Annotated in this window: 214 protein-coding genes, 3 tRNA genes and 13 pseudogenes (2 of these 230 running past the window's edge); 136 read left to right on the plus strand and 94 right to left on the minus strand. The window is 69.3% G+C overall.

Annotated elements, in window-relative coordinates:
* The 4 genes from ACIQBL_RS32580 to ACIQBL_RS32595 all read right to left on the minus strand — a co-directional run.
* Window positions 1-874 carry the 5' portion of an oligopeptide/dipeptide ABC transporter ATP-binding protein gene (locus ACIQBL_RS32580; protein ID WP_401948016.1) on the minus strand. It extends 191 nt beyond the left edge of the window, so only the first 874 of its 1,065 coding nucleotides appear in the window; its start codon is at window positions 872-874; its stop codon lies beyond the left edge, outside the window.
* 151 nt (window positions 875-1,025) lie between these two features.
* On the minus strand, window positions 1,026-3,023 hold the full coding sequence (locus ACIQBL_RS32585) for a dipeptide/oligopeptide/nickel ABC transporter permease/ATP-binding protein (protein ID WP_401948018.1): 1,998 nt from the start codon (window positions 3,021-3,023) through the stop codon (window positions 1,026-1,028).
* The gene (locus ACIQBL_RS32590) at window positions 3,023-3,982 is read right to left on the minus strand and encodes an ABC transporter permease (RefSeq protein ID WP_401948021.1); all 960 of its coding nucleotides are present in this window, start codon (window positions 3,980-3,982) and stop codon (window positions 3,023-3,025) included. Before ACIQBL_RS32590 ends, ACIQBL_RS32585 begins: the two co-directional genes overlap by 1 nt.
* A 22-nt stretch (window positions 3,983-4,004) precedes the next feature.
* Window positions 4,005-5,654 carry an ABC transporter substrate-binding protein gene (locus ACIQBL_RS32595; RefSeq protein ID WP_401948024.1) on the minus strand — a complete coding sequence of 550 codons (1,650 nt, stop codon included), beginning with the start codon at window positions 5,652-5,654 and terminating at the stop codon, window positions 4,005-4,007.
* A 212-nt stretch (window positions 5,655-5,866) separates the two neighbouring features.
* On the opposite strand from ACIQBL_RS32595, the pseudogene ACIQBL_RS32600 reads away from it, so the two are divergent.
* Together ACIQBL_RS32600 and ACIQBL_RS32605 are read left to right on the plus strand one after the other, a co-directional pair.
* Window positions 5,867-6,103: pseudogene (locus tag ACIQBL_RS32600) on the plus strand (FadR/GntR family transcriptional regulator); the annotation flags it as partial.
* A pseudogene (locus ACIQBL_RS32605) lies at window positions 6,070-6,366 on the plus strand (protein phosphatase); the annotation flags it as partial. The pseudogenes ACIQBL_RS32600 and ACIQBL_RS32605, both read left to right, overlap by 34 nt.
* On the opposite strand, the gene ACIQBL_RS32610 reads toward ACIQBL_RS32605, so the two are convergent.
* A complete protein-coding gene (locus ACIQBL_RS32610; RefSeq protein ID WP_401948026.1) occupies window positions 6,340-6,912 on the minus strand; it encodes a class I SAM-dependent methyltransferase in 573 nt (190 codons plus the stop codon). The pseudogene ACIQBL_RS32605 and the gene ACIQBL_RS32610 overlap by 27 nt on opposite strands.
* A gap of 55 nt (window positions 6,913-6,967) precedes the next feature.
* Between ACIQBL_RS32610 and ACIQBL_RS32615 the strand changes: the two genes are divergently transcribed.
* On the plus strand, window positions 6,968-7,729 hold the full coding sequence (locus tag ACIQBL_RS32615; protein WP_401948029.1) for an AraC family transcriptional regulator: 762 nt from the start codon (window positions 6,968-6,970) through the stop codon (window positions 7,727-7,729).
* Between the two features lie 57 nt (window positions 7,730-7,786).
* Here the strand turns inward: ACIQBL_RS32615 and ACIQBL_RS32620 are convergent, their stop codons facing one another.
* Window positions 7,787-8,314, minus strand: coding sequence for a GNAT family N-acetyltransferase (locus ACIQBL_RS32620; RefSeq protein WP_401948031.1), 528 nt, complete (start codon window positions 8,312-8,314; stop codon window positions 7,787-7,789).
* Between the two features lie 276 nt (window positions 8,315-8,590).
* On the opposite strand from ACIQBL_RS32620, the gene ACIQBL_RS32625 reads away from it, so the two are divergent.
* From ACIQBL_RS32625 to ACIQBL_RS32655, 7 genes are all read left to right on the plus strand, one after another.
* Window positions 8,591-9,355 (plus strand): SCO2525 family SAM-dependent methyltransferase, encoded by a 765-nt coding sequence (locus ACIQBL_RS32625; protein ID WP_401948795.1) that lies wholly within the window; start codon window positions 8,591-8,593, stop codon window positions 9,353-9,355.
* Between the two features lie 93 nt (window positions 9,356-9,448).
* A complete protein-coding gene (locus ACIQBL_RS32630; RefSeq protein ID WP_401948034.1) occupies window positions 9,449-11,290 on the plus strand; it encodes an SCO2524 family protein in 1,842 nt (613 codons plus the stop codon).
* A gap of 3 nt (window positions 11,291-11,293) precedes the next feature.
* Window positions 11,294-12,211 carry an SCO2523 family variant P-loop protein gene (locus ACIQBL_RS32635; protein WP_401948036.1) on the plus strand — a complete coding sequence of 306 codons (918 nt, stop codon included), beginning with the start codon at window positions 11,294-11,296 and terminating at the stop codon, window positions 12,209-12,211.
* Window positions 12,208-13,191: an SCO2522 family protein gene (locus ACIQBL_RS32640; RefSeq protein WP_401948038.1), complete on the plus strand. Its 984-nt coding sequence runs from the start codon at window positions 12,208-12,210 to the stop codon at window positions 13,189-13,191. The genes ACIQBL_RS32635 and ACIQBL_RS32640 overlap by 4 nt, the downstream gene beginning before the upstream one ends.
* A gap of 1 nt (window position 13,192) precedes the next feature.
* On the plus strand, window positions 13,193-14,161 hold the full coding sequence (locus ACIQBL_RS32645) for an SCO2521 family protein (protein WP_401948041.1): 969 nt from the start codon (window positions 13,193-13,195) through the stop codon (window positions 14,159-14,161).
* 41 nt (window positions 14,162-14,202) lie between these two features.
* The gene (locus ACIQBL_RS32650) at window positions 14,203-15,258 is read left to right on the plus strand and encodes a hypothetical protein (RefSeq protein WP_401948044.1); all 1,056 of its coding nucleotides are present in this window, start codon (window positions 14,203-14,205) and stop codon (window positions 15,256-15,258) included.
* A gap of 17 nt (window positions 15,259-15,275) precedes the next feature.
* On the plus strand, window positions 15,276-15,473 hold the full coding sequence (locus ACIQBL_RS32655) for a hypothetical protein (RefSeq protein WP_401948046.1): 198 nt from the start codon (window positions 15,276-15,278) through the stop codon (window positions 15,471-15,473).
* On the opposite strand, the pseudogene ACIQBL_RS32660 reads toward ACIQBL_RS32655, so the two are convergent.
* Window positions 15,461-15,673, minus strand: a pseudogene (locus ACIQBL_RS32660) (ATP-binding cassette domain-containing protein); the annotation flags it as partial. The gene ACIQBL_RS32655 and the pseudogene ACIQBL_RS32660 sit on opposite strands and share 13 nt — an antisense overlap.
* A 133-nt stretch (window positions 15,674-15,806) precedes the next feature.
* Here ACIQBL_RS32660 and ACIQBL_RS32665 point away from each other — a divergent pair.
* The 3 genes from ACIQBL_RS32665 (at window position 15,807) to ACIQBL_RS32675 (ending at window position 18,156) form a co-directional block, all read left to right on the plus strand.
* Window positions 15,807-17,009 carry a sensor histidine kinase gene (locus tag ACIQBL_RS32665; RefSeq protein WP_401948048.1) on the plus strand — a complete coding sequence of 401 codons (1,203 nt, stop codon included), beginning with the start codon at window positions 15,807-15,809 and terminating at the stop codon, window positions 17,007-17,009.
* The gene (locus ACIQBL_RS32670; RefSeq protein ID WP_401948051.1) at window positions 17,006-17,680 is read left to right on the plus strand and encodes a response regulator; all 675 of its coding nucleotides are present in this window, start codon (window positions 17,006-17,008) and stop codon (window positions 17,678-17,680) included. The genes ACIQBL_RS32665 and ACIQBL_RS32670 overlap by 4 nt, the downstream gene beginning before the upstream one ends.
* A 95-nt stretch (window positions 17,681-17,775) precedes the next feature.
* Window positions 17,776-18,156, plus strand: coding sequence for a VOC family protein (locus ACIQBL_RS32675; RefSeq protein WP_401948053.1), 381 nt, complete (start codon window positions 17,776-17,778; stop codon window positions 18,154-18,156).
* A 9-nt stretch (window positions 18,157-18,165) separates the two neighbouring features.
* Here the strand turns inward: ACIQBL_RS32675 and ACIQBL_RS32680 are convergent, their stop codons facing one another.
* The gene (locus tag ACIQBL_RS32680) at window positions 18,166-18,441 is read right to left on the minus strand and encodes a DUF397 domain-containing protein (protein WP_401948056.1); all 276 of its coding nucleotides are present in this window, start codon (window positions 18,439-18,441) and stop codon (window positions 18,166-18,168) included.
* The gene (locus ACIQBL_RS32685; protein WP_401948058.1) at window positions 18,423-19,256 is read right to left on the minus strand and encodes a Scr1 family TA system antitoxin-like transcriptional regulator; all 834 of its coding nucleotides are present in this window, start codon (window positions 19,254-19,256) and stop codon (window positions 18,423-18,425) included. Before ACIQBL_RS32685 ends, ACIQBL_RS32680 begins: the two co-directional genes overlap by 19 nt.
* Window positions 19,257-19,440: 184 nt before the next feature.
* Between ACIQBL_RS32685 and ACIQBL_RS32690 the strand changes: the two genes are divergently transcribed.
* The 3 genes from ACIQBL_RS32690 (at window position 19,441) to ACIQBL_RS32700 (ending at window position 21,387) form a co-directional block, all read left to right on the plus strand.
* Entirely contained in the window at window positions 19,441-19,656 is a 216-nt protein-coding gene (locus tag ACIQBL_RS32690) for a hypothetical protein (protein ID WP_401948060.1), read from the plus strand.
* 64 nt (window positions 19,657-19,720) lie between these two features.
* Entirely contained in the window at window positions 19,721-20,470 is a 750-nt protein-coding gene (recO, locus tag ACIQBL_RS32695) for a DNA repair protein RecO (RefSeq protein ID WP_401948063.1), read from the plus strand.
* 74 nt (window positions 20,471-20,544) lie between these two features.
* Window positions 20,545-21,387 (plus strand): isoprenyl transferase, encoded by an 843-nt coding sequence (locus tag ACIQBL_RS32700; RefSeq protein ID WP_401948066.1) that lies wholly within the window; start codon window positions 20,545-20,547, stop codon window positions 21,385-21,387.
* 123 nt (window positions 21,388-21,510) lie between these two features.
* Here ACIQBL_RS32700 and ACIQBL_RS32705 read toward each other — a convergent pair whose 3' ends face one another.
* Genes ACIQBL_RS32705 through ACIQBL_RS32720 form a run of 4 tightly spaced genes read right to left on the minus strand, consistent with a single transcriptional unit; the run spans window position 21,511 to window position 24,627 of the window.
* The gene (locus tag ACIQBL_RS32705) at window positions 21,511-21,921 is read right to left on the minus strand and encodes a Fur family transcriptional regulator (protein WP_401948068.1); all 411 of its coding nucleotides are present in this window, start codon (window positions 21,919-21,921) and stop codon (window positions 21,511-21,513) included.
* A 59-nt stretch (window positions 21,922-21,980) separates the two neighbouring features.
* Window positions 21,981-22,883, minus strand: coding sequence for a metal ABC transporter permease (locus ACIQBL_RS32710; protein ID WP_401948071.1), 903 nt, complete (start codon window positions 22,881-22,883; stop codon window positions 21,981-21,983).
* The gene (locus ACIQBL_RS32715) at window positions 22,883-23,650 is read right to left on the minus strand and encodes a metal ABC transporter ATP-binding protein (protein WP_401948797.1); all 768 of its coding nucleotides are present in this window, start codon (window positions 23,648-23,650) and stop codon (window positions 22,883-22,885) included. Before ACIQBL_RS32715 ends, ACIQBL_RS32710 begins: the two co-directional genes overlap by 1 nt.
* A gap of 20 nt (window positions 23,651-23,670) precedes the next feature.
* Window positions 23,671-24,627, minus strand: a complete 957-nt coding sequence (locus ACIQBL_RS32720; RefSeq protein ID WP_401948073.1) for a metal ABC transporter substrate-binding protein — start codon at window positions 24,625-24,627, stop codon at window positions 23,671-23,673.
* Between the two features lie 131 nt (window positions 24,628-24,758).
* On the opposite strand from ACIQBL_RS32720, the gene ACIQBL_RS32725 reads away from it, so the two are divergent.
* The 3 genes from ACIQBL_RS32725 to ACIQBL_RS32735 all read left to right on the plus strand — a co-directional run bounded on the left by ACIQBL_RS32725 (window position 24,759) and on the right by ACIQBL_RS32735 (window position 27,921).
* A complete protein-coding gene (locus ACIQBL_RS32725; protein WP_401948076.1) occupies window positions 24,759-26,141 on the plus strand; it encodes a glycine--tRNA ligase in 1,383 nt (460 codons plus the stop codon).
* A 158-nt stretch (window positions 26,142-26,299) separates the two neighbouring features.
* Window positions 26,300-27,310 carry an aldo/keto reductase gene (locus ACIQBL_RS32730; protein WP_401948079.1) on the plus strand — a complete coding sequence of 337 codons (1,011 nt, stop codon included), beginning with the start codon at window positions 26,300-26,302 and terminating at the stop codon, window positions 27,308-27,310.
* A 26-nt stretch (window positions 27,311-27,336) separates the two neighbouring features.
* Entirely contained in the window at window positions 27,337-27,921 is a 585-nt protein-coding gene (locus ACIQBL_RS32735) for a TetR family transcriptional regulator (RefSeq protein WP_401948081.1), read from the plus strand.
* Between the two features lie 12 nt (window positions 27,922-27,933).
* On the opposite strand, the gene ACIQBL_RS32740 is transcribed toward ACIQBL_RS32735, so the two are convergent.
* The 4 genes from ACIQBL_RS32740 to ACIQBL_RS32755 form a co-directional block, all read right to left on the minus strand.
* Complete coding sequence (locus ACIQBL_RS32740) at window positions 27,934-28,323, minus strand: hypothetical protein (protein ID WP_401948083.1); 390 nt, start codon at window positions 28,321-28,323, stop codon at window positions 27,934-27,936.
* Window positions 28,324-28,409: 86 nt separating this feature from the next.
* Window positions 28,410-29,543 carry a serine hydrolase domain-containing protein gene (locus ACIQBL_RS32745; RefSeq protein WP_401948086.1) on the minus strand — a complete coding sequence of 378 codons (1,134 nt, stop codon included), beginning with the start codon at window positions 29,541-29,543 and terminating at the stop codon, window positions 28,410-28,412.
* A gap of 18 nt (window positions 29,544-29,561) precedes the next feature.
* Entirely contained in the window at window positions 29,562-29,768 is a 207-nt protein-coding gene (locus tag ACIQBL_RS32750; protein WP_401948089.1) for a hypothetical protein, read from the minus strand.
* A 119-nt stretch (window positions 29,769-29,887) separates the two neighbouring features.
* Window positions 29,888-31,315, minus strand: a complete 1,428-nt coding sequence (locus ACIQBL_RS32755) for an MFS transporter (RefSeq protein ID WP_401948091.1) — start codon at window positions 31,313-31,315, stop codon at window positions 29,888-29,890.
* 101 nt (window positions 31,316-31,416) lie between these two features.
* On the opposite strand from ACIQBL_RS32755, the gene ACIQBL_RS32760 reads away from it, so the two are divergent.
* Window positions 31,417-32,337: a helix-turn-helix transcriptional regulator gene (locus ACIQBL_RS32760; RefSeq protein WP_401948094.1), complete on the plus strand. Its 921-nt coding sequence runs from the start codon at window positions 31,417-31,419 to the stop codon at window positions 32,335-32,337.
* A gap of 58 nt (window positions 32,338-32,395) precedes the next feature.
* Here ACIQBL_RS32760 and ACIQBL_RS32765 read toward each other — a convergent pair whose 3' ends face one another.
* Entirely contained in the window at window positions 32,396-33,841 is a 1,446-nt protein-coding gene (locus ACIQBL_RS32765; protein ID WP_401948097.1) for an MFS transporter, read from the minus strand.
* Window positions 33,842-33,938: 97 nt separating this feature from the next.
* Between ACIQBL_RS32765 and dusB the strand changes: the two genes are divergently transcribed.
* Entirely contained in the window at window positions 33,939-35,174 is a 1,236-nt protein-coding gene (gene dusB / locus ACIQBL_RS32770; protein WP_401948099.1) for a tRNA dihydrouridine synthase DusB, read from the plus strand.
* Window positions 35,175-35,197: 23 nt separating this feature from the next.
* Here dusB and ACIQBL_RS32775 read toward each other — a convergent pair whose 3' ends face one another.
* The 3 genes from ACIQBL_RS32775 to ACIQBL_RS32785 all read right to left on the minus strand — a co-directional run bounded on the left by ACIQBL_RS32775 (window position 35,198) and on the right by ACIQBL_RS32785 (window position 40,847).
* Window positions 35,198-37,258 (minus strand): sulfatase-like hydrolase/transferase, encoded by a 2,061-nt coding sequence (locus ACIQBL_RS32775; RefSeq protein ID WP_401948102.1) that lies wholly within the window; start codon window positions 37,256-37,258, stop codon window positions 35,198-35,200.
* A gap of 145 nt (window positions 37,259-37,403) precedes the next feature.
* Complete coding sequence (locus tag ACIQBL_RS32780) at window positions 37,404-39,341, minus strand: glycogen debranching N-terminal domain-containing protein (RefSeq protein WP_401948105.1); 1,938 nt, start codon at window positions 39,339-39,341, stop codon at window positions 37,404-37,406.
* Window positions 39,342-39,401: 60 nt separating this feature from the next.
* Window positions 39,402-40,847, minus strand: coding sequence for an MGH1-like glycoside hydrolase domain-containing protein (locus tag ACIQBL_RS32785; protein WP_401948108.1), 1,446 nt, complete (start codon window positions 40,845-40,847; stop codon window positions 39,402-39,404).
* 120 nt (window positions 40,848-40,967) lie between these two features.
* On the opposite strand from ACIQBL_RS32785, the gene ACIQBL_RS32790 reads away from it, so the two are divergent.
* Window positions 40,968-42,170 (plus strand): ROK family protein, encoded by a 1,203-nt coding sequence (locus ACIQBL_RS32790; protein ID WP_401948110.1) that lies wholly within the window; start codon window positions 40,968-40,970, stop codon window positions 42,168-42,170.
* 417 nt (window positions 42,171-42,587) lie between these two features.
* The gene (gene ppdK, locus ACIQBL_RS32795) at window positions 42,588-45,308 is read left to right on the plus strand and encodes a pyruvate, phosphate dikinase (RefSeq protein ID WP_401948113.1); all 2,721 of its coding nucleotides are present in this window, start codon (window positions 42,588-42,590) and stop codon (window positions 45,306-45,308) included.
* Between the two features lie 129 nt (window positions 45,309-45,437).
* On the opposite strand, the gene ACIQBL_RS32800 is transcribed toward ppdK, so the two are convergent.
* Window positions 45,438-45,914 carry an excalibur calcium-binding domain-containing protein gene (locus ACIQBL_RS32800; protein ID WP_401948116.1) on the minus strand — a complete coding sequence of 159 codons (477 nt, stop codon included), beginning with the start codon at window positions 45,912-45,914 and terminating at the stop codon, window positions 45,438-45,440.
* 163 nt (window positions 45,915-46,077) lie between these two features.
* On the opposite strand from ACIQBL_RS32800, the gene ACIQBL_RS32805 reads away from it, so the two are divergent.
* On the plus strand, window positions 46,078-47,004 hold the full coding sequence (locus ACIQBL_RS32805) for an oxidoreductase (protein WP_401948118.1): 927 nt from the start codon (window positions 46,078-46,080) through the stop codon (window positions 47,002-47,004).
* 19 nt (window positions 47,005-47,023) lie between these two features.
* On the opposite strand, the gene ACIQBL_RS32810 is transcribed toward ACIQBL_RS32805, so the two are convergent.
* Together ACIQBL_RS32810 and ACIQBL_RS32815 are read right to left on the minus strand one after the other, a co-directional pair.
* Window positions 47,024-47,800, minus strand: coding sequence for an SDR family NAD(P)-dependent oxidoreductase (locus ACIQBL_RS32810; RefSeq protein ID WP_401948121.1), 777 nt, complete (start codon window positions 47,798-47,800; stop codon window positions 47,024-47,026).
* A 71-nt stretch (window positions 47,801-47,871) separates the two neighbouring features.
* The gene (locus tag ACIQBL_RS32815) at window positions 47,872-48,456 is read right to left on the minus strand and encodes a TetR/AcrR family transcriptional regulator (RefSeq protein WP_401948124.1); all 585 of its coding nucleotides are present in this window, start codon (window positions 48,454-48,456) and stop codon (window positions 47,872-47,874) included.
* 200 nt (window positions 48,457-48,656) lie between these two features.
* Between ACIQBL_RS32815 and ACIQBL_RS32820 the strand changes: the two genes are divergently transcribed.
* On the plus strand, window positions 48,657-51,221 hold the full coding sequence (locus ACIQBL_RS32820; protein WP_401948127.1) for a type II secretion system protein GspG: 2,565 nt from the start codon (window positions 48,657-48,659) through the stop codon (window positions 51,219-51,221).
* A 10-nt stretch (window positions 51,222-51,231) separates the two neighbouring features.
* Complete coding sequence (locus ACIQBL_RS32825; RefSeq protein WP_401948129.1) at window positions 51,232-52,392, plus strand: hypothetical protein; 1,161 nt, start codon at window positions 51,232-51,234, stop codon at window positions 52,390-52,392.
* 15 nt (window positions 52,393-52,407) lie between these two features.
* Here ACIQBL_RS32825 and nirD read toward each other — a convergent pair whose 3' ends face one another.
* Window positions 52,408-52,758, minus strand: a complete 351-nt coding sequence (gene nirD / locus ACIQBL_RS32830; RefSeq protein ID WP_401948131.1) for a nitrite reductase small subunit NirD — start codon at window positions 52,756-52,758, stop codon at window positions 52,408-52,410.
* Window positions 52,755-55,364 carry a nitrite reductase large subunit NirB gene (gene nirB, locus ACIQBL_RS32835; protein WP_401948134.1) on the minus strand — a complete coding sequence of 870 codons (2,610 nt, stop codon included), beginning with the start codon at window positions 55,362-55,364 and terminating at the stop codon, window positions 52,755-52,757. The genes nirD and nirB overlap by 4 nt, the downstream gene beginning before the upstream one ends.
* A gap of 354 nt (window positions 55,365-55,718) precedes the next feature.
* Here nirB and ACIQBL_RS32840 point away from each other — a divergent pair, with 354 nt between their 5' ends.
* Genes ACIQBL_RS32840 through ACIQBL_RS32850 form a run of 3 tightly spaced genes read left to right on the plus strand, consistent with a single transcriptional unit; the run spans window position 55,719 to window position 58,195 of the window.
* Window positions 55,719-56,177, plus strand: coding sequence for a hypothetical protein (locus ACIQBL_RS32840; protein WP_401948136.1), 459 nt, complete (start codon window positions 55,719-55,721; stop codon window positions 56,175-56,177).
* Between the two features lie 9 nt (window positions 56,178-56,186).
* On the plus strand, window positions 56,187-57,524 hold the full coding sequence (locus ACIQBL_RS32845; protein WP_401948138.1) for a sensor histidine kinase: 1,338 nt from the start codon (window positions 56,187-56,189) through the stop codon (window positions 57,522-57,524).
* Between the two features lie 23 nt (window positions 57,525-57,547).
* Window positions 57,548-58,195: a LuxR C-terminal-related transcriptional regulator gene (locus ACIQBL_RS32850; RefSeq protein WP_401948141.1), complete on the plus strand. Its 648-nt coding sequence runs from the start codon at window positions 57,548-57,550 to the stop codon at window positions 58,193-58,195.
* 9 nt (window positions 58,196-58,204) lie between these two features.
* On the opposite strand, the gene ACIQBL_RS32855 is transcribed toward ACIQBL_RS32850, so the two are convergent.
* Both ACIQBL_RS32855 and ACIQBL_RS32860 read right to left on the minus strand, forming a co-directional pair.
* Entirely contained in the window at window positions 58,205-58,861 is a 657-nt protein-coding gene (locus tag ACIQBL_RS32855; protein WP_401948143.1) for a class F sortase, read from the minus strand.
* Window positions 58,862-58,979: 118 nt separating this feature from the next.
* The gene (locus ACIQBL_RS32860; RefSeq protein WP_401948146.1) at window positions 58,980-59,498 is read right to left on the minus strand and encodes a hypothetical protein; all 519 of its coding nucleotides are present in this window, start codon (window positions 59,496-59,498) and stop codon (window positions 58,980-58,982) included.
* A 286-nt stretch (window positions 59,499-59,784) separates the two neighbouring features.
* On the opposite strand from ACIQBL_RS32860, the gene ACIQBL_RS32865 reads away from it, so the two are divergent.
* Window positions 59,785-60,372 carry an NADPH-dependent FMN reductase gene (locus ACIQBL_RS32865; RefSeq protein ID WP_401948148.1) on the plus strand — a complete coding sequence of 196 codons (588 nt, stop codon included), beginning with the start codon at window positions 59,785-59,787 and terminating at the stop codon, window positions 60,370-60,372.
* A gap of 157 nt (window positions 60,373-60,529) precedes the next feature.
* On the opposite strand, the gene ACIQBL_RS32870 is transcribed toward ACIQBL_RS32865, so the two are convergent.
* A complete protein-coding gene (locus ACIQBL_RS32870; protein ID WP_401948150.1) occupies window positions 60,530-61,291 on the minus strand; it encodes a TetR/AcrR family transcriptional regulator in 762 nt (253 codons plus the stop codon).
* Window positions 61,292-61,460: 169 nt separating this feature from the next.
* Between ACIQBL_RS32870 and ACIQBL_RS32875 the strand changes: the two genes are divergently transcribed.
* Window positions 61,461-62,990, plus strand: a complete 1,530-nt coding sequence (locus ACIQBL_RS32875; RefSeq protein ID WP_401948153.1) for an MFS transporter — start codon at window positions 61,461-61,463, stop codon at window positions 62,988-62,990.
* 92 nt (window positions 62,991-63,082) lie between these two features.
* Here ACIQBL_RS32875 and ACIQBL_RS32880 read toward each other — a convergent pair whose 3' ends face one another.
* Window positions 63,083-63,712: a hypothetical protein gene (locus ACIQBL_RS32880; protein ID WP_401948156.1), complete on the minus strand. Its 630-nt coding sequence runs from the start codon at window positions 63,710-63,712 to the stop codon at window positions 63,083-63,085.
* Window positions 63,702-64,229: a SigE family RNA polymerase sigma factor gene (locus tag ACIQBL_RS32885; RefSeq protein WP_401948158.1), complete on the minus strand. Its 528-nt coding sequence runs from the start codon at window positions 64,227-64,229 to the stop codon at window positions 63,702-63,704. Before ACIQBL_RS32885 ends, ACIQBL_RS32880 begins: the two co-directional genes overlap by 11 nt.
* A 171-nt stretch (window positions 64,230-64,400) precedes the next feature.
* Between ACIQBL_RS32885 and ACIQBL_RS32890 the strand changes: the two genes are divergently transcribed.
* Window positions 64,401-64,691, plus strand: coding sequence for a hypothetical protein (locus ACIQBL_RS32890; RefSeq protein ID WP_401948161.1), 291 nt, complete (start codon window positions 64,401-64,403; stop codon window positions 64,689-64,691).
* 160 nt (window positions 64,692-64,851) lie between these two features.
* On the opposite strand, the gene ACIQBL_RS32895 is transcribed toward ACIQBL_RS32890, so the two are convergent.
* The 3 genes from ACIQBL_RS32895 to ACIQBL_RS32905 all read right to left on the minus strand — a co-directional run bounded on the left by ACIQBL_RS32895 (window position 64,852) and on the right by ACIQBL_RS32905 (window position 68,364).
* Window positions 64,852-65,352 (minus strand): GNAT family N-acetyltransferase, encoded by a 501-nt coding sequence (locus tag ACIQBL_RS32895; protein ID WP_401948163.1) that lies wholly within the window; start codon window positions 65,350-65,352, stop codon window positions 64,852-64,854.
* Window positions 65,353-65,417: 65 nt separating this feature from the next.
* Window positions 65,418-66,587 carry an acyltransferase family protein gene (locus tag ACIQBL_RS32900; protein ID WP_401948165.1) on the minus strand — a complete coding sequence of 390 codons (1,170 nt, stop codon included), beginning with the start codon at window positions 66,585-66,587 and terminating at the stop codon, window positions 65,418-65,420.
* 133 nt (window positions 66,588-66,720) lie between these two features.
* The gene (locus ACIQBL_RS32905) at window positions 66,721-68,364 is read right to left on the minus strand and encodes a M4 family metallopeptidase (protein ID WP_401948168.1); all 1,644 of its coding nucleotides are present in this window, start codon (window positions 68,362-68,364) and stop codon (window positions 66,721-66,723) included.
* Window positions 68,365-68,474: 110 nt separating this feature from the next.
* Between ACIQBL_RS32905 and ACIQBL_RS32910 the strand changes: the two genes are divergently transcribed.
* The gene (locus ACIQBL_RS32910) at window positions 68,475-68,894 is read left to right on the plus strand and encodes a gamma-glutamylcyclotransferase family protein (protein WP_401948171.1); all 420 of its coding nucleotides are present in this window, start codon (window positions 68,475-68,477) and stop codon (window positions 68,892-68,894) included.
* An 18-nt stretch (window positions 68,895-68,912) separates the two neighbouring features.
* Here ACIQBL_RS32910 and ACIQBL_RS32915 read toward each other — a convergent pair whose 3' ends face one another.
* Window positions 68,913-69,599, minus strand: a complete 687-nt coding sequence (locus tag ACIQBL_RS32915) for a vancomycin high temperature exclusion protein (RefSeq protein ID WP_401948799.1) — start codon at window positions 69,597-69,599, stop codon at window positions 68,913-68,915.
* 230 nt (window positions 69,600-69,829) lie between these two features.
* Here ACIQBL_RS32915 and ACIQBL_RS32920 point away from each other — a divergent pair, with 230 nt between their 5' ends.
* The 5 genes from ACIQBL_RS32920 to ACIQBL_RS32940 all read left to right on the plus strand — a co-directional run bounded on the left by ACIQBL_RS32920 (window position 69,830) and on the right by ACIQBL_RS32940 (window position 76,900).
* A complete protein-coding gene (locus tag ACIQBL_RS32920; protein ID WP_401948174.1) occupies window positions 69,830-70,696 on the plus strand; it encodes a sirohydrochlorin chelatase in 867 nt (288 codons plus the stop codon).
* Between the two features lie 172 nt (window positions 70,697-70,868).
* Complete coding sequence (locus ACIQBL_RS32925; RefSeq protein ID WP_401948177.1) at window positions 70,869-72,188, plus strand: deoxyguanosinetriphosphate triphosphohydrolase; 1,320 nt, start codon at window positions 70,869-70,871, stop codon at window positions 72,186-72,188.
* Window positions 72,189-72,281: 93 nt separating this feature from the next.
* Window positions 72,282-73,547, plus strand: coding sequence for an NAD(P)/FAD-dependent oxidoreductase (locus ACIQBL_RS32930; RefSeq protein WP_401948180.1), 1,266 nt, complete (start codon window positions 72,282-72,284; stop codon window positions 73,545-73,547).
* 47 nt (window positions 73,548-73,594) lie between these two features.
* Complete coding sequence (gene dnaG, locus ACIQBL_RS32935; protein ID WP_401948182.1) at window positions 73,595-75,499, plus strand: DNA primase; 1,905 nt, start codon at window positions 73,595-73,597, stop codon at window positions 75,497-75,499.
* Window positions 75,500-75,580: 81 nt separating this feature from the next.
* Window positions 75,581-76,900 (plus strand): RNA polymerase sigma factor, encoded by a 1,320-nt coding sequence (locus ACIQBL_RS32940; protein WP_401948185.1) that lies wholly within the window; start codon window positions 75,581-75,583, stop codon window positions 76,898-76,900.
* 159 nt (window positions 76,901-77,059) lie between these two features.
* Here the strand turns inward: ACIQBL_RS32940 and ACIQBL_RS32945 are convergent, their stop codons facing one another.
* The 4 genes from ACIQBL_RS32945 to ACIQBL_RS32960 all read right to left on the minus strand — a co-directional run bounded on the left by ACIQBL_RS32945 (window position 77,060) and on the right by ACIQBL_RS32960 (window position 82,732).
* On the minus strand, window positions 77,060-78,988 hold the full coding sequence (locus ACIQBL_RS32945; protein WP_401948187.1) for an ABC transporter ATP-binding protein: 1,929 nt from the start codon (window positions 78,986-78,988) through the stop codon (window positions 77,060-77,062).
* On the minus strand, window positions 78,988-80,721 hold the full coding sequence (locus tag ACIQBL_RS32950) for an ABC transporter ATP-binding protein (protein WP_401948189.1): 1,734 nt from the start codon (window positions 80,719-80,721) through the stop codon (window positions 78,988-78,990). Before ACIQBL_RS32950 ends, ACIQBL_RS32945 begins: the two co-directional genes overlap by 1 nt.
* A gap of 196 nt (window positions 80,722-80,917) precedes the next feature.
* Entirely contained in the window at window positions 80,918-82,375 is a 1,458-nt protein-coding gene (locus ACIQBL_RS32955; protein WP_401948191.1) for an FGGY-family carbohydrate kinase, read from the minus strand.
* A gap of 51 nt (window positions 82,376-82,426) precedes the next feature.
* The gene (locus ACIQBL_RS32960; RefSeq protein ID WP_401948193.1) at window positions 82,427-82,732 is read right to left on the minus strand and encodes a YtxH domain-containing protein; all 306 of its coding nucleotides are present in this window, start codon (window positions 82,730-82,732) and stop codon (window positions 82,427-82,429) included.
* A gap of 171 nt (window positions 82,733-82,903) precedes the next feature.
* On the opposite strand from ACIQBL_RS32960, the gene ACIQBL_RS32965 reads away from it, so the two are divergent.
* The 3 genes from ACIQBL_RS32965 to ACIQBL_RS32975 all read left to right on the plus strand — a co-directional run bounded on the left by ACIQBL_RS32965 (window position 82,904) and on the right by ACIQBL_RS32975 (window position 83,307).
* Window positions 82,904-82,976: transfer RNA gene (locus ACIQBL_RS32965), tRNA-Asn, on the plus strand.
* A gap of 6 nt (window positions 82,977-82,982) precedes the next feature.
* Window positions 82,983-83,058, plus strand: a tRNA-Asn gene (locus ACIQBL_RS32970).
* 175 nt (window positions 83,059-83,233) lie between these two features.
* Window positions 83,234-83,307 (plus strand) — tRNA-Ile (locus tag ACIQBL_RS32975).
* Between the two features lie 151 nt (window positions 83,308-83,458).
* Here the strand turns inward: ACIQBL_RS32975 and ACIQBL_RS32980 are convergent.
* Window positions 83,459-85,348, minus strand: a complete 1,890-nt coding sequence (locus ACIQBL_RS32980; RefSeq protein ID WP_401948196.1) for a tyrosine-type recombinase/integrase — start codon at window positions 85,346-85,348, stop codon at window positions 83,459-83,461.
* Between the two features lie 241 nt (window positions 85,349-85,589).
* On the opposite strand from ACIQBL_RS32980, the gene ACIQBL_RS32985 reads away from it, so the two are divergent.
* Window positions 85,590-85,748, plus strand: coding sequence for a helix-turn-helix domain-containing protein (locus ACIQBL_RS32985; RefSeq protein WP_401948198.1), 159 nt, complete (start codon window positions 85,590-85,592; stop codon window positions 85,746-85,748).
* A 120-nt stretch (window positions 85,749-85,868) separates the two neighbouring features.
* Window positions 85,869-86,879 carry a recombinase family protein gene (locus tag ACIQBL_RS32990; RefSeq protein WP_401948201.1) on the plus strand — a complete coding sequence of 337 codons (1,011 nt, stop codon included), beginning with the start codon at window positions 85,869-85,871 and terminating at the stop codon, window positions 86,877-86,879.
* Here ACIQBL_RS32990 and ACIQBL_RS32995 read toward each other — a convergent pair.
* Window positions 86,866-88,059 carry a cytochrome P450 gene (locus tag ACIQBL_RS32995; protein WP_401948203.1) on the minus strand — a complete coding sequence of 398 codons (1,194 nt, stop codon included), beginning with the start codon at window positions 88,057-88,059 and terminating at the stop codon, window positions 86,866-86,868. The genes ACIQBL_RS32990 and ACIQBL_RS32995 overlap by 14 nt on opposite strands.
* Complete coding sequence (locus ACIQBL_RS33000; protein WP_401948205.1) at window positions 88,056-89,252, minus strand: MAB_1171c family putative transporter; 1,197 nt, start codon at window positions 89,250-89,252, stop codon at window positions 88,056-88,058. The genes ACIQBL_RS32995 and ACIQBL_RS33000 overlap by 4 nt, the downstream gene beginning before the upstream one ends.
* Window positions 89,253-89,494: 242 nt before the next feature.
* On the opposite strand from ACIQBL_RS33000, the gene ACIQBL_RS33005 reads away from it, so the two are divergent.
* Window positions 89,495-89,806, plus strand: a complete 312-nt coding sequence (locus ACIQBL_RS33005; protein ID WP_401948207.1) for a hypothetical protein — start codon at window positions 89,495-89,497, stop codon at window positions 89,804-89,806.
* A gap of 19 nt (window positions 89,807-89,825) precedes the next feature.
* On the opposite strand, the gene ACIQBL_RS33010 is transcribed toward ACIQBL_RS33005, so the two are convergent.
* Complete coding sequence (locus ACIQBL_RS33010) at window positions 89,826-90,332, minus strand: helix-turn-helix domain-containing protein (protein ID WP_401948209.1); 507 nt, start codon at window positions 90,330-90,332, stop codon at window positions 89,826-89,828.
* A gap of 886 nt (window positions 90,333-91,218) precedes the next feature.
* On the opposite strand from ACIQBL_RS33010, the gene ACIQBL_RS33015 reads away from it, so the two are divergent.
* The 4 genes from ACIQBL_RS33015 to ACIQBL_RS33030 all read left to right on the plus strand — a co-directional run bounded on the left by ACIQBL_RS33015 (window position 91,219) and on the right by ACIQBL_RS33030 (window position 95,274).
* A complete protein-coding gene (locus ACIQBL_RS33015) occupies window positions 91,219-92,361 on the plus strand; it encodes a ParB/RepB/Spo0J family partition protein (protein WP_401948211.1) in 1,143 nt (380 codons plus the stop codon).
* A 157-nt stretch (window positions 92,362-92,518) separates the two neighbouring features.
* Entirely contained in the window at window positions 92,519-92,878 is a 360-nt protein-coding gene (locus tag ACIQBL_RS33020; protein ID WP_401948213.1) for a hypothetical protein, read from the plus strand.
* Between the two features lie 156 nt (window positions 92,879-93,034).
* Entirely contained in the window at window positions 93,035-94,369 is a 1,335-nt protein-coding gene (locus tag ACIQBL_RS33025; protein WP_401948216.1) for a hypothetical protein, read from the plus strand.
* 2 nt (window positions 94,370-94,371) lie between these two features.
* A complete protein-coding gene (locus ACIQBL_RS33030) occupies window positions 94,372-95,274 on the plus strand; it encodes a ParB N-terminal domain-containing protein (RefSeq protein WP_401948219.1) in 903 nt (300 codons plus the stop codon).
* A 4,625-nt stretch (window positions 95,275-99,899) separates the two neighbouring features.
* Here ACIQBL_RS33030 and cas3 read toward each other — a convergent pair.
* The 5 genes from cas3 to ACIQBL_RS33055 are packed head-to-tail and all read right to left on the minus strand — an operon-like array spanning window position 99,900 to window position 106,169.
* A complete protein-coding gene (gene cas3, locus ACIQBL_RS33035; protein ID WP_401948221.1) occupies window positions 99,900-102,311 on the minus strand; it encodes a CRISPR-associated helicase Cas3' in 2,412 nt (803 codons plus the stop codon).
* A 6-nt stretch (window positions 102,312-102,317) separates the two neighbouring features.
* Window positions 102,318-102,977, minus strand: a complete 660-nt coding sequence (gene cas5, locus ACIQBL_RS33040; protein ID WP_401948223.1) for a CRISPR-associated protein Cas5 — start codon at window positions 102,975-102,977, stop codon at window positions 102,318-102,320.
* The gene (cas7i, locus tag ACIQBL_RS33045) at window positions 102,974-104,005 is read right to left on the minus strand and encodes a type I-B CRISPR-associated protein Cas7/Cst2/DevR (protein ID WP_401948225.1); all 1,032 of its coding nucleotides are present in this window, start codon (window positions 104,003-104,005) and stop codon (window positions 102,974-102,976) included. The genes cas5 and cas7i overlap by 4 nt, the downstream gene beginning before the upstream one ends.
* Window positions 104,002-105,426, minus strand: a complete 1,425-nt coding sequence (locus ACIQBL_RS33050) for a hypothetical protein (RefSeq protein ID WP_401948228.1) — start codon at window positions 105,424-105,426, stop codon at window positions 104,002-104,004. Before ACIQBL_RS33050 ends, cas7i begins: the two co-directional genes overlap by 4 nt.
* Window positions 105,423-106,169: a CRISPR-associated endoribonuclease Cas6 gene (locus ACIQBL_RS33055; protein ID WP_401948231.1), complete on the minus strand. Its 747-nt coding sequence runs from the start codon at window positions 106,167-106,169 to the stop codon at window positions 105,423-105,425. The genes ACIQBL_RS33050 and ACIQBL_RS33055 overlap by 4 nt, the downstream gene beginning before the upstream one ends.
* A gap of 1,324 nt (window positions 106,170-107,493) precedes the next feature.
* On the opposite strand from ACIQBL_RS33055, the pseudogene ACIQBL_RS33060 reads away from it, so the two are divergent.
* Window positions 107,494-109,185 (plus strand): annotated as a pseudogene (locus tag ACIQBL_RS33060) (ISAzo13 family transposase).
* Between the two features lie 51 nt (window positions 109,186-109,236).
* Window positions 109,237-109,520: pseudogene (locus ACIQBL_RS33065) on the plus strand (transposase); the annotation flags it as partial.
* A 326-nt stretch (window positions 109,521-109,846) separates the two neighbouring features.
* On the opposite strand, the gene ACIQBL_RS33070 reads toward ACIQBL_RS33065, so the two are convergent.
* The gene (locus tag ACIQBL_RS33070) at window positions 109,847-111,217 is read right to left on the minus strand and encodes a hypothetical protein (RefSeq protein ID WP_401948234.1); all 1,371 of its coding nucleotides are present in this window, start codon (window positions 111,215-111,217) and stop codon (window positions 109,847-109,849) included.
* A 533-nt stretch (window positions 111,218-111,750) separates the two neighbouring features.
* Between ACIQBL_RS33070 and ACIQBL_RS33075 the strand changes: the two genes are divergently transcribed.
* Window positions 111,751-112,629 carry a hypothetical protein gene (locus ACIQBL_RS33075; RefSeq protein WP_401948237.1) on the plus strand — a complete coding sequence of 293 codons (879 nt, stop codon included), beginning with the start codon at window positions 111,751-111,753 and terminating at the stop codon, window positions 112,627-112,629.
* Window positions 112,630-112,682: 53 nt separating this feature from the next.
* Window positions 112,683-112,880 (plus strand): hypothetical protein, encoded by a 198-nt coding sequence (locus ACIQBL_RS33080; RefSeq protein WP_401948239.1) that lies wholly within the window; start codon window positions 112,683-112,685, stop codon window positions 112,878-112,880.
* A gap of 66 nt (window positions 112,881-112,946) precedes the next feature.
* On the opposite strand, the gene ACIQBL_RS33085 is transcribed toward ACIQBL_RS33080, so the two are convergent.
* Complete coding sequence (locus ACIQBL_RS33085) at window positions 112,947-114,107, minus strand: ImmA/IrrE family metallo-endopeptidase (RefSeq protein ID WP_401948242.1); 1,161 nt, start codon at window positions 114,105-114,107, stop codon at window positions 112,947-112,949.
* Window positions 114,108-114,139: 32 nt separating this feature from the next.
* The gene (locus ACIQBL_RS33090; RefSeq protein WP_401948245.1) at window positions 114,140-114,763 is read right to left on the minus strand and encodes a hypothetical protein; all 624 of its coding nucleotides are present in this window, start codon (window positions 114,761-114,763) and stop codon (window positions 114,140-114,142) included.
* Between the two features lie 288 nt (window positions 114,764-115,051).
* Here ACIQBL_RS33090 and ACIQBL_RS33095 point away from each other — a divergent pair, with 288 nt between their 5' ends.
* From ACIQBL_RS33095 to ACIQBL_RS33105, 3 genes are all read left to right on the plus strand, one after another.
* Entirely contained in the window at window positions 115,052-115,588 is a 537-nt protein-coding gene (locus ACIQBL_RS33095) for a hypothetical protein (protein WP_401948248.1), read from the plus strand.
* Entirely contained in the window at window positions 115,585-117,078 is a 1,494-nt protein-coding gene (locus ACIQBL_RS33100; RefSeq protein WP_401948250.1) for a terminase large subunit domain-containing protein, read from the plus strand. Before ACIQBL_RS33095 ends, ACIQBL_RS33100 begins: the two co-directional genes overlap by 4 nt.
* A 1,060-nt stretch (window positions 117,079-118,138) precedes the next feature.
* Window positions 118,139-119,782, plus strand: coding sequence for a hypothetical protein (locus tag ACIQBL_RS33105; protein WP_401948253.1), 1,644 nt, complete (start codon window positions 118,139-118,141; stop codon window positions 119,780-119,782).
* Between the two features lie 15 nt (window positions 119,783-119,797).
* Here ACIQBL_RS33105 and ACIQBL_RS33110 read toward each other — a convergent pair whose 3' ends face one another.
* On the minus strand, window positions 119,798-121,030 hold the full coding sequence (locus ACIQBL_RS33110) for a hypothetical protein (RefSeq protein ID WP_401948256.1): 1,233 nt from the start codon (window positions 121,028-121,030) through the stop codon (window positions 119,798-119,800).
* A 254-nt stretch (window positions 121,031-121,284) separates the two neighbouring features.
* Here ACIQBL_RS33110 and ACIQBL_RS33115 point away from each other — a divergent pair, with 254 nt between their 5' ends.
* From ACIQBL_RS33115 to ACIQBL_RS33150, 8 genes are all read left to right on the plus strand, one after another.
* Window positions 121,285-122,265 (plus strand): hypothetical protein, encoded by a 981-nt coding sequence (locus tag ACIQBL_RS33115; RefSeq protein ID WP_401948259.1) that lies wholly within the window; start codon window positions 121,285-121,287, stop codon window positions 122,263-122,265.
* A gap of 98 nt (window positions 122,266-122,363) precedes the next feature.
* A complete protein-coding gene (locus ACIQBL_RS33120; protein ID WP_401948261.1) occupies window positions 122,364-123,071 on the plus strand; it encodes a hypothetical protein in 708 nt (235 codons plus the stop codon).
* Between the two features lie 109 nt (window positions 123,072-123,180).
* Complete coding sequence (locus ACIQBL_RS33125; protein ID WP_401948264.1) at window positions 123,181-123,597, plus strand: head decoration protein; 417 nt, start codon at window positions 123,181-123,183, stop codon at window positions 123,595-123,597.
* A gap of 13 nt (window positions 123,598-123,610) precedes the next feature.
* On the plus strand, window positions 123,611-124,660 hold the full coding sequence (locus tag ACIQBL_RS33130; protein WP_401948266.1) for a major capsid protein: 1,050 nt from the start codon (window positions 123,611-123,613) through the stop codon (window positions 124,658-124,660).
* Window positions 124,660-124,950, plus strand: coding sequence for a hypothetical protein (locus ACIQBL_RS33135; protein ID WP_401948269.1), 291 nt, complete (start codon window positions 124,660-124,662; stop codon window positions 124,948-124,950). The genes ACIQBL_RS33130 and ACIQBL_RS33135 overlap by 1 nt, the downstream gene beginning before the upstream one ends.
* 77 nt (window positions 124,951-125,027) lie before the next feature.
* On the plus strand, window positions 125,028-125,360 hold the full coding sequence (locus tag ACIQBL_RS33140; RefSeq protein WP_401948272.1) for a hypothetical protein: 333 nt from the start codon (window positions 125,028-125,030) through the stop codon (window positions 125,358-125,360).
* Between the two features lie 54 nt (window positions 125,361-125,414).
* Window positions 125,415-125,612 carry a hypothetical protein gene (locus ACIQBL_RS33145; protein ID WP_401948802.1) on the plus strand — a complete coding sequence of 66 codons (198 nt, stop codon included), beginning with the start codon at window positions 125,415-125,417 and terminating at the stop codon, window positions 125,610-125,612.
* A 303-nt stretch (window positions 125,613-125,915) separates the two neighbouring features.
* Entirely contained in the window at window positions 125,916-126,344 is a 429-nt protein-coding gene (locus tag ACIQBL_RS33150) for a DUF6233 domain-containing protein (RefSeq protein ID WP_401948274.1), read from the plus strand.
* A gap of 92 nt (window positions 126,345-126,436) precedes the next feature.
* Here the strand turns inward: ACIQBL_RS33150 and ACIQBL_RS33155 are convergent, their stop codons facing one another.
* A complete protein-coding gene (locus ACIQBL_RS33155) occupies window positions 126,437-126,958 on the minus strand; it encodes a hypothetical protein (RefSeq protein ID WP_401948277.1) in 522 nt (173 codons plus the stop codon).
* Between the two features lie 129 nt (window positions 126,959-127,087).
* On the opposite strand from ACIQBL_RS33155, the gene cutA reads away from it, so the two are divergent.
* On the plus strand, window positions 127,088-127,414 hold the full coding sequence (gene cutA / locus ACIQBL_RS33160) for a divalent-cation tolerance protein CutA (RefSeq protein WP_401948280.1): 327 nt from the start codon (window positions 127,088-127,090) through the stop codon (window positions 127,412-127,414).
* A gap of 50 nt (window positions 127,415-127,464) precedes the next feature.
* On the opposite strand, the gene ACIQBL_RS33165 is transcribed toward cutA, so the two are convergent.
* From ACIQBL_RS33165 to ACIQBL_RS33175, 3 genes are all read right to left on the minus strand, one after another.
* Complete coding sequence (locus ACIQBL_RS33165) at window positions 127,465-128,706, minus strand: helix-turn-helix transcriptional regulator (protein ID WP_401948282.1); 1,242 nt, start codon at window positions 128,704-128,706, stop codon at window positions 127,465-127,467.
* A 191-nt stretch (window positions 128,707-128,897) separates the two neighbouring features.
* Complete coding sequence (locus tag ACIQBL_RS33170; protein ID WP_401948285.1) at window positions 128,898-130,061, minus strand: helix-turn-helix domain-containing protein; 1,164 nt, start codon at window positions 130,059-130,061, stop codon at window positions 128,898-128,900.
* Between the two features lie 6 nt (window positions 130,062-130,067).
* Window positions 130,068-130,487, minus strand: coding sequence for an NUDIX domain-containing protein (locus ACIQBL_RS33175; protein WP_401948288.1), 420 nt, complete (start codon window positions 130,485-130,487; stop codon window positions 130,068-130,070).
* Window positions 130,488-130,691: 204 nt separating this feature from the next.
* Between ACIQBL_RS33175 and ACIQBL_RS33180 the strand changes: the two genes are divergently transcribed.
* The 25 genes from ACIQBL_RS33180 to ACIQBL_RS33300 all read left to right on the plus strand — a co-directional run bounded on the left by ACIQBL_RS33180 (window position 130,692) and on the right by ACIQBL_RS33300 (window position 151,130).
* Entirely contained in the window at window positions 130,692-131,456 is a 765-nt protein-coding gene (locus ACIQBL_RS33180) for a TauD/TfdA family dioxygenase (protein ID WP_401948291.1), read from the plus strand.
* Complete coding sequence (locus tag ACIQBL_RS33185; RefSeq protein ID WP_401948293.1) at window positions 131,456-131,926, plus strand: ATP-binding protein; 471 nt, start codon at window positions 131,456-131,458, stop codon at window positions 131,924-131,926. The genes ACIQBL_RS33180 and ACIQBL_RS33185 overlap by 1 nt, the downstream gene beginning before the upstream one ends.
* On the plus strand, window positions 131,926-132,324 hold the full coding sequence (locus tag ACIQBL_RS33190) for a DUF6415 family natural product biosynthesis protein (RefSeq protein WP_401948296.1): 399 nt from the start codon (window positions 131,926-131,928) through the stop codon (window positions 132,322-132,324). Before ACIQBL_RS33185 ends, ACIQBL_RS33190 begins: the two co-directional genes overlap by 1 nt.
* Window positions 132,321-133,028 (plus strand): hypothetical protein, encoded by a 708-nt coding sequence (locus ACIQBL_RS33195; protein ID WP_401948298.1) that lies wholly within the window; start codon window positions 132,321-132,323, stop codon window positions 133,026-133,028. Before ACIQBL_RS33190 ends, ACIQBL_RS33195 begins: the two co-directional genes overlap by 4 nt.
* Window positions 133,029-133,065: 37 nt before the next feature.
* Window positions 133,066-133,581, plus strand: coding sequence for an NUDIX domain-containing protein (locus ACIQBL_RS33200; protein ID WP_401948301.1), 516 nt, complete (start codon window positions 133,066-133,068; stop codon window positions 133,579-133,581).
* A gap of 160 nt (window positions 133,582-133,741) precedes the next feature.
* Window positions 133,742-133,915 (plus strand): hypothetical protein, encoded by a 174-nt coding sequence (locus ACIQBL_RS33205; RefSeq protein ID WP_401948303.1) that lies wholly within the window; start codon window positions 133,742-133,744, stop codon window positions 133,913-133,915.
* A 246-nt stretch (window positions 133,916-134,161) separates the two neighbouring features.
* Window positions 134,162-135,184, plus strand: a complete 1,023-nt coding sequence (locus ACIQBL_RS33210; protein WP_401948305.1) for a thymidylate synthase — start codon at window positions 134,162-134,164, stop codon at window positions 135,182-135,184.
* The gene (locus tag ACIQBL_RS33215) at window positions 135,142-136,311 is read left to right on the plus strand and encodes a nucleoside-diphosphate kinase (RefSeq protein ID WP_401948308.1); all 1,170 of its coding nucleotides are present in this window, start codon (window positions 135,142-135,144) and stop codon (window positions 136,309-136,311) included. Before ACIQBL_RS33210 ends, ACIQBL_RS33215 begins: the two co-directional genes overlap by 43 nt.
* The gene (locus ACIQBL_RS33220) at window positions 136,247-137,440 is read left to right on the plus strand and encodes a radical SAM protein (protein WP_401948310.1); all 1,194 of its coding nucleotides are present in this window, start codon (window positions 136,247-136,249) and stop codon (window positions 137,438-137,440) included. The genes ACIQBL_RS33215 and ACIQBL_RS33220 overlap by 65 nt, the downstream gene beginning before the upstream one ends.
* The gene (locus tag ACIQBL_RS33225; protein ID WP_401948313.1) at window positions 137,437-138,042 is read left to right on the plus strand and encodes an exonuclease domain-containing protein; all 606 of its coding nucleotides are present in this window, start codon (window positions 137,437-137,439) and stop codon (window positions 138,040-138,042) included. Before ACIQBL_RS33220 ends, ACIQBL_RS33225 begins: the two co-directional genes overlap by 4 nt.
* A complete protein-coding gene (locus tag ACIQBL_RS33230; RefSeq protein ID WP_401948316.1) occupies window positions 138,039-138,635 on the plus strand; it encodes an AAA family ATPase in 597 nt (198 codons plus the stop codon). Before ACIQBL_RS33225 ends, ACIQBL_RS33230 begins: the two co-directional genes overlap by 4 nt.
* On the plus strand, window positions 138,632-139,408 hold the full coding sequence (locus tag ACIQBL_RS33235) for an aldo/keto reductase (protein WP_401948319.1): 777 nt from the start codon (window positions 138,632-138,634) through the stop codon (window positions 139,406-139,408). The genes ACIQBL_RS33230 and ACIQBL_RS33235 overlap by 4 nt, the downstream gene beginning before the upstream one ends.
* 158 nt (window positions 139,409-139,566) lie before the next feature.
* Window positions 139,567-139,971: a hypothetical protein gene (locus ACIQBL_RS33240; protein ID WP_401948321.1), complete on the plus strand. Its 405-nt coding sequence runs from the start codon at window positions 139,567-139,569 to the stop codon at window positions 139,969-139,971.
* A 48-nt stretch (window positions 139,972-140,019) separates the two neighbouring features.
* Complete coding sequence (locus ACIQBL_RS33245; protein ID WP_401948324.1) at window positions 140,020-140,397, plus strand: hypothetical protein; 378 nt, start codon at window positions 140,020-140,022, stop codon at window positions 140,395-140,397.
* The gene (locus tag ACIQBL_RS33250; RefSeq protein WP_401948326.1) at window positions 140,387-140,818 is read left to right on the plus strand and encodes a DUF6093 family protein; all 432 of its coding nucleotides are present in this window, start codon (window positions 140,387-140,389) and stop codon (window positions 140,816-140,818) included. Before ACIQBL_RS33245 ends, ACIQBL_RS33250 begins: the two co-directional genes overlap by 11 nt.
* Window positions 140,818-141,246 (plus strand): HK97 gp10 family phage protein, encoded by a 429-nt coding sequence (locus tag ACIQBL_RS33255; RefSeq protein WP_401948328.1) that lies wholly within the window; start codon window positions 140,818-140,820, stop codon window positions 141,244-141,246. The genes ACIQBL_RS33250 and ACIQBL_RS33255 overlap by 1 nt, the downstream gene beginning before the upstream one ends.
* Window positions 141,243-141,686 carry a hypothetical protein gene (locus ACIQBL_RS33260; RefSeq protein ID WP_401948330.1) on the plus strand — a complete coding sequence of 148 codons (444 nt, stop codon included), beginning with the start codon at window positions 141,243-141,245 and terminating at the stop codon, window positions 141,684-141,686. The genes ACIQBL_RS33255 and ACIQBL_RS33260 overlap by 4 nt, the downstream gene beginning before the upstream one ends.
* A 125-nt stretch (window positions 141,687-141,811) precedes the next feature.
* Window positions 141,812-142,486 carry a hypothetical protein gene (locus ACIQBL_RS33265; protein WP_401948332.1) on the plus strand — a complete coding sequence of 225 codons (675 nt, stop codon included), beginning with the start codon at window positions 141,812-141,814 and terminating at the stop codon, window positions 142,484-142,486.
* 2 nt (window positions 142,487-142,488) lie between these two features.
* On the plus strand, window positions 142,489-143,043 hold the full coding sequence (locus ACIQBL_RS33270) for a hypothetical protein (RefSeq protein WP_401948335.1): 555 nt from the start codon (window positions 142,489-142,491) through the stop codon (window positions 143,041-143,043).
* 26 nt (window positions 143,044-143,069) lie between these two features.
* Window positions 143,070-143,384, plus strand: a complete 315-nt coding sequence (locus ACIQBL_RS33275) for a hypothetical protein (protein WP_401948338.1) — start codon at window positions 143,070-143,072, stop codon at window positions 143,382-143,384.
* 34 nt (window positions 143,385-143,418) lie between these two features.
* The gene (locus ACIQBL_RS33280) at window positions 143,419-147,687 is read left to right on the plus strand and encodes a phage tail tape measure protein (RefSeq protein ID WP_401948341.1); all 4,269 of its coding nucleotides are present in this window, start codon (window positions 143,419-143,421) and stop codon (window positions 147,685-147,687) included.
* Window positions 147,687-148,643, plus strand: coding sequence for a phage distal tail protein (locus ACIQBL_RS33285; RefSeq protein WP_401948344.1), 957 nt, complete (start codon window positions 147,687-147,689; stop codon window positions 148,641-148,643). The genes ACIQBL_RS33280 and ACIQBL_RS33285 overlap by 1 nt, the downstream gene beginning before the upstream one ends.
* Window positions 148,644-148,656: 13 nt before the next feature.
* Complete coding sequence (locus tag ACIQBL_RS33290; protein WP_401948347.1) at window positions 148,657-149,583, plus strand: hypothetical protein; 927 nt, start codon at window positions 148,657-148,659, stop codon at window positions 149,581-149,583.
* A complete protein-coding gene (locus ACIQBL_RS33295) occupies window positions 149,580-150,686 on the plus strand; it encodes a hypothetical protein (RefSeq protein ID WP_401948350.1) in 1,107 nt (368 codons plus the stop codon). Before ACIQBL_RS33290 ends, ACIQBL_RS33295 begins: the two co-directional genes overlap by 4 nt.
* On the plus strand, window positions 150,687-151,130 hold the full coding sequence (locus ACIQBL_RS33300) for a hypothetical protein (protein WP_401948352.1): 444 nt from the start codon (window positions 150,687-150,689) through the stop codon (window positions 151,128-151,130).
* 3 nt (window positions 151,131-151,133) lie between these two features.
* Here ACIQBL_RS33300 and ACIQBL_RS33305 read toward each other — a convergent pair whose 3' ends face one another.
* Entirely contained in the window at window positions 151,134-151,784 is a 651-nt protein-coding gene (locus tag ACIQBL_RS33305) for a hypothetical protein (RefSeq protein ID WP_401948355.1), read from the minus strand.
* Between the two features lie 170 nt (window positions 151,785-151,954).
* Here ACIQBL_RS33305 and ACIQBL_RS33310 point away from each other — a divergent pair.
* The 23 genes and pseudogenes from ACIQBL_RS33310 to ACIQBL_RS33420 all read left to right on the plus strand — a co-directional run.
* Window positions 151,955-152,863 (plus strand): annotated as a pseudogene (locus tag ACIQBL_RS33310) (peptidoglycan-binding protein); the annotation flags it as partial.
* Window positions 152,864-153,191: 328 nt separating this feature from the next.
* The gene (locus tag ACIQBL_RS33315) at window positions 153,192-153,437 is read left to right on the plus strand and encodes a hypothetical protein (RefSeq protein ID WP_401948357.1); all 246 of its coding nucleotides are present in this window, start codon (window positions 153,192-153,194) and stop codon (window positions 153,435-153,437) included.
* Between the two features lie 1,188 nt (window positions 153,438-154,625).
* A complete protein-coding gene (locus tag ACIQBL_RS33320; RefSeq protein WP_401948360.1) occupies window positions 154,626-155,195 on the plus strand; it encodes a hypothetical protein in 570 nt (189 codons plus the stop codon).
* A 74-nt stretch (window positions 155,196-155,269) separates the two neighbouring features.
* Window positions 155,270-155,473, plus strand: coding sequence for a hypothetical protein (locus tag ACIQBL_RS33325; protein ID WP_401948363.1), 204 nt, complete (start codon window positions 155,270-155,272; stop codon window positions 155,471-155,473).
* A gap of 105 nt (window positions 155,474-155,578) precedes the next feature.
* Window positions 155,579-155,923, plus strand: a complete 345-nt coding sequence (locus ACIQBL_RS33330) for a hypothetical protein (protein ID WP_401948365.1) — start codon at window positions 155,579-155,581, stop codon at window positions 155,921-155,923.
* Between the two features lie 15 nt (window positions 155,924-155,938).
* Window positions 155,939-156,934 (plus strand): phage recombination protein Bet, encoded by a 996-nt coding sequence (bet, locus tag ACIQBL_RS33335; protein ID WP_401948368.1) that lies wholly within the window; start codon window positions 155,939-155,941, stop codon window positions 156,932-156,934.
* Between the two features lie 68 nt (window positions 156,935-157,002).
* On the plus strand, window positions 157,003-158,139 hold the full coding sequence (locus ACIQBL_RS33340; RefSeq protein ID WP_401948371.1) for a PD-(D/E)XK nuclease family protein: 1,137 nt from the start codon (window positions 157,003-157,005) through the stop codon (window positions 158,137-158,139).
* A gap of 90 nt (window positions 158,140-158,229) precedes the next feature.
* Window positions 158,230-159,183, plus strand: a complete 954-nt coding sequence (locus tag ACIQBL_RS33345) for a helix-turn-helix domain-containing protein (protein WP_401948374.1) — start codon at window positions 158,230-158,232, stop codon at window positions 159,181-159,183.
* 76 nt (window positions 159,184-159,259) lie between these two features.
* Window positions 159,260-159,538, plus strand: a complete 279-nt coding sequence (locus ACIQBL_RS33350; protein WP_401948376.1) for a hypothetical protein — start codon at window positions 159,260-159,262, stop codon at window positions 159,536-159,538.
* 92 nt (window positions 159,539-159,630) lie between these two features.
* The gene (locus ACIQBL_RS33355) at window positions 159,631-160,248 is read left to right on the plus strand and encodes a hypothetical protein (RefSeq protein WP_401948378.1); all 618 of its coding nucleotides are present in this window, start codon (window positions 159,631-159,633) and stop codon (window positions 160,246-160,248) included.
* A 204-nt stretch (window positions 160,249-160,452) separates the two neighbouring features.
* Window positions 160,453-161,943, plus strand: a complete 1,491-nt coding sequence (locus ACIQBL_RS33360) for a DNA cytosine methyltransferase (RefSeq protein ID WP_401948381.1) — start codon at window positions 160,453-160,455, stop codon at window positions 161,941-161,943.
* A gap of 31 nt (window positions 161,944-161,974) precedes the next feature.
* On the plus strand, window positions 161,975-162,706 hold the full coding sequence (locus ACIQBL_RS33365; protein ID WP_401948383.1) for a hypothetical protein: 732 nt from the start codon (window positions 161,975-161,977) through the stop codon (window positions 162,704-162,706).
* A gap of 464 nt (window positions 162,707-163,170) precedes the next feature.
* Window positions 163,171-163,974, plus strand: coding sequence for a hypothetical protein (locus tag ACIQBL_RS33370; protein ID WP_401948386.1), 804 nt, complete (start codon window positions 163,171-163,173; stop codon window positions 163,972-163,974).
* Window positions 163,975-164,131: 157 nt separating this feature from the next.
* A complete protein-coding gene (locus ACIQBL_RS33375) occupies window positions 164,132-164,473 on the plus strand; it encodes an HU family DNA-binding protein (RefSeq protein WP_401948388.1) in 342 nt (113 codons plus the stop codon).
* Between the two features lie 61 nt (window positions 164,474-164,534).
* Window positions 164,535-165,035 (plus strand): hypothetical protein, encoded by a 501-nt coding sequence (locus tag ACIQBL_RS33380; RefSeq protein ID WP_401948391.1) that lies wholly within the window; start codon window positions 164,535-164,537, stop codon window positions 165,033-165,035.
* Entirely contained in the window at window positions 165,032-165,670 is a 639-nt protein-coding gene (locus tag ACIQBL_RS33385; protein ID WP_401948394.1) for a hypothetical protein, read from the plus strand. Before ACIQBL_RS33380 ends, ACIQBL_RS33385 begins: the two co-directional genes overlap by 4 nt.
* Window positions 165,671-165,789: 119 nt before the next feature.
* The gene (locus ACIQBL_RS33390; RefSeq protein WP_401948397.1) at window positions 165,790-166,083 is read left to right on the plus strand and encodes a hypothetical protein; all 294 of its coding nucleotides are present in this window, start codon (window positions 165,790-165,792) and stop codon (window positions 166,081-166,083) included.
* 83 nt (window positions 166,084-166,166) lie between these two features.
* Window positions 166,167-166,793, plus strand: coding sequence for a hypothetical protein (locus tag ACIQBL_RS33395; protein WP_401948400.1), 627 nt, complete (start codon window positions 166,167-166,169; stop codon window positions 166,791-166,793).
* 69 nt (window positions 166,794-166,862) lie between these two features.
* Window positions 166,863-167,165: a hypothetical protein gene (locus tag ACIQBL_RS33400; RefSeq protein WP_401948403.1), complete on the plus strand. Its 303-nt coding sequence runs from the start codon at window positions 166,863-166,865 to the stop codon at window positions 167,163-167,165.
* A gap of 82 nt (window positions 167,166-167,247) precedes the next feature.
* Window positions 167,248-168,279, plus strand: a complete 1,032-nt coding sequence (locus ACIQBL_RS33405; RefSeq protein ID WP_401948405.1) for an N-6 DNA methylase — start codon at window positions 167,248-167,250, stop codon at window positions 168,277-168,279.
* Window positions 168,276-168,800, plus strand: a complete 525-nt coding sequence (locus ACIQBL_RS33410; RefSeq protein ID WP_401948408.1) for a hypothetical protein — start codon at window positions 168,276-168,278, stop codon at window positions 168,798-168,800. The genes ACIQBL_RS33405 and ACIQBL_RS33410 overlap by 4 nt, the downstream gene beginning before the upstream one ends.
* Window positions 168,797-170,446 (plus strand): DUF4192 family protein, encoded by a 1,650-nt coding sequence (locus ACIQBL_RS33415; RefSeq protein WP_401948411.1) that lies wholly within the window; start codon window positions 168,797-168,799, stop codon window positions 170,444-170,446. The genes ACIQBL_RS33410 and ACIQBL_RS33415 overlap by 4 nt, the downstream gene beginning before the upstream one ends.
* Window positions 170,447-171,437: 991 nt before the next feature.
* Window positions 171,438-172,463, plus strand: coding sequence for a DUF6907 domain-containing protein (locus tag ACIQBL_RS33420; RefSeq protein WP_401948414.1), 1,026 nt, complete (start codon window positions 171,438-171,440; stop codon window positions 172,461-172,463).
* A gap of 135 nt (window positions 172,464-172,598) precedes the next feature.
* Here ACIQBL_RS33420 and ACIQBL_RS33425 read toward each other — a convergent pair whose 3' ends face one another.
* From ACIQBL_RS33425 to ACIQBL_RS33445, 5 genes and pseudogenes are all read right to left on the minus strand, one after another.
* On the minus strand, window positions 172,599-173,465 hold the full coding sequence (locus ACIQBL_RS33425) for an aldo/keto reductase (protein ID WP_401948417.1): 867 nt from the start codon (window positions 173,463-173,465) through the stop codon (window positions 172,599-172,601).
* Window positions 173,462-173,803: a hypothetical protein gene (locus tag ACIQBL_RS33430; RefSeq protein ID WP_401948420.1), complete on the minus strand. Its 342-nt coding sequence runs from the start codon at window positions 173,801-173,803 to the stop codon at window positions 173,462-173,464. Before ACIQBL_RS33430 ends, ACIQBL_RS33425 begins: the two co-directional genes overlap by 4 nt.
* A gap of 96 nt (window positions 173,804-173,899) precedes the next feature.
* A pseudogene (locus ACIQBL_RS33435) lies at window positions 173,900-174,210 on the minus strand (metallophosphoesterase); the annotation flags it as partial.
* A 94-nt stretch (window positions 174,211-174,304) separates the two neighbouring features.
* Window positions 174,305-175,150, minus strand: a complete 846-nt coding sequence (locus ACIQBL_RS33440) for an aldo/keto reductase (protein WP_401948804.1) — start codon at window positions 175,148-175,150, stop codon at window positions 174,305-174,307.
* 60 nt (window positions 175,151-175,210) lie between these two features.
* A complete protein-coding gene (locus tag ACIQBL_RS33445) occupies window positions 175,211-176,098 on the minus strand; it encodes a helix-turn-helix transcriptional regulator (protein ID WP_401948423.1) in 888 nt (295 codons plus the stop codon).
* Window positions 176,099-176,313: 215 nt separating this feature from the next.
* On the opposite strand from ACIQBL_RS33445, the gene ACIQBL_RS33450 reads away from it, so the two are divergent.
* Complete coding sequence (locus ACIQBL_RS33450) at window positions 176,314-177,291, plus strand: aldo/keto reductase (protein ID WP_401948426.1); 978 nt, start codon at window positions 176,314-176,316, stop codon at window positions 177,289-177,291.
* A 119-nt stretch (window positions 177,292-177,410) separates the two neighbouring features.
* Here ACIQBL_RS33450 and ACIQBL_RS33455 read toward each other — a convergent pair whose 3' ends face one another.
* A complete protein-coding gene (locus tag ACIQBL_RS33455) occupies window positions 177,411-178,814 on the minus strand; it encodes an MFS transporter (protein ID WP_401948429.1) in 1,404 nt (467 codons plus the stop codon).
* Window positions 178,815-178,970: 156 nt separating this feature from the next.
* On the opposite strand from ACIQBL_RS33455, the gene ACIQBL_RS33460 reads away from it, so the two are divergent.
* The 5 genes and pseudogenes from ACIQBL_RS33460 to ACIQBL_RS33480 all read left to right on the plus strand — a co-directional run bounded on the left by ACIQBL_RS33460 (window position 178,971) and on the right by ACIQBL_RS33480 (window position 181,320).
* Window positions 178,971-179,852, plus strand: a complete 882-nt coding sequence (locus tag ACIQBL_RS33460; RefSeq protein ID WP_401948431.1) for an aldo/keto reductase — start codon at window positions 178,971-178,973, stop codon at window positions 179,850-179,852.
* A 121-nt stretch (window positions 179,853-179,973) separates the two neighbouring features.
* Window positions 179,974-180,792, plus strand: coding sequence for an SDR family oxidoreductase (locus ACIQBL_RS33465; RefSeq protein ID WP_401948434.1), 819 nt, complete (start codon window positions 179,974-179,976; stop codon window positions 180,790-180,792).
* An 8-nt stretch (window positions 180,793-180,800) separates the two neighbouring features.
* Window positions 180,801-180,989, plus strand: a complete 189-nt coding sequence (locus tag ACIQBL_RS33470) for an SDR family oxidoreductase (RefSeq protein ID WP_401948437.1) — start codon at window positions 180,801-180,803, stop codon at window positions 180,987-180,989.
* A 14-nt stretch (window positions 180,990-181,003) separates the two neighbouring features.
* A pseudogene (locus ACIQBL_RS33475) lies at window positions 181,004-181,063 on the plus strand (hypothetical protein); the annotation flags it as partial.
* Between the two features lie 50 nt (window positions 181,064-181,113).
* On the plus strand, window positions 181,114-181,320 hold the full coding sequence (locus tag ACIQBL_RS33480) for a hypothetical protein (protein ID WP_401948822.1): 207 nt from the start codon (window positions 181,114-181,116) through the stop codon (window positions 181,318-181,320).
* A gap of 30 nt (window positions 181,321-181,350) precedes the next feature.
* Here the strand turns inward: ACIQBL_RS33480 and ACIQBL_RS33485 are convergent, their stop codons facing one another.
* Window positions 181,351-181,986, minus strand: coding sequence for a flavodoxin (locus ACIQBL_RS33485; protein WP_401948440.1), 636 nt, complete (start codon window positions 181,984-181,986; stop codon window positions 181,351-181,353).
* A 70-nt stretch (window positions 181,987-182,056) separates the two neighbouring features.
* Window positions 182,057-182,908, minus strand: coding sequence for an aldo/keto reductase (locus ACIQBL_RS33490; RefSeq protein ID WP_401948443.1), 852 nt, complete (start codon window positions 182,906-182,908; stop codon window positions 182,057-182,059).
* Between the two features lie 237 nt (window positions 182,909-183,145).
* Between ACIQBL_RS33490 and ACIQBL_RS33495 the strand changes: the two genes are divergently transcribed.
* Together ACIQBL_RS33495 and ACIQBL_RS33500 are read left to right on the plus strand one after the other, a co-directional pair.
* Complete coding sequence (locus ACIQBL_RS33495; protein ID WP_401948445.1) at window positions 183,146-184,057, plus strand: helix-turn-helix transcriptional regulator; 912 nt, start codon at window positions 183,146-183,148, stop codon at window positions 184,055-184,057.
* A gap of 58 nt (window positions 184,058-184,115) precedes the next feature.
* A complete protein-coding gene (locus ACIQBL_RS33500) occupies window positions 184,116-185,015 on the plus strand; it encodes a helix-turn-helix domain-containing protein (RefSeq protein ID WP_401948448.1) in 900 nt (299 codons plus the stop codon).
* A 39-nt stretch (window positions 185,016-185,054) separates the two neighbouring features.
* Here the strand turns inward: ACIQBL_RS33500 and ACIQBL_RS33505 are convergent, their stop codons facing one another.
* The 7 genes and pseudogenes from ACIQBL_RS33505 to ACIQBL_RS33535 all read right to left on the minus strand — a co-directional run bounded on the left by ACIQBL_RS33505 (window position 185,055) and on the right by ACIQBL_RS33535 (window position 189,352).
* On the minus strand, window positions 185,055-185,465 hold the full coding sequence (locus ACIQBL_RS33505; RefSeq protein ID WP_401948450.1) for a nuclear transport factor 2 family protein: 411 nt from the start codon (window positions 185,463-185,465) through the stop codon (window positions 185,055-185,057).
* Between the two features lie 2 nt (window positions 185,466-185,467).
* Window positions 185,468-186,274 carry an MBL fold metallo-hydrolase gene (locus tag ACIQBL_RS33510; RefSeq protein WP_401948453.1) on the minus strand — a complete coding sequence of 269 codons (807 nt, stop codon included), beginning with the start codon at window positions 186,272-186,274 and terminating at the stop codon, window positions 185,468-185,470.
* Between the two features lie 37 nt (window positions 186,275-186,311).
* Window positions 186,312-186,920, minus strand: coding sequence for a DsbA family protein (locus ACIQBL_RS33515; protein ID WP_401948456.1), 609 nt, complete (start codon window positions 186,918-186,920; stop codon window positions 186,312-186,314).
* Between the two features lie 151 nt (window positions 186,921-187,071).
* Complete coding sequence (locus ACIQBL_RS33520; protein ID WP_401948459.1) at window positions 187,072-187,566, minus strand: MarR family winged helix-turn-helix transcriptional regulator; 495 nt, start codon at window positions 187,564-187,566, stop codon at window positions 187,072-187,074.
* A gap of 128 nt (window positions 187,567-187,694) precedes the next feature.
* A pseudogene (locus ACIQBL_RS33525) lies at window positions 187,695-187,922 on the minus strand (ABC transporter substrate-binding protein); the annotation flags it as partial.
* A 177-nt stretch (window positions 187,923-188,099) separates the two neighbouring features.
* A complete protein-coding gene (locus ACIQBL_RS33530) occupies window positions 188,100-188,576 on the minus strand; it encodes a nitroreductase/quinone reductase family protein (RefSeq protein WP_401948461.1) in 477 nt (158 codons plus the stop codon).
* Window positions 188,573-189,352: an SDR family oxidoreductase gene (locus ACIQBL_RS33535; protein ID WP_401948464.1), complete on the minus strand. Its 780-nt coding sequence runs from the start codon at window positions 189,350-189,352 to the stop codon at window positions 188,573-188,575. The genes ACIQBL_RS33530 and ACIQBL_RS33535 overlap by 4 nt, the downstream gene beginning before the upstream one ends.
* Window positions 189,353-189,505: 153 nt before the next feature.
* Between ACIQBL_RS33535 and ACIQBL_RS33540 the strand changes: the two genes are divergently transcribed.
* The 3 genes and pseudogenes from ACIQBL_RS33540 to ACIQBL_RS33550 all read left to right on the plus strand — a co-directional run bounded on the left by ACIQBL_RS33540 (window position 189,506) and on the right by ACIQBL_RS33550 (window position 191,830).
* On the plus strand, window positions 189,506-190,150 hold the full coding sequence (locus ACIQBL_RS33540; protein ID WP_401948466.1) for a TetR/AcrR family transcriptional regulator: 645 nt from the start codon (window positions 189,506-189,508) through the stop codon (window positions 190,148-190,150).
* 280 nt (window positions 190,151-190,430) lie between these two features.
* Window positions 190,431-191,409 (plus strand): annotated as a pseudogene (locus ACIQBL_RS33545) (aldo/keto reductase).
* A gap of 37 nt (window positions 191,410-191,446) precedes the next feature.
* Window positions 191,447-191,830 carry a nuclear transport factor 2 family protein gene (locus tag ACIQBL_RS33550; protein ID WP_401948469.1) on the plus strand — a complete coding sequence of 128 codons (384 nt, stop codon included), beginning with the start codon at window positions 191,447-191,449 and terminating at the stop codon, window positions 191,828-191,830.
* A 25-nt stretch (window positions 191,831-191,855) separates the two neighbouring features.
* Here ACIQBL_RS33550 and ACIQBL_RS33555 read toward each other — a convergent pair whose 3' ends face one another.
* From ACIQBL_RS33555 to ACIQBL_RS33565, 3 genes are read right to left on the minus strand one after another with little or no spacing between them, the layout of a single operon-like run.
* Complete coding sequence (locus tag ACIQBL_RS33555; RefSeq protein WP_401948471.1) at window positions 191,856-192,269, minus strand: cupin domain-containing protein; 414 nt, start codon at window positions 192,267-192,269, stop codon at window positions 191,856-191,858.
* Entirely contained in the window at window positions 192,158-192,934 is a 777-nt protein-coding gene (locus ACIQBL_RS33560) for an SDR family NAD(P)-dependent oxidoreductase (protein WP_401948474.1), read from the minus strand. The genes ACIQBL_RS33555 and ACIQBL_RS33560 overlap by 112 nt, the downstream gene beginning before the upstream one ends.
* A gap of 30 nt (window positions 192,935-192,964) precedes the next feature.
* Entirely contained in the window at window positions 192,965-193,663 is a 699-nt protein-coding gene (locus ACIQBL_RS33565; RefSeq protein ID WP_401948477.1) for a TetR/AcrR family transcriptional regulator, read from the minus strand.
* Window positions 193,664-193,829: 166 nt separating this feature from the next.
* Between ACIQBL_RS33565 and ACIQBL_RS33570 the strand changes: the two genes are divergently transcribed.
* From ACIQBL_RS33570 to ACIQBL_RS33580, 3 genes are all read left to right on the plus strand, one after another.
* A complete protein-coding gene (locus ACIQBL_RS33570) occupies window positions 193,830-194,507 on the plus strand; it encodes an SDR family NAD(P)-dependent oxidoreductase (RefSeq protein ID WP_401948480.1) in 678 nt (225 codons plus the stop codon).
* A 324-nt stretch (window positions 194,508-194,831) separates the two neighbouring features.
* Window positions 194,832-196,046, plus strand: a complete 1,215-nt coding sequence (locus ACIQBL_RS33575) for an MFS transporter (RefSeq protein ID WP_401948482.1) — start codon at window positions 194,832-194,834, stop codon at window positions 196,044-196,046.
* Between the two features lie 156 nt (window positions 196,047-196,202).
* On the plus strand, window positions 196,203-198,857 hold the full coding sequence (locus ACIQBL_RS33580) for a glycosyl hydrolase (RefSeq protein ID WP_401948485.1): 2,655 nt from the start codon (window positions 196,203-196,205) through the stop codon (window positions 198,855-198,857).
* Between the two features lie 37 nt (window positions 198,858-198,894).
* On the opposite strand, the gene ACIQBL_RS33585 is transcribed toward ACIQBL_RS33580, so the two are convergent.
* From ACIQBL_RS33585 to ACIQBL_RS33595, 3 genes are read right to left on the minus strand one after another with little or no spacing between them, the layout of a single operon-like run.
* Window positions 198,895-199,428, minus strand: coding sequence for a hypothetical protein (locus tag ACIQBL_RS33585; protein ID WP_401948487.1), 534 nt, complete (start codon window positions 199,426-199,428; stop codon window positions 198,895-198,897).
* A 51-nt stretch (window positions 199,429-199,479) separates the two neighbouring features.
* Entirely contained in the window at window positions 199,480-200,142 is a 663-nt protein-coding gene (locus ACIQBL_RS33590; protein WP_401948489.1) for a response regulator, read from the minus strand.
* Window positions 200,139-201,296, minus strand: coding sequence for a sensor histidine kinase (locus tag ACIQBL_RS33595; RefSeq protein ID WP_401948492.1), 1,158 nt, complete (start codon window positions 201,294-201,296; stop codon window positions 200,139-200,141). The genes ACIQBL_RS33590 and ACIQBL_RS33595 overlap by 4 nt, the downstream gene beginning before the upstream one ends.
* A 117-nt stretch (window positions 201,297-201,413) precedes the next feature.
* Between ACIQBL_RS33595 and ACIQBL_RS33600 the strand changes: the two genes are divergently transcribed.
* The gene (locus tag ACIQBL_RS33600) at window positions 201,414-202,214 is read left to right on the plus strand and encodes a hypothetical protein (protein WP_401948495.1); all 801 of its coding nucleotides are present in this window, start codon (window positions 201,414-201,416) and stop codon (window positions 202,212-202,214) included.
* 7 nt (window positions 202,215-202,221) lie between these two features.
* On the opposite strand, the gene ACIQBL_RS33605 is transcribed toward ACIQBL_RS33600, so the two are convergent.
* From ACIQBL_RS33605 to ACIQBL_RS33630, 6 genes are all read right to left on the minus strand, one after another.
* Window positions 202,222-202,950, minus strand: a complete 729-nt coding sequence (locus ACIQBL_RS33605) for a response regulator transcription factor (RefSeq protein WP_401948497.1) — start codon at window positions 202,948-202,950, stop codon at window positions 202,222-202,224.
* A 329-nt stretch (window positions 202,951-203,279) separates the two neighbouring features.
* Window positions 203,280-205,928: an FtsX-like permease family protein gene (locus tag ACIQBL_RS33610; protein ID WP_401948499.1), complete on the minus strand. Its 2,649-nt coding sequence runs from the start codon at window positions 205,926-205,928 to the stop codon at window positions 203,280-203,282.
* Window positions 205,925-206,587, minus strand: a complete 663-nt coding sequence (locus tag ACIQBL_RS33615) for an ABC transporter ATP-binding protein (protein ID WP_401948502.1) — start codon at window positions 206,585-206,587, stop codon at window positions 205,925-205,927. Before ACIQBL_RS33615 ends, ACIQBL_RS33610 begins: the two co-directional genes overlap by 4 nt.
* The gene (locus tag ACIQBL_RS33620; protein ID WP_401948505.1) at window positions 206,574-206,879 is read right to left on the minus strand and encodes a hypothetical protein; all 306 of its coding nucleotides are present in this window, start codon (window positions 206,877-206,879) and stop codon (window positions 206,574-206,576) included. Before ACIQBL_RS33620 ends, ACIQBL_RS33615 begins: the two co-directional genes overlap by 14 nt.
* The gene (locus ACIQBL_RS33625) at window positions 206,866-207,585 is read right to left on the minus strand and encodes an ABC transporter ATP-binding protein (protein ID WP_401948507.1); all 720 of its coding nucleotides are present in this window, start codon (window positions 207,583-207,585) and stop codon (window positions 206,866-206,868) included. The genes ACIQBL_RS33620 and ACIQBL_RS33625 overlap by 14 nt, the downstream gene beginning before the upstream one ends.
* The gene (locus tag ACIQBL_RS33630) at window positions 207,576-208,268 is read right to left on the minus strand and encodes a hypothetical protein (protein ID WP_401948509.1); all 693 of its coding nucleotides are present in this window, start codon (window positions 208,266-208,268) and stop codon (window positions 207,576-207,578) included. Before ACIQBL_RS33630 ends, ACIQBL_RS33625 begins: the two co-directional genes overlap by 10 nt.
* Window positions 208,269-208,423: 155 nt before the next feature.
* Between ACIQBL_RS33630 and ACIQBL_RS33635 the strand changes: the two genes are divergently transcribed.
* The 4 genes from ACIQBL_RS33635 (at window position 208,424) to ACIQBL_RS33650 (ending at window position 212,718) form a co-directional block, all read left to right on the plus strand.
* Entirely contained in the window at window positions 208,424-209,794 is a 1,371-nt protein-coding gene (locus tag ACIQBL_RS33635; protein WP_401948512.1) for a sensor histidine kinase, read from the plus strand.
* A 245-nt stretch (window positions 209,795-210,039) separates the two neighbouring features.
* Window positions 210,040-211,689 (plus strand): alkaline phosphatase family protein, encoded by a 1,650-nt coding sequence (locus ACIQBL_RS33640; protein ID WP_401948515.1) that lies wholly within the window; start codon window positions 210,040-210,042, stop codon window positions 211,687-211,689.
* A gap of 91 nt (window positions 211,690-211,780) precedes the next feature.
* A complete protein-coding gene (locus ACIQBL_RS33645; protein ID WP_401948517.1) occupies window positions 211,781-212,014 on the plus strand; it encodes a hypothetical protein in 234 nt (77 codons plus the stop codon).
* Complete coding sequence (locus ACIQBL_RS33650; RefSeq protein ID WP_401948520.1) at window positions 212,011-212,718, plus strand: RNA polymerase sigma factor; 708 nt, start codon at window positions 212,011-212,013, stop codon at window positions 212,716-212,718. The genes ACIQBL_RS33645 and ACIQBL_RS33650 overlap by 4 nt, the downstream gene beginning before the upstream one ends.
* 55 nt (window positions 212,719-212,773) lie before the next feature.
* On the opposite strand, the gene ACIQBL_RS33655 is transcribed toward ACIQBL_RS33650, so the two are convergent.
* Entirely contained in the window at window positions 212,774-213,130 is a 357-nt protein-coding gene (locus ACIQBL_RS33655; RefSeq protein WP_401948523.1) for a hypothetical protein, read from the minus strand.
* Between ACIQBL_RS33655 and ACIQBL_RS33660 the strand changes: the two are divergent.
* Both ACIQBL_RS33660 and ACIQBL_RS33665 read left to right on the plus strand, forming a co-directional pair.
* A pseudogene (locus ACIQBL_RS33660) lies at window positions 213,129-213,203 on the plus strand (hypothetical protein); the annotation flags it as partial. The gene ACIQBL_RS33655 and the pseudogene ACIQBL_RS33660 overlap by 2 nt on opposite strands.
* Before the next feature lie 85 nt (window positions 213,204-213,288).
* The gene (locus ACIQBL_RS33665) at window positions 213,289-214,785 is read left to right on the plus strand and encodes a LysM peptidoglycan-binding domain-containing protein (RefSeq protein ID WP_401948807.1); all 1,497 of its coding nucleotides are present in this window, start codon (window positions 213,289-213,291) and stop codon (window positions 214,783-214,785) included.
* Between the two features lie 10 nt (window positions 214,786-214,795).
* On the opposite strand, the gene ACIQBL_RS33670 is transcribed toward ACIQBL_RS33665, so the two are convergent.
* Together ACIQBL_RS33670 and ACIQBL_RS33675 are read right to left on the minus strand one after the other, a co-directional pair.
* Window positions 214,796-215,251, minus strand: a complete 456-nt coding sequence (locus ACIQBL_RS33670; RefSeq protein WP_401948526.1) for a J domain-containing protein — start codon at window positions 215,249-215,251, stop codon at window positions 214,796-214,798.
* Entirely contained in the window at window positions 215,248-215,976 is a 729-nt protein-coding gene (locus ACIQBL_RS33675; RefSeq protein ID WP_401948529.1) for a hypothetical protein, read from the minus strand. The genes ACIQBL_RS33670 and ACIQBL_RS33675 overlap by 4 nt, the downstream gene beginning before the upstream one ends.
* A gap of 219 nt (window positions 215,977-216,195) precedes the next feature.
* Here ACIQBL_RS33675 and ACIQBL_RS33680 point away from each other — a divergent pair, with 219 nt between their 5' ends.
* The gene (locus tag ACIQBL_RS33680) at window positions 216,196-216,681 is read left to right on the plus strand and encodes a hypothetical protein (protein ID WP_401948531.1); all 486 of its coding nucleotides are present in this window, start codon (window positions 216,196-216,198) and stop codon (window positions 216,679-216,681) included.
* A gap of 52 nt (window positions 216,682-216,733) precedes the next feature.
* Here ACIQBL_RS33680 and ACIQBL_RS33685 read toward each other — a convergent pair whose 3' ends face one another.
* Window positions 216,734-217,573: a DUF1932 domain-containing protein gene (locus ACIQBL_RS33685; protein WP_401948534.1), complete on the minus strand. Its 840-nt coding sequence runs from the start codon at window positions 217,571-217,573 to the stop codon at window positions 216,734-216,736.
* Window positions 217,574-217,792: 219 nt separating this feature from the next.
* On the opposite strand from ACIQBL_RS33685, the gene ACIQBL_RS33690 reads away from it, so the two are divergent.
* A complete protein-coding gene (locus ACIQBL_RS33690; protein ID WP_401948536.1) occupies window positions 217,793-218,317 on the plus strand; it encodes a hypothetical protein in 525 nt (174 codons plus the stop codon).
* A 284-nt stretch (window positions 218,318-218,601) separates the two neighbouring features.
* Here the strand turns inward: ACIQBL_RS33690 and ACIQBL_RS33695 are convergent, their stop codons facing one another.
* The 6 genes and pseudogenes from ACIQBL_RS33695 to ACIQBL_RS33720 form a co-directional block, all read right to left on the minus strand.
* Window positions 218,602-220,002, minus strand: a complete 1,401-nt coding sequence (locus tag ACIQBL_RS33695) for a GAF domain-containing protein (RefSeq protein WP_401948539.1) — start codon at window positions 220,000-220,002, stop codon at window positions 218,602-218,604.
* A 29-nt stretch (window positions 220,003-220,031) separates the two neighbouring features.
* Window positions 220,032-221,072 carry a rod shape-determining protein gene (locus tag ACIQBL_RS33700; protein WP_401948542.1) on the minus strand — a complete coding sequence of 347 codons (1,041 nt, stop codon included), beginning with the start codon at window positions 221,070-221,072 and terminating at the stop codon, window positions 220,032-220,034.
* A 210-nt stretch (window positions 221,073-221,282) separates the two neighbouring features.
* Window positions 221,283-221,900, minus strand: a pseudogene (locus tag ACIQBL_RS33705) (carboxyl transferase domain-containing protein); the annotation flags it as partial.
* A 627-nt stretch (window positions 221,901-222,527) separates the two neighbouring features.
* A pseudogene (locus tag ACIQBL_RS33710) lies at window positions 222,528-223,262 on the minus strand (carboxyl transferase domain-containing protein); the annotation flags it as partial.
* Complete coding sequence (locus ACIQBL_RS33715; RefSeq protein WP_401948544.1) at window positions 223,255-224,697, minus strand: acyl-CoA synthetase; 1,443 nt, start codon at window positions 224,695-224,697, stop codon at window positions 223,255-223,257. The pseudogene ACIQBL_RS33710 and the gene ACIQBL_RS33715, both read right to left, overlap by 8 nt.
* 60 nt (window positions 224,698-224,757) lie before the next feature.
* A complete protein-coding gene (locus tag ACIQBL_RS33720) occupies window positions 224,758-225,804 on the minus strand; it encodes a MerR family transcriptional regulator (protein WP_401948546.1) in 1,047 nt (348 codons plus the stop codon).
* A gap of 137 nt (window positions 225,805-225,941) precedes the next feature.
* Here ACIQBL_RS33720 and ACIQBL_RS33725 point away from each other — a divergent pair, with 137 nt between their 5' ends.
* Window positions 225,942-226,538, plus strand: partial view of a RimK family alpha-L-glutamate ligase gene (locus ACIQBL_RS33725; protein ID WP_401948548.1) — the 5' portion only. Its footprint extends 279 nt past the window's final position; only the first 597 of its 876 coding nucleotides appear in the window; it begins with the start codon at window positions 225,942-225,944; the stop codon falls past the right edge of the window.

Raw genomic sequence — 226,538 nt, forward strand, 5'->3', positions numbered from 1 at the left:
ACGGCACCGGTCCGACCAGCGGGATGGGGTCGATGGGGTGGAGCAGGCCCGGTGTCGCCGAGAACAGGGCCCGGGTGTACGGGTGCCTCGCCCGGTCGGTGACCCGATCGGCCGGGGTCTCCTCGACGATCCGGCCCAGGTACATGGTGATCACGCGGTCGCTCATCCGCCGTACGGTCTGGATGTCGTGGGACACGAACACCAGGGCCAGGCCGAGCCGTTCCTTCAGGTCCAGCAACAGGTTGAGGATCTGGGCGCGGACCGACACGTCCAGCGCGCTGGTCGGTTCGTCGGCCACCACCAGGTCGGGGTCCAGCGCCAACGCCCGTGCGATTGCCACTCGTTGGCGTTGGCCGCCGGAGAGCTGTCCCGGCAGGCCGTCCGCCAGAGCGCGCGGGAGGCCTACGAGGGACATCAACTCCCTTACCCGTTCTTCGCGTTGCTTTCGGTCGCCGCGACCGTGCACGTCCAGCGGGTCCCGCAGTATCTGGCGGATCGTCAGGCGGCGGTTCAGCGCGGTCGACGGGTCCTGGAAGATCATGCCGATGCCGGTGCCCACGGCGGCCCGGCGTTCGCCGTCCGGCATCGACCACAGGTCGCGGCCCCGGAGGGACACCGTGCCGGAGGTCGGCCGCTGTACGCCCACCAACACCTTGGCCAGCGTGGACTTTCCGCAGCCGGACTCACCGACCACGCCGACCGTCTCGCCGGGCGCGACGGTGAGGTCGGCACCGGTCAGGGCGTAGACCCGGTCGCGGGTGAACAGGCCGCCGCCGCGCGCCTTGTGCACGACATGCGCATCCGCCAACTCGACCAGCACACCGCCCACTTGACCACCCTCCCGCTCAACACCGCCGCCTCCCGCACTCGTCACAGCGCCCACCCCCAACCCTCCAGGGGCGCGGGGAACTGCGCCACCAGCCCCCACCCACCGGCACTCCGCGCACAACCCGAACCACCCACCCCCAACCCGCTCCACACCCCACCCGCACCACTCACCCGGCCCCCCTCAACACCCACCCCGCTCACGTGACCGCCTCGCTCTCCGTAGCCGCCAGGTCGATCGCCGGATGGTGGCACGCCGCCATGTGCGAGCGCGGCCCGACCAGGCCGGGGGCCGTCGTACGGCAGAGGTCGCTCGCCGGCGGGCAGCGGTCCGCGAAGCGGCAGCCGGCCGGGAAGTCGGCGGGGGAGGGGACGACACCCTTGATCTGGGTCATCCGCTCGGCCGCCGATTCGAGGGACAGGACGCTGCCGAGCAGGCCGCGCGTGTAGTGGTGGGCCGGTGACTCCACCAGGTCGGCGGTCACGCCCGTCTCCACGATCTGCCCGCCGTACATCACCACCACCCGGTCGGTGACGTCCGCGATCAGCGCGAGGTCGTGCGAGACGAGGACGAGAGCGAAGCCCAACTCCTCGCGCAGCCGCAGCAGTAGCTCTATGACCTGTGCCTGCACGGTGACGTCGAGGGCGGTGGTCGGTTCGTCGGCGACGATCAGCTTCGGGTCGCGGGACAACGCCAGGGCGATCAGCACGCGTTGCCGCTGGCCGCCGGAGAGTTCGTGCGGGTAGCTGCGCAGGGTGCGGTCCGGGTCGAGGCCGACCAGCGTCAGCAACTCGCCTGCCCCGCGGTGCCCTCCGCGCCGTATCACCTGCTTGAGCTGGGCGTGGATCGTCATCGCGGGGTTCAGGGACGAGAGGGCGTCCTGGTAGACCATGGCCATCTCGTGGCCCAGCAGCTTGCGGCGGACGCGCATCGGTTCGCCCACCAACTGCCGCTGGTTGAAACGGACTTGGCCGCGCACCCGCGCGCCCTTCGGTTCCAGGCCCATCACCGCGAGCGCCGTCAGCGATTTGCCGCAGCCCGACTCGCCCACCAGGCCCAGGACTTCACCCGCCCGCACCTCGAAGCTGATGCCGTCGACGATGTCCACGCCGTGGTGCCGGCCCTCGAAGCCGATGGCGAGGTTCTCCACCGCCAGTACCGGTTGGCCGTCGGGGTCGGGCAACGGCCTTGCGCGGGACCGGAGTCGTAGTGCCGCCTCCGTCAGGCCGGGGAGCGGGAGGACCTCGCCGGTGCCCGGTTGCGGGGCGTCGAGCGGGTCCTCGTCGTGTCGTACGTCCACCTCGCGCGCGGCCGGGGCCGCCCACGCGTCCGAGACTCCCTCGGACAGTATGTTCAGCGAGAGGACCGTGACCAGCATCAGCAGGCCGGGGAAGACCGTCGCCCACCAACCCCCGGTCAGCACCGTGTTCTTGCCGTCCGCGATGACACTGTCCCACGACGGGTCCGGGGGGCGTACGCCCGCGCCGATGAACGACAGCGACGCCTCGAAGACGATCGCCTCGGCGACCTGCACCGTGCAGAACACCAGGATCGGGGCGGCGCAGTTGACGGCCACGTGCCGGATCACGATGTGCGGGGTGCGGGCGCCGATCACCCGCTCGGCGGTCACGTAGTCCTCGCCGTACTGGTCAAGTACGTTGGCCCGTACGACCCTTGCCACCGGCGGGGTGAACAGGAACGCGATCGCGCAGATCAGTACGGTGATTCCGCCGCCGAAGACCGCGACCAGGACGGCCGCCAGCGCGATGCCGGGGAACGCCATCACCACGTCCAGGCAGCGCATCAGCGTCTCGTCGACGCGCTTGCGGGCGGTCGCGGCGATCGCGCCGATCAGCGCGCCGACGACGAGGGCCAGCGCGGTCGCGCCCAGGCCGATCGCGAGGGACCAACGGGCGCCGTACATCAGCCTGCTGAGGATGTCCCGGCCCAGGCTGTCCTGGCCCATCCAGTGGTCGGCGGAGGGGTGTCCGGTGCCGTCGACGGGGAGTCGCTGGTCGAGTGGGTCGTGCGGGGCGAGGATCGGTGCGAACAGTGCCACCAGCACCACGACCGCCAGGAAGCACACCGCGACCTTCGACAGCAGCGGCAGCCGGCGCCGGCCGCGCAACCGGATGCCGGGCCGGGACAGGGTCTCGGCGAGGCCCTTGCGGGAGAACTGGGGAAACTGAGTGAACATCAGGAAGCATCCCTCAGGCGCGGGTTGACCAGCAGATAGAGGATGTCGATGACGAGGTTCACGACGACGAACCCGGTCGCCGTCGTGAGCACCACGCCCTGGACGACGGCCGGGTCGCCGTTCTGCACGGCGTCGATCATCAACTTGCCCATCCCGGGGAGGGAGAAGATGGTCTCGATGACGACCGCTCCGCCGAGCAGGTATCCAACGCGTAGGCCCAGCACGGTGAGTGGGTTCATCAGCGCGTTGCGGAGCACGTTCCGGCCGACCACCACCCTGGGTGGCAGTCCGCTGCCGATCGCGGTCCGGACGTAGTCCTTGTCCAGCTCCTCGACCACCGACGTCCTGACGATGCGCGTGAGTTGGGCCGCCACCGGGAGCGAGAGGGCCAGCGCCGGGAGTGCCATCGTCTTGAGCCAGCCGGTGAGGGAGTCCGCCGGGTTGATGTAGCCGCCGGTCGGGAACCAGCCCTGGTCGACGGCCAGGTACTGGATCATCAGCAGCGCCAGCCAGAAGCCCGGTGCCGCGACCCCGGTGAGCGACACGATCCGGATGATCTGGTCGGGCAGCCGGTCGCGGTAGATGGCCGCCGTCACCCCGCCGAGCAGTGACAGCACGACCGCGATCCCCAGGCCCAGGAAGGTGAGTTGGAGGGTGAGCGGCAGCGCGGTGGTGACCTGGTCGACGACCGGGGCCCGGGTCAGCGCGCTGGTGCCCAGGTCGCCGTGGAGGAGCGCGCCCACGAAGCGGACGTAGCGGAGAGGGAGGGGATCCAGCAGGCCGTTCCGCTCGCGGAAGTCGTGCAGTTGCTGGGGTGTCGGGTTGGCGCCCTGGAAGAACGCGGACGCCGGGTCGACGTCCGAGAAGCGCATCACCACGAACACGAACAGCACGATGCCGAGCATCAGCGGCACGAGCAGGACGACACGCCGGGCCAGGATCCTGACGACGGTGGCCATGGGTCAACAACTCCTGTACTGGTCAACTCCTGTACGGCTGGACCCACTTGGCCTGGAGGACGTTTATGCCGGGGTAGGGCTGTGCCCTTATCCCCGTCAGCTTCCTCGGGTCCCAGGCGGTCATCAGCTCGTTGTGGACGACCGGGTAGAGCACGGCCTGTTCGGCGACGATGTCGATGTAGTCCTGGATCATCGTCTTCTTCTTCGCCGCGTCCGGCTCCCGCGTCGCCCGGTCCATGTCCTTGAAGAGCTGCTTGGCGACGGAGTTCCCGGCCCAACGGGCGTAGCCCATCCACAGGTTCTGGGGGCCGTAGTTGTAGTGCATGATCAGGTCGGCGTCGAGGCCGAACTGGTTGGGGTTCGAGGCGGCGGCGACGACCTGGTAGTCCTGCTTCTGGTCCATCTTGGTGAAGACGGCCGTGGTCTCCTGCGGGGACAGCGTCGTCCTGACGCCGATCGCGTCCCAGGACGCCTTGATGGTGGGCAGGCAGTCGACGATCCAACTCACGTTCACCGAGATGATGTTGACCTTGAGCCCGCTGACCCCGGCGGCCTTCAGCAGCGCCTTCGCCTTGTCGGGGTCGTAGTCGTAGACCGTCTTCGCGCGCCGGTAGGCAGGGTTGCCCTCGTTGAGGAACGACGAGGACGGCTTTCCGTGCCCGCGCAGGGCGACTTGGACCATCTTGCCGGTGTCGATGGCGTAGTGGAGCGCCTGACGCACCCGTACGTCGTCGAAGGGCTTGTGCTGGGTGTTGAACATCAGGAACAGGTTGTTCATCCCGGCGCCGCCCGCGACCGACAGCCCGCCGCTGCGCAGCCGTTGGATGTTGGCGTAGGGGATGTTGTCGGCGATCTGCGCGCCCGCGCTCGACCCGGAGATCCTGGCGACCCGGGGAGCCGCGTCGACGATCGTCAGCCAGTTCATCGTCTTGAAGGCGGGCGGGCGAGGGCCGTTGTAGGCGGTGAACGCGGCGAAGGTGGTGTTGGACTTCGGGTGGTGCGCGGTCTGCCGGTACGGCCCCGAGCCGACCGCCTTGCCCTTGATCGCGTCGTCCCAGGCGCCGGGCTTGGAGAACACGTGCTTCGGCATGATCTTCGCGAGGGTGAGCCGCGAAATCCCTTCCGGAAAGGGGAACTTGAGGACCAGCTCGACGTTCCGCGCGTCGATCTTCCGCGCCTCCTTCAGCCAGCCGGCGAAGAAGCCCTGCGCGAGAGTCGCCGTCTTCGCGTCGAGGATGCGGTCGTAGACGAAGACGACGTCGTCGGCGGTGACCGGCTGCCCGTCGTGGAACGTGGCGCCCGCGCGCAGCGTGAACTTCCACGAGGTGCCGTTCGTGTCCTTCGGCACGGCCGTCGCCAGCGCCGGGTAGGGCGCGCGGGTGATCGGGTCGGTGTCGATCAGCCCCTCGTAGACGTGGTTGTTGCCGGCCATGGCGAACGCGGACGCGGTCTGCGTCGGGTCCCAGCTGCCGTCGTTGCCGTAACCGATCACCGCGGTCAGGGTGCGGTTCTTGCCGGTGCCCCCGCCGCCGGTGTCGTTCGTCGACTGCGGCCCCGACGAACAGGCCGTCAGGGACGAGGAGATCGCCGCCGCCGCGCCCAGCGCGCCGGAGTACTTCAGGAACGCCCGGCGGTGCAGCGCGGGCACGCTCCAGGTCACGTCTTCGCGCATGGTTACTCCAGGAGGTACGACGTCCTACGTCCTGCGGTCAGCGCGACCATAAGAGCGCCCGTGAGGGCGGTCAAGGCGTCGCACACGAATGGCGTAGCCGTCAGAGGTCGGACCAATGGCGGTTTGAAAAGGCGCGCGAATGGCGCAAGTTGACCCCTTCACCGGTCCGGCCGAGGCCAGACATGGGATGTGGGACCTCTGGGGCGTGTACGATGCGGCGCATGTCCGGGGAGCCAAGGAACAGTCGGATACAGCGCGAGGTCGTGCGGCTGATCCTCGACCGCAGGCTCCAGCCCGGTGCGCCCCTGCCCACCGAGGCCGAGCTGATGGACGACCTCGGCATCAGCAGGAACTCCGTCCGCGAGGCCCTCAAAGCACTCCAGGCCCTCGACATCGTGGAGATCAGACACGGCTACGGCACCTACGTCGGCCGGACTTCCGGCTGCCCGCCGACCGCGCCGAGGCGCATGCCGTCCTCGCCGAGGTCTGGAGCCGCTCGCTCACCGAACGCGTCGAGATCGCCTGCGGCGGCGGCCGGGGCCGCACCGGCACGGCACTCGCCTGCCTCGCGGTCCTCGACGGGGTCCCGGCGGGGGAGGCGGTCGCCTATGTCCGCGCCCATTACGACCGGCACGCGGTGGAGACGCCGTGGCAGCGGCGGTACGTACGACGGTTCGGGGCGCCTTCAGGGGCGGCGCGCCCGGAAACGTAGGCCGCCGCTCTCCGGGTGCAGGCCGACCGCCACGTCCGTGAAGCCGGCCCGCTCCAACCGGTTCGGGAGCGTCGCCGGATCGAGGGTGTTCATGGTGTCCCGGAAGTGCAACAGCCGGAAGCGCAGGCTCGGTTGGCTGTCACTGCCCGCGAAGGTGCCGCCGGGGCGCAGCACACGGTACGCCTCGGCGAAGATCCGGTCCTGGTGGGCCGCCGTGGGCACGTGGTGCAGCATCGTGAAACAGACGACGGAGTCGAACGACCCGTCGGGCAACGGCAGTTCGGCCCCGTCCGCGTGCAGGACGTCCGCCCGGTCGCCCCACTGGGACCGGAGCAGCCGGGCGCTGTCGGCGTCGATCTCGGCGGCGGTGAGGTGCTCGACCCGCTCGACGAGGACGCGGAGGTTGGCGCCGTAGCCGGGGCCGATCTCCAGTACGTCGGCGCCGAGGTCCACGTGTTCGAGGGCCCAGGGCAGGATGCGGTCCTTCGTGGTCTGCGCCCATTCCGCTGAGCTGCACAGCTTGCGGTGGGCTCGGTTCATCGGCATACGTCGACGCTAGGCGGGGCGGGCGCGTGTCCGCCACGGGCTAGGCTGCCGTGTCATGTCGCGGAACGGACAGGAGCGGGAGCGCCGGTTCGACACGGCCGTCCTCGTCGGCCAGTTCGTCATGCCGCGCGGCACCGCCTTCGCCACGCACTGCCATCCCGACCACCAACTCCTGTGTTCTGAAAAGGGGTTGCTGCGGATCCGGAGCGAGCACGGGACGTGGCTGCTGCCGCCGTCGCTGGCCCTGTGGATCCCCGCGCACGTCCCGCACGCCACGGAGTCCGAGGGCGATGCCGTCATGCGGGGTGCGTACGTCGACCCGGTGAGCTGCCCGCACATCGACTGGCGGGATCCCACGGTCGTCGCGGTCACCCCTCTTCTGCACGCCCTCGTCGTGCACTTGGACCGCACGGACCTGGCACCGGACGCCCGTTCACGCGCCGAGCCGGTGCTCCTCGACGAGCTGCGTCCGGTGCCGGTGACCAGCGTGTCCGCGCCCGAGCCGCGTGATCCCCGGGCGCGGACGGTGGCGGCGGGGCTGAAGGCCCACCCTGCGGACAGCCGGCCGCTCGCCGACTGGGGCGGTCAAGTCGGCGCCAGCGCGCGGACGTTGGCACGGCTCTTCGTCGCGGAGACGGGCCTCGGCTTCGGACAGTGGCGGGAACGGCTGCGGATGCAGGCCGCGTTGCCGTATCTCGCCGAGGGGCTGCCGGTGGAGTCCGTGGCACGGCGGGTGGGATACGCCTCGGCGAGTTCCTTCACGGCGGCGTTCCACCGGGTGGTCGGGGTGACACCGAGGCAGTACTTCCCGCGCTGACGGCGGTATCCGTTCGTCACCCCTGACGCGCTCCCCCTCGCATCTCCCCGTCTCCCCTCACATCGCCAGGGTCATGACCAGCCGGTCCTCCCCGGGCCCGAAGTAGTCCTTCTCCACGCCTTCTTCCGAGGAGAAGCCGAGCGAGCGGTACAGCATGATCGCGGTGGCGTTCGTCGGTTCCACCGTCAGGCGGACCTGGTGGATGTGCTCGGTGCGCAGCCGCCGCAGCGCCTCGACCATCAGGCGCCGGCCCAGACCCCGGCCCTGCTGGTACGGGATGACGGCGAGGCTCATGATCCAACTCACGTAGCCGTCCGAGGTGTTGACGAACAGGACGTAGCCGAGCAGGCCCTCGCCGTCGTCGAGGACGAGGATGCGGTCGCCGTGGATGTCGACCAGCTGTCTGAGAACGACCTGTGTGTACGGCTCCTCGGGGAAGGCCTCCCTGTCCACCCGGAGCAGCTCGGGCAGATCGGCCACGGTGACGCCCCTCAGGGTCAGCGGGCGTTCGCCGCGGTCGGCGAAGAATGCCTGGTCAGTGCGGCGCCCCAAAGAAGGGAAACGTTCCTCCGGAAAGGGCGTCATACTGCCTCCTGGGGGTAGGAAGTCACGTGCGCGTTGACGACTCGTACGGGTGGTACGGGCGAGACGCGTGCGTCCTGCCTTTCTGGTGGGTTCAGCAGGGTTCCACCCATCTTGAGTGGGGCAATCCGGCAGTTCAAGGCCGAATCAGGTCGCATGATTGTATTCGCCACGATGCGCCCCCCGTGCGCCCCGGCGACAGCTGTGACTTGACGTAGATTGGCCTACGAAATTGACGAGAGGTGTACGTCGCGCCTGCGATGTTGCTATCGTGGGCTGGTGAAAAATGCGGAAGTCGCCTGGAGCGCGTTCGATTCGATCGCATATGTAGATCACAACTACCGTGACCTACAGGCGGAGGACGCGGAGATCCTGACCATTGTCCGGGATCATTTCGCGGGCCATTTCCGGAACCAGGCCGTCGGCCCGGTTTACGGCATCGATGTGGGCGCCGGCGCCAATCTCTATCCCGCCCTGTCCATGCTGCCGTGGTGCGACGAGATCACCCTCTTCGAGCGCTCGTCCTCGAACGTGGCGTATCTGGCGAGCCAGGTCGACTCGTACGCGGCGAACTGGGACCAGTTCTGGGACGCCCTGTGCGGGAACAAGGACTACGAAGCCTTCGACGCCGACCCCCGCGAGAGATTCCGCAAGGTCGTGAAGGTCGAGCAGGGCAACATCTTCGGTCTTGAGCGGTTCGGCGGCCGGTGGTCCGTGGGGACGATGTTCTTCGTCGCCGAGTCGATGACCTCCTCGTACCAGGAGTTCACCCTGGGTGTGGAGCGTTTCATGCGTGCCCTGGCCCCCGGGGCCCCCTTTGCCGCCGCTTTTATGGAACACTCCAAGGGTTATCACACGGGTGAGCAGTTCTTCCCCGCGTGCGACGTGGGGGAGAACGAGGTGCGGGAGAGTCTTCAGCCATTCGCGGACGAGTTCAAGGTGCAGCGGCTCAAAAGCGAGGCCGGGCTGCGGGACGGCTATTCCGGAATGATCCTCTCCTATGGCTGGCGCGGGAATTCGGACGGACCCGTTCCGAGCCGCTGACCGGGTCGATCGGGCCGATCGGTGAATAATCTTCACAACAGAAGAGGGATATTCCTCGGCTGAGGGCAGTGCGGTCTGTGTGAGGGGCATGGAATGGAGATCAAGCCGCGGCAGCATCTGCTGGACATCTGGCAGGCGGTCGCCCGTCACTCGTTCGACGGCGGTGAGTGGGCCTGGGGCAAATGGGGCGGCGAGAGCAGTGTCGCCGATGCCGAGCGGCTGCTGTGCCTGCTGTATCCGGCGACCGAGCTGCCGTCGTTCCGGCTGGACGACCCCGACACCACCCTGAGCGACGTCCAGCAGACGCTGAAGCGGGCGGGCGGGCGGCTGGAGATTCCGGCCAACCTCGTCACGGCCGCCGCCGAGTTCATGCGCACCCACACCGACGACAAGAGGCCCACGTTCGCGGGCGGTTACTACTTCCAGTCCCGGGACAAGGAGCAGGACCTCACCGAGGAACAGCGTCAACTCGGTGTCACCGACTCGTTCTCCATGTCGATCACGCTCTGCCTGGCGCTGCTCGGCTTCCTCAAGGTCTACGAGTCGAAGACCCGCCGCGGCGACATGCAGGAGACGATCAGAGAGCTGAAGACCGCGACCAGCAACCGGCTCACCGCCGCCATGGTGAGCCTGCTGCGCTCGTTCACGGTCAACGTCTACGACACCGACTCCTCCCAGGGCCAGACGCTCTGCGAACTCCTCGGCCAGCGGCAGCTGTCGACGCGTCAGGTCCTGGAGAAGTTCCAGCGGCGGTTCCGGCCGCTGCGCGCCGCGATCATCGAGAGCTTCATCCTCGGCCTCGACGTCCAGGAGGCGCTCAAGGACGAGAGCCAGCTGTTCGAGTGCGGCTGGGCCTGGAGCCTGGTGCGGGACGCGCCCGAGGTGGAGACCGAGGAAGCCATCGGGCCGCAGCCCTCCGGCGTCGCCAACCCGGTGCCGTACCTCTATTTCACCGTGGTCGCGCTCGACGGCATCCAGGACCTGTTCTCGGACCGCACCCTGACCCTGGGCCTGCTCAACACCGAACAGCAGAAGCTCGCCGAGGCGTTGCGGCTGCGGTGGGAGATCACCCAGCAGTACTGGTCGCGCATCGCCCGCTTCGACCGCGACCGCTGGCCCCTGGAGGACATCCCCTGGCGTACGACGGGACAGAAGCTGGAGTCCGAGTACTTCTCCCTCTCCGTCGCCGCCATCCTCGTGCACGACCTGATGCGCCGCCGGGCCACCGACGACGACCTGACCCGTACCGTCCGCGTCATGGAGCGGCTCGCCGAACGCGGCCGTATCACCAGCCGGATGACGCGCGACGACCCCATGATCCAGCTGCACAACCCGGGCGTCACCCTGCCGCTCCAGGGCGGCGGCACCATCGGCCCGCCGATGGACTGGACGATGAGCGACTTCTCCGCCCAACTCCTCAAGCGGACCGTCCAGTTGTGCACGCTCTCCCGCAACCTCTCCGCGCACGACCGGCTGCTCAGGCTGGCCGAGGACATCTTCGGCCATGTGTGGCGGCGCCGGATGGGCGACGGCGAGGGCGCCGGCCTGTGGGACAACGTGCACGCCATCTACCCGGAGACCGCCCTCACCGAGGGACCGGTGTCCTGGAGCATCACCGAGCGGGTCACCGAGGTGATGGTCCAGGTCCACAACATGTACGCACAGCCACCGATCCGCAGCCTCGAACTCACCGAACTGGCAAGGGCGTTGCTCAGCGAGTCCACCCACCTCCTGGGCAACGAGCAGATGGCGCCCGCGCCCAACTCCGACGGAAAACGTGGCATGCAACTGAGGGGAATCGAGGTCAAGTTGCGCCGCGCCCGCGCCCTGGTGGACGAACAGCCGGGCACCGCCTACTCGTTGACACTCGACGTGTTAGGCCAGCTCGACGCACTCGCCCGGGCCCGCGAAGCCGCCGCGGTCCAGGGAGTGTGACCCGTGCTGATCTTCGCCGCCTCCGACAAGGGAGGCACGGGCCGCTCCGTGACCAGCGCCAACCTCGCCTACCAGCGGGCGCTGCTCGGGGACGACGTCTGCTACCTGGACTTCGACTTCGGCTCGCCCACCGCCTCCGCCGTCTTCGACGTGCCCGACGCCCGCCAGGCCGCCGAGGACCGCGGCCTGCACTCGTACCTCATAGGCGAGATCAGCGAACCGCTCAGGATCGACGTCTGGGCCGACACCGAACACCGGGTACTGCGCAACCAGCCGCCCGGAGCAGGCCGGTTGATCCTCATGCCCGGCGACCTCAGCGGCGGCGAGTTCGCCACCTCCGGGGACAACCTGCGCCGCTGCGTGGACCTTCTGCTGCGCCTCAACGGCGAGTTCGACCTGATCGTCGTCGACCTCAGCGCCGGCCGCAGCTACGCCGTCGACATGGCGCTGGCGGCCACCGCACAGCGGTCGATGAGCGGCGTCCAGGCCCGCTGGCTGGTCTTCCACCGCTGGACCCGCCAGCACGTGGAGGCCGCCGCGAGCCTCGTGTACGGCAAGCGGGGCATCCTCGCCCACGGCGTCGCCCGCGGCCACGACGAGGACGAACTGCGCGGCGCCATCCGCTTCGTACGGGCCGCCGTACCTGATCCGGACTCGGCGCTGTGGTCGCAGGCCACGCCCACCCAGTCGGCGTGGATGGAGCAGTGCGACACCGAGTTGAAGCAGCTCGCCTCGCACCACGGCATCGGGTACAGCCAGGTGCTCGGCTCGGTTCCGCTGGAGCCGGTCCTGCAGTGGCGTGAGCAACTCATCACCGACGAGGACGTGTTGGACAGCCAGATCGCCACCATGGAGACCTGGCAGGCGCTGAACGACCTGGCCGCGCGGCTCACCGACGACAAGTACTGGGAGGAGGCATGACGGAAGCCGTCTTCCGGGAGACGACCGCGGACCCGGGCACCCAGTCCGTGCCGCTGGCCCATCTCTCGCTGGAGTTGGGCCACCTCTACATGGAGGACTTCGAGGCGGGCCCCGAGCGGCTGCGCGAGCACTTCGCCGAGGTGCGGATCTGGGTGGACGCGGCCCGCGCCTCCGCCGCCCGCCGCACCGGCGGCAAACGCCCCCGCATCAGCACCTGCTTCCTGATCGACGACTACTTCAGCCGCTTCTCCACGCCCGCCGAACTCATCCCGCTGGTCCTCGAAGAGGCCGAGCGGGCCGGCATCGTCATCGACTACCTCGCCCGCGAGTCGGGGTGCGCGGTCGCCGACCGGATCGAGCTGGCCGAGTCCGTCATGCACCGCCTCGTGGAGTCGCCGCCGCCGGGCAGCCACGGCTCGCGCCCGCCGGTCAGCCAGACCGGCTGGCTCGCCAACGGCCAGCGCACCAGCCCCACCCGCAGCGCCCTCGCCGAGATCGTCACCTGGCAGCCGCCCCAGGAGACCGCCGCCCGCAACCACTCGGTGTTCATGGACGTCGAGTTGTGGTCCGAGACGGACAAGGGCCGCCTGTGGTCCTGCCCGTTCCTGGCCGCCGTATGGCAGTTGGCCCGCCTGGGTCTGCTACGGCACCTGGGCGAGCCGGTGCTGGTCCCGCGGGCCTGGACCGACGGGGAGTTCCCGCGCGACTGGGACCGGCTGCCGCCGCTGCTCAAACTCAACGACTCCCGGGTCGCGTTCAGCGCGTACCGCACCTGCACGCTGATGGCGAACCGCTTCCTCGCCGTCGAGGACGCCGTACGGCTCATCCTCGACCAGGTGGACGTCGACTCCGAGGCGCTCCAGCAGGTCGCGAAGCGGTCCGCGGCCGAAGGCGTCGCCGTACCGGAGGCGGTGGCGCAGCGCGCCACGTACGTCTTCTACGAGGAGCCCGCCAACCCCGTGTCGCCCGACGGGACGTGACATGACGACCCCCGGACAGTCCGCGCGGTCGGTGCTCGCCTGCGGCGAGGTGCGCACCTGTCTGCTGCCGTCCTTCCAGGCGCTGGACGGCAGGGCCGCCGCCCAACTGCTCAGGCTGCGCGCCGACGAACACGTCAAGGTCTCCGAGCGGCCCAACCTCTACGCCCGCTCGCCCGAGGTCCTGACCGGCGTGGACTGCCGGCTGCCCACGTCGAACGGCGCCAAGGTCCGGGCCGTCGGTACGGTGATCGCCCGCGCCGCGCTCACCGAGGGCCGGGTCCTGCAGTCCACCGCCTACTTCAGCGCACCGGCGGGCGGCCCCGACGTGCGCCGTCCCTGGGGGCACTACCTCGTCCGGCCCGGGGTGGTCGAGCCCTTCGGGAAACTGCCCCAACAGGCCATCGCGGACGGTGTGTTGCGGGGCGGCGGGCGCGGCGACCTGGACCTGGGGATGATCTCCGAGGGCCTGCTGGCGCAGTTGGTGCGGCATCCGCTCCTCGACCACAAGGCGCCGTTCAAGTCCCGCCGCACGCACCTGCGTTGGGCCGCCCGGCGGACGCCCGACGGCGAGGAGCCGTCACTGGACCGCTTCACACTGGCGGAAGACGGCCTGCGGACCGTCGAGTTGAGGGTGCCGGAGACCATCCCGGCCGGCGCGGTCGCGGGGCTGTGCGAAGACCTCGCGCTGCACGACTGGCTTTTGACGACGGTGGTGCACATGCTGGAGAACAGCCGGCTCGGCGCGGCGGACGGCCCCGCGGCGGTCCTGGCGCTGCGCCCGGCCGTCGATCACCTGCTGCACCTGTGGATGCCGCGCGCACACGTGGACCGCACGCTGGGACACCTGTGGGACGTACTGGAGCGGGAACCCGGCTTCAGCCGCCAATGGGAGAACCTTCGCCAGCGTATTCGGGACCAACTGGCCATACAGGCCATTCCGTTGCTGCACCAGGCGCTGAGCACGCGCTGACGGGGCGGCACGAACCGCACAACCGACGGGGGAGGCTCGACATGAACGGAGCGACGACAGCGGGAGCAGACGGCCTACGGTCCGTACCGCAACAGGACCAGGTCCAGCACAGGTCGAAGCTGTTCCTCAAGACGCTGTTCGCGATCTTAGCGGGAGGCGCCGCCTTCTTCGTGACCAACGTCCTGAACGAGGACAACGGCGTCCTGTGGCAGTGGACGATGTCCATCGTCCTCGGCTGCGCGACCCTGATCGTGCAACTGCTCGTGGACTTCGGTGAGCGGCTGGAGGCCGTCCAGGAGAGCCAGAAGCGGCGCATCCGTGACATGAAGGACAGCCTCTCCGCGCATCACACGGAGATGCGGGCGGCGGTCGACGAGAGCTTCGCCAAGATCAACGCCGCGACGGAGCTGTACAGCAAGGTCGACGGCTCCGTACTGCGCTCCGACGAGGTGACCCGGCTGGTCCTCGGCTACACAAAAGTGGGCGAGCAGGGGGCGGACATCGTAAAAGCCTTCGCCGAGGAGGAGTTGGGCCGCCTCGCCCTCCTCATGGAGAACCTCGGCAACGGCACGGCGGACTGCCCCGGCGAGAACCACGAGTGGCTGATCGACCTCACCAAGTGCGTCAAGCGGACCCTCTACGCCACCAGCACCTCCGTGGACCGCGACTTCTGGTCGAGCGAGCCCGCGCGGCGCTATCTCGTCGCCCAGGAGACGGCGATCAAGACCCGGCGGGTGGAGGTCCGGCGGGTGTTCCTCGTCGACGAGGAGGCGGAGGTCACCGGCAGCCTCCGCCAACTCTGCGAGAGACACCGCAAGTTCGGGATCGACGCGCGTATCGCGGTCCGGGCCCAGCTGGAACCGACCGCCCAGATGAACTCGTTGAACGACTTCATCGTCTTCGACGGCGAACTCTGCTACGAGACCGAGCCCGACATCCGCGTCATGCCGGCCAAGACGACACTGAAGCTGACCCGCGAACACGTGGAGGAGCGCGTCAACCGCTTCGACGTCCTGTGGGAGGCGACGGAACCGGAGCCGGAGCCGGAGGGAGGAAGGGCGGTCACACACCCCGCCGGTCAACGGCAACAACCGTGACCACCACGGCAACAACCGTGACCACCACGGCAACAACCGTGACCACCACGGCGACCGCCGCCCACACCGGCGGCCAGTTCCACGAAGGCCGCCTCCAGAGAGGCGTGCTCGGTGGCCAACTCCCGGAGCACGAAGCCGTGTTCGTGCGCCAGTTCACCGATGCGTCCGGCGCCGCCCCCGGTGACCTTCAACGTCTCCTCGTCCCCCGCGCGTGACGGCGGAAGGCTTGACCGCTGATCGTGGCGCTCCCGGTGGTCGGCGCCACAAGTCCCAGCAGCATCCGCGGAGTTGTCGTCTTGCCGGCGCCGTTCGGGCCGAGGAATCCGGTGACGTGTCCGGGCCGGACCGTGAAGGACAGTGCGCGTACGGCGGTGGTGGGGCCGTACCGCTTGGTGAGTTCGTTGGCTTCGCTCACGGGACCACGGTGTCGCGGGCGGCCGGTCCCCGGCATCGGCCCGGCGCTGACATTCGGCCGGCGTCGATGTCGACCCTGGTTGTACGTCTCCGGGCCGATGACCGCACCCGCCCCGCGCTCCTACGATCGTCGCATGCCCGCCACCCCGCCGCTGCCCCTGCTCAAGCGCGTGCCGCCGGGCGCCTGGACGGGCGTGCCCTGGACCTACGGCACGCTGCTCGCGATCCACGCCTTCTTCCACCTGCCCTTCATGGCGACCGACCCCTTCCCGCCCGCGCCCGACGGCTGGGTGCTCATCGCGTCGGGCAGTGTCCTCGCCCCGGCCGGATGCGCGCTGCTGCGCCGCCACCCGCTGCCGGCGCTCGGGCTGCTGCTGGCGGGCACGTACGCCGTGACGCTGGGCCTGAGCGGGCTGACCCTGAGCCTGATCCACTACGTGGCGATCGACATCGCCCTGGGCTGGATCGCCGCGAGCTCCGACCGCCGCCGAAGCCTCACCGCCCTCGTCCTCGCGATCGCCGTCCTGCCTGTCTACCAGCTCACCCGGACCGGCCTCGGCCGCCCCCTCGTCGCCCTCTACAACACCGGCCGCGGCGACTGGCAGAGCTGGTCGGCGCTGGCCCTCTCGGCCGTCGTCGCCTGGCTGATCGGCAACTCCGTGCGGCAGAACCGCGCGTACACCGAGCGGCTCACCACGCAGGCCGCGACCCAGGCCGTCACCGCCGAACGCCTGCGTATCGCACGGGAGATGCACGACACCGTGGCCCACAGCATCGGCATCATCGCCCTCCAGGCGGGCGCGGCGGCCAGGGTCACCACCACCCAGCCGGAGGCCGCGAGGGAGGCGATGCGGGCCGTGGAGACCGAGGGCCGCGAGACCCTCGCCGGGCTGCGCCGCATGCTCGTCGCGCTACGGGCGGCCGACGAGACACCCGTCCTGCCCGCAGGCCTCGGCGACGTCGACCGGCTCGCCGCCACGACCACGGCGGCCGGCGTACGGGTCGACGTGCGCCGGCGCGGCGAACCGCGTCAACTCCCGCCCGACATCGACCTGTCGGCGTTCCGCATCATCCAGGAGTCCGTCACCAACGTCGTACGCCACGCGGGCACCCGCGCGTGCCGGGTCACCCTCGACTACCGCGACGACGAACTCGCCCTGGAGGTCACCGACGACGGACGCGGCCATGGCACGGTCACCGACACAGGGTTCGGTCTGGCGGGCATGAGAGAGCGAGTGGCGTTGCTGCACGGGGAGTTCACGGCCGCTCCACGCCCCGAGGGCGGCTTCCGGGTCGCGGCACGGCTGCCGGTACCGACGGCGGCGGTAGCCCGATGAACGGCCCCGTCCGCGTGCTCCTCGCCGACGACCAGCAACTCATCCGTACCGCGCTGCGGATGGTGATGGCCGACCTGGACGACCTGGAGGTCGTCGGAGAGGCGGGCACCGGGGCGGAGGCGGTGCGGCTGACGGCCCAACTCGCCCCGGATGTCGTGGTGATGGACATCCGCATGCCCGGGATGGACGGCATCGAGGCCACCCGCAGGATCACGACGGATCCGTCAGCGGGTGCGGCGTCGGCCCGGGTCGTCGTCCTCACGACCTTCGACGACGACGAATACGTCTACGGCGCGCTGCGCGCGGGCGCGTCCGGGTTCCTGGTCAAGGACATGGCCCTGGACGACCTCATCGGCGCGGTACGGGTGGTGGCCGCCGGGGACGCCCTGATCGCCCCGAGCGTGACCCGGCGTCTGATCCACGACTTCGCCTCGTCCCGCCCCGGACCGGCCCGGGTACAGCGGGAGTTGACCGGCATCACCGAGCGGGAACGCGAAGTGCTGACGCTGGTCGGCTCCGGGTTCTCCAACACGGAGATCGCGGCCGAGCTGTGCATCAGCGTGGCCACGGCGAAGACCTACCTGACCCGCCTCTTCACCAAGCTGGACGCGAGGGACCGGGTCCAGTTGGTGATCCTCGCCTACGAGGCGGGGCTGGTCTCGGTGGGATAGGAGTTACGCCCTGGGCAGCGGCCCCGAAATCACTTCGCCCGTGCTCGTCCCGTCGGGTACGGTCGCGAGGTTGTTTTCACTGCTGGGAGGCCGTTGTGGCGAGTCGTATCGGTGAGCTGGTGCTCGGTTGTCGTGACCCCGAGCTGCTGGCGCGGTTCTGGTGCGAGGTCCTGGACTTCGTCGTGCTCGAACGCGAGGAAGGCCAGTGGGTGGAGATCGGGACGCCCGAGGGGTTCGGCGGCCCGCACCCCACGTTGTTCTTCAGCCGCAGGGACGAGCCGGAACCCGGGAAGTCCCGGCTGCACATCGACGTCAACCCCACCGACCGGGACCAGGCCGCCGAGCTCGAACGCCTGCTGAAGCTGGGCGCGCGCCCGGCCGACATCGGGCAGACGGGGGAGGAGCAGTGGCATGTCCTGGAAGACCCCGAGGGCAATGAGTTCTGCCTGCTCAAGGCCCGCATCAACCCCCTCTGACGCGGGGACCTAGGCGACCAGCGAGCCGATGAACTCCGTCCAGGCACCGGCTCCGACCACGACCACCGGCCCACCAACAGACACCTTGCTGTCGCGGACGGGGATGACACCGGGGACTCCGTCGGCTACCTCGACGCAGTTCCCGCCCTCGCCGTTGCTGTAGGTGCTTTTGCGCCAGCGGGCGGCGCCGAGGAAGTCGTAGGCGATCTCGACGCAGGTACCGCCGTTGCCGTCGCTGTACGTGCTCTTGCGCCAACTGGCCTTGCTCAGGTCGTACTTGCGCATCGTCTGTGGTCCTCCGCCGCCGATTCGATCAGGGCCAGGGACGCCTCCGGCGACAGCGCGGCGGCCCTGAGCAGATCGTATGCCGCGTACGCGCGCTTCACCACAGCTGGATCGTCCAGCAGGTTCCCCGAATACACGGCCTCTGTATAGGCGGTTGGCGGGGCATCGTCGAACTCCATGAGCGTCAGCGTTCCGTTCATGACGGCGAAGGCACCCGCCGCACACGGCAGCACCTGCACAAGCACAGTCCGCTCGCGCATGAGCGTCGCGATGTGATCCAACTGCCTGGCCATGCCCGCAGGGCCGCCGACCGGAATCCGCACCACATTCTCGTGCAGGATCACCCAATACACGGGCCTTGTTGCGTCCTTGAGGATGCGCGCCCGGTCCATCCGGCCGGACACTTTCTCCTCGATGTACTCCTCGGTCGCGAGCGGGTTCGTCGCGAGGGTGACCGCTCGGGCGTACTCCTCGGTCTGGAGCAGACCCGGAACCACCGTCGGCGCGAAGTCACAGATCTTCGTCGCCAGCGCCTCCAACTCCGCCGCCTTCGCGAAGTAATCCGCGTACCGCCTGTCGTTGATCAGGCCGATGCAGAGGCGTTCGAAAATACCGTCGGTTTGTAGAATCTCGTCGAACCGGATGGCCAGCTCCATCTGCGGTTTCCGAATGGCCTGTTCGAATTGGCCGATATAAGCGCCGGAGACAAAGACGAGCGCCCCCAACTGGGCCTGCGAGAGCCCCATTTCCTCGCGACGCCGTCTCAACTCGGCCCCGAAGAACTCCCAAGCCGCCAGCCGTGAACCGTTGGCCATGGCCAACCCCCTTGTCCTACGCCTCACTTGTAGTCGACAGACTCCTGCCGAGTGTAGGGGGAACAGGGGCACCCTGGAGAGAGGAAGAGTGAAACTCGAAAAGGGAGGGGAGCCAGGTGTGGGCACACTGCTGGGAGGCGAAGGAAACCTTGATGGAATTCCGGATTCGGGTGCGAGGAGAGCGATGAAGCCGCCTGTCGGATCGGTCGCCGTGGACACCCGTAACGGGAGAGTGGGCATCGTCATGGGGCATGAGGGGCCTTATGTTCAGCTGCGCCCTTACGGCGGCGGGCGCGAGTGGGACGTCGAACCGGACGCCGTGCGGGACGCCACCCCGGCCGAGCGGCTGAGCGCGGCGACCGCGTATGCGAACGCCCGCAGCCGCGGTGAGGTGCCTTGAAGCGTCGATGCCCCGATACCTCGTTGCGTCGTGGCGCCGCGGAGCTGTAGGGGACAATGGGCGCATGAGTCTGTTCCGCGACGACGGCATCGTGCTGCGCACCCAGAAGCTGGGTGAGGCGGACCGGATCATCACGCTGCTCACGCGGGGTCACGGGCGGGTACGCGCGGTGGCGCGCGGGGTGCGGCGGACCAAGTCGAAGTTCGGGGCCCGGCTGGAGCCCTTCTCGCATGTGGACGTGCAGTTCTTCGCGCGGGGGAGCGAACTGATCGGGCGCGGGCTGCCGTTGTGCACGCAGAGCGAGACGATCGCTCCGTACGGTAGCGGGATCGTGAGTGACTACGCCCGGTACACCGCCGGTACGGCGATGCTGGAGACGGCGGAGCGGTTCACGGATCACGAGGGCGAGCCCGCCGTACAGCAGTATCTGCTTCTCGTGGGCGGGCTGCGGACGCTGGCCGGCGGGGAGCACGCGCCGCATCTCATCCTGGACGCGTTCCTCCTGCGTTCCCTCGCCGTCAACGGGTACGCGCCGAGCTTCGGGGACTGCGCGAAGTGCGGGATGGCGGGGCCGAACCGGTTCTTCTCCGTGGCGTCCGGCGGGGTCGTCTGCCCCGACTGCCGGGTGGCGGGGAGCGTCGTACCCTCACCGCAGGCCCTCGAACTGCTGGGTGCGCTGCTTACGGGAGACTGGAAGACGGCGGACGCGTGCGAGGCGCGGTATGTGCGGGAGGGGAGCGGGCTGGTGTCCGCCTATCTGCACTGGCATCTGGAGCGCGGGCTCCGCTCGCTGCGGTACGTGGAAAAGTCGTAGGTCGTCGTAGGTCGTCGTAGGTCGTCGTAGGCCGTCGTAGGCCGTCGTAGGTCGTAGAGGGAGACAGGAACGTCATGGTGGTACGCGGGATCCTCGGGCGCCAGCGGCGCGAGTACAAAGCGCCGGAGCCGCACCCGTCCGGGGCCAGTGCGCCGAAGCTGCCCGGTGAGCTGATCCCGAAGCATGTGGCGATCGTCATGGACGGGAACGGGCGGTGGGCGAAGGAGCGGGGGCTGCCGCGCACCGAGGGCCACAAGGTGGGCGCCGAGCGGGTGTTGGACGTGCTTCAGGGCGGCGTCGAGATGGGTGTCGGCGCGATCTCGCTGTACGCCTTCTCCACCGAGAACTGGAAGCGGTCGCCCGACGAGGTGCGCTTCCTGATGAACTTCAACCGCGACTTCATCCGCAAGACCCGCGACACCCTCGACGAACTCGGCATCCGGGTGCGGTGGGTGGGCCGTATGCCCAAGCTGTGGCGGTCGGTCGCCAAGGAGTTGCAGATCGCGCAGGAGCAGACCAAGGACAACGACGCGCTCACCCTGTACTTCTGCATGAACTACGGCGGGCGGGCCGAAATCGCCGACGCGGCAAGGGCGTTGGCCGAGGATGTGCGGGCGGGGCGGCTCGACCCGGCCAAGGTCGACGAGAAGACCTTCGCCAAGTACATGTACTACCCGGACATGCCCGAGGTCGACCTGTTCCTGCGGCCCAGCGGCGAGCAGCGCACCTCCAACTACCTGATCTGGCAGAGCGCCTACGCCGAGATGGTCTTCCAGGACGTCCTCTGGCCGGATTTCGACCGCCGCGACCTGTGGCGCGCCTGCGTCGAATTCGCCCAGCGCGACCGGCGGTTCGGCGGCGCGGTACCGAACGAGAAGCTCCTGGAGATGGAGAAGGACATGCGGGGCAGCGACTAGGAACGGCCGGTCACTTTCGGCACGTCCGGCGTTTGAGGACGAGGCCCTTTCGGGGCCGAAGCGGGGGTCTGGGGGCGGCAGCCCCCAGAGACGCCCACACCAGCCCGCCCGCACAACAACAGGTCAGCCCGCGGCGCACTCCGCACACGTGCCGAACACTTCCACCGTGTGCGCCACGTTCACGTACCCGTGTTCCACCGCGATCGCCTCCGCCCACTTCTCCACCGCCGGGCCCTCCACCTCGACCGCCTTGCCGCAGACACGGCAGACGAGGTGATGATGGTGGTCGCCGGTGGAGCAGCGGCGGTAGACGGACTCGCCCTCGTCGGTGCGCAGGACGTCGACCTCACCGGCGTCCGCGAGGTTCTGGAGCGTGCGGTAGACCGTGGTCAGGCCGACCGAGTCGCCCTTGTGCTTGAGCATGTCGTGGAGTTCCTGGGCGCTGCGGAACTCGTCGACCTCGTTGAGTGCCGCCGACACGGCGGCACGCTGGCGGGTGGATCGTCCCTTTACGGGCGGACCGGCCGTTGTCACCGTTGCCTCCTCACGTCTGCACTTTGCCGAGCCATTGTGCCAGCCCGGGCTGTGCGTGGTCAGACGCCGACCTCGTCGGCGGCCCCCCGTGTGGCCGGAATCGCACACTCCACCGGGTCTCCGGCGGGCTGCGCGGCGGCTGCGGCCCGGGCCCGGCGCCTCGCCAGCGGGGTCGCGAGCGCCGTGAGCGCGATGAACGCGGCGATCGTCAGGAGCACGATCGTCGCACCGGGCGGGACGTCCTGGTAGTACGAGGTCACCGTGCCGCCGATCGTCACGCTCACCCCGATCGCCACCGCGATCGCGAAGGTCGCGGCGAAGCTCTTGGTCAGCTGCTGGGCGGCGGCGACCGGGACCACCATCAGGGCCGACACCAGCAGCAGGCCGACCACGCGCATCGCGACCGTCACCGTGACCGCCGCCGTGACCGCCGTCAGCAGGTTCAGCGCGCGCACCGGCAGGCCCGTGACCCGCGCGAACTCCTCGTCCTGGCTCACCGCGAACAGCTGCCGGCGCAGCCCGAGGGTAACCACCACCACGAAGGCGGCGAGCAGGCAGATCGCCGTGACGTCGGACTGCGAGACCGTCGAGAGCGATCCGAAGAGGTACGACGTGAGGTTCGCGTTGGACCCCGTGGGCGCGAGGTTGATGAACATCACGCCGCCGGCCATACCGCCGTAGAAGAGCATGGCGAGGGCGATGTCGCCGCGGGTCTTGCCGAACCAGCGGATCAGTTCCATGAGGATCGCGCCGAGGACGGAGACCGCCGTGGCCATCCACACCGGGGAGGTGTTCAGGAGGAAGCCGAGGCCCACGCCCGTCATCGCGACATGGCCGATGCCGTCGCCCATGAGGGCCTGGCGGCGCATGACGAGGTAGATGCCGACGGCGGGGGCGGTGATGCCGACCAGGATCGCGGCGAGCAGGGCCCGCTGCATGAAGGCGTAGTTCAGGAAGTCCATCAGCTCAGCAGTCCCGTGCGGATCGGTTCGGCGTCCGCCGCCGAGTGCGGGTGTACGTGGTCGTGGCCGGGCAGGGCGTGCTGGCCCAAGGCGTGCGGGGGCGGGCCGTCGTGCTGGACGCAGCCGTCGCGCAGGACGACCGCGCGGTCGATCAGGGGCTCCAGGGGGCCGAGTTCGTGCAGGACGAGCAACACCGTCGTGCCCTCGGCGACCTGGCGGCTCAGGGTGGCCGCGAGGACCTCCTGGCTGGCCAGGTCGACGCCCGCCATCGGCTCGTCCATGATCAGCAGTTCGGGTTCGGCGGCGAGCGCGCGGGCGATCAGCACGCGCTGGTGCTGGCCGCCGGAGAGCGCGTTGACGGAGTCCTTGGCGCGGTCCGCCATGCCGACCAGTTCCAGGGCGTGCCGTACGGCCGCGTGGTCCGCCTTGCGGAGCAGGCCGAAGCGGGTGCGGGAGAGGCGGCCGGACGTGACGACCTCGGTGACGGTGGCGGGCACCCCGCCGGCGGCCGTGGTGCGCTGCGGTACGTAGCCCACGCGCCGCCAGTCCCCGAAGGCGCGGCGCGGGGTGCCGAACAGCTCGATCTCGCCCTCGCTGAGCGGCACTTGGCCGATGATCGTGCGGATCGCGGTCGACTTGCCGGAGCCGTTGGCACCGAGCAGCGCGACGACCTCACCGCGGTGCACGGTGAGGTCGATGCCGCGCAGGACGGGGCGCGAACCCAGCTCGGCGCGGACACCGCGCAGCGATATGACGGGCTCGCTCATCACGTCGTCCTCCGTACTGGTCATTTGCTTCCCAGGGCCGTCTGCAGGGCCTTGAGGTTGGCCCGCTGGACCGAGAAGTAGTCCGTGCCGCGGGACTTGGCGGTGATGCCCTCGATCGGGTCGAGGACGTCGGTCCTCAGGCTCGCGTCGGCGGCGATGGTCTTCGCGGTCTTGTCGCTGACGAGCGTCTCGTAGAACACGGTGGTGACGCCGTCGGCCTTCGCCATCTTCTCAAGGTTCTTCACGCGCTCGGCACTGGGCTCCGACTCGGGGTCGAGGCCGTTGATGGCCTCCTCGGTGAGGCCGTAGCGCTCGGCGAGGTAGCCGAAGGCGGCGTGCGTGGTGATGAACACCTTGGTCTTGGTGCCGGCGAGGCCGGTCTTGAACTCGGTGTCGAGCGCGTCCAGCTTCTTGACCAGGGCCGCGGTGCGCGTCCGGTAGTCGGCCGCGTTCTTCGGGTCGGCCTTCTCGAAGGACTTGCCGACGCCCTCGGCGACCTGGGCGTAGCGCACCGGGTCGAGCCAGATGTGGGGGTCGAGGCCGGCCAGCTCCTCGTTCTTCGAGGTGTCGTGCGTGGCCGCGTGGCCGCCGACCTCGTTGCCATGCTTCTCCAGCGTGGTCAGGGAGGCGGCGTCGATCTTGGTCTTGACCTCGGACTGGCTCACCGCGTCGTCGACGGCGGGCTGGAGGTTCTTGAGGTAGAGCACCGCGTCGGACTCCCCGAGCGCGGCGGTCTGCTGCGCGCTGATCTCCAGGTCGTGCGGTTCCTGGCCGGGCCTGGTCAGACTGGTGACGTGGACGTGGCTGCCGCCGATCTGCTCGGCGAGGTACTGCAGCGGGTAGAACGACGCGACGACGTCGAACTTGTCCGTGTTGGCCGCTGCCGCGCTGTCGGAGCAGGCGGAGAGGGTCCCGAGACCGAGGGCGGTGGCCGCGGCTATCGCGATCCCGGACATGTGGCGTCGTCGTACGTTCATGACAGTCATTTTCAACTGACATGGAAACCGTTGTCAACAAGCTGCGGGTGCGGAACCGATTTGATATGGGGCCGGGCGGCGCCGGTAACCTGAAGCATTCGCCGCCGTCCATTCGTCATGAAGAGAGCATCGTGGCCGCCGACAAGATCGACACCATCGTCAGCCTGAGCAAGCGCCGTGGCTTCGTATTCCCTTGCAGTGAGATCTACGGCGGCCAGCGCGCCGCCTGGGACTACGGGCCGCTGGGTGTCGAGCTCAAGGAGAACCTGAAGCGCCAGTGGTGGCGCTACATGGTGACGTCGCGCGAGGACGTGGTCGGTATCGACTCGTCCGTGATCCTGGCCCCCGAGGTCTGGGTCGCCTCCGGCCACGTCGCCACTTTCTCGGACCCGCTGACCGAGTGCACCGCGTGCCACAAGCGGTTCCGCGCGGACCACTTGGAGGAGGCGTACGAGGCCAAGCACGGCCGCCTCCCCGAGAACGGCCTGGCCGACATCAACTGCCCCAACTGCGGCAACAAGGGCCAGTTCACCGAGCCCAAGCAGTTCTCCGGCCTGCTCTCCACCCACCTCGGCCCGACGCAGGACACCGGCTCCATCGCCTATCTGCGCCCCGAGACCGCCCAGGGCATCTTCACCAACTTCGGCCAGGTGCAGACCACTTCGCGCAAGAAGCCGCCGTTCGGCATCGCGCAGATGGGCAAGTCCTTCCGCAACGAGATCACGCCCGGCAACTTCATCTTCCGCACCCGCGAGTTCGAGCAGATGGAGATGGAGTTCTTCGTCAAGCCGGGCGAGGACGAGAAGTGGCAGGAGTACTGGATGGAGCAGCGCTGGAACTGGTACACCGGCCTGGGCATGCGCGAGGAGAACATGCGGTGGTACGACCACCCCAAGGAGAAGCTCTCCCACTACTCCAAGCGCACCGCTGACATCGAGTACCGCTTCCAGTTCGGCGGCAACGAGTGGGGCGAGCTGGAGGGCGTCGCCAACCGCACCGACTACGACCTCACCGCCCACTCCAAGGCCTCCGGCCAGGACCTCTTCTACTTCGACCAGGAGGCCGGCGAGCGCTGGACGCCGTACGTCATCGAGCCCGCGGCCGGTGTCGGCCGCGCGATGCTGGCGTTCCTGCTCGACGCGTACGTCGAGGACGAGGCGCCCAACGCCAAGGGCAAGCTGGAGAAGCGCACGGTGCTGCGCCTGGATCACCGTCTGGCGCCGGTGAAGGTCGCGGTGCTTCCGCTGTCCCGCAACCCCGAGCTGTCCCCGAAGGCCAAGGGCCTCGCCGCCGCCCTCCGGCAGAACTGGAACATCGAGTTCGACGACGCGGGCGCCATCGGCCGCCGCTACCGCCGCCAGGACGAGATCGGCACGCCGTACTGCGTGACGGTCGACTTCGACACGCTTGAGGACAACGCGGTGACGGTGCGCGAGCGCGACTCCATGAAGCAGGAGCGGGTCTCCCTGGACCAGATCGAGGGCTACCTGGCCGGGCGTCTGATCGGTGCCTAGGGGTGCCTAGGGTCTGAGTTCTGAACTGAACTGTGCTGCGGGCGGGCTGAGTTGATCAGCCCGCCCGCAGTTTTTTTGTGTCGTGCCGCCTCGGGTGTGCATCAAGTATGGAATGACAGATATTGAAATCTGTCATCTGTCATGCCAAGATGGTTCGCATGACGATCCCCACGCGCTCACTCGGAACCACCGGCCCCCAGGTCTCCGCCCTCGGCCTCGGCTGCATGGGCATGTCCGCGATGTACGGCGAGGCCGACCGCACGGAGTCCATCGCCACCGTCCACGCCGCCCTCGAAGCGGGCGTGACGCTGCTCGACACCGGCGACTTCTACGCCATGGGCCACAACGAGATGCTGGTCGGCGAGGCCCTGCGCACCGCCCCCGCCGCCCGCCGCGAACAGGCGCTCACCAGCGTCAAGTTCGGGGCACTGCGCGGTCCGGACGGCGGCTGGAGCGGGCACGACGGCAGGCCCACCGCCGTGAAGAACTTCGCCGCGTACTCCCTCCAGCGCCTCGGCGTCGACCACATCGACGTCTACCGCATCGCCCGCGTCGACCCCGATGTACCGATCGAGGAGACGGTCGGCGCGATCGCCGAACTGGTCGAGCAGGGCTACGTCCGGCACATCGGCCTCAGCGAGGTCGGCGCCGACACGATCCGCCGGGCCGCCGCGACCGCGCCCATCGTGGATGTGCAGCTGGAGTACGCGCTGATCACGCGCGGCATCGAGGACCGCATCCTGCCGACCACCCGTGAACTGGGCATCGCCGTCACGGCGTACGGCGTGCTGTCCCGCGGGCTGATCTCCGGGCACTTCGCGGCCGACCGGCAGCTCGCCGCCAGCGACTACCGGGCGTACTCGCCGCGCTTCCAGGGTGACAACCTCCAGCACAACCTGGGCCTGGTCGAGCAGCTGCGGAAGATCGCCGAGCAGAAGGGCGTCTCCGTCGCGCAGCTCGCCATCGCCTGGGTGCTGTCGCGGGGCGAGGACATCGTGCCGCTGATCGGCGCGCGGACGCCGGAGCGGCTGGCGGAGGCGCTGGGCGCGCTGGACGTCGTACTGGACGCGGCGGACCTGACCGCGATCGAGGAGGCCGTACCGGCGGACTCGGCGGTGGGCGAGCGTTACCCGGCCGCGGCGATGGCGGATCTCGACAGCGAACGCTGATCCCTCCTGCGGGTACGGTCTTCGTCATGGCAGCGAGCGAGACCCTGACCGCCGAGCGCATCCTCGAAGCGACCGAGGAGGTGCTGCGCCGCCACGGCCCGGCGAAAGCCACCGTGGTGGACGTGGCCCGCGCGCTCGGCGTCAGCCATGGCACCGTCTACCGGCACTTCCGCACCAAGGCGGCCCTGCGGGAGGCGGTCACCAAACGCTGGCTGGACCGCACCTCGCAGCGGCTGTCCCGGTTCGTGACCGAGGACCGCGACCCGGAGGCCCGCGTGCGGGACTGGCTGGCGGGCCTGTTCGACGCCAAACGGGAGAAGGCCTGCGACGATCCCGAACTGTTCGCCACCTACTCGGTCCTCGCGGAGGAGGCGGGCGAGGTGGTCAGCGACCACATCGACGAACTGACCGGACAGCTCACCGAGATCGTCCGGGCGGGCGTCGGCAGCGGTGTCTTCACGGTCCCCGACCCGGCCGTGGCCGCCCGCGCGGTGTTCCAGGCCACGGGCCGCTTCCACGACCCGGCCTACGCACGGGAGTGGCGCAAGCCGGGCGCGGAGGCGGAGTTCGAGGCGATGGTGGAGCTGCTGCTGCGCGGACTGCGCGGCTGACCCCGGCCCCGGTCAGGTCACCTTGACGGTGACGGTCGGGGAGTAGGTCGTACCGGCCGCGATCCGCAGGTGCTCCTGGCCCTTGGTGTTGAGCTTCGCGGTGAGCGAGTAGCTGCTGCCGTTCTTGACCGTGGCGCTCCCCTTGAGCGCGTTCCACTTTCCGGCCTTCTCGTGCTGGAGGACCAGCTTGGTGCCGACCTTCAGGCCCTTGGTGCGGCCGGTGAAGGTCACCTTGTCACCGGCCTTGACCGTGCTCTTGTCGGCCTTGACGGTGATCGAGCCCATGGCGCTGGGACTCGGGGAGGCGGCGAAGGCGCTCGCCGTCCCGGCCGACAGCAGGGCGAGACTCAGGGCACCGGCGGCGATCGTACGAGTGCCGCGACCGCGGAGTGTGACAAGCACGGGGGACTCCTCTCGTTCGGCTGATCATGCCCATCCATGCTCACGCCGGTCGGCCGAGAGGGCGAGTCGAGAGCGGGTCGAGGGCGTCAGCGCCCCGCCGTGCACCGCCAGAAGTCCCGCATCACCTTGGTCGGGGTCGGGTTCGCCATGCCCGCCTGGGTCAGCAGGATCGTGACCGTGCCGGTCGGCGGGACGATATGGGCCGTGGTACCGGTGCCGCCGACCCAGCCGTAGCGGCCGGGGGCGTTCCACGGGTCGACCGGAGTGACGTCGACCTGGCCGCCGTAGCCCCAGCCCTGGCCCTCCAGGAAGAGGGCGCCGAGGTCGCGCTGGGCCGCCGTCAGATGGTTCGTCGTCATGCGGCTCACCGAGGTGGGGGTGAGGAGTTCCTGGCCGGCTCCCAGGAGCATGCGGGCGAAGGCCAGCCAGTCGTCGGCCGTGGAGACCAGCCCGCCGCCGCCCGACGGGAACGCGGGGACGCTGCTCCACTGGCCGTCCGGGGTGTCCGTCAGCTCCAGGGCGCCCGCCGGGGTGGGGCTGTAGTAACTCGTGAAGCGCGACCGCTTCGACTCCGGGACCTCGAACGCCGTGTCCGCCATGCCCAGCGGCTCGAAGATCCGCTCGGCCAGGAACTCCGGGAGCGTACGGCCCGAGGCCCGCGCGACCAGTACGCCCTGGAGGTCGGACGCCGTGCCGTACAGCCACGCCTCGCCCGGCTGGTACAGCAGCGGGACCCGGGCCAGCTCCGCGACCCAGGTGTCCGGGTCCGGCCACGACTGCAGGAACCGGCCGTCCTTCTGCACCCCGAACAGACGCCGCACCGCGGGCAGCGAGAAGTCGGAAGGGAAGCCCCAGCCCGGCCGCGAGCTGAGCAGGTCCTCGACCGTGATCGGCCGGACCGCCGGGACCAGGTCGTCGACCGGGCTCTCCGGGGTGCGGACCACCATCGGCTTCGCCAGTTCCGGCAGCCACTCGTCGACGGGCGAGTCGAGACCCACGACCCCGTCCTCCACCAGCATCAGCACCGCCGCCGCCGTGACCGGCTTGGTGATCGACGCGATACGGAAGATCGAGTCCCGGGCCATCGGCGCGGAGCCCTCCGCGTCCACCGACCCGACGGCCACCACCTCGACGCCGTCACCGCGGGCGACGAGGCCCACGGCACCGGGGACCGTCCCGTCCTGGACGTACCGGATCAGGGTCTCGCGGAGTTCGCTCATCGGCCCTCTCGCCCTCGCCTACGCCGCCGACGGATCCACCGTCGCCTGGTGCTCCTCGGCCAGATGCTCCTCCGCCTTCAGCCAGGGAAGGAACTGAGCGCTCTTCTTCCAGCCGCACGTGTCACAGACGATCGTGCGCTGCGCGCCCCTGCGCTGCACCCGGACGACGTGCTCACGTCCGTGCTGATCCCGGCGGCTCACACTGCTCGTGTTGATCTCCAGCATGATGTCTCCCTCCGGCAAGGAGTGTGCAGCAAGACCAACATCAACAGGGCTCGATTCCCGACGAGTTGTCCAAGCTGTGAACATGTCATCCGGCGGTTCACCCGCGTGACCTCCGGGTGTCAGCCGATCGTGCGCGGCAGCCGCAGGCTGAGCAGCCCGGTCAGCACCACACCCGCCAGCTGCACCAGCAGCGTGGTCACCAGGGCGTCGCGCATCCCCATGCCCGGGATCAGGGACAGGAAGAGCGTGCCGAGCGTGGCCACGCCGAGCGCCAGCGCGGACTGCTGGGTGGTGGCCATCACGCCCGCGCCCACACCGGCACGGGCCGGCGGCACCTCGGACAGGATGATCCGGAAGAGGATGGGCAGTTGGAGCGCCTGGCCCGCGCCGGCGACCGCCGCCCCGGGGAGCAGTTCGACGAAGCCCAGGTGCGGCCAGGAACGCCACACGGCCAGCACGATCAGGCCCAGACCCACCGCCTGTATCACCGAACCCGCCGTCACGATCCGCGTGCCGTACCGGACCACCAGACGTGGACCGGCGAGCGAGGCGAGGAAGAACGTCACCGCCAGCGGGACCAGTGCCAGGCCCGCCGCGACGGGGCCGAGACCCGCGCCGCGCTGCAACGCCACCGCGATCACGAACATGAACCCGCTGAAGCCGATCGCGAACGGCAGGATCATCACCAGCCCGCGCCGCAGCGAGGTCAGCGCCAGCAGACTCGGCGGCACCAGCGGCGTACGGCCCTGCCGGTCCGCCCTGCGCTCCACCGCGTAGAACGCCGACGCGATCCCCGGGAACGCGGCCAGCGACAGCCACGTCCACAGCGGCCAGCCCGCCGCCCGGCCCTCGGTCAGCGGCACCAGCAGCGCCAGCAGGGACGCGGCGAGCAGGAGGGTGCCGGGCACGTCCACCGGCTCCGGGCGCTGCGAACGCGTCTCCGGTACGACCTTGGCGGCCAGGAACAGGCCCAGGACGACGACCGGCACGTTCACCAGGAACACCGCGCGCCAGCCGGTACCGGCAATGTCCGCCGCGACCAGGACCCCGCCGAGGATCTGGCCCGCCACCATGGCGAGGCCGGCGGTCGCGCCGTACAGGCCCATCGCCTTGGCGCGGCGCGGGCCCCGGGTCGCCGACTGGATGGTGGCGAGGACCTGCGGGAGCATCGCCGCGGAGGCCGCGCCCTGCGCGATCCGCGCGGCGACCAGCGTCCAGGCGGTCGGTGCGAGCCCGCACGCCAGTGAGGTCACGCCGAACGCGGCCATACCGCCCAGGAAGAGCCGACGGCGGCCGAACAGGTCACCGAGCCGCCCGCCGAGGACGAGCAGCACGGCGTACGAGACCCCGTAGCCGGCGACGACGAGTTCGAGGACGGCCTCGCTCGCCGAGAGGTCCCTGCCGATGGTCGGCAGGGCCACGTTGACGATGAAGAAGTCGATGAGGGGCAGCGCCGCGGCCAGCAGCACCGTGAACAGTCCGAGGCCGCCGAGCACGGGTGACGCCGCCGGGGACTTGGCGGTACGGGAAGCGAGGGTTTCGGTCACGCCGACCAGCGTGCGCCTGTTCTGAGACTGGTACCAGAGTGTCTTTATCCTGGTAGAAGGACTACCTGGAAACAGGGTCCGCCCGGCGGCAGACTGGAGCGATGACGACCATGGCACAGGAGACGGTGACAACGGTGACAGGGGCGACGGCCGAGGCGACGGCTGTCGAGGTGGCGGCGGCCCCGCAGACCGCGTCGACGGTCCGGCGCCATGAACTCGCCGCGTTCCTGCGCCACCGCCGTGAGCACATCGCCCCCGAGCAGGTCGGCCTGGAGCGCGGCACCCGGCGCCGTACACCGGGCCTGCGCCGCGAGGAGGTCGCGCAGCTCGCCTCGGTCGGGGTCACCTGGTACACGTGGCTCGAACAGGCCCGGGACATCCAGGTCTCCGTCCAGGTCCTCGACGCCCTCGCCCGCACCCTGCTGCTCGACCCGAGCGAGCGCGCCCACCTCTTCCGGCTGGCCGACGCGACCGACCCGCGGCCGGCGACGGTATGCCCGGTGGTGACGCCCGCCCTGCGCGAGATGCTGGACCAGCTGGACCCGATCCCGGCCTGCCTCCAGAACGCCCGGTACGACATCCTCGCCTACAACCGGACGTACGGAATGCTCCTGTGCGACCTGGACGCGGTACCGCCCGAGGACCGCAACTGCATGATCCTCTCCTACACGCACGAGGAGTGGCGCTCGTCGATCGTCCACCTGGAAAAAACCCAACGGCTCATGGCCGCCCGCTTCCGGGGCACCATGGCGGGCCACCTCGCCGACCCCACCTGGAAGACCCTGCTCCAACGCCTGCGCACGTCCCCCGAGTTCCGCGACGTCTGGGACCGCCACGAGGTCATGGGCGCCAGCCCCCGCCGCAAGGAGTTCCGCAACACCCACGTGGGCCGCATCACCGTGGACCACACCGACCTGTGGCTGGGCCCGTCAACGGGCCCGAGGATGGTGACGTATGCCCCGGCGGACGAGGAGACGAGGCGGAAACTGGAGCGGCTGCACGAAATAGCACGGGCGAGGTGACTCACCCAGGGGCGCGGGGAACCGCGCGACCAGCCACAACGGACCGGTACTCGCAAAACTAGGCGCTGATCCCCGCCGCTTCGCGTACTTCAACAGACGACAACTTCTCAGCCGTACGCTCAGCGGTCCGACGTGCCCAAGCCCCGCTGGTAACCGCGCCGAGCACCAGCACAGCCACCCCGCACACCACCAAGATCCACCACCCGGGCCGAGCCGCAGACACAAACGTCTCCTTGTACGACGACGCCACCACCCCGGAAGCCAACACCGCCCCGACGACCGCGACCCCCAGCGTCTGCCCCAACTGCCGACTCGTGGACGCGACCGCCGCCGCAACCCCCGCCTGGGCGCGCGGCATCCCGGACACCGCCGTATTGGTGATCGGCGCGTTCACGAACCCGAAGCCGATACCGAACAGCACGTACCCGATGAACCGCGAGACGTTGGACGTCTCCGCCTCGAACCCGGCGAACAGCACCGCGCTCACCGTCATCGCGGAGCCCGCGATCAGCAGGGGTATGCGCGGTCCCCGCGTGCCGACCAGCCGCCCGGAGATCGGCGCGCACAGGAACGTCGGCACAGCCATCGGCAGCATCCACAGGCCGGCGTGCAGCGCGTCCAGACCGACCACGTTCTGCAGGTACAGCGTGGACAGGAACAGGAAGCCGCCCAGCGCCGAGAACGCGCTGATCGCGATCACCGTGGCCCCACTGAACGGCGCCGAACGGAAGAAGCGCAGGTCGATGAGGGGTTCGTCGCGCCGCGGCTCGTACCGGAGGAGACCGGCGAGGGCGACCAGCGCGAGCACGGCGAACGGCAGGATCGCGGTGAACCCGGAGTCGGGCGCCTCGATGATCGCGTACGTCAGGGAGCCGAACAGGGCGATCACGAGCAACTGGCCGACCGGGTCGGCACGGCGGGCCTTGGGCGCGCGGGACTCGGGGACGAACCTCAGCGTGAGCAGCAGCGCGGCCACGCCCACCGGCAGGTTGATCCAGAAGATCGAGCGCCAGCCGACCGAGTCCACGAGCAGGCCGCCGATCAGCGGACCGGCGGCCATCGATATGCCGACGACCGCGCCCCACACACCGATCGCGCGGGCGCGCTCGCGGGGCTCGGTGAAGGTGTTGGTGATGATCGACATGGCGACCGGGTTGAGCATCGAGCCGCCGACCGCCTGGATCATGCGGAACCAGATCAGCGCGTCCAGGTCGGGCGCGAGGGAACAGAGCAGCGAGCCGATGCTGAAGACGACCAGGCCGACGACGAAGACCCGCTTGCGGCCGATCCGGTCGGCCGTGGAGCCCGCGAGCATCAACAGGGAGGCCAGGACCAGGGTGTACGCGTCGATCGTCCACTGGAGACCGGAGGTGCTCGCGTGCAGATCGGTCTGCATCGCCGGCAGGGCGACGTTCAGGATGGTCACGTCCAGGCTCACGATCAGCAGACTCATGCAGCAGATCGCGAGCACCAGCTGTCGGCGGCGGTGGCTCAGCTCGGGCATGCGCAACATCGTACGCGAAAATCGATAGTGCGTCTAACTAATGACTGGTGCACGATCTTCGGATCCGGCACCGTTCGCCGTGCGGGACAATGGAGCAATGTCCACGCCCGTGTCCCTGCCCGCGCCCCCGGCCGTGTCGCCCCTGCGGATCGGCCCGCACACCGTCTCGCCGCCCGTCGTCCTGGCCCCCATGGCCGGGATCACCAACGCGCCGTTCCGCACCCTGTGCAGGTCCTTCGCCGAAGGCGAAGCATTCGCCGGAGGAGAATCAAAGGATGCAGCCAGTGCCGGTAAGGGCCTGTTCGTCAGCGAGATGATCACGACGCGGGCGCTGGTCGAGCGCAATGAGAAGACCATGCAGCTGGTCCACTTCGACGCGACCGAGAAGCCGCGCTCGATCCAGCTGTACGGCGTGGACCCGGCGACCGTCGGCAAGGCCGTCCGCATGATCGCGGAGGAGGGCCTCGCCGACCACATCGACCTCAACTTCGGCTGCCCCGTACCGAAGGTCACCCGCAAGGGCGGCGGCTCCGCGCTGCCCTACAAGCGGAACCTGCTGCGGGCGATCCTGAAGGAGGCCGTCAGCGGGGCCGGGGACCTGCCCGTCACCATGAAGATGCGCAAGGGCATCGACGACGACCACATCACCTTCCTCGACGCCGGCCGCATCGCCGTCGAGGAGGGCGTCACGGCCATCGCCCTGCACGGCCGCACCGCCGCCCAGCACTACGGCGGCACCGCCGACTGGGACGCGATCGCCCGGCTGAAGGAGCATGTGCCGGAGATCCCCGTACTCGGCAACGGCGACATCTGGTCGGCCCGGGACGCGGTGCGGATGGTGCGCGAGACCGGGTGCGACGGGGTCGTGGTCGGACGCGGGTGCCTGGGGCGGCCGTGGCTGTTCGCGGACCTCGTGGCGGCCTTCGAGGGGCGTGAACAGGGCCGTGCCGGAGGCGCTGACGGATGCGGTCTGGAGCCGTCGTTGCGCGAGGTCGCCGACGTCATGGTGCGGCACGCGACGCTGCTCGGGGAGTGGATCGGCGACGAGGCGCGCGGGGTCATCGACTTCCGCAAGCACGTCGCCTGGTACCTGAAGGGCTTCGCGGTCGGCAGCGAGATGCGCAAGCGCCTCGCCATCACGTCCTCGCTGGACGAACTCCGGTCCGGTCTCGACGAGTTGGACCTCGACCAGCCCTGGCCCACAGGCGCCGACGGGCCCCGCGGCCGTACGTCGGGCAACAACAGGGTGGTGCTGCCCGACGGCTGGCTGAAGGACCCGTACGACTGCGCGGGGATCGGCGAGGACGCGGAACTGGACACGTCCGGAGGCTGAACTCCCTTCGGATCGGCGGGTGTTCAGTTCTTCTTCGGGTGGGGCGTCGAGCCGTACGCCGTGAGGAACTTGTCGCGGAACGCGCTCATCTTCCACACCGGGGCGTCGTGCGCGGGGCGCAGGCCGTCCGTCCAGTTCCAACTGTCGATCTTCGCAAGGATCTTGGGGTCCTTGGCGACGATCGAGATCGGTACGTCACGGCTGGCGTGGTTGCCGCTGACGCGGGCGATCGGCTGGTGGTCGCCGAGGAAGACGAGCACGGTGTTGTCGTTGCCGTAGCGCTCCAGCCACTGGGTGAGGGAGTTCACCGAGTACTGGATCGACTTGCCGTACTCCTGGCGGGACTTGGTGCTGTCGGCGATGACGTCGGACGCCTTGTTGCCGGCCTTCTGGATCGCGTCGAAGATCGAACCGTTGCCCAGCTGGTCCCAGGGGACGAGCTTCGGGATCGGCGCCCAGGGCTGGTGGCTCGACGTCAGGATGATCATCGACATCAGTGACTTGCCGTCGCTGCGCGCCTTGCTGTGCACCTGCTTCTGGAACTGTTCGAGCGCGTACTGGTCGGGCATCGTCGACCAGCTGAACTTCGGTCCCTTGTAGCCCAGTTGGAAGGCGTTGTAGACCTTGTCGAGGCCGTAGAAGCTCTGCTCCGGCCAGCCCTTCTGAATGCCCGGCATCACGCCGACGGTGTCGTAGTCGCCGGTCTTCTTGAAGGCGTCGGTCAGGCTCAGGTGGTCGCTGGCCATCACCGTGCGGTAGCGCTGCTGGTTGCTGACCCACAGGCCCGACATCGTGGTGGAGTGGCCGAGCCAGCTGCTGCCGCCGTACGTCGCCGAGGTCAGCCAGCCGCTCTTCGCGGCGAAGCCCGCCTTCGACAGGGCCTTGGTGTCGGCGGCCAGGGTCGCGTCGACACCGGGCGCCATGATCGGGTCCTCGATCGCGCTACGGCCGTAGCTCTCGATGAAGGTGAAGATCATGTCCTTGCCGCGCAGGTCCGGGACGAGCTGGCTGCCCGGGGTGTTGCCGAAGGCGTCGACCTTGGCGACCTTCTTGAACTCCGCCTCGTCGCGCAGGGTGTTGCGGATCGCCACGGTCCGGAGCTTGACGACGGCGGCGGCATGGTCGGCGGCGAGCGGCACACCGGAGAGCTGGAGGCCGAACGCCGAGCAGGTGATCCAGACCGTGCCGGCGATCAGCGTGCCCCGGGACGCCTCGGCCTTGTGCGCGGCGAGCAGGTTGCCGAGCCGGACGGTGGCCAGTGCGACCAGGATGATCAGCAGCAGCACGAAGAGGATCAGGCCGATGGTGATGCCGTCGGTGGCCGGTCCGCCCAGGGTGTCCTTGAGATAGCTCTGGGCGTCGCCGAACAGGCTCCAGTCCAGGATGACGTTGAAGCCCCGGCCCAGGTATTCGTTGAACCCCATGTCGAGCATGTTCAGGATCGCCACGACGGCGGCGAGCGCGCCGAACACGGCCGCCAGCACGATCCGAGGCCGCCGCGGCAGGCTGATCAGCACGACGGCCCCCATGATCGCCTCCGCCGGCAGCCGCATGAACTCGGTCGGCTTCAGACTGTTCAACGTCGTCGGCATCTGCAGACAGACGTGGACGAGGGCGGCGGCGAGGAAGGTGAGGGTCCAGGAGAGAACCCGGGCGGCGACGGGACGCTTCTCCCGCAGGCCCTGTATGCGCCGCCGCAGCCCGAGGCGACTGCTCCGGGCGCTGGGGGCGGTGGGATCGGTCTCCGCGTCGCCGGAGGCTTGGGAGTCCGGGGCTTCGGCTTCGGCCGCCGGGGCGGTCTCGGGCTCGGCCTCCGCGGGGGCCTGCGGCAGGGTTTCCACGGTCCCCTCGGGCTCGGCCTGCCCGGCCTCGGCGGCCGGGGCGTCCGTGGCATCGGCCGCGGTGTCGTGGGCGGGACCGGGCGCGGCTTCCGCCGGAGCCTTCTCCGGGACCTCTACGGACTCCTCGGCCCCGTCGATCGCGGAACTCCCCGCGTCAACCCCGGAGTTGGCCTCGGACTCGGCGGAGCTGCCGGCTGCCCCGGCCGTGTTCGGTGTCTGGCGTGTGCTCGTGTGCTGAGGCAACCCGAAGGTCCTTCCATGCGAGGCCCGCGATCGGAGAGGCGGTCCGAACTGGGGAGGCTGGACCGCCGTCATTCCGTACGAGTTGCCTCAGGCCCCTGTTCACGGAACTGGGCAAACACCCGGCAAACGCCTTATCACCGTTGTGTCACGCGCCCCCGACCGCCGTGAGCAGCGCCAAGGGAGCCGCCGCCGAACGGGACTCCCGCACGCACGCGTGCGGGTACGGGACCGGCTCCGGGTGGGTGTCGCGGCCGTAGCCCGCGAGGACCTCCGGGAGGCGGTGGCCGGTCGCCGTCGCCGCGTCGACCAGCGCGTGGGCGACCGTACGGGCCTCGTCGTGCAGGCCGTAGCGGGCCAGACCCAGCGTGATCAGCGCGTTGTCGTGCGGCCAGACCGAACCCCGGTGGTACGAGAGGGGGTGGTACGCGGCCTGTCCGGAGGCGAGGGTGCGGACGCCCCAGCCCGAGAAGAAGTCCGGGGCCAGGAGCCTGCGGCCGACCAGCTCGCCGTACTCCTTGTCCAGGAGGCCGGACCAGAGGAGGTGGCCCGCGTCCGACGCCAGCGCGTCGACCTGGCGGCCCTCGCCGTCCAGGGCCAGCGCCGGGAAGGACTGGTCCCGCATCCAGAAGTCCCGCTGGAAACGGTCCCGCAGGTCGGACGCGGCCTGTTCCAGGAGGGCCGCGTAGGTCTCGTCCTCCCACACCGTCCGCGCGACCCACGCCGTGCGGCGCAGCGCGTCGTACGCGTACCCCTGCGCCCCCGCCGCCATCACCGGGCCGCTCGCCCGGTTGCCGTCGGCGCCGCAGATGGAGCCGGGGGAGTCCTTCCAGTTCTGGTTGGCGAGGCCGCCCTGGTCGGCGCGGTACACCAGGTAGCCGCGCGAGGTCAGGCCGCCGTGGTCCAGCATCCAGCCAATGGCGGCACGGGCGTTGGGCTCCAGGCGGCGGGCGAGTGCCGTGTCGCCGGTCTGCTCCACGTACGCGCCCAGCAGCACGAGGAACAGCGGGGTCGCGTCGACCGAGCCGTAGTAACGCCCGTACGGCACCTGCCCGAAGTGCGCCAACTCGCCGTGCCGCACCTCGTGCACGATCTTGCCGGGCTGGGAGACCGACTCCGGGCCCACGGCCGTCGCCTGGGTCGCGGCGAGTGCCGGGAGTGTGGCGGCGGCGAGTTGGGGGCGGTAGGGGAGGGCGAAGAGTGACGTGAGGAGCGCGTCTCTGCCCAGCAGGGTCAGGAACCACGGTGCGCCCGCCGCCGGTACGCGCAGCTCCTCGCCGTCGGGGCCCGTCGCCGGTACCTGGAGCGAGGCCAGGTCCGACAGGCCCCGGGCGCAGGCCGCGGCCAACTCCGGCCAGCCGGTGGGGAAGGCGACGCCCTGGACGTACTCGCCCTCCAGCGCGAGGAGTTGCTCGTTCAGGGCGGCCGGTGAGCGCGGTACCCGCAGCGCGCGCTTGTCGCCGTGCGGGCGGGCCATCACGCGCAGCGCCAACTCGGCGGTGCCGTGCGGTTCCAGGTCCAGGGTCCATACGAGGCGGCGGGCGCCGGTGCCGGTCTCCTCGACGCCGTCGGGGGCCGGTTCGGCCGTGACCGTCGTACAGGAGCGCCATTCGCCGCGCTGGTAGGCGAACTCCACGCCGTCGTCGAGGACTTGGCGGGAACGGGTGGCGCCGGTCTTCGTGTAGGTGCGGTAGTCGGAGCGCAGTTCGAACTGGTCCGTGAAGTCGGCGTCCGCGGTGACCGCGAGCCGGACCGTCGTCGGCACCGGACGGTTGCTGGTCACCTTCAGCGACTCGATGAACGCGCCGTCACCGACGGCCTGTTCGCGGAAGAGCGTGTGCGCGGGCGGCTCCTGGCGGCCACCGCGCGGGACCAGGACACAGCGCGCCATGTCCCCGTCGGCCACCGGCGTGAGTGCCTCCGGCACCGCGCCGTCGACCGTCAACTGCCAACGGCTCAGGTGCCGGGCGTCCCGTACGAATAACCCGTCCGGGGAACTGCCGCCCCGTACGCCGCTGATGTCCCCGCCGTCGCCCACGGCTGCGAACGTCCCGCCGTGCACGAGCAGATGATGCCGGTCCGTCATCCCCGGTCCCCTCCCTTGACTGTCTTGGCGACCTTGACTTCTGTGTCACTGACGTCCGTGTCAGTCACGTGTGTCACTCATGTCGAACGTGCCGAGGTCCGCGCCGGACACGCCGTGCCCGGGGGGCTCGTGAAGCAGATCGAGGGTCAGTGCGGCGGTCCAGCTGAAGCCGGTCGCGCCGCACGCCTCGCCGTCGTACGGGTCGACGTACTCGGCGAAGTCGGTGGCGTCGGCGGTCGCCAGGACCGCCTCGCGCAGGGCGTCCGCGCGCGCCTGCTCGCCGTGCAGCCGCAGGCCCCGCTCCAGCAGCCAGCTCGTGTTGAACCAGGCCGGCCCGCGCCAGTACCGGTGCGGGTCGAAGGCCTCGCCCAACAGGTCGTAGCTGGGCGGGAGTTCGGTGCTGTCGCCGAGGCCGAAGTGCGGGCCGGACGCCGTACGGACGAGGGCGTCGGTGATGTCCCGGGGCAGGTCGGGGAGGAGGAGCGGGATGAGCCCGGAGACACTGCGCTCGGGAACGAGACCCCCACCCCTGACGTCACGGCAGAAGAACATCCCCTCCGCCGGGTCCCACAGCCGCTCGATCAGCACCCCCGTCAGCCGCTCCGCGCGTGCGTGCCGGGCCGTGCCGGTCGCGCCCAACTCCCGGGCGATACGGGCGAGTGCGTGCTCGGAGGCGATGAGCAGGGCGTTGAAGGAAGGGTCCTCCACCGCGAACTCGCTTGCCCCGGCCCCGTATCTCCCGCCCAGCCCATCCCTGTATTCACCGTCCCGGTAGTCCGTCGCGAGGCGTACGTAACGGCCGTAGTCGAGATCCGTGGGCCGGTCCTCGGCAGCTCCGTGGTCGAGGTCGGCGCGGCGGAAGGAACGGGCCGGGGCAGGGGTCACGCGCGAGAGGGGGGCGTCCCAGCAAGGGCTGTTGTCCATACCCTGTTCCCAGGGGTGCACGACGGACGCGAGCCCGCCCCCGCCGAGGTCCCGCCGGTGCAGCAGATAGCGGTGCCAGGCGGCCAGCCGGGGATACACACCGGAGAGGAAGCCCCGCGCGCGGGAGAGGCCCGGGTCGGCGCAGTGCACCAGCCAGGCCGCGAGCGCGTGCACCGGTGGCTGCACGATGCCCGAGGTCTGTACGGTGCGCGGGGCGCCCGCAGCGCGCCCCGCGGTCGAGGAGCGCCAGAAGTCGGGGCTCGGGAAGTACGCGTCGAGAGGTACGGAGGGGTTGAAGACGATGTGCGGGATACGTCCGTCGCCCCACTGGGCGGCGAGCAGCGTTTCCAGCTCCGTCTGCGCCCGCAGCGGCGACAGGTGCCGCAGACCGATCGCGATGAACCCGGAGTCCCAGGACCACTGGTGCGGGTACAGGCCACGGGAGGGGACCGTTGAGGTTCCCGTCCAGTTCTCTTCCAGTACGGCAGCCGCCCTGAGGTGCAGCGAACCTGACAACGGCGGCGGACCGTATACGAAGGTCCGCTCCACGGGGAGGGCTGTGAGCTGGGCAGTGCGATCCACTCGGGACTCCACGAAACACGTCGTGCCGACCGGTTCGGTCATGGCTACCGTAGGGTTACGTCTATTTAACACGCAAAACTCAATATGTAATGCAGGGTTGAGAAACACAAGGGGGTGCGCATGACTGGACGAGGTCAAGCGAGCGCCGGCGATCTGCTCGAACTGGTGCGCACCGGGCGCGCCACGACCCGCGGCGCCCTCCAACAGGTGACGGGCCTCTCCCGCGCGACCGTCGGCCAGCGCCTGGACCGGCTCTTCCGCGCGGGCTGGCTGCGCGAGGGCGCGGGCGGTCCGGTGGACTCCCCGCTGGGCGGACGCCCCTCGATCACCCTGGAATTCGACGACGCCCATGCCGTAGTCCTCGCGGCGGACCTGGACACCCGCCACGCGCGCGCGTGCGTCCTCTCCCTCACCGGCGAGATCCTCGCCGAGCACGGCGGCACGCTGGTCGTCGAGGACGGCCCGGACGCCGTACTGGGCGAACTCGGCCGCTGGTTCGCCGAGTTGCTGGAGAAGGCGGGACACCGGCCGTCCGAGGTCTGCGGCATCGGTCTCGCGGTCCCGGGGCCCGTCGACAGCGAGACCGGCCGCGTCGTCCAGCCGCCGATGATGCCCGGCTGGGACGGCTACGACATAAGAGGCCGCCTGGCCCGCGCCTTCACCGAACACACCGGCGCCCCCCGGGTGCCGGTCCTGGTCGACAACGACGCCAACCTCATGGCCTACGGCGAACAGCGCACCGGACACCCCGACTGCTCGGCCTTCGTCCTGGTCAAGGTGTCGACGGGCATCGGCGCCGGGGTCGTCGTGGGCGGTTCCATCTTCCGGGGGATCGACGGCGGCGCCGGCGACATCGGCCACATCCGGATCCCGGCGGGCGCGCAGGCGCTGTGCCGTTGCGGGTCCTACGGTTGTCTCGCCGCCGTGGCGAGCGGTGGCGCCGTGGCGCGGCGGCTGGCCGAGACCGGGGTGCCGGCGGCGTCCGGCTCGGACGTGCGGGACCTGCTGGCGTCGGGGCATCCGGGAGCGGCGGCGTTCGCCCGCGAGGCGGGACGGCAGGTCGGGGACGTCCTGGCGACCGTGGTGACGCTGCTCAACCCCGGGGTGCTGATGATCGCGGGAGACCTGGCGGGCACGTCCTTCCTCACGGGCGTACGCGAGCTGCTGTACCAGCGGGCGCTGCCGCGCTCCACCGCTCATCTGCACGTCCTGACCTCGCGGCTCGGCGAGCGGGCCGGTCTGGTGGGGGCGGGGGCGCTGGTCGTGGAGTATCTGTACGCGCCGGAGCGGGTCGAGGAACGGCTGCTCGCGCTGGGCGTGTGACGTCCGCGTTTCCGCCCGGATGCTGTTGTCGGCGGCCGTCCGTATGGTGAAATCCGGCCCGGTGTGGAAGCGTGATTCTCGCCACCTTTGATAGGGGTGGCGCTCAGGTGAGCGGATCTTGCGCGGCTGCACTTCTCCAAGGGGTGGCACTCCGTGCCACCCCTTGATCGTTCAGCGATCGAAAACAGGCGAGCCGCAAGCTGCTCATGTGAGCGTAAATTCCCGCCTCTGGGCGGCACCGCATTCAAGAAGTGAAAACATCCGGCGGCGTTCGCTTGCCGAGCCTTGACTTTCGATCCGCTGGCGGACGACCGGTTACGGACGCATGACATGCAAGTGGACGTACCCAGACGCCTTCGATCTGGGTATGTTCCTGGCCGTCAGGGCAGCCGTCGAGTCCTCGAGGAGTCGAGACCCGTGTCGGAAAACAAAGAACCCCACGCAGCGAAGTTCGTCTACGACTTCACCGAGGGAAACAAGGACCTCAAGGACCTCCTCGGCGGCAAGGGCGCGAACCTCGCCGAGATGACGAACCTGGGTCTCCCCGTGCCACCCGGCTTCACCATCACCACCGAGGCGTGCAAGACCTACCTCGACAGTGGCGAGGAGCCGGCGGCACTGCGTGACGAGGTGAGTGCACACCTCGACGCCCTCGAAGCGGCCATGGGCAAGCAGCTAGGGCAGGCCGACAACCCCCTCCTCGTATCGGTCCGTTCCGGGGCGAAGTTCTCCATGCCCGGCATGATGGACACCGTCCTGAACATCGGCCTCTCCGACAAGTCCGTGCAGGGCCTGGCGCAGCAGTCCGGCGACGAGCGCTTCGCGTGGGACTCCTACCGCCGCCTCATCCAGATGTTCGGCAAGACCGTCCTCGGCGTCGACGGCGACCTCTTCGAGGAGGCCCTCGACAAGGCCAAGGAGACCAAGAAGGTCACGGTCGACACCGAGCTGGACGCGGCCGACCTGAAGAAGCTGGTCACCCGCTTCAAGCGGATCGTCAAGACCGAGGCGGGACGCGACTTCCCGCAGGACCCGCGCGAGCAGATGGACCTCGCCATCCATGCGGTCTTCGACTCCTGGAACACCGACCGCGCCAAGCTCTACCGCCGCCAGGAACGCATCCCGCACGACCTCGGCACCGCCGTCAACGTCTGCTCGATGGTCTTCGGCAACCTCGGCCCCGACTCGGGCACCGGCGTCGCCTTCACCCGCGACCCCGCCAGCGGCCACCAGGGCGTCTACGGCGACTACTTGCAGAACGCGCAGGGCGAGGACGTCGTCGCGGGCATCCGGAACACGGTCCCGCTCGCCGAGTTGGAACAGATCGACAAGGCGTCGTACGACCAGCTCATGCAGATCATGAAGACCCTGGAGAACCACTACAAGGATCTCTGCGACATCGAATTCACCATCGAGCGCGGGCAGTTGTGGATGCTGCAGACGCGGGTGGGGAAGCGGACGGCGGGTGCGGCCTTCCGTATCGCGACCCAACTCGTCGACCAGGGTCTGATCGACGAGGCGGAGGCCCTCCAGCGGGTCACCGGCGCGCAGTTGGCGCAGCTGATGTTCCCGCGCTTCGACGAGGACGCGAAGGTCCAGCAGGTCGGCCGGGGCATCGCGGCGTCGCCGGGTGCCGCCGTCGGCAAGGCGGTCTTCGACTCGTACACGGCGGTGAAGTGGTCGCGTTCGGGGGAGAAGGTGATCCTGGTCCGCCGGGAGACCAACCCCGACGACCTCGACGGCATGATCGCGGCCGAGGGCATCCTGACGTCCCGCGGCGGCAAGACGTCCCACGCGGCCGTCGTGGCGCGGGGCATGGGCAAGACCTGTGTCTGCGGCGCCGAGGAGCTGGAGGTCGACACCAAGCGGCGCCGGATGACGGTGCCGGGCGGACATGTGGTGGAGGAGGGCGACGTCATCTCCATCGACGGGTCCAGCGGCAAGGTGTACCTCGGTGAGGTCCCCGTCGTCCCGTCCCCGGTCGTGGAGTACTTCGAGGGCCGCATGCACGCGGGCGCGGACGACGCCGACGAACTGGTCGAGGCCGTGCACCGGATCATCGGATACGCCGACCGGGTACGGAGGCTGCGGGTACGCGCCAACGCCGACAACGCCGAGGACGCGCTGCGCGCCCGCCGCTTCGGGGCGCAGGGCATCGGGCTGTGCCGTACGGAGCACATGTTCCTGGGCGACCGCCGGGAGTTGGTGGAACGCCTGATCCTGGCCGACACGGACACGGAGCGCGAGGAGTCCCTCAAGGCTCTTCTCCCGCTCCAGAAGGCCGACTTCGTCGAGTTGTTCAAGGCGATGGACGGACTCCCGGTCACCGTCCGCCTGTTGGACCCGCCGCTGCACGAATTCCTGCCGGACATCACGGAGTTGTCGGTCCGGGTGGCTTTGGCCGAGTCCCGCCAGGAGTCCCACGAGAACGACCTGCGCCTCCTCCAGGCGGTCCACCGTCTGCACGAGCAGAACCCGATGCTGGGCCTGAGGGGCGTGCGGTTGGGCCTGGTCATCCCGGGTCTGTTCACCATGCAGGTACGGGCGATCGCTGAGGCGGCGGCCGAACGCAAGGCGGCGAAGGGCGACCCGCGCGCCGAGATCATGATCCCGCTCGTCGGCACGGTCCAGGAGTTGGAGATCGTGCGCGAGGAGGCCGATCAGGTCATCGCCGAGGTGGAGGCGGCGACGGGTACCTCGCTGAAGCTGTCGATCGGCACGATGATCGAACTCCCGCGTGCCGCACTGACGGCGGGCCAGATCGCCGAGGCGGCGGAGTTCTTCTCGTTCGGCACGAACGACCTCACCCAGACGGTGTGGGGCTTCAGCCGCGACGATGTGGAGGCCTCGTTCTTCACGGCCTACCTGGAGAAGGGCATCTTCGGCGTCAGCCCCTTCGAGACGATCGACCGCGACGGCGTCGGCTCCCTGGTCGAGCTCGCCGCGAAGGCCGGCCGCGAGACCCGCCCGGACCTCAAGCTCGGCGTCTGCGGCGAACACGGCGGCGACCCCGAGTCCGTCCACTTCTTCCACGAGGTCGGACTGGACTACGTGTCGTGTTCGCCGTTCCGGATCCCGGTCGCGCGGCTTGAGGCGGGGCGGGCGGCTTCGGTGGCGCAGGGGAGCGATCACCGGTAGGCGTACGGCCACCTGGACCCCGGAGCCGTTGCCCGTCCCCGACCCTCAACCGATGGGCGGCGGTTCCGGATCACGAGGAGAGGGGCGGGACCCTGTGCGGGGGTGCCGCCCCTCTCCGCCGCCGTCACCTCACTCGCAGGCGACGCCGTCCCCGTCCCGGTCGAGGTGGGAGTCGTAGCCGGGGTCGCCGCGGTAGAGGGGCGTGACGCCGGCGGCGCGGGCCTCGGTGCAGTTGGTGTAGTACGCGCTGCCGGAGTCGGAGCCGCCGCCGGAACCGCTGCCCGCCGCGGCCTGGGCGGTGACCGTCTTCGTGACCTTGACGGTCTTCGTCGCGGTCACCGTGGCCGCGGGCGCCGGGGTGGCCGTCTTCGTCGCGGTCGCCGTGACGGTCGTCGTCGGCTGCGGACTGGCGGCGGCGGGCTTCGCGTCGCTTGCCGTGTCCTTCTTCGTGTCCTGGCCGGAGCCGCCGGCGCCTATGCCGATGAGGAAGGCCAGCGCGAGGGCGGGGAGCACGTACCGCTTCCGGGCCCACCGGGGTGCGGGCCGGACGGGCTGGGGCTGTGGCTGGGGCTGCGGAAAGGGTGGCGTGGCGTACGGATGGGTCATCTCGTCCCCCTGTGTCTGGTGAGACAGGGACCGTATTGCCCCGGCGAGGAACGTGAAGGGGGAGTGACCATCTCGTGATGGTTGTGTCGCGCAGCGTGAGCGGGGCGCCGCCGTGCCGCCTCTCGTACGCTGGGACTCCACCCGCTCACGGAGGGACCCGCCCATGTCCGGCTGGAACGAGAAGGCCGTCCCCGGCCAGCGCGGCCGGGTCGCCGTCGTCACCGGGGCCAACAGCGGGATCGGCTACGTCACCGCGCGGGAGCTGGCGCGCAAGGGTGCCCGGGTGGTGCTCGCCTGCCGCAGCGAGGTGCGGGGGAGCGAGGCCGCCGACCGGATCGTGGCCGAAGTGCCGGGCGCCGAGGCCCAGTTCGGGCGGCTCGACCTCGGAGACCTGGCCTCGGTACGGGAGTTCGCGGCCACCTTCCCGTACGAGCGGCTCGATCTGCTCGTCAACAACGCCGGGGTCATGGCGATGCCGTACGGCACGACGGTGGACGGCTTCGAGACGCAGTTCGGGGTCAACCACCTGGGGCACTTCGCGCTCACCGGGCTGCTGATGCCCGCGCTGCTCGACGCGCCCGACGCGCGGATCGTCACCGTCTCCAGCTTCATGCACGCGCTCGCCAACATCGACATCGACGACCTCAACAGCGAGCGTGGATACAGCCGTTGGACCGCCTACTCCCGGTCCAAGACCGCCAACCTCCTCTTCACGCACGAGCTGGCGCGGCGGCTCGCGGCGGCCGGTTCGGGCGCGGTCGCGACGGCGGCCCATCCCGGGTACGCCGCCACCAACCTCCAGACCGCCGGGCCGCAGGCGGAGGGGCGCCGGGGCGCGGAACGGCTCATGGAACTCGGCAACCGGGTCTTCGCCCAGTCCGCGGAGGCCGGCGCGCTGCCCTCCCTCTACGCGGCGACCGCCCCGGACGTACGCCCCGACTCCTTCTACGGCCCGCGACTCGCGATGTGGCGCGGGGCGCCGGCACCGTCCTGGCGAGCACCCTGGACCCGCAACGACGCGATGGGGCAACGGCTTTGGGCGGCCTCGGAGGCGTTGACGGGAGTGGTGTACGACCAACTCAAGGCGTGAGCGGCGGAGTCACCGCTCTTCACGCAGTCGCGCCGCTGTCCACCACCAGGTCCGTGCCCACCACCGACGCCGCGTCGTCCGAGGCCAAGTAGAGGACGGCGGCGGCGATTTCGGCCGTGGCGGAGATACGGCCCAGGGGGAGCGCGGCCCGTACGCGCTCGGCGCGGTCGGCCTCCGTCTCGCCGGCGCGCAGGGACATCGGGGTGTCGGTGGCGCCGGGGCTGACCACGTTGATGCGGACGCCCTCGCGGATGTGGTCCACGGCGGCACCCCTGCTGAGTACGGCGACGGCGGCCTTGGAAGCGGCGTAGGCGGCGGCTCCGGGGCTGCTGGTGTGCGCGCCGAAGACGGAGGCCACGTTGACGATCGCGCCGCCGGTCGGCTGGGTGCGCATCTGGTGGATCTGGGCCCGGAGGGCGAGGAAGACCCCGGTGACGTTGATGTCGAGCTGCGTGCGCCAGTCCTCCTCGGTGAGGTCGGCGAGGGGGCGTCCGCCCCGGAAGACCCCGGCGTTGTTGACGGCCACGTCGAGCGAGCCGTACCGGTCGACGGCGGCCTGCACCAGGGCGCGGGCGTCGCCGGACTTCGACACGTCGGCGCTGACCGCGAGGGCCTTCCCGCCCCCGGCCTCGATCAGGGCGACGGTCTCACTGAGCGGTTCGCGTCGCCGCCCGGCGACGACGACGTTCGCCCCCTCCGCCGCGAACGCGAGGGCGATCGCCCGCCCGATGCCGGACCCGGCACCGGTGACGAGGGCGGTCCTGCCGGAGAAGTGATTGCTGAGGTGACTACTCACGAGCGAGCCTCTTTCTTGACCGATCGGTTTAATATGAGGGCGCGAGAAAGTGCTTTGAGCGGAGCGGTGTCTCAGTCGAGCAACGTCAACGCCTGCTCCGCCGCGTCCCGCACCCGCGCCGGATCCCCGGACGCCCTGCCGACCACCCGCAGCCCCTGCGTCAGCACCAGCAGCATGCGCGCCAGGGCGAGCGGATCGCGGTCGGCGGGCAACTCGCCCTGCGCCTGGGCCCGCACCAGCGCCGAGCGCAGCACGGCCTCCAACTGGTCCCAGTTGCGCTCGACCAGCCGGGTCGCGGCCCTGTCGTGCGGGGCGAGTTCGGCCGCCGTGTTGGTCACCAGGCAGCCCAGCGCCCGGAGTTGCTCGTTCGCCGCCTCGGCCGCGTAACGCCGTACGAGCGCCCGTACGGGCGGCAGCGCGGGGCCCGGCTGGGACAACTCGCGGACCATCGGGGTGAGTCCCGCCCGGTCATAACTCTCCAGCGCCTTCAGGTACAGCTCGTGCTTGTTGCCGAAGGTCGCGTAGATGCTGGCCCGCCCGATGCCGAGGTGCTCGACGAGGTCGGACATCGACGTCGCCTCGTAACCGCGCCGCCAGAACAGCTCCAGGGCTGCCCGCAGCGCGGCCTCCGGGTCGAACTCCTTGGTCCTGGCCATGAAGCGGAGACTAGATCCAACTAGAACGAGCAGTCAAGAAATTCTCTTCATGGTCGAGTAGCGGCGGAGTCGTGGCCCGGTGCTTTCGTGGCCGGATGTCTGTCGCTCGAACGAGTGATGCCTATCAGCGCTCGCATCCGTCACGCTGATCACATCCGTCCGGGCGGACCACCCGGAACGGACCGACGGGGGAGAACTTCATGACGGTGCTGGAGAATTCGACGCGCAGCCTCAACAAGGCCACGCACTCATCGGTGGATCTGCCCGAGGCGTCCCAGGGCATGCTCAGCCGGGCCCACGAGAAGGCGGCGCTGCTGCACGCGTTGCAGCTGCGGCCGGGCGAGGTGGACGCCGTACTGGAGACGCAGCGTGACGTGGCGGCGCCGGGGGAGGTCTGGGAGGTCGCCCGGAGATTCGAGCCGCGGGCCGCGGGGCTGCTCGCGCCGGGTGCCGCCGAGGTGGCCGACATGGATCTCGGGCAGCTGGCGGCCGTCGGGCGGGCCGTACTGGCGCACCGGACACAGGAGTTGGCGGCGGCCGGCGCGGCGGCTGCCGTGGCGGAGCCGCGGGCGCACGCCGTACGGCAGACCCTGGTGGCGTCCGCGTCGGCGGCCGTGGGGGCGTTCGAGAACGCCGTGAAGGTGGCGCCGATCGGGATGCTGCACCTGGAGCGGATCGAGATGGCCCCGGCCGGCATCGAGCGCGGCGAACTGCTGGCGACGATCCCCCTCGCGCCCGGCGAGCAGACCAGCGTGGTGCACAAGGAGTGGTCGGTCACCGACGAGGAGTTCTCGACCATCGTCACGGACTCGCTGGAGAACTACAGCGAGAAGGGTGTGACGGAGAAGTCCGAACTGGCCGAGGCGACCACCTCGCAGTCCAAGCGGAACCAGCAACTGGGCCTGGACGCCTCGCTGTCGGGCTCGTACGGCATGGTCACCTTCGCCGCGAGCACGAAGTTCTCCACCTCGCTGGACACGGAGCAGACGGTCAAGGACAGCCGTACCCACGCCTCCCAGGTGACCGCCAAGGCCTCCGCCCGGGTGCGCAAGGAGCGCAAGGTCACCATCCAGAGCAGCACCGAGACCGGCCAGCAGGAGACGACGACCCGCACCCTGGTCAACACCACCCAGCAGGCGATGCGCGTCGACTACTACTCGTTGATGCGCAAGTGGCGGGTGAGGCTGCTCCAGTACGGGCTGCGCCTGACGTACGACCTGGCGATCCCCGAGCCCGGCGCCACGCTGCGGGCCGTCTTCGCGCAATTGCAGGACCTGGACACGCAGATCGCCCAGCCGTTCGTGTTCGACCTGAAGGCCAGGGACATCACCCGCGACAACTTCCAGGACAAGGCGGAGTTCTACGGCGCCTCGGTGGCCCCGCCGCCACTCGCGGAGGAGAAGCGGACCATCGGCGGGCCGGTCTCGGGGCTGCCGACCAAGGACGACGACGAGGGCTGGCGGCTGTACCAGGTCGAGATCGACGTCCCCGACGGCTACCGCGTCGACAGGGTCTTCATCGACGCGCTGCTGGGGGTGACGGAGGGGCACGGGCGGACGTTCGTCATCATCGGCATCCAGCCCCCGCTGTGGCCGGGTTCCAACAGCCCCGGCGAGTACCACATGGAGCTGCCGGGCTTCCTGTACGGCCGCACCGGGCGCCAGGTCATCTCGTACATGCTCCAGGACGTGGACGTCGCCGACGTGCAGTTCGACATCACGATGGTCCCGACCGACGAGACGATGGCCGCCTGGCGCTTCCAGGCCTGGCAGACGCTGCGGGACGCGGCCCGGGACCACTTCTCCGAGCGGGTCCAGGCGCTCGTGCTCCAACGGGAGGAGATCCGGGCGCAGTTGGGTGACGTGGACACCCTGACGCTGCGTCAGGAGGAGCGCGAGGAGGTCATGAAGGGGCTGCTGCGCTGGCTGCTGGGCCCCGGGTTCGACTTCATGCCGGACGATGTGCGCGCCCTCTTCGGCGCCGCCACCGGAGGAGTCGCCTTCACGGGCAGCGAACCGGGCGTCGACGCCACCGGCTGGGCCACCATGTTCCGCTACCAGGAAATGGTCAAGTTCCTCCAGGAGGCCATCGAGTGGGAGAACCTCCTGTACTTCCACTACCCGTACTTCTGGGACCACCCCCAGGCCTGGGAGTTCGTCCGCACGATCCGCCATCCCGACCCGATCCGCCAGCAGTTCCTGCGGGCGGGCAGCGCCCGGGTCGTCGTGACGATCCGGCCCGGCTACGAGGACGCCTTCGCGGCGTTCATCGACCGCGGCAACTTCGGCGACGTACTCCCGCCCGGACACCCGTACCTGACGATCGGTCAGGAGATCCGGGCGTACGACCAGGCCAACTACCCCGGCATCCCGCCCGCGAACCCGGAGACCGGCTACCGCCCGCTGCTGTCCCCCGCGCAGCGGCGCGCCTGGACGGACATCCAGAAGATCGTCGACCTGCTCGACAAGTACCACGACGCCCACGGGACCTACCCCACCACCGCCCAGGGCCTGGCCGTACTGGCCCCGCTCGGCCAGGTGCCCCTGCTCGACCCGTGGAACAAGCCGTACGTCTACCGCTCGCCCGGCCTGCGCTACGACTACGAGGTGTCGTCGCTGGGCGCGAACGGCCAGCCCGGCGGCGACGGCGACGACGCGGACATCACCAGCTGGGCGCCGGCGTCGCTGATCGCCGAGTGGTACGAGTACACGGCGTCCCACGGCACCGACATCCAGGTCAACACCAGCCTGCCGGTGATGAGTTAGGCGGGCGGGGATGCTCGTCGGCTTCAACTACCCGTGGCCCGGCAACCAGTACATCACCATCGGGCCGGTCAAGGACGGCCAGCTGTGGCGCAGACGGATGACCGCCGACGGCAAGCGGCTGGTGCTCGCCAAGAACCTCGCGGATCTCAAGGCGGCGGGCATCAGCGTCGTACGGATGTGGCTGATGGGGGACGGCAACAACTACGACGGGAAGGTCGCGCGGGCCTACGACGGCCTTCGGCGCCGGATGTACTGGGACTTCGTCCCGCCCGACCGGGTGCATCAGCAGTTCCTGGACGACTTCCGGGCGATGCTGGACGTGTTCCGGCAGGCCGAGATGAAGATCGTCCCGGTGCTGATCGACTTCGCGTTCCTCGACCAGCCCAAGCCGAACAGCGGTCTGCTCACCGACACGCCCTGTCCGACCGACTACGTGGCGACGAACAGCAACTTCGCCGGGGGCCGCAGCTCCGTCGCGCTGAATCCCGCGTACCGGGAGACCTTCATCAGCGGCACACTCTGGCCCCTCCTCCGCGTCGCCCGGGACTTCAAGGAGTGGATCCACGCCTTCGACGTCTTCAACGAGCCGTACTGGTGCGTCGCCCCCATCACGGGGAGCTTGTTCGGGCCGCACCTGGACGAGAAGCAGGTCGCGGAGTTCGTGGCGGACTGCGTGGCCACCGTCAACGACGCGGAGCTTCCGTCGACCGTCGGGCACCGGCTGCTGTCCGACCTCACCGGATCCTTCGCGGACAAGTCCGTCACCAAGCCGCAGTACCACTACTACGCGAAGTGGTATCTGCGTGAAACGCTGCAAGGCGCTTCCCTGGGGGCTCCGAAGGCCTTTCTCGGCGAGTTCGCGGCGCTCACCAAGAGGGAGTTCGACGCGTACAAGGCGTCGGGCAAGTACACCAAGGACGAGTTGGCCGCCCTGGAGATCACCCTTCCCACCTGGCCAGCCCTCGGTACCCGGAACGACGACCCCGGGCGGATCCTGCGCGCACGACTGGCGGTCATGGCCAACCTCGGGTGCGAGCTGGCCATGGTCTGGCCGGACGGGTCCCGGAACATGACGACCACCGCCTACGACGACTCCGTGATCGACCTGTCCGCCGAGAAGATCGCGTCGATCACAGGAGTCAGGTTCACTCAGGGCATGGCGCTCGGGTGACAGGGCCGGAAAGGGCTACCCCGCCCGCACCTCGTACGTGGCCACCCGCACCGACGCGTCGTCCAGGCACTCCCCGGAGACCAGGTCGAACCGCTGCTTGAGCAGCGGCGAGGCGACGAACGGGCGGCCCTGGTGGGTGCCGGTCAGGCCGCGGGAGAGGACCGCCGCTCCGTTGAACGGGTCGCGGTTGTCGATGCCGTAGAGGGTGCCGGAGCGGTCGCGGAAGAGGGCGACCTGGCGGCCGTCGGGCAGCAGGGCCGCCACCCCGCGGCCCGGGGTGAGCTGGTTCAGGTCGCAGACCGTGAACCAGCCCTCATCGAGGTGCAGTTGGACCTTCAGGTCGGTCGTCTCGGGAGCCAGGGTCATCGCTGGGCGCTTCCTTCCAGGACGTCTTCGGCGGGCCGCATGCCGATGGTCAGCAGCGGCAGGTCGGGCTTGATCTGGTCGCGCTCGGGGACGAAGCCGACGACCGGGTCCGGGGTGTCCGGCGCGTTCACGAAGGACACGAACCGGGCCAGCCGCTCGGGGTCGTTGATCGTCTCGGCCCACTCGTCGCGGTACCCGGCGACATGCGCGGCCATCAGCGACTCCAGCTCCTCGCAGATACCGAGCGAGTCCTCGACGACCACGTCCCGGATGTGGTCCAGGCCGCCCGGAATCCGCTCCAGCCACACGCTGGTGCGCTCCAGCCGGTCGGCCGTACGGATGTAGAACATCAGGAACCGGTCGATCAGGCGCACCAGTTCGGCATCGGACAGGTCCTGCGCCAGCAGGTCCGCGTGACGCGGGGTCGCGCCGCCGTTGCCGCCGACGTACAGGTTCCAGCCGTTCGCGGTGGCGATGACGCCGAAGTCCTTCGACTGGGCCTCGGCGCACTCGCGGGCGCAGCCGGACACCGCCGACTTGAGCTTGTGCGGCGACCTGAGGCCCCGGTAGCGCAGCTCCAGGTCGATCGCCATCCGGACCGAGTCCTGGACGCCGTAGCGGCACCAGGTCTGGCCGACGCAGGACTTCACCGTGCGCAGGGCCTTTCCGTACGCGTGGCCCGACTCGAAGCCCGCGTCCACCAACCTCGCCCAGATCAGCGGGAGTTGCTCCACCCGCGCGCCGAAGAGGTCGATGCGCTGGCCGCCGGTGATCTTCGTGTAGAGGCCGAAGTCGCGGGCCACCTCGCCGATCACGATGAGCTTCTCGGGGGTGATCTCGCCGCCGGGGACGCGCGGCACGATCGAATAGGAGCCGTTCTTCTGCAAGTTGGCGAGGAAGTGGTCGTTGCTGTCCTGGAGGGCCGCCTGCTCGCCGTCCAGGACATAGCCGCTCGCGCCGATCGTCGGGGCGAGGGACGCGATGATGGAGGCGACCGTCGGCTTGCAGACCTCGCAGCCGTCGCCGCCCCGGGCGGCCTCCCGGCCGTAGCGGTCCAGCAGGTCCTGGTAGGTGCTGATCCGCAGCGCGAGGGCGATCTCGTACAGCTCCTCGCGGGTCTGCGCGAAGCAGCCGCACAGGCCCTTGTCGACCTCGACGCCGCTCGCCTCCAGCTCGGCGGTGACCAGCTGGCCGAGCACCTTGACGCAACTCCCGCAGCCGGTACCGGCCTTGGTGCACTTCTTCACCTCCGGCACGCTCGTGCAGGAGTGGTCCGTCACCGCGCCGCGGATCGTGCCCTTGGTGACGTTGTGGCAGGAGCAGACGACCGCCTCGTCGGGCAGCGCGGACGGCCCGAGCTGCACCGCTCCGCCGGAGCCCGCCGGCAGCACCAACTGCTCGGGGGAGACGGGCGGTACGGACCCCGTGAACGCGCGCAGCGTGCCGTACGCGTCCGCGTCGCCGACCAGGATGCCGCCCAGCAGCTCGCCGCCCCGGCCGATCACCAGCTTCTTGTACGTGCCGGCCCGCGCGTCGGAGTAGACGACGTCGAGGCAGTCCGCGGTCGCGCCGTGCGCGTCGCCGAAGGACGCCACGTCCACGCCGAGGAGCTTCAGCTTGGTCGACAAGTCCGCGCCGGTGAACGCCGATTCGTCCTGCGCGAGGGTCGCGGCGGCCGTCTCCGCCTGCTCGTAGCCGGGCGCCACCAGGCCGTACACCCGGCCGTCCGCGGCCAGCGCGCACTCGCCGATCGCGAACACGTGCGGGTCGGTGACCGTACGGCACTGCTCGTCGACCGCGATGCCGCCGCGCTCACCGACCGACAGGCCCGATTCCCGGGCGAGTTGGTCGCGGGGGCGGACACCGGCGCTGAACACCACCAGATCCGTGGCGAGTTCGGAACCGTCCGACAGCTTCATGCCGGTGACGGCGCCGTCCGCTCCGGTCACGATCTCCTGGGTGCCCACACCGGTGTGGACGGTCAGGCCCATGTCCTCGATGGTGCGCAGCAGCGCGGCGCCGCCGCCCTCGTCGACCTGCACCGGCATCAGCCGCGGCGCGAACTCCACGATGTGGCTGGTGAGTCCGAGTCCCTTCAGCGCGCCCGCGGCCTCCAGGCCCAGCAGCCCGCCGCCGACCACCGCACCCGTCGTCGCCCTCGACTTCGCGTACTCCTCGATCGCGAGGAGGTCCTCGATCGTGCGGTAGACGAAGCAGCCCTCGGCGTCCTTGTTCGGGACCGGCGGCACGAACGGGTACGAGCCGGTGGCGAGGACGAGCGTGTCGTACTCGACCACCAGCCCGGAACGGGCAGTTACCGTCTTCGCCGCCCGGTCGACGGTCTCGGCCGGGTCGCCGACGTACAGCTCGATCCCGTGGTCCTTGATGAACTCCGCGTCCGTGAGCGAGAGTTCCTCGGGGGTGCGGCCCGAGAAGTACGAGGTGAGCTGGACGCGGTCGTAGGCAGGGCGAGGCTCCTCGCACAGCACGACCACGCGGTGCGTCGCGGTCAGGCCGCGCTCGGCGAGCGCTTCGAGGAAGCGCTGACCGACCATGCCGTGGCCGACGAGCACGATGGTGGGCACCACACGCGGATTCGAGGTCATGCCCAGGAGCCTGCGACGCCGGTGTTACCCGACCGCATCACACCTGTTTCCCGCGAGGAACGCTGCCCTCAGCGGGAGCGCGCGGGGGGTGTGAGGGTTCCGGTGCGCGCCGGGGGCGGGGTGTGAGGACGGCGACTGTCCGCGCCGGTTCGGTTAACCGAACCCCCGGGTCCCGTGCAGGCACCATCGTGTACGGCGGGCGGTGGCGGAAACCTGGAGACATCGGTTTTCAGCAGTTCACACGGGCTGCGCCGACTCATGTGCAGGGGGACGCACCATGACCACCACCCGCGATCTGCCCACCCGGCCGACATCCCGGCCGCCGACCCCGGACCCGGCGTCCGCACGCGCCTGGTGCCTCCTCCGCGAACCCTTCACCGCACCACCTGGCGCCGCACCGCCTACGCGCTGCTCGCCCTCCCGGTCGGCCTGGCCTGCGTCCCCCTGTCCCTCCTCGGCGCCCCCACGGCCCGCTGGCAACGCGGACTCGTCCGCCGTTTCCTGGGCCCCGACCTCCCCGGTACGGCCCGCGCCGGCGGCCTGCCCCACGCCCTCCTCGCCACTCCGCTCAACCTCCTCACGGCACTCATCACCCTCTACGGCTGGGTGATCGTCCCCATGAACCTCGGCTGGCCCCTGCGCGCCGGCTCCGACTACTCCGCCGCCTGGGGCGGCCCGACCTTCGCCGGAGCCTGGGCCTTCCACGCGGTGGTGGGCGGCATCGGCTTCCTGCTGCTGATGCCGTGGGTGGTGCGCGGCCTGACCGCCGTGCAGCTCCGTGTGGCCGGGGCACTTCTCTCCCGTCTCTCCTAGGTTGATCCCATGCCGAGCCTCCGCACCCGCCTGGGCACCCGCGCCGCCGCCACCTTCGGCCGCCAGGCCCTGGCCGCCGTCCTCTACGGCGTGATCGCGCTCCCCCTCGCCCTGGTCGGCTTCTTCCTCACCCTCGTCGGGCTGGCGTTCGGCGGCGCGCTGTCGGTGACCACGCTGGGGCTGTGGCTGCTGGCCGGGACCGTGCGGGGCGCGCTGGCGCTGGGCGCGGTGCAGCGGGGGCTCGCGCGGCGGCTGCTCGGCCTGGAGATCGAACAGCCGGGCACGCCGGGTGCACCGGGTACGGAGGGCGGCGGCATCGGCATCCTCGGGTGGCGGCGGGGCGTCCTGCTGGACCGGGCGGGCTGGCGGGCCGTCGGCTGCGCGCTGTTGACACCGTTCACAGCCGTTTTCGCGTACGCCGCCGTCGTCATCGGATATGTCTACGGCGCCCTGTTCACACTGCACCCGCTGCTGAAGCGCTGGAACTACGACACGGTTCACAGCGACACCGGCAGCTCCACGCACCCCGTGTCCACGAGCCACCACGTGTCACTGGAGTTCTTCGGTTTCCAGCTCGACACCTGGCCGCGCTGGTTGATCCCGTTCACAGCCGGACTGCTGTTGCTGGCCGTCGCACCCCTCCTCCTCCGTTACGCCCTCGGCCCGCACCGCGCCCTGTTGACCGTGCTGCTCGGCCCCGACGCCGTGACCCGCCGTATCCGCACCCTGGAGGAGACCCGCGCCCGAGCCGTCGACGACGCGGCGCTGACCCTCCGCCGTATCGAACGCGATCTGCACGACGGCACCCAGGCCCGCCTGGTCGCCCTCGCCATGCACCTCACCGCGATCCGCGAACTGATCACCACCGGCGCCGAACCCGACCGCGTCCTCGCCGTCGTCGACACCGCCCGGGGCAACGCCACCCAGGCCATCACCGACCTGCGCCACCTGGTCAAGGGCATCCATCCGCCCGTACTCGACGAGGGCCTGCACGCCGCCCTCACCACCCTCGCCGCCGACAGCGCCCTCCCCGTCACCCTCACCACCGACATCGGCACCCGCCCCACCCCGGCCGTCGAGACCATCGCCTACTTCTGCGCCGCCGAACTCCTCGCCAACGCCACGAAACACGCCCGTGCCACCGCCGCCACCGTCGACGTCACCGCCCGCGACGGACTCCTGCGCCTGCGCGTCACCGACGACGGACAGGGCGGCGCGGCGATCGGCGCCGGTTCCGGACTCACCGGCCTCCTCGCCCGGGTCCGCACCGTCGACGGCACACTGACCTGCGACAGCCCGCCGGGAGGCCCTACGGTGGTCACGGCCGACCTGCCCCACAGCCGCTGAGCCTCTGAACGGAGCCGTGCCGTATGCGCGTCGTCATCGCCGAGGACTCGGCCCTGCTGCGCGACGGCCTGGTCCAGTTGCTCCGGCTGCGGGACGTGGAGGTGGCCGCAGCGGTGGGCGACGCGGAGACCCTGCTGACCGCGGTCGCGGCACACGCCCCCGACGTCGCCGTCGTCGACATCCGCCTCCCGCCCACCCAGACCGACGAGGGCGTACGGGCGGCCGTACGACTGCGCGCACAGCACCCCGCGACCGGCGTGCTCCTGTTCTCGCAGTACGTCGAGACGACCCACGCGGCCCAACTCCTCGGAAACCCGGCCGGTTTCGGGTATCTCCTCAAGGAACGGGTCGTGGACATCGGCGAGTTCGTCGGCGCCCTGGAACGCGTCGCCGCCGGCGGCACCGCCCTCGACCCCGAGGTGGTGGCCCAACTCTTCGGCGCCGCCCGCCGATCCACCGCCCTCGACACCCTCACCCCCCGCGAACGCGAGGTCCTCGCCCTGATGGCCGAGGGCCGCACCAACCACGCGATCGCCACCACGTTCACCGTCTCCGAACGCGCGGTCGAGAAGCACGTGGCCAACATCTTCACCAAGCTCGACCTGCCACCGTCGGAGACGGGAAACCGGCGGGTGCTGGCGGTCCTCCGGTACCTGGAAAGCGGCCGGTAAGAGGCCTGCCTACCGACTCCCGCTCAGATGCGCGAACACCACCACATTCCCCTGATAACCCGTCGACCGCGAATACCCACCCCCACACGTGATCACCCGCAACTCCGGCCGCCGCGCCGCCCCGTACACCTTCTGGTCGGGAAAGCGGTTCGCCTCGTACACCTCGACCGCGTCCACCGTGAACAGCGCGACGCCGCCGTCCAGCCGGTCCAGCTCGATGGTGTTGCCCTTCTTCAGGGCGCCGAGGTCGTAGAAGACGGCGGGCCCGTCGGCGTTGTCGACATGGCCCGCGACGATCGCCGTGCCGGTCTCACCGGGAGTCGTGCCTGCCTCGTACCAGCCGGCGAGGTTCTTCTTCGCGGCCGGGGGCACGTCCAGGCTGCCGGTGCTCGTCAGCTTGAGGCCCATCAGCGGGGCGTTCACATGGATGGCCGGGATACGGATGCGGTCCGGCGGCGACGGCGGCAGCGCACGGGCCGCGGTGCGCCCGGCGACCGGATCGGGCCGCCCCTCGGCGGCGGACGGCTGCGGCGGCGCGTTCGTCTCACCGCCGCCGGCCAGCAGCCACGCGCCCGCGCACAGGGCGACCACGGTGACGGCCCCTATCGCGGCATTGGCCCCTGCCGCGGTGTTGCCGAATCCACGACGGCGTCTACGACGACGCATCACGCACCCCTCTCCAGTGACCAGGTCCTGCCCCGCGCCCCCTCCGGGTCACGAGGGGCGTCGGACCCGGAGGGGAGGGGACTTGCGGTACCGGCGGACGGACAGCGGAGGGTGTCCGTCAGATCCCGTCGCCTCTCGCCCGGCGATGCAGGAGCCAGGTACCGCCCGCGGCGGCGACGGCGAGAGCCGCCACACCGGCCGCGGTCTGCACGGGGTCGGGGCCCAAGGCACCGCCGACCCCCGTCTTCACACTTCCGCGCGGCTGCACCTGCTGCCGCATCGAGGCGAGCGTCACCATCAGATCACCGGTGACCTGCTTGCCGTCCGCGCACTTCGCGACGATCTCGTACGTCCCCGGCTGCGCGCTCGGCGGCACCTTGAACTGCCCGATCGCATCGCCCTCGTGCGCGCTCGGCGCCAGCGTGAACGTGCCGGCGCCCACCGCGCTGGCATCACCGGCCGCCGTGCCGTCGTCGCCGCACGCCGCCGTGTTCACCGTGACGTCGCCGCCCGGCACGGCGTTCGACGGGAACACCTCCAGGCTGCCGGTCTCGCCGCCGTACGCCGGTGCGGTCGCGAGACCCGCGGCGGCGAGGGCGAGCGCGGTACCGGTCAGGAGACGGGCCGTACGTCGCATCGGTGCTCCTCCGAGCTGTGGTTGGCTGCCCTTCCGAGGTAAGTGGCACCGGGCCCGGCCCGCTTCCTGAACGAGCGTCAGAAGTGTGGTGAATGGGTGTCAGAAAGGCGCCCCGACGGCCCGTCCCGTCGCCGTTTCAGCAGGTCATAGGGGTACGGCGAACCCGTCCAGGAGAAGAACCCGAAGAGCGCAAGCCGCGCGTGTGAACGGGTGACCGCAACCCCCGGCGAGAGCGATACCGGCCGAGCTTGACCTCAAGAATGGTTGAGGTACCAGGCTGCCCCGCATGGACACCACTAACCCTCCGCTGACCGTCACCGTCGTCATCGGCAGCAACCGGCACGGCCGCTTCGGCCCCGTCGTCGCCGACTGGCTCCTCACCCACGTCCACGACCGCGCCGACCTCACCCTCCAGGTCGTCGACGTCGCCGACACCGACCACCTGCCGACGTCCCTCGCCCCGACCCCGGAGGCGACCACCGCGCTCGCCGGCATCACCCCGAAACTGTCCTCGGCCGACGCCTTCGTCGTCCTCACCCCCGAGTACAACCACTCCTTCCCGGCCGGCCTCAAGAACCTGATCGATTGGCACTTCACCGAGTGGCGCGCCAAGCCCGTCGCCCTCGTCTCCTACGGCGGCCTCGCCGGCGGCCTGCGCGCGGTGGAACACCTGCGCCAGGTCTTCGCCGAACTCCACGCCGTCACCGTCCGCGACACCGTCTCCTTCCACAACGCCGGCGCGTCCTTCGACGACCGGGGCCTCCCCAAGGACCCCACGGCCCCGGACGCGGCGGCGAAGGCGATGCTCGACCAACTGGTGTGGTGGGGACGGGCGTTGAAGGAGGCGAGGGAGGTGCGGCCGTACTCCGCGTAGACCCGGACCCGGCACTGTCGTGGTGACCCCTGAACTGGCCGTCCATGGCTTGGTGTTGCTGGGCACGGACACCGTGTACGCGGTCCACATGCCCACGTTCACCGCCCGCTACGACTTCCAGGCCGTGCTGCGGGTCACCCGGCCTGGCGGGCGAGGCCTAGCGCGTCAACCGCAGCGACAACCCGTCGAGGACGACCTCAAGGCCGTAGGCGAACTTGCTGTCGCGCAGGGCCACCGGGTCGGTGATCGTCGGGGCCGACTCGGCGTAGGAACCGGCGAGATGGGCATGACCGGCCGCGGCCTGCCGCGCGGCCGGCATCAGCCGGGCGATGAACCCGGCCTCGCTCTCCCCGGACCGCGCGACCGTGGTCAGCCAGGCGGCCTCGGTCGTGCTCATCCCGATCGTGTACGACAGCACGGCGTCGATCGCGCCGCTCGGCTCGGGGAACCCGACGGCCGTGAACAGCGCGGCGAGCCGTTCGGAGAAGGACATGAGGTTGGGGCCGAGGTAGGCGAGCCCGGCCTGTCCGAGGACCGAGGACAGCCAGGGGTGCCGTAGGGCGGTGGCACGGAAGGAGCCGGCGGCTGCCGTGACAGCGGTACGCCAGTCCGGGGCGCCGGTGTCCAGGGCGTCCGCGCCGGGGACGTGGATCTCGGCGGCGACCTCGTCCACGGCCAGTTCCATCAGCTCGTCCTTGGTCGCGACATGCCGGTAGAGAGAGGTCGCGCCGGCGCCCAGGCGGGCGCCGAGCTTGCGCATGCTCAGCGCCTCGATGCCGTCGGCGTCCAGCATGGCGATCGCCTCGCGGACGATCGCGTCCCGGCTGAGCGCGGGCTGATCGGGCGAGCGCTGCTCACGGGCCCACACGGAGGGGATGGGGTTCGGCTTCGCCGTCGTCGGCTTGGTCCTGGCGGCCATGGGGACTCCTTCGTGCGGGCCGTGCATGCCCTGCGTACGTCGTTCGCACCCAGCGTACAGAGTTCAAGGATTGCGCACACCGTTCCGGTGTGCGTACAGTGTTCGCATTGAAGGAACGGTGTACGCACAAAGTCGGCCGATGACGCCGACGACTCTGAAGGGAAGCCCCATGGAAACCCGAAACCCCCGGCGCTGGTGGATCCTCGTCGTGCTGTGCCTCAGCTCGCTGGTCCTGGTGGTCGACAGCATGGCGCTGACCGTGGCGGTGCCGTCGATGACCGAGAGCATCGGGGCGAGCGCCCAGGACACGCAGTGGATCCTCGACTCCTACATCCTGGTCTTCGCCGGCCTCCTGCTGACCTCCGGCAGCCTCGGCGACCGTTTCGGCCGCCGCAGGGTGATGCTGATCGGCCTGGTCCTCTTCGGGGCCGCGTCACTGGCGGCGACGTTCTGCGCGAACCCCGGCGAAGTGATCGCCGTACGGGTGGCGATGGGGGTGGGCGGGGCGTTGATCATGCCGTCGACGCTCTCGATCCTCATCACCGTGTTCGACGCAGAGGAGCGCGGCAAGGCGATGGCGGCCTGGGGTTCGGTGTCGATGCTGGCGCTGGTCGGCAGCCCGGTGCTGGGCGGCGTCCTGATCGACCACTTCTCGTGGCACTCCATCTTCTTCCTCAACGTCCCGGTCGTGGCCCTCGCTCTCGTCGCCGGGGTGACGCTGATGCCGGAGTCCAAGGGCCCGTGGCAGAAGCCGGATCCGCTGGGCGCGGTGCTGTCGGCGGTCGGTATGACCGCCCTGATCTGGTGGATCATCGAGATTCCGCAGCACGGGGCGTTCGCGGGCCGGGGTCTGGTCACCCTGGTGGTGGCGGTCGCCTCCCTGGCCGGATTCATCGTCTGGGAGAACGTCACGCCGACCCCGATGGTCCCCCTGGTCCTCTTCAAACACCGTAATTTCAGCGGCGGTTCGCTCTCCCTGACCCTGGTCCAGATAGGCAACGGCGGCCTGCTGCTGGTCCTCACCCAGTACCTGCAGTTCGTGCTCGGCTACTCACCGGTCAAGGCGGGCCTGGCCTTCGTCCCGCTGGCGGTCACCGCACTCGTCGGCAACGCGGCGGGCGCCAAGTTCACCGCGAGGTACGGACACCGCTACCTGATCCTGGCGGGCATGCTCGTGATGGCGTCGTCCTTCGCCCTCCTCACGACGGTCACCGCCGACACCGGTTTCACCGTCCCGGCGGTGGCGCTCGGCCTCCTGGGCCTGGGCGCGGGCCTCGCGATGCCGGCGGCGGTGGGCGCCCTGATGGGCACGATCCCCGAGGACAAGGCGGGCGTCGGCTCGGCCCTCAACGACACCATCCAGCAAGCCGGTACGGCCCTGGGCATCGCGATCCTCGGCTCCCTCCTGTCGAGCGGCTTCGCGGACGAGATGCCTTCCGGTACGTCCGACGAGGCTCGCCACTCGATCGGCGGGGCGCTGGCGGCGGCGCACGGGGACGCGGGGTTGGTGCGGGCGGCCCGGGAAGCGTTCACGCACTCCATGTCAACGGCCTTCACGGTGAGCGCGGTCGGGGTTGTGGCGGCGGGGTTGCTGGCGGCTGTGGTGATGCGGGACGGGAAGCGTGGTGCGGCGGAGGCTCCTCGGCCCTCGGGGGATTCCGCGGAAGAGGTGGCGGGGCGGCGGGAGTTGACCGCCTGACCTCAACTCACCTGGAGGACAAGGCCGTTGCCCAGAGCGGGCGACGGCCTTGTCGTGCCGCCTTCGTGTCGACTCCCGGTAGGGGGGCAAGGTCAAGACCTGTCCGGGCAGGACCATGCGGAGATCCTCATGGTGCGGAGATCGACATCGACCTCGATCGCCTCCGGCGCGCTGTCGCTCGTCACGCGTGCGCGGACGGTGTCGGCCCCGATGCTACGGGGATCGCCGACGGTGAAGGTGGTGGTGGCTTCCACCTGACCGCACGTGGCCGCCAAGTCACCGGCTCCGCTGCCTTCGAGAACGACTTCTCGCTTCAGTGCGGTGTCCGTGAAATGCGCCTTCATCAGCTTCCACAGCTTCGCCTTCGCATCCTGTGCGGCAAAGGCATCCGGCAGAACCGAGTAGTAGGCCCGAAGGTTCTCCTGGGCCGCCGATATCCTGGAATCCTCCCCGTGACGGGAGGGATCTGCCGTCGATCGGTTCACGCCCACGGAATTCCAGAACGCGCTCGCACCGATCGCCGTCACGGCAATCGCCGCGACGACGGCGGAACGGGTCCGGCGTTGACGGCGTCGGACGCTCCGGCGACGCAACTCCTGTGCGGACACCGGCCGGTCCACCCAGACCCTCTCCAGCTGCGCGATGCTCTCGGCAAGCCAGACGGGACGCTCGTACCCATCCGAATCATCCGGCTCATTCAGCTCATTCAACTCATCCGACATGGTCCACCTCCTGGTCCGGCAGGGAGGAAAAATGACGGGCGAGCGACAGGCGCCCGCGGACCAGCCACACCCTGATGCTCCCGGCCGGCCAGCCCGTCTCGGCGCTTATCTGCTCGACACTGAGGTCGCACAAGTGGTGGAGGACAACGACACTTCTGTGCTTCTGCGGAAGAGTGCGAAGTGCCTCGACGAGAGCGACACGTTCGGGGGACGGCCCCTCGACGGAGTGCTGTTCGTGATGGCGCTGCATGAGCTGCACACCGCGCCGCACCCGCCGGAAACGGGACACGGCAAGCCGCCAGGCCGTCGTACGGATCCACGCCTCCTGGGAACCGTCGCTCGTGAAGATCCCCCGTCGGCCCCAGGCCCTTATGAACGCCTCCTGCACCACATCCTGGGCCTCCGGCAGATCGCCGGTCATCGCGTAGAGCTGCCGAACGAGCCTGGGGTAGGCCAGTGCGTAGAACTCGTCGAACTCCTCTTCCGCCGCGCCTCTCGCCACTCTTCCGCCATTCATATCCGTCCACAGAACGGCCAGGGGTCCTCTGTTGGGGGAAGTACGAACGGGCGCCGATCCTCCGCTACAGAGACTCTCCGTGATCTGCGTCACCGCATCCGGGTGTCGCGTCCGGGCCCCCGCGCTGCGTAGTCACCCTGTCCAAGTCGCACCGACAGCAGAGGAACTCCCATGCGCCATGCAGCCCCCCGTAAGCCGAGCAGGATGGGAACGACGTTGAGGACCGCCGCGGTCAGCGCTCTGGCGCTCGGCGGTCTGACGGTGGCGGCGGGATCGCAGGTCCAGGCGGCCACGGCGACCTCGCACTCCGCGAAGGACGACTCGGCGCGCATCCAGAAGCAGAAGGCCGAAGCGGTCGCCGCCGCGGCCAAGGGGCAGACGTCACGGCCCGTGACGGACCCCGAAGCGGTGCGCACCCTCAAGATGAAGACGATCGCGATGGCTCACGCGCCGAAGCGCTGATCGACTTCGTGTCCTTCATGGGCGTGCTCGTCCACGGCTTGACCAACTAGCCGGAGAGTGCTTCTGACCTGCGGTGATGAGACATGTACAAGGTCCTGTCGGCTGCACGGGACGAAGCCTCTCCAGCGCCGGCCTCGCTTCGACGAGTGGCGGTGACCACTCACACGGCCCGCTCCATGCACACGAGTTGATCCCGCTCGTCCCACGACTCGGTGACGGTGAAGCCGAACCGCTGGTACAGGGCGATGGCTCCGGTCCGCCATTTCCACACCGACAGCCGCACGGCGCCCGCGCCGCTTTCCGCCGCGTCCGCGAGCGCGGCACCGAGCAGGTCCGACGCGATGCCCCGGCCGCGGAAGGCCGGGTCGGTCCAGAGCCGCTTGATCTCCGACCGTCCGTCGGTGGGGGCGGTCACCACCAGACAGCCCACCGCGGCGCCCCCGCTCAGAGCCACCAGTACGACATCGTCGACGAACGCCGTCCGCGGGTCCGAGATCTCCGCCCGGTACCGCTCCGGCAGCTCGTCCACATCGGCGACGGGCGCCCCTTTCTCGGCCTCCGTCCGCAGATGATAGGCAGCTAGCAGCGTAGCCAGACCGTCCTCGACGGAAAGGGTCCGGCCTGGCCGGCGGACGATGGAGACCTGGTGCTGATCAGTCATGGCTTCAGCATCCGTCATGCCCGTCGTGGGGAACAATCGCGCCGGCGGAACGCAGCGAGCGAAGGTCAAGGCATGTTCGTCGCGTTCCGCAGCCGCGCGAACGACATGTCCAGCCCGTTCTTCAGCAGCCGGGCCACCGGCCGTTCCACGAGACGGTGGACGAGCCAACTCAGCACCAGGAAACCGCAGATCACGGAGGCCACCAGAAGGCGGGGGTCCATGGTGTCGCGGAAGCGGTTGATCAGGGTCGTGCCGGCGAGGTAGTGCATCAGATAGAACGGATACGTCATCGCGCCGGCCGTAGTGAGCCACTTCCAGCGGACGCGGTCGGTCGCGCCGAGGGCGATGGCGGCCATGACCAGCAGGAACACGGTGAACAGCGCGACGCTCGCACGCCAGCTGGAGACCCGCTCGACGGTGTCTATCCGGTGGCCGAGTTCCAACTGGCCCATCAGCCAGGCCAGTCCGAGGATGCCCCACAGCAACAGGTCGTGCCCGAAGCGGTACATGAGGTACAGCGCCAGGCCGGCGATGAAGTACCAGGCGCCTTCCGGGTTGACGAGCAACGTCAGCGGGCGGAAGCGCGCGGCCGGGGCGATCATCGCGGCGGCGCCCCAGAAGCAGCAGAAGAGGACGACCTTGCGGTAGGTCAGGCCGGTGATGACGACGGCCATGAAGAGAAGGTAGAAACGCAGCTCCGACCAGAGGGTCCAGTACACGCCGTCGACGTTCGAGACCCCCGAACCGGATTGCAGCATCGTGAGGTTGAGCAGGATCTCGCGCAGCTTCTGCCGCTCCCACACGCCGGGCAGGGTCACCAGGGCGGCCGTGGTGAAGACGATGGAGAACCAGTACGCCGGGTACAGCCGGATCACCCGCGAGGTGAAGAACTGCCGTGGGGTGCGGCCCCAGCAGGACATGCAGATCACGAAGCCGCTGATCACGAAGAACATCTCGACGCCGATCCAGCCGTAGGCCGAGAACCGGAACACCGTGGGCATGATGTCGGACACCGGCCGGCCCCAGATCAGGTTGTCCGGCTGGTTGACCCGCCAGGTGCCGGCGTAGTGGTGGGCGGCCACGAACAGGGCGGCGAGCAGCCGCATCCCGTCGATGGCGTACAACCGCCGCTGGGATGACGGTCGTTGCTGTAAAATCAGGGAGGCGTGTCTTGGCGCTCTCCGTCTTCGGGGTGGGGATGACGCCCGCTCCGTCGCCCCGGCGTACATAGACATCTCGGTCCATATCGGCTCTGGGGTTCGGGAGCAGGCACGCCAAACCCACGCGTATCGGAAGTCTCGCGGTTCACAGGAAGAGACCCGCGTGGTGTGCCGATGGTTGTAGGCGGACTCCGGGGAATCCCCGGCCTCACCCCACGGCGACCGCGCTCCACGCGGCGGCCACCGCGTTGTACTCCGAACTTCCCGTCCCGTACAGGTCCTTGGCCGCGTTGAGCGTCGCCGTCCGGGCCCCCGCGTAGTTCGTCGAGGACGTCATGTAGACCGTCAACGCCCGGTACCAGATCGCCCCCAGCTTGTCCCGGCCGATCCCGCCCACCGAAGTCCCGTTGCAGGTTGGCGAGTTGTAGCTGACACCGTTGAGGGTCTTCGCGCCGCTGCCCTCCGCGAGGAGATACGCGAAGTGGTTCGCGACGCCGGACGAGTAGTGGACGTCCAGATTCCCGACCGTCGAACTCCAGCAGTCCGCGGAGCTCCCGTCCTTGGACGGCTGGTCCATGTACCGCAGCGCCGACCGGCCGAAGCCCGACCGCACGATCTTCTCGCCGATGAGGTAGTCACCGGGATCGGAGGAGTTGTCGGCGTACCACTCCACCAGCGTGCCCATGATGTCCGAGGTCGCCTCGTTGAGCCCGCCGGACTCGCCCGAGTACGTCAGCGCCGCCGTCTTGGATGTCACGCCGTGCGTCATCTCGTGCCCGGCGACATCCAGCGCCACCAGCGGACCGAGCTGCGTCCCGTCACCGTCGCCGTACGTCATGCAGAAGCAACTGTCGTCCCAGAACGCGTTGTTGTAGCTGTTGCCGTAGTGGACGCGGTTGTACGAACCCTTGCCGTCGCCCGCGATGCCGTTCCGGCCGTGGACGGTCCTGTAGTAGTCCCAGGTCTCGTTCGTGCCGTACTGCGCGTCCACCGCCGCCGACGAACGGTCCGAAGTCGCCCCCGTCCCCCAGTGGTTGTCGGCGTCCGTGAACACCGTGGACGGGGCGCGGCTGATGCAGATGCCGAGAATGCACAGGTCGGTCCTGTTCGCCGCGTCACCGGTGTAAGTCCCGCCGCGCGTCGCGTCCTTGAGCTGATACGTCGATCCCGACAGCGTCGTCTCCAGCGGCACCGTCCCGCTGTACAGCGACTGCCCGTCGCCGGTCGCCGTCTCCACACTGTCCCAGGCGTCGAGCTGCGCGCCGGTACGGGCGTCGGTCAGCACCGTGCGGGCGACCGGGTTGCCGAGCGAGTCCTTGGCGACGACGTTGGTCCGCCAGGCCAGCTTCGGGACGCCGTGGAGGGCGTCAACTATCAGCTGGGGCTTGGCCGTTACCCCCTTCAGCGCCTCGCCGAGATTGGCCGCCCGCAGCGCGTTGACGGCCAGGTCCGCCGCTCTCGGTGCGGCCACCTTCGGTGTCACGGTCGCCAGGGATATGGAGTTCCGGGTCGCGCGGTCGGCACTCCGATAGCCGCCGTCGGGGGCCAGGTGGACGACGAAGTCACCGCCGAGCACGGGAAGTTGACGGTACGTCCGGTCGTAGCGGACATGCTGCGAGCCGTCCGGATCGACGACCACGTCCCGGACCGACGTGCCCTCCGAGGCCGTCAGCCCCAGACTCGCGGCATGGGCCACCAGCGCGGACGCGGCGTTCGCGATCGCGGCGCTCCGGGTCGGCCGGTCGGCCGCGTGGGCGGTGGGGGAGAGGGTGGCGGCCAGCAGGGTAGCGGCGCCCGCCGCGATACCGGCCGTGGCGATACGGGAACCTCGGATGTGCCGTGTCCGACTCATGGGTCTCCTCAAGAACGCAAGTGGGGGGCGTGGGGGCTGCGTTGATGTTGAATAAGATTTAAAGGGTCATGACATGTCATGTCCATAGCGCATGCAAAGACCGGAGAGTGATGACGACGCCCCTCCCCTTCTTCGTCTACGGCACCCTCCGCCCCGGCGAGCCCAACCACGACCTGTTCCTGCGTGGCCGCACGGACTCCGAAGAACGGGCACGACTGCCCGGCGCCGCCCTCTATGACGGCCCCGGCTACCCGTACGCCGTCGAGGCCCCCGGCTCGGTGGTCGTCGGCGAACTCGTCACCGCACGGCCCGAGGCCTACCCCCGACTCCTCATGGACCTGGACCGGCTTGAGGACTACGCCCCGGGCGACCCGCGCAACCTCTACGAGCGCGTCGAACGCCGGGTGACCCGCGAAGCCGACGGCGCGGCCGTACGCGCCTGGGTCTACCTGGCCGCCCCCTCGGTCACCGCCCACCTCCGCGCCCACGGCAGGCTGATCGAGGGCGGCGACTGGCTGGGCCGCCCCTGACCGATCGTTGAACAATCCTCAGCCGGTGGAGCCCAACGCCCGCGCGACCCCCGTCTCCTTCGGCCCGAGGAAGTGGGGATCGGGATGGAACATCAGGTCCAGCGCGGCCTTGCCCGCCGCGAAGACCTCGCGGGTGCCGCCGTAGTACCAGGTCACGTCGTGCGTGTCGTCGACACCGACGCCGTACGAGTCGACGCCCGCCGCGTCGCACAGCGCGACCGCCCGCCGGATGTGGAAGTTCTGGCTGATGAGCACGGCCTTGTCGACGCCGAAGATCTTCTTGGCGCGGACGCAGGAGTCCCAGGTGTCGAAGCCGGCGTAATCGGTCACCACGCGCGCGCGTGGCACCCCGTGCTTGGCCAGATAGCCGCGCATCGCGTCCGGCTCGTCGTAGTCCTCGCGGCTGTTGTCGCCGGTCACCAGGACGACCTTCACCCGGCCCTCCCGGTACAGCGTCGCCGCCGCGTCCAGCCGGTGCGCGAGATACGGCGACGGCTCGCCGTCCCACAGCCCGGCACCGAAGACCACGGCCACATCGGTACGCGGCGCGTCCTGAAGGGTCCGCAGCCGGTCGGCCGTGGACACCCACAGCCAGGTCGCCGGCAGCAGCGCGAGGACACAGCCGAGGGCAACGCCCTGCACGAGCCGTCGCCACCCGGCACGCGTGCGTGGCAGCCGCGGCCGGCGAAGTCCAGGGCGGCGCAGCAGGCGGATCGGACGCATCAAAGGGGCCCCTCCCCGTTCGGGTTCGACAGTCACAGACGCGCCCCGACGCCCTCCGGTTCGCCGCCCGCAGTGTGACCGGCTTCACTGTGAATCCCGAAGCCGCAGGTCACGTCGCCTCACACACCCCCGGCACCCCACCGTGAACCCCCGGAAAACCCCCGTCATTCCGGTGCAACGGGACGGCAACCTCCCACCGCCACCATCACTCCATGACGGCGTCGCATCATCCCCACGACGAGTCCACGACCCTCGACAGTACGGCGCATCTCATGAACCGGATCAGCAGTCAGCTCGCCACCCAGCTCAGCCTCGTCGCCCCGAACGGCACCCGGCGCCCCGGCCCGCCCGCGCTCGTCCTGGTGGCCCACGGCAGCCGCGACCCGCGCGCCCTGAGCACCGTACGAGCCCTGGTGGACCGAATCCGCGACCTCCGCCCCGCCCTCCCCGTCCACCTGGGCCACATCGAACTCAATGAGCCCCGTCTCCCGGACACCCTCACCGAACTGGGCCCCACGGAAGCCGTCCTGGTCCCCCTCCTCCTGGCCCGCGGCTACCACGTCAAGCAGGACATCCCCGAGCTGGCCGCAAAGGCCCAGGCACGCACGCGCGTGGCGCCCCCTTTGGGCCCGCACCCCCTCCTCGTGGAGACCCTCTACGACCGCCTGGTGGAAGCGGGTTGGCGCACCAGGACCGACGACCAGACCCGTCGGGGGAGCGCCGTGGTCCTGGCCGCAGCGGGCTCGCGGGACCCGGAATCCAAGCTGGACACCAACCACACGGCCCAACTCCTGGCCGACCGCCTGGGCGTCCCCGTGGTCCCCGCGTACGCCTCGGCGGCGGCCCCCACGGTCTCCGCGGCGATCCGCGCCCTCGCGGCGCGAGGCCGACACCGGGTGGCTGTCGCATCCTGCTTCACGGCCCCGGGCCGCTTCGCGACGCAGTGCGCGGAGCAGGCCCCGTGGATCGCGTCAGCACCCCTGGGAGCCCACCCCGCAATGGCGAGGCTCGTACTCCACCGCTACGACCAGACACTGGCGACGCTGGCGACGACGGCACCTGAGTTGGCTTCAGCTTGAACCAACGGTGGGGGGCAATTCCCTAGGGGCGCGGGGCTGTATCTATTTGCGGCTCCGCCGCGTGGGCGCGCCCAGCCCCCACGCACCCGCAGACGCAACCAAACCGCACCCGGCAGACGCATAAGCGCCCCGCAACTCCCGAATTGTCACTACCGCCGCTTACTGTCGAAGCATGGACGGCACAACTGCACCGAACCCCTACGACCCGACATCAGTCGACCGCTGGGCAACAGAGCCCGACAAACGCCCGGGCCGCACCGCCTTCCAACGCGACCGCGCCCGCGTACTGCACTCCGCCGCCCTACGCCGCCTCGCCGGCAAAACCCAGGTGGTCACCCCAGGAACCCGCAGCCAGGCCTGGGACGCAAGCCCCCGCACCCGCCTCACCCACTCCTTGGAGTGCGCCCAGGTGGGCCGAGAGCTGGGCGCAGCCCTCGGTTGCGACCCCGACCTCGTAGAAGCCGCCTGCCTCTCCCACGACCTGGGCCACCCGCCCTTCGGCCACAACGGAGAACAGGCACTGAACGAATTCGCGGACGACTGCGGCGGTTTCGAGGGCAACGCCCAGTCCCTGAGGCTCCTCACCCGCATCGAACCGAAGCGCTTCGTCAGCAGCGACACGACCGGCGACCTGGTGAGCGTGGGCCTCAACCTCACCCGAGCCACCCTCGACGCCGCGACCAAGTACCCCTGGCCGCGCGGAGCGCACCCCACCGACCCCAAGTCCCCGAAGTTCGGCGTCTACGAGGACGACAGACCCGTGTTCGACTGGGTCCGCAAGGGCGCCCCCGGCACGCGCACGTGCTTCGAGGCCCAGGTGATGGACTGGTCGGACGACGTGGCGTACTCCGTGCACGACGTCGAGGACGGCCTCCACGCGGGCCACTTCGACCCCAACTGCCTGCACGCCGAACCGGAACGCCAGGAGATCTTCAAGGTGGCCATCGGCCGCTACGTCCCCGCGGACACGGCCCCCGACGAACTCGCCGAGGCGCTGGACCGGCTCCAGAACGAGCCGTGGTGGCCGCACGGCTACGACGGTTCGGCCGTCGCGCAGGCCCGCCTCAAGGACGCCACCAGCCAGCTCATCGGCCGCTTCTGCCTGGCCGCCGAGACCGCCACGCGCGCGGCGTACGGCACCGGCCGCCTCACCCGCTACGACGCCGAACTCGTCGTACCGCGCGAGGCACGACTGGAGTGCGCGGTCCTCAAGGCGGTCGCCGATCGGTACGTCATGCAGCGCGCCGAACAGGAGCGCATCCGCGCCGACGAGCGCGTCGTGGTCGCCGAACTCGCCGAGGTGCTCACGACGCGCGCGCCCGACGGCCTGGAGCCGCAGTTCCGCGCGCAGTTCGACGAGGCGCCCGACGACCGCGCCCGCAAGCGGGTGATCGTCGATCAGATCGCGTCACTCACGGACGCTTCGGCGCGGTCTCTTCACGCGTATCTCACATCGCTGGGGCACAGTGACGCGGAACACGTCCGAATGTGACCCTCCGTGGCCTGATCGGGCCACACCCCCTTCCCGCATCACGCTGCGTGCGGGACGCTCGCATATGACGGCACCCTTACGAGGAGGCATCAAGTGGTCGACGCGGATCAGACATTCGTCATCGTCGGAGGAGGCCTGGCCGGCGCCAAGGCGGCCGAGACGCTCCGAGCGGAGGGCTTCACCGGCCGCGTGATACTGATCTGCGACGAACGCGACCACCCGTACGAGCGCCCGCCGTTGTCCAAGGGCTACCTCCTCGGCAAGGAGGAGCGCGACAGCGTCTTCGTCCACGAACCCGCCTGGTACGCGCAGAACGACATCGAGCTGCACCTCGGCCAGACCGTCGACAACATCGACCGTACGGCGAAGACGGTCCGCTTCGGGGACGACGGCACCCTTGTCCACTACGACAAGCTGCTCATCGCCACCGGCGCCGAACCCCGCCGCCTCGACATCCCGGGCACCGACCTCGCGGGCGTCCACCACCTGCGCCGCCTCTCGCACGCCGAGCGCCTGAAGAACGTCCTGGCGTCCCTGGGCCGGGACAACGGCCATCTGGTGATCGCCGGCGGCGGCTGGATCGGCCTGGAGGTCGCGGCGGCGGCCCGCGAGTACGGCGCCGAGGTCACCGTCGTAGAACCCTCGCAGACCCCGCTGCACGGCGTCCTCGGCCCCGAACTGGGCCAGCTCTTCGCCGACCTGCACGCCGAGCACGGCGTGCGTTTCCACTTCGGCGCCAAACTCACCGAGATCGTCGGCCAGGACGGCATGGTCCTCGCCGCCCGCACCGACGACGGCGAGGAGCACCCCGCGCACGACGTCCTCGCGGCCATCGGCGCCGCCCCGCGCACCGCGCTCGCCGAGGCGGCAGGACTGGAACTCGCCGACCGCGCGCACGGCGGCGGCATCGCGGTCGACGAACGGCTGCGCACCTCCGACCCCGACATCTACGCGGCCGGTGACGTGGCCGCCTTCCACCACGCCCTCTTCGACACCCGACTGCGCGTGGAGCACTGGGCGAACGCCCTGAACGGCGGCCCGGCGGCGGCCCGCGCGATGCTCGGCAAGGACGTCACCTACGACCGCGTGCCCTATTTCTTCTCCGATCAGTACGACTTGGGTATGGAGTACTCCGGCTGGGCGCCCCCGGGTTCCTACGACGAAGTGGTGATCCGGGGAGACGCGGGCAAGCGCGAGTTCATCGCCTTCTGGATGAAGGAGGGCCGGGTGCTGGCCGGGATGAACGTGAATGTGTGGGACGTCACAGAGCCCATCCAGCAGCTGATCCGCTCCAAGGCACAGGTGGACACCGAGGCACTCGCGGACCCACACGTTCCGCTGGACAGCCTGGGCGGCTGAAGCGTCTCGTCGTCACTGGTGTCAGTCCGGCCCCGTAGAATTCACGCGTGGCTGGACGGATCAACGACGAGGACGTGAAGGCGGTTCGGGACGCGGTCCCGATCGACGCCGTCGTGTCCGAGTACCTCCAGCTGCGGAACGCGGGCGGCGGCAACCTCAAGGGCCTCTGCCCGTTCCACGACGAGAAGTCGCCGTCCTTCCAGGTCAGCCCGAGCAAGGGGCTCTTCCACTGCTTCGGCTGCCAGGAGGGCGGCGACACCATCACGTTCGTGATGAAGGTCGACCACCTCACGTTCTCCGAGTCGGTCGAGCGCCTGGCCGCCCAGGCCGGCATCACGCTGCGGTACGAGGAGGGCGGGTACAACCCCGCCCACCAGCGCGGCGAGCGCATCCGCCTGGTCGAGGCCCACAAGGTCGCCGCCGACTTCTACGTCGAGCAGCTCGCCGTCAGCCCCGAGGCGGACACCGGCCGCAAGTTCCTCGCCGAGCGCGGCTTCGACCAGTCGGCCGCCGAGCACTTCTCCGTCGGCTACAGCCCCCAGGGCTGGGACCACCTCACCAAATACCTCCGCGGCAAGGGCTTCACCGACAAGGAGATCCTCCTGTCCGGCCTCGCCCAGGAGGGCCGCCGCGGCCCCATCGACCGCTTCCGCGGCCGTCTGATGTGGCCGATCCGCGACATCGGCGGCGAGGTCGTCGGCTTCGGCGCCCGCAAGCTCTACGAGTCGGACAACGGCCCGAAGTACCTCAACACGCCCGACACCGCGATCTACAAGAAGTCGCAGGTCCTCTACGGCATCGACCTCGCGAAGAAGGACATCGCCAAGTCCAGCCGTGCGGTCGTGGTCGAGGGCTACACGGACGTCATGGCCTGCCACCTCGCCGGAGTCACCACCGCCATCGCCACCTGCGGCACGGCCTTCGGCACGGACCACATCAAGATCCTCCGCAGGCTCCTGATGGACAACGGCTCGGCCCGCGTGATCTTCACCTTCGACGGCGACGCGGCCGGCCAGAAGGCGGCCCTGCGCGCCTTCGAGGACGACCAGAAGTTCGCCGCCGAGACATACATCGCGATCGCCCCGGACAACATGGACCCCTGCGAGCTGCGCCTCGCCAAGGGCGACGAGGCGGTCGCCGACCTGGTCGAACCCCGCACCCCGCTCTTCGAGTTCGCGCTCCGCCAGATCGTCGTCCGCTACGACCTCGACACCCCCGCCGGCCGCGCCTCCGCCCTGGACGAGGCCGCGCCGATCGTCGCCCGCATCAAGAACAGCGGCGCCCAGCACGAGGTCGCCGTCCAGCTCGCCGGCATGCTCGGCATCCTCGACACCCAGTTCGTGGTCAAGCGCGTTGCCCAGCTGGCCCGTTGGGCCCGCGACCGAGGCGGCAAGGGCCCAGCGCCGACAAGAGGCAGCGCCCAGCAGCAGTACGACACCACCCCCCGCCCCCCCACCGGCGGCCCCGCCCTCACCCTCCGCAACCCGGTGTTCGCCACCGAACGCGAACTCCTCAAACTCGCCCTCCAGCGCCCCGAGTTGGTCTCCCCGGCCTTCGACGCGTACGGCGTCGACGAGTTCACCGCCCCGCCGTATGCCGCCGTACGCGAGGCGATCATCGAGGCGGGCGGCGCCGAGTACGGCCTCCAGGACGCCCAGGACTATCTCGTCCGCGTCCGCGAGGCCGCACCGGACGACGCGGTCCGCGCGATGGTCACCGAGCTGGCCGTCGAGGCGATCCTGCGCCGCACGGTCGACGAGAACTACGCGGGCGAGCAGCTCGTCACCGTCCGCCGAAGAGCCGTAGTGCGCCGTATCCACGACATCCAGGGCGCGCTCACCCGCCTCGGCAGCCATGGCGACTCGGCCGAACTGGCCGCCGTACAGAACGAGTTGTGGGTACTTCAGCAGTACGACCAGGCACTCCAGGTGCACGGCGCCTCAGCGCTCTGAGCGCGTAGTTACGGAACGGACTCAAAAAGTCACCGCACGCCCCTCGTGGCGGCGATGTGTCGTACTCCACACTGGGTTCCGGTGCCTGAGTCCTCGGAGCGCGGCCGATCCGTCCCCAGCGGGTCCTTCACCCCCGCGGTTCCGCTCATCGAGTACGGGACGGACAGCGGCGAGGCCGCCGACTCCGCCCCTGAAGTACCGCTGCCGTACCCCCTGGCAGCGATCATCCTGGAGGTCGCCCCCGTGCAGACCCAGACCCTCGACCAGACCGAGACCAGCACGACGGACGGCGCGGAACCGGAAGCGGAGACCGATGTCCTCGCGACCGTCCCTCCGCAGAGCCGTGCCGCGCACCACCCCGAGACCGCGGAGCCGGAGAGTCCGCCCGAGCTCGAAGAACCGACGGCCGAAGCGGTGGAGACCGCCGAGGCCCCCGAGCCCCCCGAGCCCGACGAACGGCCCCGCGGCCGGGTCGCCGCCGACAACGGCGCCCCCTCCTCGGACCTGTTCCGCCAGTACCTGCGCGAGATCGGCCGCATCCCCCTGCTCACCGCGGCCGAGGAGGTCGAACTCGCCCGCCGCGTCGAGGCCGGCCTGTTCGCCGAGGAGCGGCTCGGCGGCGCCTTCGACCTGGACAGCCAACTCGCCCTCGACCTGGACAAGTTGGTCGTGATGGGCCGGATGGCCAAACGCCGCCTCATCGAGGCCAACCTGCGGCTCGTCGTCTCCGTGGCGAAGAGGTACGTAGGACGCGGACTGACCATGCTCGACCTCGTCCAGGAGGGAAACCTGGGCCTGATCAGGGCAGTCGAGAAGTTCGACTACGCCCGCGGCTACAAGTTCTCCACGTACGCCACCTGGTGGATCCGCCAGGCCATGTCCCGCGCCCTCGCCGACCAGGCCCGCACCATTCGCGTCCCGGTGCACGTCGTAGAACTCATCAACCGGGTCGTCCGCGTCCAGCGCCGGATGCTCCAGGAGCGCGGCTACGAGCCCACCCCGGAAGAGGTGGCCGACCACCTCGATCTCGCCCCCGAACGCGTCAGCGAGGTCCTGCGGCTTGCCCAGGAGCCGGTGTCGTTGCACGCGCCGGTGGGGGAGGAGGACGACGTCGCCCTCGGCGACCTGATCGAGGACGGCGACGCGGCGAGCCCTGTCGAGTCGGCCGCGTTCATCCTCCTCAGGCAGCACCTGGAGGCGGTCCTGTCGACGCTGGGGGAGCGTGAGCGGAAGGTCGTACAGCTGAGGTACGGCTTGGCGGACGGGCGTCCGCGCACGCTGGAGGAGATCGGCCGGATCTTCGGGGTGACCCGGGAGCGGATACGGCAGATCGAGTCGAAGACGCTCAACAAGCTGCGGGATCACGCTTTCGCGGATCAGCTGAGGGGATATCTGGATTGATGCCGGGTGCGGGCCCGGTGGGGGCGGGCCGCGCCCCGCGGCGGAGCCGCAAATGTACACAGCCCCGCGCCCCTGAAAACGCTGGGCCCGCCCTGTTCTTTTAGGGGCGCGGGGAACTGCGCGACCAGCCACGACGGGCCGTCAGCCGAACAACGACCGTTAATCCACTTCCGCCACCGCCTGCGCGAACTGCGCCTTGTACAGCCGCGCATACGCCCCGTCCGCCGCCAACAGGTCCGCATGCGCGCCCTGTTCGACGATCGAGCCGTTCTCCATGACCAGGATCGTGTCCGCGTCCCGGATCGTGGAGAGCCGGTGCGCGATCACGAACGACGTACGCCCGTGGGCCAGTTTGGCCATCGCCTTCTGGATCAACACCTCCGTGCGCGTGTCGACCGACGACGTCGCCTCGTCGAGGACCAGGATCGTCGGGTCGGACAGGAACGCCCGCGCGATGGTGATGAGCTGCTTCTCACCGGCGCTGACCCCCGTGCCCTCGTCGTCGATGACGGTGTCGTAGCCCTCGGGCAGCGTACGGACGAACCGGTCGGCGTGCGCCGCCCGCGCCGCCTCCTCGATCTCGCCCCGGGTGACCTCCCGCGACGAGCCGTACGCGATGTTCTCGGCGATCGTGCCGCCGAACAGCCAGGTGTCCTGGAGCACCATGCCGATGTGGGCGCGGAGTTCGTCGCGGGACATCCGCGCGATGTCGACGCCGTCGAGGGTGATGCGCCCGCCGGATACCTCGTAGAACCGCATGAGGAGGTTGACGAGGGTGGTCTTGCCGGCGCCTGTGGGGCCGACGATCGCGACCGTGTGGCCCGGTTCCACCGTCAGCGAGAGGTCCTCGATGAGCGGCTTGTCGGGGTCGTAGCGGAAGGAGACGTGCTCCAGGGCGACCAACCCGCGGAGTTCTTCGGGGCGTTCGCTCGGCATCGGGTCGGCCGTCTGCTCCTCGGCGTCGAGGAGTTCGAAGATCCGCTCGGCGGAGGCGACGCCGGACTGCACGAGGTTCGCCATCGACGCGACCTGCGTCAGCGGCATCGAGAACTGGCGCGAGTACTGGACGAAGGCCTGCACGTCACCGATGGACAGCGAGCCGGACGCGACCCGCAGACCGCCGACCACGGCCACCAGCACGTAGTTGAGGTTCGAGACGAACATCATCAGCGGCTGCATGACCCCGCTGTTGAACTGCGCCTTGAACCCGGCCTCGTAGAGCGCGTCGTTCTGTTCGGCGAACAGCTTCGCCGACTCGTCCTGGCGCCCGAAGACCTTCACCAGGTTGTGCCCGGTGTACATCTCCTCGACGTGCGCGTTGAGCTTGCCCGTCGAGCGCCACTGCTGCACGAAGTGCGGCTGCGACCGCTTGCCGACGCGGGTGGCGACGGCGAACGACAGCGGTACGGTCACCAGCGCGACCAGCGCCAGCAGCCACGACACCCAGAACATCATCGCGAGGACGCCGATGATCGTGAGCAGCGAGTTGATGAGCTGGCCCATCGACTGCTGGAGGGTCTGTCCGATGTTGTCGATGTCGTTGGTCGCGCGCGAGAGGACCTCACCGCGCTGCCGCTTGTCGAAGTAGGACAGCGGGAGCCGCGACATCTTCGTCTGCACGTCCTCGCGCAGCCGGAACATCGTCCGGTTGACCGCCCGGTTGACCATCCTGGTCGCCACCGCCATCAGCAGCCCGGCCACCAGGAACGTACTCAGCGCGAGCAGCAGCACATGCCCCACCGAGGTGAAGTCGATGCCCTTGCCCGGAGTGAAGTCCGTGCTCTTCAGCATGTCCGCGATCGAGCCCTGGCCGCGGTCGCGCATCGCCTGGAGGGCCTGCGCCTTGGTCGTCCCGGCCGGCATCTGCCGCCCGATGATGCCCGCGAAGACCAGGTCGGTGGCGTTGCCGAGGATCTTCGGTCCCACCACGTTCAGCCCGACGCTGAACACCACACACACCAGCAGGATGCCGATGGTCAGCCGCTCCGGCCGGAACTGGCCGATCAGCCGCTTGCCGGACACCTTGAAGTCCATCGAACGGGCGTCGGGGCCCGTCCCGGCCATCATCCGCCCCATGGGCCCGGCCATCAGGCGGCCTCCGCTTCCGTCAGCTGGGAGAGCACGATCTCCCGATAGGTCTCGTTGCCCGCCATCAGCTCGTGATGACGGCCGGTCCCGACGACACGCCCTTCGTCGAGTACGACGATCCGGTCGGCGTCCCTGATGGTCGCCACCCGCTGCGCCACGATCACCACGGTCGCCTCGGCGGTCTCCTGGGAGAGCGCCGCCCGCAGCGCCGCGTCGGTCGCGTAGTCGAGGGCGGAGAAGGAGTCGTCGAAGAGATAGATCTCCGGCCGCTGCACCAGCGTGCGCGCGATCGCGAGCCGCTGCCGCTGACCGCCGGAGACGTTCGTGCCGCCCTGCGCGATGGGGGAGTCGAGCCCGTTCTCCAGCGCCTCGACGAAGCCCTTGGCCTGCGCCACCTCCAGCGCGTGCCACAGCTCCTCGTCGGTCGCGTCCGGGTTGCCGTAGCGAAGGTTGGTCGCGACCGTGCCCGCGAACAGGTACGGCTTCTGCGGGACCAGGCCGACCGTCTTGGCCAGCAGCACCGGGTCGATGGTCGACACGTCGACACCGTCGACGAGTACCTCGCCGTCGGTCGCGTCAACCAGGCGCGGGACGAGACTCAGAAGGGTGGACTTTCCGCTGCCGGTCGAGCCGATCACGGCCGTCGTCTCGCCCGGGCGGGCCACCAGGTCGATGGACTTCAGTACGGGTTCCTCGGCGCCCGGGTAGCAGAAGCCGACCCCGCGGACCTCCAGATGCCCGTGCCGGCGCAGCTCGAAGACGGGAGCCACCGGCGGCACGACACTGCTCTCGGTGTCGAGGACCTCCTCGATGCGCTCGGCGCAGACCTCCGCGCGCGGCACCATCATGAACATGAAGGTGGCCATCATCACGGACATCACGATCTGCATCAGATAGGCGAGGAACGCGGTCAGATCGCCGATCTGCATCTGGCCGCCGTCGATGCGGTGGGCACCGAACCAGACCACCGCGATCGACGACAGGTTCACCGTGGTCATGACCACCGGGAACATCAGCGCGAGCAGGTTGCCGGACTTCAGCTGCATCTCGGTCAGATCGGCGTTGGCCTTCCGGAACCGGTCCTTCTCGTACTCGTCCCGGACGAAGGCGCGGATGACACGGTTGCCGGTGATCTGCTCGCGCAGCACCCGGTTCACCGTGTCCAGGCGCACCTGCATGGCCCGGAACAGCGGGCGCAGCCGCCGCACGATCACCGTCACGCAGATCGTCAGCGTCGGCACCACCGCGATCAGCACCCCGGACAGCGGCACGTCCAGACCGAGCGCGAGCACGATGCCGCCCACGCACATGATCGGCGCCGACACCATCAGCGTGAACGTCATCAGGGCCAGCATCTGGACCTGCTGGACGTCATTGGTCGTACGGGTGATCAGCGAGGGCGCGCCGAACTGGCCGACCTCGCGGGCCGAGAACGACTGCACCCGGTCGAAGATGGCACCCCGGATGTCCCGGCCGAGCGCGGCGGCGGTCCGGGCGCCGTAATAGACGGCACCCGTGTTACACACGACCTGGACCAGCGAGATCCCGATCATCAGGGCGCCGAACGACAGGATGTAACCGGTGTCACCCTTGACGACGCCGTTGTCGATGATGTGCGCGTTCAGAGTGGGCAGGTAGAGGGTGGCGCAGGTCTGCAGGAACTGCAGCAGCACCAGCAGGGCGATGGGTTTCCTGTAGGGCCTGAGATAGGTCCGCAGAAGTCGTATGAGCACGCTAGGTCTCTCGGAGTCGGCGGTGAGGGGCGGGCGGTGTGCCCCTCGCCCCCATCGTCCGACACTCCACCCGTGTTACCTCAACTGATTAAGCCAACAGCAGTGCCGTAGCCGCCGTTATGAACCCTTAAGAGCGGAACACGCGAGTTCTGACGAGTGGAACGCGCGAGTTCTTACGAGTGGAACGCGCGAGTCCTTAAGAGCGGAACGCACCCGGATGAGTCTGCTCCCGCACGGACACGTACTGCTGACGCACGGCCTGTCCTACGGCCAGTTCGTCGCCCGGCTCGAAGACCTGTGCGACCGGTCCCTGCCACGGCGGCGGGGTGCGCGGGTCGAGGGCGCCCTGGGAGACACCGAGCGCCCAGGCGGCCTGCCGGGCGGCGCCGATCGCCGCGTAGTCGGCGGGCTGCGGTACGACGACCTGCGTCCCGAACAGCGCGGGTGCCGCGGCCTGCACGGCGGGCAGTTCGGCGGCCGGCCCGAGCAGGAAGAGCCGCCGCACCGACACCCCCCGCCCGCGCAGCACGTCCAGCGCGTCCGCGAGCCCGCACAGCATGCCCTCGAACGCGGCCCGCGCCAGATGCTCCGCCTTCATCGACTCCCGCCGCAGCCCGGCCAGCGTCCCGGCGGTGTGCGGCAGATTGGGCGTCCGCTCACCCTCCAGATAGGGCAGGAACACGAGTCCGTGCGCCCCTGGCGTCGACTTCATCGCCAGCTCGGACAGACTCTCCAGATCCGGCAGCCCGAGCAGCTCGGCGGCCCCGCGCAGGGTCCGTACGGCATTGAGCGTGGTCACGACCGGCAGATGCATCCCGGTGGCGTCGGCCAGCGAGGTGATCATCCCGCTCTGGTCGACGAGCGCCTCGTGGTGTACGGCCATCACGGACCCGGAGGCGCCGAGCGACACGACCGCGTCCCCGAACCCGATACCGAGCCCGAAGGCCGCGGCCATGGTCTCGCCGGTACCGGCGGAGATCAGCAGCCCCTCAGGAGTCGTACCGGCCGCGTCGGACGGGCCGATCACCTCCGGCAGCATGGCCTGGTGACCGAGGGCCAGCTCGACGAGATCGGGCCGGTAACCGCCGCTGGCCGCGGACCAGTAACCGGTCCCGGAGGCCCCACCACGATCAGTGGTCCTTCTCACCGGCCGCCCGAGCAACTGCCACACGAGCCAGTCGTGGGCCTGCAGCAGAACAGTGGTCCGCCGGGCGTTGTCGGGCTCGGTCTTGTTCAGCCAGCGCAGCTTGGTCACCGGCTGCGCGGCCTGCGGCACACAGCCCACGGCCTGCGCCCACGCCTCGCGCCCGCCGAGCGCGTCGATCAGATCGGCCGCCGCGACCTGCGCCCGCTTGTCCCCGCCGACCATCGCGGGTCGCACGGTGTTGCCCTGCGAGTCCAGCGGCACGACCGCGTTCTGCTGCGCGGACACGCCGATGGCCTGCACACCTTCGAGCAGCCCCCCGCCGGCCGCCTCGCCCAGCGACAGCAGCCAGGCCTGTGGATCGACATCGGAGGGCCGCCCGCCGCCCTCGGTCTCGGACTCGACCGGATGCGGCGCGTATCCCTGCCTGAGCACGGACCCCGTGTCCGTGTCACAGACGACGATACGAGTGAAATCGGGCGAACTGTCCAACCCGGCGACTATCCCCATGGCGGAAATTCTGCCGTACGGCGGGAGGTGACGGCGCCGGGTCGGGGCTCCCTAGGTGTTGCTGGTGCCCCAGTCGTCCCCGCCCGTGCCGTTCGCGTTGCGCTCACGAAGGGACCGTACGCGCTCGGCCACCGAGTCCGGGACCCGGTCGCCGACCTTCTCGCTGACCGCGTGGTACGCCTTGCCCGCGAACTGGCGGCCCTGCTGCGCCGCCGACTCGGCGGTGTTGCGGACGGCGGGGTTCTGCGCGACCTGACGCGCCGACTTCTTCAGCTGCTCGTAGCGTTCGCGTCCGGCCCGCGTGCCCAGCACGTAACCCAGAGCCAGTCCGACGACGAACGTGAGCTTGTAGCGCATGACGGTCACCCTTCCCTTGCGTACGTCCCGTTGCGTGGGACTCCGGCGCGGCATCGGTGCGGGGGGAACCGATTGGCGGAGCACCCCCCTGCTTGCGCTAATGTATGTGTCGCAGCGAGCACACGCCCCCTGGCGAATGCCCAGGGAGGTACGTTCGATGCAACGAGGCATTCCCCTGTAGCTCAATTGGCAGAGCAGCCGGCTGTTAACCGGCAGGTTACTGGTTCGAGTCCAGTCGGGGGAGCTTCGGTCTTCCGTAGCTCAATTGGCAGAGCAGCCGGCTGTTAACCGGCAGGTTACTGGTTCGAGTCCAGTCGGGAGAGCCAGTGGTTGGCGAGTGGACGAGGACCCCGTTGGGGTCCTTTTTCATGTCCCCCGGAACCGCCCGGGGCAGGCCGCAGTCCTCATGGTCGTGCGAAGTCGACCATCCGAAGCAGGAGATCGTATGAGCGGCTATGCTGCGGCAGACGGCGCGTACAAATGTGCGCGACGCGCCGTAATGGGGCGGTAGCTCAGCCGGTTAGAGCAGCGGACTCATAATCCGTCGGCCGTGGGTTCGAGTCCCACCCGCCCCACTCTCGCCTTTCCCAGGAGAACCGTTTCCACCTGCGGAAACGTCGGGACGGGTGCAGTCACTCGAACGTGGTGACACCCGTTCAGCTGTTCAGACCAAGATCCAGGGGACACACAGGGGACGCGCGGCAGGAGCAGGGCGCGCAGGGGTCATCACGCCGCCTTCCGGCTCCTGTTGGGAGCCCGACCGGAGCGCCTCCCCGCCGCCTTCGGCAGGCCAGTCGGGAGCGTCCAGCTATCTGGCCCGGGGTCCTGGGAACGGCCGACGGTGAAGCGCGTGAGCGAGAAGTCGGACCGCTGCTCCTCCGGGTAGCGGTCATTGAAGTTCTCCACCCTGACCAACTCCAGCTCGTTCGCCGCGCAGTGGTCTCGTATCCACCTGACGGCGGCGTTGGCGGCATCGTCCTGGCCCCGGCCGGCCAGCGTGACCAGGCCGAGAAGTTCGGAGTCCGGCCGGGTCTGCGCGCCGACGGCCCAGGTGCCTTCCGGCTGCCGTGCGCCGTGGGCGAAGAGAACGGCGAGTCCGTCGTGCCAGACCGCCTCGGGGACCTCCAGAGGGGTGCCTACGTCGAAGGCGATGTCGCGGGGGACGACGGCCATGATCGACTCGGCCTCGGCCCGCATCATCTCGGGCAGCACGCTGGTGTAGGTGTCGGAGGTGATCTGGCGCGAAGAGTGGCCGAGCTTCTCCTGGACCACCTTGATGTCGTTCCCGGCGAGCAGGGACAAGGTGGCGGCGAGGTGGCGTAGGTCGTGGAGGCGCACGGGCGGCAGACCGGACAACTCGACGAGACGGGCGAAGCGCCGGGATATCCAGTCAGGGTGGAGCGCCTCGCCGTTCTCAAGCGTCCACGTGCGCCCGGTCTCGACGTAGGCGTCGCCCCACTCCTGGCGTTTGCGTTCCTGCTTGGCGCGGAAGCTGACGAAGTTGTCGCCGGACTCCAGGCTCAGCGACAGGGTGCGAACGCTGTCGGCCTTCGGCGCTTCGCCGTACAGCTTGTAGGCAACTTCCACGATCTGCTGGGAGATCCGGAGCCAGAGGGCGTCGGTGCTGACCTCGGTCCAGGGCAGCGCGGCCATCTCGCCTCGGCGGGGGCCGAGGAAGATGAACGAGTGCCACAACTCGTAGAGCCAGTCGTCCTTGACGAAGTCGAGGAACTGGCCGGTCAGTTCTGGCGTCCAGACCATGACCGGGCCGGGCTTCTCGCCGGTGCGCCTCCAGTGCTCGATGCGCTCGGGCGTCCATACGAGCGGCTTCGGCCGGATGGCCGGCGGCAGCTCAACGAGCTTCGCCCAGTTCCTGGCGAAGGCCTGCTCGCGCTTGATCCCCCAGGACAGCGCCGAGCTGAGGGTGTCGTTGATGCGGTGCATGGTGGCGGCGGACGTGACCTTCCGCAGCCCCTTCTTGCCTTCGCGGAGTGCCGCGTTCGCGTCGAGGAAGGCTCGGCGGGCGACCCGGCGTTCTTCCCTTTGGGCATAGCCTGACACCTTCACCCAGGCCCGGTGCGCCTCGTCGCGGTCCTTCTGGAGCTGATCGACGCGGAGACGGTGGAGGATCCGCTCGGCATTCTCCTTCTCGATCGCGTCGTACATGAGGTCGAGGTGGCGCACCTTGAGGTCGCGCCGCTTGATGTGTCCGAGGTGAGGGAGAAGGTAGTTGTTGAGGTGTTCCTCGTAGCCGTGGCGGGTGGTGCGGGCAAGGGACTTCTTCGCCTTGATCCACCGTAGGAAGAAGTCGCCGCACTTTTCGTCGGACAGCACGTCGATGCCAGCACTGAGGGCGTCGTAGGTCGCCTTCGCCTTGGTCTGGGCGTCGGTCTTGGTGGCGAAGCCGCCACGACGCACCCGCCCGCTCTTGGCGCCCTCGCAGGGCTCAATCTTGAAGTAGAAGTACCAAGTGCCGTGTCCCTTACCGAGTTTCGGGCAGGAGAGCCCGATGTCCCCGATCTTCGGAGCACCGTCGGCGTCGAGGACCGGTTGGCCTTCCTCGTCCTTGAGCGGTCCCTTGCATTGGCATCGCCGGTAGTAGCTCGGCTCGAACATCCGACCCTCTGTGGTTGCGATCGTGGTGGCCCGCCGTCGTTGTCTTTACGTCTTTGTGCGTGGTTGGCGGGATCTGTTTCGATCTTGCTTGGAGTGTCGGACACCGTTGTAAGGTCATCTACAAGTTGGCGCGGGGGAGATTGCGACCAACGACATGACTGCTCAGGAAGCTGGCGGACAGACTTCTGCCGGAGCGATGGGCCTGGAGGAGCTGCTGTCTCTTCCGACCACCGTCAACGTGGTGACCGCCAGTCGAGCCCTCGGGATCAGCCGGGACAAGGCGTACGAGCTGATCCGGAACGGGACCTTCCCGGTTCGGACGCTCGCGCTCGGCGGAAAGACGCGCGTGCCGACGGCGGAGCTGTGGAAGGCCCTTGGTGTTGAAGGGGCTCGCGCGTAGCGATGATGCTCGGGGGGCATATGCCAGCTCGCTGCCATATGCACTACCTCTTGCAGCAGTGTGACCTATCTTCGTTAGCATGTGAAGTATACAGGGGTCGGAGAAGGCTGGGGAGATTCTGTGCCGAGGTTGTACGGGTTCGCGGATACCGCATTCAGAAGGCCGAAGGACGACGAGCTGCCGCCCCTGCGGGAGGCCGCGAACCGGCGGGAGGCCGGCCAGCCCTACGGAGAGATCACGGGCTGGATGAACGCGGAGGGGCATCTCACGAGTCTCGGCAATGAATGGAGGCCTGCCACTCTGGCCTCGGTCCTGGATCACCCGGCCATCGCCGGTCTTTACGAAGACGAGGAGGGCAACCTCCTGCCCTCCGGAGGGCCCGAGCTGATCCCGCCCGCGCAGTTCCGGAAGATCCGTCAGATGCGGCCCAAGCATCAGCCGGAAGCAGACCGGGCACCGCAGCAGGAGTACCTGCTGAGCGGTGAGCAGACCGTGTGCGGCCTGTGCGCTCACCCCCTTGGTGCCGCTCCCTCCAACGCGGGCAGCCGCGGCCATCGTTGCAAGCCGAGTACTCCGCAGCACCCCGGTGGCTGCGGTCGCGTACGGATCAACGCGGACCTCTTGGAGACGTATGTCGCCGAGCATGTGCTGGCCGAGCTGGCCAAGCCCGAGGTCAGTGCGCTGATCGAGCAGGCGCGCGACCAACTGCTGGCCGAGGCGGAGGAACTGCGCAGGAAGGCGGATGACGCCGGCCTTCGGCAGAAGCAACTGGGCAAGGATTACGCCCGCCCCTCGGGTATGTCGCTGAAGGCGTTCAAGGCGGCCGACAAGGAGCTGTCGGCTCAGGCCAACGTGTGGAGGGCGCAGGCGCGGCACCTTGAGCAGGTCAAGCACGTGCCCGTGGGGACTGTGCCGGATCTGGTGCGGTGGTGGCAGCATGCGCCGCTGGTCGCGAAGCAGGGCGTTGTGGCCCTGATGTTGGAGCAGGTGGTCGTGTACCCGGCGGCGTCCAGGGGCTCGCGCACCGTGGACGCCGATCGTGTGGCACTCAAGTGGCGCTCGTGGGGTTCCGCGCCTGACGGCGTAGCAGCCACGGAGGATGCGGAGCCCGGACCGGTCAGCGCACCGTAACGGGTAGTTCTCGGAGTGCGTGCGAGCGCCACGAAGAGCGCCACCGCAGTTCGCTCGCCGGGACGGCCAGGCGCAAGCGCGGGAAGCGGCGCAGCAGAGTGGCCAGCGCGGATTGGATCTCGATGCGCCCCAGGGCGGCTCCGAGACAGTAGTGGAGGCCGTGCCCGAGGGAGAGGTGGCTCTTGTCCGCCCGGTGGATGTTGAAGCGGTCTGCGTCCGGGTAGCGGTCGGGGTCCCGGTTCGCGGAGGCCAGGCAGAGCATCACCGTTTCTCCCTTGGGGATACGGACGCCGCCGATCTCGATGTCTTCCAACGGGAAGCGGCGGATGGCCATCTGGTTGGGGTGTGCGTAGCGGAGTATCTCTTCCACAGCGTGTGGAAGAAGGCCCAAGTCGTCGTGCAGTTCTTCCAGTTGCAGGGGATGTCGCAGCAGGGTGAGCACTCCGGTGGTGATCACGTGCTGCACGTTCTCGCTTCCGGCCATGAGGATCAGGAAGGCGAGAGAGACGAGTTCGTCCTCGCTGAGCTTGTCGCCCTCGTCGTGGACGGTGATCAGGTCGGAGAGAAGGTCATCGCCCAGGACGCGTCGACGCTCGGCGACGAGGTTGGTGAGGAACTCCTGGATGGAGCGGATGGCTTCTCCGACCTGCCCGGGATGGTCGGGGGCGAACATGGTGGCCACCCATGAGGAGAAGACGAGCCTGTCTTCGTCGGGAACGGCGAGGAGGTCTCCGATCACCGTGATCGGGAGCGGGTTCGCGTAGACCGCGGCCAGGTCCTGGATGCCGACGGCCTCCATGGCATCGGCCAGTTGGTGCGTGGCCGCCTCGATCGTGGTGCGGAGCTGCTCTACCCGGCGGGCGGTGAACGCCTGGCTCACCAGGCGGCGAAGCCGCAGATGGTCGGAGTGGTCGACGTTGAGGAGGTTGGCGTCCAAGGCCGGGGGGAGAGAGAAGCCCTGGTAACCACGGGTCGAGTGGGCCTTGTTCACGGACAACCTCGGGTCGCTCAAGGCGGCGCGTACATCCCTCTCTCGCGGGACGAGCCAGATGGGCGATCCCTCCGGGGTGTTGAGGCGGTGCGCGGCGCCTTCAGCGCGCAGACGCGCGTACGTGGCGTACGGATCGTTGAAGAAGCTGCCGTCGAAGAGGCACGGGAGGGTGGTGTCTGGAGGCATCATGCTCGGTTCTCGTCCTGCGGTGTTGCGGTCGTAGCTGATCCCGCTACGGCAACTGCGGCGATGGGGGACTGCCGGAAGCGTTGGGCAATCTTGCGTTGGAAGGTCAACTCCGCCGCGAGGTCCGGGGGTTCGGCGAGGCGCGGTACGACCGAGTGGTCCATGGGAGGGATCCCGCGTGCCTTGGCCTCGATCGCGGACCTGAGTTGCTGAGCCTCGACGAAGGCGAGGAGGTCGTCGCCGCGGAGTCCGAGTGCCTCGCCCTCTCGCCGTGCCGCTGCCACCGCGTCGGGTGTCATCCACAGACGTAGTGCCCACTGGGCGTCCCGCATCTCAACGACCATGCGGTACAGGCGAGTTCGAAGGTCGTCGTCCGGGTCCAGTTCGAGGACGGGGTCGGGTACGTGTGCGGTGACTTGTCGGTGCAGCGGGGCGAGTTCGTAGTGAAGCCGGCGGTGGGAGAACCACTCCTGGACGGTTGTGAGGTAGCGGCCCCAGTCCGGCAGGGTCCAGCCGATGGTCTTGCCGACGATTCCGACCAGGAGTGCGTACGGCACGAGGGGCTCCCAAGCTGCACCGGAGATACCGAACTGGGCCGCGACGATGTCGGCTATTCGGCATCCCGCGTAGACCAGGGAGGAGGGCAGGGTCAGCGCAACGAGGCGCAGGCCGCGGCGAAGCCATGGCCGGGGCGAGACGCGGGCATGTCGCCAGCACAAGATGCACACGTCGATCTGGTTCCAGAGGTAGGCCGCTACGTAGATCGACAGGTACGCCGGGTAGAACTGGGCTGTCGTCAGCGCGTAGCTCGTGGGAAGTTCGCTGGCGTGGGTCGCGAGGACGAAGAGCGTGATCATGGTGCTCACCACGAGGCCGATACCCGCGATCCGCAAGCGCGCCTTGCGCCAGGCGACATCCCGTTCGTAAGTGAGATGTAGCAGGACGAGTTGCTGGCAGCCGGCCAAGCACATGGCCAGAACTTGAGTGAAGAGCCCCGAGAAGTTCACGACGCCGACGGCGGCGCTGGCAGCCACCCAGACGGAGGGGGTGGACACCGTAAATATCACGGCGGACAGTAAGAAATTGCCGCACAGGGCCCACTGCGCCGGTGAACGGTCGAAGCGCAGGATTCGAATCCGATAAATGAAGACTACGCAGCTCACCGCAGCGCAGATGGGGTAAAAAACGCTGTTCATCTCTACCTAGCGGGACGGGGAGGCTCCAGAGCGGACAGACGGTCTACGAGGCCTCGTGCCTCTGGAGGAACTGTCCGGGTGCGCTCGGCACTCCAGACGCTGATCCTGCGGCCGATCAGAGAGCCGACATACTCGGCCTCCCGCTCGACGTCGGTGTGGGAGTGATCGCGTCCGAGGACCCGGCGCACCAGGCCGGGATCCAGCGACGGCGTGAACAGCTCCGCTACGGCAGGGGCCGCATCGTGCGCGGAGTGATCACAGATGAGGTGGCCGACCTCGTGCAGGACCACCTGGCGCTGATGAACTGGGGCGAGGCGCGCTTCGTAGATGATGAAGTCCTGGGCATCGGTCTCGATCAACAGGCCGTCAGGGCTTCCCACCGGCAGGTCCAGACCCAGGACCTGGAGGGGCCGTTGGCGAAGCCGGCCAAGTCGCTCGCACAGAACGGGGACGGTGAGTTGCTCCCCCTCCGGCAGTTCAAGAGATTGGACACGCTCTTCGCAACGTTCCTTGAAGTCGCTGTGACGACGGCCGCTTGTTGTCTTCCGGCGTGATCGTGGGGTCATCGTGCCGCTAACTGTCGCTCTCTTGTGGGGGGTTGGGATGCTCTGAGGGCGGAAATTCCTGTAGGGCTACACGGGCTTGTTCCGCGTTTGCGACGATCCCGCTCAGGAGTTGGGTGAGCTGCTCGACCGAGGCTGGCGGCAGACCGGTGGGGGCGGACCTGCGCGCTGCAACACCCTCGACTCCCTGTTTCCGGAGCTGGTCCAGAGCGTCGAATTCTGCGGTGACTTGCTCGTAAACGGCGTCGTCGAGGAAGTAGGCGATGCGCCTGATGCCGAGGCTGTGCGCCACTTTGGTGAGGGTTTCGAGCGTGACGTTGGCCCCTTCGGCGGACTCGGCCTGAGCCAGCGTGCGGGCCGAGACTCCGGCCCTCTCCGCGAGCGAGGCGAGAGTGAACGGTCCTTCGGGGTGGCGCTGGCGAAGATGTCGCAGCCGTTGCGCGATCGTCCGCTTGGACTCGCGGATCAGTTCGTCGGGCGACTGTTCCGACGCGTCGACGGGCTGGCCTTCGCTCATGAGAATCCCGTGCCTCCTCACCCTGTGTTCTTACTTCGTTCTTACCTTATGAAGTATGATGCATGCTTCATGCAATAAATTGCAACCCGGTCGGGCTCGGGCTGTCCGTTCGGCGCTCAGGGCAAGGAGTCGGCGTGCATCGAACGGAAGCTATGGACCAGTTGACACGCGACAACGCGGGCGCCGCAGACAGGAGCGGTGAGGAGGTCGTGAAGATCCCGACCTCGGCCCCTGGGGCCTCGGCGGAGGAGTGCGGACTCGATGAAGCGCGGATACGCCGCCTTGCGGGTGAAGCGCCGCGCGTCATTGGACGGTTGGGCCCGGACGACTCCGCGCCTCAGGAGGCGAGGGAGCTCGTGGAGGTGCTGGCTCTGCTGACGCCGACCTCGATGCCGCGCGAGGGGGGTTGCGGCGCGCAATGAGCTGGTGTGGTCGGAGAGATAGGTGACATGCTTCAAGCGATGCTGTAGTTTCCAGGCTGTCGACCAGACGCAGCAGCCGCAGCGACCCTGGTCGTCGGTGCCGCGAGAGCGGCGCCCTTCCCTGCTCCTCGCGGGTGGCCGACCCCCCCCCGCGCCCCACCCGCGAGGAGCGGCCGCATTGGCGTGGCCGTCGGGGTGCGTGAACGGGAGTGGAGCCCGTCGCGGTCGCAAGACCGTGGCGGGCTCGCTTCGTCTCTGGGTCTGACGTAGCGCCAGGGCTCGGCGTGGCCCTTCGGCCTCCCCTTCTTGCAAGGGGGATTAAGCCTGGAGATCTGGAATTGAATTCGAGAAATTAAAAAGAATTCCCACTTGCTTTAGAGGTGTATGCGATTAAGATATAAGTATAAGGAAAAAGGGAAAGCCCAAAAGGACGGCTTCCCTTGGAATTCGAAAGGTGCGGGAAAATGTTCGCCAACCTCAAGATCTCCGAGATCGCCCCCAACCCCGACCAGCCGCGCAAGTTCTTCGACGGGGCGCAGCAGGAGGAGCTGACGGCCAGCATCAAGGAGAACGGCCTCCTCCAGCCGGTCGTCGTCCGCCCGGTCGAGGGGGCCAAAGTCCCCTACATGCTGATCGCGGGCGAGCGCCGGTGGAGGTCCTGCACGGCGGCCGGCCTGGAGGTCATTCCGGCGAAGGTCATCGAGGACGCGAGCGAAGAGACGGCGTACGTCCTCAGCATCGCCGAGAACGTCAACCGCTCGGACATGACGATCATGGAAGAGGCCGGGGCGTACGCCGACCTCAAGGCGGCGGGCTGGACCCCGGCCAAGATTGCCAAGCAGTTCGGCAAGACGGAGACCCACATCACCTGGCGCCTGGGCCTGCTCACCCTGCGGCCCGAGGTCGCCGAGATGGTCGACAAGGGTGACATCAAGAACAACCTCGCCTGGCACATCGCCCAGCTCAACCCCGCCAACCAGATGGTGGCCGCCATGCGGTACGTGCGCGGCGACTTCGACACCGAGGCCGAGGCCCAGCACTTCGCCAACGGCCTGAAGATGATGGAGCAGCAGACCTCCCTCACCGGCGAGAAGACCCCGACGGCCGAGGAGGAGGAGACGCGGAAGAAGGCCAAGGCCCAGGCGAAGGACAGCCTGGGCAAGGCGGAAGACGTCCTCATCCCGCTGTTCGAGGAACTGGGTGCCAAGAAGCCCGAGGACCTGGCCGTCATCCTCGGTAACGACCTCGACCGCTATGTGCGCGCCGTCGGCAAGATCTACAGCCAGGTGCAGCAGGTGCGGAACCTGCTCAGCAAGGCCCAGGGCATCCAGCGCGCCATGCAGGCCGACTTCAACAAGGCGGCCGTCGAGGTCCAGCAAGAGGCCGCAGAGCAGAAGACGGCCAAGGCGCAGGGTGAGGCCGAGCCCGAGGCGACGGCTAAGGCCCCGGCAGAGCCCGCCGAGAAGAAGACGACGGCGAAGCCTGCGGCTCCTCGTACCAAGGCGGCGGCAACGGCCAAGGCTCCGGCCCGCAGGGCTTCTGCCCGGAAGCAGGCCACCCCCGCTACCGCAGCGCCCCGGAAGGGCGCGGCCGCGACCAGCAAGTAAGAGGGACGAGGGAGCCGGATGCCGGTTCCCTCAACTCCTTCAGCAGTCAACGCCCGGACTATTCCGGGCGTTGACGCATGATGTGCACCCCAGGAAAGGATGCAGCTTGCTCACGCTCTTCACGAACCGGTATCAGCAATTCCAGCCAGCACAAGGAGTGCCCGTCCGTATAACCCTGGGAGCCCCACGTTTCAAGCTCCCCTACACCCTCACTCACTCGGTCCGTGAACTCGCGCCGAAAAAGGCGTACTTCGGCAAGCCGCTGCCCGAGTTCACAGCCGCGTACCGGGCTGACCTGGACCGGCTCGGTCCGGCGCGGATCGCGGAGCGGCTACGTGAGATCGTGAATGTGGAGCTGGAGCACAGGCTGGTCTTGCTCTGTTTCGAGGACCTGTCCGACTCGGCGCAGTGGTGTCACCGGAGGGTCTTCGCCGCATGGTGGCAGGACGCGACGGGGGACGAGGTGCGGGAGCTTGGGCCGACCATGGGTCCGTACGAACAGGGCAGGTTGTTGTAAGCGGCCCGCTCGGCCTGACGTCTCCCGCTAGGTGATCTGCTGGCAAAAGGTAGGTCACATTGTTTCAAGGATGTATGTGATCCTTGTGTCGGGTTCCAGCGCAGTGCCCGGCCCGGTACCACCGGGCCGGGCACTGTCATTCGTACAGGAGGCGAGATGTTTCAGGGCACCATCCCAGGCCCCATGCGCTCCATCGTGCGGGAAACGGCGGGGAGTTGGCCGCGCGGCTCGGTGTACATCCCATGCTGCGGGAACTTCACCATCGAGCGCAGCGTGGCCAGCATGGGCTTCGACCTCCGCTCCTCGGACGTCTCCATCTACACGAGCGCGGTTGGCCGGTGGCTCACCAAGCAGCCGGTCGGCATCCGGTTGCGGGAGGAGAGCCGAGACCAACTCGGTTGGGTCACAGGCTCCTTGGACGACGGTGTCGGCACCGTGGCCACGCTCATGCTCGGCACGCGGTTCCTTGGCAGCGTCGGCCGCGAGGGGCTGTGGCACGAACGAGTGGTTCGCTCCTACCGGGAGCAGTGGAAGGCCAAGCACGCGGAGACCGTCGAGCGGCTTTCCAGCTCGGACATCGAACTCGCCTCCTACGAGGTGGAAGACGTGCGCTCCTGGCTCCAGAAGGTCCCACGCGATGCCCCGGTGTGCTCCTTCCCACCCTTCTACGGCGGCGGCTACGAGAAGCTGTACGAGCCGCTCGAAGCCCACTTCACCTGGGACGCACCGCAGTACGAGCCGCTATCCGACGACGACGTGGTCAGCGTGCTCGGTGCGATCACCAACCGGCCGTACTGGCTGACCGCCTCCAACCACAGCGTGCCCGAGCTGCACCCGTACCTCCGCGGGGTGATCAAGGCGACGCCGCGTGCGGCCCCCTTCTACGTGTACGCCAGCGAGGCCCGCACGCGGATCGTCGCCCCGCGCCAGCCGATCGAGCCGGTGAAAATCCCCCGACTGCGCGAGGGCGAGGACCTGGTCGGCCCGCTCACGCTGTCGCTGCTCAAGCCCGGCCAGTTCAACGCCCTGCGCTCCCGATACCTCAACCCGAGGATCGCGCCCGGCGCGGCCAACCTGGCTGTCGCGGTGCGGGACGGCGGCGGGCGGCTGCTCGGCGTCTTCGCCATGGCGCCCAGCACCTTCACGCCGGACGAGGCGTACGTGCTCTCGGACTTCGCGGTCGCGCCGACCGACTACCCCCGGCTGTCGAAGCTCATCGTGCTCGCGGCCACGAGCACAGAGGCGCAGCTGCTGTGCCAGCGGGCGTTCTCACGGCGGATCAGGCAGGCGGCGACGACGGCGTTCAGCAACAACCCGGTGTCGATGAAGTACCGAGGGCTGCTGCGGCTGAAGAAGCGCAGCCGGTCAAGCGAGGACGGCTGGAAGTTCCAGCTCCAGTACCAGGGAGCCATGGGCGAGCACACGCTGGCCGAGGCCCTTGAGATATGGGCGAAGCGGTGGGGCGCCCCGACGACGAAGACGGGACTCTGACCATGGAGGACACCACGCGCCTCGCCCCGCCGCAGATGGTGCAGGGTGACCCGCGCACGCTGACGCTCCTCGACGTCAACGCGCGGTTCCTGCCGCACGAGCAGTTCCGGCAGCTCGTGGAGAACATCGAGCGCGACGGCTGCCTGACATCGACGCCGCTCGTGTGGAACGACGCCGAGTCCGAGCGGCTGGTCGTGCTCTCCGGCAACCACCGCACGCTCGCGGCGATCGAGGCCGGCCTGCCGCAGATCTGGTGGATGCAGATCGACGAGCCTCTGCCCCGCCAACGGCAGATCGCGCTCCAGCTCTCCCACAACGCGATCGCGGGGCAGGACGATCCGGCGATCCTCAAGGAGCTGTACGACGAACTGGAGTCGGTGGAGTGGCGGCAGTACACGGGCCTGGATGACAAGACGCTGGATCTGCTGGAGAAGGTCGACGTCGCCTCCCTCGGTGAGGCGAACCTCGACTTCGCCTCCGTGCAGTTCATGTTCCTGCCCGACGAGCTGGAGCGGGCCGAGGCGGCGTTCGACGCGGCCCGGTCGACGGCGACCGCGGACCACCGGTGGGTGGCTGGGCTGAAGCAGTACGAGCCGGTGCTCGACGCGCTGGAAACCTCGCGGGCCGCGTACAAGATCGGCAACAGCGCGACGGCGCTCGGCGTGATCCTCGCCGTGTTCGAGCGGCATTTGGGCGAGCTGGCCGAGGGCTGGTTCGACGCGGCTTCCGGGGAGGCGAAGCGGGCGGGGACGGCGCCGCTGGAGACGGTGTTCGGTGTGCGCGATATCCCGGTGAAAACCGCAGCTGCCGTCCGAGCTGCGATCGAGCGCATGGTGCGGAACGGCACCGTGCCTGCGGGCGAGCTGTGGCGTGCCCTTGACGTGCTGGCCGGGGAAGCTGCGTAGCGAGAAGCCGGAGACCCGTCAGTGTTCGTGTGCCAGGTGGGGCCAGCATTCAGGCCATAGGCATCAAAGATGAGGTCGGCGGATTTCCGTGTCGGCGGGGGCACGGTAACGATCGAAGGCTGGGGCTCCAGTGCCGGAACATCCCACGCCGGCAGGGACGACGGGAGCAGGAGCCCTCTCGAAGGCGTGCTTCGTGTCCATGCAGATACGTCTCCCCCTAGGCTGAGGACGACCTGCCGGTCGACCGCAAGGAACGCCTCAAGGTGGTGTTGCGAACCCTCCTGGGCTGATGACGACGCTGTACCAGTGGCGCGCTGCAGCCCGCCAGCGGGTTGCGAACCCCAGTGGGCTGATGACGACGTGCGTGAGACGGACGCGTCAGATGTGGCGTACGTGTTGCGAACTCTCTCGGGCTGATGAGGACCGGCGACGAGGAAGCCGACATGGCCGACCACATCGTGTTGCGAACCCTCCTGGGCTGATGACTGACCTGCAGGTCGTCCACCACTTCCTCGGGCGTGCACAGGTTCTGATCCCTCCTGGGCTGATAACGGTGCGACTGCCTTGATCAGGCCGCGGGTTCCGCCCCAGTTGCGAACCCTCCTGGGCCGATGAGGACGAGGCACCCGGCGGCGACTTCTTCCTCGAAGAACCCGCGTTGCGAACCCTCCTGGGCGGATGAGGACCTGGAAGCCACGTGCGGGAAGACCGGCTACAAGACGTTGTGAACCCTCGTGGGCTGATGAGAACGAGAAGGCGACGACGTCCACCACGAAATGTTCGTGACCGCGTTGCGAATCCTCCTGGGCTGATGAAGACGGCCCTCACCGCCGTGATCGCGGCCGTCCCCACGGCGTTCTGAACCCTCCGGGGCTGATGAAGACCTCGTAGGTGGTCAAACTCCTGCCAGGTACACCCCGGTTGCGAACCCTCTTGGGCTGATGAAGACGGCGACCACCACCGTGCTCGCCGAGATCTCCCGCACGTTGCGAACCCTCCTGGGCTGATGAAGACACACCATGACGTGGTGCCGCCGATGCGCACGCTCGCGTTGCGAACCCTCTTGGGCTTTTGGCGGCCCGCATGCACCTGCTGCTGGACGTCCAGCCCGCCATGTTTCGAACCCTCCTGGGGCTGATGGCAATGCAACCTGACACGGGCGTCCGACAGATGGCCACGGAAATTCGTCTCGCCCCTGGGCCGATGACGACATCGTCTTCCACTTCCTGGCGCTGGGCGCGTTCGTGTTTCGAACTCTCCTCGGCTGATGACGACTCTGATCACGACGAGGCTTAGCGGCGGCCGGTACGTGTGTCGAACCCTGCTGCGCTGATAACGAACCCGGGCAGTCCCCGCGTGTGGGAGGTCGCGCAGACGTTTCGAGCCCTCCTGGGCTGATAAAGGCCCGAGGCCAACCATCCGGACGCCGAGCACTGGATCGCGTTTCGAACCCTCCTGGGCTGATGACGACGCGGGTCAACGGCAACGGCACGTTGGACGCCGGCCCGTTGCGAACCCTCATGGGCTGATGACGACGCCGTTCGTCCCGGCCACCGGCCTGTCCGAGGACTGGTTGCGAACCCTCCCGGGCTGATGACGACCACGGCGCCGGCTACTACCTGGCGCACATCCACTAGTTTCGACCCCTCCTGGGCTAATGACGACAGCTGTACGCATCGGCGATGGTGTTCTTCGAAGACATGTTGCCAACCCTGCTGGGCCGATGACGACGGTCGTAGAGGAGCGAGTCCCGCTCTTCTACATCGGGTTGCGGACCCTTCTAGGCCGATGTCTGATGACGACCTGAACACCCCGGCTCACCCCGGACGGCCTGAAGACGTTGCGAACTTTTCAGGGCTGATGAAGACAGGTGCTCCGGTACTGGCGCTGGTACACGATTGGTCATTGCGATCCTTACGGGCTATGACGACAGGAGGCTGCCTCGATCACAAATGATCTACACCGCCATTGCGACCACGCATCAGGGGTTGCGAACCCTCTTGGGTTGATGACGATCGTGATCTGCTGCGATCCCGACACCACCGCCGGCACGTTGCGAACACTCCTGGGCTGATGCCGACACCGGCCCCCTATGAAGGCGGCCACAGTTCGCAGCTCCGGCTTGCGAACCCTCCTGGGCTGATAACGACGGTGCACCGCACTCTGATCGCGGGGGACGTGAAGGGGTTGTGAACCCTCCTGGGCTGATGACGAAATGACGTGGACGGGCTGAACCCGAACACTCTGATGTTTCGAACCCCCTTGGGCTGATGACGACCACCCTCGGCGAACGGGAATGGCGGCGCTGCCTTTCGTTTCGAACCCTCCTGGGCTGATGAGTGCGAGCTGCGCCCTGGCCTCCCGTCGTGCCGAGAAGCGGTTGCGAACCCTCCTGGGCCGATGAGGGCCCCATCACCGCGTGGACCTACGTGTCGGTCGCCACGCTTCGAACCCTCCTGGGCTGATGACGACGGAGAGCCTGGCCGCCAAGGCAGCCGTCACCTGGGAGTTGCAAACCCTCCTGAGCTGATGGCGACGGGGTACTTCGCCGACCGGCCCCTCGTGGACTTCTAGTTGCGAACTCTCTTGGGCTGATGACGGCGCTGCTCATCGTTCACGCTCTGCGCGTTCATGTAGCGTTCAGATCCCTCTTGGGCTGATCACGACTAGCACCCCTCGCGGCGTACAGGACGTGACCGGCGTGTTCTTAACCCTGTCGGACGGATGACGAACGGTGCTGGACGCGGACATCACGTACAAGGCGATCTAATTGCGAACCCTCGTGGGCTGATGGTGACAACGTCGTGGGACCTCCCACCGGCCCAGCAGCTCATGTTGCGAACCTTCCTGGGCTGATGACGACTAGGACTTCGGCACGGAGAACGTGACGTCGTAGTAGTTGCGAGCCCTCTTGGGCTGATGACGACTGCGTGCGTGGAGAACGCCGAGCGCCCAGCCCCTGCGTTGCGAACCTCCTGGGCTGATGACGACAAGTCCGTCGACTGGACCCGGCGGGCGCCCATCTTGCTGTGAACCCTCCTGGGCTGATGAAGACCCGCACTGCGCCGCTGGGTCGGCGGCCCGCACGTCATGGCGTTGCCAACCCTCGTGAGCTGATGAAGAGAAGAAGCGTTGGCGTCACCCAGTCTTCGGCAACCGGTTGCGAACCTTCCTGGGCTGTTGATCACCGGGACCCTATCGTTCTGTACCTGCAGTTGTTGCGAGCTCTCCTGAGCGGATGACAACGGACGCCATGACCGCGCTTCAGGCGGTAGTAGAAACGATGTGAACTCTTCTGGGCTGATGAAGACGCGCTGGGTGTCCAAAGGCCGCCGCGCGAGGCCGCCGTTGCAAACCCTCCTGGGCTGATAGGAATCCGGGGCCGAATGCCAGACGCGTACGGCGAGTAGATGTTACGAACCTTCTCGGGCTAATGGCGACAGGCGGTGACTACGTAGCCCACATCGCCCCGGACACTTTGCGACCCCTCCTGGGCTGATGAGGACCGGTGCTCCGGTACTGGCGCTGGTGCACGAGTGGTCATTGCGATCCTTACGGTCTATGACGACAGCAGGCGGACTCGATCACGAACGATCTACACCACCATCACGACCGAGCACCAAGGGTTGCGAACTCTCTTGAACTGATGACGGCGTGGGCAACCCTCCGGGGCTGCTAACGGCGCTTCTGGGCGCACACACGTGCGGAGCGCACCCCATATTGCGAACCCTCTTGGGCTGATGACGCCCCCTGCGCAAGGTCGGCGTGCGCGTGTTCCTGGACGAGTTGCGAACCCTTCTGGGCTGATGACGACGTGGTCGATGGGCTGGACCTGTCCGGGACCGGCACGTTGCGAACCCTCCTGGGCTGATGACGACAGCGCGCTGTGCCACCCTCATGCTGGGCCTGGACAAGTTGCGAGCCTTCCTGGGCTGATGACCACCCCCCGGACCGGCGCATGCAAGACCTCGCCCACATTTTGCGAACCCTCCTGGGCTGATGATGACGCTGGCCTGTGTCTCCACCTGGGAGCAGGCGGCCATATTTCGAACCCTCGTGGGCTTATGACAACCCGAGGCGTGTTGCCCTGCGGTCTGGAGGTCATCGTGTTGCGAACCCTCCTGGGCTGATGACGACCTGGACCACGTGGGGGCGTGACTCCGACGGCAACGGGTTGCGAACCCTCCTGGGCTGATGACGATCACGGCCAAGGGCGACCGCAGGAGTTCTACGGCGTGTTGCGAACCCTCCTGGGCTAATGACGACGGGGTCCGGGGTGCCGTGGATGTGGCCGCAGTAGTCCCTCCTGGGCTGATGACGACGAGCCGCTGACCAGTACCGAGTCTTTGCATGGGCCAGTTGTGAACCCTCCTGGGCTGATGACAACCCAACAAGGCGTCCGACGAGTACTACGCCCGCTTCTTGTTGCGAACCTTCCTGGGCTGATGACGACAGGGGCTTCGTTCAGGTCCAGATGGAGCCGCAGTCGTTGCGAACCCTGCTGGGCTGATGACGATGGTGCGTGGACCGCTGCATCCGGCTGCGGTGGTCGGGTTGTGCCCCCTTCCGGGAGGATGAAGGCTTCAAGACGGGTGGCTATCGACCGCGGAACGGGTCTATGCCGATCAGGACAGCTCTTCCTTCCGGTACGCGGTGCCTGGGTCTCGTACGGCGGTGAGCCCGTATTCGCTGCTGTAGGTGCCATCGATCACATGCACCTTCAATTCCGCGTCATAGCGCGCCCGGGGAGCGGCGCTGGCGGGCAGCGGGATGAGGTAGTCGTCGGCGAGGAGTCGGCCGGCGCGGCCGTGTGCTTGGTTGAGTGAGGCGGCGTAGCTGCTGCGGTCTTCGATGAGGATGGCTTCGGTGGCGTCGAAGAGTTCGTCGAACCGTTCTGCGAGGTCGTCTCGGCTGTCGTAGGGATAGATGAAGTCCAGGAACGTGGCGGCGAATTGGTCTCGGTGGGCCAGGACGTCTTGGCGCCATGCTGTGCCCCAGACGGTGGCGTAGATCTGGTTGAGCCATCCGGTGATGTCGTTTTCGTCGACGGGCTGTCCGTCGTGTGCGGTGAGGATGCGCCAGGCCGCCTGGGTGGGGGCCTGCGGATAGATGCCGTCCGCGAACCATTCGCCGGGTGCGTCTTGGCGGGGGGTGTAGCGGGCGGCGTGCACGATGACGTCGGATGGGGGCCGGGCGGCGATCCGGTTGGCCCGGCCGAATCTCTGGGCGAGGGCTTCGAAGTCGGCGGCGGCGGTGAACAGGACGTCGAAGTCGACGTCCATGGAGACTTCGAGGACCTGCGTGGAGACGACCAGGCCGGGTAGCCGGTCCCCCGCCCTGGTGCGGTCCACGCTGTGGCGTTCGGTGATGCGCTGTTCCAGGCGGCTGCGGTCGCGGCGCTTGAAACGGGAGTGCAGCAGGGCCGCTGCCTCCGGTCCGAACAGCCTGCGTGCGACGGGGCCAAGCTGATCGTAGAGCTGCTGGGCCTGGCGGATGTTGTTGGCGACGACGAGCACGGATTCACCGTTGTGCAGGCGTTCGGTGATCTCGGCGATCGAGGCCGGATCGGTGAGGTGGTGGGGGCGGGTGCCGATGCGGTGCCGGGCTGGTTGAGGGCTGTCGGCGTCGTCGGTGCGGGTTACGGTCCCGGCGAGGGTGTCTTCGATGAGTTCGGCGAGGGCGTCGGGCAGGGTGGCGGACAGGACGGCGAAGCGTCCGCCGAGCCGTTCCAGCAGGCTCATCATGGCCAGGATGTAGCCGAGCCGTTTGGTGTCGTAGGCGTGCAACTCGTCCATGATGAACACCGAGTTCGCCGCGTCCACGAGCAGGGAGGAGTTCGCCGCTCCGACCAGCGCGGCGCGCAGCAGCTGGTAAGGGGTGGTGATCCTGACCGTCTCCTTGAACAGTCGGGTGGCTGCCTGCCGGGCAACTGCCTTGCGCGCGGCGGTCACCCGTTCCGCGTCCCCGTCCTCCGGGCAGACCGCGTTGGCCAGGTGGTAGGCGGCTGCTCGCCCGTGCGCCACGCCGACCTGATCTGCCGAGCCCAGTTCCCGAGTGGTGCGGTCCGCGTTGGCGTTGATCGACGCGAGGTAGGGCAGCGTGTAGAAGACGCGGGGCACACCCTGTCCTGCGGCGTGCATGATCGCAGTCTGGCGGCATGCCCACAGCCAGGATGCCTCGGTCTTGCCGCTGCCAGTCCTGGACCGGAGCAGCAGGTGCTCTTCGACCGTCGCGGCGCGCTGCTGGTGCGGTCGCAGGCTGTAGCCCTTAGCCGTGATGGCCTTCTCCAACCGGGCGGCGAAGGCCGGGTTCATGGGCTGGGTGAGGTGTAGTCGGCCGTGGGCGGAGGAGAGGTGGTCGGCCATGGTCACAGCGCCCTGGAGCAGGACCGCTACCAGACCTTCCTCCGGGGTGACCCCGTACTCCCAGCGGTCTAGCAGCGCATTCAGTTCAGTGTGCGCCTGGACGACCCAGTGCGGGCAGGTGGGGAGCGGCTTCACCGGCAGATCGGCTGATATCGCGGTCGCGTACAGCCATTCAGCGAGCTCCTCCGCGGTGCCGTGGTCGACGGGATGGAACCGTGCCTGCCACTCTTCGACCGGTGCTGTTCCGTACAGCGCCGCGAGGGAGCGGGGCGAGTTCGTCAGCGGTCGGTGGTGGGTTGCGACTGCGGCTGCCACCCAGGCCCGCAACTCATCGTCCGGAACCAGAGGTACGAATCCCAAGGAGAGCACCTCGTGGCGTTCACCCCATATTGGGCCCCCAGCAAGCATGGTCTGGCATCCGTCAGAGATCTTCCCCGTATCGTGCAGCAGATCAGCTAGACACACGGCGTCCCAGAAGCGGGGCAGAATGTTGACCACGGCTGCAATCCGGCCCGTGCGCCGGGCAACCAGCCCTGCTGCGTCTAATGCCGCACTCAAGTGCACTGTCAGCTGCTCCCCTGGCCAACCTCGCCTCGCGCTCTTGGCCAGGACCTTGGGCAGCACAGTTGTCCCCTCCCTTGCTTTTGATCCCTTTGGGGTTGATGACGGCATGAGTTGTTATGTTTCTGCGGTCGCGGGGTGGGCTGGCGGAAGCAGGGCGACCGCTTGGCCGGTGGGAGTGCTGTAGCTGCCGGGGACACTGGCGGTAACTTTTCCGGTGGCGTCGTATCGGAAGGTGCCCCACACGGTTCGGGCTCTGTCCAACCGGATCGCGGTGGGCAGGCGCAGTGCTGTCCCGGCGGTGCCGGGCCGGTCCTCGACAAGGGCGCCGCGTTGTGTGCCCGGTCTGCGCGTCAATTCGATGGTGTCGAGCTGAAGGCCGACGAGGTCCTGGCTGCGGCCAAGGCGCAGTGGCCAGGTCGGGCGGCGCAGGATGCTGCGCCATCGCTCGGGCTGGTCGGTGATCCAAACCGTGAGGGTGGTGAAGGCCAGGAACTCGCGATCTTTGGGCAGGGGCGTGGTGGGTCGGCCGCGGGCGTCGAGCGGGTGGTAGGTCTCCAGGTCGACGCCTTGGCCTTGGGCGTGGAAGGCCATGGCGAACTGGAAGGTCTCAAGGACGTTGTGCCAGCCGCCGGCCGCTGCGGCGAGCATGCCGCCGACGGTGGAGGGCGGGGGGCAGGGCAGGCCGACCTGCACCCCGGAGTACAGGGGGTTGCGGAAGCTGGTGACCGGGGCCGTGAAGGTGGCCTCCAGCGCCGTGACGGTTGCGGCGGTCATGCCTTGGCGTCCTCGAACCAGGCGTCGTGGGTGCCGTCTTCGATCTCCTGGGCGAGGCCGTTGAGGATCGTGCGCGGGTGGTCGATCACCACGGTGCCTGCGCTGATGAGGGCGGCGAGGTCACGACGGGCGCGGTCGCGCTGATCACCCAGGAACCCTGGCGCCCAGCCGATACGGACCGGGCCGTCGAGCTCGTCGTGCCACGCGGCAATCTCCTCGGCGAGGGTATCCGCCGCGAAGGCGGGCTTGCCGTCCTTGTTGACCAGGACGCGGGTGAAGGGGTTGACGCCGCCCTTCATCGGGGCGAGGAGGATAAGGGCCGGGGTGCGGTCGCCGTAGTGAGAGGCGGGCTTGGCCCCGCCGCGCAGGGCGGCAAGGGTGCGTAGCACGAGGGCGGCGCGGCGGCGGCGTTCGGCGATGTTCAGCACGAGTGCCGACACCCCGCGGAATGTGGCCTCGGTGGCGCCCGCTGCGGCGGCTTCCTCGGCGGCTTGGGGGAACAGGGCGATGCGGATGCCCTGGCCGTCGGTCTCGAAGGTGCCGACGCGGGGGAGGTCGAGGTTGATGTCGCCGGCGCACACGGCGGTGTAGAACTCGTGCTCGTGGATGACGGGGCTGTCGTCGGCGGCGAATCCGCGGGTCATGGTGCCGAAGTCCGAGGCGGGCCGCTGGGGTGTGACGCTGACGAAGGTGCCGGTGGCGAGGACGGTGTCCCGCTGGCACGAGCTGTCCGATCCCTTGACGGCGACCATGTAGCCGAACAGGTCGTCGTCAGCGAACAGGTCGGGGCGGCCGTTGGTGTACGCCTGCTGTTTCTTGCCCTTGCCCTCGCGGATGACGGGGGAGATGGGCTCGTCGGCGGGGAGGCTGTCGCGCAGCCAGCGGCGCACGGCCTGGGGGGAGATGTAGGGGTAGGTGTCGCGGCCGACCTGCATCTTTTTCACGGTGCCGACGTTGTCCTGGCCGCGTCCGTTGTTTGGGGCGCCGGCCTGGATGTCGAGGGCGAGCTTTCCGGCGAGGTGCGTCACTGGGTGATTCCTTCCGCAAGGGCTTCGGTGTCGGTGGGGTCGATGGCGTCGGGGTCGAAGTCCTCGACGACGGTCTTGGCGTCTTTGGGCTGCCAGCCGCGGCGGTGGAGTTCGGCCAGGACGGAGGTCAGGAGGTACTGCCGGAAGAACCAGGCGTTGCCGTCCTGGCTGGGGGAGAAGAGCAGCTCGAATCCGTGCTCGGTGATCAGGGGTGCCCGGTCGTCGGGCCGGGTGAGGACCCATTCGACGGAGTGGCGCTGCAGCCAGTTGCGCAGGTCCGTGCCGCGGCCGGGCCGGAACAGGGCGTGGAAGCCGGTGAGCTTGCCCCCGGTGTCGTCGGGCTTGAACAGCGCGGCAACGCGCTGTGCTGTCTGTCGGATCTCAGCGAGATCCTTTTCGTCCATGTGCATCACCTCGTGCAGGTAGGAGCCGATAAGTTCGGCAACGGCCGGGGACTCGGGCGCCGGCAGGCCGCGGGACTCGGTGCGGGCGGTCAGGTAGAAGGCGAGAGTTGTGGGGACGCTTTCGGGGCGGTGGAACACTCGCCAGGCGAGGTTCTCCGCACCGCTGCCCTTGTCGGTGCGGCAGGCGCGCAGCAGGCTCGCGAACCCGGTGCGCCGGGCTGGCAGCCGGGTGGTGGTGCGCAGCCACTCGGCGAGCGGCTGGTCTACCGCGTGCGTGGTGAGGGCTTGGTCCTGGTTGTTGTTGGTGAACACCAGCAGTTCGACCCCGGCCGTGACGCGGTGCTCGTACCCGCGGAGCGCCGCCAGTGCGACAACCTCTGGCTTCGGGGTGGTCGGCTTCGCCCCAGCGATGATCAGCAGACCGTTGCGTTGCATCCGCTGGCGGGTGGTGTGCGCGGCGAGGCGTTCGTCCCAGGTGTGCACGATCGTGCTCGGGCCTCCGGAGAGGTGGCTGCCGAAGGGGAGTGCGTGGAAGGAGCAAACGCAAGGCCAGCAAAGAGCGAGACCGGTGTGCCCGCGCGGGGTGGTGTTGCGGTAGGCGATCGACTCGGCGAGGACGACGTCGCTCTTGCCGAAGAAGCCGATCGCCGCGACGCCGCACAGCGCGCACTCGGCCTTCGGCCAGGTCTCCGGCGCGGGGATGGTGCGCCACGCTCGAACAGCCTCGGTGACCTCGGCGTCGGAGAGCTTCTTGTTTCGCGGGTGGTTCATCTTGCTGTTCGGCCACAGGCTGTAGGAACACTTCAGCAGGAAGCCGCCCTCGGCCTTGGTATCCCTCACGAGCGCAGCCTGCACGGCAGCCGCCGTGACCTTCTCGGTGGCCGCGGCGAACAGTCGACCCGTGACCTGGTCTGGATGCCGGGCCGCCGCGAACCCCGCGAGGGCGAAGGCCCCGACTCGCTGGAGCGGGTGAGGGGTAAGCCGTAACGCGGTCTGCTCGGTGGGCATCTCGGTCATGCGACCACCCACCCGAATCCGGCACCCGTCTGCTGGCCCAGGCCTGCGGACCAGAGCGCGGCGAGCGCGCCGGAACTGCCGCTGAGCTCGACCTCCACCGGCGCACCGGTCCTGTGTCCGGAGTGGCCCTGGCCGGTCACCCGGAACGAGCGGCGCGGACCGAACCACGTGATCGCCTCAATCCGGATGTCTGACGGGTGGCCGAAGGTCTCGGCACGGCGATTGAGGTTGCCTTCCAGCGCCACCGGATATGCCGGATCCTCGGGCAGCAGTGCCCGCACAGGGGTGTGCTCACCACCGGGCTTCGGCTTCTCGTATTCGGCGATGTGGACTGGGTTCGCGGTACGCAACCGGGCTCGGCCGCTGGCGAAGCTGGGCGGCTGCTGGACGGTGACGCTGCCGACTTGGAGGGCAACCCCTCCCCAGTCGAGCAGAGCGCGTGCAGGGTTCATGAAGTCCAGGGCCAGGGCCTGTACGACCTCGGGCAGCGGGCTGCCGAACTCCAGATAGCCGGTTCCCTGCGTCGAGTACTTCCCGCGAACGCGGCGCGCGTTCGGGAACATGGGCGCGCTGTAGCCGAAGGGAGCCATGCCGTAGGGGCCCCAACCGTTCTCGTGGATCTTCTCAGCCAGTTGCGGAGCGGCCCGGTACAGCGAGTCGTAGATGATGCCGCGGCCCGGGGCGAGGACGTCCCCCCAAGGAAGCTCCCGGGCCCGGGTATTGATTTCTAAGCGAAGCCGCACGATCTCCCTCGTACTTCTCCCCTGCTGGGGTGAATGACTGCACGCCAGGACACGTCAAAGCACCGCCGTCGCTGGGGTGTTGACGTAGAGGGGAACGTACAGGCAGGCACTGACAACGCTCATGTAGTGCGGACATCTTGGACGTACTGTGGTAGGGCTGTGGGGTCGGAGAGTGGCGGTCGAACAGCCCGCTCATCATGGTTCTCGGGCGATTGCGCACCGAGCCGAACAGCGACTGCTCGCCTGCTTGACCGCCATCAGCCCATCAAGGGTCCCTAACGTGCAGCGGACTGGTAGGCGGGCCGGTTGTAGTTTGGTCGTCAGCCCACGAGGGTTCGCAACAGGATCGCGCCTTTGCCATTCTGGCGCGGGACGATCGTCGTCATCAGCTCATGAAGGGTCGCAACATGCCCATCAGGTCCAGGACGTTGAAGGCGGCCCAGGTGGTCGTCAGGCCCTTGGAGGGATTGCAACGTCGTGTGCCAGACTACGCGCGGCGGATTGTTTGGGTTGGTCAGCATAAGGCGGAGAAGGTTCCAACACGCACGACCTCTCCATGTCAGCGCGGCGTAGGTAACGTGGTCATGTGCCCAAGAGGGTTCGCAACATCATCGGAAATGGAACCGGCAGGGTTTCAATCGGTGTTGTCATCAGTCCAAGAGGATTCGCAATGTGTTGAGCATGTGCCGTCCGATCATCCGACGCCGGTCGTTATCAGCCCATGAGGGGTTAGTAAGGCAAGGTGGATGGACTGTGCAGCGAAGCGGATGCTCGTCACTATCAGCTGTAGGTTCGCAACAGGAGGGAGCCCCGCGCAGCCCATAAGTCGCCATCGGCCCAAGAGAGTTCGCAACGCATTCTGTGGGTAGGTGGGTTTGGCCGAGTCTCGCGACGTCAGCCCAGAGGGATCGGAACGTCGGCAACGTGGCATGAACTCGCAGGGCGTCAGCGATAGGTGGGTCGTCATTAGCCCATGCAGGGTTTGCAACTGCCAGTGTCGTACCTGTTCGCACGAGTCACGGCCGTATTCATCTGCCCGGGAGGGTTCAGAACTGCAGCCGGCCAATGGAGACGATCGCGACGTCTGGGTTCTTCGTCAGCTTGGAAGGTTCGCAACATCGAAGGAATGCACCTCCGCCGTCTCGATTGAGCCCTTGTGGGCCCCCGAAAGGTTCGAGATCTCCCGTAGATCTTCCGGGCAGAAAGGCCAAGTCGCATCTTCATTATCCCGGAGGTTCGCAACAGCTTGGCTAGGGATTCTTGCTCCTAAGGGCGTGCAGATCTTTAACTCGTGGCTTTCTGCTCGGTGGTTCGTTGGTCCGGCATGAGCGGGTTGGAAGAGCAACGGGCCGTGCTGGCAGCCAAGTTCGGGGCGATTCTGCCGCACCTCGACGAGCGGCAGCGTCGCCTGCTGATAGGGGCGGAGGCCCAGTCCCTCGGCCGCGGCGGGATCAGGGCGGTCGCCCGCGCCGCCGGTGTCCGTGAGGCCAGGGTGTCTGCAGGAATACGCGAACTCGCCGCCGGAGCAGCCCCGTTGGGACGCATCCGACGGCCCGGCGCCGGCCGCAAACGCGTCGCCGACCTGAACCCGGCCGTCCGCACGGCGCTCCTCACGCTGGTCGAGCCCGACGTGCGCGGGGATCCGATGTCGCCGCTGCGCTGGACCACCAAGTCCACCCGCAAGCTCGCCGGGGAACTGACCCGGCAAGGCCACAGGATCTGCGCGGACACGGTGGGCGACCTCCTGCGCGAGGAGGGCTTCAGCCTGCAGAGCAACGCCAAGACACTGGAAGGCAAGCAGCATCCCGATCGGGACGCCCAGTTCCACTACCTCAACGAACAGGCCCGCGACCACCAGGACGGCGGGGCGCCGGTGATCAGTGTGGACACGAAGAAGAAGGAGCTGGTCGGCCCGTTCAAGAACAACGGCCGTGAATGGGAGCCGCGAGGCGAGCCGGTACGCGTCGACACCCACGACTTCCCCGACCGCGAGCTGGGCAGGGCAGTGCCCTACGGCATCTACGACGTCGCCGCGAACACCGGCTGGGTCAACGTGGGCATCGACCATGACACCGCCGCGTTCGCCGTCGAGTCCATCCGCCGCTGGTGGAATGCAACCGGGCGGGCCGTCTATCCCACGGCCGGCCGGCTGCTGATCACCGCTGACGCGGGCGGCTCCAACGGCTATCGCACCCGCACCTGGAAAACCGAACTCGCCTGGTTCGCCGCCGAGTCCGGCCTGACGATCACCGTCTGCCACCTGCCTCCCGGCACCTCGAAGTGGAACCGGATCGAGCACCGGCTGTTCTCCCACATCACCATGAACTGGCGCGGCAGGCCCCTGACCAGCCACGAAGTCATCGTCGAGAGCATCGCCGCAACCACCACCAAGACCGGCCTGAGAGTGCACGCCGAACTCGACACCAACCCCTACCCCACCGGCATCCAGGTCACCGACGACGAGATCGCCGCCCTGCCGATCACCCGTCACCGCTTCCACGGAGACTGGAACTACACCCTCCACCCCCAGCATCCGATGGACGCGGCGACGACCGACAGCACCTAGGCCCAGGCAACGGCGAGCAGCCCGCCCCGCCTCACGCGGCATTCGCTGCAGGACCCCGAGCTGACCGGGATGACCCGCCAACAGCTCAACGAGCTCATCGACGCCCTGACCCCCGCACTGGAGGCTCAACGCGAGCACGTGCTCCGCGCACGCCGCGGTCACGAGCGCCTGGTCGCCCCCGGCACAGGCGCCAAAGCCAAGCTCACTCCAGCCGACCGGATCCTGGTCACCCTGCTCCACCTGCGCAAACTCGCCACCATGGACCTCCTCGGCCAGCTCTTCGGCGTCACCGCCATGACCATCAGCCGCGCGAAACAGGAAGTCCACCCGCTCCTCGAAGCACACGGCCACTCCGTCAGCACCTCGACCGCCCGCCTCCGCACACTAGAAGACGTCGCAACGTTCCTCGCCCCCGACACCGCCAAGACCAAGGTCAAAAAGACGAGTTAAAGATCTGCATGCCCTAACAACGGCTAACACAATGAGGTGGATCGCTCCCGGTTGCCGTGTCCGAGGCGGGATTGAGCGTTCGGTCCGGTGTGGGGACGCCTCCGTGGATCGTGTCGGATGAGCTGTGGGACCGTCTGGAGCCGTTGCTGCCGCAGCGCGCACGCAGGTTCCGGTATCCCGGCCGCAAGGCATTGCCGGACCGGGAGGTGCTGTCCGGGATCCTGTATGTGCTGCATACCGGGATTCAGCGGGAGTACCTGCCGCAGGAGTTGAGGTTCGGGTCGGGCATGACGTGCTGGCGCCGTCTGCGCGACTGGAACGAGGCCGGCGTCTATCGCCTCTCGGCCCACCGGCCCGCACCGGTTGATAGTTGCCGGGGTACAGCTCCAGGCCGAGCCGATCCATGCAGTCCTGGAAGGCGTTGCCCTCCAGGCGGATGATCTGGCCCTCAACGACCTTCCGCAGCGAGTTCTGATCCGCAGTAGCCATTACCGCACAGCGCACCCGCTCCGCGCAGCCAGGTTGCACGGATCCAGTGTCGCTGGCCGAAGTACGGTTGGGCGCGGCGTCCGACGTATACCAAGCATCAATGCAATCAACGCTCGGTTCCACGAACCCATTGGTTCGCTATCAACGCCGCATCGATGGCTGCAAGGTGGAACTATTTACTAGAGTCAGCGAAAGCGAGCATCGCTTGTTCGAGCTCCTCGTAGCGGAAGTAGCTGTCTGCTTCTTCTAGTTCTCGAACGGTGTTCAGGAAATCTTGCCAAGAGTGGTCATTTCGGAGGGGAGAGGGGACTAGCGAGAGGAATCTGACAGCAAGTTCCGGCATCCCCGACGCCGTACGGCATTCATAGTTCGCGGCCCAGGCGGATAGGATGCCGTCAAGTTGTTCCGAGGTCAGGTGCGGCGCACATACAGGAACCACCAAGCGTGCCGCGTTCTCCGCGCTGCGCCAGCTCGTGGCGTCTCTAAGGATGTCGGCCACGTAGCCGGCCACGTACGGGCCTGGTCGATGGCTAATCACGGACGCCTTCTGCGACGGTGACAGGGCGCGGAATTTCGGTTCCAACGACAGGAGTGCTGTCCGGAGGTTCTTGAGCTCCACCAAGCCAAGGACACCTGTCTGGTCGACGGTCAACTGGCTATTGCCGTCTGGCAGGTTGATCTGCTCGATGTAGTCCGCGATCTGACTGCGCATTGCTCCGTCGACCTGATCCCAGAAGACGTCGAGGTCACCGAGACGCACGAGCGACCGGATCTGAACGTCAAGGGGCTGTTGCCCAAGTCGCCCGATGACGGACCCGATGGCCTGCTGCACAATTGTGCGGTCCCGCTCAGCGAAGGCGCGGAGGCAGACTGCGTATCGGTCGGCCATGACCGATTTGCTGAGCGCGCCCACGCTCTTGAGTTCCAGGAGAGCTTCCTTGGCGGCGAAGACGACGATGCTGCGTCGGGTGCCGGACTTAACCCGGTCGAAGTAGACCTGCGCGATGTAGTCGCTGCTGCCGACGAACGACACCTCTCCCACATGGTCACGGAAGCGATCGCGGGCTTTGCGGCCCTGGCTCGGCGGATGAATCAGCAGTGCCTCCATCGCTGCCGTGAGGTGGGCCCTGGCGTACTCGGTGGTGGGGCTGAACAGTTCACCGAGAGGCCGTAGCGATGGGTGGGCTGCCAGATTGCGGTCTTCCTTCAGCCGTTCCAGTTCGCGCTTCTGTACGAAGTCGATGAGATCGAGCTTCTCGGATACATCGAGGATCGTGTTCTCCACGTCGAGCATCGTGCGGATCGCGTCACGGTCAGGCTTGCCCCGGGCGTCGTCGATCCTCTTCACAACCTGCGCGGCTTCGCCCTCGCCGTCCTCGGCGAGCTGGTAGAGCTTGTGGATGAGATCCGTGCACACCGCCGTCCAAGTCAGGACGATGCATGCGCGCGCAGAGCCTGTCGTGTAGCAGCGGTACGCCTCGGTCACGAGAGGCCTGACCTCTTGATGCCAAACCTGGTTGATCTTCAACTCAAGATCCATCATCGGCGCCGCCCCCTTTTGACACGCTCCGCTACGACACCGTGCGAGGCAAAGAGCAGCCTACTGACGCGGCGTTGCCAACCGTGACACCGGGAGGTCCTGGGCTGGTAGGTCGTCCAGGACGGCGTCGACCTCGCGCCGACGCCGTGGTGGGACAACAGTTCCGAGGACAGTACTGCGGCCGACCCCGCAGTACGAGCCCGTGCCGCATACAAGATCGGGAACTCGGTGACGGCGCTGGGCGTGATCTTCACCGTGTTTGAGAGGCACCCGGGAGACGGTATTCGGCGTGGGGGAGGTCCTGGTGGAAGACGGCCACCGTGCTGTGGGCCGCGATCGACCGTCTGGTGAGGGCCGGTCGTGTGCCGGAGGATGAGCCTAGGCGTGCCTTTGAGGTGTTGGTGTACCCGGTCTCGCAGCGTCGGTGCGGCTTGGCAGCCAACTGCCGCCAGGTGTGCCCCACTTACGCAGAACGGCCTGTCTCATCCTCCCGGTACGCTTGGTGTGAGAGCCGAGGGCGGAAGGGGGGTAGTGACGTGAACGAAGAGGGTCGGTTGCTGCCTCCGTGGCTTGAAGATGAGACTTCTGAGATCCCTGCTGACCGCACGACGCCGACGGACGCCTCGCGGGACGGCGGGCTGGGCGCGTCCATCCAGAGCGGAGTCGTGGCCGACGTTCTGAGCCGAGCGTATGCGGCCGCCGCGCAAGAACTGCAAGGCCAGCGGCGATGTGAGACTTCGGCAGCGTTCCGGCCGATGAACCCGTGCCCTGCCTTTGTCTATCGGCACGAAGACCGAAGCGTGTCTGTGCGGGCGCGGGAAACGGTGCGGGCGGCGTCCCTGTTCGACCTCTACCAAGACCTGTCCCGATGGCGAAGCCGCCCTTCGATTGGCCGCTTCGGTATCGGGGCCAGGACGGTGCTGAGTGCCCGAGAGGCCGTCGACAGGGATAACGGACTGATCATGGCGGTGGCCGGATCCGGGAAGTCCGCCGTGATGAAGAGCTTTGTGGCGGGGCTGTGGAGCCTGCTGCGAGGCGAGACGGTCTTGCTGCCGATGAACGACTTCGACTGCCTGAGCAACAACATGGATTTCCTGCGCACCGAAGAGCCCCGATCGGGGAGCGAGGGCGTGCCCTGGCAGCGCACCGTCTACCGCCTCGGTCGGGCCATCGGGCTCACGCGTCGCGAAGCGCGCAACATCAAGAGCCTCTTGCTCGCACTGATCGGGCTGCGCGGTGTGGCCATCCGTGAGCACAGGGACAGACTCGCCCAACTCGGTTCCAGGGGACTGGTGTACCTCCGTACAGCCCTGACGAGCGCGAGCACGCGGAATGCGCCACCGCGTGACGCCGTCGTGCGGATGCTCGGGAAGACCGGGTCTCGAAGCCTGCCGCCTATGTACCGCACAGCGTGACCTTTTTTTGACTCTGAGGTCGCGCCCGGTCCGCGGCCTGGAGAAGACAGCGCATGTACATGCAGGTTGTGAGACTGCTGCCGGAAGATGCGGCAGAGTGGGTGGGCTTCGCGCTCCTTCTGTTCGTGTTCACCCTGTTCGTGACCGTGGTGATCGCACTGTTCCGTGCGGACAGGAAGGACGTCGTGGACGTCATCGAGGCGGCGGCGAACTGGCTGCCATGGAGGCCGAGGAAGCGGAATCGTCGATAACGGGTGAGGTTCCGACGCCCCGTCGCCCAAGGTCGGCGCGGGGCGCGGGCCCACCGCCAGCCAGACTCAGGCCCGGCGCAGTGCGACGACGTTGTCGGGCAGCGATGTCGGAGCGGTCTTGGCGTGCTCCTGGACGACTGCGGGTGCCTCGCGCTGACCGGAGATGATCTCCTCCATCAGGTCGGAGGCCCAGCCGCCGGTGAGGGCGGTGAACAGGTCGGGCGTAGGCCGTTGCTCCAAGCCCCGTTCGGTCATAACGGCGAGGAGACGGGGTCGCTCGGGTTCCAGGTCGGCCCACCCGGGCTCCTGGACTCGCCAGGTGACTCCTGTGTTGGGATCGCGACGCGCGGAGAGCTGCTTGAAGAGGCCCGTGGCACGGTGCTCCTCGATGAGTCCGAGGTGCTTGCCGTGCGTGATGATCGCTGCGAGCGACATCTTCCAACGCTCCTTCAGTGGCATCAAGGACGTGAGCGTGACGGCACCGGGCCACTCCTCACGCAGCATGTCAGCGGGTAGCAGGAACTCGTTGGCGAAGCGGTTGGCGGCATCTTCGTCCACCTCGCCCGTGGCTCCGCGGTGCAGGATCAGGTGGCCGGCTTCGTGGGCGATCGACCAACGTGTGCGCTCCCAGGAGTTCACCGGCCGAGCGACGATCAGGGGTTGCTCATGAAAATCCCCACCCCATACGGAGAAGGCGTCGTGCCTGGCATCCGGCATGTCGACGTCGGCGACGGCGACGGGTACGCCGGCGCGTTCCAGCGTGTGGATCACGTGGGGGATCGGCTCGGATTCGGCAAGGTCGAGCGCATGACGGGTGAGTCGGGCCGCCTCCTCGGGACTGATGTCCTGCCGGAGTGCCATAGGCAACCGGAGAGGCGGCTGCGTAGCGTGTTCGCCGAGGGCGCCCACCAGCTCGACGATCATCTCTGCCAGGGTGGTCAGAGCGTCGATCTGCGCCACCTTGATCGATTTCTTGCTGCGGAACAGTAGAGAGCCGCGGTGAATGGGGAGCCCTGGAGGCTGGGAGAAGAACTCGGCCGGAAATCTCAAGCGGGTCGCGAGAGACCTGAGCTTGAGGCGAGGCATGTCCGTGGACGTCGAGCGTTCCAGCGCGGTCCACGCAGAGGGAGACATGTCGAGCATCTGCGCGAGAGGCTTGATCGGGCTGTGGCGGATCGTCCGCGCCTGCCGGACGCGATATCCGTAGACGGCGATCGTCTCAGCCACAGCACCCATCTCCATTGTCTGTCCGTGTGGGGCTACGCCTGAGGCGGTGTATCCCCTGTTCCATCGGCTTCCCGAGGACGACGTCGGCTGACCAGGTTGCCGAAGTCGTCGCTCACCGCGCTGGCGGCGGTCGCAACGTTAGCGTCCTTCAGGCTGGCGAGAAGAGGCACCTCCGTGGAAGCACAGACCGTCATCGGGGAGTGGTTCAGTTCCTCCAGGTCGTCCACGATGACGGCCCTGAAGTCGGCCATGAGGTCGCTCGGATCGATGTGCCAGACGAGGACCGGGATCAGGCCGGAGTCAAGGCCGTCGCCGTCGGCGTCGAAGATCGGGGGCTGATGGATGTCGGGAGGCCGGTACGCCGCCGCATTAAGAAGGGGCGGTTCCTTGGTCTTACGGACACGTACCTCTTGGCCGGTGAGCTTCTCCCGGAGACACACTGAGCGGTTCGGCTTCTCCACGAGAGTGAAGTTGCCGGACAAGAAGACAGGGTTGTCGGCGGCGAGCAGGACGAGATCACGCATCTCCATGGCCACCACCGAACCCTCCACCTTCTTGGGAGTCGGTCGCTTCTTCCGCTCGCTCTTCATGGCGACAGCGAGGCCCAGTTCGCAGTACTCGCGCATCCGTGCCAGGTCCACCGCGTTGCGCTCCACGAACGCATCGAGCCACGACTGTGGGTTCATGGATGAAATTTTCGCGATGAACCCACATCCCGTCAACCCTGTTGTGTAGAAGTCCAGTTGGTGCAGAGCCCGACGGTCCTCGGCTGACGTGAGTTGCCACAGGTCAAAAGGGTGCGGCCCTCGGCGGTGGGCTTTCTAAAGAATCTTGTGAGCCTTCTGAGAGCTGTGAGGCGGGGCTATACGCCCCTATCTCGGACGAGGCTGCGTTCTTCCTCGTGCATGATGGGCTGCGCGGCGCGGGGGAGAAGGAAGGTCCCGGTGAGTGGCCGGAGCGCCGTTGATCCCTGGGAGCGGCAGAGCGGTGAGTCCCCTCAGGCATTCGAGGCGTTCGCCGTGTACCGCGACTTCGGGCCGGCGCGCAGTGTCACGAAGGTGGCACGGGAGTTGGATAAATCCCGTGCGCTGGTGGGTCGTTGGTCGCGGCAGTTCGCATGGGTGGTGCGGACGACGGCGTACGACCGGGAGCAGGACCGGCTGTTCCTCGCGGAGCAGGCGCAGGCGCGGCGTGAAATCGCCCGCAGGCACGCGAAGTTGGCCCAGGCCGTACAGAGCAAGGCGGTGGCGCGGCTTCAGGCGCTGGACCCTCGGGAGCTGACGCCGTCAGAGCTGCTGCGCTACATCCAGGTCGCGGCGGAGATCGAACGCCGGGCCGTGGGCGAGGTACCCGAGGCCGGGACGGGCGAGGAGCGGGACCAGGGCGCGGACGTGAAGGCGTTGACGGACGAGGAGCGTCAGGCCCGGATGCTCCAGCTCCGTAGGGAGTTGGAGCGTCGGTTGTCGGAGGGCGCCCAGTGAGCCGGGGCCGGGCCAAGCGCCGGATGGTCGAGGACTTCGCGGACCCGTCGCTGATGACCGACGATCAACTCTGGTCCGAGGTCGCCGAGTTGATCGGGGCCGATGAGCTGTCGGCGCGGCGGTGGGCATGCGAGGTGGTCGGCTGTGACGGGCTCCCCCATGAGGGGTGGCAGCATCACCACGCCCGTGCCGCGCAGCGTCAGCCGCTGTGGCTGTGGACGGTGTGGCTGCTGCTCACCGGCCGTGGCTGGGGCAAGTCGCGTACGGCCGCGGAGGCCGTACGCGAGTGGGCGAAAACGCCGGGGTCGCAGATCGCCGTGATCGCGAGAAACGCCACGCTCGTGCGGGACATCTGCTTCGAGTCCCCGAAGTCGGGCCTGCTGTCGGTGTTCCCGCCGGAGGAGGTCGCGAAGTACAACTCGTCGCTTGGTGACACGGTCCTCAAGCTGACGAACGGCACGTTGATCCGTGGCTTCGGCGCGGAGACACCGGACAACTTGCGCGGCTGGGCGTTCGACAAGGCGTGGTGCGACGAGTACGCGGCCTGGTCGCGGCATACCGCGCAAGAGGTCTACGACATGCTGTGGTTCTGCCTGCGCGAGGCCGACACCCCGCAGGTCGTCATCTCCACGACCCCGAAGCCGCTCCCGCATGTGAAGCGGCTCGTCGAGCGTGGCCGTACTCAGGAGAAGGCCCACCAGGAGGGCGGCTTGCCACCGCGGGTGGTGTTGACCCGCGGGCACATGCGGGAGAACGACGCCAACCTGTCGGCGGCGGCTCGCGAGGAGTTGGAGGAGGAGTACGCCGGCACCCGGCTGGGGCGCCAGGAGCTGTCCGGCGAGCTTCTGGAGGACGTGGAGGGCGCGCTGTGGAAGGGATGGATGCTGGAGGTCGAGGGCTTCCGCCCTCGGCCCGAGCATCTGCCCGACCTTCAACGGGTGGTCGTCGCGGTCGACCCGGCCACGAAGTCCCACGAGAACGCGGACATGACGGCATTTACGGTGGCGGGACGCGGATTCCCGGTTGAGTCGATGTACGGGGACGAGCGGCCCCGTGGGTATCTGCTGCACGCGGAGCAGGACCGGTACACGCCGACGCAGGCGATGAAGCGGGCCGCGACGCTGTATCACGAGCATCGTGCCGACTGCGTGGTCATCGAGGCGAACAACGGCGGTGACTACTTGCCCGCGCTGCTGGAGCAGGTTGACCCCACGGTGAACTGGCGGATCGTTCATGCAACGCGGGGGAAGCGGGCTCGGGCGGCTCCGGCCGCTCAGCTGTACGAGCAGGTGCGGGTCCATCACGTGGGGGCGGCGCGGGTGTTCGCGGAGCTGGAGGAGCAGATGACGACGTTCGTCGGGCAGGGGGAGACGGAGGATTCGCCGGACTTGCTCGACAGTGCGGTGTGGGCGCTGTGGGACTTGTTCCTCGACCCGACGATGCCGCCACCGCGGCATGGTGGTGACCAACGTCTGAATGGGCGCCGTTGAGAGGGAAAGTATCTCTATCTGAAATTCCTAGAATGTAGAGTACGGCGATTCGTAGGGGTGCGTGATTGTCGAGAATCCCCATGTCGATTGCGTGGAATTTTCTGGGTGCACGGTTAGCATCTGCGTCCGTGACTACAAGGAATGCGCCGGTACGCGACCGAATCAGGAAGACCCTCAAGGCTGCTAGGACCTCTGAGCCCTACCCTGTGTGGATGACCTGGCGGTCGCTCGCCGTTAGGGTTTACGGCTACGGACACCACACAAAAAGTGATATTCAGAACATTCGCAGAGCGGCGGAGCAGATGTCCGACGTTGAGATGCTGCGCTTCAGGGAAAACGACAAGCATGCTGGCGCTCGGATTTGCCCCACCTCGGAGGAGAGCTGGATTCTGGGGTACGTGATTGATGAGTACTCGGACACGATGAATGGAGTTGACTACACTTCCTATAAGCCTCCGACTTCCGACCATATTCTTGAGGCATTCAGAAAAGGATGTCATCAGGAGAGGCCGATCGGAGTCGACCTGCGACGTGTAGTCGCGCTGGTCAACAAGAGCTGCAGGACGGCGATCGATCCTTCGGAGCTGATGTGGTGGAGAGTCGGTTTGGAGGAGCGGAGGCAGCATGAACGCCGATCGCTACTCCGTACGATGCATCGAGCTCTGGAAGGACTCTGCGTTGAGAAGGAGCGACGAGAGTGGGAAGCACGGCAAATCAACTTCGGGCCTGTGCGGGTGGATCCTTTGACAGTGACGGAGTGTCCTACGTGTCAACGAAGTGTTGAGCCGGGGTATTTTCCGGTGCAGCGATCCAATGCGCAGTCTTCAGTAGAGGCGGGCGAGGTACCGCTATTGGATAAATTGAGCTCTAGCCCCGTCCTCTAGGCGGCCACGATTCACACGAGGTGTGTGCCGGTGATCCCAAGGGGCAGGGTGAGCGTAGGCCGGTGACAGGGCGGACTATAGGCTGATCGATGGCGCGGGGCTGACGTCCGGAGGAACCCGTGGGCCTACGCCAATTCGTGATCGACGCCTGGTCGTGGCTGGATTACAAGCCAGTGATGGTTGCTGCTGGCCGTTCGGAGAGCCGCGCGTTCCCGGAGCTGGCCAGAACGTGGGTGCCGTCGCACGAGTTGCGGCGGTTGGCCGCGTACAAGGTGCTCGCGTCGTACGACAACAACCAGGCTGGCCAGCTCTCTGCGGCTGGTGGTGACGCGGGCGCGTTGGAGCGCCGGGAGCTCGGCGACGCGGCCAACCTCGTGGACACCGCGCTCGGTTACCTCCTGGGTTCGGAGCAGAAGGTCGTGGTCGAGGGCGCGGAGCACGCCGACGACGAGACGCCGACCCCGGGCGTTGCCGAGGCCGCTGCGGCGCAGGAGCGGTTGCGGACGTGGGCAGACAAGGAACTGCTGACGTTTCGAGTGCAGCAGGCGGAGAGAGCGGCGGTCCTCCTCGGCGACAGTCTCATGGTTCTGGCGTGGAACCCGGAGAAGCGGCGGCCGACGCTGCGGGTCTACGATCCGGGGTTCTTCTTCCCACAGTGGGACGACGAGGACGACGACTTCCCCAGCCGCGTGCATCTGGCGTGGGAGCTGCCGGCAGACGACGACGCCGGGTTGAAAGCCCGGGTGCGCCGAGTCACCTACGAACTGGGTCCTATCTCCGAGGGCGCCGAGGAGTCCGACGGGGGTGGGGTACGGCAGTATCCGTGGGAGTTGGGTCGTAGTTCCAACGTGACGTGTTACCTCACGGACGCGGAGTGGCTGCTTGATGACCTGAAGAGCGGTGAGACGCTCGACCGGCTGCCAGTGGGCAAGGCGTCGTACCGGGTACGGCCGGACGGTACGGAGTTGAACCGGCTGGACCTGATGATCGACTTCGTTCCGGTGGTGCACTTCGCGAACACGATCCCGGACGGCGGGGAGCACTGGGGCCGTTCGGTGCTCGCGCGGGTGTTGCAGGCGCTGGACGAGTTGGCGGCGACGGACTCGGACAGTTCGGCGGCGTCGGCGACGACGGGTACGCCGATCATCGGGCTGGCGGGTGCGCGGTTGCCGGTAGACCGGGCTACGGGTCAGCCCAAGGAGCTTGAGGTCAAGGCCGGAGCGGTTTGGCAGCTCGGCGAGACCGGGCGGATGGACGCGCTGGACACCTCCCCACAGTTGGCCGAACTGCGGGCGAGGGTGGATCACCTGCTGGAGCGGATCGCATCGAACTCTCGGGTGACGGCAGCCGGATTGGGGACGCTGGATGCCACGGAGGTGCCGTCGGGGTACGCGTTGAAGCTGGCGTTGGGGCCGTTGGACGCGTTGATCGGGATGATGCGCTTGGCGCGGGAGCACAAGTACCGGTTGCTGTTCAAGATGGTGCAGCGGCTGTATCAGGCGGGGCGGGCGGAAGGTTGGCCGGCGGGGGAGTCGCTGCCGACGAGGTTGGCATGGGCACCGCACACACCGACGGACCGAGGGGCGGTGCTGGAGGAGGTCGTGTCGGCGTACGGGGCAGGGGTGCTGTCGCTGGAGACAGCGGTGGCGATGCTCGTAGAGGCGGGGTATCCGATCGAGGACGCGTCGCAGGAGGTGGCGCGGATCAGGGCGAAGGCCGAGCAGGAGGCCGCGATGCGGGTCGCGGAGGACACTGCTCGGCGCGGGCGCGACGAGGACGCAGAAGACGACCAGCAGGAGGAGGGGCGATCGGCGGCGTAGGGAACGGGCGTGTGGCTACGACGGGATCGCCGCAGAGCGAGGCGCCACTACGTCGGCGAACACGGTGCGGACATCGGGTACTTCCACCGCAGTGATGTCGACGCCAGCGGTTTGGGCGGCCTGGAGGACATGGGCTAGGTCGCCGCTGGCGATCGTGTGGACTGGGCACTGCGTGCACTCCCCGCTCGGGGCGTGTCCTTGCTCGGCTGCGGAGACCGCGCGGGTGTGCGCGAACACCTCGTACGGGCCATCGGCGCGGACTGCGTGCCAGGTTCCGTGCTGCTCCTCTGTCGGGAGGCTCGCGGCGATGGCCGGATACATCGGCAGATGGATGCGGCCATCGTGGACGCGGATCACGAAGATCTGATCCAGGTAGTCGCAAGTGTCCGGCTCCGGAGCTTCGCGCTCGAACCAGGCGACGGCTTCTGCACGGGTGCCCGGTCCCCATAGGTACTGCGACGGGAACTGTGTGGTTGCGTGTCGAGCGTCGTACTCCATCAGGTGGGGGTCCTCAAGTTCGCTTGGATAGAAGGCCGCGCGCACTAGGACGTAGGTGTATTCGTCGTTGTCTTCGCGTTCGTGGGCAAGTTGGGCGGCGTGGCCCGCTCGCACTGAGCCGGTGGTGTTGTTCCAGCGGATGGCGACCACGTCGCGTGTGATCGGGGCCGGGTGGAGCCGGCCGCCCGGGGTTGGGTGGCCCCACAGGTGGTTGATGAGTTCCATCAGGTCGGACAGGGTTCTGTAGGCCTCGAAGGGGTCGAGCAGGTGGTAGGTGCCGTGAGCGGTCAGGTTCCGCAAGTCCCTCTTGGCCCGCTCGATGTGCCGGTTTCGCTGCCCGCGCAGCAGTCCCTCGCGCCGTGCCCAGCGCAGCAGGTCTTCCAGCACGCCGCTGAACCCGGTCCAGGCGTCTGAGCTGCCCATGCGGATCTTTGTCCCGCGAACCTTCTTCTTGTACTGGTCGTAGAAGTCTGAGTAGGTGGTGTAGACGATCTGATGCTCATCCCCGTTCCTGTCCTGGACGGTGATCGTGCCGTTGTGGTGAGCGGCGAACCGGTCACGTAGTGCGTGTTCCATGGTCAGCCGTGCCGCGTCCGCGACCAGGGTGAAGAGCTCGTAGCACAGCAACCCTTGCCTGTAGCCCGCGCACAGCTGCTCGAACTTCTGCCGCGTCGTCTGCGCCACGTCGTCGGCCAGGACGAGGTTGGCGAGCAGGCGTTGGTGATAGTCCGCGGCGTCCTCGGGTTGCATGGCTCCACCGAGGCCGAGGGGCGTGAAGTGAAGGACACGAGGGTCCACGGTTTGGAGCTGAGCGAGGGTTTGGTCGTTCGACGTGGTCACGGGTGAAGACCCTTCTGGTGCGAATGTGGCGAACAGACCAGGATCGGGTCTCTGCCTCAGTCGGCGCAACCGGATTGAGTGGGATGCTCTGACGTGATCCACCACTGCAGGCGAATGGGTTCAACTTGCCCCGGATGTCAGTGGGTTCTGGCACTCTTCGATCCATGTTTGCTCTCGTGCGAGGCCGCATCGTCGCGCATCAGCGCAAGGTAGCCGATGCGAAGATCAAGAGACTGCGTGAAGACGTTGAGACGCTCGGGATCGGGCCCGTGCCGGGGCCGTTGCGCGTGGCCTTGCGAATTCGATATCACACAGGCCCCCTCTTCTTTTTGATCTTGGCCCCTGTGACCTTCTTCCTGTTCATCCTGTGTGGTCGGCTCGTGATGGGTACGGCTGCTATGGCTTTTCCTGAGTACGCCCATTACCGGCAGCTCAGCAGGGCCGCTCAGGACGCAGCGGCATGGAGTTGGCCGGGTGTGATCAACTTCTTCGGTCCTCTCTTGGGTTTAGTCCTGACATCCCTGCTTGTGCGTCGGGCGGCGGTATTAACTGGATGGCTCTTCGACGTCAAGGCAGGCAGCTTCATGTGCCTGAACACCTGGGTCGAGCTCATTCATCGATGTGCCGACGTCGTTCGTGCGCCGCGGATTCGAGATGAGCACTACACGTCCAGTGTCAGTAACTCCGTGGGGCGGATTTACAAAGCCAGGTCCATGAGGGGCACCGTGGGGGTTTCCTCTTGGCGACGGCGCAGGGTGATGCGTGAACACGCTTTTCGTGTGGCTGACGCGATGCGTGCTGCGGAAGCCCAGTTGGATGTTGACCCGAAGGAGGCTGCCCGGCGCATAGCCGCTCTGACGTTGAAGATCAGCAATCGATATGTGGAAGGACGAGTCGGCGCGCTCTTGGACCAGAGTGATCTTGATGATGTCCCTGTGATTGAGAAGCGTTTCGAGGCTGCGAAGCTGGCCATATCTGCTCTCTGTATCGCGGGTGTCGCTCTCGGTGCGCAGGCTCTGGGACTCCCTATACAGGTGAGTGTGATGACTTCCGTTGTGGTAGTGGCGGCGGTGTTCCGCAACACGACGATCACAGGGCTGAGTGCGCTGGCATTTCTCTATCCCTTCCTCTTTCCTGCGAAGTAGTCCTGGATTTGCTGATCTTGGCGTCGAGTCCGTGTTGAACGGCCATGGCAGGTGGTTACACTGATCTTCAGCGCGGGGGCGCGCTCTGGAGGAGATGTATGGTCCGGCCCCTGCCACCCCGCCACCGTCCTGTTGGGTTCCGTGATGACGGGCGGCCGATCTACCCGGTTCTCGGTGCCTCGTCGGAGGACGAGAGCAACGACCAGCTCGACGACGCGGCCGATTCCGGCCAGGAGCAGCAAGTCACCGTCACCCAGGACCGGTTGGGGAAGATGCTCACCCGGGAGAAGGCGCAGGGTGAACGGGCCGCGGTCAAGCGGCTGTTGGCCACGCTCGGGTTCGACTCCCCGAAGGCGCTTAGCGAGTTCGTGACCGAGCAGCGGGAGGCCGAGCAGGCCGCGCTGTCGGAAGTCGAGCGCCGTGAACAGGCTGCCCAGGAGCGGGAGTTGCAGGCCGCTCGTCGTGAGGAACTGGCCGCTGAGCGGGAGCGGGCGGTTCTTCGCCGGGGTGCCCTGGTGGCGCTCGGCGCTGAGGGCGACGACCTGGTGGACGCGGAGCGTCTCCTGGCCGTGGACGATGAGGACGCGGATGAGGCGCAGGTCCAGTCGGCGGCCGAGGCCCTGCGCGCACGCCGCCCCGAACTGTTCGGGGAGGTCCGTACCCCGGTGCCGGCGGCTCCCGCGGGTGCACCGGCCGGGCGCGGCCCGACCCGTACGACTCCGGTGTCGAAGCCCGGCTCGGCCGGGCTGGAGATGGCCAAACGCCGGGGCCTGATAGCCGAGTTCAGCGACACCGCCGCCCGCTAACGCCCGGGCGCAGATCACTTGGGGACCACGCCCCTTTCGACTTCGTGGACGACATCGCCTTGGTGGGCGGTGTGCGGAATCTGACCGCAGCGTCCATGGAGACACGCACATGTCCATCCAGCCCGTATCGAAGTCCGAGTACACGACCGCCAACCGCGAGTGGCTGGCGTCCCTGCACGGCACCGACTCCGTCGACACGATCACCCTCGACCTGCCCCTGTTCTGCGAGGGCACCCACTTCGTATGCGGCGACGGCTGCGACCCGTACGGCCGGGTCCTGTCGGGTGTGCCGGTCGGCCGGGTCGCGGAGTCCGGCCTGTACGGGCCGTACGACCCGGATGCCCAGTGCGGCCGTCAGATCCTGCGCGGGTTCGTGATCGCGGAGGCACCGTTCGCGCCGGGGCAGACCCGGGTGCCGGCCGCTCTGCTGTGGCACGGCGCGGTGAAGGCGTCGAAGGTCCCGGGCGGCATCGACGTGTCCCAGCTGACGTGGCACCCGCGGGCCGCGCAGATCCGCTTCGTGTGAGCGGGGGTCTGTTGTGACGATTCAGGACCTGCTCAAGGACGTCTCGGCGATGGACCTGACGGCGTTCGCCCGCGCGATCCCGGCCCCGAAGGACTTCCTGCTCACCCAGACGATCTTCCCGACCGTGGAGATGCGGGAGGTGAAGTGGCGTACGAGGGACTCCGGCCGGTACGTGAACGCGGCGAAGTACCGGGCGTTCAACGCGTCGGTGCCGTTCGCGACCCGTGAGGCGTGGCAGACCTCCCGCGAGGGCGCGCTGCCAGCCCTGGGACAGAAGCTCGTGGTGTCCGAGCAGGAGCAGATCCTGCTGGAGGCCTCCCATGGTTCGGATCAGGACCGGCTGATCGACTTGCTCTACGACGACGTGGAGCGGCATGTGGAAGCCATCCGCTCCCGGCTGGAGCTGGCTGCCGGCGATGTCCTCGTAGACGGCAAGTTCGAGCTGGTGCAGGAGAACGGGCTGACGCTGGAGGTCGACTGGAACGTCCCCGCCGAGAACATGCCGGTCGCGGCCCGCCCATGGTCGGACCCGGCCTCCGACCCCATCGCGGACGAGCTGCGGTGGATCCAGCACCTCGACGACATCGGCGCTCCGGAACCGGAGATGGTGGTCAGCAGCCGGAAGGCGTTCTCGTTCCTGGCGGCCAACAACGCCTACCGGGCCGCGTATTACGGGTCGGTGAGCCCGTCGGCGACACCGACGGCGACGTTGACGCCGCAGCAGATCAACGTGGTGCGGGGCAACTACTCGCTGCCGCCGATCCAGTTCTACAAGGCGCAGGTGCGGGTGGACGGCAAGCCTCGCAAGGTGCTGCCCGAGGACCTGTGGATCCTGGTGCCGCCGGAGCGGGAGAAATGGGCGCAGACCCTGTTCGGGGTGACGGCCGAGGCCCTGGTGCTGTCGCGCGGCTCGAACCCGGAGATCGTCCGGGAGGACGCGCCCGGCCTGATCATCACCCGCGGGGTGCAGGACGACCCCGTGCAGATCTGGACCAAGGGCGCCGCGGTCGGCATGCCGGTCATGCACACCCCGGACGCGCACATCGTGGCGAAGGTGCTGTGATGCGTGACCGTAGGCGGCTGAAGGCCGCTGTCTACGTCAAGGACCCCACGACGTATGAGGAGTTGATCCTGCTGCCGGGCGACAACCCGGAGCCGGAGATCGCCGACCTCGTCACGAACCCCGACGCCTGGGACGCGCCACCGCCCCCGAACGACAGTGAGCCCGAGCTGCCAACTGGTGCTGAGTCGGCCCCAGTTGATGGAGCCGATGGCTCGGAGGAGGATCCCGGACCGACCAGCGGGACGGGTAAGAAGACGCCCGTACGCCGGTCCCGTTCGGCGGCCGGGTAATACGCTCACTGCGCGGTGCGGAGCCGGCTCACCCCCGTACGGCTCCGCATCGCGCCTCACCCCGAGGATGTGCACCCGTGGACGAGTTCCAGCGGTCGTGGCTGCTCGCGCAGGTCGGCCCGGACACCGACCCGGCCGACCTGGAACGCCGCTTCTTCCGACTGCGCTCGGCGCGCGCGGTCGCCCTCGAAGTACTGGGGGAGCGGCGCGCCCGTCTGCTGGCCGATCCGCTGAAGGTCACCGTCGACGGCGTAGTGACCATGGACTTGCAGGAGAACCTGCGTGGCATCGAGCGGCAGATCGAGCAGGTCCGCCAGGCCGTAGCTCCGGATGAACCGAACGACGAAGGCGAAGCGGCGGAGCCGGTGATGATGGTCGCGTGGCTGACTCCCGCGCGTCGCTTTCGGTAGGCGGCTGGGAGGCCGTGAAAGCGCAGTAGGAGGTTCGGACACCGGACCTTGAGCGTGTGCCGTCGAAGGTGCGACAGGCACAAACAATGCGGGTCACTAGTCCTTCATCAGGAGATGCAGCAGTGTTACCGCACCGATTCCGACCAGGAGAGCGGTGCCGAACGATGGGTGCTCAAAGGCCGCATAGACCGCGCCGCAACCGACGAGCACAAGCAGTACCGTTCGTTGATCTGTCTGACCGTTCATTGGTGAGGCCCCTCCCGTGTGCGCCGCCATCGGCTGCGGCGGCCTTCATCTATCCGGGTGGTGCGCTTTCCGAAGGAAATAACGACTGGAATCCGGACGGAATTTCCAACCATCCTCCCGATTTTTCTGATCATGCAGTATAGTGCCCGCCGCCGAGGGGATTCTCGACACCCTCGCGGCGGTCTGCAGCCACTACACGCGTGAGACCTGAGTCACTCAAACTCCGCTGGCGCACGCTCAAGGTCCACTGACGCAGGGCGCTGACCGTCAGACTCGACTGGGCAGGGGCATGATGCTTGAATCGAACACGTGAACGATCTGCCACCTGATCTGCCCCGCCTCCGGGTGATCTTGGCGTACCTCGATCAGCAGCTCACGGAGCAGGAGACGATCGGCATCTATCTGCGGCTTCAGCGGCGAGACGTAGAGCGTGCGATCGCCCATGCCGATCGTGCGGCCATCCCTCGGTCATCCCTCGTAGTGCCCACGAGACCGCCGTCCGCGACCCGCGCTGAGACCGGCGATCGCCCGTCTTCCGGATATGTTCTCGAACGCCGGGACCGCCGCGACGCCACCAAGGGGGCAGTCATCCACGTTGCCGACTGCGACCGGACTCCCCATGACGTGCGCCCTGTCGAGCCGGGCCTGGCTCGGAAGGTCCTGACGAACGACCGTCCGTTCTTCGACGCCTGTGAGTTCTGCCGTCCGGACACGGAACTGGGTATCGATCTGGACTGAGCCGGACTGGCCACCGAGGACGGGGTGGCGGAGTTGGCGAGGGGGCGACGTAGCTGACGCCTGCACGTAGCTACTGGTAGACCGCTCGCGGGCTACTCCGGCTTGTCCATGGTCTTGAACTGCTCGCGACTCTGTTCCAAGGGGCGGCGCAGCTCCTCTTCCGAGATTTCGTTGCGGGTGCCTCCGCCCCACTCGGTCACGTATGTGCCCATGCCTCCGGAGATGTCGTCGATTCGAGTCACGATCAGGCAGTCCCCGGCCCAATCTCCGAACTCGGGGCCCAGGCGCTCGCCTTCTCGCTCGGCGCGTCCGGAGGCCAGTCTCTTGCCGTCCTCGTCGTAGATGACGGTCTCTTCTTCGGATGCGGCCGTGCGGACGCAGCTGTCCGGTGTCGAGCCAGGAACGGTCTGTTCCTCGTCCTGCACCCCTACCGTGTAGGCGGTGAACGGGCTGCGGTCGATCCACGGCGCCCAGACCCAAAGCACGACGCCGACTGTGACGGCCGCTATGCCGGCGACAGTGGCCCACATCGGTATGCGTCGCCGGCCCTTCTCCGGGGTCTTTGTGAGCGACACCGGCGCTGGTTCCGTTACCGCTTCCCCACCCTCAGCCATGCAGTGGATCATGCCAGCTCGGGCTCTGCTCAAGGTGGTTGACTCTGCAATCCCCGCCTCGGGAGAGGCGGGCAAGCGCCAGAGACGGCTGGATAGGGTCGTGCTACACCGAGCTGGAGAGGCAGTCGCATGGCCAACGAGATTGTGATCGCGCAGACGACCATCGACGACGAGGACCAGGCAAAGGCGCTGGCGCGGGGTGCGGTTGAGAGCAAGTTGGCAGCGGGCGTTCACATCGACGCGCCGATCACCGCCGTCTACTGGTGGAAGAACGCGGTCGAGACGGCGCGGGAGTGGCGTATCTCGTACATGACGACGACAGACCGTCTCCCGCAGTTGGAGGCATGGCTCTCCGAGCAGCACCCGTACGACGTCCCCCAGTGGATCACGCTGCCTGTGACCGGCGGGTCCGAGGCGTACCTGTCGTGGGTTCTTGAGGAGACGACACGGGACTGAGGAACGACGTACCGCGCGACGGCGGTCGTGTTCCGAACCAGGGGATCGCTTCAGGACGCGAACTGCCGCAAGTGGTGGGCGAGTTCCCGCTCGGTGTCGGGGAGCCATGCGGCGATTTTCGCGGCGCGTTCCTTGCCCATCGTGTTGGGCTTGGCCTGTGACGCGGCCGTGAACTGGCGCGATACGTAGACGCCTTGCTCGACGTCACCTCCGCGCAGCAGGGCCGAGGCGAGATCGCCGAGGACGACGACGCCGCCGTCCGGTAGTTCGTCCCCGAGGCGACCGACCGCCGTGTCGGCTGTGGCGGTGAGTTCGGATCGCCTCAACTGCCCGTACACGGAAAGAGCCAACGAATCCATCCGGTACGGCGTCACGAAGCGGACCCACGCCTGCTCGCTGGTGTGATCCGCGAAGTCGTATGCGAAGCGTGCTCGGTCAAGCGCACGAAGCGCCCCTGCTTCGTCGCCGATCGCGGCGGCCTCCTCCGCGTGCCTTCCGAGAACCCAGGCCGCGGCCGTGGCGTTGCCGTGGCCACGCACATCTTGGGAGGCCTGGGACAGGAGTTCCAGCTTCCTCTTCGATGTCGGAGCCCCGTAGCTGGCGTAGGTGAGGGCCAAGGCCCTGAGGGGAGGATGCCCGGCCTTCGCCGCGCACTCGATCGTGACGTCGTAATAGGAACCGGCCTTGGCGTACTCGCCCAGGTCCCAGGCCACCCAGCCGGCAAGGGCGGCGGTTTCCCCGGCTGCGACGGTGAGAGCCCGTTCGTGCTCGCCGGCGTGAGGCAGGGCCGCGGTGATCGCGTCAAGGTGCGACTCAACCGTGCCTTGCAGGCGGCGGGCACTGAGGTTGAGCTCCTGGACGTGCAGGTCGGCAGCACGGTTGACGAGCGCGACCGCGGCGGGCGTGTCGATGACCGAGCCCTTGCTGAGGGCGAAGGCGAGGCGTCCCCAGGGCTCGGCAGCCGCGCTTACGCCGACGGCGGCACTGCCCAGCAGCGTGCGGCGCTTCACGTCGTCCTGATCCTCCTCGTCACGGACGTTCCCCATCCTCCGTCGGGCGCGGGCGGCTTTGGCCTCCCGCAGTAGCTCTTCGAAGGGGACGCCGGAAGCCACCGCGATGTGGGCGAGGGTGTGGTTCGTAGGGATGTTCTCGAACTTCTCGTAGCGGCTGATCTCTCGGCGGGTCAGGGTTTCCCGGCCTGAGGCAGCGTTGATCGCGTCTGCCTGCTGCTCTTTCGTCCGGCCTGCGTCCTTGCGGAGCCGGATCAGCAGTTCGGCGAACGGATCCGTCATGAGTGTGACCTCTGTTGTGGGCGGATTTCAATCATGGCCTCAATTCCCCCGGAGTTTCCCCCCTTGACAGATTTTTCCCCCTCTGGATTCCCCTGGCAGACGACTTCGTAGCGCGGTGCGATGGGCCCATGACCACGTTCCTTAAGTCGGATGACCGAGGCCAGCCGGTGCTGCTCTGGAACGAGATCAAGTTAGGCGGCCATCTCCTGCCGAATCCGGTCCAGGGCATGGCCCGCGACTTCCCTGATCTCCGGCAGCTGGTACTGCGCCGCGCGCACGATGCGTTGCAACTGGTGGGGAAGTCGCTGGCGGACTGCTTCGTCGACTGCGGTGTGCAGGGACTGTGCGGCGCTGCCTGGGTCGTCGGCGGCCAGCCGTACCTGGGCCACGGTGATGAGCTCGATCACGCGCCACTGCGGGGCGACGGTAGTTGTCGGTACAGGACTGCCCTGCTCGATCAGTTGTATGGCGATGTCGGTCCTCTCGGTGGCCATCAGCCCTCGCAGGCGGATCTCGTGCAGGGCGTAGGGGTTGAACAACGAGGTGTGGTCGGTCTCTTCGAGGAGTCGGTTCGTCTCCCGCATCGCCTCGTCGAACAGGGGCTGGTTCCGGAGGGCGCCGGCCGCACGAGCGAGCAGCGGAAGTACGGCTGCTTTCGCCTCGTTGTCCGGTGCGATGGCAGCCGCGTGCTGCAGACGGTCGACGGCGGCTCCGTGGAGGCGGGCCTTACGCAGTTCGTTGCCGTGCATGCGCAACACGTAGGAGGTGAAGGGCGGTTCGCCGAAGTAGCGGGCGATGTCGATGCTCTTCGCGGTCCAGTGCGCGGCGGTGCTCAGCCGTTCCTCCGGCAGGACGTTGCCCAGGGCGACGCCGAGGCCGACACGGGCTCGGGCCAGGAGGTGCAGGACATCCCGTTCCGCGTGTCCGTCCTCCATGCGGGCCTCCAGCCGGGCGACCAGAGGCCACAACTCGGCGACGGCTTCGGAGGCATGTCCGGACTGGCGGGCGATCTCGGCGAGGCGGACCGTGGACTCGCCGAACTGGAGCATGGCGCGGTGGTCGGTGTCGGCTGGATCGGTGACGCCGACGATGTGCGGAGGAAGACACAGGGCCTCGGCGATGTGCCGACGGGAGCCGATGTCTTCAAGGCTCCGTTTGCCGAGTTCGAGGAGCGAGATGTACGTCTTGTCGTAGCCGAGGAGCCGTCCGAGTTCGGACTGGTTCATGCCGTGCACGGCACGGTGGAAGCGCAGGATGGCTCCGAGATCGCGGGACGCGAGGACTGCCTCGGCCTGCGGAGTCGCCCAGTGCCACACGGTGTGTTGCGAGCGCCGCAGGACCATCGAACTGTCCATGTTCCGTCACATCCGTGCGTACCAGGCGGCGATGGACTGCTTGTATCCGTCCGGCATCGTCAGGCCGGGCACTTCGTCAGCGGTGAACATGCCGAGCTGCTTGTGCTCGTGACTCACCACGGGGGTCTTGTCCGGGGTATGGACGATGCAGCCGTAGGTGACGATCACGACTCGCCTGTCCGGCATGGCCACGGGCAGGGGCTGGTAGATCCACACATCCAGGAGAGGGCCGGCCTTGACCGCCCAGCCGGTCTCCTCCTCGATCTCTCTCTCCACTGCGAACTCTGGTGTGGCATCGGAGAGTTCGAGTCGCCCTCCGGGCAGTTCCCACTCCTCGCGTTCGTTCTTCAGCAGCAGTACGCGTCGCTGACCGTCCACGGCGACGCCCTTGACGGAGACGGGCCAGGTGGGGGGCGTGTACGCCATCTCTCTCCTCGGATTGCACGTACGGCCGGGGGCGATCGGAACGTAGCACGTGGCCTGAGGCGCGAGTTGGGCGTGGGTGAAATGCCCGAGTCGACAATCTGTCGCTTTACCGCCGGTCCGGCGGCGCCGAACAGTGGGACCAATCCGCCGCAGCCAAGGAGATCCGTGATGCGCCGAGTCCAGCAGCCGTACACCGATGTCTTCATGCGCAACCGTGTCGACCTGGCCGCGCCTGGGGCCGCGAAGAAGATCGCGGGGCTGCTGCGGGACACGGGCCTGGTCACTGTCGACGGTCTCGATTCGCGCGCCGCCGTGCTCGCCTTCGCGACCCGGACCATGGAATTGGTGCGGCACCGCGACAGCGACTCGGACGGGCTCACCACCATCCGCGACACCGGCCGCCATGCGCATCGGACGGGATTCGCCGGGCTCGGCAACGGCCCGCTCGATCCGCACACCGAACGCTCCGGCACCCCCAATCCGCCCCGCCTGATGCTCCTCGTGTGCGGACAAGCTGCTGCCACGGGTGGGGAATGCCTGCTCACCGACGGACAGGTCATGCACTCCGACCTCTTCGCCGGCGAGCAGGAGGCGGGGGTCGCGCTGGCACAAGCGCGCACCGCCTTCTTCGGGGCCGGAGACGGCCATGCCACGCAGGTGTTCACCGTCCACGACGATCGGCGGGTGTCCGTGCGCCTGCGGTTCGACAAGCTGGCGCGCTGGAACCCGATAGTTCAGCCCTACCTCCCGCAACTGCGAGCTGCAGCCGGACGTCATCAGGTCTGCCTCGCCCTGGCACCCGGCCAGGGATACCTGCTCGACAACGAACGCTGGCTTCACGCGCGACGCGCCTTCACCGGAGATCGGCTCTTCTGGCGCGCCCTTGGACAGCCCCTGTTTCCCATGCGCCGAGGGTTCGCGCCGGCCCCCACCTCGGGCCGTACACCCATGCTTTCGGAGGCGGGGTGATGACGGAGCGAGCCCAGCCGCTCGCTGCCGGAGCGATGACATCCCGTACGCCTGTCGCCGCTGCTATCGAGACCTGGGATCAAGCGGGCGAGGGTGGCTTCAAGGTCGACTTCCATCCGGCTGAACGCCGGATTGGGCAGGTGAGACGGATCACCAGGGATCAACTGCGCAGCTGGGACCTGGTGATGCTGACCGACGACGCCACGCTCGTCGTCTCCGAGTTGGTCACCAACGCCGTCAAGCACGGTGAGGGACAACCGGTCCGGCTCAAGGTGCTGCACTCCGCCTACGAACTGCGCATCGAAGTGACCGACGGAACCTCTACTCCGGCCCGACTGCGTTCCGCAGGCATGGCCGACGAGAACGGCCGTGGCCTGCTACTTGTCGCCGCCGTCGCCAAAGAGTGGGGGGTTAGCACCGACGGCACCATGACGTGGTGCTCCCTCGCGATCCCCGGTGGGAGGTCGTGATGGTCGCAGTGACGGCTGATGTCGCCGTGCGGCTGCTGCGCCCGCGAACCTCCAACGATCACGAGACGCTGGGCATGGTCCTCTTCGGCCTGCGCCGCTCGCTTGCCGGCGAGGCGATCGGCGAGCAGCTGTACGAGGACCTTGAGGCCGTACTCGGCGAGCACGCCCATCCTGACCTGCATCTGGTCGCGGCCATCGCCGCGCGCTTCCGGGAAACGACCACCACGTTCGTGGAGATCGTTCCCTACCTCGTGCAGCCGTATCCGGTCGACGAGGTTCGGCGGCTCATCTACCTGAGCGCCAATCACCCCCACCCCGGTGACGCACCGGGCCATCTCCGGCGGTTCGCCCTGGCCATCCTCGCGCTTCTCGACCTGATGGGAGATACCGCCTCATGACGCGCGCCACGTCGAGGGAGCTGAACTCCCTGACCAGCACGCACGCCCCGACCAGTTGCCTCGTGCCGTACATCACCGCACGCCAAGGCGAACAGCCCGACTCGCTGTCGAACCTAGGACTGCGGCCCGGCGGCAAGGGTCTGTTCTACCTGAACGAAGGACCGGGCGATCGGGACGAGCGGGGCGTGCTCTGGGCACGCTGCTCTCAGTCCCGCCACGGCAACGACGTCGTTGGGACACCGCGGTGGCGGGACGTGCACCCTTCGCGACAGCGGGAGTGCATGGAAGGGCTGCGGTGCCAGGTTTGCGTGCAGCAACCCAGCCACACCCAGCTCGGCTACCTGTTCCTGGCCGCGCAGCACGAGGCCGGCTCCACGGATGGCTGGGAAGGGTGCCTAACGGCTCAGCCGCCTCTGTGTCTGGAACACGCGAAGGCCGCCGTCGAACAGTGCGGACACCTCGTGCGGGCCGGAACCGTCGCGCTCCGGGCCAGGGTGCCGCGGCTGCACGGAGTGATCGGGGCGCTCTACCGCGCCGGTGCCGACGGACGCCCCGAGCCCGTCGAGTTCGACGGCAAGTTGGCACAAACCCCGCTGCCGTACAGGCATCGGCAGTTGACCCCGTGGTTCCTGGCCTCGCAACTCGTGCGCGAGCTACGAGGCGTCACCGTCGTCGATCTGGACGACCTGGTTTCTGCCGCTTAGAAGAAGCGGCTCCGAAAACGCTGACCAGAGGAGAGGCATGCATAAAGACACTGACTTCACGAATCCGCCCCGTCGTCGTACGGGGGCACTCGCCATCATCCGGGACGAGGCCGGGGCGGTGCTCATGGTGCAGAAGGGCTACAGGGACGGAGCCTTTGGACTGCCCGGCGGTTGCGCGAACGGGGACGAGGCACCGCACCTGGCTTGCGGGCGGGAGGTGCGCGAGGAAACGGGTCTGATCATCACGCCAGGACGGTTCCTCGCGGTGGATTACGTTCCACGCAACGAGGAGACCGGGGCGACAGAGGGACTGAACCTCGTCTACGACCTCGGCACAGTGCCGAGCGACACCCAGATCGTCCTACCCGAAGCGACCCCTGGCGAACAGCCGGAACTGATCGGGTACCGGTTCGTACCGCTCCACCAGCTTGGCGAAGTGGCTGGGGCGCACACCGAGCGGCGTATTCGAGCCGCGGTCGCCGTGCTGGACGACCCGTCCCTGCACCCCGCGTATCTCCTGGAAGGCCGACCGGTCCCGGCCGACGCGTCATGAACTTCTGTCTCCTGTCTGCGCAGACCCGGATGCCCGGCCCATGGCGGAAGGCCCGCAACAGGGGACGGCCCGCCAAAACCCCGCTCCGCCCTTCCCCCTTGAGCCGGCCGACGGCCGGAGCGGTCTCCGATGAGAACCGAGCAGAAAGAGGCTGCACCGCGTGACGAGCAACAAGAAGTCCACCGTCAGGGCCGCGATGGCCCAGATCAAGCGGGACACCAAGGACAACCCCAATCCGAAGTCGACGACCACCCAAGGGGCTCTCTCGGACCGACACGTCCGCAGTCACACACCCGACAGCCTCTACGGCGACGACGCAACAACTACCAAGTAACTGGCAGTCGGAAGCCGCACCACCGCTGACCACGACCGTGCAACAGAGGGCTGACGCCGGCGCCGTCAAGTTCGCCGACGCTGCTGGCCTCGGCCGGGCCGCCGCGTTACGCACCCCGTGGGCAGCCCCGGCTCCTGCCTCCCCATGCACGGCAGCCCCGTTCCTATCCGCTGCCAGGCGCGGGTTCAACTCCCCCTCACCGAGCCTCACTTGGCGCATTTCTGTTCTCACGACCTGGAGAGTGCTTTGCTCACAGCACCGATCTTCGACAGCGTCGAAGGTGCCTACATCGCCCTGCTGCGACTCACAACCGAGCAGCCAGAGCACCGAATTGACGCACGCGGCAACGCCGCCCGTGAAGTGATCGGGGTCAGTTTCCGACTCACGGATCCTCGTCAGCGCCTCCCGTATCTGGCCGAGCGCCGGGCGAATCCGGTGTTTCAGTTCGCCGAGGCTCTGTGGTACCTCGCCGGCCGCCGGGACCTGGAGATGATCGGCTACTACTCGACGTCCATGCACGCCAGCAGCGCCGACGGCATCCGCCTCGGCGGGTCCGCCTACGGGCACACGCTGTTCAGCCCGATCCGCGGCGGCCGGTCCCAGTTCGACCAGGTGGTGAAGCTGCTGCTCAACGAGACCGACAGCAAACGCGGCTACCTGCCGGTGTTCGCGGCGAAGGAACTCGCCGACCTCGACAACCCCGACGTCGCGTGCCTGGCGGGCCTGCACCTGCTCTTGCGCGATGGGCGGCTGCACATGGTGTGCAACATGCGGGCGAACGACCTTGACTGCGGCCTGCTGTCCGACGTCTTCTCCTTCACGATGATCCACGAGTACGCCGCGATCCAACTCGGCCTGGAGCTGGGGACGTACACGCACACGATCGGGTCCGCCCACGTCAACAACAGCGACGCCGAGCGTGTAGAGCGAGTCCTGGAGGAGGCGGACTCCCGGTCGGCGCCGCCGTCCTTCCCGTTCCCGGCGATGCCGCGGAACACCGAGGGTTCCACCATCGCGGACGTCCTGCACCACGAAGACGTGCTCCGTACGAACCGCCGCCGCTACAGCGCCGAGCACATTGCGGGCCTGGACCTGGATCCGTATTGGCAGCAAGTAGTGCTGCTGTTCGAGCTGTACCGGCAGATCCAGCACGACCGGACCACGGCATTCGACCCGGATGTCCTGGCCGCGCTCGATCCCAACCTGCGCTGGCTCATGGAACGTAAGTGGCCGGTCTGCGCCGCGACTTCGGGTGGCGGTTCCCGGTGAGCGGCAGCCGGCCGATGAGCGGCACGGTGGTCGAGGGCATCGACTTCGACCGCTGGGCGGTCATCCTGTGCAAACCCGACGCCGTGGCGCGTGGTCTGGTCGACCAGATCCTCGGGATGGTCTGTGCAGCGGGTATCGCCGTCTCGGACCGTCTGGACCTGATCGCCGAGCCGTGGCAGGCGCACGTCGTCTACCGGGATCTCCTCGCCGACACCGGGCGACGGAACCTGGCCGATCTGCCGTTCCGGATCGATGCCGCGTTCGCTGGCCGGAAGGTCACCGTGGCGCTCGCGCACGGTGAACCCGGTCTCCATGCCCGGCTGCGCCAGCTCGTCGGGCACACCGATCCGACCCGGGCGCTGGCCGGGACGATCCGCGGTGACCTGGGCGACGATAGCCTCGCGGCCGCTCAGGCGGAGAACCGTCTCATACGCAACCTCGTCCAGACCAGCGACGATGCGGCCAGTGCCCGCCGGGAGTACGGGACTTGGTACGGGCCTGGGCGCCGTCTGCAGATCGCCGACTTCGACCGGTGCTCGGTGATCCTGTGCAAGCCGGATGCCGTCGACCGCGACTTGGTAGACGCCATCCTTGAGCGGATCGAGGCTGCGGTCGGTACGGTCGCCAGCCGTCGCGACGTCACCGTGCAGCCGTGGCAGGCCCATGTGCACTACTGGGACCTCCTCGTCGACGCGGACCACTTCCCCGACCGGGACATCCCCGTCTGCCTGGACGACGCCTACGCCGGCAAAGCGGTGACGGTCGCTCTCGCCCACGGGGAGCCAGGCATCCACGACCGCCTGCGTCAGCTGATCGGCCACTTCGACCCACCGCGGGCGGCACCCGGGACGATCCGCGGAGACCTCGGCCACGACAGCCTGGAGCGCGCCCTCGAAGAGCAGCGCCTCGTCCATAACCTCGTGCACACCTCGGACGACGCGGACGCCGCCCGCCGCGACTTCGGCACCTGGTTCGGCGCCAACCGCCGCAGCCTGCTCACCGCCCCCATCCCTGCTCAGCCACACCCACCGACCGCTGAACAGCCCGCGCTTGGAGGTCCTGATGACCATCCCCGTCGTACCGCGCCGCCGTCTGCTTCCGCTGCTGACCGTGGAGCAGATCGGTGAGTTGAAGCCCGCGCTCGCCGACGTGATCGAGTACCGCAAGTCGGGGTTATCGCTGAACCACATCGTCGGCTGCCCGCTGGAGTGCGGCTACTGCGTGCGCCACCTGTTCGACAACTTCGGCATGAAGACGCCCAAGCGCCTGATGAGCGACGAAGCCGCCGTCGCGTCCTTGGTCGGCCACCCGTACTTCCGGCCCCACCGGACACCGATCCAAGTGTTCAACCGGGCCACGGACCCGATGCTGCCGGTCGTCAAGCCACACCTGTTCGCCGTCTTGCGTGACCTCGACGACCGCGGCCTGACCAACCACGTCCTGGTCATCACCCGGTGGCGCGTGAGCGCCGAGGACTGCGCCGTCCTCAACTCCTACAAGAACCTGCGCCTCACCATTCTGGTGACGCACTCCGGCATCGACGACCCGGCCATCGAACCCGTCAACTCCACCTACGCCGCCGACAGCCTGCGCATGCTCTACGAGCACGCCGACCGCTACCGGACCGTCCTGTACTGGCGGCCGATCGTGCCGGGCCTCAACGACTCCGACGAGCACCTGGAGCGGGCCCGCGAACTCTCCCTTCACGCCCATGCCACCGTGTTCACGGGGCTGTTCTTCCGCGACGAGATCAGGGCCTACTACGAGGCGCACGGCCTGCCGACGCCGTACGACGACACGGCCCGCCGCAAGATCATGCCGGAGTTGGCCGAGCAGCGGATCATGGAGGCGTACGCGTCCCGGAACGACCCCGGTGGCGCGCCGTGGGGGACCTTGTTCCTCAAGACGAGCTGTGGTGTCGCCTACGCGCACGGTGAGGCCGACTACAACGGCCACTTCGGAATCAAGGAGCTGTGCCGCATCTGCCCGCCCGCGCAGATCGCCTTGTGCAAGAGGGCTTGGGTCAGGCCGGATCTGGCGGAGGTCACCCGGCAGGCGCGCGCCCTGGGGGCGATCGGCGACGTTGAGATCAACGATCGTGCCATCGTCGTCGAGGGACTGGACGAGCCGCCCCGCTACTTCCTCCAGCACGGGTTCGGCTACCAGTGCCACGACCGCGCTAAGCCCCACCTCCACCGCCAGCACGGCCGGGCCCCCATCGGCTGGGAGGCGGAGAACGGACTCACCACACCATGAACTTCGCCTCCTGGCCCACGCTGCTGGTCGTCGACGTCGAGGGCAACGGCACCAACCCGCCCGACCTCGTCGAGATCGCCGCCCTGCCCGTCCGCGCCGGCATCCCGGACACCACCACGGCCGGAGCATGGCTGATCCGCCCCGAACGGCCGGTCACCCCGCGCGCGGCCGACATCCACGGCCTGACCAACGACGTCCTCGCCGCCCAGCCCGTCTGGGCTCAACTCGCCGACGAGGTGGGCGCCTTCCTCGGCCAGGACTGGATCTGCGCCCACAACGCCCATGTCGACTACCGGGAGTTGCACCGGCACCTCCCCGCATGGAAACCGGCCGGGGTCATCGACACCCTGCGCCTCGCCAAGGCGACCTACACGGGCCTGTCCTCCTACACCCTCGATGCCCTGATCAAGCACGTGGCACCTGACCTGTCGCAAGCCCCGCGAGTCGGAAGGCACCGCGCCACCTACGACGCGTACGCCACCGCCCAGCTCCTGCTCGCAATGGCCGGCCACTACGAGTCCTGGGACCAGTTGATCGCCGCGGCTGTGCCGCCCTCCCTGCCCGGCGCCTCCGAACCAGAAGAGGAACCCACCCTGTGGTGACCACCCACCAGCCCATCCGTATCGGCGTGCTCGGCACCCACTCCACCGGCAAGACCACGCTCTTGAAGCGCATAGAGATGGAACTGCGCGCTGAAGGAATCACCGTGGGCCGCACCGGCCGTCTCGCAAAGCGGGCCGCGGCGGCCGGCCTGCCCAAGATGCAGCACCACACCGCCCGGTCCACCGAGTGGATCATGGTGCAGGGCATTGCCGACGAGATCGCCGCCGTGGCGCAGGGCGCCGAAGTCGTCCTTCTCGACCGTGCCGCTCATGACGCCGTCGCCTACTTCCACGCCGCGCTGGAATATCGCGGTGAGACGGCTCCCCGGACGGAACGCGAACGTCTCCTCACGCTCGCTGCCACCCAACTCCCCAAATACCACCTGCTGTTGGCGACGATCCTCGACGAGAGCGTGCCCGTCGACGCCGGCCATGTCTACGACCCGCGCTACCGGCGCCTCGTCGACCATCACGTTCACGAGCTTCTGGACCGTGACGACATCCCACACCTTCGGGTCCACAGCGACCCCGACAGCCAGGCCCACATCGTCGACGAAGCCGTGCGGAGCTGCCTGACGGAGGCCCTCGTATGACATCCGCGCTGCCCGGGGGCACCATCAGCATCGCCGGGAAGACCGTATCGAGACTCGGCTTCGGCACCATGAGCCTGACCGGCCCCGGAACGTGGGGCGAGCCCTCAGACCGTGAGACCGCGCTCAGCATCCTGCGTCAAGCCGTGAACACGTACGGCATCAGCCACATCGACACCGCCGACGCCTACGGCCCCCACACCGCCGAGCAGTTGATCCGTGACGCGCTCTACCCGTACCCGGAGCACGTGCTGATCGCCACGAAGATCGGCATGGTGCGCCCCGGACCAGGCCAGTGGATGCCCCTCGGCAGCCCCTACTACCTCCGGGCCTGTGCGGAAGCGAGCCTGCGCCGCCTGCGAGTCGAGCGGCTGGAGCTGTGCTACCTGCACCGCATCGATCCCGAGGTGGCACTCGACGACCAGATCGCCGTCCTGCAGGCGCTTCAGGACGAGGGCAAGATCGGGCACATCGGCCTGTCCAAGGTCACCCCCGAGACCATCCATCTGGTGGGCAAGGACCTGCCCGTCGCCGCGGTGCAGAACGTCCTCAACACCACCGACCGCTACGACGACGCGGTAGAGGTGTGTGGCGAACTCGGCATTCCGTACGTGGCTTACCGGCCGCTCGACGCCGGCCTCCTCGCCCGTACGAACGGGTCGGCCGCACCCCTGCAATGGCTCCTCGACCACGGCAGCCACATCGCTCCCATTCCCAGCACCAGTCAGCCGAGCCACCTCGAAGAGATCGTGGCTGTTGCGATGGGCGGAGCCTGATGACAACAGCCGTAGCAAGCATGTTGGCCAGCCCAACAGCGAGGTGCGCCGAGCAGCCGTTGATACGTCGGCGAGCGCCCTACGAGAACTGGAGGCCCCCGATCGTCTGGGCCGCGGTCCTCGTACGGGTCGAACCGGACCACCTACTCTTCAACGACGTGGGCCGCGGCATGTTCGTGCTGCCTGGCGCCGCAATCGAGAACGACCGGGAAGCCGAGCGCGCGGCGAGTCACGCCATGAGCGGCGTGGAGTACGGCATGGCGATCCGTCGCCAGGTCGGGATCGACGTGACCCAGATGCGCCGCAGGAAAGTCATCGTCCACCTCTTCGCGACGGAATTGCTCACGCGCGCCGAGGTCGCTCTGCTTCGCCCGCTGGATCCCCGAGCAGTTCCGTCCGTGCTTCCGGTGCCGAGCTGCCTTACAGACCTGCCCGAACGGGCTCTTGGGCGGGTGGCTCTAGGGCTGATCGCCTTTCAAACCGGGCTGTTCGTCCGGCTTGAAGGCGGGGTGCTACGAGCCTTTGAACCTCCGGCCGCGAGCTGTTCGAGGAAACCGGCCTGACCGCTCATCCCGCCCCTGTTGTCCGACAGCTCTCCTAGCGTCGGCTGAATGGATCGGATGAACGACACGGCCGCCGCCCGGCGCGTAGAGATCACTGCGCAGGGCGGTCGGGCCGACATCGAGATCGACGGCACCTCGATCGACCCGAGCGCCATCAAGGCGTACACCGTCAGCCACTTCGCCGGGGAACGGCCGGAGGTCCTGCTGCACGTGGCGGACCGAGGCGACACCCAGTGGTCAGGGATGGCCCGTGTCACGGTGGCTGACGTGCCAGACCCCGGTCCGGCGGCGGCTGTCTTCCTCGAAGCGATCGACCCGGAGGCGCTGGAGCGCGCCGCGCTCACGCGCCCCGACCTCGGCAGCGAGCCGTACTCGCTCACGAGGGCGATGCTCACCCAGCTCGGGGAGTGGGCCCGTGGCCTTTGACGTCGAAGGCGTGCGCCGGGTCGTCGGACGCATCCTTGACGACAAGCTGGAGGCATGGCGCGACAGCGCGGGCCGCGCCGACGATGTGCTTGACGAGGCCACGGGCCAGTTGGTGCAGCCGGAGCCGGACGAGGAGTTGGTGTGGGACGGCCTTGGTGCGGTGATGCCGTACGGCCGCCCCGCGATCACGCGGCCGATCGCAGGGGCGGTCGCCGTCGAGCCGCCGACTACCGAGTATCAGGCCGTGTTGCCAGTTGGCGCGTCTGAGTTGCGGAGGGATGACGTGATCCGGGTTGCCGGGTCCGTCCGTCCCAAGGGACCGCGCGACCCGCAGTTGGTCGGCCGCCGGTTCAGGGTCTCCGACGAGGCGGTAGGCACCTTCAGCGTGGTGCGCATCGTCCGGATCCAGGCGATCGACTGATGGCCACGGTGAACCCGCACCCCAACGCTCATCCGGACGCGGCCGCGTTCCGTGACCCGATCGCGCTGGCCGCCGCCCTCGCCCGGATGGGCCCGGCCACCCGTGCCCGCACACGGACGATCACGCGGCATCACGCGATGCTGCTGCGTGTCCGCATCCAGCGCAACGCCAGCGGCAGGCCCGGCCCGAACGTGATCACCGGGCACTACCGGGCCTCCTGGGACGTGCGGATGCGTATCGGGGGCGGCGAGGTCAGCGCCGAGGTGTTCTCCGACGCACCGCAGGCGCGACGGCTGGAGTACGGCTTCGTGGGCGTGGACTCGATCGGGCGGCACTACCGGCAACCGCCGTTCCCTCACGTCGAGCCCGCGTTCCGGCAGACCGAACCGGAGTTCATCCAGGCCCTCGCGGACGGGGTACTGCCGTGACCGCCCGACTGCCGGTGACCCGCGCGCTGACTGCCCTCGTCGAGCAGATCACCGGACGCCCGTGCGGTGTCGGTGAACTCCCGCGCGTCCAGGGCAAGTCCGGCTGGGAGCCCGCCACCGTCCCGTACACGGTCCTCGACTCCCTGCCCGCCGAGTTCACGGGTCCGCCCCTGTGGGACTGGCACGCGGATGCGGCCTGGTCGTATCAGGTCACCTCCGTCGGAGAGCGGGCTGATCAGGTCGAGTGGCTGGCCGACCGGGTGCGTGCCGGCCTCGTTGGCCGTGACGACAACGGCTGGGCCTATGACCTGCGCATTCCTCAACTCCGGGTCATCGACCGTGAGTTGACCTATGACGCCGGAGGGGAGCCTTCGGTGTCGGCGGCAGGAGCTATCGTGTCCTACGTACAACGCGTCACGATCACCGTGACGCCAGCCTGAAGACTCTTCAGGTTCCTCACCGCGGAGGCCCGCGCGGACGCTAGGCCCCAGGCCAGGCGACCCCCTTTGAAGTCAAGGGGCAGGGCCTCGGTACGGGACGCTGCCCCGGAAGCGGGAGCGGACCTGTGTCCCTGAAGAAGTCCACCCAGACCCGATTCCTTCGGCGCGGTATCTCCAAGATCCTCTGGGCGACGGAGATCAACGACCCGAAGTACCCCAGCCGCCGTGAGATCACGAACGCCTTCGTCCTGACCGACGCCGTCTCGGACATCGAGGGCTGGGCGCTGGAGAACGAGCCGATCGAGACCCCCGACATGGGGAGCACCTTCAACTCGTCGATCCCCGGCAACGACAAGGCCGAGAGCAGCTCGCTGACCTTCTACGAGGACAGGTTCTCCGACGCGATCGAGCAGCAACTGCCCAAGGGGGCCGAGGGGTACGTGGTCCTGCTGCGCAAGGGCGATCTGCCCGGCTCGCGCTCGGTCGACGTGTTCCCCGTCCAGGTCGCCACGCGCGCCGCGACCTACTCCACCGGCAACGAGGCCGCCAAGTTCAAGGTCGACTACACGATTACCGACGAACCGTCGCTCGACCGGCCGGTGCCGCCCGCCGCTCACCCTCACCCGCTGCCGGAAGACGACTGCGACCCCAAGCCCGCACACGACCACGGCGACGACCATGGTCACGGGCATGACCACGGTCACGGTCCGGACGGTGATGAGCGCACGGTGAGCCTGTCCAGCGTCACCACCACGAAGACCGCCGCGACGGTCCGCGAGCACGACAGTGACGAGGGCTGATCGTGACGCGCCGCACCCCGGACAACCGCCCGCCTTCCTCCGCCACGTCGGCGGAGGGGGCGTGGTCGGCCAAGATGGACCGCCTTCGCCGACGGGCCCGTCCGCAGAAGCGACTGCGGATCTGCGATGACGAGGATCTGCGCCAGCGGTACGACGACGCCGAACAGCGGGCCCGCCGCGCCCGGTTCGTCGCCGAGGCGAACCCTGGCGACGAATCGGCCGTCCGGCAGTCGGCCGACGCCGACACCGCACGGGACGAGATCCGTCAACTCCTTGATGAGGCCTCGGAGTTCCTGATCTTCCGGGCCCTGCCTCGTCCTGCTCTGGAAGAGCTGATCTCCGAGCATCCGCCGACCGAACAGCAGGCGGAGGACGGGTCGATCTTCAACCCGGACACCTTCCCCGCCGCCTTGGTGGCGGCTGCCTCCGTGGACGGCATGAGCCGCGAGGAAGCCGAGGAACTGCTCGACGGCTGGTCGACGCCGGACGCGAACGCGCTGTGGGACGCGGCTTGGAAGGTCCAGCAGGAGAGCCGGGTCGAGCTGGGAAAAGGCTGAGCCGCGATGCCGATCTGCGCGCCGAGTTGGAGCTGTGCGAGCAGTACCGCATCCCGCACTCGCAGTTCCTCGGTGGTGACGGCCGCTGGTCCGACCTCGACCGGGCCAAGGCGATGGCGTGGGCGCACTGGCAGCGGTCGGTGTGCCCGGAGTGCCGCACCCGGCTGCAGGAGTGGGACCACCAGCGCGGCGGCGACCCGCACGCCTACGTCACCGACACCCTGCGCTGCCCCGGCTGCGAGCTGATCGAGCAGGAACGCGACCACGTCCCCCAGGACCGGTCCGGCTACGGCGTGAAGATCCAGCTCCTTCCGCGCGAGCAGTACGAACAGCGCCCCTGATCCACCTCCGCACCCTGTAAGGAGGCCGCCTGCGGTGGCCGGGTTCACCCTCACGGTCGCGATGCGCGCCGAGGTCCGCGACCTGATCGCGGGAACCCGTGCTGCCTCCGGACAGATGCGTACGTTCGCTGACCGGACCGACGCGGCGAACCGTTCCCTGGCTCGGCTGGACGCCAACGGGGCGCGGCTCGCTACGCAGTTCGCCGCGCTGAATCGTTCCTCCCGCGCAGCCGTGGGGGAGTTGAACCGGATCACCGCCCGCGCCGGGGCCGCCCGTACGGCACTGCGCGCGGCCGGGGACGACGGCGCCCGCTCGATGTCCCGGCTCCAGCGGGCCACCGCCGGTGCCGGTCGGCGCGGCATGTCCACCACGAACATGCTCGCCGGCGGCGCCCTCGTGCTGGGCACCGGCGAGATCATCGAGGAGGGCAACCGCTACCAGCGGCAGATGAACCTCTTCGGTGCGGTGACCGATGCGACCGCCGCACAGATGAAGCGGGCGGCCGCCGTCGCCGAGGAACTCGGCAACGACCTGACCCTGCCCACAACGACGTCGGCCGACGCCGCCGAGGGCATGGTCGAACTGAGCAGGGCGGGTTTCCGCGCGGACCAGTCGATCGACGCCGTACGCGCCTCGCTCCAGCTCGCGTCGGCGGCCGACGTCAACGCCGCCACCAGCGCCCGCTACTTGGGCGACATCATGGATCAGTACGGCCTTGGTGCTGATCAGGCGTCCAAGGCGTCGGACACGCTCGCGGCCACCGCGAACAACGCGTCCGGTTCCATCACCGACATCTACTACTCGATGCGGTACGCGGGCCCGGTCGCGAACGCGCTCGGCGTCAGCCTCCAGGACACCGCGGCCGCGGTCGGCATGCTCGGCAAGAGCGGCATCCTCGGCCAGACCGCCGGCACGAGCCTGCGCGGGATCTTCGCCAACTTGGCGGCACCGACGCCGGCCATGAAGAAGGGCCTGAAGGACCTCGGGATCGAAGCCTGGGATGCCCAGGGGCGTTTCCGCGGGCTGCGCACGGTCATCGACGGCCTGTCGAAGGCCGAACACTCCATGTCCGAGCAGGACTTCACCGCCGCCGTCACCCGCGCCTTCGGCAAGCCCGCGCTCAGCGGCGCCGTCGCGCTCGCCCATCAGGGCACCGAGAGCTTCGACGCCCTGGCCATGGCGGTCGACCAGACCGGGTCGGCCGCGTCCATCACCGCCTCGCGCGGTAAGGGACTCACCGGTGCGATGACACAGCTACGCACTCAGGCCAGGCAGACCGGCATCGCCCTGTACGAGGGGATGGCGCCCGGCCTGGAATGGGTAACCCGTCTGCTCACCCGCGGGATGTCCGGGGCCACGCCCTACCTGACCACTGCTCTTGAGTACGGCCGCGACATCGCCACCCTGTACGGCCCGGACCTGAAGGAGTCCACGAAGAACGGGATCGGGTCGCTCACCGATGAGGCCCAGCGGCTCATTGGGCCGCTCCAGGACATCGGTGAGCACGCGCTGGCCACCGGCCTCAACCTGCTGATCAACGCCGCCAGCACCCTGGGCGACGTCCTGGACAACGCCGCCGACGGCGCGGAACCCCTCCTGAGGGCCATCGCCGACCTCGGCGACGACGGAGGCGCGGCGGCCGGAACGCTCGACATCGTCGCCACTGTCGCGAACGTCGCGCTGGACGCCGTCTCCGGGCTCTCCCTTGTCCTCGTACCCATTGGCCACCTCGTCGGCGGACTGGTCAGCGCGTTCGGCGCGCTGCCCGCGCCGATCCAGTCCGCAGCCCTGGCGATGCTCCTGTTCCGCCGCGTCCAGCCGACCCTGACGGGCATAGCGAACACCGTCAGCGGCCCGGTCCGCTCGGGCTTCGCCTCGGCCAACGAACAGATGCGCCTCCAGCAGTCCTTGGCGGCCGCATCGGGCGTCACCCTGTCCCGGTACGGCGCCGCCTGGGCTGCCCTCCAGGCCCGGGTCGGCTTCCTCGGCACCATGACCGCCGCGTTCCGCAGCGCGAACGGGGCGGGCACCACGTTCACCGGCACGCTCAACGGCGTTGGCCGGGCCGCCGGGTCGGGACTGCGCTCGGCACTCGGCGGCGTGACCAACGCGCTCGGCGGCCCGTTCGGCGTCGTCATGGCCGGGGTGTCGATCGGCCTGGGACTATTGGCCGCCCGCCAGCAGAAGGCCGCGCAAGCCGCCGCCGAACACCAGCAGCGCATCTCCACCCTCACCTCCGCGTTGCGCGAGTCCGGCGGGCAGATCGACTCCAACGTCCGCAATCAGGCGGCCCAGGCCCTGCTGGACACCAAAACCAACCAGGGCCAGTTGACCAAGGTCATGGAGCAGGCCGGCGTGCCGCTGGCCAGCCTCACCGACGCCTACCTCGGACAGGGCACGAGCCTGGACGCGCTGCAGAAGCAGCTCCTCACGACCGCGAACGCCCACCGGGAGTACCGGGACGTGGCGGGCGGCAAGTCGTCGGTCCTCGATTACACCGACGTCGGTCAGCAGTACAAGGACGCCGCCGATGCACTCGGCAGCGTCAAGGGCGAGATGGCCGAGTCGGTGAAGAACGCGCGGGACCTGGCGGCGGCGACGAAGGGAGCCGGGGATGGCACGTCGGCGTACGACCGTCTGAAGGCGGCCGTCGGCGGCCTGGCCGACCAGACCGCCGACGCCGACACCCGCACCCGGTCTCTGAAGTCGGCTCTCGACCTGCTGTCGGGCGGACAGATCTCCCTCCAGGCCGCCGAGGCCAAGGTCAACAGCGCGGTCCTCGACCTCCAGGAGGGCAGTAAGGGCGTCAGCCGTCAGCAGGGCTACGGCGGGCGCCAGCTCGTCAACGAGGACAAGACCCTCAACACCACGACGAGGAACGGCCAGCAGCTCTACACCCAGCTCACCGCCCTGTCCGACGCGGCGGCCGATGCCTCGGTGGCGACTTTCGATCTCGCGCAGCGCAACGGCGAGACGCTGCCGGCCGCGCTCACGAAGGCACGCGAGCAGATGAGCCGTGCTCGTACGGAGGCGATCGCGGCTGCGCGTGGCTACGGCTTGACCAAGGCCCAGGCCGAGGGCGTTGCCGACAGCCTCGGCCTGCTGCCGTCGAAGGTGTCGCTGCTGCTCCAGACGAAGGGCATGGACAGCACGCTGGCGAACCTGATCGCCGTCCAGGCGGAGTTCCAGCGACTCCCCAACTCCAAGACGATCAAGGTGGATTCGCTCAGCGACGGTGCGCAGCAGAAGCTCCGCGACCTCGGGTTCACCGTGAAGACCGTGCCGGGTACGCGGCAGATCAGGATCACCGCGCCGACGCAGGGAGCGAAGAAGAACCTTGACACGCTCATCGAGACGCTCGGCCGGACCCCGAACAGTAAGAACATCCCGGTGTCCGCGCCGACCGCGGCCGCGATCAAGAACCTTCAGGCCATCCAGACGAAGCTCCGCGCCACACCGGGCGCCAAGTCCGTCATCGTCCGAGCCCCAACAGCCCAGGCGCGCAAGGAACTTGAAGCCCTCGGCTTCCGGGTCGAGAAGGTTCCCGGCACGAAGAACGTCAAGGTCACCGTCCCCACCTCCGGGCCGCGCAAGGCGGCGGACTCGATCCAGCGCCGCATCGACGCACTGCGCGGCAAGGAACTGACGGTCACCACCCGGCACGTCACGGTCTTCGACCAGCTCACCAAGCAGACCGGGAGCACCGCCGACGCGATCGAGAAGCAAGCCGAGAACCTGCGCAAGAACGTCGACCGGCATGCCGACGGCGCCGTGGTCGACTACTTCGCCGACGGCGGCCTCACCGGCGATGCGCGCCGTGAACAGCACGTCGCGCAGATCGCACCGGCCGGGAGCTGGCGTGTCTGGGGTGAACCCGAGACCGGGGGCGAGGCCTATGTGCCACTCGGGACTTCGAAGCGCGAGCGCAGCAAGGCCGTCGTGGAGACCGTCGTCGACCGGTTCGGCGGGCAGGTCGAGTGGTTCGCCGACGGAGGTATCCGCAGTGCCCGCAGCCGCGACTACAGCCCGCTGCTCGCCAACTCCTTCAAGCAGGCCCGCAACGCGGCGGCGATCGCCGGTGTCGTGCGCTCCTTCGACATCCGCACCGGCAGCGACCAGGCCCGCACCCGCGTGGTCGACGCCCGCGCCGGCGGCCGCGTCCAGGTCGTCGTCGTACGCGAACAGCAGCCACTGATCGGCTCCATGCCGGTCACCGTCACCGACAGCGCCGCCACCCCCGAACAGATTGGCAACGAGATGATGCGCACCCTGCGCAACGCGCAGCGGGGCGGGAGAGTGTGATGACCACAGCACCCCACACCAGTAGCCGCACCGAACTGGCCCCCTGGCAGTACGAGATCGGAGGCGTCGTCCTCGGCAAGGGCAGCTACGTACCGGTCGGGAACATCGAAGGCCTCGGTGCGCCCGCCACCCGACCCCAGGACGCCGACAACCCGAACAGCGAAGGCACCACTCCCGGCCGGGACTTCTACGGCCCGCGCACCCTGCGCTTCGAGGCCGGCATCAAGACCCCCGGCGACCCGGAGAAGGCCACCGCCATCCTCGCCCGGCTGGAGCTGGCGCTGGACGACCCCGACGCCCGCACCAGCCCGGACGGCCGTCACATCCTGCGCGGCCGGTGGCCCGGACACACAACTCGCCGTATGTACGGGCGACTTCGACGGATGGAAGCCACCAGCACCGCAACCGCCGTACACGGATGGATCCCACTGGACATCGAGTTCGCGGGTCTGGACGACCCGCGCTGGTACGACGACGAGCTGTCGGCGCTGACCCTCGACTTGGACCAGGCCGCTCGCGCCGACCATCCCGACCGCACCCTCGACGAGGCGCTGGGATCTGGCGCTCGGTGTCCCGGTTCCGCAGACCCGAAGCACCAACTGGCCGACGATCGGCCCGGCTGGATCACCAACCGCGGTGACGTGCCGACGTATCCCAGCCTGCGCGTGCACGGCCCGGTCACCGGGCCGCGGATCTGGAACACGCGCACCCGCCGCGTCCTCGACCTCGACGTGACGCTGCGCGAGGGCGAATGGGTGGAGCTGGAGACCCGGCCCGGCACGCGCTGGGCACTGCGCAACGGCACCACCAACGTCGCCAACGACCTGAGCCCCGCATCCCGTCTCGACCTGTTCACCCTCCCGCCCGGACGGTCCGAGATCGCCTGGAGCGCGAACGACCCGTCCGCCACCGCGCGCCTCGAGGTGGCGTGGCGGTCGGCGTACACCACCCTGTGAACGGAGAGCACTCGTGACGCTGCAACCCCCGATGATGGTGCGCGGGGCCGACCACTCCGCCCGGGCCATGCGCCTGATGATCCGCGACCTTGCCCGAGGCCGGCAGGGCATCGCGGAGAGCGAGGACCTGAAGGTCCGGCCGCTTCCCACACCCGGCCCCGGTGTCCGGGTCGGTGACGGTTCGGCTCTCGTCCACGGTGCCCGCCCCTGGCAAGGGGCCTACACCCAGAGCAACATCGGCGACGCCGAGGTCGGCATCTCACCGACCGGCCCGGTCGCCCGCACCGACCTGATCGTCCTGCGGATCGAGGACCCCGAGTGGGAAGGCGAACGCGACCCCCGCACGCAGGAGATCGGCTACTTCCACGTCGTCGAGGCAGTGACCGGCGAGGCCTCCGCCGTGCCCGACGGTATGACCGGGATCGCTCTGGCCCGCGTTACCTTGCCCCGTAACACCGGGGCGATCACCGCCGACATGATCACGGACCTGCGGCAAATCGCGAACCCACGCACCGAACGCCTCCTGCGCGTCGTACACCCGACCACCACCGACAAGGTGCCCGGCAAGCACGGCCAGTGGGCGGCTTGGCCCAAGGAAGCCGCTTGGGACCTCGATATCCCCACCTGGGCGACACGGGCCACCATCGTCGTCACGCTCTCCGGACTGCGCTCCGAGGCAGGCCCCGTCTACGCCGAGTTGCGCACCCGGCTGGGGGAGCGCGCGGCCAAGGCAACGGTGGTGGACGACGACGGCACGACCACCCGCCGCTCCAGCGTCACCCTGGCCGACGACGTCGCCGTACCCCCTGCCTACCGGGGCAGCCGCCAGCACCTGGCCGTCGAGATCAACCAGAACGACCAGTACGGCGACGGGGAGTTGGCCGTTGCGAAGGGCACGACGGTCACGCTCGACGTCGCGTTCACGGAAGGGCCCGCGTGACGATGGCCGACTTCCGTTACATCGCCGTTCGGGCCGCGACCGGTGACGTCCTGCACTGGAACCTGCCGCTGGGCGAGGTCGAGTACGGCCCGGAGATATCCGGGCCCGGCTCGCTCAAGGCGACCGTGCCGACCACGTTCCGCCGCGCGCTGTCCGAACTGCTCGACGCCGGCGACACCGTGCTCCTGGTCGAGCGCGACGCCCGCCTCGACTGGGGCGGGCTGCTGTGGCGCGCCGAGCCCGAGGGCAGCACGTTGCCCGTCGAGGCCTCCGGGTTCGGCAGCTACCTCCACCGCCGCTTCGACCTCCACGGCAACCTCGACGGCCGCGGCCCCTACATCGAAGCCGACCCGTGCCAGGTGATCCGCGACGTGTGGGCGTACTGCCAGGCACAGCCCGACGGCGACCTCGGTGTGGTCGTTGACGACACGAAGTCGACAGCCAAGACCGGCACGGCGAAGGACCCCTACACCACTTCCAAGACCGACCCACGCAACCTCGGCGAGATGGTGGACGAGATGGCTGAGATCGACGACGGCCTGGAGTGGTCGGAGACGGTGACCTGGCGCGGGCGGCGCGCCGAGCGACGCATCCTCCTCGGGGCGCCGCGACTCGGCCGGCGGCGGGAGGACCTGACCTTCACCACTGGCGCGAATGTCGTCGGCACCCCGCACGTCATCAAGGACGCCGACTCCTATGCCCAGTGGGCCATTGGACTCGGCGCGGGCGAGGGCAAGAAGCGCACGGTCGTCATCGACGGCGTACGCAACGGGCGTCTCCGCCTGGAACACCGGCTGGAGACGAGCGAGAAGGACGCCGCCAAGCTGAAGCAGCGCACTCGCCGCGAACGACTGGCACGTCAAGTCCTGCCCTCGCTAACCGAGTTGGACATCATCGACCACCCGGCCGCGCCCATCGACGCGCTCCGGATCGGAGACGACGTCCGTATCCGGCTGTTCGAGCCGCACACCGCCTACGACGGCTGGTGCCGGATCGTCGGCTGGACCGTGAAGCCCGGCGAAGGAGAGACCGCCGACCGCGTCACGCTGAAGCTGGAACGCACCAACAAGCCCGAGGACGACACGGGCGAGGAGGAGCAGTAGATGCCGGACACGATCGCCGACCTCGGCCGCCGACTGGCCCGGCTGGAGAAGAGGGTCACCACCCTCGAACGCGCTCGCCGCGCTCCCTACCCGGAGTGGCACGACCTCCCGTTGACCGGCGACACCACGGTCCTGGACGAGGAGCAGCCGCCGCAGTTCCGCGCCAATCCCTGGGACACCACGGAGTTCTGCGGCCGCATCGGCCTCGTCGGCGGGCAGGCCACCGACGACCAGCTGATCGCGCTGCTGCCCGAGGGGTACTGGCCAGAAGCGCCGCGCACGGTCGATGTCGCCTCCGACGCCGCCCGTCGCGCCCTCCAACTCGACATCACCCCCAAGGGCCTGGTCCGACTGCGGGTTCAGGGCGGCGGCAGTCTCCAGGCAACCTGGATCAGCCTGGACGGCGCCTCCTGCCGTACAGACAGGGCCGACGATGCCTCATAGAGCTCATTGCCTCGCGACTCTCCAGGGTATCGGGCTGATGGCGGGTTGGCGCGGTACCGAGCGCAGTCGGCGTCGCGGCGTAGGCGACAACGTCGCATTGCACGCGTCGAGGAAGGCGTGAAGAGCGTTGTTGTGTTCGTCGAGCATGCGGTTGAACTGCCGGTAGGTGCTGCGGCGTACCGGGCCGCCAACCCAGTCCTCTTCACCTCGAAAGGATCTGAACCATGCCTCCAGGCGCTCGTACACCACTTCGGCACGTTCAGAGGTGGCGGTCGCCTGCCTCCATACGTGGGGTGTGCCCACGACGGCCACCGCGCCAAGCGCCTGGAGCGCGTCAGCGTTGAGCCTCGCGAAGTTCTCCTTCTGCTGACAGTAGGACTGCCACTGCGCATGTCGCGTGCGTGGGTCGAGGCCGTCTTCCTCTGCATTGGCGACGTCGGACAGAAGGTCCAAGTGCTCCTTCAAAGCCGTCTGACGGGCAATTAACGCCTGAGCGCAGGAGTGGAAGGCTTCACGGCGGGCCTGTGTCATCTGACCGTCGAACTGAGCGCGATTGGCTAACCGGGCCGCAAGGACCACACCGAGCACGCCCAGCCCGGCGCCAAGGGCCGTCCCCGCCAACCCCACTACAGCAATGAGGAGTTCACTCTGCATGAGCAGATCCTGAGCGCGCGTTGCGGTGGATGCGATCCGGCTCGCCGCGCCGACCAGTGAGTATCCTGACAGCAGGGTGACCCTCCACCCGCTTCGCACTCCCGAGGGACCGGACCGCCGCAGCGGCCACGGCCGACTGCCATCCGGCGCAGGGGAGAAGGACGAAGCGCGTGGCTACACCGCTGAGCGCGGACAAGTTCCTGTCCGCGCTGAAGAGCGCCGGGCTCGGCGTCGTCGAGCACGGCACATGGCGCACCCACAACCGCAACACCCACGGCAACTGGGGCCCCGTGAACGGGGTCATGATCCACCACACCGGTCCGTACAGCTCCGAGAAGGACATGGTGGAGCTGTGCCGCACCGGCTACCAGGACCTGCCCGGACCCCTGTGCCACGGCGTGATCGACCGTTCCGGCACCGTGCACATGGTCGGCTACGGACGCTGCAACCACGCCGGGATGGGCGACACCGACGTCCTGCTCGCGGTCATCGCGGAGAAGAAGACCCTCCCGCGCGACAACGAGGCCGACACCGACGGGAACCGGCACTTCTACGGCTTCGAGTGCATCAACACCGGTAGCCAGGAGTGGCCGTCCGCGCAGCTCGACGCCATGGCGCGCGCGGCGGCGGCGGTCTGCCGCGCGCACGGGTGGGACGAACGCAGCGTCATCGGCCACAAGGAGTGGCAGCCGGGCAAGCCGGATCCCGGCGGCATCGACATGGGCGACTTCCGGGCCCGAGTGGCCCGCCACCTCAAGGGCGGAGCCAAGCCCAAGCCGACGCCCAAGCCCACTCCTAAGCCGACGCCCACGCCGGTCCCGAAGCCGACCCCGAAGTACGCGGCGTACCCGGGCGCCCAGTTCTTTCGCGTGGGGCGTTCCTCACCGGTGATCGCCGCGATGGCGAAGCGCCTGATCGCAGAGGGATGCGACTCCTACGACGTGTCGCCCGGGCAGGTCTGGAACGAGGCGCACCGCCGCTCGTACACCGCCTTCCAGATCAAACGCGGCTTCCACGGCGCCGACGCCGACGGCATCCCCGGACCTCAGACCTGGACTGCCCTGCACGTCCCCCATCAGGCCGGCACGACCGAGCAGACCGCGACCACCCCGTCCCAGGAGAACGACCCGATGCCGCAGGCCCTCGCCGACATAGCCGAGCGCACCCTCGCCACCTACGTGCAGTCGCTGCTGGGCCTGATGGCCGCGTCCAGCACGACTGACCTGGTGTCCCTGACGGCATGGCAAGCCGCCGCGGTCGCCTCGATGCCTGCCGCGCTCAGCGCACTGAAGTCCACGGTCGGCACGGTCCTGGGCAGGCAGGGAACGGCATCGTGGCTCACCGCGAAGCGCGATCCGGCCACACCGGCGAACTGACCGGCCGCTGACGAGAGAAGAGGAGGATGACGTGCCCGAGGGAGAGGTTGCTCTCGCCCTGGCCGAGCTGCGGGCGACGGTGGAGGTCGGCTTCGCCCGTATTGACGGTCAGTTGGCGCTGCTCGTCCAGCGCAGCGACCAGACGGACAAGGCCCTAGAGGGCTTGGAGCAGCGAGTCTCGTCCCTGGAGACGAGGAGATGGCCGTTGGCGACCTTGACGGTGCTCGTTGCCGTGGCAGGCTTGGCGCTTGGAGTCTTCGGAGCCCTGCTTTCCTGAACTGTCCATACAGTGCGCATAGTTGATCGCTCCTGATGGGTCTGGTGTTGCTACTATGGTCTCCGCAGGTAGCAGCGCCAACCTGAGCGATCATCGTGCCCACGCCACGGTGAGCCAACTTGCTCGAAGGTCCCTAGGGGATTGCGCAGGGTGTCAAGCACCGTTCAGACGGGAAGCGTGGGAAGGCCGCCGGAACAGGAACGCTTGATGGTCCGTCACTTCGACCGCAAATTCGCGGTCCGTGCGCTGATGAAGACTCACGGCCTCTCATATCAGACTGCTTTGCAGTACTGGGCGTGGGGAGACCAAGTGATTTCGTACACTGAAGCTCACGATTGCGCTGAACGCATCTCAGGACATCACGGTTACACTCGCGCCGTTTCGCAGGCGCTACTGAGAGCGGGCGTCCTTGTAGGTCAAAACCTCTGCATGGGGCAGATGCCATACGGTCCTTGGTCGCATATCTCAGCGGCTAACGGGGAGTGGATTCTGTTCTGGCGGTCGTATGCTGCTGGCGGATGGCAAATCATAGACCAGCGGGCTCATCGTAAGGGCCTATGGCATAGGCCCCTTGGGGGGCGTGACCTAGTACCGCGACCGAGTGCCATCGCGGCTGAGGTAGCACGCATTGTGAGCTCTCCACCCAAGATGGAAAATCCAGCTTGGCCCATCTATCAGTATCCGAGGGCTCCACTTCCCTGCGGCCTTGCCGAGCTCCTTCGTGGCTATGTAGACGTTCCATCGCTCAGGGATGGATGGATCAACGTTCGAAGTGTCCTCGCCGCGAAGAGTGAGGTGTGATGTCCATTATCAGGGATTCAACGAGTGGGCACACCCCGGAAAGAGCTCCAGATGACAGGCGCGGCTTTCTAGCGTGGGTGTCAACTGCTTCCACCTTGATATGCGTAGCTGCAGTTCTTGTCCTGGCGTTCAGTGGACATGAGGGCGCGGCTGCCGCAATCGGTGTGATAGGTGGGGCGGGTATCAGTGGCGCAACGATAACTGTGCATATCCGTCGATGATGAGAGCCGTAGATGGAGATGGCCCCACTCCCTTGGGAGTGGGGCCATCTCCTAGGTCCTCTTGGAAAGACCGCCGCCACCTTAGCAGCGACCTGTCGCGCACCCCGGCGCACCCGCACGGCTACGCTGACGTGCTGCATCCAGGACGCACAACGGAGGACAGGGCATGAGCCGGCGCAAGCCGTATCTGGTCGGGCATCAGGAGTTCGCCGCCCTGTACAGCGTCGACCCGAAGATGGTCGCGCAGTGGCTGGCTCCGAGCCGGGGCGTGCTGGACCCGTCGACCGCCCTGGTCGTCAGCGGAGTCCGCTACTGGCCGCTCGGCTTCGCGGCTCGGTTCGGCACGACGACGACGCGGTTCCGCCAGGTCGACTTGGATGCGAAGGCCCGGATCGTCGCGGAGCAGGGCGCGGGCTGGGAGCCGGACCTGGGAGACCAACTTCCCCCGATCGTAGGCCAGCAGGAGATCATCGCGATGTTCCACCTGCCCGCGCAGGGGAACCTCGCCACGACCATCGCGACGGGTCGCTTCCCCGGATGCGACTGGCTGCTGTCGGGGTCGATGCTCTGGCTCCTGGAGACCGTCCTCGATGCCGTGCCGGAACTGCGTCAGAGCGCGCGGAGCGTGTCGTGGGACGCGGACGAGGAGGTCGTGGCCGCCCTGCGGACCGGCACTTACGACGGGCCGGGTAGCCGGATCCTCACCCGAGGCCGTCACGCATCAAAGGGCCTCTGACCTGCGTAAATACTGTACATGGCCTCAAATTGCGAATAAGATATATGTAATCTCAATTCGCCAAGGAGGCAGCAGTGCAGCTCATTGCCACACCGGGCGGCGACGAAGTCGCCGTCATGGACGCCCGCGAGGCCCTGGTCGTCGAAGGGGCTCTCTCGCTCTACGTGCTCAAGCATCCCGACTCGAATATCGCCGTCAGGGCGCTCGGTGACATCGCGCGGGCCAACGAGGCGCGCGAGGCTCGCATGGAGAGCGACGTCGAGCGGGCCTCCGTCTGATCCGCTCCGGGGTGTGAAGTCCGGCCTGCCCTAGGGGGGTTGATCATCCGCGCCTCAACCCTCAAGATAGGTGACATTCTTTGAACACGTCACCAGGGGGTGGGTATGGAAGGCGTCCAGGGCGAGATACCGGGCCTGGTCATCCACACCGTGCGGCAGCCCGAGGGGCAACCGTCCTCGATCCAGGCCCAGTTCGAGACGTTCCACCAGCTCAATCCCTGGGTGCTCCGGGCCCTGGAAACCCTGACCGCCGACTACCTGAAGCGCGGCGCGCGCCGCATCGGCATCGGGATGCTCTTCGAGGTCCTGCGCTGGCACTACGTCACGGCGACCGAGGGTGACGACTTCCGCCTCAACAACAACTTCCGCAGCCGGTACGTCCGGCTCCTCATCGAACGCAATCCCGAATGGGAGCGCGCGTTCGAGGTCCGCAGCCTGCGGACCGACTGACCTCTTGGAGAGAGCGTGACCGACGAATCATCCGCCGAACCCGCCGTAGTGGAGGGCGCGGTGGTCGAACCAACCGCGACGGCGCCCCAGCCCGTGCCAGCGAGCGCCATCACCCTGCGCGCCGACCAGGACGAGTTCGACCACAAGCAGCTTTCGACGCTGGCTCTGATCAGCCCTGGCCTGGCCGCCGCCCCGCGCGGCCACCTGGCCATGTTCTTCCACTACTGCGTACGGACCGGACTCGATCCGTTCGCACGGCAGATCTACATGATCGGCCGCACCAACTGGAAGGCCGCCGACAACCCCGACGAGCCCGAGAAGACATGGACGATCCAGACCGGGATCGACGGCTTCCGCACGGTCGCCCACCGGGCGTCGGCAAAGGCCGGGGAGTCCATCTCCTACGAGGACACCGTCTACTACGACTCCGAGGGCAACGCCCACGACGTGTGGCTGTCGAAGGCGTACCCGGCCGCGGTCAAGGTCACCGTCCTGCGCGGCACGAGCCGCTTCCCCATGATCGCCCGCTGGGACGAGTTCGCCCCGACCTACTACGACCGCAAGCAGAGCGCGTACGTCGTGGCGAAGATGTGGCAGCAGATGCCCGCCCACATGCTGCGCAAGTGCGCCGAGGCCGGCTCGCTGCGCATGGCCGCACCGCAGGACCTCTCCGGCGTCTACGTCGACGAGGAGATGGAGCGTGCCGACGCCGAAGCCGTCGTCCGTGAGGCGGAGGAGGCGACCCTGCGCCTGCGGGTGGCGGCCGGACTCGAAGCGGGCGACTCCGCGGGCGGCACGTCGAGCGGTGAGCCCGGCGGTGATCCCGAGAGGGGGGAGCGGAACACGAGCGCGGCGACGCCGGCGCCGAAGAAGCGGCCGCGTGCCGCGAAGAACGCGGCCAAGGCCCCGGACCCGGAGCAGGACCCCGCCACCGTCGCCGACGAGCCCCCGGCTCCGGCCAAGCGCGCCCCGCGCAAGCGGACCGCCCCCGCCCGCCGCGCCGCCTCCTGACCCCTGCCGACACCGGGTGCCGCCCGCCGTCGGCGGTGAGGCACCCCGCATCCTCTTGGAGAAAGATCATGACCACTGTGGCCCTCGTGCCCCAGCGGCCCGTCAGCCTCTGGCCCGCCGCCCACGCGGCGGACGCACGCCGCCCCCGCTCCCAGCAGACCAAACTGGGCGCCAGCGACACCGTGTGCGCACGCCGAGCCGGATACCTCCTGCACGGTCGCACCCCCACCGACACCGGCGAGAAGCGCAAGGCGATCCTCGGCACCTGGCTGCACGCCGGGATACTCGATGCCGCCCGCGAGGAGTACGGCTGGCTCATCGAGCGCCGCGTCGAGGACGAGACCGTCCGGGGGCACATCGATGCCGTCCAACTCGACAGCACGACTGCCGCACAGCTCCCGAAGCGGCTGCGCCCCACGCTCCCGGCCGAACAAACGACCGTCGAGGACGTGAAGACGAAGGGCACCTACCAGTGGGACAACGTCCTGCGGTACGGGGCGAGCGAGGCCGAGATGCGGCAGGTGTACCTGTACGCCGACCTCCTCGCCGCCGAGGGATTCGCGCGCGTGAACGGCCAGCGCCAGCTCGCCCGGATCGGCCCCGTGCCCGTCGCCCGCATCCGCTTCCGGTTCATCAACCGCGACAACGGCGACGACCACGTACAGGAGATCGCCTACGAGGCCGACCGGGCCCGCCGCGCCCGCTGGTGGGTCCAGCAGGTGCGCGCCGCCTCCTCCCCGGAAGAACTGCCGCGCACGTTCCAGGGACCGGGCCTGTCCGCGATCTGCGACCACTGCCCCTTCCGCACCGCGTGCTGGGGACCCATCGCAACAGGACGTTCGGTGCAGAGCCGACTCGTCCACGACGACGAGGAACGCGCTGCAGCACTGGCCGAGTACGTCGCCGTCACCGAGCGGATCAAGCCCCTCAAGGAGCGTCAGAAGTTCCTGCGGGCCCAGCTCGACGGCTCCGAGCCGGGCACCTACGGAGACAACGTCCTGGGGTGGAGCGGCGGCAACCCGACCAAGGTCGACGACATTGAGGCCATGGTCGGCCTCTACCGCCGCGCGGGCCTGGAGGTGCCCATGGCACCGGATACGCCGGCCATGAAAGCCAGGCTCAAGGAGGTGGGCGTCCCCGTGCCCACCCGCCTCGACCACGACCGGCGGACAGCGGTGAGCATCAACGTCACCGCGAGCAAGTAGTCCTGACCACCGCACCAGGCCGGGGCGGTACCCGCGCGGGCCCTGCCCCGGCCCCGGCGCGGCGGCGGGACGCAACACGGAGAGGTGCCGGTGAGCATCCAACTGATGGTGGTGGCCGCCTACTTGCCGAAGGAGGTGCTCAACAAGGCGCAGAAGTTGGTCCTCATGAAGATCGCGGACTCGGCCGACGACCAGACCAGGCTGGCCAGGCCCGGCCTGGAGCGGATGATGGCGTGGGCCGGCGTGGGGGAGAAGCAGGTCAGCACGCTTGTCACGGAGCTCGTCGGCCTTGGCCTGGTCGAGCGGGTCACGATCGGCCGGGTCGGCCGCCGTGCCGAGTACCGCGTCTTCCCGTACGGCGTGCCGCCCATCCCCTCCACGGAGGAGCTGGCCGAGCGGCGCCGTGCAGCGCGGCAGGCACCGACCAACCCCCGGCTGGCGCGCAGCGGTACGCCGCGCCGCAGACCGTCGTCGGCGGCCCGCACCCAGCAGGACGTGACTGCTCGGCAGGAGGTGCGGGCCGCCGAGGAGACCGCGCGGGGGGCTGGGTTGCCCCAGGGGAACCCTGGCGGGGCCACGGGCAGGGTCGCCCCGGGGAAACCCAGTGGGTTGCCGCAGGGCAACCGGGCGGGTTCCCCCGGGGAAACCCCTTCTCTTCCCCCTTCTTCCTCTTCTCTTCCTGACCCCCCTACCCCCACGGGCGGTGTTGTCCGGGACACGGAGACGCGTCGCGGACAGCAGAGGACAGGCTGTGCCAAGCACGCCGAGCCAGTGGGCAACTGCCGGGGATGCGGCACCAATCCGCGCGCCGAGCGGGAAGAGGAACGCCGGGAGGCAGCTGACCGCGAGCACCGCGACCAGCAGGACTGGCTACGGGAGTTCTTCGCCGAGCAGGAGCGCCGGGTGGCGCGGAGCGACCCGCAGGCGCTGGAAATGGCCCGTCAGCGAACGCGGGAACTGGCCCGCATGGGGCGGGAGAGGGGACGGCAGGCGGCAGCCAAGTCCCTTCAGAGATCGGGGAGTTCGCAAGATCACCCACATTGACGCCCCGATGTATGCCATTAAGATATAAGTAGAAGTTCGGAACTTGCCGGACTCGTCCACCACTTGGAGATCGCTCGTGACCATCACGCTCAGCCCGGCCCCCGACGCCTACATCGTGGTCGCCGAAGTTGTCCACGGCCCCCACCTCGCTCCACGGCTCGGTGGCGGCCTGTACTGCTCGCCCGAGTGCGCGGAGGACGGCGTCCGTGACCTCGTCGACGCCCTGAAGCGGGAAGAGGGTGGCAGTGGATTCGTATTGCCCTACCAGGGGCGCGCGATCGGCTGCGTCGTCACGCGCGGCGGCCGGATGTGGGCGGTGCAGATCCTCGCCCGAAGTGAACTGCCTGCCGTCTGAAGCTCTTCGCTTTCACCTGAGATAGGTGACATTTCTCAAAGGTGTGCGCGCATTTCCTGCGTGCCCGCCGAGCACACCCTCTTGGAGACCACGTGACCGTCATCGCCGCGCTGCCCGACCACAACCGCACCAACGACCCGCTGTGGAACCAGCTGTTCTTCAGCTACAACCGGATCATCACCCCGCTGCGCTACGCCCGCTGGGTCACCGACGTCGAGACCGGCGGCGGCGAGTTCTTCGTGCGTGCCGATCTCACGGACGGCACGGAACTGATCATCGTCTCCGAACACAGCCTGCCCGCCGACTGCGCGGACGTGAACGGCTGGATCGCCATCCGCCGGGACGTGGAGAACCCGGACCGGCACACCGTCCTGTACGACTCCACGCCCAACGGCCCGCAGCGTCACCACCACAACAGCCTCATACCGCTGATGGCCCGCATCGACGGCCTCGACGTTCCCCGCCGCGCGCCCCGGCTGATGGTCTCGTCCACGCACATTGCGCCGTACGGCCCCAGCCAGAACCAGAGCGCCGGGATCGAGGGAGCGGCCACCGCCATCGCCCGGTTCTCGGAATGGTCCCTGCGCCTGACCGGCCACGAGGGCTACCGCCGGGTCTGGCAGCGGCCCGAGCCCAGCACCTACCCGCTGGCGCTGTTCGAGAACGCCGGACACATCACCACCGTCCGTGTCACCCGGAGCGATGACTGACCGGCCGGGCCGCGTACCGCCCACCATCGCGGACGCGGACCGGTGACCTGGCTGCTGCTCATGGGCGTCATCGGCCTGATGGCGTTCACGGCCCTCGGTGTCGAGGACAGCCGCCACCACCGTGCGACGCGGTCCCGTCACAAGTCCTGACCGAAGGTCGCCCGGCCCACCGGGCCGGGCGACCACCTCTGGGAGATCACCATCGTGCCCCGATCCGTCCACCTGCTCTGCGGAGCAGGCGGAGACGCCACCGGCCTGCTCGAAGCCGGATTCGACCCCATCCTCGGCATCAACCACTGGCAGACCTCGGTCGACACCTTCGCGCTCAACCACCCCAAGGCCGCAGCCCGGTGCGCCGACATCCAGAACTACCCCATGCGCTGGCTCCCCAAGGCTCTCGTGCTCTGGGCCTCGGTCATCTGCTGGGAGCTCAGCCCCGCCGGCGGGAGGAAGCGCCCCGACCCCATACAAGACGCCCTGTTCGAAGAGGAGGAGCAGTGGCGCGAACTGCCCCCAGAAGCCTTTGAGCTGACGCGGGTCACTGCTTGGTGCGTACTGCGTGCCGCCGAGGCGAAACGCTTCCCCTGCGTCGTCGTGGAGAACGTCGTCGAGTTCGTCACCGGCTGGGGCCTGTTCCCGGAGTGGATCCGGTGCATGAAGAAGTTGGGCTATCGCGTCCAGATCGTCTCGGTGTCCTCCGCGCACATCGGCTCGGAGACCAACCCGTACGCCCCGCAGTGGCGCGACCGGGTCTACCTGGTTTTCACTCTCGCCGGGATACGCCGACCCGACCTTGCCCCGCGTCCGCGGGCGTACTGCGTTCACTGCGGGCGCGACGTTCGCGCCCGCCAGAGCTGGCGCCACCCGAAGGTCAAGGTGGGCAAGTACGGCCAGCAGTACGACTACCGGTGCCCGAACACAAGCTGCGGACATGCCCTTGTGGAGCCGTACGTCCGACCGGCTTCCGATGTGATCATGTGGGACGACATCGGCCAGCGCATCGGGGACCGCGACCGGCCGCTGGTGCCGAACACCATGCGGCGTATCGAGGCGGGACTGGCCAAGTTCCCCCACCAGCCGTCCGTCGTCACCCTCACGCACGGCAAGGACGGAAGCGACCGCGCGTTTGCTCCGGACACCAGGCCGCTGCCTGTCCGCACGGTCAAGGTGGGCGAAGCACTCCTGGTGCCGGTCGGCGGCTCGTGGAACGACACGGCCTCCTCGGTGGCCGAACCGATGCGTACCCGCATGACCCGCGAGAGCGAAGCCCTGGTCACCGTCGACCCGTTCATCGTGGAGTTCCGCAACAACTGCGACGTGGCGCCCGTCGACAACCCGCTCAGCACGCTGGCCGGGGCCCGGCACCACGGCTTGGTGGTACCCGATGGCGTTGCCGGTGACCGGGCCCGCAACACCCTGGTCATCCCGTACCGCAAAGCGGCCCCGAAGACGGCGGCTGAACCGTTGCACACCCTGTCGACCCGGGCCTCGGCGGCCGTCGTGCGCAGCGCGCCCGCCGTTATGGACTGCCGCTTCCGCATGCTCCAACCCCGCGAGCACCTGTCGGCCCAGCGGTTCCCCGAGACCTACCAGGTCGTCGGCAGCAAGGCCGCCCAGACGCAACAGGCCGGCAATGCCGTGTCCGTCAACGTCGCCCGCTGGATCGGCGAACGCCTCATGCCCGTCCTCGCCTGACCCACCCCTACAAGAAAGAGACACCCCTGCCATGACATCCACCACGCACGAAGACCTGACACTCCTCGCCGAGCAGCGCAGTCAACTCGACGCCCAGGGCAAGCGCATCGCACAGGCCTACTGCCTCGCGGTGCTCGACCACGTCAGCGCGAAGATCCGTGCCGCCTACCCCGAGGCGGTCTACGTGGCGTTCGCCTTCTACAGCACGCGGACCCTCGACATGCACGCCGTGTTGGGCGCCCAGACCAGCGCATTGCGAACGTGCCCCGAACTGTGGAACAACCGCGAAGGCACCCAGGAGCATCCGCTCGACTACATCGCGGACGAGATCGAGTCCGACGTACAGACCGCGCTCGCGCCCTACCTCTCTCCGGCATGGGCTTCGGTCCACCGCAACTCGGCTTCCGAGGGAAACTCGTGGCTGCTGGAGCTGCCTCCGGTCGACCGGGTAGCGCGGGTGGCCGAGCTGGTGCGTGAGCGCCACCCGGAGGCAACCGCAGTCATCGTCGACGGCCGCAGGTCAGGGGGCCGGATCATCGAGGTCCTCGAAGGTGTCGCCGACGACGGCACGCAGATCCGTGCCCCGCGTCCGCGGTGGACGCCGTCCTGCGACACCCTCCTCACCCGGATCCTCGCCCAGGTGCTCTCCATCCCTGCGCTCGCCGACCGACACCTGATGCCCCTGCCCAGCGACTACGTCCACCCGCACGGCATCAGTACCAGCGATCAGACGCACCTGATGCCGTTGCCGCCAACCGCCTAGCCCACGGCAGGCCGACCAGATGAGCGGCAATGGGTGGGTCGCCGCGACCCCCTGTGTCGGGGACGACCGCTTCACGTTCGACGAGACGGCGGACGCAGCCCCGACCGAGCCGCTGGTCCTCTCGCTCCTCTCCGTCTGCCAGAGCTGTCCGTTCCGAGCACGCTGCGTCGAACTGGTCCTGCCGAAAGCAAGCCTGTTCGACGGTGTGTGCGGCGGCCGGTACTGGCGCAGCGGGCAGGTCCTTGCCACCTGCGGAGGCGCGAGCCCAGACGAGCTGCACGAGCGCGTGCGGCGCCCGATACGGCACGGCACCGAAGCCGGAGCTCGTGCTCACAACCGACGCGGGGAGCGCGCCTGTTCCCTGTGCAGAGAGGCCGGACGGCTCGCCCAACGAGCGCGCCGAGCCCGCAAACGCGCTTCAACGACCTGAACACCGACTCCTACAACTCCTGCGGAGACCCATCATGTTCACCCTTCGGGCCGACACCCTGGCGGCCATCCTCGACCAGGTCGCCCCACACCGCTTCCCCGTGGACGACGACGCCCATGACCACGATGTCCTGGTTCTCGACTCCACCCCCGGCTACCTTCACGCGGCTGCGTGCAGTGACCGAGCCCTTGCGGTCGCCCGGACCAAGGTCGCGGGCGATGTGTGGACGGCACCGATCGCCTACCAGGACGTCGCTGCTCTGCGCGGCTGGTTGGAGTCGTCGGACACCGTCACCGTCGAGCACGTCACGGCTGACGGTCACCACCGGCTGAGGTTCACCGAAGGGTCTGCCCAGGTCACGGTCCCGGCTGCTTCCTACGCCAGCCTCCTGCCGTGGCGCTCGCTGCTGCGCGTCATGCTCGGAGCCCGTGATGACGACTCGGCGTCCGGGCGGCCTGTCCAGCTCAGTGCGGACGACCTCTCCAGGTGGCTGAAGGCAGGCCAGCATGGCGAGGCCATCGAGTTCCATTCCCTGGGGGCCGTCGGCACCCTGGTGACGGCCGGACCCGACTTCCTCGGCCTCCAGGTGCCGCGCACCGAGGACGGTCCGGTGCCCGGCGAGGGATGGTCCCCGTCACTGCGCACCCGCAGGTTCCTCTTCGCAGGACGCCTCCTCGAAGTGGGGGCCCGGTACGCGGACCTCACGGGAACGGTGTGGACGGTGCCTGCACGCCCCGGTGCCGGCGAGGAGCCGTATCTGGTCTCCGCCGACGCTGTGGTCCTGCCGATCTCCCAGGTACTCGCGATCGGAAAGTTCCTGATCCGTCTTCCCGACTGACAAGAGATAGATGACATTTATGAATCATTTCTCGGACATCTGTGGGAGTGCGTGCGACGACGCGGACCCCGGCCTCGGGCTGAGGCCTCTTCCCTCCGCGTGGCGCGCCCGCCCCTCGACTACCGCGCTCCAGCTCCTGAATCGAAAGGAACCCGAAGTGAACAAGGCCCAACTCGTCGACGCGGTCACGCAGGCCACCGGCGATCGCGCCCACGCGACCCTCGCCGTCGAGGCCGTCCTCGACGCCATGGTCCGCGCCGTCGTCGCCGGTGAAACCGTCTCCGTCACCGGCTTCGGCAGCCTCACCCCCGAGATGCGCCCCGCCCGTACCGCCCGAAACCCGCAGACCGGGCAGCCGGTGGAGCTCACCGCCCGCCGGGTCGTGAGGTTCCGCCCCGGTGCGCGCTTCAAGCAACTCGTCGCGGGCGGCCGGGTGATGCCCGACTCCGGCATCTGCATCCGGAAGGACCCGAAAACCCCCAATCCCGCCCGCCCGTAACCACCGTGCATCGGGGCCGCCCGGGCCTGTGCCGGGGCGGCCCCGCGAAGGAGTCCGACCGATGAACGACCGATCCGTGGGGGTCGAGATCGACGCCACCGCAAGGTGGCTCGAAGAACGAGGCATGCACGGCGCTGCCCGCCTGCTGCTCCGCGTCGCCCGCCAGAGGGACGACGCCGTGCAGCAACTCGGCCTGCACCCCGCATCACCAGTGCACCGGACCGGCCATGCCGAACGCGCCGCCCCGCGAGACCTGGACGCTGCGGCCGAAGCGGCCATGCTGCGCACCGAGTTGGCCCGCTTCCAGGCCCTGGCCGAGCGCGCCGGTTGGGTGCGCGACGCGGACGCGAATCGCCTGTGGCGCTGGCGCGACGGCTGGTGGGAGCTGGGCCGCCGCCGCAGGAACCCGAACGACGGCTACCACGACACCGGTTGGTACCTGTGGGGTCCGGTCGGCAGCTACGAGGGCGAGTGGACCGACCGGCGCAGGGAGCCTGCGATCGCCGAGGCCGAGCGGCTGATCACCAAGCACCGTGCGGCGACCGGTGAGGGCGCCCGGTGACCGCCGAACTCCAGAGCGCCCCGGTGACCCTGCCCAGCGTCCAGGCGACGGGGGAGTGGCAGCCGTGCGTCGTCGGTCTTGACCTGTCGCTGACCTCGACGGGCATCGCCGGAAGCGATTGGGCGCGTGCGTTCCGGCCCGGGCGCCGCCGCAGCCACGAACGGCTGGACTGGCTGCTGGCGGCGGTCGCGCTCAACGTGAAGGTCGGCATGGACCGCGCGGACCTGGTGGTGGTCGAGGGGGCCGCGTACGCCCAGGGCGGGCAGGCCGGCCATCACGAGCTGGCCGGCCTCTGGTGGCTGGTCACCCAATACCTGTGGCGGTGCCGCATCCCGTACGCCGTCGTGACCCCGCACGGCCGCACGATCTACGCGACCGGCCGCGCCAACCCCGCCCTGGACTACCCGCGCAAGGACCGCGCCCGGGTCGCGAAGGGCATGGTGCGCGCGGTGGCCGTCGAGCGGTACGGCGTCGAGTGCGACGGGCCCGGCCGCTACGACCAAGCGGACGCCACGATCCTCGCCGCGATGGGGCTCGACTGGCTCGGCTATCCCACCGTGCCGGTACCCGACTCCCACCGCCGCGCGCTGGAGGCAGTCCGTTGGCCCGACCTCATTCCCGCATCAGCGAATTAGGAATTGAATTGCGGAAATTAAATGCGCATAAAAATGCCTGGAACTTGCTTCTAGGATATTTGCCATTAAGATATAAGTAAGAAGTTCGGAAAAGCCGAACCAGAAAGAAAGGTGAAGAAATGAACCTTCCTTACACGGAACTCCCCAACGGCAGGGCCCAGGTCGAGGAGCAAACCCTCCTCACCGCCTTCACCGAAGGCAGCGTCGAATGGGACCTGGCCAGCGACGAGCGGTTCTCCCTCTTCACCCACCACAACGTCACCTGGACCGTGGTCAACACCAACCTCCTTTCCACCGTGACCGCGCGGGAGAACAGCGGCGGCCCCCGCATCACCCGCATCATCGGCCGCCCCCTCACCCTCAAGGAGCAGCAGGTCATGGCCACGGTCCTCCTTCACCACGGCGCCCCGTAACCAACACCCCTCACCGCGCAGCGCCCCCGGCCAACGGCCGGGGGCGCACCCATACGCGCAAGCGTCCTCTTGGAGACCACCGCATGACCTACACCCGAGGAATTCAGACCCTCGCCAACCACATCGGCACCGAACCCGAATACGTCGCTCGCGCCCTGCGCACGGCATCCCGCGCCCACGCCGTCGTACGCGCCAACCAGTTCCAGCACATGACCGACGAGCAATTCCGGCGCCTCATGGGCAGCGACCGCCATGTCGTCGCCGTCGTCGCCAACCTCGCCCTGCGCTTCGCCGGGCGCATCGAGGACGCGCTGCTCCTCATGGACATCTACCACGCCAGCCAAGGCGCAAAGCCGCCCCGGCAGGTCATCCGCAAGGGCGTCGGAACGCTCCCCGAGCACCACGACCACCCCCACATCCAGCAGGCCATCCGCATCCTCGACGCCGCCGGACTGCCGCCCATCGTCACCGACGGCACACACGAACTGCGCCCCGGCTTCCAGGTCTTGCCTGCCTGCGACGCGTTGCCCGGATGGATCTTCATCGCGCCCGACCCGGACTGCGGCGACCGCACCGGCTTCGCCGGCGGACCGTTCGGCTACCTCGCCGTCATGCGCTGGGCCGGATGGGGCGTCATCACCGAACCCATGCCCTCCGGACTGTGGGCGGTCGTCCACCCCGACCACCGCAACGACCCCTTCTCCTCCTGACCGCTCCCGACCCGCTCCCGGTCGGCGTACGCGGATCGGGAGCGGCCGCCCCAGAAAGGCCAACTGCACGTGAAGTTCCCGGTAGACGACGACACCCTCGCCGCGTGGTCCTCCCTCCTGGGCCTCACCGAAGAACAGAGGGTCAGCACCCTCACGGAGATCGAGAAGACCCTGCACGTCGGCTATGACCACCGCCCCGCGGCGCTTGAGGACTTCAGCTTCGAGGAGCTGGTCGCCGACATGGGCGTCGACGAGCTGGCCCTGATGTTCCTGGTCACCGGCCTGCGCCAGACCGGACACCCCGAAGCGGCCGAAGCCGTCGAGGTACGAGCCGCCGTGGCCCAACTCCAGGTCTGTCGCGAGGCCGACTGAATCCCGACGCCACAGTCCCACTGCCGCCCCGGCCGCGCCCCGCGCACCGGGGCGGCCTCATGCGCGCATCCAGAGGAACCCCATGCCTGACGACGACATATTCCTGCCGCGGGCCGCCGCGCCCGCCGCCGCCCGGACCGCACCCAGCTGGGCGAAGAAGAAGGCCCCGCCCAAATCGAAGGCCGCTGTACGCCCCGCCAAGACCACCTGGCGCAAGGCCCTCGCCCCGCGCAACCCCCACGACCACGCCCGCAAGATCGCCGAGAACGTCATGGACGCCTGGTACCAGAGCCACGGCGGGAGCAGCATCGACGTCCCCCTCGGCACCGTCGCCGCGCTCGCGCTCCTGCGCCAGCCGCCGGACACCGGCACCGGTCTCGCCGACTGGGTCTTGGGCCGCCAGCCGCACGAACTGCCCCAGCTCTTCAAGGAGATCTACTTCGGCCACTGGATCAACCGCCCCGACCTCATCAACCGCGCGATACGCCTGCACGACTGGGCCTGGAACCCCGATCCCGACAAACAGCAGCTCCGCGCCGTCCACGCCGTCACCCGCGCCGCTATCAACACCGGCCTGATGGACCTCACCGGCCACGACGACGTCTGGCGACGCTCCGAGGCCGACGTCCTCAGCCCCCTTCTCACCGGCCTCCGGCACAAGAGCGACAAGAAATGGCGCGGCGAGTACCACACGCCGGCGTGCATCACGGACCTCATGGCGAACATCACCATCGACAAGGACTTCGCGGAGCCGGGCATGTCCTTCCGTGAACCCGCCGTCGGTTCAGGGACGATGTTCCGCTCCGTCGCCGTCCGCCTGCGCGACCTCGGCCTCGATCCGCACGACTTCCATTGGTACGGCAACGACATCGACTCGCTGTCGGCCGGATGCGCCGCCGTCAACGCGATCATCTGGGACCTCGGCCCCCGCTGCCTCATCGGCTGCGCCGACTCCCTCGCCCCGGACGACGACTACGCCAAGACCCGCGCCGAAGCCCTCGAAGCCTTCGAGGAGCGCGACCAGTACCTGGGCACCGCCCACTCCCTCGTCGCTTTCCGCCGCGCCTTCGACCTGGTCGACGAGCTGATGCCCAGCAAAGAGCCCGTCGCGTGACCGGCACCTTCGACCGCCCAGGCGTTACGCCCGTCGTCCGCCGCCGACGCCTGGTCTTCGCCGCTCCGCGCGACGAGATCGACGTACCGCCCCTCGATCAGATCGCCCCGCCTTTCGACCCGCCCTGGTGGAAGGAGGACACCGACACTCCCGACCGCAAGGCCCTCTACCGCCATCCCGACGGCCACAGCGTCGGTCTGCGCATCCAATCCCGCGGCCTCGCCATCCAGACGTGGATCACCGCGGGCCCCGACCTGCCGCCGATCCCCGACGGCGCGACCCCCACCGAGCAGGCCGAGGCACAGGCGGCCCGCGACGCCCGGCTCCAGCCCGGCCGCAACTGGCACGCCGTCCTCAACACGCGCACCAGTAAGGCCCTGGCCGCCGACCTTGGCGCACTCGTCCGCGACCACCTGCTCCCCGCCCTGACGAACAAGCCGCGCGGCATCCCGGCGCCGCCCCCGCCCGCCCGCATCGGGCAGTCCGACCCCACCCCGACCCCTGAGGGAGACCAGAAGTGAGCCCCGACAACACCGTGCAGGTCACCAGCCTGCCCAACCTCGCCGAGATCCTGCCGTACCTCCTCGGGCACTACCCCGACGACAGCATCGCGCTCCACGCCCCCGGCCCCAACTTCATCGACGGCCCGACCATGACGTGCCCTCTGCCCGACGACCCCGCCGAATGGCAGGCCGCCGCCGAACTCACCGCCCGGCAGTTCGTGGCGTACGCCCACGACATGAGGCACGATCCCGGAGAGGGCGTCGTCGTCTACCTTTGCCGCGAGCCGCGCGCCGACGAGACCCCGTGGGACACCGCCGCGCTCCTCGCCCCCGTCGCCGACTGGCTCACGACAGCCCTCGGCCGGCAGCGCGCCGAAGTACTCCAGACCATCGGTCTCGTCGCGAACCGGTGGTGGGCGTTCGAGTGCACCACCGAAGGGTGCTGCGAGGGCCAGCCGCTTCCAACTGCCGATGACCCCACCAGTGTTGCGGCACAGATGACGCGCCTCGGCCGCACCCCCGGCCCCCGCACTCGCGACATCGTCAAGGAGTTTCGGGCGGCAGCCCCGACCGACACCGACTTCCTCAAGGAACTGGACGCCGCCATCGACCAGTTCAATGTCCGGTGCGAGACCAGCGTCGGACGCGACGCCACGCTCACCTCGACGTGCGCTCAGATCGACGCGGCCTTGAGCCAGTTCCAGGCCGGAGCGACCGCCCTCAACCGCGCCTTGATCACGCAGCTCATCGTCGGCCTGCACGACGACGGCGCACTGGAGGCCGGCATGGCCCACGCGGAGGACGACGACCTTCCCCACGCCCGACGCCTGTGGGCCTACCTCGCTCGGCACTGCCCCGACCCGTTCACACAGGCGGCCGCTCCCGTGCTGACTCTGTATGCCTTCGTCGCCTGGCGGCAAGGCGACCTCATTGCCGCCCGGCTAGCCCTCCGAGACGCGCTCACCGCAGACCCCGACTACGAGGTAGCCGTCGGCATACACCTCGGCACCATCGACGGCGAGGACCCCCGGGACTTCCTCGCTTCCGCCCGCGAGAGCCGCGACCGCCGTATGGCGCACGTCCAGCACGCCGTCCAGGTGGCCAGCGAGTACCGACCCGTCACCGACAGCACGGCGGACCGCCACCGCGAAGCCCTCGACGCCGCCACCGACCACTACACCGCGCAGGCCAGCACCTACCGCGGGCAGCTCCTCGCCCGCTACGGGACGATCGACATCATCCGCGGAGCCCTGACCGACTTCCGCAACGGCCCACCGCAGCTCATGGACGAGATCGCCGCCCGCATCATCCTCGGCGTCCAAGACCCCGAGACCCGGGATGCCGCACTGTCCACCGGCGACGAGAGCGAACTCCCCGCCGAACGGCAACTGTGGGGCCACCTCGCCCGGCGCTGCGTGCCCCCGCACACCGACAAGGCTCCGCCGCTCCTGACCCTCCTCGGCTGGGTCGCCTGGAGGCAGAACGACACCGTCGCCGCCGGCCACGCCTTCTCGGACGCCCTCGACATCGATCCCGACTACAGGCTCGCCAAGCACATGCTCGACGGCATCCGCGCCGAGCACGACCCGGCCGCGTTCTTGGCGGTCTACCGCGAGGCAGCACAGCGGTTCACCGAGGGCCGCGCCGACCTCGACAACCTCTGATCCCCACGGCGGCCCCGGCAGTTCGCCGGGGCCGCCCTCAACCCGGAGACATCTCATGCCTACGCCTCCCGGCGAACCGTCCGAACCGGAATCGAGAAGCGGCACAGGCCCGGAGCAGCGCGGGCGGCGGGGAAGCAGCGTGAACGGGGAGCTGCGCGATACGCTGGAGAACGGCGGCTGACCTGCGAAAAGCCGCTCGGCTCCACCCTCGGGCACAGGGGGCGGGAGCCCGCTCCGCCGGTAAGGCACTCCGCTGCGCGAGAGTTCCACCGTGTGATTCTCCCCTTGGGTTGACCTGCCGTGACGCGTGAGAACTCGGCCGCGGTTGCGCCAGGGAAACCTCGCGAGGGGACCTCTAGGGGAAACGCAGGGGACAGAAGGATCTGGAAAGACCGGGAAGACTAAAGCAAGACCCGAACCGCTCTACGTCCCTGACCTGCGAAAACAGGGAGATCACGGCAAGATCGGGAAGTGTTCGGAAGATCCTCAAAGGACTCATAATCCGTCGGCCGTGGGTTCGAGTCCCACCCGCCCCACCATTCGTGCCGTTTGACCGACGGAAACGTCACTTCAGCGGCTCTGGGTGACGGTTCCGGGGCAACGCAGAACAAGCTCGTCGCCGGAGTCCACCTTCGGCTCCACCCCTGTGCAAGGCTGTCGATTGTCCCTTGGCCAGGGTGGTCCGCCCCTGGTCCGCGCGATGGCTCGTCCTCGTCGAAGAAGTATCGTGATCACCCGCGGAGCCAAACGCTTGGCCGTGCTCGGGCCGGCCCCCGGTGCCACGGGGCGGGCGGTGAAGGATGCCCTCCGGCGTCACGTCGGTACCCTCGACGACGCCCTGGCGGAGCCGTGCGGCGCACGGTGACGTGCGGGGCCCCAGCCTGATGCTGATCAATGGGCTCAATGCCCGGTACGTGAGTTTAGACCCGCACATTCTGTGAGCAGGTCAAAACTGCTGGACAAGAAGCCACTCCTATCCCGAGGAGACATCATGTCCAGCGCAACAGTCCTGACCCTCCCGGCTCCCGAGCGCAACTGCCCCGGATGGTGCGCGAAAGACCCGCACGCCGAGGCGACCGGCAGCCACGTCAGCGCCCCAATCCTGCTCGCGGCTCCGGAAGGAGCGAGCCCCGGTGTCGAAGTGCCGCTGTTGTCCGTGCAGATCGGGCTCGGGCACGACGAGGAGGCACGCGGTGAACCGTCCCGGCTGTGGCTGTCGGCCGTCGACGGCACCGCCGAACTCGACAGCCCCGCTCTGGGCTCGCTCATCGACGGCTTGGAGCACTTCGCGCTGAGCCTGCGCGGTCTGCGGCACCGGTACGACACCGTCATCCGGGGCGGTGTCACCGAGGCCATCGATCATTACCCGTCGGCCACGCACCCGCTTGAACTCGTCGCTCCCTGCCCGCCCTGGTGCCAGTACCGGGACGAGAAGGAGCACACCCCGAGCGGGCTCCTGGCCGAGCACTTCCACGCTGCCCGTGTGCACGAGATGGAGCTGACACTCCAGCCCGTGACGCGGACCAAGGACGGCCTGGAGCCCGAGCTCCTCGAACTCGGCCTGGCGCACATGGGGCACGCTCGGCAGCCTCAGATCGACCTCACGGTCAGCGGCGCCGAACGCTGGAAGTACGTCGCGCTCACCCTCGAAGAGGCGGACGAACTGCGGGCCAGGCTGAACGAGTTCATCGCGGCCGGGCACGAGTACGCACAGCCGGAGGCGGTTGCCTCCGTGCAGGAGCTGATCGACTACTGCGGGGTGCGGGTGGTCGAGTGCGAGTCGGCCCCGAAGGGGTTCTACGGGCACGCGGTCGGTGACACCCGGCAGGGCGGCCCGGTCTGGGTGACCGTGCCCAGGGACACCACCGGACCACGCCTGGAGGAACATGTGACCGCTCTGCTCGCGGAACTCCACGAGAGGGAGCCGAAGCTGATCGCCCACGACGGAACAGAGGTTCGCCAGGTCGGACGGGCACCCGGTGTGCCGGTATGGCCGGAGGCCCGCGCCGCGGCATAAGACCGGGGCGGCAGGGTGCGGGTCGTACGCCGGTCGGACCGATGAGGCTGTTCTGCATCACGGAGAAGGCGGCAACGGTGTGGGCCGTCCGGGATTTCCGGACGGCCCACACCTCTCGAATACTGCCGGGGTCGGTCAGCGGGTCGGTGCTTCGACGCCCGTCATGGCGAGGGCCGCCGGCGGGAGGCGGTCACCGTGGATGGTGATGCCGGCGACGGCGGCGGTCAGCTCCTGGAGTTCGTCGGGGCTGAACCTGACTTCTTCCGCGCCGATGTTCTCCAGGAGGTGGGACAGCCTGGTGGTGCTGGGTATCGGCACGATCCAGGGCTTCTGGGCGAGCGGCCAGGCGAGGTCGATCTGGGCGGGTGTGGCGCCCTTGCGTACGGCCCGGTCCTGGAGCAGCTGTACCAGGGGCATGTTGGCGGCCAGGTTGTCCTGGCTGTTGCGGGGGAACACGGTCCGGCGGTCATCCTCCGTGAACCGGAAGTACGGACTCATCGTGCCGGTCGTGAAGCCCATGCCCAGCGGAGCCCAGCAGACGAAGCCGATCCCGAGTTCCGCACAGAGCGGCAGGACCTTGTCCTCCGGTCCGCGCCAGAGCGTGGAGTACTCGTTCTGGATCGCGGTGAGCGGCTGGACGGCGTGGGCCCGGCGGATGGTCTGAAGGCCTGGCTCGGAGAGGCCCCAGTGCAGCACCTTGCCCTGGGCCATGAGGTCCTTCACCGTGTCCGCGACGTCCTCGATCGGGACGGTGGGATCGACGCGGTGCTGGTAGAGCAGGTCGATGTGGTCGGTCCTGAGGCGCTTCAACATGCCGTCGACGACTCGGCGGATGTGGTCCGGGCGGCTGTTCAGGCCGGTCACGGCCCCCGTGTCCGGATCGATGTTCCAGCCGAACTTGGACGCGATCACCACGTTGTCGCGGACGGGCCGGAGGGCGTCCCCGACGATCCGTTCCGACTCGAACGGCCCGTACGCCTCGGCCGTGTCGAAGAACGTCACCCTTGCTCGACGGCTGTGCGGATGAGGGTGACCATGTCCTTGCGGCTGGTGACGGGGCCGTAGAGGTTGCCCGGCATGGTCTGGGTGCCGAGGCCGATGCTCGAAACCTTCAAGGACCCGAGCCTGCGGTGACCGGTCTGCGTGATCGCCGCGGTCACCTGGTGACGAGGGCGGGTGGGGGACCCGGTGCCGTTGCCCGGCGGTGGCGCGTGTGCCTGGGCCGGTGCGGCTCCCGTGACGGCCATCGGCGAGGTCGCTGCGAGTGCGGCCGCGCCCAGGAAGCCGCGACGGCCGCGGTCCGCCGGGCTGTTGTCCGGCGTGCTGTCCTGTTCGTGCACGGGTTACGACCTTCGTGGTCGTCTGTGGGGGGCACCCTCGGCTGGGCACCGTGGGCGACGAAGAAGCGGGCTTGGTTGCCCTGTCGGGTGGCCGGACTACGCCTGCCGTGGGGCGAGTTCGGCGACGGTGATCTCGGACGGTGCGCCCACACGGACGGGTGGGCCCCAGGCGCCGGCGCCGCGGCTGACGTACAGCTGGGTGTCGCCGTGGCGTTCCAGGCCCGCGACGGCGGGGTTGGCCAGTTCGGCGAGGAGGCTGCCGGGCCGGAGCCGACCTCCGTGGGTGTGGCCGGAGAGCGGCAGGTCGACGCCGTGCGGACGGCGTCCCGGATGACGACGGGCTGGTGGGCGAGGAGGACGGCCGCGCGGGAGCGGTCGTGGTCGCCGAGGGCCTTGTCGAAGCCGGGAGTGCGCCGAACAGTGCCGGCGGGACGGCACTGACGAGCGCGCACAAGGCGATCACGACCTCGCGCAGCCCGTCCTTTGAGATGCAGGGCGTTCTCAGCCGAGGCGGTATCCGCCGACGGCGCTGACCGTCTGCGGGTCGCGGTGGTCGAAGACGATGCTGGCGCCGGTGTCCAGCGCGGCGATGCGGTCCATCTCGTCGGCGGTCAGCTCGAAGTCGAAGACCGCGATGTTCTCGGCCATGCGCTCCGGTCGCGAGGACTTGGGGATCACCACGACACCGCGCTGGGTCAGCCAGCGCAGCACCACCTGGGCGACGGACTTGCCGTGCGCTTCACCGATGGCGCTCAGCGTCGGGTCGCCGAAGATGTTGTTGCGGCCCTCGGCCAGCGGGCCCCACGACTCGATCTGCACGCCGCGCTCGGCCATGAGGGCCTGGTCGTCGGCGCGCTGGAAGTACGGGTGGGTCTCGATCTGGTTGACCGCCGGGACGGTCTCGTTGTGGTCGATGAGGTCGACCAGGCGGTCGGCGTAGAAGTTCGACACGCCGATCGCCTTGACCAGGCCCTGGCCGTGCAGGTCCTGCATGGCGCGCCAGGAGCTGTAGTAGTCACCGAAGGGCTGGTGGATCAGGTACAGGTCCAGGTAGTCCAGTCCGAGGAGGCGCAGGGACGTGTCGAAGGCCGCCTTGGCGCCCTCTTCGCCCTTTTCGTTGACCCACATCTTGGTGGTGATGAACAGCTCGTCGCGGGCGATGCCACTGGCCCTGATCGCGTTGCCCACGGCCTCTTCGTTGCCGTAGGCGGCGGCGGTGTCGAGGTGGCGGTAGCCAGCGGCGAGGGCGTCGGTGACGACCCGCTCGGTCTCCTCGGCGGGGACCTGGAAGACGCCGAAGCCGAGGATCGGCATCTGGACGCCGTTGTTCAGGGTGACATGGGGGATTTTGGACATGGTGAACCTTTCGGTGTGGTCCGCGATGGTTTGGGAAATGTGGGCCAGGGGCTACTGGCCGGGGTCGCTCCGCTCTTCCCGAGCGGGCTCGACGGGGTCCGGCGCGGCTGCCCAGCTGGCGAGCAGGTCGAGGGCCTGGCGGCTGGGCGAGCCGGGTTCCGCGGTGCAGATGATCAGCACGAGACCGGCGTCGGCAGGCATTTCCAGGGCTTCGTAGGAGAGGTCGAGGTCACCGACGACCGGGTGGTGCAGCCGCTTGACTCCGGTGCGGTGCAGCCGGACGTCCTGTGCGGCCCACCGGGTGCGGAACTCCTCGCTGCGGGTGCACAGTTCGCCGATCAGATCGGTGAGTGCCTTGTCGTAGGGGTTCTTGCCGGCCATGAGGCGCAGCCCGGCGACGCTGTCGCGGCCGGTGGCCTCCCAGTCGAGGTAGTAACCGGCCGCGCGGGGGTTCAGGAAGCGGAACCGTGCGGCGTTGACCGGGCGGGCGGGGTCCTCGTACAGCGGGGACAGAAGGGCTCTGCCCAGCGGGTTGGTGGCCATGACGTCCCCGAGGCCGTTGGTGACGTAGGCAGGGGACAGCTGGCTGTCCAGGATCGCCTGGATGGCCGGACGTACTCGCTGTACCGCCGGGCGCCGGCGTACCGCAGTGCCGCTGTTGGCCGCACGCGCCAGGTCGAACAAGTGTGCCCGCTCGGCCTCGTCCAGCAGCAGCGCACGGGCCACGGCGTCCAGGACACTCTCGGAGGCACCGCGCACGTTGCCGCGCTCCAGCTGGGTGTAGTACTCCACGGACACCCCGGCCAGGTCGGCCACCTCGCCGCGTCGCAGACCGGGCACACGGCGGGTGCCGCCGTGGTCGACGAGGCCCACCTGCTCGGGGGTGACCTTGCCGCGGCGGGAGATCAGAAAGTCCCGTACCTCGCTGCGGTTGTTCATGCCCTTCACGCTACGAGCCCCACCGCGACGGTGGGAGATGCTGCCAGTACCCCCCTCGGCGGCACCTCGCCGACATGCCTGCCGTCGAGATACGGGCCGCCGGGGATGCGACGTAGGGGGTGCTGTCAGCATCTCCCACCGCGACCGTCGGCTACCTAGCGTCGATGACGAGGCAGCCGGTGTCGGCCGGCCGCACCGACGATGAGGAGCGCGTCATGCAGTACACCCGTCTGGGCACCTCCGGACTGAAGATCAGCCGCATCGCGCTCGGATGCATGAGCTTCGGCGACACCTCGCAGATGCCGTGGGCGCTGGACGACGACGGCGCCGAGCCGGTCTTCCGCCAGGCCGTCGAGTCCGGGATCACCTTCTGGGACACCGCCAACATCTACGCCTACGGCACATCCGAGGAGATCGTGGGCCGCGCGATCAAGAAGTACACGAAGCGCGACGACGTCGTCCTGGCCACCAAGCTGTTCAACCCCATGCACGACGGACCCGGTGGGTCGGGCCTGTCGCGCAAGGCCGTGATGGAGCAGATCGACGCCTCTCTGACCCGGCTGGGCACCGACTACGTCGACCTCTACCAGATCCACCGCTTCGACCCGCAGACCCCGGTCGAGGAGACCATGGAAGCTCTGCACGACCTCGTCAAGGCCGGCAAGGTCCGCTACCTCGGCGCCTCCTCGATGTGGGCCTGGCAGTTCGCCACCATGCAGCACGCGGCCCGGAGCCACGGCTGGACGCCCTTCGTGTCGATGCAGGACCAGTACAGCCTGCTGGCACGGGAGGAGGAGCGGGAGATGTTCGGCCTGCTCGCCCACACCGGCGTCGGCTCCATCCCCTGGAGCCCCCTGGCCGGCGGCCGGGTCGCCCGCCCCTGGGGCCAGGACGGCACCGCGCGGGCCAAGACGGCCCCCGACACCGACTACGCCGGACGCCCCCTGTTCGTCGACACCGACGAAGCCATCGTCGACGCCGTCCAGAAGATCGCCGACGCGCACGGTGTCCCGATGGCCCAGGTCGCGCTGGCCTGGGTACTGAAGAACCCCGTCGTGTCCGCGCCCATCGTCGGCGCCACCAGGACCCACCACCTCACCGACGCCGTCGCCGCGCTCGACCTCACGCTCACCGAGGACGAGATCGCCGCGCTGGAAGACCCCTACACCCCGCGCCTGCCCACGTACTTCTGACCGGTCGCCAACCTCGTCTTCCACGCCACCGGTCGGTGAGTGCCGGAGCTGCCGATCACTGCCGAGTCCCTGCTCTGATCCGCCAGCTCACCGACTCACCGACTCACCGGCTCACCGGCTCACCGGCTCGCCCTCGGCCTGAGCAGCACCCCGCCGGCCATGGCGGTCGCCGCCAGCAGTGCCGCGCCGATGAGCAGGCTGACGCGCATGCCGTGCAGGAAGTTCGCCCGGTCGGCGATGAGGGCGCCGAAGACGGCGACGGCGAGGGCACCGCCGAACTGGCGGGAGGTGTTGAGGACTCCGCTGGCCAGGCCCGCCTGCTCCGGTCGCACGCTCTCCAGCATCAGTCCGGTCATCGCGGGTACGGCGAGGGCACCGCCGAGGGAGACCGGGATCATCAGGATCGCGACCAGCCAGATGGGCGTGCTGCCGGGCAGGAAGAACAGGAGCAGCAGGCCCGCCGCCATGATCCACATTCCGGCGGTCATGACGATCCGGGCGCCGAACTTCCGTACCAGTCGGGCGGTTTGGAGGGCCACGACGCCGGTCAGCAGCGTCATCGGCAGGAACGCGACGCCGGTGGCGAGCGCGGACAGGCCGCGCAGCTGCTGGAAGTAGAGGCTGAGCAGGAACGTCAGGCCGTAGAAGCCGATGTTGAGGGTGAACCCGGCCAGCAGGGTGACGGTCACCGGGCGGGAGCGGAAGAAGGTGAGCGGCAGCATCGGGTGGCGGCCCTGGGCTTGCGACCGCAGGAACACCGCGAGCGCCAACACCGCCACCGCGAGGGCGGCGATCACCGGGGTGTCGCTGAAGCCGTACTCGCCGCCCTCGATCAGCGCGTACGTCACACCGCCCATCGCCAGGACCGCGCTGAACTGGCCGGTCCAGTCGAAGGGCACCGGCCGCCGCGGGGAGCGGGCCACGCGGGTGAGCAGCCCCAGGGCGACCGCGCCGACCGGCAGGTTGATGAAGAAGATCCACCGCCAGTCCACGGCGCTCAGCGCACCGCCGAGCAGCGGTCCCGCCGCCGAGCCGACCGAGCCGCCCAGCGCCCAGAACCCGAGGGCACGGGCGCGATGGGCGGCGTCCGGGTACGCCTCGCGGATCAGGGCGAGGGTGGCGGGCATCATGACCGCCGCGCCCGCGCCCTGCACCAGGCGGGCCGCGACCAGGACGGGCAGCGTGGGCGCCAGGCCGCAGGCCGCCGAGGCGATCAGGAACAGCCCCATGCCCACGCCGAACGCCTGCCGGGCGCCGATCCGGTCCGAGACGGACCCGGCGGACAGCAGCAGCGCGGCGAGCACCAGGGTGTAGCCGTCGACGACCCACTGGAGCCCGGTCATACCGCCGCCGAGGTCGGCGCCGACGGTGGGCAGGGCCACGCTGACGATCAGCGCGTCCAGGGTGATGACGAAGAAGCCGAGCAGCGCGGCACCGAGCGCGAACGCGGAGGCGGTTGTCCTGCCCCGGCCGGCCGGAGTGGTGGCGGTGCTGCCCGGGGTGGGCGCCTGCGTGCTGGTCATCGAACTCTCCTGGTGACGTGATCCTTCGCGTTCTCAGCGTGGGACCGGCCCCTCGGGCGTTCCAGGCCGGGTTGTGCGGGGGTGTGGGATGCGGGGTAGTGACAGGGCCCCTCAGAGGAGATGCGGGGGCGTCGGACGCCTGCCTATCGTCGAAACATGTCCCCCCTCACGATCACTCTCAGCAACGGTGTGGAGATGCCCGCCCTCGGACTCGGCGTCTTCCAGACCCCGCCCGATGTCACGACCGCCTCGGTCGAGGAGGCCCTGCGCGTCGGCTACCGCCACATCGACACGGCCGCCGCCTACGGCAACGAGCGGGAGGTCGGCGACGGCATCCGCCGCTCCGGCCTCGCGCGCGACGAGGTGTTCGTCGAGACGAAGCTGTGGATCAGCGACTACGGTTACGACAGCGCGCTGCACGCCTTCGACAAGAGCGCGGGCAAGCTCGGCGTCGACCAGATCGACCTGCTGCTGCTCCACCAGGCCCTGCCCTCCGCCTTCGACCGCACCCTCGACGCCTACCGGGCGCTGGAGAAGCTGCTCGCCGACGGCCGGGTACGGGCCATCGGCGTCAGCAACTTCATGCCCGAGCACCTGGAGCGGCTGCTGGCCGAGACGTCCGCCGTGCCCGCGGTCAACCAGATCGAGGTCCACCCGTACTTCCAGCAGACCGCGTTGCGGCGCCTGCACGTTCAGCACGGCATCCTGACCCAGGCGTGGTCGCCCATCGGCGGCATCACCTCCTACCGCGGCGGCGAGAAGCGGACCTTCGACGACCCGGTCCTGCTGGAGATCGCCGGGCAGCACGGCAGGTCGGCCGCGCAGGTCATGCTGCGCTGGCATCTCCAGGAGGGCCGCTCCGCGATCCCGAAGTCGGTCAAGCCCGCCCGCATCGCCGAGAACTTCGACGTCTTCGACTTCGAGCTGACCACCGAGCAGCTCGCCGCGATCGACGCGCTCGACACCGGCGTACGCGGCGGACCGGAGCCGGACGCCATCACGCTTGAGGCCTACGGCATCGAGATCCCCGAGGCGTGAAGTCGCCCTGCCGATGGTGCAGTTCGCCGACGCCTCACCTCGGCACACCGACTCGGCACACCGACTCAGCACACCGACGTACCGCTGACCCTTGCCCTCACGTCACGGAAGAGCCCTCGCCATGACCCGCACCACCCCTCTGACCGTCCTGGTCGTCGGTGCCACCGGCAGCGTCGGCACCCTCGTCGTCGCCGAAGCCCTCCGGCAGGGCCACCAGGTGAAGGCCCTCGTCCGTGATCCCGGGCGCGCCAGGACCGTGCTGCCTGAGGCCGCTGGGCTCGTCGCCGGGGACCTCGCCGATGCCGACACCCTCAAGGAGGCCGTCGACGGAATCGACGCCGTGGTGTTCACCCACGGCTCCCACGGCGGGCCCGGCCAGGCGGAACGCATCGACTACGGAGCCGTCCGCAACACCCTGGCGGCACTGGGCGACCAGCCGGCCCGGATCTCGCTGATGACCGCGATCGGCGTCACGGGCCGTCCCAGGAACGCCGACGGCACGGTCCGCGACGACATGATCACCGACGCCCACGCGTGGAAGCGCCGCGGGGAACGCCTGGTCCGCGCCAGTGGGCGCCCGTACACGATCGTCCGCCCCGGCTGGTTCGACTACAACGCTCCCGGCCAGCTCGCCCTGACGATGCTTCAGGGCGACACCCGGCACGCCGGCAGCCCCAGCGACGGCGTTATCGCCCGCCGGCAGATCGCCCAGGTCCTCGTCTCCGCGCTCACCTCGCCCGAGGCCGACCACAAGACCCTCGAACTCGTCGCCGAGCACGGGCCTGCCCCCGCCGGCCTCGACCCGCTGTTCGCCGGCCTCACCGCCGATGTGCCCGGCTCCCTCGACGCCGCCCTGGACAGCGCCAACCTGCCGCTCGACGCCGAACCCGCAGCCGTACGGCAGGACTTGGAAGCCGTCCGGCACGCCAACCACTCCTAGGAACCCCCATGGTGGAGAACACCAGCGGCAAAGTCGTCGTCATCACCGGCGCCAGCAGCGGACTCGGCGCGGCGACCGCCCGGCACCTGACCGCGCGCGGTGCCAAGGTCGTGCTCGGCGCCCGCCGGCTGGAGCGGCTGGAGGAACTCGCCGACGAACTCGGTCTCGGCCGCAAGGCGGTCGACGGACCGACGTGAGCGACCGCGAGCAGGTGAAGGCGCTGGTCCAGCGGGCCGTCGACCAGCACGGCCGTATCGACGTCATGCTCAACAACGCCGGCCTCATGCCGCTGTCCCCGCTGGAGATGGAGCGGTTCGACGAGTGGCGGTCATCTCTCCCGGCGCGGTGGACACCGAACTGCCCGCCTCGGTCAAGGCCGAAGGCGTCGCGGACGCGGTCGCCGGCCTCTACCAGGAGTACGCCATCCCCGCGGACGGCTTCGCGCGCTGCGTGGAGTTCGCCATGAGCCAGCCCCAGGAAGTCGACGTCAACGAGATCCTGTTCCGCCCGACCCGTCAGCAGCGGTGACCGGCGGCCCGGCGAAGGTCCTGTGCCCGGTCACGAGGCGGGCAGTCCGATGCGCCGCAGCCAGGCGTCGACGGCGGCACCGGCGTCCCGGACTTCCTCGCCGCGTACCGCGAGGCCCTCGGCGATCGTCGCGCCGGGGCAGGAGGCGGCGTAGTCGCGTGCGGTGGTGCCCAGGCCGCTCATGGCGTGGGTGGTGAACGGGACGACGGTCCTGCCGCGGAAGTCGAGGGTTTCGGTGAACGTCGTCATGATCATGGGAGCGCGGACGTTCCAGACAGGGCTGCCTAGCAGGATCGTGTCGTAACGGCCGAGGGAGACCAGCGGGTCGGCGACGGCCGGACGTGCCTCGGTGTCCTGCTCCCGGACGTTGCGCCGGACGGTCGCGTCGTAGCCGGACGGGTAGGGGTCCGCGGCCCGGATGCGGTGGACGTCGCAGTCGGTCCGGTCCGCGATCATGCGGGCCAGGACCTCGGTGTTGCCGACCTCGATGTTCCGGCGTCCGCCGTTGTAGTAGTTCTCGCCCGGCCGGGAGAAGTAGGCCAGCAGGACGGTGCGGGTCCCCGGGGCGGGTGTGCCGGACCGCTCGGCGGACTCGGACTCGGATTCGTCCGGGCGGGGTGAGGCGGGTGAGGCGGAACAAGCGCCGATCGCGGCACCGGCCGTCATGACGGTTCCTCCTGTGAGCAGGCCGCGGAGCACCGTGCGGCGAGGGGTACGACTCATCGCTGGTGCTCGCTCAGCCGTCTACGCGTCGCGCGCTGAGCCACTGGACCATCGCCGGGTCGCGGTGGTCGAAGAACAGCGAGCCGCCGGTGTCCAGGGTGGCGACGGCCGACATCTGGTCGTCGGTGAGCTCGAAGCCGAAGACGTCGAGGTTCTCCGCCATGCGCTCGGGCCGGACCGACTTCGGGATCGCGACAACGCCCCGCTGGACCAGCCAGCGCAGCACCACCTGGGCCACGGACCTGCCGTGCTTCTCGCCGATCTCGCTCAGGAGAGGGTTGGTGAACAGGTCGTTCTTGCCCTCGGCGAACCCACCCCAGGACTGGATCTGTACCCCGTGCTCGCGCATCAGGTCCTGGTAGTCGGCGCGCTGGAAGAACGGGTGGGTCTCGATCTGGTTGACCGCCGGGGTGATCTCGTTGTTGATGATCAGGTCGAGGAGCCGGTCGGGGTAGAAGTTGGCGACGCCGATGGCCTTGGTCCGGCCCTCCCGGTTCAGCGCCTCCATGGCACGCCACTGGCCGTACACATCGCCGTAGGGCTGGTGCATCAGGTACAGGTCGACGTGGTCCAGGCCGAGCTTGGCCAGCGACGTCTCGAACGCGCGCCTGGTGTTCTCCTCGGCGGGTGCGTCCTGGACGTACAGCTTGGTGGTGACGAACAGGTCCTCGCGCGGTACCCCGCTGTTCTTGATGGCGCGGCCGACGGCCTCCTCGTTCCCGTAGGAAGCGGCCGTGTCGAGCAGCCGGTAGCCGGCCGCGAGGGCCTCGGTGACGGCCTGTTCGGTCTGCTCCGCCGGGATCTGGAAGACGCCGAAGCCGAGGATCGGCATGTCGACACCGTTGTTCAGGGTGACGCTCTGCATGAGGGTTGCCTTTCGAGCGGGACGCGGGTGTGGAGCAAGCACGGGCCGGATGCCGGGCGCCGCTCGAACACGGGCGGGAGATCCGTACACGACCGGTGTGAAGCCCGCCGGAATCCACCTTCGCGCTCTTTCGCCACCGGTGGCAGGCCGAGCCGTGCCAGGGGGTGGCGAGCCGGGTAGTGACAGGGCCCCTCACCTCTCTGCCGCGCAGGTCAGAGCGGTGTGACACTGAAGGGCATGGCATCCGAGCAGAGCAGTGACGGCGGCGCCGAGCTGGGCCGGTTCCTGCGTGCCCGCCGCACCCAGACCGCACCCGAACAGGTCGGCCTCAAGGCCGGCGCCGGCCTTCGCCGCACCCCCGGCCTGCGCCGCGAGGAACTGGCCACGCTCGCCGGCATCAGCATCGACTACTACGTACGCCTGGAACGCGGCAAGGAGACCCGGCCCAGTCCCTCCGTCGTCGACGCCCTCGCCCGCGCCCTGCAACTGGACGACGCCGAACACCAGCACCTGCGCGAACTGGCCGTCCGCGCCGCGCGGTACGCCCCCGAGACACCGCCCGCCCCGAGCCGGACCGTGCGCCCGCACCTGAAGCTGCTGCTCGACGCGATGCGTCCGAACCCGGCGTACATCGTCAGCCGCAGCATGGACCTGCTCGCCTCCAACCCCGGCGGCCTCGCCCTCTATGCGGGCCTGGAAGACTGGCCCGCCACCCAGCGCAACCTCGCCCGCTACCTCTTCCTGCACCCCGTGGCCCGCGAGCTGTTCCCCGACTGGGACATCCAGATACGCGCCTGCATCGCCCGGCTGCGTGCCCTGGCCGGCACCGCCCCCGACGCCCCCGACCTGACCACCCTCGTCGGCGAACTCGTCCTCAAGAGCCCCGACTTCGCCAGGCTGTGGGACCGCTACGACGTCACGGGCCGCAAGGCCATCCACAAGACGTTCCACCACCCACAGGTCGGCGAAGTCACCCTGGCCGCCCAGTCCATGGAACTGGACGGCACACCGGGCCGGCGCCTCGTCGCCTACGCCGCCGAACCCGGCACCCCCGACCACGATGCCCTGCTCCTGCTCGACATGACCGCTCCCGCTCCCAGCAGGCGACAGGCCATGAACGACGTGCCGCAGCCGCGCGCATCGCCCTGATCCGGCAGCGGGACCCCGCACTGATACACGCGCCCAAGAAGGCGGGCAAAATGGTCGCATGGAGCGCGCAGCGGAGAAGGCGAAGGGCCACGCGACGGGTGCCACGAGCGACCTCGGCGCCTATCTGCGCGCCCGCCGCGCACAGGTCACCCCCGAGCAGGCCGGGCTGACCGCGGCCCCCGGCCCGCGCCGCACACCGGGTCTCCGCCGCGAGGAGCTGGCCACGCTCGCCGGGATCAGCATCGACTACTACGTACGCCTGGAACGCGGCAAGGAGACCCACCCCGGTCCCACGGTCGTCGACGCCCTCGCCCGCGCCCTGCTCCTGGACGCGTCCGAGCACCGGCACCTGCGCGAGCTCGCTTCCCGCGCCGCCTACGCCCCCGAAGCGCCGCCCGCACCCGGCCACACCGTGAGACCGCAGCTGTTGGCGCTCCTTGAATCCGTGCGCCCGAACGCGGCCTACGTCGTCAGCCGCACCCTGGATCTGCTCGCCTCCAACCCCGGCGCGCTCCGGCTCTTCGCCGGCCTGGCCGACTGGCCGCCGCCGCGGCGGAACTTCGCCCGCTACGCCTTCCTCCACCCCCTCGCCCGCGACGTACTCGACGACTGGGAGGAGCAGGCCCGTGCCTGCGTCGGCCGGCTCCGCGCCCTGGCCGGCACCGAACCGGACGCCCCGGACCTGGCCGACCTGGTCGGCGAACTCCTGGCGAAGAGCCCGGACTTCGCCGACCAGTGGAACCGCTTCGACGTCAGACCGCACGCCCCGGACCCCAAGACCTTCCACCACCCCGAGGTCGGCGATCTCCACCTCGGCTACGAGTCGATGCCGCTGGAGCACAGCCAGAGGCAGCGGTTCGTGGTGTTCTTCGCCGAGCCGGGCACCTCCGACCACGACAAGCTGATCCGGCTCGACATCGAGGAGACACGGCTGTCCCGGCGCCGGGCCGCCGACTGAGCGGCGAGGACCCGGCTTACCGGAAGAACTCCCGTCTGCTCAGCGGGTCATGGCGTCGCGCACAAGGGCGGTGTCGACGAACTGTTCGAAGCGCACGATGAGCCCGCCGCGTACGACGAAGTGGTGGGCGACGCGGACGTCGATCGGCTTGGCGGTGGCCTTGTTGACGGCGGTGTAGCGGGCCAGGACGACGACGTTCTCGCCGTCGACGACGTAGGTGTCGTCGTGGGCGGTCCAGCCGTCCCAGTCCCGGCCGAGCTTCTCCATCACGTGGGACGTGACGCCGTCGGGGGTGCGGTAGGTGCCGGCGAGGGGGAAGCCGGCCATCTCCGTCCACTCCACGTCGGGGGCGAGGGTGGCGCGGAGGGCTTCGAGGTCACCGGCGGCGGAGGCCAGGTACTGGCGGCGAACGACGTCGGCGGGCGCGGTGGATGTGTCGAACTCGGTCATGGTCAGCCCCACTTCATCTCGCCCTTGGCGACCTTCGCACCGATCTGGGCGGCGATCAGCATCCCGTTGTCCGGGTAGCGGCTGACCAGCGCCTCGGTCAGCGCGGCGCCGTCGGCCGCCTTGCCGAGTTCCTCCTCGAAGGCGAGCAGGTAGTCGCGGGTGGCGGTGATGGCGGAGGCGTCGGCGGCGGTGCCGGGCAGGCGGTGGCCGGGGACGACCAACTCCGGCTTCAGGGCGGCCATTTCGTCCAGCAGGTCGACCCAGGACGCGCGGTCGCCCGGGGTGGGGGTGTCGGCGACCCAGACGTGCTCCTGCTGGAAGAGCAGGACGCCGCCGAGGAGCGCGCGGTGCTCGGCCTGCCAGAGGTAGTGGCGGTCGGGCAGGCCGGCCGGGCCGCCCTTGAGCTGGAAGAGGTGGCCTTCGAGGGTGAGGTCGCCGGTCAGCGGGGTCAGGTCGACCAGGCGGGTGGGGAGGTTGGGGCCGAGGGCCTCCCACGCCTTGAGCTTGCCCTCGTAGGAGTGCCGGATGTGCTCGATGACGAGCGGGGTGGCGACGAACGTCGCGTCGGGGAAGGCGTCGGCGATCACTTCGGCGCCGAAGTAGAAGTCCGGGTCGGCGTGGCTGACGAACACGGTGGTCAGCTTCTTGCCGGAGTCGAGGATCTCGGCGGCGAGGCGGTGGCCGTCGGCGCGGGTGAAGGCGGCGTCGACCAGCAGCGCCTCCTGCTCGCCGGTGACGAGCGTGGCGGTCTTGTTCCTGCTGCCGGCGGGGAAGTCGAGGTCCAGGATCTTGAAGGCGAGCGTGGTCATGCGGGGCTCCTTGAGGGGGAGGGGAGGGGGTGGGAGGTCAGGCGGCCACGGCCGCGAGGCGTACGTCGACCTCGTCGGCGGTGGCGTGGCCGTAGGCCAGGGGAGTGACGGAGTCGCCGTCGACGGCCAGCAGGGTGGGGAAGCCGGTGACGCCCAGCGCGGCGGCGCGGCGGAAGTCGGCATCGGCCCGCGTCCCGGGTGCGGCGAACGCGGCGAGTACGGCGTCGGCGTCCAGCCCGGCCGTCTCGGCCACCGTCCGGTAGGTGGCGGGGTCGGAGAGGCTCAGGCCGTCGACGTAGAAGACGCGCTGGAGGGCCGTGGCCAGCTCCGCCGCGCGATCGGGGGCGACCTGGCGCAGGGCGGCGACACCGCGGGCGGCGGCTTCGGAGTCCATGACGAACGAGCCGTCGGCGATCAGCTGCTCGTAGCCCTCGCCGAACTCGGCGCCGGTCAGCTCGGCGATCTTGGCGTTCGCGCCCTGGACGTGGCCGAACTCGCGGATCGGCACCCGGCGCGACCCGGTGAACAGGCCACCGGAGACGACCTCGACCGGCAGTTCGGGATGGCGGGAGGCGACCTCGCTCAGCGTTCCGGAGAATCCGTGCGACCAGCCGCAGTAGGCGTCGAAGACGTAGACGAGCTTCATGGGTGACCTCGGAGGCGTGTCCTGCCCACCTGGTGTGAGCATTCGTCTGACGAAACAGTAACTGACGTGTCAGATATTTCTTGGTGGGTGTGAGGTGGGACACATGAGTGGAGCTGTGGTCATTACATCAGGGCGGTCGCCCGTCCGCAGGTCAGGGCAGTCGGGGCAGCATGTCCCGGGCGGTGTGGCTGAGGATGCGGAGGTCCTCCGCGAACCGCTCGCGGTCCTCGGCGGGGAGCGGTGCCACGAAGTACCGCTTGATGTTCGCCACGTGCACCCGAGACGCGTGCACCACCGTCTCCTCACCCAGCGGAGTGAGTCGCACCAGCTTCGCGCGCCGGTCCTCGGGGGAGTCGGTGCGTGCCACGAGTCCCGCCGCCACCATGCGGTCCACCAGCCGGGTGGCGCCGCCCGTCGTCAGGACCTGTTCCTGGGCGATGGCCCGCATCGACATGCCCGGTGCGCCCGCCCGTCCGAGGATCAGCAGCACCTCGAACATGAGATGACTGATCCCGCACTCCTCCTCCAGGGCCCGCCCGAGGATGTACTCCAGCCGGTTGGCCGCCCCTTGGAGCCGCCCGAACGCGAGGATCAGTTCGTGGTCGGCGGCCTCCTTCGCCGTGCCGATGCCCGCCTGCTCGCTCACGTGGCTCGCCGCCCCTTCTGCCGTCCCGGGTATCACCGTACCGATCATGCCCGGGGCGGCAGGGTGTCAGGGTGTCAGGTCCGGCGGGCGCGGTCGCGGGGGCACCGGCCGGCGCGCCCGCTCCACGGCTATGCCCCCGGGTGCAGTCCCAGCCGGCCGGGCGTCGGGTCGCCCTTGACCTCGCCGAAGTACAGGGCGAAGGTCTGCTTCCAGCGTTCGACCGCGGCGCGGTCGGCCATGAAGCGGGGGAAACCGTCCACGTGGGCGTTCGGGTACTCCCAGATCGGCTTCCGTCCCGCCGGGGGAGTGACGTCGGTGCGGACGGACCAGCCGTTGAACGACCCGTTCTGCGTCTCGGTCCAAGGCGGCCGCTCGATGGTGTGCAGGGGCCTTTCCCTCTGGAAGCCTCGGCAGAAGCCTCGACATCCATCTGGGACCGCCGCGCCGGCTGCACCCTCATCTGGCGAAGAGCCGCTCTGGCCGCGACCGCACCCCAGTCCCTGGGAGCAGGTCATCTGTCGGGGGATCCGCGATCACGGCCGACGGCGGAAGCTGACGCGCATCAGCCGACTGTCGGCCCAGTCTTCGAGCCGAGTCGGCCGGATGGTGCCGGGGTCGTGGGGCTGATTGAGATCCGCCACGATCTCCGCCAGTACGGCCTGACGTTCAGCCGGGTCGGTGACCGGTGTGGCCCGTGCGGGCAGATCCGCACGGATCCCGTTCTTGAGGTGAAAGGTGAAGTGGGGATCGGCGAGAAGGTTCGCGTGCCAGTCGGTGGCGGCACCGCCGGCGCCGCTGCACAGGTAGGTGGTGCCCGCAGCTCGGTAGAAGAAGATCTCGATGCGGCGTGCTCGGCCGGTGCGGCGCCCCAGCGTCGTGATGTCGATGATCCGTTCCCCGGTGCCCGCGGCGGGGGTGATCTCGACGGCTCGTCGGACGTGGTCGGGCAGGTGGGACAAGGACGCGTCCCGTGCGGAGTCGTTCGACCCGGTCGTGTCCGGAGTGCTCATGCGGCCCCGGCCTGAAGCGCGGGGCCGAGGAGGAGTCCACCGTCGATGACGTACTCCGACCCCGTGATGAACGACGCGTCCGACGACGTGAGGAACAGGAGAAGACGGCTGACGTCGGCCGGCTCCCCGAGCCGGGGGATGGCGAACGGCTCGGGTGAGTAGAAGTCGGCGATTGCCGCGACCGCGCCGGCTGCTGGTTCGTGGATGAAGGAGGTCGAGATCACGCCGGGGTGGATGGTGTTGACCCGGATGCGGTCGCGGCCGAGCTCGAGTGCCGCCGTTCGGGTGAGGCCTCGCACGGCCCACTTGCCGGCGACGTACGGCGCGTAGTGAGCCGTGCCGCCCAGGCTCATGGTCGAGGCGACGTTGACGATGGCTCCTCCTGCCGCGCGGCGCAGAGCGGGGGCTGCGGCCTTGATGCCGAGGAAGGTCCCGGTGAGGTTGATGTCGAGGATGCGCGACCACGTGGCCTGCTCCGTGTTTTCGATCGTCGCGGGCGGATTCTGCACGCCCGCGTTGTTGACGAGCACGTTCAGGGCGCCGAAGGCGCTCTCGGCGGCCAGCACAGCGGCGGACCACGAGCTCTCGTCGGTAACGTCGAGGCGGGCGAAGCGAGCGCGGGTCCCGAGCTCGTCGGCGAGAGCGGCGCCGCGTTCCGCGTCGATGCCGCCGATCACCACGTTCGCGCCCTCCGCGTGAAAGGCGCGCACGTGGCTCGAACCCTGGCCGCCGGTCCCACCGGTCACGAGCACGGTCTGGTTGTCGAAGCGGGGCATCAGATGTTCCTTTGTTCCCTCGGTACGTGGGTGAAATGACCGGGATCACCAGTGATGAACGGCGGCCAGTGGTGAGCCGAGTGACTCGCCATCCCTTTGACGGTAGGCCGGGGGCAGTGGCGAGTCAAGCCACTCACCTCGTATGCTCGGCCCATGAGCAGAGTCGTGACGACGTATCACCAGCGCGTCGCCCAGGAGAAGCGCGCGCTGATCGTGACGGCCGCGACCGGACTGTTTCTCGAGTTGGGCTACGACCGGACGTCGCTGGCGCGGATCGCGGAGTGCTCGGGCGTTTCGCGGGCCACCTTGTTCAAGCAGTTTCCGAGCAAAGCCGCCCTGTTCGACGCCATCGTGACCGAGGCCTGGTCGACCGCCGACGAGGAGGACCCTCCGCCGGCGGGCAACGTCGTCGACGGCCTCGGCATCATCGGTCGCCGTTACGCCGAGCTGCTGGGCCGTGCCCAGATGACCGATCTGTTCAGGATCGTCATCGCCGAGCTGCCGCGGTTCCCCGAGCTGGCCCACGCGCAGTTCTCGCACGGGAAGTTGCCCTATTTCGAGGCCGTACGCGGCTACCTCCTGGCTGAGCGCGAGGCGGGAACGGTGCGGGTCGAGGACGTGGACCTCGCGGCCACCCAGTTCCTGGGCATGATCTCCAACTACGTCTTCTGGCCGACGCTCCTGGTGCCGGGCTGGGAGGTGAGCGCCGAACGCGTCGCCCAGGTGGTCGACGAGGCCGTCCGCACCATCGCCGCCCGGTACGCCACGACTGGACCGGGGGCGTCCACCGACGGCTGAGTCCCGCCGCTGCCAAGGGAGTTGACGCCTACGTGATCGAGGCCGTCGGCACCAAGGGCGTTCGCGGGGCATCCCGGGGCATCCCGGGGCGGACACCGAGGGAGGGAGTCCCGTGACCCGCGCGGAAGGCCGGTGAGGGGCCCTGGCGCACCCCGGAACGCCGCTCCCCGGCACAGCACGGCCTGCCACCCCGCGAACCCGTCCAGCAGGCTGACGATCGGCAGAAGGTCAGGTTCCCCGCGCGTGGACAGCACGGGACGGACACTCACGGAGCGGCGCCGTGAAGCACATCGAGCTGGGCGACCTGGAGGTCTCCCGAATCGGTCTGGGCGCGATGCCGGTGAACGCCTTCTACACCGGGCGCGACACCGACGAGGCCGAGGGCATTCGCACCGTTCACCGTGCCCTCGACCTTGGCATCACCCACATCGACACCGCCGAGGTCTACGGTCCCTTCACCAACGAGGAGTTCCTCGCCAAGGCGCTCACGGGCCGCCGGGACCAAGTGGTGCCGGCGGCCAAGTTCGGGTTCATCTCGCACACCGGCCGATCGGAGGGATCCCTGGACAGCGGTCCGGCCGGCGTACGCATCGCGGTCGAGGGCTCGCTGAAGCGGCTGAACACGGACTGCATCGACCTGTACTACCAGCACCGTGTCGACCCGGACACCCCCATCGAGGACACCGTCGGGGCCCTGGCCGAACTGGTCGCCGAGGGCAAGATCCGCCACATCGGCCTGCACGGGGGCCGCGCCGGCCACCATCCGCCGGGCCCACGCCGTGCACCCGATCACGGCACTCCAGACGGAGTACTCACTGTGGTCCCGCGAGCCGGAGGCGGAGATCCTCCCGACCACGCGGGAACTGGGCATCGGCTTCGTACCCTGGTCGCCGCTCGGCCACGGCTTCCTGACCGGCGCGATCCGCTCCACCGACTGGATGGACGCCGACGACTTCCGCGTGAACAACCCGCGGTTCCTCCCCGGCGACTTCGAGCAGAACCTCCGGATCGCCGACGAGGTCAAGGCCGTCGCCGATGAGGCCGGTGCCACGCCCGCTCAGGTCGCCCTCGCCTGGCTGCTGGCGCAGGGTGACGACATCGCCCCGATCCCCGGTACCAAGCGCGTCCTCCACCTGGAGGACAACGCTGCCGCCGACGGCGTCGAACTGAGCACCGAGGCGCTGGAGAAGCTGAACAGCCTCACTCCGGCCGCCGGCGAGCGCCTGGACGAGGCGGCGATGGGACTGTCCGACCGTTGATCCGGCGGCCGGCCGGACCCCCGACGACAGGAGCCGTATGAACACCTCACCCGGCGCAAGCACTCGCGAGGAGGTCATCAAGGCCTACCGCGCCTACCTGCACGCGATGACCGACGGCGACACCGACGCCCTCGACGACCTGCTCGACGACGGTTTCACCCTCACCCACATCACCGGGTACCAGCAGTCGAAGACCGAGTGGCTGTCGCAGATGGGCGTCGGCCGGTTCGTCTACCACGGGGTCATGGAGAAGGACGTGACCGTCGCGGTCGAGGGAGACACGGCCCGTCTTGTCGGCCGGATCGTCACGGACGCGACGGTCTACGGCACGCACGCGGACTGGCGTCTGCGACTGGCCGTCGACTACGCCCACGAAGGCGGTACCTGGACCGCCCTCCGCGCGGTCGCCACGACCTGGTGAGCCGCGGTGCCGGGCCTTCGCCTCGTCAGTGGGTGGTGGTGCGCGGGCCGTTGTACTGCTCGTCGGTGACCTTCTCCAGCCAGGTCGTCTCCGGGCTGCCGTCGCCGCGTCCCTCCCACAGCGCGAGGTGTTCCATGAAGGCGTCGGGGGCGGCGCCGTGCCAGTGCTCCTCGCCGGGCGGGGTGTGGACGGTGTCGCCGGGGCGGGCCTCGATGACGGTGCCGTCCCGGCCGCCGATCAGGGCGATCCCGGAGACGATGTGCAGGGTCTGGCCGAGGGCGTGGGAATGCCAGTCGGTACGGGCGCAGGGCGCGAAGCGTACGAGGTTCAGGCGGGCGCGGGACGGTTCCTGACCGGCGTAGACGACGTCCCACCAGACGTCACCGGTGAACCAGTCGGCCGGGGCCTTGCTGGTGGGCTGCTTCTTGAGGATCTCCATCGGTTCTCTCCTGACGGTGCTGCTGTGTTCGGGCGGTTCGGGTGGTTCAGGCGGCGGCGTGGGGCCAGGTCCATGCCCGGCTCGCGGGAGGCCTCCGCCCGCGCCAGCGGTTCTTTGGCCTTGGCTGCCGCGGTCGGGATGGCGTCGGAGCCGGCGACGAACCGCGGCGACGGCTGCTGCTCGGCTACGACCGGCAGGGCGCGCGCGAGCTTGGCCGGGTCGCCGGCCTGCCGGCCGTTCATACTCTGCCAGGCGGCCTTCGTCGTGGCGGTGCGCTCGGCGTAGTCGCCGATGGACAGCTCGGCCCAGGTGGTGGAGGCGTCCACCAGCAGCTCGGTGCGGAAGAAGCCGGGCTCCACGATCGTGGTACGGATACCGAACGGCTCCACGTCGAAGCGCAGGGACTCCATCCAGCCCTCGACGCCGAACTTGGCGGCGGCGTAGGCGACACAGAACTCCTGGCCGACCGGTCCGGCGATGGAGGAGACGGTGATGACGTGACCGTCGCGCTGCCCCCGCCGGGGGGGGGCCTGACGGATTCCATGCGTCGCCGGCCGCACCGAGGGCATGAAGGCGCTCAGCCATCCGGTGGTTGGTGAGCCGGTCCCGGAGCGGGACGTCTTGAACGCCGGCAACTGGCCCCGGCCAGAACCTGCCGGCAGCACCCTCCGTCGGCTGGCGGAGGTGCGCGGGAGTCAGCTGTTCCGGTCGGGCTTCCGCGCGGTGTTGCTCGCCGGGGCGGTGCGGAGCATGGCCCGGTAGAGGGCGTCGTGCTCGGGCGAGGCGGGCAGGGGGGCCCGGGCCGGGGCCTCGAAGGACTGGATCATCAGCGCGACGACGCGTCGCCAGGCATGGGGAGCGGCATCGCCGCAGGCGCTGACGACGCCGAGGTTCGCCATGTGCAGCAGCACCAGGTCCGAGGGATCGAAGTCCTCGCGCAGCCGGCCCGTGGCCTTGGCGCGGCCGATGAGCTCCACCATGCCCTCGTACGCCTCGTTGCGGCGCTTCTCCATGGCCTTGGCGGTGGGGAAGGTCATGGTCAGTACGTCGGCGAAGCCGTTGTCGGCGGCCTGCATCGCGCAGGCGGTCTCGATGTAGCCGGTGAAACCGTGCCAGGGGTCGGGGTCGTCGAGGGCGGTGGCGACCGCGTCGGCGTAGGCGTCCATGCGGTCGGAGAAGACGGCTGCGACCAGCGCCTCCTTCGTGGGGAAGTGCCGGAAGACCGTGGCGATCCCGACGCCCGTCTCGCGCGCCACGGAGGCCATGGAGGCGCCAAGACCGTCGCGTCCGAACAGGGTGCGCGCGGCAGCGAGGATCCTGCCGCGGTTGCGCTCGACGTCACTGCGCACAGGCTGGGCGGCGGAGGCGTCGGGGTGCTGGTCGCCGGGGTTCATGGCGGGCAGTCTAGCAATCGGAAAGGCCTATCCATTTCTCGTGCTACGGTGGTCGCAGTGAACCGGAAAGGGCAATCCGGATCGCGAAACGGATAGCCCTTTCCGTTACTTCCCGTCTTCTCGGCGCCGTCCGTCTCCTCGGACGGCGTCCCACGAAAGGATCGCTGTGAACAGCATCGCCATTGTCGGAGCCGGCCCTCAGCTGGGTCTGGCCATCGCTCGTACCTTCGGCTCGCAGGGTTTCGACGTCGCCCTGATCTCCCGGAACCGCACCAAGCTCGATGAGCTCGTCCGCACCCTCACCGCCGAGGGCGTCACCGCTGCCGCGTTCCCCGCGGACGTACTCGACCGCGACGCCCTCGCCCAGGCCCTCAAGGACGCGGCGGCACGGTTCGGCGGGATCGACGTCCTCGAGTACTCCCCTGTGGGCACCATGGCCTCCACCGTTCTGACCACGCCGGTCGAGACCGAACCCGCCCATGTGCAACACGAGATCGAATTCCAGCTCTACGGCGCCATCGCCGCCACCAACGCCGTCCTGCCCGCGATGCGCGAGGCCGGCGCCGGAACCCTGCTGTACACCACCGGTGCGGGCTCGATCGACCCCGTCCCGCAGGTCGGCAACGTCAACGCCGCCGCCGCGGCGCTGCGCAACTGGGCGCTCAACCTGCACAAGGAACTGGACGGCACCGGCGTTCAGGCCGCCCATGTCGGCATCGACGTGTCGATCGGCATGTCGGTCGTCCCCGGATTCCCGACGGCCCGGCCCGAGGAAATCTCCCCCGTCTACTGGGACCTCCACACCACCCAGCGCGACCGGGCCGAACTCGTCTTCAGCCGCTGAGACCGCGCCCGGTACCTCGTTGAAGCCGAACCCGGTCGCGCTGCGGCGTGCGGGTGCGCCCCACCGGATCAACCCGGTGGGGCGCAGTGGTGAAGGCATACGCCGACGGCGTCCGAGTTCTCTCCCGGTTCCCGAGGCCGTCCTCGACGCACGCGACGCCCCCCGAATCGTGGCCATCACGCCCCGCTTCCCGGAAGCTACGTCTGGGCGGGCCACCGACTCGCCGCCGAACGCGATGTCCGACGCGCGTGTGGTGCCCGGTCGTGCCCCGGGCGCCGTCGCCGCCGGCGTCCCGCTCGGCCGCTTCCTGGAGGTGCCGTACCCATGACCGAGCCCACCACCCCACCGCCGCCGGCAGGGCGACGCTCCGTGTGGCTGACCCGCAACGTGAAGGTGCTGTGCGGGGTGTCCTTCCTGCAGGACGCGGCCAGCGAGCTGCTCTACCCGATCCTGCCGATCTTCCTGACCGTGGTGCTCGGTGCGCCGCCCGCCGCCGTCGGCGCCATCGAGGGAGCGGCCGAGGGGGCCGCCTCGATCACCAAGGTGGCCGCCGGGCGTCTCGCGGACCGGTTCGACCGGCGGCCCCTGATCGGTGTGGGATACGGGCTGGCCGCGGTCGGCAAGCTGCTGATCGCGCTCGCGACCGTCTGGCCGCTGGTGCTCCTGGCCAGGGTCACCGACCGGCTCGGCAAGGGCATGCGCGGGGCGCCTCGCGACGCCCTGCTCGTCGAGGGCGTCCCGAAGGGGCAGCGCGGCAGGGTGTTCGGTCTGCACCGGGCCGCCGACACCGCCGGCGCGGTGGTCGGCCCGCTCATGGGACTGGTCCTGTACGAGGCGCTCGACCACCGGCTGCGCCCCCTGTTCTGGGTGGCCGTGATCCCCGCCGTCGCGTCGGTCGCGCTGGTCGCCGCCGTCCGCGACCCCCGCTCCTCCCGCAAGGCGGCCGACGGCACACCGGCCACGGCGGTCCGGACGCCGTGGCGATCCCTGCCACGTCCGTACTGGCGGGTCCTCGGCGTGCTGCTCGCCTTCAACCTCGTCAACTTCCCCGACGCGCTGCTGCTGTTGCGCGCCCACGACCTGGGTCTGTCCACGGCCGGGGTGGTCGGCGCCTACGCGGTCTACAACCTCGTCTACGCCGCCCTGTCCTACCCCGCCGGGGCACTGTCCGACCGACTGCCGCGCCCGCTGGTCTTCGCCGCGGGCCTGGTCTTCTTCGCGATCGGTTACCTGGGCCTCGGCCTGATCCACAGCCCGTGGCTGGTCTTCGTGGTACTGCCGCTCTACGGCGGTTTCGCGGCCTGCACCGACGGTGTCGGCAAGGCCTGGATCTCCACGCTCGTCCCCGACCACCAACAGGGCACCGCGCAGGGCCTCTTCCAGGGTGCCACCGGCGCCGCCGTGCTCCTCGCGGGCGTGTGGGCCGGGCTCGCCTGGGGCACCGACGGCCACCTTCCGCTGCTGGTCTCCGGCGGTATCGCGCTGGCCCTGGCGGGTGTGCTGCCGGTCGTCGCCCGCGCGCGGACGGCGGCCCACTGACCTCAGGTCCCCGGCGGAGGCGTGCCGCACCGGTCGGCTTCCGGCCATGGGTAGTGACAGGTTCTGGTCAAGGGCTGTCCAAGTCCAGGACGACTCCTGCCACCGGTGGTCGGGTCGTCCCTGACGGCTGTACCCGTTCCCGTTCGGGAGGACCTGGTGTCACAACCGACCCGCAAGAGACGTTGGTTCACGATCTGTGCCATCACCGCATCCGCCGCACTCGTGGCGATACCCGCCGGTGCCGCGCCCGGCGCGGACGGCAGCCCCTTCGGGGTTCGCGCGCTGGCTCAACTGGCCGCCGAACGAGGGCAGTCGGTGGGTGCGGTCAGCCCGAAAGCCAAGGCCGAGGACGACGGCGGCGGTGACGACGGCAACGAGGCCGACGAGATAGCCGAGGGTGCCGACCAGTACGCCGAGGCCCGCACCTCGCCCGGCATCGTCGCACCGGGCGCCTACGGAGCCGCCTGGACGAGTCTGGCCAACCTGCCGAGCACCGGCGGGAGTTGGCGCAACATCACCGACCTGCCGTACAACTCCGACGACCCGCGCTACCGCGACTACGACTCCAACTCCAGTGGCGGCTCGGGCAATGTGACCGGCCGGATGGCCGCGATGGCCGCCGACGACGACGGGTACGTGTACGCGGGCAGCGCGGGCGGCGGAGTGTGGCGCTCCCGTACCGGGGGCGGCCGTTGGCGGCCCATCAGCGACAAGCTGTCCGCGCAGTCCACCGGCGCGCTCGCGCTGGACGGCGCCGGACGGCTGTGGCTGGGCACCGGCGAGGCGACGACCAACGCGGACGCCTACCTCGGCAGCGGCGTCTACGTCCTGTCGAACCCCCGCCACGGCACGTTCTCCGCGCGCAGCCGGGTCGGCGGCGACGAACTGGAGTCCACCACCGTCCACGAACTGCGCTTCGGCGGCGGCAAGGTGTGGGCGGCGACCAGCAGGGGCGTGTGGAGCCACTCCACGAAGACGCTGAGCGGCGCCTGGAAGCTGGAGTTCGCGCCCAACCCCGCCTATCTGCCCGGCGGTTCACTCGCGAGCGACGCCTCGGCCGCGTACAAGAACATCGCCAACGACATCGCGATCGACCCCAAGGACCCCTCCAAGGTGGTCCTCGCGGTCGGCTGGCGCAGCGGCGACGACTACAACGGCTTCTACACCAAGGGTTCCGACGGCACCTGGACCCGGATCACCAGCGGCCTCGGCGACCTGCCCGCCGACGCGGACAACGTAGGCAACGTCACCTTCGCCCGCTCCGCCGGCGGCTCGCGCTACTACGCGATCGACCAGTCCCCGGAGCAACTCGCCACCAACCCGGACAGCGGCCTAGAGGGCATCTACGTCTCCAAGTCCGGTTCCCCCACCGGCCCTTGGACGAAGATCGCCGACTACAAGGGCCTGGCAGCCGACGGTTCGGCGCTCACCTCCAGCGGCTACATGCCCGGCGTGCAGGCCTGGTACAACCAGTTCCTGACCGTCGACCCGGCCAACGCGGAGCACGTGTACGCGGGCCTGGAGGAGGTCTACGAGACGAAGGACGGCGGCACCAACTGGTCGACCGTGGGCCCGTACTGGAACTTCGGCTTCCCCTGCTGGAGCATCGACCCGGCCAAGCAGACCGGCGACTGCAACCCGACCACCCACTCCGACCAGCACGGCGTCGCGATCGGCAGCTACCACGGCAAGAGCTTCGTCTACGTCGGCAACGACGGCGGCGTCTACAAGCGCCCGCTCAACGGCTCCCAGGACTCCTCCGGGCACGCCACCGACTGGACCTCGCTCAACGACGGCACCATCGACACCCTCCAGTACTACTCGGTGGGCGTCGGCAAGGACCTCACCTACGGCGGCGTCTCCGTCACCGGCGGCCTCCAGGACAACGGCCAGTCCGTCCTGCGCAGCAACGACACCGTCATGGGCTCCAACTTCGGCGGCGACGGCGGCGACACACTGACCGACCCGGCCAACGGGTGCAACATCGCCGAGGAGTACGTCTACCTCGCCATCCAGGTGACCCAGAACTGCGCCGTGAACGACGGGAGTTGGGTCACCGACCCGAGCAAGATCACGTCGTACAACGTGGCTCCCGCCGACAACGCCACCAGTGAGGCCCGCTTCATCGCCCCGATCACGGCCGACGCGAAGAACCCGGCGACCTGGATCGCGGGCGGTCGGCACATCTGGGTGCAGACGCACGGCTACGCCATCCGCAGCGGTTCGGAGTGGAAGAGCGTCTACGACCTCGGCGCCGGCCGCGCCGCCACCGCCGTAGCGGCCTCGGGCGGCAAGGTGTACGCGGCCTGGTGCGGCCCCTGCAACAACCAGGGCTTCGCCCGCGGCATCTCCGTCGGCAACGCGGACGGGACCGGCTGGCACGACGTGACGCTGCCGGTGGACGCGACCGTACCCAACCGGTACCTCAGCGGCTTCGCCGTCGACCCGAAGAACGCCGACCACGTCTACCTCGCGGTCAACGGCTTCTCCCGGCACTGGACCGAAGGCCCCGGCGCCGGGATCGGCCATGTCTTCGAGTCCACCGACGGCGGCACCACCTGGAAGGACATCTCGAAGAACCTGCCCGACGTGCCGACGAACTCGGCGGTCGTCACACCGAACGGCGGCCTCGCCGTCGCCACCGACCTCGGCGTCGTCTACCGCGCGCCGGGCCGTACGACCTGGCAGCGCGTCGGGAACCTCCCGGCCGTCGCCGTACTCCAGTTGAAGCTGAGCCCGGACGGCCGGACGCTGTACGCGGCCACCCACGGACGCGGCATCTACACGGTCAAGGTGAGCGACTGCAAGTGACGTAGCAAGGTCGCAGGGGTGGTTCCGGTTTCCGGGGTCACCCCTGTGTCGTGTACGGCACCACGTTCACGTCGAGTGTGAAGGCGACGCGCGCCGCGCCCGCCACGTCCGGTGCCTTCGCGGTCGCCGTGATCCTCGCGGTACCGGCCCGGGTGCCCGCGCAGCGCAGTGAGGCGCGGGCCGAGCCGTCGGACGCCGGCTGCCACCCGGACACCACGACGAAGACGGGAGCGGCGCTGTGCAGGGCCGTCCACCGCCTGTCGTCCGTACGGGGCTTCAGGACGAGGGTCACCACTGTGCCGGGCCGCACGCAGAGACGCCGTTCGACCGCGTCACCGGGGCCGACCGTGACCTCGGCGTGCCCGGCGGCACAGCTGCCCGACGAGGCCGGGGGCGTGGTGGCACTCCTTGAGGACGGCGCCGAGGTGGGTGTGGGCGTCGACGTATGGCGCGACGGCTGCGCCGGCCGGCTTCCGGACGGCGTTCCCCCGTGTCCGCCGGCTGCCGAAGAGGTACAGGACGCCAGGGCGAACACCCCGGCGACCATCCACACCTTGGCCCACGCTCCCATGCCGGAACCTCCCGCCCGCCGGTACCGGAACCAGCATGCTCGGATCACCCGCTAGTCGCCATGCGTCCGCAGCTGATGCTCGTACGCGAAGATCACGACCTGTACCCGGTCGCGGAGCCTCAGTTTGGTGAGGACGCGGGTGATGTGGGTCTTGACGGTGGCCTCGGTGAGGAAGAGGCGTTCCGCGATCTCGGCGTTCGAAAGGCCGGCGGCGATGAGGTGGAACACCTCCCTTTCGCGGGGCGTCAGTTGGGCGAAGAGCGCGCCCGCGTCGTCCGCGTGCGGCCACGGCGCGATCCGGGCGAAGCGGTCGACGAGGCCGCGGGTGATGCGCGGGGTGAGGACGGCGTCGCCGGTGGCCACGGACCGGATCGCCGCCCGCAGCACGGCCGGGACGACATCCTTGAGGAGGAATCCGCAGGCTCCCGCGCGGAGGCCTTCGAAGGCGTATTCGTCGAGGTCGAAGGTGGTGAGGATGAGCACGCGTGAGGCGGTACTGGAGGTAATGCGCCGGGTCGCCTCGATGCCGTCCATGACCGGCATGCGTACGTCCATGAGCACCACGTCCGGCAGGGTGCGCCGCGCGAGGTCGACCGCCTCCTCCCCGTTGGCGGCCTCGCCGACGACGGTGATGTCCGGCATCGTGTCGAGAAGGCTGCGGAAGGCCATGCGGACGAGTGCCTGGTCGTCGGCGAGGAGGACCGAGATCGTCATCGCGGTTCCCCCAGCCTCAGCTCGCCGGACACGGCCCATCCGGACGCGGTGGGGCCCGCCCGGAGGTCACCGTCGAACATGGCGACCCGTTCCCGCATCCCGGTCAGCCCGTTGCCGGTGTGCCTCTCGGTTCCGGGGGCCGGCCCGCCGTCGTCGCTGACGCTGAAGCCGACCAGGTCGTCGCCGCAGTGCAGGACGACATCCACCCGCGAGGCGTCCCGCGCGTGCTTGACGACGTTCGTGAGCGACTCCTGGAGGATCCGGTAGACCGTCGTCTGCGCCGCCGCGCTCAGGGTCGTACAGCCGCCGGTCTCGGTCAGCCGGACGTCCAGGCCGGTGCCGCGGGTCTCGTCCACCAAGGCCTTGAGCGAGCCGAGGTCGGGCTGCGGGGCCCGGTCGCCGCCGTCGTCGGCCCGCAGGACACCGAGGAGCCGGCGCATCCCGGTGAGGGACTGCCGGCCGGTCGACGCGGCCTGGAGCATCTTCCCGCGGGCGCCCTCCGGATCGGTCGCCGTGGTCGCCGCCGCGGCCTCGGAGAGGGCTACGACGACCACCAGACCGTGGGCGACGATGTCGTGCATCTCCCGTGCGATCCGGGTGCGTTCGGCCGCCGCGGCGAGCTGCGCCTGCTGGGCGCGCTCCTGTTCCAGGCGCTCCGCGCGGTCCTCGATGGAGGCGAGGTAGCGGCGCTGGGCCCGCACGGTGGTGCCGAGGAAGAACGCCGCGGCGGCCAGCCCGCTCAGGACGACGAAGGCGTCGTTGACGCTCCCGGCCGGGGCGAACCGCACCGCCACCAGGACGACACCGAGTTCGACGGCCGCGGCGGCGCCGAGCGAGTGCCGCAGACCGCGGTGGGCGGCGACCGTGTAGAGCGCGACCAGGACCGCGAACCCGGAGAACGAGACCGTACCGAGCGCCCAGGTCGCCGTCGCCACGGCCCAGCAGAACCAGAACACGGCGAGTGGAGCCCGGCGGCGCAGCACGAGGGGGCAGATCACCGCGATCGCCAGCAGCCAGTCCAGCACTCCGGACCGGTTGTAGAGCAACTCGTGCGACGCGGCGACCGCGCACAGCACGGGCGGCCCGAGGAGCAGGACGAGGGAGAGCGGCGGGCGGTCCCGGGAGAGTCGGTGCGTCGGCTGGAGGTGCTTCACCCCGCCGACATTACGGAAGGGCGGTTCAGGGGGCGTCAATCGAAGGTCTTACATCCGCCGGAAAGTGGCCACCATTGTCGGATGTGCCGATCCTGGTGGCGCTTTTAGCGTCGCGGCATGAGAAAACGACCAGCGGTCACGACCATGAAGGTCCCGGAGATCGCCCTCATCTTCTGGATCGCGAAACTGTGCACCACCGGATTCGGTGAGTCCTTCTCGGACTACGTCTTCTTCAACGACTACATAGGGCAGCATCTGGCCATGCTCATGGGCCTCGGCCTGCTTCTCGCGTGCCTGACCGTGCAGATCGCCACGACGAAATACATTCCGTGGGTCTATTGGCTCGCGGTGACGGCGGTGAGCGTTTTCGGGACGATGTCGGCGGACTTCCTGAACAAGGACCTGGGAATGCCGCTCTACGCCTCCACGCTGATGCTGGTGGCCGTCCAGGCCGCCGTCTTCGCCGCCTGGTACGGGACACAGCGCACCCTGGACGTGCACAGCATCGACAACCGTCTGCGGGAGCTGTTCTACTGGCTGACCGTCCTGTGCACCTTCGCGCTGGGAACAGCCGCCGGCGATTTCGCGGCCGTGACCCTGGGGCTCGGCACCCTGGCCTCGTCCTTCGTCTTCCTCGGGATCATCCTGATCCCGGCGGTCGGATATCGCTGGTTCCGTGTCGACGAAGTCCTGGCTTTCTGGTTCGCGTACACCATCACCCGCCCCCTGGGCGCCTCCGTCGCGGACTGGCTTTCCGTACCCGCCCCTTATGGGGACGGGCTCCAATGGGGTACCGGGCCCATCAGTCTGGTTCTCGGGATTCTCCTGGTGGGAGTCGTCGCGCTGGTCGGATCACGACACCGCCGGTCCGGCCCTCCGAAAGCGGCACCCCTGGCGGCGGCCACCGAGGTCCGTTGACCACGCCTCAGAGTTCCAGGCGGTAGCCGTGCCCGCGCAGGGTGGTGATGCGGGGCAGGTTGCCGGCGCGGGCCGAGGTGTCGGCGGCCTCGGTGAGGCGGCGGCGCAGGCCGGCCATGGTGACGTCGAGGGTCTTGGTCGAGCCGAACCAGTTCTCGTCCCAGACCTCGGCCATCAGGGTCTCCCGGGAGACGGCCTCGCCCGGGTGCCCCGCCAGGACGGCGAGCAGGTCGAACTCCTTGGGCCGGAGCGGGACTTCCTCGTCGTGGAGGGTGCAGCGGCGGGCGGCGACGTCGAGGACGAGGTCGGCCAGGCGGACGGGTTCCGCCGGTGGCGCGGCGACGACGCGGCGGCGCAGGTGGGCGCGGAGGCGGGCCAGCAGCACGGAGAGGCTGAAGGGTTTGACGAGGTAGTCGTCGGCTCCGGCGTCCAGCCCCGCGATCACGTCGATGTCGTCGGTGCGCGCGGTGAGGACGACGATCAGCAGATCGGGCTGCCGGGCACGCAGGGCACGGGCGACGTCGAGACCGTCCATGTCGGGCAGCCCCAGGTCCAGCAGCAGGACGTCGTACGAGACCCGCGCGGCCTCGGCCAGGGCGGCCGAACCGGTCCGGCTCCAGGTGGGCGCGTAGCCGTTGCCGCGCAGGCCGGTCTGGAGGTGGCGGCCGATGGTGTCGTCGTCCTCGACGACCAGGACACGCGGTCGGCTGCGGTCGGCGGTGACGGGCGTACGCATGGGCGACAGCCTAGGAGTGGGCGGGCCGCTGGTCGGGTCTGGCGTGGTCATAGGCCGCGTAGATCTTCGAGGGCTCGGCGTCTGGGGCTGTGGATGTGGTTGAGGGAGGTGGTCGGGACGGGGATGCGGGGTCGGCTGCGGTCGCCGGTGACGGGCGTGCGCATCGGCGACAGCCTAGGGGCGGGCGGGCCGCTGGTCGGGTCTGGCGCGGTCATGGGTTGCGGGGTTCTTTGATGGTGGGGTGTCCGGGGTTGTGTGGTTGGTGGTGGCGGGTGTGTGCGTGGGTGGCAGTCCAGGGGCGGGCGGGCCGCTGGTCCGGTCCGGTGCGGTCATAGGTCGCGTAGTTCCTCGACGGCCGGGCGTCCGGCGCTGCGGATGCCGTTGAGGGCGGCGGCCAGTACGGCGGCCACGGCGGCACCCGCCGTCAGGAGCAGGTAGCCGGACGGCACGGACAGGCTTGCCGGGGGTGGGTCGAAGACTCCGGTGAGGACCTTCACCAGCATCTCGGACAGCGCCCAGCCGATGAGCGCGCCGCCCGTCAGCCCGCCGGCGGTGAGCAGGAGGGCCTCGGTGAGGACCATGCCGCGCAGCTGGCCGGGTTTCGCGCCGAGCACGGTGGCGATGGCGAAGGTGCGGCGGCGTTCGGCCAGGCCGAGGGCGAGGACCAGTCCGCCCGCTCCCGCCGACAGGAGGACGGCGAAGGCGAGTTCGATGCGGGTCAGGCCGGCCAGGTCGACCGAGGTGAGGCTGGTACCCACGGTGCCGCGGGTCTGGGTGAGGTCGGTGACGGTGGCGCCGGTACCGAGCTGCTTGCGCAGGTCGGCGGCGATCCGCTGCTGGTGGCTGCCGCCGGTGTCGAGCAGGAACGCGCCGACCGCGTCGCTGCCGGTCGCCTTCGCCACGTAGGCGGCGTTGGCGACGAAGAAGCTGTCCTTGGGGGCGGTGGGGAACTCCTTGACGATGCCGGCGTAGTGGAAGGGGACGGTGCGCAGGGCCTTGGAACGGGCGTCCTGGACGCGGAGGTTGACGGTGTCGCCGGGGGAGAGCTGGAAGTCGTGGACGGTCTCGACGCTGACCAGGAGGTTGTCGGGGCGTTGGGCCAGGCGCCGCATGAGCTGGTGGGCGGTGCCGCCGGCGAAGTAGGCGTCCTGGAGGGAGGTGGCACCGGCGATGGTGTCGGGGCGGACGCCGTAGAGGTCCTGGAGGTCGGAGCCGACGTAGGCGAAGCGGTGCTGGACGGGCTCGACGTGCCGTACGCCGGAGACCTTCAGCGTGCTCGCGGCGCCGGGCGGGACGTGGGCGCCGGGGGGTTCCGTGACGGTGACGTCGGCGCCGTTGGTCAGCCGGGCGTCGGCCTCGGCCTGCTGGTGGTAGGTGGAGTTGAAGACGGCGGTGGAGAGGGCGAAGGACACCGCGAGGGCGAGCAGCACCACGGAGCGGGCCAGCGGGCGGCGGCGCCGGGACAGTACGGCGGCCGTGGTGCCGGCGAGGGTGGCGGTCAGCGGGCGGGCGAGGCGGGCCAGGGCCGGGCGGCCGCGGGCGAGGGCGAGCAGGGTCAGCCGCCACAGCAGCAGCGCGGCGCCGATCCACAGCAGGGCCGGGCCGAGGAAGGCCCAGTAGGAGACGGAGAGGGTGGGCACGCCCTCGGGGGCGAGGACGAGGGCGTACTGGTTGCCGGAGGAGGCGCGGAACACCAGCCAGGAGCCGATGAGGAGCGCGAAGTCGAGGCCGTAGCGCAGCCACCAGGGGGAGCGGGTGGCGCGGACGCCGGTCTCCTTGCGGGTGTCGGCGACGGTCACCGAGCGCAGGTCGCGCAGTGCGGGGACGAGGACGGCGCAGGTGGCCACGGCGGCGCCGAGGACGAAGGCGATGCCGTACCAGACGACCCAGCTGGCCGCGCTCGCGCCGAAGGAGGCGGCGCCGAAGGCGAGGCGTCCGGTCAGTGCGGCGATGCCCAGACCGGCGGCTCCGCCCACTCCGCCCACGAGCGCTGCCTCCAGGCCCGCGAGCGCGGTGATCTGGCGGGGACGCAGCCCGCGCAGCCGTAGCAACCCCTGTTCCTGGCGCCGTCGTTGGCCGCCCGCCGAGGCGACCGCGGCGGTCAGCGCGGCGGCCAGGACGGCGCCGGGGACGCCGAGGAAGAGGAAGAGGATCTGGGCGTAGAGGGCGTCCTGGCGGGCCGAGTCGAGGGCGGCGCCGAGATTGTCGCCGACCAGGGCGCCGCCCGCCGTCCTGGCTTCGAGGTGGTGGGCGGCGCCGGTCACGGTGCTGAAGGCGGCGGCCGGGTCGGCGGGCAGCTTGGCGTCGCGGGCGACGTGGATCTGGGTGGTGAGGGAGGTGGCGCCGCGGGTGAGGGCGGTGAACTGGGCGGCGGGCAGGAGGACGACGTTGTCGGGCGGTGCGGTCGGCTGGGACTGGGTGGGGGCGCCGACCTTCTGGAACAGGGAGTCGGCCTGGGGCAGGTCGACGACGCCGTCCACGCGCACCTGGCGCGGTCCGGTGCCCGGCAGCTGGATCGTGACGGTGTCGCCGGGGGCGGCGTGCAGGTTGGAGGCGGTCTGCTGGGCGAGCAGCACGCCGTCGGGCGAGCCGGAGAGAGTACGCATCCCGTCGGGGAACAGGTGGCGGTAGCCGGGCGGCAGGCCGAGGGCCATGCCGGGCCCTGTGGTCTGGGTGCTGCCCTGTACCCGGGCGGTGAAGCCGGTGGTGCGGGCGTATCCGACCGGGAGGGCGGCCCGGGTGCCGGGGTCGCTGCGGACCTGCCGCAGCACGGAGTTGGCGTCCGCGCCCGGCTGCACCTCGACCTGCCAGTCCACGGCGACCGAACGGACGGCGCGCTGGGTCATGGTCGCCTTCGAGGCGGTGAGGAAGGAACCGAGGGCGGCGACCAGGGCGACGGCGAGCGCGATGCCGGTCATGGCCGCCAGCAGCCGGCCGGCCCGATGGCGGGCCAGACTCCGTGCCCACGAGGTGATCATGGCGTGTCCTCCGGTGCGAGCAGCCGTCCGTCGCGCATGGCCCGCCGGACGGTGAGCCGGGCGGCGACGGCGGGGTCGTGGGTGGTGACGACGAGCGCGGCGCCCGTGCGGTCCGCCGCCGTCAGCAGGGCGTCCAGGACGCGGGCGCCGGTGGCGTGGTCGAGGCGGCCGGTGGGCTCGTCGGCGAGGATCAGCCGTGGTTCCTGGGCGAGGACCCGGGCCACGGCGACCCGCTGGGCCTGCCCGCCGGAGATCTCCTCGGGCAGCCGGTCCGCGAGGTCGGCCGCCCCGACCAGCCCGAGCGCCTCGGCGACCGGACGGCGCGTCCACTCCTCCGACCGTCCGGCGAGGACGAGCGGAAGCGCGGTGTTCTCCGCGACGTCCAGCGCGGGAACGAGACTGTCGGCCTGGAACACCAGCCCGATGTCGGCGCCCCCACCGAGGCCGGGCCAGGAGACGGCACCGCTCGTGGGCCGTTCCAGCCCGGCCAGCAGATGCAGCAGCGAGGACTTCCCCGACCCGGACGGCCCTACGATCGCCAGCCGGTCGCCGGGGCGGATGCTCAGGTCGGTCCCGTGGACGGCCACGACGGCCGTCGCGCCGCGTCCGAAGGTCAGCGCGGCGTCTTCGCAGAGGGCGAGTGCGTCAGTGCCGGACATCGCTTGCCTCCGGTGTCTTCCGGGTTCGCCCGTCGGGCAGGGTGATGTGCCGGTCGGTCCCGTGGACGGTCTCCGCGCTGTGGGTGACGATCGGTGTCGCGCAGCCGTCCGCGGCTCGGTCCCGTGCCGTCCGCGGCGTCAACTGTTCGGTGTCGCCGTCGAGTTCGTCGGTCGGCCGGTCGCCGGGGTGGATGCACTGGTCGGTCCCGAGGACGGCGATCACCGTTGCCGTGCCGCGTCCGAAGGCCAGCGCCGCGTTCTCGCGGGCGACGATTGCGTCAGTGCCGGACATCGCTCGTCTCCCGTGTCTCCTTGGCCCGTCCGTCGGTCAGGGTGATGACCCGGTCGGCGATGCGGACGGTCTCCGCGCTGTGGGTGACGATCAGTACCGCGCAGCCGTCCGCGGCTCGCTCTTGCACCATCCGCAGGACCAACTGTTCGGTACCGCCGTCGAGTTCACCGGTCGGTTCGTCGGCCAGCAGGACGGCGGGGGAGTTCGCGAGGGCCACGGCCAGTCCGGCGCGTGCCAGTTCGCCGCCGGACAGTTGGCGTGGCAGGGCGCGGGTGCGTCGGCCGAGGCCCACCTGGTCCAGCAGCGCCTCGGCCGAGACGGAGGGACGGCCGCGTACGGCCCGTTGGGCCAGGCGGATGTTGTCCCGCACGGTCAGGTGCGGCAGCAGGTTGCGGCTCTGGAGCAGGACGCCGATGTGGCGGGCGCGCAGCCGGGCCCGCTCGGTCTCCGGCCGGTGGCTGATACGGACACCGTCCACGTGGACGTCGCCGCCGGAGGGCTCGTCGAGTCCGGCCAGGCATGCCAGCAGGGTGGACTTGCCCGCTCCCGAGGGGCCGACGACGGCGACCGTCTCGCCGCGCCGCACCGTCAGCGACACCCCGCGCAGGGCCAGGGTCTCCTCCTCGCCCGCACGGTAGAAGCGGTACAGCTCGCGGGCGGTGAGCGCGGCGTCGTACGACCGGGTGGGCATGACGGTCACCGCCATGCGAAGGAGTCGCTGACGATGCGCCACGGGTCGACGTTGTCGGCGTTGACCGGCCCGGACAACGTCAGGTCGACCTCGTGACCCTGCCGGTAGAAGGCGTACCGCTCGAACGCGTCCCGCACCACCTTGCCGGTGACCGGGTCCTTGGCCGAGTCGCCCTGGTAGGTCAGGCGGACGACGCGACCGGCGTGCCGGGTCACCTCGGTCACCTTCGGCGCCGCGAACTTCGTTACCCGCACCTTGAGTTGGGGCACGACGGTGTTCGTCACGGACCCGACCGTGGGCGCGGCGGAGGCGGTGGCCGCGGTGACCTGGACGGTGTTCAGCTTGTCCGTGAACACGGTCGTGGCGCCCTGCCCGGTGCGGGCCCAGCCCTCGGGCACCTTCACCGTGAAGCCGGTGAAACCGCCGGCGGGCCGGTACGCCACGTACACCTGGTTGTCGGGGATGTCGCCGGGCGGATTCGACTCGGTGGGCGCGGGGGTCGCACCGGCGTTTCCCGCATCGGCGTTTCCCGAACCTGAGTTTCCCGAACCTGAGTTTCCCGCACCGGCCGGGGCGGCGGACGTAGCGGACCCCGAGTGCGAGCCGGACCCCGTGTGCGAGCCGGAACTCGAACAGCCGGTGGTCAGCGCCGCGACCAGCGCCAGTCCTACGGCGGCGGATGCGTGTGCAGGTGTCATGGTCACTGCCCTCCCGGAAGCCTGCGGCCGGAGATCGGTCATGGCACCGACGTTAGGAGGCGGCCGGTTAACGCCCGGCTCGCCGAGGGTTAGACGACGGCAAAAGCGCGTGGCGCAGCACCGCCGGGCGGGCCGGCGGCCCGCAGGATGAGGGCATGAGACAGCGTGTCGTGCGCGTCGCCCTCACCGCCGCCCTGGTCGCCGTGGTGCTCCTCGCCGTCCCGCTGGCCCTGGCCATCAGGTCGTCCCTGTACGCCGATCAGCGCGACACCCTGGAGCGCGCGGCCCTGTCGGGTGCCGTGCGGGTCAGCCCGGACTACACGACCGGCGATCCCGTCGAACTGCCCGCGCCGCCGGCCGGAGGGCGCCTCGGCCTGTACGACACCCGCCTGCGCCTGCGGGCGGGCAGCGGCCCCCGGACCGGTGACGCGCCGGTGCGGCGGGCCCTCGGCGCGACGGTGGCGCGCGGTCACTCGGGCGGTGACCTCACCGTCACCGTGCCGGTCTCGCACGCCGAGCAGGTCATCGGTGTCGTCCGCGCCTCCTCGCCCACCGCCGCCGTACGCGACCGGGTCCTCGCCGTGTGGGCCGTCCTCGCCGGCGCCTGCGCCCTCGCCCTGACCGTGGCGGTCCTGGTCGCCCGCCGCCAAGCGCGGGTGCTGGCAGCCCCGTTGGAGGAACTGTCCCGCCACAGCCGGGCCGTCACCGCCGGCGACCTGAGCGCACGCGCCACGCCCAGCAGCGTCGCCGAGATCGACCAAGTCGCCCGCACCCACAACGAGATGCTGCACAGCCTCACCGAACTCCTGCGCCACGAACGGGACTTCACCGAGAACGCCTCCCACCAGCTGCGCACCCCGCTGACCGGACTGCAACTCACCCTGGAGGCGGGCCTCGCCCAGGACGACGACACCCTGCTGCGCCCCGCGCTGGAGGAGGCCCTGGCCACCACCCGTCGCCTGCACGGCACGGTGGAGGAGGTGCTACGGCTGTCCCGTTCCCCCGGCCTGCCCGGCACCCGGGCCCCTTCCGTGCCGGTCGCACGGCTGCTGAGGGAGACCGAGGACCACTGGCACGGGTTGTTCGCCCGCGACGGCAGACGGCTGCTGTGCACGCCGGGTGAGATGTCGGGTGACACGACGGGTGACACGCCGGACGACGCCCGCGTCCCCGGTGCCCCGGTCGCCGAGATCCTCGGCATCCTGCTGGACAACGCGCGCGTGCACGGCCGGGGCACCGTCCGCCTCACGGTCCGCGACCTGGGCGACGCCCTCGCCTTCGACGTCGCCGACGAGGGCGCCATCGGGACGCCCCGGCCCTTCGAGCGCGGACACACCGGTGACGGAGAAGGCGAGGGCATCGGCCTCGCCCTGGCCCGGGACCTCACGGTCACCCTCGGCGGCAGACTCTCCCTGACCGGCCACCGGCCCACCACCTTCACCTTGCTGGTACCGGTGCGTCAGGGCGGGGCAGGGGGTGGGGCAGGGGACGGTGATGGTGGCCGTGGCGGTGGCGATGGCGGCTGAGGACGGCGGTACGGCCGGTCGGCGCGGCGGAGTTCGGGGCGGCCTGTGCCGGGGCGCGCGCCGGGCTGTCGTGCTGCGGCAGGACAAGGCCTGCGTCCCTCCTCTTGGGGAAACCCAGACCTGCTTGGTGAAGACCCGACCGCTCCTTCGGGGTGTGTTCACACCAGGGCTGTTCCCGGTACACAGGGCGAGACTCTGATGAGCCCGGCACCCGCAGCCCGCCCCGAACACCCGGGAGAGTCCAGATGTCCAGACGCCATGTCAGGTCCGCAGCCGTCCTCGCCGCGACCGGAGTGCTGACCGGGGTGACCGCCGCCCAGCCCTCCGCGTTCGCCGCCTCCCACCACCCGGCCGCCACCCGGCACGTCCTGCTGATCTCCGTCGACGGGCTGCACCAGTCGGACCTGGCCTGGTACACCGCCAGGCACCCGAAGTCCGCGCTGGCCCAACTGGTCGGCGCCGGCGTGGAGTTCACCCACGCCAAGACCACCACGCCGTCCGACTCCTTCCCCGGCATGGTCGCCCAGGCGACCGGCGGCGGCCCCGGCACCACGGGCGTCTACTACGACGACACCTACAACGCCGCGCTCCTCCCGGCCGGAACCACCAGCTGCAAGGGCGTCAAGCCCGGGGTCGAGGTGGACCTCACCGAGGACCTGGACAAGAACCAGGCCTCCATCGACGCCGGCCAGGGCCTCACGGGCCTGCCGGACAGCATCCTGTCGATGACCGGCCACCCGCAGAGCCTCATCAACGCCTCGAAGCTGCCCGTCGACCCGAAGACGTGCAAGCCGGTCTACCCGCACTCCTACCTCAAGGTGAACACCATCTTCGAGGTGGCCCGCCGGGCGGGACTGCGCACCGCATGGTCGGACAAGCACGCCGCCTACGAGATCCTCAACGGCCCCTCGGGCACCGGCGTCCAGGACCTGTTCACCCCGGAGATCAACAGCGTCGCCCTCGGCTACGCCGCCGGCGACGACTGGACCAAGGACAACAAGGCCACCGAGCAGTACGACGGCTACAAGGTGAAGGCCGTCCTGAACGAGATCGACGGCTACGACCACAGCCGCACCCACAAGGTCGGCACCCCGGCGATCTTCGGCCTCAACTTCCAGTCGGTCTCCACCGCGCAGAAGCTGCCCGCCTCGGACGGTCTCACCGGCGGCTACACCGCCAAGAACATCCCGGGCCCGCTGTTGGTGAAGAACCTCGGCTTCGTCAACGACGAGATCGGCGCCCTGACCGCCGAGATCCGCGAGCGGCACCTCTCCGGCAGCACCACCGTCATCCTCTCCGCCAAGCACGGCCAGTCGCCCACCGACCCCGCCGCCCTCACCCGCGTCGACGACGGCCCGCTGCTGGACGGCCTCAACGCCGCCTGGAAGAAGCTCCACCCGACAGCCGCAGACCTGGTGACCCACGCCGTGGACGACGACGCCATGCTGCTGTGGCTCTCCGACCGCTCCCCGGCCGCCACCGCCTTCGCCAAGAAGTACCTGCTCGCGCAGAACGGCACCGGCACCGACATCAACGCCAAGCCCAAGGCCTACACCCACGGCGGACTCAGCGAGGTCTACGCCGGCGAGGCCGCCGCCGACTACTTCCACGTCAAGGCCGGCGACGCCCGCGTCCCGGACCTCTTCGGTGTCGCCCAGTACGGCGTCGTCTACACCGGCGGCACCAAGAAGATCGCCGAGCACGGCGGCGGCCACTCCGACGACCTCGCCGTCCCCCTCGTCGTCTCCGGCGCCTCCGTCCCGGCCGGCGTCCGCGACTCCGCGCGTGTCCAGACCAAGCAGATCGCCCCGACGATCCTGAGCCTGCTCGGTCTCGACCCCCGCTCCCTCCAGGCCGTCCGCGAGGAACACACCACGGTGCTCCCGGTCCGCTGACCGCCTCGGAATTCCCGTGCTGGGTAAACCAGTTGGGCGCTGACGGCTGTATCAGGGTGTCACTGCTGTGATCCTGTGAAGGGACCCTGAAATGGTTGTCGAACCTGTGGTGGTGGTCGTCGTGCTGGCCTGCACCCGGCTGGTGTACGCGCTGGCTGCGCTGTGGACGCAGCCGGCGCGGGAGCGCGCGTGGGCGCACGCGCTGGCCGCTCTCGTGCGGGCGGCCGGGCCCGGTGGCACGGTCGAGGTCACGCGCGCCGACGGCGTCATGCTGACGGCGCGGTCGGCGACGGCCGCGGCGACGGCCGGAGCGGACCACCGGTGAGCGCGGAACAGGCCGTGGGGCAAAGGGACTTCGAGACCTTCTTCGCGTCCGCGTACGGACGTGTGCTGGCGCAGGTGATCATGCTCTGCGGCAGCCGCGAGGACGCCGAGGACGTCGTACAGGAGGCGTTCCTGGAGGCCTACCGGGCCTGGGAGCGCATCGCCGAGTACGACCTGCCCGAGGCGTGGGTGTACCGGGTCTCGGTCCAGCGCGTGTGGAAGACGCAGCGCAGGCGCAGAACGGGCCAGGGCCGGGTGCCGGATGTGCCGGTGCCGGTCCGGGCGAGCCCCGAACAGAGCGCGGAGGCGCGTGAGGTGCTGCGGCTGCTGGCCGCACTGCCGCCGCGGCAGCGGGTCACCATGGTCCTGTTCTGTCTGCACGGCTGGTCCCAGGGCGAGATCGCCAAGACGCTGCGGATGACGCGCGGCGGTGTCGCCGCGAACGTGTCCAAGGCGCGCCGGACGCTGAAGGAGGCGTTGGACATGGCCGCGGACGACACGAGCAGGCACGACCCGTTCATGTCCGGCCCGCAGCCGGCCGGTCCGGGCCGAGCGGACCTGAGCCGGACCGGCCTCGGCCGTGACCCCGTCGTCATCGCCCTGCGCCATACGGAGGCCTGGCTGCGGGCGGCCGTGGAAGCGGACCCGGAGGCGCTCGGCCGGGCGCGGGCGGCGCTGGCCCGCAGACGGGGGGAGAGCGGGTGACCACTGTCCTGGGGTGGTTACGCGGGCTGTTCGCCGTGGGGATGCTCGCCGGGTTCTACGTCGTGGCGTTCGCTCTCCTCGCGGCCGACACGGCACTCGTCGTCTTCACGCTGTGGGCGATGGTCGAAAACCCTTCACAGACCGGCAGTTGGTCCCTCGTCCTGGGCGGCAGCATCCCGGCGGCCTCCGCCCTGCTGTACGGGACAGCCACGGTGAGCCGCACGGAGGAACCCCCGCCCGACGCGGTTCTGCTGCGTCGCGCCGACGCGCCCGGCCTGTGGCGGCTGGTCGAGGAGCTGGCCGGAGAGCTGCGCACCCGGCCGCCCAGCCGGATCCATCTGACGTCGGAGGCCAACGCGTCGGTGTCGGAGGACGCGCGGCTGCTCGGCTTCGCGGTCGGGGAGCGGACCATGAACCTGGGCGTGCCGCTGCTCCTGTGGCTGAAGCCCGAGGAACTGCGGGCCGTGCTCTGCCATGAACTCGGCCACTACGCGGGCCGGCACACCCGGTTCGGCGCGATCACCTACCGGGGGGGCCGCGTCGCTGCGCTCCACCCTGTTCCGGCTGCGGATGACCGCGCGGGCGGACGATGCCGGAGTCGGGTACGCGTGGCTGTTCCAGGCGGCGATCGGCGTCTACGCCTGGATGTATCTGCGCCTGTCGCTCGCGGTGCGCCGACGCCAGGAGCTGGAGGCGGACGCGGAGGCCGCCGCCGCGGTCGGTCCCGAGGTGACCGCGCGGGCGCTGCGCGCGGTCCATGCGCTCGGCATCACCTGGGCCGGGTTCGAGAGCCGGTATCTGCGGCCCGTGCAGCGGCTCGGGTTCGTGCCCGAGGACGTGTTCGGGGCGTTCGCCGCCATGGTGGACGATCCGCTCGTGCGGAAGCGGATGGCCGAACTGCGCGCGCACCCGGTCGAGACGGGGCGTTCCCCGCTGGACTCGCATCCCCCGCTGGCCCGACGGCTGGCCCTGATCGAGGCGCGGCCCGCCGGGCCCCCAAAGGACGTCGTCGAGGAGGGCCCGCTGGTCGCCGACCCGTCACCGGTGCCCCGGGTGCAGCGCAGGATGCTCGGCGAGACCGGGCTCTCGGCGACGGCACTGTCCCGGACGGCGTGGGCCGACCTGGCCGCCGAGGCGTTCGCCGTCGAACTCGCGAGCCTCCTGCTCGACGCGGCACGCGACACCGACGCGGCACGCAACCCCCGGGTCACCGCGCGCGCCACCCTCGCCACCGTTCTCGGCCTGCTGGAACGCGGCGAGCAGACAGCGCTGACACGCCGTCTCACCGACGCACCCGAACCCGAGGAGCAGCTCACCGAGGCCCTGTACGCGCTGACCGGGCAGGCGCTGTCCGGCGCGGGCCGCGCGCGCTGGGTGCTCAGCTGGACCCAGGGCTACCTCCTGGACTGCCCCCGGGACCCGCGCGGACGCCTGGACGAACTCGTCGCGGGCGCCGCACGCGACCGTACGGCGGTGCCGGCCCTGCGCGGCGAACTCGCGCGCCTCGGCCTGGACATCGAGGCGCCGGTCCCCCTGGCCCTGCGTACCGTGGCCGCACCGGCCGGCCGGACAACGCCCCGGCGCCGTACCCGGAGCGCGCCGAACCTGGTCGTCCAGGAACTCGCGCGGCAGCGCACGGTCGCCAAGGTGACCATGGGCGCCCTGATCGTCGCGGGGGTGGTGTGGGGGATCGCCCTGCTCGGCTCCGACTCCTCCCAGCCCTACCCGCAGTCCTACCGCCCCGGGCTGCCGACGGCGGCGGCCTCGGGGTACACGCCGTGGCCCCTCTCCACCGATCTCGTGCCGACGCCGAGGTTCAGCGTCGAGTATCCGGTGCCGATCATCACCCGGCCCATCCTGCGGCCGACGCCCGACGTCTTCTTCCGTATCCATTTCGTCGTGGCCGGTGACACTCTGTCCCACCTCGCCTGCGTGTACGGCACCACCGTCGAGGACCTCCAGAAACTCAACAGGATGGGGAAGAGAACCGACCTCGCGGTGGGCCGGATGCTGTGGGTGCCGAAGGAGGATCAGGGCTCCGGGATCGAGTCGACGGACTGCCGGTGACCGGAGCGGGTCAGTTGCGGCGCCGGCGTCGCTTCGGCCGCGGTTCGTCGACGGGCCGCCACCAGGCGAACCGGTCGGCCCGCCGCCACGAGGAGTCCGGGTCGTGCGCAGGGAAGGAACCGGCGTACACCCCCTGGTCACGGAGGGGACCCGAACCGGCATCAGCGCGTGGGCCGGCACCGGAGGTCCACGCGAAGGGGTCGGCCGGCGGCGCCGGTTCGGCGGAGGTTCCGGGCGTACCGCGCGGCGGCGGCGCCGTGCGGCGGCGGTCGTACGCCCTGCGCCGCACCGGGTCGGACAGCGTCTCGTAGGCCCGGTGCAAGCCCTGGAAGGCCTCCGCGTCGCCGCCCCGGTCGGGGTGCCGGGTCAGTGCCCTTCGGCGGAACGCGCGCACGATCTCGGCCCTGGTGGCGTCGGCCGGGACACCGAGCACCGCGTAGAAGTCCGGTTCGTCCGCGACGGTCACCGGACCGCGACCTCGGCCTGCCGGCAGATCAGCCGCCACGACGCGCGGGGCGCGGGACCGGACAGACCCGAGCCGTGCCCGGACACGAAGGTCACCCACCGGCGTCCGGCCAGATAGCACCAGACGTCCAGCTCGTCGTCGTTCCCGAAGTAGAAGTGGTCCCCCCGGAGGAACACGTCACCGTTGACGAACGGCGACTGCGACCGTGCCTGCGCCTCCGCGGGCAGGTTGCCGAGGAATCCGCGCAGGCGCGCCGGCAGCGGCAGTTCCTCGCCGTACTCCGGCGTCGCGTCGCCGCCCGGCAGCGCGGGGAGACGGGAGCGCGACCGTCTCGGCTTCCGCACCACCACCGCGTGCCGCAACGACGACGGTACGAACGGCACGACCGTGAGCGACTGCGCGGGCCCGCCCCGGTCGTTGACGGTCGGTGTGGCCACGGCGAGACCCCGCTCACCGAACACCACCGCGTACGGACGTCCGGTGTCCGTGGGGTGGCAGTACGCCCACCAGTCGACGATCGGACCGACCCGGGTGACCATCCGGTCGCGGACCGCCGCGCTCAGCTGACGCCACCAGTACTCGCGGCCGGGCAGGTCGACGAACCCGAGCGTCGCGGCATCGTGCACCGGAGCGTCCACCCGCGCGGCGCGCCCCGGAACAGGAAGCGGCCCGGACCGACGCTCCACCGCGCCGGAGTTCGGCCGGGGCACAGGTCGCCACGCCATACGGGACCTCCCAGGGCTCGGATCCACCGACACCGGCCGTCCATTGTGGCGGTGCCGCTACCGCCGGGGAAGAGCGCCGCCCGACCGCCCTGACGCGGACGACTACGACGACCGACGTCATCACCAGTACTGGCCCCCGTGAAGCTGTTTCCGGCGAAGGTCTCCCGTGGTCGGCGCGACGGCTTGAACGGTCGCCGCGGCACCCCCGTACCCCCTGTCGTGACCCACCAGACACAGCAGTCATCGTCCCGAGCCCACACCTCCCGCCTGCGCCGCGGCGCCGCGCTCGCCCTGCTCCCGCTCGCCGTGGCGTGCGGCGGAGGTGAGGACGACGGCGCGGCGGAACGCAAGAAGGCGTCGGCGTCGGCGGTCGTGACCGGCGCTCCCGAGGCCGGCGTCGTCGCGCCCGCCAAGGTCGAGGTGATCGCCGGGCTGACCGGCTGCACCGCCGAGATCCGGATCGAGGCGGAGGAACTGCGCGAGGGCCAGTGCCGTACGAAGCAGGGCGACTACCGGATCACCACGTTCCCCGAGGAGCGGTTCAAGGTGACCTGGCTCGACACCGCCGCGATGTACGGCGGCAAGTACCTCGTCGGCACCCGGTGGGTCGTCAGCGCCCGGCCGGAGCTGCTGGAGGGGTTCCGCTCCCGACTCGGCGGGACCGTACGGGAGTTGCGTCCCATCGCGCCCACCACTGCGCCCTGAGTCACGCTCAGTACGAGTGCCCTGAGCCACCCCTCGGCACGGGTGCCCCGAGTCACCCCTCGGTACGGAGGTGACCCAGCACCTCCTCCAACGGCAGGTCGTAGCGGTCCTTGTCGTCGGTCCACCGGCGCAGCACCGTCGCCGCGCCCTCCGCCAGGGCCGGCGGCAGTCCCGCCGTGCGCAGGGTGTCCGCGATCTCCTCCAACTCCGGTGCCCAGCGCCACGCGCGGGCGGCGACGCTCGGCAACTGCTCCGTCTCCGCGAGGATGTTGGACGTCAACGAGCCTGCCTCGCGGGCGAGTTCGGCGGCCACGCCGTGGCTCGTGGCGAGGGCGTGCGACACGGCGGCCAGCACGCGGGCCGACTTCTGGTACGAGGCGTAGGCCATCTTCAGCGCCGACGCGGCACCGATCTCCGCGTCGAGGGCGCGGGCGACGACCCGCGTGCCCTCGAACACCCCTGCCACGCGGGCGACTTCCTTCGCGTCGCCGCTCAGATACAGGCGCGGGGCGCTGCCCGGTCCCGGCGGGCCGCCGACGATCGAGCCGTCCAGCATCGGTACGCCGCGCTCCGCGCACGCCGCGGCGATGCGCCTCGTACGGTCCGGGCTGATGGCGTTGGCCTCCACGTAGACGCCCCGGAAGGGGTGCGCGAGGACCTCGTGGGCCACGTCCTCCGCCGCGTGCGGCGGGCAGATCGAGAGGACGAAGTCGCTTGCCGTCAGGGCCGATTGGAGGGACTCGGCCGCCTCCAGGCCGGCCTCCCTGGCGCGTTCGAGGCTCGCGGGGCTCCGGCCGGTGGGGACGTACAGCACCCGGGCGCCCGAACGGGCCGCCTGGCCGCCGACTTTGGCGCCCATGGCGCCGGGATGCAGAAGCGTCAACGTGGTCATGGGTCTCACGGTAGGCGGGGGCCGGCCCCGGCCTCGGCGCCCGGTGCCGACTACCAAGCACGACCCATGACTTGCCCTCCGTCGGTTCCGGCGTACTAAAACATTCAACAAAGGGATCTTCGGGACCGGTAAAGGGCTCTACCCGCATAGATGATCCCGGTGCTGTCATGCTCACGTCTGCCCGGAATCCCTGCCGGGCACCACTCCGGGAGATCCCCCATGCCCCGAATATCCCGCTCCGTGGTCACCGCCCTCTCCTCCCTCGCGCTCGCCGCCGCCGGCCTCACGGTCGCCGCCGGCACCGCGCACGCGCAGAGCTGCAGCCAGGCCTACCTCCCTCTCCCCGACCCCAGTTGCCAGCCCGGCGACTACAACCCGGACGTCACCCAGTCCACCATCGACTCCACCATCTGCGTCTCCGGGTGGACCGCGACCGTCCGGCCCTCCAGCTCCTACACCACCGCGCTGAAGAAGAAGCAGATCGTCGAGTACGGCTACACGGACACCAGCACCTCGGACTACGAGGAGGACCACTTCCTCCCCCTCGAACTCGGCGGCGCCCCCAAGAGCGAACTCAACCTCTGGCCCGAGCCGCAGTACGGCACCAAGACCGCCGCCAACAAGGACACCGTCGAGAACAAGCTCAAGAAGGCCGTCTGCGCCGGTACCGTCACGCTCTCCGACGCCCAGGACGCGATCCTCACGGACTGGACGACCGCACTGTCCGACCTCGGCCTGAGCTGATCCCCCTTGCCCGACTCAGGGGCCGGTCTCCTCCTCCGGGAGTAGCCGGCCCCTCTCCGCTCCTTCTGGGGAGGCAGACCAACTGCCTCCGCAAGGCCGATGTTCTTGAGCGTCGCGAGGAAGAGTGTGGGGCATAGGAGAGGGGCATAGGAGATATGAGCCTCGGGAGGGCGCCATGAACCGACAGATCCGTGTACGCGTGATTCGCCGGCCCGCCGCGCCCCGCGACGACACCATCGACCGCAGGACGCCCTCGGGCCGGATCCTGCCCTACTGACGCCCTCTCACAGGGGCGACCGCCAACCCACCGTCGTGCCAGTGCCTCCGTCGTCGTACACCGTCAGGCGTACGGCGTCCCGGCCGTCCGGCAGCGGACTCGTCACGTCGATCGTGATCTCCAGGCGCGAGACGCCGGGTCGGCGTGACGCGGCGGTGAGGGCGCGGCGCAGGGCGGTGAGGAGTTGGGCCGCCACCTGCTCGGGGACGAGGGTGTCCACCGGGCCCCTGAAGCGGGTGGAGGGCTGGAAGCCGAGCGCGGCCGACGCGCCGGCCGTCTCCCGAAGTACCTTGCCGCGGAAGGTCGTCGGGGCCTCGGCCGGCGGCTGTTGCAGGGCGAAGATCGCCGTGCGGACCTCCTGGATCGTCGACTGGAGTTCGTCGACGGCGCGGCCGAGGAGTTCGTGGACCGGGCCGGACGCTCCGCCCCTGCGCTGCGTGGACTCCAGCAACATGCCGGTGGCGAACAGGCGTTGGACCACCAGGTCGTGCAGATCGCGCGCGATGCGGTCGCGGTCCTCGTAGACCGCGAGGCGTTCCCGGCTGTGCTGGGCGTCGGCGAGCACCAGGGCGAGCGCGGCCTGGGAAGCGAACTGCGTTGCCAGCAGCCGTTCTACGGCCGTGTAGGGGCGGTCGCCCGGGCGCCGGGGGAGGGCGAGCGTGCCGATGAGGCGGCCGTCCGCCTGGAGCGGCAGCATCATGCTGGGGCCGAACCGGTGCCGTACATGTGTCGTCATGCGCGGGTCGGTCGCCGAGTCGTCGATGAACACCGGTTCGCCGCCCAGGAGTTGGACGAGGACGGGGCTGCCGGGCTCGATGGTCGTGCCGACGATGTCGCCCGGGTCCTCGTAGGCGGACGCGGTGACGATCTCCATGCCGCCCGCCTCGGTGCGCTGGAGGATCACGCCCGCGGCGGCGTCGGCGAGGGCCCGGGCGCCCTCCGCGACCGTCGTCAGCGCGTCGGCCGCCCGCTCGCCGGTGAGCAGCGCGGTGGTGACGGCCGCCGCGCCCTCGATCCAGCGTTCGCGCTGCCGGGCCGTCTCGTACAGGCGGGCGTTGCCGATCGCGATGCCGGCCTGGGCGGCGAGGACGTGCAGGAGCTGCTCGTCCCCGGCGGTGAAGGGGGCGTCGTGCCGCTTCCCGGCGAGGTGGAGGTGGCCGAACACCTCGTCGTGGACGTGGATCGGCACGCTCAGCGCCCCGGGGGACGGAGGCGCGACCGCACTCGTACGGATCTCGGTGAGGCCGTCCTGCCCGGGGTCCGTCGTCCCGAGCGCCGCGTACCGCGCGCCGGTCAGCTCGGCCGCGCCGTCCACGATGTGCTGGAGCGTGGTGCGCAGTTCGAGCTCGGAACCGACGCTCAGGACGGCTTCGAGCAGGCGGGAGAGGCCGGGGGCGCCGTCACTCACCTCGGCCGGCACCTCGGCCGGGTCCGGGCTCAGGCGGTGGCCAGCGGGTCCAGGACCAGCGGCTCGATCTTGCCCTCCAGCATGTAGCCCAGGCCCTGTACGGCACACACGTCCGGCCGCTCCGCGATGTGCACCGGCATGCCGGTCGCCGCGCGCAGCATCTGGTCGAGGCCGGGGAGCAGCGCGCTGCCGCCGACCATCATGATCCCGCGGTCCACGAGGTCGGCCACCAGGTCGGGCGGGCAGTTGCGCAGCACCCTGCCGATACCGTCGAGCACGGCGGTCAGCGGCGTCTCGATCGCGTCCCGTACGGCCGCGGTGTCGACCTGCACGGAACGGGCGAGGCCGGTCGCCACGTCCCGCCCGTGGATCTCGGTCAGGGCCGGGCCGTACGGGGTGAGACCGTTGCCGGAGAGGGCGAGCTGGAGCGGGCGTACGGACTGGCTGGGGAGCATCAACTCGTGCTCGTGGCGCAGGTGTTGCACGATCGCGTGGTCCACGGCCTCGCCGCCCACCGGGATGCGTTCGGCGGTGACGATGGAGCCGAGGGAGAGCACGGCGACCTGGGTCGCGGCGGCCCCGCACACCATGATCATGGTGGCCTCGGGCCGCTCGACGGGAAGCCCGCAGCCCACGGCGGCGGCGATCAGCGTGTCGACCAGCTCCACCCGGCGCGCCCCGAGCCCGACCAGTGTCTCGATCGTGGCCCGCTGGGCCAGCGGATCGGCGTCGTGCGGGGTGCAGGCGGCGGCCCGCAGCCGGGGCTTGCGGCGCAGGGCGCGCCGTACCTTGTCGCCGATCAGGTGCCGCAGCATGCGCTGCGCCATCTCGATGTCGACCACGGTCCCGCCGGAGACCGGCCGGACGACCCGGATGTAGTCGGGCGTACGGCCCGTCATCTTCTCCGCGAACTCTCCTACGGCGATCAGCGCGCCGGTCCGCGTGTTCACGGCGGCGGCGGACGGCTGGTCGACGACGAGCCCGGCGCCCTTGACGTAGACGCGGGTACGGGCCGCGCCCAGGTCGACGGCGAAATGGCAGCGTCGCAACTGCTCCAGACTGACGGTCATGGCAGGGTCTCCCGAGAACGCGGACCGGGGCGTCGCCGGGTGGCGGGCCTCCTTCGCATCGTGCGGGGGCCGGGGAGCGGGCGCGCCTTGTGGTGGGCCGGGCGGGGTGCGGCTAAATGGGGGTATTTGTCTGTTATGCCCGAGTTAAAGAATAAGTAAGGGGCAAAGGGGGGCGTCTTCGTGACGTCGTGTCGGCGCCGGCACCAGCTCCTATACCGTCCCCGTCCGGATCACCCCCAGCTCCGCCAAGTCCTGCGGCCGGAGGCGGAGTTGGTCCGCCGTCCGCTCCACCTCCGCCGGCGTGCGCTTCAGGATCGCGGCGGCGGCCTCCGGGGCGATCACCGAGAAATAACTGTCCGGAGTGGCCCAGGTGTTGCCCGGCGCGGCCAGCGCCAGCGCCCCGCCGGAGCCGCCCTCGCCGATCAGCAGCGTGGTGACCGGGACCCGGGCGGAAGCCACCGCGCCGAACAGATCCGCGATGGCGGCACCCGCCCCCTCCCGCTCCGCCTCGGCGTCGTTCGCCGCGCCCGGGGTGTCCACCAGCGTCAGCACGGGGATACCGAGCCGTTCCGCGAGCCGGATCAGCCGGGCGGCGGTCCGATACCCGGCCGGGCGGGTCGCCGTCCCGCCCTGCGCGGCATACGCGACCGTCCGCCCCTCCCGCTCCCCGAACCCGCACAGCATCCCCGCGTCGGTACCCCCGCACCGGTCACCGCTGATCGCGAGCCGGTGTGTGAAGTAGTTGTCCAAGTACCGCTCAGCACCCGGCCGTTGAGCCGACCGCGCACGCCGCACGGCTTCCCAGCCGGTGACCGGGAGACCGCCCGCGACGTGCCGCCCGCCCGCTTGTACGGTCGCGGGCGACCCGGCCGGGCTGCGGCGCGCCGACCGGGCGCGTCGCTCCGCTTCCCGCCCGGTCGTCGGGGGGCTGGTCTCGGAGTGCGGGGCCGGTCGGGAGTCCTGTGCCGTGTCTCGGGTGGTCGGGGGCGGGTGGGTCGCATCGGGGGCGGGTGACGCGTTCGCCTGTCCGGTCTCGGAGTGCCGGGCCGGTCGGCAGCCGCGTGTAGCGTCTGGCGCGGCCACCGATGGGTCGGTCGTGCCGGGGGCGGGTGACGCGTTCTCCCGTCCGGTCCCCGGGAGGCCGGTCTCGGGGTGCCGGGCCGGTCGGCAGCCGCGTGTAGCGTCTGGCGCGGCCACCGATGGGTCGGTCGTGCCGGGGGCGGGTGACGCGTTCTCCCGTCCGGTCCCCGGGAGGCCGGTCTCGGGGTGCCGGGCCGGTCGGCAGCCGCGTGTAGCGTCTGGCGCGGCCACCGATGGGTCGGTCGTGCCGGGGGCGGGTGACGCGTTCCCCTGTCCGGTTTCGGGGTCCCGGGCCGGTCCGGAGGCCTGTGTCGTGTCTCGGGTGGTCGGGGGTGGGTCGGTCGCATCGGGGTCAGGTGACGCGCCCTTCCGGTCGGTGGCCGGCAGGCCCTCCGTGCCGAGTGCCGCCGGCACCGGTGCCTGTCCCGGCCACGGTGTGGTCAGCAGTCGTAGCCACCTCCCCAGGGTCTCCCTCAGGTCACGCGGTTCTACGATCGCGTCGGCCGCGCCCGCCGCGACCTGGGCCTCGGCCGTGTACGCCGCCGGGTCCGCGTCCGGCGGGCGGACCCGGGAGCCCGCGAAGCCGACCTGGGCGCCGGGCAGTGCCAGGATCACATCGGCGCCCGCGCCCAGCGTGGCCCAGCCGCCGCCCGTGGTCGGGTCCCGCAGTACCGCGAGCTGCGGCAGGCCGGCCTCCCGGGTGAGCGCCGACTGCCGTGCCACGCGCTGGAGTTGGGTCAGCGCGACCATGCCCTCCTGCATCCGGCTGCCGCCCGTGGCGACCAACGGCACGACCGGCAACCGGTGTTCACGGGCGTACACGTACGCGGCCTCGATACGGTCCCCGGTGCGCTCCCCGAGCGAACCGCCGAGGAAGCCGAACTCGAACGCGATCAGCACCGCCCGCGTGCCCGCCACCGTCGCCGTGCCGCACACCACCGACTCCGACTCGCCGGTGCGGTCGGCGGCGCGGGCGCGCGAGGCGTCGTAGCCCTGCCAGCCGAGGGGGCCGTCGGGACCGGACTCCCTTGCCGGGTGCGGGAGTTCGGTGAAGGTGGTCTCGTCGGTGACGAGGGCGAGGATCTCGCGGGCGGAGCGGCGGTCAGTCATCGCTCAGGGCGCGCTTCAGGATCTTCCCCATGTCGTTGCGGGGGAGTGCGGAGAGGTGGTGGACGACGCGGGGGCGTTTGTGCGGGGCGAGGCGGCTCGCCACATGGTCGGCCAACTCGGCCAGTTCCGGCGGGGATTGGGGGTCCGACGGCACGATCCAGGCGACGATCCGTTCGCCCAGGTCGGGGTCCGGTTCGCCGGTGACGGCGGCCTCGCGCACCCCGGGGTGTTCCAGGAGCGCGTTCTCGATCTCGCCCGCGCCGATCTTGTAACCCCCGCTCTTGATCAGGTCGGTGGCCTTGCGGCCGACGATCCGCACATAGCCGTCGGGGTCGCGCACGGCCATGTCGCCGGTACGGAACCAGCCGTCGGCGGTGAAGGCGGCGGCCGTCGCGTCGGGCCGGTTGAGGTACTCGGTGAAGAGGTTCGGCCCGCGTACCTGGATCTCGCCCACGCTCTCGCCGTCGTGGACGGGAAGGGGCGTGCCGTCCTCCTCGACCAGGCGCAGTTCCACACCGGGCAGCGGGATGCCCACCGTCCCCGCGCGCGGCTCGCCGTCCGCTCGGACACTCGTGTTCATGAGGGTCTCCGTCATGCCGTAGCGCTCGATCACCCGGCGCCCGGTCGCCGACGCGATCCGCTCGTGGTCGTGGACCGGCAGCGCGGCCGAACCGGATACCAACAACCGTGCGCGGCCGAGGGACTTGGCGAGTCCGGGGTCGTCGGGCAGGGTCTCCGCGATGCGGTGGTACATCGTCGGTACGCCGAACAGCATGGTCGCGCCATCGTTCAACTCCCGTGCCACACCCTCCGTGCTGAACCGTCCCAGGTGCCGCACCGAGCCGCCGCGCCGCAACGGGCCCAGGATGCCCAGCACCAGCCCGTGCACATGGAACAGCGGCAGCCCGTGCACGAGCACGTCCTCGCCGGTCCACTGCCAGGCGTCGGCCAGCGCGTCCAGCGTCGAGGCGATCGCCCGGCGCGGGATGACGGCACCCTTGGGCGGGCCGGTGGTGCCGGAGGTGTAGACGACGAGGGCGGGGTCCTCGTCGGACGCGCGCTCCTCGGCGACCGGTCCCACCGCGCGCACGTCGACGTCGACGCGCTCCAAGTGACGTACGGCGGAAGGGAGTTCATCGCCGGGCGCGGCCAGGATCAGCGTCGGCGCGCTGTCCGCCAGGATGTGGCCGAGTTCCCTCTCGCCCGACTTCGGGTTGAGCGGCACCGCGGCCACCCCGGCCCGCAGCGCCGCCACCACGGCGACGGCCGTCTCCAGCGAGTTGGTGGCCCACACGGCGACCCGGCCGGTGCCCGCGCACCGGGCCGCGAGGGCGTCCGCCGCCGCGCCCAGCTCCGCGTAGGTCAGGGACCGGTCACCGAAGCTGAGAGCGGGCTGCCCGCCCGGGTTCGCCAGGGCCGGAAAGAGGGTGGACACGCGGCGCGCTCCTTGGTCGTCGGGGGCAAGGGTCCCCGGACGTCGGGGACACCCCCGTTCCTACACCACGTCCGCCACCACACAGCTGACGTTGTCCGGACCCCCGGCCCCGTTCGCCGCGTCGATCAGGGCGCGTACCGCCTCGTCCGGGTCCGGGTTCGCGGTGAGGAGTTCGCGGATCCGGTGCTCCGGGACGACCCCGGTCAGGCCGTCCGAGCACAGGAGGTAGCGGTCGCCGCGCCGGGCGTCGTGGAGTTTCAGGTCGGGGGCACCGGTCGTCAACGCCTTGAGGAGCAAGGTGCGTTGAGGGTGGGAGCCGGCCTCCTCCGGGGTCAGCCGGCCCTCGTCGATCAGCGACTGGACGACCGAGTGGTCGTGCGTGATCCGGAAGAGCCCGCCGCCGCGCAGCAGATACGCGCGCGAGTCCCCGATGTGCACAAGCGCCAGCTTCGAACCCGTCCACAGCAACGCGGTCAGGGTGGTGCCGTTCTCGAGGGGATCGGCCACGTCACGGACCGCCTCGGTGGCGCCCCGTACCGCCTCCTCCAGGAGGTTGAGGACGTTGCCCGCCGGCACCTCCTCGGTGTCCAGGAAGCGGAGCGCCTCCACCGCCGCACTGCTCGCGGGCGCGCCCGCCGGGCCGAACCCGTCGGCGACCGCGAGCAGCCGTGCGCCCGCGTACGCCGAGTCCTGGTTGGAGGGGCGGACCAGGCCGCGGTCCGAGTGGGCGGAGTAACGCAGTTCGAGCATGGTGGTGTCCTTTCCCGGTACGGCCGCCACGGCCGTGAGGTGGTCGACGAGGAACCCGGCGAGATCCCGCCGCTCGGCCGTCTCCGCCTCGACCCGGGCCCAGAAGGCGCGGATCTCACGGGCGGCGGCGGCCGGTTCGAGGGCGCACACCTCACGGATCCCGGCCAGCGGCATGCCCAGCCGCCGCAGCCACGCGACAAGCCGCGCCATCTCCAGCTGCTCCACCGCGTAGTACCGGTATCCGCTGTCGGGGTCCACGCGCGCCGGCCGCAACAGCTCCAGCTCGTCGTACAGCCGCAACGCCTTCGGCGACAGCCTGCACGCCCGTGCGAAGGCCCCGATCGTCAGCATGTTCATGCGCACCTCGGCCTCTTTCGGTTCCGCCACTGATGCTGGGGCTTCACCGAAGGGGAAGGTCAATCCGGTTGCCGCGGTTGCGGGGGCCATGGATAACCTGCGGATCTGTCCACAGTCGGCATCCGGATGGAGACCCCGTGCCCCGTATCGCGCTCGCCACCTACGACCCCGGACCCGTACCCAGCAAGGACCGTGACCTTCCGGTGCTGGTGGAGGCGTTGCGGGCGGCCGGGGCCGAGGCCGTCGCCGTGCCGTGGGACGACGCCGGGACCGACTGGGGCGCGTACGACCTCGTGGTCATCCGCTCGACCTGGGACTACACCTGGCGGGCGGCCGAGTTCGTGGCCTGGGCCGAGCGGACCGGGAGGGTCACGCGGCTGGCCAACCCCGTGCAGGTCGTGCGGTGGAACACCGACAAGCGGTATCTCGGTGAGCTCGCGGCGGCCGGCGTGCCCGTCGTGCCGACCCGCTATCTCGCCGCCGGTGACCCCGTCGACCTCCCCGACGACCACGAGTACGTCGTCAAGCCGACCTCCGGCGCGGGCGCCCGCTTCGCCGCCCGCTACCTGCCCGACGAGCGCGAGACGGCCGTACGACAGCTGGAGCGGATGTACGCGGAGGGGCTCACCGCGATGGTGCAGCCGTATCTGACGAACGTGGACGTCAGCGGGGAGCGGGCGCTGCTGTTCTTCGGGGGGCGGTTCGTGCACGCCTCGCGGAAGGGGGCCGTGCTG

Origin of the sequence: Streptomyces sp. NPDC088350 (genome assembly GCF_044753545.1) — a bacterium.
Lineage (GTDB): Bacteria > Actinomycetota > Actinomycetes > Streptomycetales > Streptomycetaceae > Streptomyces.

Coding starts and splice junctions, on each gene's coding strand:
- ACIQBL_RS32585 (WP_401948018.1), bottom strand. CDS start 3,023: ATGTTCACTCAGTTTCCCCAGTTCTCCCGCAAGGGCCTCGCCGAGACC.
- ACIQBL_RS32590 (WP_401948021.1), bottom strand. CDS start 3,982: ATGGCCACCGTCGTCAGGATCCTGGCCCGGCGTGTCGTCCTGCTCGTG.
- ACIQBL_RS32595 (WP_401948024.1), bottom strand. CDS start 5,654: ATGCGCGAAGACGTGACCTGGAGCGTGCCCGCGCTGCACCGCCGGGCG.
- ACIQBL_RS32610 (WP_401948026.1), bottom strand. CDS start 6,912: ATGCCGATGAACCGAGCCCACCGCAAGCTGTGCAGCTCAGCGGAATGG.
- ACIQBL_RS32615 (WP_401948029.1), top strand. CDS start 6,968: ATGTCGCGGAACGGACAGGAGCGGGAGCGCCGGTTCGACACGGCCGTC.
- ACIQBL_RS32620 (WP_401948031.1), bottom strand. CDS start 8,314: ATGACGCCCTTTCCGGAGGAACGTTTCCCTTCTTTGGGGCGCCGCACT.
- ACIQBL_RS32630 (WP_401948034.1), top strand. CDS start 9,449: ATGGAGATCAAGCCGCGGCAGCATCTGCTGGACATCTGGCAGGCGGTC.
- ACIQBL_RS32640 (WP_401948038.1), top strand. CDS start 12,208: ATGACGGAAGCCGTCTTCCGGGAGACGACCGCGGACCCGGGCACCCAG.
- ACIQBL_RS32645 (WP_401948041.1), top strand. CDS start 13,193: ATGACGACCCCCGGACAGTCCGCGCGGTCGGTGCTCGCCTGCGGCGAG.
- ACIQBL_RS32650 (WP_401948044.1), top strand. CDS start 14,203: ATGAACGGAGCGACGACAGCGGGAGCAGACGGCCTACGGTCCGTACCG.
- ACIQBL_RS32665 (WP_401948048.1), top strand. CDS start 15,807: ATGCCCGCCACCCCGCCGCTGCCCCTGCTCAAGCGCGTGCCGCCGGGC.
- ACIQBL_RS32670 (WP_401948051.1), top strand. CDS start 17,006: ATGAACGGCCCCGTCCGCGTGCTCCTCGCCGACGACCAGCAACTCATC.
- ACIQBL_RS32680 (WP_401948056.1), bottom strand. CDS start 18,441: ATGCGCAAGTACGACCTGAGCAAGGCCAGTTGGCGCAAGAGCACGTAC.
- ACIQBL_RS32685 (WP_401948058.1), bottom strand. CDS start 19,256: ATGGCCAACGGTTCACGGCTGGCGGCTTGGGAGTTCTTCGGGGCCGAG.
- ACIQBL_RS32690 (WP_401948060.1), top strand. CDS start 19,441: ATGAAGCCGCCTGTCGGATCGGTCGCCGTGGACACCCGTAACGGGAGA.
- recO (WP_401948063.1), top strand. CDS start 19,721: ATGAGTCTGTTCCGCGACGACGGCATCGTGCTGCGCACCCAGAAGCTG.
- ACIQBL_RS32700 (WP_401948066.1), top strand. CDS start 20,545: ATGGTGGTACGCGGGATCCTCGGGCGCCAGCGGCGCGAGTACAAAGCG.
- ACIQBL_RS32710 (WP_401948071.1), bottom strand. CDS start 22,883: ATGGACTTCCTGAACTACGCCTTCATGCAGCGGGCCCTGCTCGCCGCG.
- ACIQBL_RS32715 (WP_401948797.1), bottom strand. CDS start 23,650: ATGAGCGAGCCCGTCATATCGCTGCGCGGTGTCCGCGCCGAGCTGGGT.
- ACIQBL_RS32720 (WP_401948073.1), bottom strand. CDS start 24,627: ATGAACGTACGACGACGCCACATGTCCGGGATCGCGATAGCCGCGGCC.
- ACIQBL_RS32730 (WP_401948079.1), top strand. CDS start 26,300: ATGACGATCCCCACGCGCTCACTCGGAACCACCGGCCCCCAGGTCTCC.
- ACIQBL_RS32735 (WP_401948081.1), top strand. CDS start 27,337: ATGGCAGCGAGCGAGACCCTGACCGCCGAGCGCATCCTCGAAGCGACC.
- ACIQBL_RS32745 (WP_401948086.1), bottom strand. CDS start 29,543: ATGAGCGAACTCCGCGAGACCCTGATCCGGTACGTCCAGGACGGGACG.
- ACIQBL_RS32750 (WP_401948089.1), bottom strand. CDS start 29,768: ATGCTGGAGATCAACACGAGCAGTGTGAGCCGCCGGGATCAGCACGGA.
- ACIQBL_RS32760 (WP_401948094.1), top strand. CDS start 31,417: ATGACGACCATGGCACAGGAGACGGTGACAACGGTGACAGGGGCGACG.
- ACIQBL_RS32765 (WP_401948097.1), bottom strand. CDS start 33,841: ATGCCCGAGCTGAGCCACCGCCGCCGACAGCTGGTGCTCGCGATCTGC.
- dusB (WP_401948099.1), top strand. CDS start 33,939: ATGTCCACGCCCGTGTCCCTGCCCGCGCCCCCGGCCGTGTCGCCCCTG.
- ACIQBL_RS32780 (WP_401948105.1), bottom strand. CDS start 39,341: ATGACGGACCGGCATCATCTGCTCGTGCACGGCGGGACGTTCGCAGCC.
- ACIQBL_RS32790 (WP_401948110.1), top strand. CDS start 40,968: ATGACTGGACGAGGTCAAGCGAGCGCCGGCGATCTGCTCGAACTGGTG.
- ACIQBL_RS32800 (WP_401948116.1), bottom strand. CDS start 45,914: ATGACCCATCCGTACGCCACGCCACCCTTTCCGCAGCCCCAGCCACAG.
- ACIQBL_RS32805 (WP_401948118.1), top strand. CDS start 46,078: ATGTCCGGCTGGAACGAGAAGGCCGTCCCCGGCCAGCGCGGCCGGGTC.
- ACIQBL_RS32815 (WP_401948124.1), bottom strand. CDS start 48,456: ATGGCCAGGACCAAGGAGTTCGACCCGGAGGCCGCGCTGCGGGCAGCC.
- ACIQBL_RS32820 (WP_401948127.1), top strand. CDS start 48,657: ATGACGGTGCTGGAGAATTCGACGCGCAGCCTCAACAAGGCCACGCAC.
- ACIQBL_RS32825 (WP_401948129.1), top strand. CDS start 51,232: ATGCTCGTCGGCTTCAACTACCCGTGGCCCGGCAACCAGTACATCACC.
- nirD (WP_401948131.1), bottom strand. CDS start 52,758: ATGACCCTGGCTCCCGAGACGACCGACCTGAAGGTCCAACTGCACCTC.
- nirB (WP_401948134.1), bottom strand. CDS start 55,364: ATGACCTCGAATCCGCGTGTGGTGCCCACCATCGTGCTCGTCGGCCAC.
- ACIQBL_RS32845 (WP_401948138.1), top strand. CDS start 56,187: ATGCCGAGCCTCCGCACCCGCCTGGGCACCCGCGCCGCCGCCACCTTC.
- ACIQBL_RS32850 (WP_401948141.1), top strand. CDS start 57,548: ATGCGCGTCGTCATCGCCGAGGACTCGGCCCTGCTGCGCGACGGCCTG.
- ACIQBL_RS32855 (WP_401948143.1), bottom strand. CDS start 58,861: ATGCGTCGTCGTAGACGCCGTCGTGGATTCGGCAACACCGCGGCAGGG.
- ACIQBL_RS32860 (WP_401948146.1), bottom strand. CDS start 59,498: ATGCGACGTACGGCCCGTCTCCTGACCGGTACCGCGCTCGCCCTCGCC.
- ACIQBL_RS32865 (WP_401948148.1), top strand. CDS start 59,785: ATGGACACCACTAACCCTCCGCTGACCGTCACCGTCGTCATCGGCAGC.
- ACIQBL_RS32870 (WP_401948150.1), bottom strand. CDS start 61,291: ATGGCCGCCAGGACCAAGCCGACGACGGCGAAGCCGAACCCCATCCCC.
- ACIQBL_RS32875 (WP_401948153.1), top strand. CDS start 61,461: ATGGAAACCCGAAACCCCCGGCGCTGGTGGATCCTCGTCGTGCTGTGC.
- ACIQBL_RS32880 (WP_401948156.1), bottom strand. CDS start 63,712: ATGTCGGATGAGTTGAATGAGCTGAATGAGCCGGATGATTCGGATGGG.
- ACIQBL_RS32885 (WP_401948158.1), bottom strand. CDS start 64,229: ATGAATGGCGGAAGAGTGGCGAGAGGCGCGGCGGAAGAGGAGTTCGAC.
- ACIQBL_RS32890 (WP_401948161.1), top strand. CDS start 64,401: ATGCGCCATGCAGCCCCCCGTAAGCCGAGCAGGATGGGAACGACGTTG.
- ACIQBL_RS32895 (WP_401948163.1), bottom strand. CDS start 65,352: ATGACTGATCAGCACCAGGTCTCCATCGTCCGCCGGCCAGGCCGGACC.
- ACIQBL_RS32900 (WP_401948165.1), bottom strand. CDS start 66,587: ATGTCTATGTACGCCGGGGCGACGGAGCGGGCGTCATCCCCACCCCGA.
- ACIQBL_RS32905 (WP_401948168.1), bottom strand. CDS start 68,364: ATGAGTCGGACACGGCACATCCGAGGTTCCCGTATCGCCACGGCCGGT.
- ACIQBL_RS32910 (WP_401948171.1), top strand. CDS start 68,475: ATGACGACGCCCCTCCCCTTCTTCGTCTACGGCACCCTCCGCCCCGGC.
- ACIQBL_RS32920 (WP_401948174.1), top strand. CDS start 69,830: ATGACGGCGTCGCATCATCCCCACGACGAGTCCACGACCCTCGACAGT.
- ACIQBL_RS32925 (WP_401948177.1), top strand. CDS start 70,869: ATGGACGGCACAACTGCACCGAACCCCTACGACCCGACATCAGTCGAC.
- ACIQBL_RS32945 (WP_401948187.1), bottom strand. CDS start 78,988: ATGGCCGGGCCCATGGGGCGGATGATGGCCGGGACGGGCCCCGACGCC.
- ACIQBL_RS32955 (WP_401948191.1), bottom strand. CDS start 82,375: ATGGGGATAGTCGCCGGGTTGGACAGTTCGCCCGATTTCACTCGTATC.
- ACIQBL_RS32960 (WP_401948193.1), bottom strand. CDS start 82,732: ATGCGCTACAAGCTCACGTTCGTCGTCGGACTGGCTCTGGGTTACGTG.
- ACIQBL_RS32980 (WP_401948196.1), bottom strand. CDS start 85,348: ATGTTCGAGCCGAGCTACTACCGGCGATGCCAATGCAAGGGACCGCTC.
- ACIQBL_RS32995 (WP_401948203.1), bottom strand. CDS start 88,059: ATGATGCCTCCAGACACCACCCTCCCGTGCCTCTTCGACGGCAGCTTC.
- ACIQBL_RS33000 (WP_401948205.1), bottom strand. CDS start 89,252: ATGAACAGCGTTTTTTACCCCATCTGCGCTGCGGTGAGCTGCGTAGTC.
- ACIQBL_RS33010 (WP_401948209.1), bottom strand. CDS start 90,332: ATGAGCGAAGGCCAGCCCGTCGACGCGTCGGAACAGTCGCCCGACGAA.
- ACIQBL_RS33015 (WP_401948211.1), top strand. CDS start 91,219: ATGTTCGCCAACCTCAAGATCTCCGAGATCGCCCCCAACCCCGACCAG.
- ACIQBL_RS33025 (WP_401948216.1), top strand. CDS start 93,035: ATGTTTCAGGGCACCATCCCAGGCCCCATGCGCTCCATCGTGCGGGAA.
- ACIQBL_RS33030 (WP_401948219.1), top strand. CDS start 94,372: ATGGAGGACACCACGCGCCTCGCCCCGCCGCAGATGGTGCAGGGTGAC.
- cas3 (WP_401948221.1), bottom strand. CDS start 102,311: ATGCCGTCATCAACCCCAAAGGGATCAAAAGCAAGGGAGGGGACAACT.
- cas5 (WP_401948223.1), bottom strand. CDS start 102,977: ATGACCGCCGCAACCGTCACGGCGCTGGAGGCCACCTTCACGGCCCCG.
- ACIQBL_RS33050 (WP_401948228.1), bottom strand. CDS start 105,426: ATGACCGAGATGCCCACCGAGCAGACCGCGTTACGGCTTACCCCTCAC.
- ACIQBL_RS33070 (WP_401948234.1), bottom strand. CDS start 111,217: ATGATGGATCTTGAGTTGAAGATCAACCAGGTTTGGCATCAAGAGGTC.
- ACIQBL_RS33080 (WP_401948239.1), top strand. CDS start 112,683: ATGTACATGCAGGTTGTGAGACTGCTGCCGGAAGATGCGGCAGAGTGG.
- ACIQBL_RS33105 (WP_401948253.1), top strand. CDS start 118,139: ATGGTTGCTGCTGGCCGTTCGGAGAGCCGCGCGTTCCCGGAGCTGGCC.
- ACIQBL_RS33110 (WP_401948256.1), bottom strand. CDS start 121,030: ATGCAACCCGAGGACGCCGCGGACTATCACCAACGCCTGCTCGCCAAC.
- ACIQBL_RS33115 (WP_401948259.1), top strand. CDS start 121,285: ATGTTTGCTCTCGTGCGAGGCCGCATCGTCGCGCATCAGCGCAAGGTA.
- ACIQBL_RS33120 (WP_401948261.1), top strand. CDS start 122,364: ATGGTCCGGCCCCTGCCACCCCGCCACCGTCCTGTTGGGTTCCGTGAT.
- ACIQBL_RS33125 (WP_401948264.1), top strand. CDS start 123,181: ATGTCCATCCAGCCCGTATCGAAGTCCGAGTACACGACCGCCAACCGC.
- ACIQBL_RS33135 (WP_401948269.1), top strand. CDS start 124,660: ATGCGTGACCGTAGGCGGCTGAAGGCCGCTGTCTACGTCAAGGACCCC.
- ACIQBL_RS33155 (WP_401948277.1), bottom strand. CDS start 126,958: ATGGCTGAGGGTGGGGAAGCGGTAACGGAACCAGCGCCGGTGTCGCTC.
- cutA (WP_401948280.1), top strand. CDS start 127,088: ATGGCCAACGAGATTGTGATCGCGCAGACGACCATCGACGACGAGGAC.
- ACIQBL_RS33165 (WP_401948282.1), bottom strand. CDS start 128,706: ATGACGGATCCGTTCGCCGAACTGCTGATCCGGCTCCGCAAGGACGCA.
- ACIQBL_RS33170 (WP_401948285.1), bottom strand. CDS start 130,061: ATGGACAGTTCGATGGTCCTGCGGCGCTCGCAACACACCGTGTGGCAC.
- ACIQBL_RS33175 (WP_401948288.1), bottom strand. CDS start 130,487: ATGGCGTACACGCCCCCCACCTGGCCCGTCTCCGTCAAGGGCGTCGCC.
- ACIQBL_RS33180 (WP_401948291.1), top strand. CDS start 130,692: ATGCGCAACCGTGTCGACCTGGCCGCGCCTGGGGCCGCGAAGAAGATC.
- ACIQBL_RS33185 (WP_401948293.1), top strand. CDS start 131,456: ATGACGGAGCGAGCCCAGCCGCTCGCTGCCGGAGCGATGACATCCCGT.
- ACIQBL_RS33190 (WP_401948296.1), top strand. CDS start 131,926: ATGGTCGCAGTGACGGCTGATGTCGCCGTGCGGCTGCTGCGCCCGCGA.
- ACIQBL_RS33195 (WP_401948298.1), top strand. CDS start 132,321: ATGACGCGCGCCACGTCGAGGGAGCTGAACTCCCTGACCAGCACGCAC.
- ACIQBL_RS33200 (WP_401948301.1), top strand. CDS start 133,066: ATGCATAAAGACACTGACTTCACGAATCCGCCCCGTCGTCGTACGGGG.
- ACIQBL_RS33220 (WP_401948310.1), top strand. CDS start 136,247: ATGACCATCCCCGTCGTACCGCGCCGCCGTCTGCTTCCGCTGCTGACC.
- ACIQBL_RS33225 (WP_401948313.1), top strand. CDS start 137,437: ATGAACTTCGCCTCCTGGCCCACGCTGCTGGTCGTCGACGTCGAGGGC.
- ACIQBL_RS33235 (WP_401948319.1), top strand. CDS start 138,632: ATGACATCCGCGCTGCCCGGGGGCACCATCAGCATCGCCGGGAAGACC.
- ACIQBL_RS33245 (WP_401948324.1), top strand. CDS start 140,020: ATGGATCGGATGAACGACACGGCCGCCGCCCGGCGCGTAGAGATCACT.
- ACIQBL_RS33255 (WP_401948328.1), top strand. CDS start 140,818: ATGGCCACGGTGAACCCGCACCCCAACGCTCATCCGGACGCGGCCGCG.
- ACIQBL_RS33285 (WP_401948344.1), top strand. CDS start 147,687: ATGACCACAGCACCCCACACCAGTAGCCGCACCGAACTGGCCCCCTGG.
- ACIQBL_RS33300 (WP_401948352.1), top strand. CDS start 150,687: ATGCCGGACACGATCGCCGACCTCGGCCGCCGACTGGCCCGGCTGGAG.
- ACIQBL_RS33305 (WP_401948355.1), bottom strand. CDS start 151,784: ATGCAGAGTGAACTCCTCATTGCTGTAGTGGGGTTGGCGGGGACGGCC.
- ACIQBL_RS33320 (WP_401948360.1), top strand. CDS start 154,626: ATGAGCCGGCGCAAGCCGTATCTGGTCGGGCATCAGGAGTTCGCCGCC.
- ACIQBL_RS33330 (WP_401948365.1), top strand. CDS start 155,579: ATGGAAGGCGTCCAGGGCGAGATACCGGGCCTGGTCATCCACACCGTG.
- ACIQBL_RS33340 (WP_401948371.1), top strand. CDS start 157,003: ATGACCACTGTGGCCCTCGTGCCCCAGCGGCCCGTCAGCCTCTGGCCC.
- ACIQBL_RS33365 (WP_401948383.1), top strand. CDS start 161,975: ATGACATCCACCACGCACGAAGACCTGACACTCCTCGCCGAGCAGCGC.
- ACIQBL_RS33370 (WP_401948386.1), top strand. CDS start 163,171: ATGTTCACCCTTCGGGCCGACACCCTGGCGGCCATCCTCGACCAGGTC.
- ACIQBL_RS33380 (WP_401948391.1), top strand. CDS start 164,535: ATGAACGACCGATCCGTGGGGGTCGAGATCGACGCCACCGCAAGGTGG.
- ACIQBL_RS33390 (WP_401948397.1), top strand. CDS start 165,790: ATGAACCTTCCTTACACGGAACTCCCCAACGGCAGGGCCCAGGTCGAG.
- ACIQBL_RS33395 (WP_401948400.1), top strand. CDS start 166,167: ATGACCTACACCCGAGGAATTCAGACCCTCGCCAACCACATCGGCACC.
- ACIQBL_RS33405 (WP_401948405.1), top strand. CDS start 167,248: ATGCCTGACGACGACATATTCCTGCCGCGGGCCGCCGCGCCCGCCGCC.
- ACIQBL_RS33420 (WP_401948414.1), top strand. CDS start 171,438: ATGTCCAGCGCAACAGTCCTGACCCTCCCGGCTCCCGAGCGCAACTGC.
- ACIQBL_RS33445 (WP_401948423.1), bottom strand. CDS start 176,098: ATGAACAACCGCAGCGAGGTACGGGACTTTCTGATCTCCCGCCGCGGC.
- ACIQBL_RS33450 (WP_401948426.1), top strand. CDS start 176,314: ATGCAGTACACCCGTCTGGGCACCTCCGGACTGAAGATCAGCCGCATC.
- ACIQBL_RS33455 (WP_401948429.1), bottom strand. CDS start 178,814: ATGACCAGCACGCAGGCGCCCACCCCGGGCAGCACCGCCACCACTCCG.
- ACIQBL_RS33460 (WP_401948431.1), top strand. CDS start 178,971: ATGTCCCCCCTCACGATCACTCTCAGCAACGGTGTGGAGATGCCCGCC.
- ACIQBL_RS33465 (WP_401948434.1), top strand. CDS start 179,974: ATGACCCGCACCACCCCTCTGACCGTCCTGGTCGTCGGTGCCACCGGC.
- ACIQBL_RS33470 (WP_401948437.1), top strand. CDS start 180,801: ATGGTGGAGAACACCAGCGGCAAAGTCGTCGTCATCACCGGCGCCAGC.
- ACIQBL_RS33485 (WP_401948440.1), bottom strand. CDS start 181,986: ATGACGGCCGGTGCCGCGATCGGCGCTTGTTCCGCCTCACCCGCCTCA.
- ACIQBL_RS33490 (WP_401948443.1), bottom strand. CDS start 182,908: ATGCAGAGCGTCACCCTGAACAACGGTGTCGACATGCCGATCCTCGGC.
- ACIQBL_RS33495 (WP_401948445.1), top strand. CDS start 183,146: ATGGCATCCGAGCAGAGCAGTGACGGCGGCGCCGAGCTGGGCCGGTTC.
- ACIQBL_RS33500 (WP_401948448.1), top strand. CDS start 184,116: ATGGAGCGCGCAGCGGAGAAGGCGAAGGGCCACGCGACGGGTGCCACG.
- ACIQBL_RS33505 (WP_401948450.1), bottom strand. CDS start 185,465: ATGACCGAGTTCGACACATCCACCGCGCCCGCCGACGTCGTTCGCCGC.
- ACIQBL_RS33510 (WP_401948453.1), bottom strand. CDS start 186,274: ATGACCACGCTCGCCTTCAAGATCCTGGACCTCGACTTCCCCGCCGGC.
- ACIQBL_RS33515 (WP_401948456.1), bottom strand. CDS start 186,920: ATGAAGCTCGTCTACGTCTTCGACGCCTACTGCGGCTGGTCGCACGGA.
- ACIQBL_RS33530 (WP_401948461.1), bottom strand. CDS start 188,576: ATGAGCACTCCGGACACGACCGGGTCGAACGACTCCGCACGGGACGCG.
- ACIQBL_RS33535 (WP_401948464.1), bottom strand. CDS start 189,352: ATGCCCCGCTTCGACAACCAGACCGTGCTCGTGACCGGTGGGACCGGC.
- ACIQBL_RS33540 (WP_401948466.1), top strand. CDS start 189,506: ATGAGCAGAGTCGTGACGACGTATCACCAGCGCGTCGCCCAGGAGAAG.
- ACIQBL_RS33550 (WP_401948469.1), top strand. CDS start 191,447: ATGAACACCTCACCCGGCGCAAGCACTCGCGAGGAGGTCATCAAGGCC.
- ACIQBL_RS33555 (WP_401948471.1), bottom strand. CDS start 192,269: ATGGAGATCCTCAAGAAGCAGCCCACCAGCAAGGCCCCGGCCGACTGG.
- ACIQBL_RS33565 (WP_401948477.1), bottom strand. CDS start 193,663: ATGAACCCCGGCGACCAGCACCCCGACGCCTCCGCCGCCCAGCCTGTG.
- ACIQBL_RS33575 (WP_401948482.1), top strand. CDS start 194,832: ATGACCGAGCCCACCACCCCACCGCCGCCGGCAGGGCGACGCTCCGTG.
- ACIQBL_RS33585 (WP_401948487.1), bottom strand. CDS start 199,428: ATGGGAGCGTGGGCCAAGGTGTGGATGGTCGCCGGGGTGTTCGCCCTG.
- ACIQBL_RS33590 (WP_401948489.1), bottom strand. CDS start 200,142: ATGACGATCTCGGTCCTCCTCGCCGACGACCAGGCACTCGTCCGCATG.
- ACIQBL_RS33600 (WP_401948495.1), top strand. CDS start 201,414: ATGAGAAAACGACCAGCGGTCACGACCATGAAGGTCCCGGAGATCGCC.
- ACIQBL_RS33605 (WP_401948497.1), bottom strand. CDS start 202,950: ATGCGTACGCCCGTCACCGCCGACCGCAGCCGACCGCGTGTCCTGGTC.
- ACIQBL_RS33610 (WP_401948499.1), bottom strand. CDS start 205,928: ATGATCACCTCGTGGGCACGGAGTCTGGCCCGCCATCGGGCCGGCCGG.
- ACIQBL_RS33615 (WP_401948502.1), bottom strand. CDS start 206,587: ATGTCCGGCACTGACGCACTCGCCCTCTGCGAAGACGCCGCGCTGACC.
- ACIQBL_RS33620 (WP_401948505.1), bottom strand. CDS start 206,879: ATGTCCGGCACTGACGCAATCGTCGCCCGCGAGAACGCGGCGCTGGCC.
- ACIQBL_RS33625 (WP_401948507.1), bottom strand. CDS start 207,585: ATGGCGGTGACCGTCATGCCCACCCGGTCGTACGACGCCGCGCTCACC.
- ACIQBL_RS33630 (WP_401948509.1), bottom strand. CDS start 208,268: ATGACACCTGCACACGCATCCGCCGCCGTAGGACTGGCGCTGGTCGCG.
- ACIQBL_RS33635 (WP_401948512.1), top strand. CDS start 208,424: ATGAGACAGCGTGTCGTGCGCGTCGCCCTCACCGCCGCCCTGGTCGCC.
- ACIQBL_RS33640 (WP_401948515.1), top strand. CDS start 210,040: ATGTCCAGACGCCATGTCAGGTCCGCAGCCGTCCTCGCCGCGACCGGA.
- ACIQBL_RS33645 (WP_401948517.1), top strand. CDS start 211,781: ATGGTTGTCGAACCTGTGGTGGTGGTCGTCGTGCTGGCCTGCACCCGG.
- ACIQBL_RS33655 (WP_401948523.1), bottom strand. CDS start 213,130: ATGGTCCGCTCCCCGACCGCGAAGCCGAGCAGCCGCGCGTCCTCCGAC.
- ACIQBL_RS33665 (WP_401948807.1), top strand. CDS start 213,289: ATGACCGCGCGGGCGGACGATGCCGGAGTCGGGTACGCGTGGCTGTTC.
- ACIQBL_RS33675 (WP_401948529.1), bottom strand. CDS start 215,976: ATGGCGTGGCGACCTGTGCCCCGGCCGAACTCCGGCGCGGTGGAGCGT.
- ACIQBL_RS33685 (WP_401948534.1), bottom strand. CDS start 217,573: ATGACCACGTTGACGCTTCTGCATCCCGGCGCCATGGGCGCCAAAGTC.
- ACIQBL_RS33690 (WP_401948536.1), top strand. CDS start 217,793: ATGCCCCGAATATCCCGCTCCGTGGTCACCGCCCTCTCCTCCCTCGCG.
- ACIQBL_RS33700 (WP_401948542.1), bottom strand. CDS start 221,072: ATGACCGTCAGTCTGGAGCAGTTGCGACGCTGCCATTTCGCCGTCGAC.
- ACIQBL_RS33720 (WP_401948546.1), bottom strand. CDS start 225,804: ATGAACATGCTGACGATCGGGGCCTTCGCACGGGCGTGCAGGCTGTCG.